Source organism: Paracoccus sp. S3-43, from assembly GCF_029027965.1.
Taxonomy (GTDB): domain Bacteria; phylum Pseudomonadota; class Alphaproteobacteria; order Rhodobacterales; family Rhodobacteraceae; genus Paracoccus.
Genome location: NZ_CP119082.1, coordinates 1,954,486 through 2,177,420, shown reverse-complemented (window position 1 = coordinate 2,177,420; position 222,935 = coordinate 1,954,486). Strand labels below are relative to the sequence as shown.

General features: G+C 67.3%; 223 protein-coding genes, 3 tRNA genes and 8 pseudogenes (2 of these 234 only partly in view). 119 read left to right on the top strand and 115 right to left on the bottom strand.

The window, feature by feature from the left end; translation table 11 throughout:
- On the bottom strand, positions 1-149 hold the 5' end (the start) of the coding sequence (locus PXD02_RS11365) for a tyrosine-type recombinase/integrase (protein WP_473092084.1). The gene continues 394 nt to the left of window position 1, outside the view; 149 of the gene's 543 nt are visible here — the first part of the coding sequence; its start codon is at positions 147-149; its stop codon lies beyond the left edge, outside the window.
- Between the two features lie 487 nt (positions 150-636).
- Positions 637-2,196 carry a glutamine-hydrolyzing GMP synthase gene (gene guaA / locus PXD02_RS11360; RefSeq protein WP_275103984.1) on the bottom strand — a complete coding sequence of 520 codons (1,560 nt, stop codon included), beginning with the start codon at positions 2,194-2,196 and terminating at the stop codon, positions 637-639.
- Positions 2,197-2,297: 101 nt separating this feature from the next.
- On the opposite strand from guaA, the gene PXD02_RS11355 reads away from it, so the two are divergent.
- Positions 2,298-2,831 carry a CAP domain-containing protein gene (locus tag PXD02_RS11355; RefSeq protein WP_275103983.1) on the top strand — a complete coding sequence of 178 codons (534 nt, stop codon included), beginning with the start codon at positions 2,298-2,300 and terminating at the stop codon, positions 2,829-2,831.
- 98 nt (positions 2,832-2,929) lie between these two features.
- On the opposite strand, the gene PXD02_RS11350 is transcribed toward PXD02_RS11355, so the two are convergent.
- The 7 genes from PXD02_RS11350 to proS form a co-directional block, all read right to left on the bottom strand.
- Positions 2,930-4,261, bottom strand: a complete 1,332-nt coding sequence (locus tag PXD02_RS11350) for a branched-chain amino acid ABC transporter permease (RefSeq protein WP_275103982.1) — start codon at positions 4,259-4,261, stop codon at positions 2,930-2,932.
- Positions 4,262-4,273: 12 nt separating this feature from the next.
- The gene (locus PXD02_RS11345; RefSeq protein WP_275103981.1) at positions 4,274-5,281 is read right to left on the bottom strand and encodes a branched-chain amino acid ABC transporter permease; all 1,008 of its coding nucleotides are present in this window, start codon (positions 5,279-5,281) and stop codon (positions 4,274-4,276) included.
- Positions 5,282-5,283: 2 nt separating this feature from the next.
- Positions 5,284-6,018, bottom strand: a complete 735-nt coding sequence (locus PXD02_RS11340; RefSeq protein ID WP_275103980.1) for an ABC transporter ATP-binding protein — start codon at positions 6,016-6,018, stop codon at positions 5,284-5,286.
- Positions 6,018-6,809 carry an ABC transporter ATP-binding protein gene (locus PXD02_RS11335; protein WP_275103979.1) on the bottom strand — a complete coding sequence of 264 codons (792 nt, stop codon included), beginning with the start codon at positions 6,807-6,809 and terminating at the stop codon, positions 6,018-6,020. Before PXD02_RS11335 ends, PXD02_RS11340 begins: the two co-directional genes overlap by 1 nt.
- Before the next feature lie 114 nt (positions 6,810-6,923).
- A complete protein-coding gene (locus PXD02_RS11330) occupies positions 6,924-8,108 on the bottom strand; it encodes an ABC transporter substrate-binding protein (RefSeq protein ID WP_275103978.1) in 1,185 nt (394 codons plus the stop codon).
- Between the two features lie 114 nt (positions 8,109-8,222).
- Positions 8,223-8,714, bottom strand: coding sequence for a DUF2937 family protein (locus PXD02_RS11325; RefSeq protein WP_275103977.1), 492 nt, complete (start codon positions 8,712-8,714; stop codon positions 8,223-8,225).
- Positions 8,711-10,075, bottom strand: coding sequence for a proline--tRNA ligase (proS, locus tag PXD02_RS11320; protein WP_275103976.1), 1,365 nt, complete (start codon positions 10,073-10,075; stop codon positions 8,711-8,713). The genes PXD02_RS11325 and proS overlap by 4 nt, the downstream gene beginning before the upstream one ends.
- A gap of 114 nt (positions 10,076-10,189) precedes the next feature.
- Between proS and PXD02_RS11315 the strand changes: the two genes are divergently transcribed.
- The 5 genes from PXD02_RS11315 to PXD02_RS11295 are packed head-to-tail and all read left to right on the top strand — an operon-like array spanning position 10,190 to position 16,911.
- Positions 10,190-11,191, top strand: a complete 1,002-nt coding sequence (locus PXD02_RS11315) for a glycosyltransferase family 8 protein (protein ID WP_275103975.1) — start codon at positions 10,190-10,192, stop codon at positions 11,189-11,191.
- A gap of 28 nt (positions 11,192-11,219) precedes the next feature.
- Positions 11,220-12,434, top strand: a complete 1,215-nt coding sequence (locus PXD02_RS11310; protein ID WP_275103974.1) for an AI-2E family transporter — start codon at positions 11,220-11,222, stop codon at positions 12,432-12,434.
- Positions 12,435-13,133 (top strand): P-loop NTPase family protein, encoded by a 699-nt coding sequence (locus PXD02_RS11305; RefSeq protein ID WP_275103973.1) that lies wholly within the window; start codon positions 12,435-12,437, stop codon positions 13,131-13,133.
- A 23-nt stretch (positions 13,134-13,156) separates the two neighbouring features.
- On the top strand, positions 13,157-15,322 hold the full coding sequence (locus PXD02_RS11300; RefSeq protein WP_275103972.1) for an RNA degradosome polyphosphate kinase: 2,166 nt from the start codon (positions 13,157-13,159) through the stop codon (positions 15,320-15,322).
- Between the two features lie 59 nt (positions 15,323-15,381).
- Positions 15,382-16,911 (top strand): Ppx/GppA family phosphatase, encoded by a 1,530-nt coding sequence (locus tag PXD02_RS11295; protein WP_473092018.1) that lies wholly within the window; start codon positions 15,382-15,384, stop codon positions 16,909-16,911.
- 8 nt (positions 16,912-16,919) lie between these two features.
- On the opposite strand, the gene PXD02_RS11290 is transcribed toward PXD02_RS11295, so the two are convergent.
- From PXD02_RS11290 to groES, 3 genes are all read right to left on the bottom strand, one after another.
- The gene (locus PXD02_RS11290) at positions 16,920-17,186 is read right to left on the bottom strand and encodes a hypothetical protein (protein WP_275103971.1); all 267 of its coding nucleotides are present in this window, start codon (positions 17,184-17,186) and stop codon (positions 16,920-16,922) included.
- A 131-nt stretch (positions 17,187-17,317) separates the two neighbouring features.
- Complete coding sequence (gene groL / locus PXD02_RS11285) at positions 17,318-18,955, bottom strand: chaperonin GroEL (RefSeq protein WP_275103970.1); 1,638 nt, start codon at positions 18,953-18,955, stop codon at positions 17,318-17,320.
- A gap of 35 nt (positions 18,956-18,990) precedes the next feature.
- Entirely contained in the window at positions 18,991-19,278 is a 288-nt protein-coding gene (gene groES, locus PXD02_RS11280) for a co-chaperone GroES (RefSeq protein WP_126155842.1), read from the bottom strand.
- A gap of 193 nt (positions 19,279-19,471) precedes the next feature.
- Here groES and PXD02_RS11275 point away from each other — a divergent pair, with 193 nt between their 5' ends.
- A complete protein-coding gene (locus PXD02_RS11275) occupies positions 19,472-20,488 on the top strand; it encodes a TraB/GumN family protein (RefSeq protein WP_275103969.1) in 1,017 nt (338 codons plus the stop codon).
- Positions 20,489-20,528: 40 nt separating this feature from the next.
- Positions 20,529-21,149, top strand: a complete 621-nt coding sequence (locus tag PXD02_RS11270) for a DUF1345 domain-containing protein (RefSeq protein WP_275103968.1) — start codon at positions 20,529-20,531, stop codon at positions 21,147-21,149.
- A gap of 6 nt (positions 21,150-21,155) precedes the next feature.
- Here the strand turns inward: PXD02_RS11270 and PXD02_RS11265 are convergent, their stop codons facing one another.
- Positions 21,156-24,134 carry a hypothetical protein gene (locus PXD02_RS11265; protein WP_275103967.1) on the bottom strand — a complete coding sequence of 993 codons (2,979 nt, stop codon included), beginning with the start codon at positions 24,132-24,134 and terminating at the stop codon, positions 21,156-21,158.
- A 188-nt stretch (positions 24,135-24,322) separates the two neighbouring features.
- Here PXD02_RS11265 and PXD02_RS11260 point away from each other — a divergent pair, with 188 nt between their 5' ends.
- On the top strand, positions 24,323-25,381 hold the full coding sequence (locus PXD02_RS11260; RefSeq protein ID WP_275103966.1) for an SIMPL domain-containing protein: 1,059 nt from the start codon (positions 24,323-24,325) through the stop codon (positions 25,379-25,381).
- 28 nt (positions 25,382-25,409) lie between these two features.
- On the opposite strand, the gene PXD02_RS11255 is transcribed toward PXD02_RS11260, so the two are convergent.
- From PXD02_RS11255 to PXD02_RS11245, 3 genes are all read right to left on the bottom strand, one after another.
- Positions 25,410-26,690 carry an O-acetylhomoserine aminocarboxypropyltransferase/cysteine synthase family protein gene (locus PXD02_RS11255; protein ID WP_275103965.1) on the bottom strand — a complete coding sequence of 427 codons (1,281 nt, stop codon included), beginning with the start codon at positions 26,688-26,690 and terminating at the stop codon, positions 25,410-25,412.
- Between the two features lie 98 nt (positions 26,691-26,788).
- Positions 26,789-27,235: a GNAT family N-acetyltransferase gene (locus PXD02_RS11250; RefSeq protein ID WP_275103964.1), complete on the bottom strand. Its 447-nt coding sequence runs from the start codon at positions 27,233-27,235 to the stop codon at positions 26,789-26,791.
- A complete protein-coding gene (locus tag PXD02_RS11245; RefSeq protein ID WP_275103963.1) occupies positions 27,232-28,071 on the bottom strand; it encodes an AAA family ATPase in 840 nt (279 codons plus the stop codon). Before PXD02_RS11245 ends, PXD02_RS11250 begins: the two co-directional genes overlap by 4 nt.
- Before the next feature lie 162 nt (positions 28,072-28,233).
- Between PXD02_RS11245 and dksA the strand changes: the two genes are divergently transcribed.
- Positions 28,234-28,656, top strand: a complete 423-nt coding sequence (gene dksA, locus PXD02_RS11240) for an RNA polymerase-binding protein DksA (protein ID WP_103171341.1) — start codon at positions 28,234-28,236, stop codon at positions 28,654-28,656.
- Between the two features lie 7 nt (positions 28,657-28,663).
- Positions 28,664-29,791 (top strand): FAD-dependent oxidoreductase, encoded by a 1,128-nt coding sequence (locus PXD02_RS11235; RefSeq protein ID WP_275103962.1) that lies wholly within the window; start codon positions 28,664-28,666, stop codon positions 29,789-29,791.
- A gap of 123 nt (positions 29,792-29,914) precedes the next feature.
- Here PXD02_RS11235 and glmM read toward each other — a convergent pair whose 3' ends face one another.
- From glmM to PXD02_RS11200, 7 genes are all read right to left on the bottom strand, one after another.
- The gene (glmM, locus tag PXD02_RS11230; RefSeq protein WP_275103961.1) at positions 29,915-31,261 is read right to left on the bottom strand and encodes a phosphoglucosamine mutase; all 1,347 of its coding nucleotides are present in this window, start codon (positions 31,259-31,261) and stop codon (positions 29,915-29,917) included.
- Positions 31,258-32,235: a dihydropteroate synthase gene (gene folP, locus PXD02_RS11225; protein ID WP_275103960.1), complete on the bottom strand. Its 978-nt coding sequence runs from the start codon at positions 32,233-32,235 to the stop codon at positions 31,258-31,260. The genes glmM and folP overlap by 4 nt, the downstream gene beginning before the upstream one ends.
- On the bottom strand, positions 32,232-33,008 hold the full coding sequence (locus PXD02_RS11220; protein ID WP_275103959.1) for a dihydroneopterin aldolase: 777 nt from the start codon (positions 33,006-33,008) through the stop codon (positions 32,232-32,234). The genes folP and PXD02_RS11220 overlap by 4 nt, the downstream gene beginning before the upstream one ends.
- A gap of 43 nt (positions 33,009-33,051) precedes the next feature.
- The gene (locus PXD02_RS11215) at positions 33,052-33,717 is read right to left on the bottom strand and encodes a cell wall hydrolase (RefSeq protein WP_275103958.1); all 666 of its coding nucleotides are present in this window, start codon (positions 33,715-33,717) and stop codon (positions 33,052-33,054) included.
- A gap of 283 nt (positions 33,718-34,000) precedes the next feature.
- The gene (locus tag PXD02_RS11210) at positions 34,001-36,544 is read right to left on the bottom strand and encodes a putative PEP-binding protein (protein WP_275103957.1); all 2,544 of its coding nucleotides are present in this window, start codon (positions 36,542-36,544) and stop codon (positions 34,001-34,003) included.
- Between the two features lie 78 nt (positions 36,545-36,622).
- Positions 36,623-37,213: a peptidylprolyl isomerase gene (locus PXD02_RS11205; RefSeq protein ID WP_275103956.1), complete on the bottom strand. Its 591-nt coding sequence runs from the start codon at positions 37,211-37,213 to the stop codon at positions 36,623-36,625.
- Positions 37,206-37,712 carry a peptidylprolyl isomerase gene (locus PXD02_RS11200; RefSeq protein ID WP_275103955.1) on the bottom strand — a complete coding sequence of 169 codons (507 nt, stop codon included), beginning with the start codon at positions 37,710-37,712 and terminating at the stop codon, positions 37,206-37,208. The genes PXD02_RS11205 and PXD02_RS11200 overlap by 8 nt, the downstream gene beginning before the upstream one ends.
- Before the next feature lie 162 nt (positions 37,713-37,874).
- Between PXD02_RS11200 and PXD02_RS11195 the strand changes: the two genes are divergently transcribed.
- Positions 37,875-39,077 (top strand): phosphoglycerate kinase, encoded by a 1,203-nt coding sequence (locus PXD02_RS11195; RefSeq protein ID WP_275103954.1) that lies wholly within the window; start codon positions 37,875-37,877, stop codon positions 39,075-39,077.
- A gap of 49 nt (positions 39,078-39,126) precedes the next feature.
- Here the strand turns inward: PXD02_RS11195 and PXD02_RS11190 are convergent, their stop codons facing one another.
- The 14 genes from PXD02_RS11190 to mdh all read right to left on the bottom strand — a co-directional run bounded on the left by PXD02_RS11190 (position 39,127) and on the right by mdh (position 51,919).
- Entirely contained in the window at positions 39,127-39,450 is a 324-nt protein-coding gene (locus tag PXD02_RS11190; protein WP_275103953.1) for a hypothetical protein, read from the bottom strand.
- Between the two features lie 154 nt (positions 39,451-39,604).
- Positions 39,605-40,069 carry a lytic transglycosylase domain-containing protein gene (locus PXD02_RS11185; protein WP_275106412.1) on the bottom strand — a complete coding sequence of 155 codons (465 nt, stop codon included), beginning with the start codon at positions 40,067-40,069 and terminating at the stop codon, positions 39,605-39,607.
- Positions 40,070-40,139: 70 nt separating this feature from the next.
- A complete protein-coding gene (gene lpdA, locus PXD02_RS11180) occupies positions 40,140-41,534 on the bottom strand; it encodes a dihydrolipoyl dehydrogenase (RefSeq protein WP_275103952.1) in 1,395 nt (464 codons plus the stop codon).
- A gap of 53 nt (positions 41,535-41,587) precedes the next feature.
- On the bottom strand, positions 41,588-41,977 hold the full coding sequence (locus tag PXD02_RS11175; RefSeq protein ID WP_275103951.1) for an MAPEG family protein: 390 nt from the start codon (positions 41,975-41,977) through the stop codon (positions 41,588-41,590).
- A complete protein-coding gene (locus PXD02_RS11170) occupies positions 41,977-42,231 on the bottom strand; it encodes a hypothetical protein (protein ID WP_275103950.1) in 255 nt (84 codons plus the stop codon). Before PXD02_RS11170 ends, PXD02_RS11175 begins: the two co-directional genes overlap by 1 nt.
- 63 nt (positions 42,232-42,294) lie before the next feature.
- Positions 42,295-43,890, bottom strand: coding sequence for a 2-oxoglutarate dehydrogenase complex dihydrolipoyllysine-residue succinyltransferase (gene odhB / locus PXD02_RS11165; protein WP_275103949.1), 1,596 nt, complete (start codon positions 43,888-43,890; stop codon positions 42,295-42,297).
- Positions 43,891-43,894: 4 nt separating this feature from the next.
- Positions 43,895-46,861: a 2-oxoglutarate dehydrogenase E1 component gene (locus tag PXD02_RS11160; protein WP_275103948.1), complete on the bottom strand. Its 2,967-nt coding sequence runs from the start codon at positions 46,859-46,861 to the stop codon at positions 43,895-43,897.
- Positions 46,862-46,906: 45 nt separating this feature from the next.
- The gene (locus PXD02_RS11155) at positions 46,907-47,359 is read right to left on the bottom strand and encodes a hypothetical protein (protein WP_275103947.1); all 453 of its coding nucleotides are present in this window, start codon (positions 47,357-47,359) and stop codon (positions 46,907-46,909) included.
- Positions 47,360-47,366: 7 nt separating this feature from the next.
- On the bottom strand, positions 47,367-47,762 hold the full coding sequence (locus PXD02_RS11150; protein ID WP_275103946.1) for a hypothetical protein: 396 nt from the start codon (positions 47,760-47,762) through the stop codon (positions 47,367-47,369).
- A 65-nt stretch (positions 47,763-47,827) separates the two neighbouring features.
- Positions 47,828-48,178, bottom strand: coding sequence for a hypothetical protein (locus PXD02_RS11145; RefSeq protein WP_275103945.1), 351 nt, complete (start codon positions 48,176-48,178; stop codon positions 47,828-47,830).
- A 70-nt stretch (positions 48,179-48,248) separates the two neighbouring features.
- Positions 48,249-49,133 (bottom strand): succinate--CoA ligase subunit alpha, encoded by an 885-nt coding sequence (gene sucD / locus PXD02_RS11140; RefSeq protein ID WP_275103944.1) that lies wholly within the window; start codon positions 49,131-49,133, stop codon positions 48,249-48,251.
- A gap of 6 nt (positions 49,134-49,139) precedes the next feature.
- The gene (sucC, locus tag PXD02_RS11135; RefSeq protein ID WP_275103943.1) at positions 49,140-50,333 is read right to left on the bottom strand and encodes an ADP-forming succinate--CoA ligase subunit beta; all 1,194 of its coding nucleotides are present in this window, start codon (positions 50,331-50,333) and stop codon (positions 49,140-49,142) included.
- Between the two features lie 171 nt (positions 50,334-50,504).
- Positions 50,505-50,840 carry a hypothetical protein gene (locus PXD02_RS11130; protein ID WP_275103942.1) on the bottom strand — a complete coding sequence of 112 codons (336 nt, stop codon included), beginning with the start codon at positions 50,838-50,840 and terminating at the stop codon, positions 50,505-50,507.
- Positions 50,841-50,956: 116 nt separating this feature from the next.
- Positions 50,957-51,919 (bottom strand): malate dehydrogenase, encoded by a 963-nt coding sequence (gene mdh, locus PXD02_RS11125; protein WP_275103941.1) that lies wholly within the window; start codon positions 51,917-51,919, stop codon positions 50,957-50,959.
- Positions 51,920-52,075: 156 nt separating this feature from the next.
- On the opposite strand from mdh, the gene PXD02_RS11120 reads away from it, so the two are divergent.
- The 12 genes from PXD02_RS11120 (at position 52,076) to PXD02_RS11065 (ending at position 60,157) form a co-directional block, all read left to right on the top strand.
- On the top strand, positions 52,076-52,822 hold the full coding sequence (locus PXD02_RS11120) for a sulfite exporter TauE/SafE family protein (RefSeq protein WP_473092017.1): 747 nt from the start codon (positions 52,076-52,078) through the stop codon (positions 52,820-52,822).
- Positions 52,823-52,903: 81 nt separating this feature from the next.
- Complete coding sequence (locus PXD02_RS11115) at positions 52,904-53,746, top strand: HpcH/HpaI aldolase/citrate lyase family protein (RefSeq protein WP_275103940.1); 843 nt, start codon at positions 52,904-52,906, stop codon at positions 53,744-53,746.
- Positions 53,747-53,787: 41 nt separating this feature from the next.
- The gene (locus PXD02_RS11110; RefSeq protein WP_275103939.1) at positions 53,788-54,336 is read left to right on the top strand and encodes an NnrU family protein; all 549 of its coding nucleotides are present in this window, start codon (positions 53,788-53,790) and stop codon (positions 54,334-54,336) included.
- A 1-nt stretch (position 54,337) separates the two neighbouring features.
- A complete protein-coding gene (locus tag PXD02_RS11105) occupies positions 54,338-54,544 on the top strand; it encodes a DUF1737 domain-containing protein (protein ID WP_275103938.1) in 207 nt (68 codons plus the stop codon).
- Positions 54,541-55,575, top strand: a complete 1,035-nt coding sequence (locus PXD02_RS11100) for a MaoC family dehydratase (protein WP_275103937.1) — start codon at positions 54,541-54,543, stop codon at positions 55,573-55,575. Before PXD02_RS11105 ends, PXD02_RS11100 begins: the two co-directional genes overlap by 4 nt.
- A 209-nt stretch (positions 55,576-55,784) precedes the next feature.
- The gene (sdhC, locus tag PXD02_RS11095; RefSeq protein ID WP_275103936.1) at positions 55,785-56,177 is read left to right on the top strand and encodes a succinate dehydrogenase, cytochrome b556 subunit; all 393 of its coding nucleotides are present in this window, start codon (positions 55,785-55,787) and stop codon (positions 56,175-56,177) included.
- Positions 56,178-56,189: 12 nt separating this feature from the next.
- A complete protein-coding gene (locus PXD02_RS11090) occupies positions 56,190-56,576 on the top strand; it encodes a succinate dehydrogenase, hydrophobic membrane anchor protein (RefSeq protein ID WP_275103935.1) in 387 nt (128 codons plus the stop codon).
- 7 nt (positions 56,577-56,583) lie between these two features.
- Positions 56,584-58,386, top strand: coding sequence for a succinate dehydrogenase flavoprotein subunit (gene sdhA / locus PXD02_RS11085; protein WP_275103934.1), 1,803 nt, complete (start codon positions 56,584-56,586; stop codon positions 58,384-58,386).
- Positions 58,386-58,751, top strand: coding sequence for a hypothetical protein (locus PXD02_RS11080; RefSeq protein ID WP_275103933.1), 366 nt, complete (start codon positions 58,386-58,388; stop codon positions 58,749-58,751). Before sdhA ends, PXD02_RS11080 begins: the two co-directional genes overlap by 1 nt.
- A 25-nt stretch (positions 58,752-58,776) precedes the next feature.
- Positions 58,777-59,073, top strand: coding sequence for a hypothetical protein (locus PXD02_RS11075; RefSeq protein ID WP_275103932.1), 297 nt, complete (start codon positions 58,777-58,779; stop codon positions 59,071-59,073).
- 1 nt (position 59,074) lies between these two features.
- Positions 59,075-59,365, top strand: a complete 291-nt coding sequence (locus PXD02_RS11070; protein ID WP_275103931.1) for a hypothetical protein — start codon at positions 59,075-59,077, stop codon at positions 59,363-59,365.
- Positions 59,366-59,377: 12 nt separating this feature from the next.
- Positions 59,378-60,157 (top strand): succinate dehydrogenase iron-sulfur subunit, encoded by a 780-nt coding sequence (locus PXD02_RS11065; protein ID WP_275103930.1) that lies wholly within the window; start codon positions 59,378-59,380, stop codon positions 60,155-60,157.
- An 83-nt stretch (positions 60,158-60,240) separates the two neighbouring features.
- Here PXD02_RS11065 and glyS read toward each other — a convergent pair whose 3' ends face one another.
- Genes glyS through PXD02_RS11050 form a run of 3 tightly spaced genes read right to left on the bottom strand, consistent with a single transcriptional unit; the run spans position 60,241 to position 63,931 of the window.
- On the bottom strand, positions 60,241-62,553 hold the full coding sequence (glyS, locus tag PXD02_RS11060; protein WP_275103929.1) for a glycine--tRNA ligase subunit beta: 2,313 nt from the start codon (positions 62,551-62,553) through the stop codon (positions 60,241-60,243).
- Positions 62,553-63,017: a DUF6446 family protein gene (locus tag PXD02_RS11055; RefSeq protein ID WP_275103928.1), complete on the bottom strand. Its 465-nt coding sequence runs from the start codon at positions 63,015-63,017 to the stop codon at positions 62,553-62,555. The genes glyS and PXD02_RS11055 overlap by 1 nt, the downstream gene beginning before the upstream one ends.
- Entirely contained in the window at positions 63,014-63,931 is a 918-nt protein-coding gene (locus tag PXD02_RS11050) for a glycine--tRNA ligase subunit alpha (RefSeq protein ID WP_275103927.1), read from the bottom strand. Before PXD02_RS11050 ends, PXD02_RS11055 begins: the two co-directional genes overlap by 4 nt.
- A 93-nt stretch (positions 63,932-64,024) precedes the next feature.
- On the opposite strand from PXD02_RS11050, the gene PXD02_RS11045 reads away from it, so the two are divergent.
- Positions 64,025-65,335 (top strand): peptidoglycan-binding domain-containing protein, encoded by a 1,311-nt coding sequence (locus PXD02_RS11045; RefSeq protein WP_275103926.1) that lies wholly within the window; start codon positions 64,025-64,027, stop codon positions 65,333-65,335.
- A gap of 104 nt (positions 65,336-65,439) precedes the next feature.
- Positions 65,440-66,189 carry a type I methionyl aminopeptidase gene (gene map / locus PXD02_RS11040; RefSeq protein ID WP_275103925.1) on the top strand — a complete coding sequence of 250 codons (750 nt, stop codon included), beginning with the start codon at positions 65,440-65,442 and terminating at the stop codon, positions 66,187-66,189.
- A 35-nt stretch (positions 66,190-66,224) separates the two neighbouring features.
- On the opposite strand, the gene PXD02_RS11035 is transcribed toward map, so the two are convergent.
- Positions 66,225-67,676 (bottom strand): TrkH family potassium uptake protein, encoded by a 1,452-nt coding sequence (locus tag PXD02_RS11035; RefSeq protein ID WP_275103924.1) that lies wholly within the window; start codon positions 67,674-67,676, stop codon positions 66,225-66,227.
- A 31-nt stretch (positions 67,677-67,707) separates the two neighbouring features.
- A complete protein-coding gene (locus PXD02_RS11030) occupies positions 67,708-69,192 on the bottom strand; it encodes an MFS transporter (RefSeq protein WP_275103923.1) in 1,485 nt (494 codons plus the stop codon).
- Positions 69,193-69,274: 82 nt separating this feature from the next.
- Here PXD02_RS11030 and PXD02_RS11025 point away from each other — a divergent pair, with 82 nt between their 5' ends.
- Complete coding sequence (locus PXD02_RS11025) at positions 69,275-69,826, top strand: TetR/AcrR family transcriptional regulator (protein ID WP_275103922.1); 552 nt, start codon at positions 69,275-69,277, stop codon at positions 69,824-69,826.
- 112 nt (positions 69,827-69,938) lie between these two features.
- On the opposite strand, the gene ccmE is transcribed toward PXD02_RS11025, so the two are convergent.
- From ccmE to PXD02_RS11010, 3 genes are all read right to left on the bottom strand, one after another.
- Entirely contained in the window at positions 69,939-70,388 is a 450-nt protein-coding gene (ccmE, locus tag PXD02_RS11020) for a cytochrome c maturation protein CcmE (protein ID WP_275106410.1), read from the bottom strand.
- A 13-nt stretch (positions 70,389-70,401) separates the two neighbouring features.
- On the bottom strand, positions 70,402-71,220 hold the full coding sequence (locus PXD02_RS11015; RefSeq protein WP_275103921.1) for a glutamate racemase: 819 nt from the start codon (positions 71,218-71,220) through the stop codon (positions 70,402-70,404).
- An 87-nt stretch (positions 71,221-71,307) separates the two neighbouring features.
- Entirely contained in the window at positions 71,308-74,697 is a 3,390-nt protein-coding gene (locus PXD02_RS11010) for an indolepyruvate ferredoxin oxidoreductase family protein (protein WP_275103920.1), read from the bottom strand.
- 148 nt (positions 74,698-74,845) lie between these two features.
- On the opposite strand from PXD02_RS11010, the gene PXD02_RS11005 reads away from it, so the two are divergent.
- From PXD02_RS11005 to PXD02_RS10960, 10 genes are all read left to right on the top strand, one after another.
- Complete coding sequence (locus PXD02_RS11005; protein ID WP_275103919.1) at positions 74,846-75,760, top strand: LysR family transcriptional regulator; 915 nt, start codon at positions 74,846-74,848, stop codon at positions 75,758-75,760.
- A gap of 307 nt (positions 75,761-76,067) precedes the next feature.
- Positions 76,068-78,263, top strand: coding sequence for a phosphoribosylformylglycinamidine synthase subunit PurL (gene purL / locus PXD02_RS11000; RefSeq protein WP_275106409.1), 2,196 nt, complete (start codon positions 76,068-76,070; stop codon positions 78,261-78,263).
- Positions 78,260-79,402 (top strand): bifunctional 2-C-methyl-D-erythritol 4-phosphate cytidylyltransferase/2-C-methyl-D-erythritol 2,4-cyclodiphosphate synthase, encoded by a 1,143-nt coding sequence (locus PXD02_RS10995; protein ID WP_275103918.1) that lies wholly within the window; start codon positions 78,260-78,262, stop codon positions 79,400-79,402. The genes purL and PXD02_RS10995 overlap by 4 nt, the downstream gene beginning before the upstream one ends.
- A 3-nt stretch (positions 79,403-79,405) precedes the next feature.
- Positions 79,406-79,903: a phosphatidylglycerophosphatase A family protein gene (locus PXD02_RS10990; protein WP_275103917.1), complete on the top strand. Its 498-nt coding sequence runs from the start codon at positions 79,406-79,408 to the stop codon at positions 79,901-79,903.
- Entirely contained in the window at positions 79,900-80,370 is a 471-nt protein-coding gene (locus tag PXD02_RS10985; RefSeq protein WP_275103916.1) for a CinA family protein, read from the top strand. The genes PXD02_RS10990 and PXD02_RS10985 overlap by 4 nt, the downstream gene beginning before the upstream one ends.
- 88 nt (positions 80,371-80,458) lie before the next feature.
- The gene (locus PXD02_RS10980) at positions 80,459-81,070 is read left to right on the top strand and encodes a holin-associated N-acetylmuramidase (RefSeq protein ID WP_275103915.1); all 612 of its coding nucleotides are present in this window, start codon (positions 80,459-80,461) and stop codon (positions 81,068-81,070) included.
- Positions 81,061-81,582 (top strand): holin family protein, encoded by a 522-nt coding sequence (locus PXD02_RS10975; protein WP_275103914.1) that lies wholly within the window; start codon positions 81,061-81,063, stop codon positions 81,580-81,582. The genes PXD02_RS10980 and PXD02_RS10975 overlap by 10 nt, the downstream gene beginning before the upstream one ends.
- A gap of 101 nt (positions 81,583-81,683) precedes the next feature.
- A complete protein-coding gene (locus tag PXD02_RS10970; RefSeq protein ID WP_275103913.1) occupies positions 81,684-83,645 on the top strand; it encodes a heme lyase CcmF/NrfE family subunit in 1,962 nt (653 codons plus the stop codon).
- Positions 83,642-84,097, top strand: a complete 456-nt coding sequence (locus PXD02_RS10965) for a cytochrome c-type biogenesis protein (protein WP_275103912.1) — start codon at positions 83,642-83,644, stop codon at positions 84,095-84,097. The genes PXD02_RS10970 and PXD02_RS10965 overlap by 4 nt, the downstream gene beginning before the upstream one ends.
- 61 nt (positions 84,098-84,158) lie before the next feature.
- Positions 84,159-84,929 carry an enoyl-CoA hydratase-related protein gene (locus PXD02_RS10960; RefSeq protein WP_275103911.1) on the top strand — a complete coding sequence of 257 codons (771 nt, stop codon included), beginning with the start codon at positions 84,159-84,161 and terminating at the stop codon, positions 84,927-84,929.
- Here PXD02_RS10960 and PXD02_RS10955 read toward each other — a convergent pair.
- From PXD02_RS10955 to PXD02_RS10945, 3 genes are all read right to left on the bottom strand, one after another.
- Entirely contained in the window at positions 84,926-85,597 is a 672-nt protein-coding gene (locus tag PXD02_RS10955; RefSeq protein ID WP_275106408.1) for an NUDIX hydrolase, read from the bottom strand. The two genes, PXD02_RS10960 and PXD02_RS10955, sit on opposite strands and share 4 nt — an antisense overlap.
- 8 nt (positions 85,598-85,605) lie before the next feature.
- Positions 85,606-86,019 (bottom strand): DUF983 domain-containing protein, encoded by a 414-nt coding sequence (locus tag PXD02_RS10950; RefSeq protein WP_275103910.1) that lies wholly within the window; start codon positions 86,017-86,019, stop codon positions 85,606-85,608.
- An 88-nt stretch (positions 86,020-86,107) separates the two neighbouring features.
- Positions 86,108-87,493 (bottom strand): diguanylate cyclase domain-containing protein, encoded by a 1,386-nt coding sequence (locus PXD02_RS10945; RefSeq protein WP_275103909.1) that lies wholly within the window; start codon positions 87,491-87,493, stop codon positions 86,108-86,110.
- A 99-nt stretch (positions 87,494-87,592) separates the two neighbouring features.
- On the opposite strand from PXD02_RS10945, the gene PXD02_RS10940 reads away from it, so the two are divergent.
- From PXD02_RS10940 to PXD02_RS10930, 3 genes are read left to right on the top strand one after another with little or no spacing between them, the layout of a single operon-like run.
- Positions 87,593-87,880, top strand: a complete 288-nt coding sequence (locus tag PXD02_RS10940; RefSeq protein ID WP_275103908.1) for a DUF3572 domain-containing protein — start codon at positions 87,593-87,595, stop codon at positions 87,878-87,880.
- A gap of 52 nt (positions 87,881-87,932) precedes the next feature.
- The gene (locus PXD02_RS10935) at positions 87,933-88,448 is read left to right on the top strand and encodes a heme NO-binding domain-containing protein (RefSeq protein ID WP_275103907.1); all 516 of its coding nucleotides are present in this window, start codon (positions 87,933-87,935) and stop codon (positions 88,446-88,448) included.
- Complete coding sequence (locus tag PXD02_RS10930) at positions 88,445-89,473, top strand: GGDEF domain-containing protein (RefSeq protein WP_275103906.1); 1,029 nt, start codon at positions 88,445-88,447, stop codon at positions 89,471-89,473. Before PXD02_RS10935 ends, PXD02_RS10930 begins: the two co-directional genes overlap by 4 nt.
- Here the strand turns inward: PXD02_RS10930 and PXD02_RS10925 are convergent.
- The 4 genes from PXD02_RS10925 to PXD02_RS10910 all read right to left on the bottom strand — a co-directional run bounded on the left by PXD02_RS10925 (position 89,430) and on the right by PXD02_RS10910 (position 92,180).
- The gene (locus PXD02_RS10925; protein ID WP_275103905.1) at positions 89,430-90,389 is read right to left on the bottom strand and encodes an IS481 family transposase; all 960 of its coding nucleotides are present in this window, start codon (positions 90,387-90,389) and stop codon (positions 89,430-89,432) included. The two genes, PXD02_RS10930 and PXD02_RS10925, sit on opposite strands and share 44 nt — an antisense overlap.
- A 57-nt stretch (positions 90,390-90,446) precedes the next feature.
- Positions 90,447-91,193, bottom strand: a complete 747-nt coding sequence (tpiA, locus tag PXD02_RS10920; RefSeq protein ID WP_275103904.1) for a triose-phosphate isomerase — start codon at positions 91,191-91,193, stop codon at positions 90,447-90,449.
- Positions 91,194-91,282: 89 nt separating this feature from the next.
- On the bottom strand, positions 91,283-91,654 hold the full coding sequence (locus PXD02_RS10915) for a HesB/IscA family protein (RefSeq protein ID WP_275103903.1): 372 nt from the start codon (positions 91,652-91,654) through the stop codon (positions 91,283-91,285).
- 172 nt (positions 91,655-91,826) lie between these two features.
- On the bottom strand, positions 91,827-92,180 hold the full coding sequence (locus tag PXD02_RS10910; protein WP_275103902.1) for an SUF system Fe-S cluster assembly protein: 354 nt from the start codon (positions 92,178-92,180) through the stop codon (positions 91,827-91,829).
- A gap of 123 nt (positions 92,181-92,303) precedes the next feature.
- On the opposite strand from PXD02_RS10910, the gene tgt reads away from it, so the two are divergent.
- Together tgt and rnd are read left to right on the top strand one after the other, a co-directional pair.
- Positions 92,304-93,434 (top strand): tRNA guanosine(34) transglycosylase Tgt, encoded by a 1,131-nt coding sequence (tgt, locus tag PXD02_RS10905; RefSeq protein WP_275103901.1) that lies wholly within the window; start codon positions 92,304-92,306, stop codon positions 93,432-93,434.
- A gap of 109 nt (positions 93,435-93,543) precedes the next feature.
- A complete protein-coding gene (gene rnd / locus PXD02_RS10900) occupies positions 93,544-94,713 on the top strand; it encodes a ribonuclease D (protein ID WP_275106407.1) in 1,170 nt (389 codons plus the stop codon).
- Between the two features lie 44 nt (positions 94,714-94,757).
- Here rnd and PXD02_RS10895 read toward each other — a convergent pair whose 3' ends face one another.
- On the bottom strand, positions 94,758-95,414 hold the full coding sequence (locus PXD02_RS10895; RefSeq protein ID WP_275103900.1) for a PAS domain-containing protein: 657 nt from the start codon (positions 95,412-95,414) through the stop codon (positions 94,758-94,760).
- Between the two features lie 329 nt (positions 95,415-95,743).
- Here PXD02_RS10895 and gmk point away from each other — a divergent pair, with 329 nt between their 5' ends.
- From gmk to PXD02_RS10850, 9 genes are all read left to right on the top strand, one after another.
- Entirely contained in the window at positions 95,744-96,373 is a 630-nt protein-coding gene (gmk, locus tag PXD02_RS10890; RefSeq protein WP_275103899.1) for a guanylate kinase, read from the top strand.
- Positions 96,370-96,891, top strand: coding sequence for a gamma carbonic anhydrase family protein (locus PXD02_RS10885; protein ID WP_275103898.1), 522 nt, complete (start codon positions 96,370-96,372; stop codon positions 96,889-96,891). The genes gmk and PXD02_RS10885 overlap by 4 nt, the downstream gene beginning before the upstream one ends.
- Entirely contained in the window at positions 96,888-98,003 is a 1,116-nt protein-coding gene (locus PXD02_RS10880; RefSeq protein WP_275103897.1) for a sensor histidine kinase, read from the top strand. The genes PXD02_RS10885 and PXD02_RS10880 overlap by 4 nt, the downstream gene beginning before the upstream one ends.
- 72 nt (positions 98,004-98,075) lie before the next feature.
- Positions 98,076-98,828, top strand: coding sequence for a ribose-5-phosphate isomerase RpiA (rpiA, locus tag PXD02_RS10875; protein ID WP_275103896.1), 753 nt, complete (start codon positions 98,076-98,078; stop codon positions 98,826-98,828).
- Positions 98,829-98,831: 3 nt separating this feature from the next.
- Complete coding sequence (gorA, locus tag PXD02_RS10870) at positions 98,832-100,229, top strand: glutathione-disulfide reductase (RefSeq protein WP_275103895.1); 1,398 nt, start codon at positions 98,832-98,834, stop codon at positions 100,227-100,229.
- A 104-nt stretch (positions 100,230-100,333) separates the two neighbouring features.
- On the top strand, positions 100,334-101,533 hold the full coding sequence (hflK, locus tag PXD02_RS10865) for an FtsH protease activity modulator HflK (protein WP_275103894.1): 1,200 nt from the start codon (positions 100,334-100,336) through the stop codon (positions 101,531-101,533).
- Between the two features lie 17 nt (positions 101,534-101,550).
- Complete coding sequence (gene hflC / locus PXD02_RS10860) at positions 101,551-102,750, top strand: protease modulator HflC (protein ID WP_473092083.1); 1,200 nt, start codon at positions 101,551-101,553, stop codon at positions 102,748-102,750.
- Positions 102,751-102,927: 177 nt separating this feature from the next.
- Positions 102,928-104,484, top strand: coding sequence for a Do family serine endopeptidase (locus PXD02_RS10855; protein ID WP_275103892.1), 1,557 nt, complete (start codon positions 102,928-102,930; stop codon positions 104,482-104,484).
- A 103-nt stretch (positions 104,485-104,587) separates the two neighbouring features.
- Positions 104,588-104,911, top strand: coding sequence for a 2Fe-2S iron-sulfur cluster-binding protein (locus PXD02_RS10850; RefSeq protein WP_275103891.1), 324 nt, complete (start codon positions 104,588-104,590; stop codon positions 104,909-104,911).
- On the opposite strand, the gene PXD02_RS10845 is transcribed toward PXD02_RS10850, so the two are convergent.
- Positions 104,902-105,306, bottom strand: a complete 405-nt coding sequence (locus PXD02_RS10845) for a VOC family protein (RefSeq protein ID WP_275103890.1) — start codon at positions 105,304-105,306, stop codon at positions 104,902-104,904. The genes PXD02_RS10850 and PXD02_RS10845 overlap by 10 nt on opposite strands.
- A gap of 58 nt (positions 105,307-105,364) precedes the next feature.
- The gene (hisA, locus tag PXD02_RS10840) at positions 105,365-106,090 is read right to left on the bottom strand and encodes a 1-(5-phosphoribosyl)-5-[(5-phosphoribosylamino)methylideneamino]imidazole-4-carboxamide isomerase (protein WP_275103889.1); all 726 of its coding nucleotides are present in this window, start codon (positions 106,088-106,090) and stop codon (positions 105,365-105,367) included.
- A gap of 139 nt (positions 106,091-106,229) precedes the next feature.
- Between hisA and PXD02_RS10835 the strand changes: the two genes are divergently transcribed.
- Both PXD02_RS10835 and PXD02_RS10830 read left to right on the top strand, forming a co-directional pair.
- Entirely contained in the window at positions 106,230-106,613 is a 384-nt protein-coding gene (locus tag PXD02_RS10835; protein WP_275103888.1) for a DUF2147 domain-containing protein, read from the top strand.
- A 59-nt stretch (positions 106,614-106,672) separates the two neighbouring features.
- Entirely contained in the window at positions 106,673-107,491 is an 819-nt protein-coding gene (locus tag PXD02_RS10830) for an alpha/beta fold hydrolase (protein ID WP_275103887.1), read from the top strand.
- Between the two features lie 3 nt (positions 107,492-107,494).
- Here PXD02_RS10830 and PXD02_RS10825 read toward each other — a convergent pair whose 3' ends face one another.
- The 4 genes from PXD02_RS10825 to choX form a co-directional block, all read right to left on the bottom strand.
- Positions 107,495-108,658: an NAD-dependent epimerase/dehydratase family protein gene (locus PXD02_RS10825; RefSeq protein ID WP_275103886.1), complete on the bottom strand. Its 1,164-nt coding sequence runs from the start codon at positions 108,656-108,658 to the stop codon at positions 107,495-107,497.
- A 110-nt stretch (positions 108,659-108,768) separates the two neighbouring features.
- A complete protein-coding gene (gene choV / locus PXD02_RS10820; protein WP_275103885.1) occupies positions 108,769-109,785 on the bottom strand; it encodes a choline ABC transporter ATP-binding protein in 1,017 nt (338 codons plus the stop codon).
- Positions 109,782-110,630, bottom strand: a complete 849-nt coding sequence (gene choW, locus PXD02_RS10815; RefSeq protein WP_275103884.1) for a choline ABC transporter permease subunit — start codon at positions 110,628-110,630, stop codon at positions 109,782-109,784. The genes choV and choW overlap by 4 nt, the downstream gene beginning before the upstream one ends.
- A 46-nt stretch (positions 110,631-110,676) precedes the next feature.
- Positions 110,677-111,654 carry a choline ABC transporter substrate-binding protein gene (choX, locus tag PXD02_RS10810; RefSeq protein ID WP_275103883.1) on the bottom strand — a complete coding sequence of 326 codons (978 nt, stop codon included), beginning with the start codon at positions 111,652-111,654 and terminating at the stop codon, positions 110,677-110,679.
- 85 nt (positions 111,655-111,739) lie between these two features.
- Between choX and betI the strand changes: the two genes are divergently transcribed.
- From betI to betA, 3 genes are read left to right on the top strand one after another with little or no spacing between them, the layout of a single operon-like run.
- Positions 111,740-112,306 carry a choline-binding transcriptional repressor BetI gene (betI, locus tag PXD02_RS10805; protein WP_275106406.1) on the top strand — a complete coding sequence of 189 codons (567 nt, stop codon included), beginning with the start codon at positions 111,740-111,742 and terminating at the stop codon, positions 112,304-112,306.
- 2 nt (positions 112,307-112,308) lie between these two features.
- On the top strand, positions 112,309-113,748 hold the full coding sequence (gene betB / locus PXD02_RS10800) for a betaine-aldehyde dehydrogenase (RefSeq protein ID WP_275106405.1): 1,440 nt from the start codon (positions 112,309-112,311) through the stop codon (positions 113,746-113,748).
- Between the two features lie 9 nt (positions 113,749-113,757).
- Positions 113,758-115,377 (top strand): choline dehydrogenase, encoded by a 1,620-nt coding sequence (gene betA, locus PXD02_RS10795; RefSeq protein WP_275103882.1) that lies wholly within the window; start codon positions 113,758-113,760, stop codon positions 115,375-115,377.
- 59 nt (positions 115,378-115,436) lie between these two features.
- On the opposite strand, the gene PXD02_RS10790 is transcribed toward betA, so the two are convergent.
- A complete protein-coding gene (locus PXD02_RS10790; RefSeq protein WP_275103881.1) occupies positions 115,437-116,177 on the bottom strand; it encodes a DsbA family protein in 741 nt (246 codons plus the stop codon).
- Between the two features lie 162 nt (positions 116,178-116,339).
- On the opposite strand from PXD02_RS10790, the gene PXD02_RS10785 reads away from it, so the two are divergent.
- From PXD02_RS10785 to PXD02_RS10775, 3 genes are all read left to right on the top strand, one after another.
- A complete protein-coding gene (locus PXD02_RS10785; RefSeq protein WP_275103880.1) occupies positions 116,340-117,476 on the top strand; it encodes a pyridoxal phosphate-dependent aminotransferase in 1,137 nt (378 codons plus the stop codon).
- The gene (locus tag PXD02_RS10780) at positions 117,473-118,669 is read left to right on the top strand and encodes an N-acetylmuramoyl-L-alanine amidase (RefSeq protein WP_275103879.1); all 1,197 of its coding nucleotides are present in this window, start codon (positions 117,473-117,475) and stop codon (positions 118,667-118,669) included. The genes PXD02_RS10785 and PXD02_RS10780 overlap by 4 nt, the downstream gene beginning before the upstream one ends.
- 82 nt (positions 118,670-118,751) lie before the next feature.
- Entirely contained in the window at positions 118,752-121,301 is a 2,550-nt protein-coding gene (locus tag PXD02_RS10775) for a penicillin-binding protein 1A (RefSeq protein WP_275103878.1), read from the top strand.
- Here PXD02_RS10775 and PXD02_RS10770 read toward each other — a convergent pair.
- A complete protein-coding gene (locus tag PXD02_RS10770; RefSeq protein WP_275103877.1) occupies positions 121,295-121,825 on the bottom strand; it encodes an MgtC/SapB family protein in 531 nt (176 codons plus the stop codon). The two genes, PXD02_RS10775 and PXD02_RS10770, sit on opposite strands and share 7 nt — an antisense overlap.
- Positions 121,826-122,018: 193 nt before the next feature.
- Between PXD02_RS10770 and prfB the strand changes: the two genes are divergently transcribed.
- Positions 122,019-123,146, top strand: coding sequence for a peptide chain release factor 2 (gene prfB / locus PXD02_RS10765; protein WP_275103876.1), 1,128 nt, complete (start codon positions 122,019-122,021; stop codon positions 123,144-123,146).
- 10 nt (positions 123,147-123,156) lie between these two features.
- On the opposite strand, the gene PXD02_RS10760 is transcribed toward prfB, so the two are convergent.
- The gene (locus PXD02_RS10760) at positions 123,157-123,579 is read right to left on the bottom strand and encodes a DUF2267 domain-containing protein (protein WP_275103875.1); all 423 of its coding nucleotides are present in this window, start codon (positions 123,577-123,579) and stop codon (positions 123,157-123,159) included.
- A 101-nt stretch (positions 123,580-123,680) separates the two neighbouring features.
- On the opposite strand from PXD02_RS10760, the gene PXD02_RS10755 reads away from it, so the two are divergent.
- Both PXD02_RS10755 and PXD02_RS10750 read left to right on the top strand, forming a co-directional pair.
- On the top strand, positions 123,681-124,748 hold the full coding sequence (locus PXD02_RS10755; RefSeq protein WP_275103874.1) for a patatin-like phospholipase family protein: 1,068 nt from the start codon (positions 123,681-123,683) through the stop codon (positions 124,746-124,748).
- Between the two features lie 57 nt (positions 124,749-124,805).
- Positions 124,806-124,881, top strand: a tRNA-Val gene (locus PXD02_RS10750).
- Between the two features lie 34 nt (positions 124,882-124,915).
- Here PXD02_RS10750 and PXD02_RS10745 read toward each other — a convergent pair.
- Positions 124,916-125,407, bottom strand: a complete 492-nt coding sequence (locus tag PXD02_RS10745; RefSeq protein WP_473092016.1) for an IS630 family transposase — start codon at positions 125,405-125,407, stop codon at positions 124,916-124,918.
- A 136-nt stretch (positions 125,408-125,543) separates the two neighbouring features.
- Positions 125,544-126,671, bottom strand: a pseudogene (locus PXD02_RS10740) (IS3 family transposase).
- Between PXD02_RS10740 and PXD02_RS16895 the strand changes: the two are divergent.
- Positions 126,616-126,930, top strand: a pseudogene (locus PXD02_RS16895) (recombinase zinc ribbon domain-containing protein); the annotation flags it as partial. The pseudogenes PXD02_RS10740 and PXD02_RS16895 sit on opposite strands and share 56 nt — an antisense overlap.
- Positions 126,931-127,441: 511 nt before the next feature.
- Here PXD02_RS16895 and PXD02_RS10735 read toward each other — a convergent pair.
- From PXD02_RS10735 to PXD02_RS10690, 10 genes are all read right to left on the bottom strand, one after another.
- Positions 127,442-127,517 (bottom strand) — tRNA-Ala (locus tag PXD02_RS10735).
- Between the two features lie 56 nt (positions 127,518-127,573).
- Positions 127,574-127,759, bottom strand: a complete 186-nt coding sequence (locus tag PXD02_RS10730) for a cytochrome P450 (RefSeq protein WP_275103873.1) — start codon at positions 127,757-127,759, stop codon at positions 127,574-127,576.
- Between the two features lie 100 nt (positions 127,760-127,859).
- Positions 127,860-128,336: a cytochrome P450 gene (locus PXD02_RS10725; RefSeq protein ID WP_275106404.1), complete on the bottom strand. Its 477-nt coding sequence runs from the start codon at positions 128,334-128,336 to the stop codon at positions 127,860-127,862.
- Between the two features lie 243 nt (positions 128,337-128,579).
- Positions 128,580-129,260 (bottom strand): M48 family metallopeptidase, encoded by a 681-nt coding sequence (locus PXD02_RS10720; RefSeq protein WP_275103872.1) that lies wholly within the window; start codon positions 129,258-129,260, stop codon positions 128,580-128,582.
- 5 nt (positions 129,261-129,265) lie between these two features.
- Positions 129,266-129,628: a DedA family protein gene (locus tag PXD02_RS10715; RefSeq protein WP_275103871.1), complete on the bottom strand. Its 363-nt coding sequence runs from the start codon at positions 129,626-129,628 to the stop codon at positions 129,266-129,268.
- Positions 129,625-130,806, bottom strand: a complete 1,182-nt coding sequence (locus PXD02_RS10710) for a vWA domain-containing protein (protein WP_275103870.1) — start codon at positions 130,804-130,806, stop codon at positions 129,625-129,627. Before PXD02_RS10710 ends, PXD02_RS10715 begins: the two co-directional genes overlap by 4 nt.
- Positions 130,806-130,970: a hypothetical protein gene (locus tag PXD02_RS10705; RefSeq protein WP_275103869.1), complete on the bottom strand. Its 165-nt coding sequence runs from the start codon at positions 130,968-130,970 to the stop codon at positions 130,806-130,808. The genes PXD02_RS10710 and PXD02_RS10705 overlap by 1 nt, the downstream gene beginning before the upstream one ends.
- Before the next feature lie 186 nt (positions 130,971-131,156).
- Positions 131,157-131,981, bottom strand: coding sequence for a metal ABC transporter permease (locus tag PXD02_RS10700; RefSeq protein ID WP_275103868.1), 825 nt, complete (start codon positions 131,979-131,981; stop codon positions 131,157-131,159).
- A gap of 20 nt (positions 131,982-132,001) precedes the next feature.
- Complete coding sequence (locus PXD02_RS10695; RefSeq protein WP_275103867.1) at positions 132,002-132,853, bottom strand: metal ABC transporter permease; 852 nt, start codon at positions 132,851-132,853, stop codon at positions 132,002-132,004.
- A gap of 70 nt (positions 132,854-132,923) precedes the next feature.
- On the bottom strand, positions 132,924-133,772 hold the full coding sequence (locus PXD02_RS10690; RefSeq protein WP_275103866.1) for a manganese/iron ABC transporter ATP-binding protein: 849 nt from the start codon (positions 133,770-133,772) through the stop codon (positions 132,924-132,926).
- A gap of 165 nt (positions 133,773-133,937) precedes the next feature.
- Between PXD02_RS10690 and PXD02_RS10685 the strand changes: the two genes are divergently transcribed.
- Both PXD02_RS10685 and PXD02_RS10680 read left to right on the top strand, forming a co-directional pair.
- Positions 133,938-134,366 carry a Fur family transcriptional regulator gene (locus PXD02_RS10685; protein WP_275103865.1) on the top strand — a complete coding sequence of 143 codons (429 nt, stop codon included), beginning with the start codon at positions 133,938-133,940 and terminating at the stop codon, positions 134,364-134,366.
- On the top strand, positions 134,366-134,722 hold the full coding sequence (locus PXD02_RS10680; protein WP_275103864.1) for a YigZ family protein: 357 nt from the start codon (positions 134,366-134,368) through the stop codon (positions 134,720-134,722). Before PXD02_RS10685 ends, PXD02_RS10680 begins: the two co-directional genes overlap by 1 nt.
- On the opposite strand, the gene PXD02_RS10675 is transcribed toward PXD02_RS10680, so the two are convergent.
- From PXD02_RS10675 to PXD02_RS10650, 6 genes are all read right to left on the bottom strand, one after another.
- Positions 134,719-135,738, bottom strand: coding sequence for an LLM class flavin-dependent oxidoreductase (locus PXD02_RS10675; protein WP_275103863.1), 1,020 nt, complete (start codon positions 135,736-135,738; stop codon positions 134,719-134,721). The two genes, PXD02_RS10680 and PXD02_RS10675, sit on opposite strands and share 4 nt — an antisense overlap.
- 114 nt (positions 135,739-135,852) lie before the next feature.
- Positions 135,853-136,725: a lysophospholipid acyltransferase family protein gene (locus PXD02_RS10670; protein WP_275103862.1), complete on the bottom strand. Its 873-nt coding sequence runs from the start codon at positions 136,723-136,725 to the stop codon at positions 135,853-135,855.
- Positions 136,722-137,645, bottom strand: coding sequence for a DMT family transporter (locus PXD02_RS10665; protein ID WP_275103861.1), 924 nt, complete (start codon positions 137,643-137,645; stop codon positions 136,722-136,724). The genes PXD02_RS10670 and PXD02_RS10665 overlap by 4 nt, the downstream gene beginning before the upstream one ends.
- A 4-nt stretch (positions 137,646-137,649) precedes the next feature.
- Positions 137,650-138,627 (bottom strand): site-specific tyrosine recombinase XerD, encoded by a 978-nt coding sequence (locus PXD02_RS10660; RefSeq protein ID WP_275103860.1) that lies wholly within the window; start codon positions 138,625-138,627, stop codon positions 137,650-137,652.
- A complete protein-coding gene (locus PXD02_RS10655) occupies positions 138,624-140,081 on the bottom strand; it encodes a hypothetical protein (protein WP_275103859.1) in 1,458 nt (485 codons plus the stop codon). Before PXD02_RS10655 ends, PXD02_RS10660 begins: the two co-directional genes overlap by 4 nt.
- Entirely contained in the window at positions 140,078-140,245 is a 168-nt protein-coding gene (locus PXD02_RS10650) for a hypothetical protein (RefSeq protein ID WP_275103858.1), read from the bottom strand. The genes PXD02_RS10655 and PXD02_RS10650 overlap by 4 nt, the downstream gene beginning before the upstream one ends.
- 124 nt (positions 140,246-140,369) lie before the next feature.
- On the opposite strand from PXD02_RS10650, the gene PXD02_RS10645 reads away from it, so the two are divergent.
- Both PXD02_RS10645 and aroB read left to right on the top strand, forming a co-directional pair.
- Positions 140,370-140,924 carry a shikimate kinase gene (locus tag PXD02_RS10645; protein ID WP_473092015.1) on the top strand — a complete coding sequence of 185 codons (555 nt, stop codon included), beginning with the start codon at positions 140,370-140,372 and terminating at the stop codon, positions 140,922-140,924.
- Positions 140,921-142,030: a 3-dehydroquinate synthase gene (aroB, locus tag PXD02_RS10640; RefSeq protein ID WP_275103857.1), complete on the top strand. Its 1,110-nt coding sequence runs from the start codon at positions 140,921-140,923 to the stop codon at positions 142,028-142,030. The genes PXD02_RS10645 and aroB overlap by 4 nt, the downstream gene beginning before the upstream one ends.
- Before the next feature lie 104 nt (positions 142,031-142,134).
- Here the strand turns inward: aroB and PXD02_RS10635 are convergent, their stop codons facing one another.
- Positions 142,135-142,944 (bottom strand): invasion associated locus B family protein, encoded by an 810-nt coding sequence (locus PXD02_RS10635; RefSeq protein ID WP_275103856.1) that lies wholly within the window; start codon positions 142,942-142,944, stop codon positions 142,135-142,137.
- Between the two features lie 489 nt (positions 142,945-143,433).
- On the opposite strand from PXD02_RS10635, the gene PXD02_RS10630 reads away from it, so the two are divergent.
- Complete coding sequence (locus PXD02_RS10630) at positions 143,434-145,014, top strand: helicase HerA-like domain-containing protein (RefSeq protein ID WP_275106402.1); 1,581 nt, start codon at positions 143,434-143,436, stop codon at positions 145,012-145,014.
- Here the strand turns inward: PXD02_RS10630 and PXD02_RS10625 are convergent.
- Complete coding sequence (locus tag PXD02_RS10625; protein WP_275103855.1) at positions 144,977-145,399, bottom strand: DUF6477 family protein; 423 nt, start codon at positions 145,397-145,399, stop codon at positions 144,977-144,979. The genes PXD02_RS10630 and PXD02_RS10625 overlap by 38 nt on opposite strands.
- A 216-nt stretch (positions 145,400-145,615) precedes the next feature.
- On the opposite strand from PXD02_RS10625, the gene PXD02_RS10620 reads away from it, so the two are divergent.
- The gene (locus PXD02_RS10620) at positions 145,616-146,755 is read left to right on the top strand and encodes a DUF6456 domain-containing protein (RefSeq protein ID WP_275103854.1); all 1,140 of its coding nucleotides are present in this window, start codon (positions 145,616-145,618) and stop codon (positions 146,753-146,755) included.
- Between the two features lie 57 nt (positions 146,756-146,812).
- Here PXD02_RS10620 and PXD02_RS10615 read toward each other — a convergent pair whose 3' ends face one another.
- Positions 146,813-148,297 carry a catalase gene (locus tag PXD02_RS10615; RefSeq protein ID WP_275103853.1) on the bottom strand — a complete coding sequence of 495 codons (1,485 nt, stop codon included), beginning with the start codon at positions 148,295-148,297 and terminating at the stop codon, positions 146,813-146,815.
- Positions 148,298-148,389: 92 nt separating this feature from the next.
- Here PXD02_RS10615 and PXD02_RS10610 point away from each other — a divergent pair, with 92 nt between their 5' ends.
- Positions 148,390-149,301, top strand: coding sequence for a hydrogen peroxide-inducible genes activator (locus PXD02_RS10610; RefSeq protein ID WP_275103852.1), 912 nt, complete (start codon positions 148,390-148,392; stop codon positions 149,299-149,301).
- 108 nt (positions 149,302-149,409) lie between these two features.
- Here PXD02_RS10610 and PXD02_RS10605 read toward each other — a convergent pair whose 3' ends face one another.
- Entirely contained in the window at positions 149,410-149,958 is a 549-nt protein-coding gene (locus PXD02_RS10605) for a peroxiredoxin (RefSeq protein ID WP_275103851.1), read from the bottom strand.
- 173 nt (positions 149,959-150,131) lie between these two features.
- Here PXD02_RS10605 and PXD02_RS10600 point away from each other — a divergent pair, with 173 nt between their 5' ends.
- Positions 150,132-150,872, top strand: a complete 741-nt coding sequence (locus PXD02_RS10600; RefSeq protein WP_275103850.1) for a TerC family protein — start codon at positions 150,132-150,134, stop codon at positions 150,870-150,872.
- 34 nt (positions 150,873-150,906) lie between these two features.
- Here the strand turns inward: PXD02_RS10600 and PXD02_RS10595 are convergent.
- Together PXD02_RS10595 and lipA are read right to left on the bottom strand one after the other, a co-directional pair.
- Positions 150,907-150,990, bottom strand: a tRNA-Leu gene (locus PXD02_RS10595).
- Between the two features lie 44 nt (positions 150,991-151,034).
- Positions 151,035-152,015: a lipoyl synthase gene (gene lipA / locus PXD02_RS10590; RefSeq protein WP_473092082.1), complete on the bottom strand. Its 981-nt coding sequence runs from the start codon at positions 152,013-152,015 to the stop codon at positions 151,035-151,037.
- A gap of 231 nt (positions 152,016-152,246) precedes the next feature.
- On the opposite strand from lipA, the gene PXD02_RS10585 reads away from it, so the two are divergent.
- From PXD02_RS10585 to PXD02_RS10465, 25 genes are all read left to right on the top strand, one after another.
- Positions 152,247-152,672, top strand: coding sequence for a hypothetical protein (locus PXD02_RS10585; protein WP_275103848.1), 426 nt, complete (start codon positions 152,247-152,249; stop codon positions 152,670-152,672).
- 313 nt (positions 152,673-152,985) lie between these two features.
- Positions 152,986-153,351 carry an NADH-quinone oxidoreductase subunit A gene (locus PXD02_RS10580; protein ID WP_275103847.1) on the top strand — a complete coding sequence of 122 codons (366 nt, stop codon included), beginning with the start codon at positions 152,986-152,988 and terminating at the stop codon, positions 153,349-153,351.
- On the top strand, positions 153,342-153,875 hold the full coding sequence (locus PXD02_RS10575) for a NuoB/complex I 20 kDa subunit family protein (RefSeq protein ID WP_275103846.1): 534 nt from the start codon (positions 153,342-153,344) through the stop codon (positions 153,873-153,875). Before PXD02_RS10580 ends, PXD02_RS10575 begins: the two co-directional genes overlap by 10 nt.
- 3 nt (positions 153,876-153,878) lie before the next feature.
- Positions 153,879-154,496 (top strand): NADH-quinone oxidoreductase subunit C, encoded by a 618-nt coding sequence (locus PXD02_RS10570; RefSeq protein WP_275103845.1) that lies wholly within the window; start codon positions 153,879-153,881, stop codon positions 154,494-154,496.
- Between the two features lie 4 nt (positions 154,497-154,500).
- Complete coding sequence (locus PXD02_RS10565) at positions 154,501-155,739, top strand: NADH-quinone oxidoreductase subunit D (protein WP_275103844.1); 1,239 nt, start codon at positions 154,501-154,503, stop codon at positions 155,737-155,739.
- Entirely contained in the window at positions 155,739-156,656 is a 918-nt protein-coding gene (gene nuoE / locus PXD02_RS10560) for an NADH-quinone oxidoreductase subunit NuoE (RefSeq protein WP_275103843.1), read from the top strand. Before PXD02_RS10565 ends, nuoE begins: the two co-directional genes overlap by 1 nt.
- A gap of 18 nt (positions 156,657-156,674) precedes the next feature.
- Positions 156,675-156,890: a DUF5337 domain-containing protein gene (locus PXD02_RS10555; RefSeq protein ID WP_275103842.1), complete on the top strand. Its 216-nt coding sequence runs from the start codon at positions 156,675-156,677 to the stop codon at positions 156,888-156,890.
- A gap of 27 nt (positions 156,891-156,917) precedes the next feature.
- Positions 156,918-158,213, top strand: coding sequence for an NADH-quinone oxidoreductase subunit NuoF (gene nuoF / locus PXD02_RS10550; protein ID WP_275103841.1), 1,296 nt, complete (start codon positions 156,918-156,920; stop codon positions 158,211-158,213).
- The gene (locus tag PXD02_RS10545) at positions 158,210-158,641 is read left to right on the top strand and encodes a DUF5333 domain-containing protein (protein WP_275103840.1); all 432 of its coding nucleotides are present in this window, start codon (positions 158,210-158,212) and stop codon (positions 158,639-158,641) included. Before nuoF ends, PXD02_RS10545 begins: the two co-directional genes overlap by 4 nt.
- Positions 158,642-158,653: 12 nt before the next feature.
- Complete coding sequence (gene nuoG, locus PXD02_RS10540; RefSeq protein WP_275103839.1) at positions 158,654-160,672, top strand: NADH-quinone oxidoreductase subunit NuoG; 2,019 nt, start codon at positions 158,654-158,656, stop codon at positions 160,670-160,672.
- Positions 160,673-160,677: 5 nt separating this feature from the next.
- Positions 160,678-161,445, top strand: coding sequence for a hypothetical protein (locus PXD02_RS10535; protein WP_275103838.1), 768 nt, complete (start codon positions 160,678-160,680; stop codon positions 161,443-161,445).
- Between the two features lie 16 nt (positions 161,446-161,461).
- A complete protein-coding gene (gene nuoH / locus PXD02_RS10530; protein ID WP_275103837.1) occupies positions 161,462-162,493 on the top strand; it encodes an NADH-quinone oxidoreductase subunit NuoH in 1,032 nt (343 codons plus the stop codon).
- Positions 162,494-162,496: 3 nt separating this feature from the next.
- Positions 162,497-162,682: a hypothetical protein gene (locus PXD02_RS10525; protein ID WP_275103836.1), complete on the top strand. Its 186-nt coding sequence runs from the start codon at positions 162,497-162,499 to the stop codon at positions 162,680-162,682.
- Entirely contained in the window at positions 162,682-163,173 is a 492-nt protein-coding gene (nuoI, locus tag PXD02_RS10520; protein WP_275103835.1) for an NADH-quinone oxidoreductase subunit NuoI, read from the top strand. Before PXD02_RS10525 ends, nuoI begins: the two co-directional genes overlap by 1 nt.
- A complete protein-coding gene (locus tag PXD02_RS10515; protein WP_275103834.1) occupies positions 163,170-163,583 on the top strand; it encodes a carboxymuconolactone decarboxylase family protein in 414 nt (137 codons plus the stop codon). Before nuoI ends, PXD02_RS10515 begins: the two co-directional genes overlap by 4 nt.
- Positions 163,580-164,182 (top strand): NADH-quinone oxidoreductase subunit J, encoded by a 603-nt coding sequence (locus PXD02_RS10510; RefSeq protein WP_275103833.1) that lies wholly within the window; start codon positions 163,580-163,582, stop codon positions 164,180-164,182. The genes PXD02_RS10515 and PXD02_RS10510 overlap by 4 nt, the downstream gene beginning before the upstream one ends.
- A 61-nt stretch (positions 164,183-164,243) precedes the next feature.
- Positions 164,244-164,549: an NADH-quinone oxidoreductase subunit NuoK gene (gene nuoK, locus PXD02_RS10505; protein ID WP_103173177.1), complete on the top strand. Its 306-nt coding sequence runs from the start codon at positions 164,244-164,246 to the stop codon at positions 164,547-164,549.
- Between the two features lie 6 nt (positions 164,550-164,555).
- A complete protein-coding gene (gene nuoL / locus PXD02_RS10500; protein WP_275103832.1) occupies positions 164,556-166,787 on the top strand; it encodes an NADH-quinone oxidoreductase subunit L in 2,232 nt (743 codons plus the stop codon).
- A gap of 1 nt (position 166,788) precedes the next feature.
- Positions 166,789-168,357, top strand: a complete 1,569-nt coding sequence (locus tag PXD02_RS10495) for an NADH-quinone oxidoreductase subunit M (RefSeq protein WP_275103831.1) — start codon at positions 166,789-166,791, stop codon at positions 168,355-168,357.
- A gap of 10 nt (positions 168,358-168,367) precedes the next feature.
- The gene (nuoN, locus tag PXD02_RS10490) at positions 168,368-169,849 is read left to right on the top strand and encodes an NADH-quinone oxidoreductase subunit NuoN (protein WP_275103830.1); all 1,482 of its coding nucleotides are present in this window, start codon (positions 168,368-168,370) and stop codon (positions 169,847-169,849) included.
- On the top strand, positions 169,842-170,609 hold the full coding sequence (locus PXD02_RS10485) for a biotin--[acetyl-CoA-carboxylase] ligase (protein ID WP_275103829.1): 768 nt from the start codon (positions 169,842-169,844) through the stop codon (positions 170,607-170,609). The genes nuoN and PXD02_RS10485 overlap by 8 nt, the downstream gene beginning before the upstream one ends.
- A 1-nt stretch (position 170,610) precedes the next feature.
- Complete coding sequence (locus tag PXD02_RS10480; protein ID WP_275103828.1) at positions 170,611-171,390, top strand: type III pantothenate kinase; 780 nt, start codon at positions 170,611-170,613, stop codon at positions 171,388-171,390.
- Positions 171,383-173,059, top strand: coding sequence for a ribonuclease J (locus tag PXD02_RS10475; protein ID WP_275103827.1), 1,677 nt, complete (start codon positions 171,383-171,385; stop codon positions 173,057-173,059). The genes PXD02_RS10480 and PXD02_RS10475 overlap by 8 nt, the downstream gene beginning before the upstream one ends.
- 53 nt (positions 173,060-173,112) lie before the next feature.
- Positions 173,113-173,829: a tRNA (guanine(46)-N(7))-methyltransferase TrmB gene (trmB, locus tag PXD02_RS10470; RefSeq protein ID WP_275103826.1), complete on the top strand. Its 717-nt coding sequence runs from the start codon at positions 173,113-173,115 to the stop codon at positions 173,827-173,829.
- Between the two features lie 341 nt (positions 173,830-174,170).
- Entirely contained in the window at positions 174,171-174,314 is a 144-nt protein-coding gene (locus tag PXD02_RS10465) for a hypothetical protein (protein ID WP_275103825.1), read from the top strand.
- Here the strand turns inward: PXD02_RS10465 and PXD02_RS10460 are convergent.
- Positions 174,311-174,685, bottom strand: a pseudogene (locus tag PXD02_RS10460) (integrase core domain-containing protein); the annotation flags it as partial. The gene PXD02_RS10465 and the pseudogene PXD02_RS10460 overlap by 4 nt on opposite strands.
- A 63-nt stretch (positions 174,686-174,748) precedes the next feature.
- Here PXD02_RS10460 and PXD02_RS10455 point away from each other — a divergent pair.
- Positions 174,749-175,734 (top strand): annotated as a pseudogene (locus PXD02_RS10455) (IS3 family transposase); the annotation flags it as partial.
- A gap of 18 nt (positions 175,735-175,752) precedes the next feature.
- Here the strand turns inward: PXD02_RS10455 and PXD02_RS10450 are convergent.
- Positions 175,753-176,167, bottom strand: a pseudogene (locus PXD02_RS10450) (transposase family protein); the annotation flags it as partial.
- 34 nt (positions 176,168-176,201) lie between these two features.
- Positions 176,202-177,328 (bottom strand): IS3 family transposase gene (locus PXD02_RS10445; RefSeq protein WP_275103593.1). Its coding sequence is split into 2 segments (ribosomal slippage): positions 176,202-177,064 and positions 177,064-177,328, totalling 1,128 coding nucleotides; the frame shifts between segments, so codons are not numbered across the junction.
- A 106-nt stretch (positions 177,329-177,434) separates the two neighbouring features.
- On the opposite strand from PXD02_RS10445, the pseudogene PXD02_RS10440 reads away from it, so the two are divergent.
- The 7 genes and pseudogenes from PXD02_RS10440 to PXD02_RS16890 form a co-directional block, all read left to right on the top strand.
- Positions 177,435-177,737: pseudogene (locus PXD02_RS10440) on the top strand (recombinase family protein); the annotation flags it as partial.
- Entirely contained in the window at positions 177,734-178,108 is a 375-nt protein-coding gene (locus PXD02_RS10435; RefSeq protein WP_275103824.1) for a hypothetical protein, read from the top strand. The pseudogene PXD02_RS10440 and the gene PXD02_RS10435, both read left to right, overlap by 4 nt.
- A gap of 137 nt (positions 178,109-178,245) precedes the next feature.
- Entirely contained in the window at positions 178,246-180,855 is a 2,610-nt protein-coding gene (locus tag PXD02_RS10430) for a Z1 domain-containing protein (RefSeq protein WP_275103823.1), read from the top strand.
- Positions 180,856-180,874: 19 nt separating this feature from the next.
- A complete protein-coding gene (locus PXD02_RS10425) occupies positions 180,875-181,861 on the top strand; it encodes a PD-(D/E)XK motif protein (protein ID WP_275103822.1) in 987 nt (328 codons plus the stop codon).
- Entirely contained in the window at positions 181,858-183,711 is a 1,854-nt protein-coding gene (locus PXD02_RS10420; protein ID WP_275103821.1) for a hypothetical protein, read from the top strand. The genes PXD02_RS10425 and PXD02_RS10420 overlap by 4 nt, the downstream gene beginning before the upstream one ends.
- Positions 183,708-184,616 carry a hypothetical protein gene (locus PXD02_RS10415; protein WP_275103820.1) on the top strand — a complete coding sequence of 303 codons (909 nt, stop codon included), beginning with the start codon at positions 183,708-183,710 and terminating at the stop codon, positions 184,614-184,616. The genes PXD02_RS10420 and PXD02_RS10415 overlap by 4 nt, the downstream gene beginning before the upstream one ends.
- Positions 184,613-185,317 (top strand): annotated as a pseudogene (locus PXD02_RS16890) (DUF6339 family protein); the annotation flags it as partial. The gene PXD02_RS10415 and the pseudogene PXD02_RS16890, both read left to right, overlap by 4 nt.
- Before the next feature lie 206 nt (positions 185,318-185,523).
- On the opposite strand, the gene PXD02_RS10410 reads toward PXD02_RS16890, so the two are convergent.
- Positions 185,524-187,164, bottom strand: a complete 1,641-nt coding sequence (locus PXD02_RS10410; protein ID WP_275103819.1) for a DNA cytosine methyltransferase — start codon at positions 187,162-187,164, stop codon at positions 185,524-185,526.
- A gap of 67 nt (positions 187,165-187,231) precedes the next feature.
- Here PXD02_RS10410 and PXD02_RS10405 point away from each other — a divergent pair, with 67 nt between their 5' ends.
- Complete coding sequence (locus tag PXD02_RS10405) at positions 187,232-187,723, top strand: very short patch repair endonuclease (RefSeq protein WP_275103818.1); 492 nt, start codon at positions 187,232-187,234, stop codon at positions 187,721-187,723.
- Here PXD02_RS10405 and PXD02_RS16885 read toward each other — a convergent pair.
- Both PXD02_RS16885 and PXD02_RS10395 read right to left on the bottom strand, forming a co-directional pair.
- A pseudogene (locus PXD02_RS16885) lies at positions 187,720-187,938 on the bottom strand (integrase core domain-containing protein); the annotation flags it as partial. The gene PXD02_RS10405 and the pseudogene PXD02_RS16885 overlap by 4 nt on opposite strands.
- A gap of 703 nt (positions 187,939-188,641) precedes the next feature.
- Positions 188,642-189,076: a MerR family transcriptional regulator gene (locus PXD02_RS10395; protein ID WP_275103817.1), complete on the bottom strand. Its 435-nt coding sequence runs from the start codon at positions 189,074-189,076 to the stop codon at positions 188,642-188,644.
- Between the two features lie 89 nt (positions 189,077-189,165).
- On the opposite strand from PXD02_RS10395, the gene PXD02_RS10390 reads away from it, so the two are divergent.
- The gene (locus tag PXD02_RS10390; RefSeq protein WP_275103816.1) at positions 189,166-191,397 is read left to right on the top strand and encodes a heavy metal translocating P-type ATPase; all 2,232 of its coding nucleotides are present in this window, start codon (positions 189,166-189,168) and stop codon (positions 191,395-191,397) included.
- Between the two features lie 27 nt (positions 191,398-191,424).
- Here the strand turns inward: PXD02_RS10390 and PXD02_RS10385 are convergent, their stop codons facing one another.
- The gene (locus PXD02_RS10385; RefSeq protein ID WP_275106401.1) at positions 191,425-191,811 is read right to left on the bottom strand and encodes a c-type cytochrome; all 387 of its coding nucleotides are present in this window, start codon (positions 191,809-191,811) and stop codon (positions 191,425-191,427) included.
- 168 nt (positions 191,812-191,979) lie between these two features.
- On the opposite strand from PXD02_RS10385, the gene PXD02_RS10380 reads away from it, so the two are divergent.
- From PXD02_RS10380 to PXD02_RS10340, 9 genes are all read left to right on the top strand, one after another.
- On the top strand, positions 191,980-192,363 hold the full coding sequence (locus PXD02_RS10380; protein WP_245884992.1) for a hypothetical protein: 384 nt from the start codon (positions 191,980-191,982) through the stop codon (positions 192,361-192,363).
- 72 nt (positions 192,364-192,435) lie between these two features.
- Positions 192,436-193,971 (top strand): multicopper oxidase family protein, encoded by a 1,536-nt coding sequence (locus tag PXD02_RS10375; RefSeq protein ID WP_275103815.1) that lies wholly within the window; start codon positions 192,436-192,438, stop codon positions 193,969-193,971.
- 103 nt (positions 193,972-194,074) lie between these two features.
- Entirely contained in the window at positions 194,075-194,203 is a 129-nt protein-coding gene (locus PXD02_RS10370) for a hypothetical protein (protein ID WP_269802031.1), read from the top strand.
- A gap of 87 nt (positions 194,204-194,290) precedes the next feature.
- Positions 194,291-194,776: a DUF305 domain-containing protein gene (locus tag PXD02_RS10365; protein ID WP_140197620.1), complete on the top strand. Its 486-nt coding sequence runs from the start codon at positions 194,291-194,293 to the stop codon at positions 194,774-194,776.
- 66 nt (positions 194,777-194,842) lie between these two features.
- Positions 194,843-195,229: a DUF302 domain-containing protein gene (locus PXD02_RS10360; RefSeq protein WP_140197619.1), complete on the top strand. Its 387-nt coding sequence runs from the start codon at positions 194,843-194,845 to the stop codon at positions 195,227-195,229.
- A gap of 1 nt (position 195,230) precedes the next feature.
- Positions 195,231-195,905, top strand: a complete 675-nt coding sequence (locus tag PXD02_RS10355) for a TVP38/TMEM64 family protein (protein WP_140197618.1) — start codon at positions 195,231-195,233, stop codon at positions 195,903-195,905.
- Positions 195,902-197,212, top strand: coding sequence for an APC family permease (locus PXD02_RS10350; RefSeq protein ID WP_275103814.1), 1,311 nt, complete (start codon positions 195,902-195,904; stop codon positions 197,210-197,212). The genes PXD02_RS10355 and PXD02_RS10350 overlap by 4 nt, the downstream gene beginning before the upstream one ends.
- 66 nt (positions 197,213-197,278) lie before the next feature.
- On the top strand, positions 197,279-199,612 hold the full coding sequence (locus PXD02_RS10345; protein WP_203318347.1) for a heavy metal translocating P-type ATPase: 2,334 nt from the start codon (positions 197,279-197,281) through the stop codon (positions 199,610-199,612).
- A 39-nt stretch (positions 199,613-199,651) separates the two neighbouring features.
- Complete coding sequence (locus PXD02_RS10340; RefSeq protein ID WP_275103813.1) at positions 199,652-200,131, top strand: DUF411 domain-containing protein; 480 nt, start codon at positions 199,652-199,654, stop codon at positions 200,129-200,131.
- A gap of 195 nt (positions 200,132-200,326) precedes the next feature.
- Here PXD02_RS10340 and PXD02_RS10330 read toward each other — a convergent pair whose 3' ends face one another.
- The 9 genes from PXD02_RS10330 to PXD02_RS10290 form a co-directional block, all read right to left on the bottom strand.
- Positions 200,327-200,584 (bottom strand): hypothetical protein, encoded by a 258-nt coding sequence (locus PXD02_RS10330; protein ID WP_203318349.1) that lies wholly within the window; start codon positions 200,582-200,584, stop codon positions 200,327-200,329.
- Positions 200,581-201,255 (bottom strand): YcbK family protein, encoded by a 675-nt coding sequence (locus tag PXD02_RS10325; RefSeq protein ID WP_275103812.1) that lies wholly within the window; start codon positions 201,253-201,255, stop codon positions 200,581-200,583. Before PXD02_RS10325 ends, PXD02_RS10330 begins: the two co-directional genes overlap by 4 nt.
- A gap of 73 nt (positions 201,256-201,328) precedes the next feature.
- The gene (locus PXD02_RS10320; protein ID WP_085378178.1) at positions 201,329-201,616 is read right to left on the bottom strand and encodes a DUF6127 family protein; all 288 of its coding nucleotides are present in this window, start codon (positions 201,614-201,616) and stop codon (positions 201,329-201,331) included.
- Between the two features lie 19 nt (positions 201,617-201,635).
- Positions 201,636-202,712 (bottom strand): DUF2793 domain-containing protein, encoded by a 1,077-nt coding sequence (locus PXD02_RS10315; protein ID WP_275103811.1) that lies wholly within the window; start codon positions 202,710-202,712, stop codon positions 201,636-201,638.
- A 9-nt stretch (positions 202,713-202,721) separates the two neighbouring features.
- On the bottom strand, positions 202,722-206,687 hold the full coding sequence (locus PXD02_RS10310) for a baseplate multidomain protein megatron (protein ID WP_275103810.1): 3,966 nt from the start codon (positions 206,685-206,687) through the stop codon (positions 202,722-202,724).
- A 9-nt stretch (positions 206,688-206,696) separates the two neighbouring features.
- Positions 206,697-207,131, bottom strand: coding sequence for an NlpC/P60 family protein (locus PXD02_RS10305; protein WP_275103809.1), 435 nt, complete (start codon positions 207,129-207,131; stop codon positions 206,697-206,699).
- Positions 207,128-208,012: a DUF2163 domain-containing protein gene (locus tag PXD02_RS10300; RefSeq protein ID WP_275103808.1), complete on the bottom strand. Its 885-nt coding sequence runs from the start codon at positions 208,010-208,012 to the stop codon at positions 207,128-207,130. The genes PXD02_RS10305 and PXD02_RS10300 overlap by 4 nt, the downstream gene beginning before the upstream one ends.
- On the bottom strand, positions 208,009-208,635 hold the full coding sequence (locus PXD02_RS10295; protein ID WP_275103807.1) for a DUF2460 domain-containing protein: 627 nt from the start codon (positions 208,633-208,635) through the stop codon (positions 208,009-208,011). Before PXD02_RS10295 ends, PXD02_RS10300 begins: the two co-directional genes overlap by 4 nt.
- Positions 208,635-211,052 (bottom strand): phage tail tape measure C-terminal domain-containing protein, encoded by a 2,418-nt coding sequence (locus tag PXD02_RS10290; RefSeq protein WP_275103806.1) that lies wholly within the window; start codon positions 211,050-211,052, stop codon positions 208,635-208,637. The genes PXD02_RS10295 and PXD02_RS10290 overlap by 1 nt, the downstream gene beginning before the upstream one ends.
- 70 nt (positions 211,053-211,122) lie before the next feature.
- Here PXD02_RS10290 and PXD02_RS10285 point away from each other — a divergent pair, with 70 nt between their 5' ends.
- Both PXD02_RS10285 and PXD02_RS10280 read left to right on the top strand, forming a co-directional pair.
- Entirely contained in the window at positions 211,123-211,338 is a 216-nt protein-coding gene (locus PXD02_RS10285) for an AbrB/MazE/SpoVT family DNA-binding domain-containing protein (RefSeq protein ID WP_275103805.1), read from the top strand.
- Positions 211,335-211,715 carry a type II toxin-antitoxin system VapC family toxin gene (locus PXD02_RS10280; protein WP_275103804.1) on the top strand — a complete coding sequence of 127 codons (381 nt, stop codon included), beginning with the start codon at positions 211,335-211,337 and terminating at the stop codon, positions 211,713-211,715. The genes PXD02_RS10285 and PXD02_RS10280 overlap by 4 nt, the downstream gene beginning before the upstream one ends.
- Here the strand turns inward: PXD02_RS10280 and PXD02_RS10275 are convergent.
- The 13 genes from PXD02_RS10275 to PXD02_RS10215 form a co-directional block, all read right to left on the bottom strand.
- The gene (locus PXD02_RS10275) at positions 211,705-211,875 is read right to left on the bottom strand and encodes a DUF7697 family protein (protein ID WP_473092081.1); all 171 of its coding nucleotides are present in this window, start codon (positions 211,873-211,875) and stop codon (positions 211,705-211,707) included. The genes PXD02_RS10280 and PXD02_RS10275 overlap by 11 nt on opposite strands.
- Before the next feature lie 71 nt (positions 211,876-211,946).
- The gene (locus tag PXD02_RS10270) at positions 211,947-212,384 is read right to left on the bottom strand and encodes a hypothetical protein (RefSeq protein WP_275103802.1); all 438 of its coding nucleotides are present in this window, start codon (positions 212,382-212,384) and stop codon (positions 211,947-211,949) included.
- A complete protein-coding gene (locus PXD02_RS10265; protein ID WP_275103801.1) occupies positions 212,384-213,325 on the bottom strand; it encodes a phage tail tube protein in 942 nt (313 codons plus the stop codon). Before PXD02_RS10265 ends, PXD02_RS10270 begins: the two co-directional genes overlap by 1 nt.
- Before the next feature lie 24 nt (positions 213,326-213,349).
- Positions 213,350-213,769 carry an acyl-CoA transferase gene (locus tag PXD02_RS10260; RefSeq protein WP_275103800.1) on the bottom strand — a complete coding sequence of 140 codons (420 nt, stop codon included), beginning with the start codon at positions 213,767-213,769 and terminating at the stop codon, positions 213,350-213,352.
- A gap of 473 nt (positions 213,770-214,242) precedes the next feature.
- Complete coding sequence (locus PXD02_RS10255; protein WP_275103799.1) at positions 214,243-214,455, bottom strand: hypothetical protein; 213 nt, start codon at positions 214,453-214,455, stop codon at positions 214,243-214,245.
- A 102-nt stretch (positions 214,456-214,557) separates the two neighbouring features.
- The gene (locus PXD02_RS10250) at positions 214,558-215,193 is read right to left on the bottom strand and encodes a DUF6441 family protein (RefSeq protein ID WP_275103798.1); all 636 of its coding nucleotides are present in this window, start codon (positions 215,191-215,193) and stop codon (positions 214,558-214,560) included.
- 5 nt (positions 215,194-215,198) lie between these two features.
- A complete protein-coding gene (locus PXD02_RS10245) occupies positions 215,199-215,510 on the bottom strand; it encodes a head-tail joining protein (protein WP_275103797.1) in 312 nt (103 codons plus the stop codon).
- Positions 215,510-215,845 (bottom strand): DUF2190 family protein, encoded by a 336-nt coding sequence (locus PXD02_RS10240; protein ID WP_275103796.1) that lies wholly within the window; start codon positions 215,843-215,845, stop codon positions 215,510-215,512. The genes PXD02_RS10245 and PXD02_RS10240 overlap by 1 nt, the downstream gene beginning before the upstream one ends.
- Before the next feature lie 80 nt (positions 215,846-215,925).
- Positions 215,926-217,983, bottom strand: a complete 2,058-nt coding sequence (locus PXD02_RS10235; protein WP_275103795.1) for a prohead protease/major capsid protein fusion protein — start codon at positions 217,981-217,983, stop codon at positions 215,926-215,928.
- A 5-nt stretch (positions 217,984-217,988) separates the two neighbouring features.
- Complete coding sequence (locus tag PXD02_RS10230; RefSeq protein WP_275103794.1) at positions 217,989-219,533, bottom strand: phage portal protein; 1,545 nt, start codon at positions 219,531-219,533, stop codon at positions 217,989-217,991.
- The gene (locus PXD02_RS10225) at positions 219,533-219,739 is read right to left on the bottom strand and encodes a phage head-tail joining protein (protein ID WP_275103793.1); all 207 of its coding nucleotides are present in this window, start codon (positions 219,737-219,739) and stop codon (positions 219,533-219,535) included. The genes PXD02_RS10230 and PXD02_RS10225 overlap by 1 nt, the downstream gene beginning before the upstream one ends.
- 86 nt (positions 219,740-219,825) lie before the next feature.
- Entirely contained in the window at positions 219,826-221,829 is a 2,004-nt protein-coding gene (locus PXD02_RS10220) for a phage terminase large subunit family protein (protein WP_275103792.1), read from the bottom strand.
- On the bottom strand, positions 221,777-222,373 hold the full coding sequence (locus tag PXD02_RS10215) for a hypothetical protein (RefSeq protein WP_275103791.1): 597 nt from the start codon (positions 222,371-222,373) through the stop codon (positions 221,777-221,779). Before PXD02_RS10215 ends, PXD02_RS10220 begins: the two co-directional genes overlap by 53 nt.
- A 111-nt stretch (positions 222,374-222,484) precedes the next feature.
- Between PXD02_RS10215 and PXD02_RS10210 the strand changes: the two genes are divergently transcribed.
- Positions 222,485-222,709, top strand: coding sequence for a hypothetical protein (locus tag PXD02_RS10210; protein WP_275103790.1), 225 nt, complete (start codon positions 222,485-222,487; stop codon positions 222,707-222,709).
- A 90-nt stretch (positions 222,710-222,799) separates the two neighbouring features.
- On the top strand, positions 222,800-222,935 hold the start of the coding sequence (locus PXD02_RS10205; protein WP_275103789.1) for a DUF3489 domain-containing protein. It continues 437 nt past the right edge of the window; only the first 136 of its 573 coding nucleotides appear in the window; its start codon is at positions 222,800-222,802; its stop codon lies off the right edge, out of view.

Below are 222,935 nucleotides of genomic sequence, written 5' to 3'. Positions count from 1 at the left end.
GGTGTGATTTCCGACAGGAGCCGCCTGCGAAACGTAGGCAGTATGTCACGCTCAAAGATCGAGCGGCGCATCGCGCGGGTGCTGTCGGCCATCCGCGCCTCTTGCAGCCAGCGTTCGCCAAACTCGCCAAAGCCTTTTGCTTCCTTGATACGGCGTTTGTCCCGCCGTTTTTCGTGGGCCGGTGAGATGCCATCCTGGAGCAGTCGTACCGGAAGGTCATCGCTCCAGTCGGAGAGACCAGGAGGTACATACCGTGACGGTCCCTCACCTTATCTTTTTGTCTCGTGGTTTCAGTGCCATAATGGCTGCATCCGTGAGCATTCTTCCCTCCGAAATGGACCCGAAAAGGAGGAATCCGCCCAAAAAGTCCATCAGCCCTATTTTGACCTCTTTCTTGAAAATTCCGTCATGAATTTCGACGCTTTATGGTCAAAAAAGTCCGTCAGCGGTTTCCAATCCCCTGACGGTACTTTCAAAAAGTGGATTGAGCAAGTTCGGGGATGCCGTCGAAAAGTCCGTCTATCGCGAGGCTTGCCCCGCGATAGACGGCGATAGGTCAAGATTAAATTCTCTTTTTATTTCAGGGTTTTATGGAGGGTTCTGGGGGGCTATCGGCAGCGTTCGGGTAGGCCCGAATTATTCCCACTCAATGGTGCCCGGCGGCTTCGAGGTGATGTCATAGGTGCAGCGGTTGATGCCCTTGACCTCGTTGATGATCCGGGTCGCCGTCTCGCCCAGGAAGTCGTGGCTGAAGGGATAGTAGTCCGCCGTCATGCCGTCCACGGACGTGACCGCCCGCAGCGCGCAGGCGAAATCATAGGTGCGCCCGTCGCCCATCACGCCCACGGTGCGCACCGGCAGGATTGCCACGAAGGCCTGCCAGATCTCGTCGTAGAGTCCGTGCTTGCGGATCTGGTCGATGAAGACCGCGTCGGCCTTGCGCAGGATCTCCAGCTTCTCGCGCGTGATCTCTCCGGGACAGCGGATCGCCAGGCCGGGGCCGGGGAAGGGGTGGCGGCCGATGAATTTTTCCGGCAGCCCAAGCTCGCGGCCCAAGGCGCGGACCTCGTCCTTGAACAGTTCGCGCAGTGGCTCGACCAGCTTCAGGCCCATCTTCTCGGGCAGGCCGCCGACATTGTGGTGGCTCTTGATCGTGACCGAGGGTCCGCCGCTGAAGCTGACCGACTCGATCACGTCGGGATAGAGCGTGCCTTGCGCCAGGAATTCCGCGCCCTCGATGCCGTTGGCGTAACGCTGGAACACGTCGATGAACAGGCGGCCGATGGTCTTGCGCTTGATCTCGGGATCGGACACGCCTTCCAGCGCGCCCAGGAACAGGTCGGATTCGTCGGCATGGATCAGCGGGATGTTGTAGGTGTCGCGGAACATGGTCACGACTTCCTCGGCCTCGTTCAGCCGCAGCAGCCCGTGGTCGACGAAGACGCAGGTCAGCTGGTCGCCGATCGCCTCGTGGATCAGCACCGCCGCGACGGAACTGTCGACGCCCCCCGACAGCCCGCAGATCACCTTGCGGTCGCCGACCTGTTCGCGGATCTTGCGGATCGCCTCGTCCCGGTATCCGGCCATGGTCCAGTCGCCGGTGAAGCCCGCCAGCCGGACGAAGTTTTCCAGCATCCGGCGGCCGCCCGGCGTGTGATGCACCTCGGGGTGGAACTGGACGGCATAGAAATGCCGCGCCTCGTCCGCGATCATCGCAAAGGGCGCGCCCTGCGAGGTGCCGATGACCTGGAAACCCGGCGCCAGGGCGGTCACGCGGTCGCCATGGCTCATCCAGACTTCCTCGCGTCCCGCCTGGAACAGGCCCGCGAAGATGCCGTCGCCCCGGTGGCCCTCGGCCGGGGCGATGAAGGCGCGGCCGTATTCGGCGTGGTGCCCGGCCTCGACCGCGCCGCCCAGCTGCTCCATCATCACCTGCTGGCCATAGCAGATCCCGAAGACCGGCACGCCCAGCTCGAACACCGCCTGCGGGGCGCGCGGGCTGCCCGCGCGGGTCACGCTGTCCGGCCCGCCCGACAGGATCACCGCCTGCGGGTTCAACCCGCGCAGGATGTCGTCGGTCAGCAGGTTATAGGGGTGGATTTCGCAAAAGACGTTCAGTTCCCGCAGGCGGCGCGCGATCAGCTGCGTGACCTGGGATCCGAAGTCGATGATGAGAAGGCGCTGATGCTGGGTCATGGATGCGCTTTAAGCGCGCCCATGCCGCCGCGCAAGGGATTCGGGCGCCGGAACCGGCCCGGTCGGGACCGCGTTTCGGGCCGAACATCTAAGGTCATCCGATGCCCGCCCTTCGTGCCCTTGCCGCCGCTGCGATCAGCCTGTCCGGTCTTGCCGCCTGCCAGCAGGGCATCGTCGCCGCCCTGCCGTGGCAGACCCCGACCGTGCCCCCGGCCGAGGAGGCGCTGGCCGCGCAATGCGCGGGCGATGCCGAGATCGCCGCGCGGATCGACGCCGCCGTCAATGACGCCCGCCAGGGCCGGGGCAAGACCCCGCTGGCGGGCGCGCCGCTGCTGGCGCAGGTCGCGCAGAGCCATGCCTGCGACATGGCCCGGACGGGGCGCGTCGATGTCGAGGGCTCGAACGGATCCAGCGTCGTGGACCGGGCGCGGGCGGTCCGATACCCGGTCTGCGGGGTGGCGCAGCTTGTCGGGCGCGGCGGCGGCCCGGCGGATGCGGTCGCCCGCTGGATCGGGCAGGAGGCGCAGCGGACCGAATTGCTGGGCCAGTCCAGCCGGCAAGTCGGCAGCGGCTATGCGACCGGGGTGGATGGCGTGGCCTATTACAGCGTGGTGCTGGGGGACGACTGCGGCTGATCCTTCGCGCAGGGAGAAGGGGGCTGACTGCCCCCCCCGATCGCCGTTCCGGCGATCTCCCCCCGTGGATATTTGGATCAAGGCAAAGCGCGCGGCCGCTATCTTTCGGGCACCAACCCGCGCGGGGCGAAGCGCAGCACCAGAAGCAGGACCAGGCCCATGGCGATGAAGCGCATATGGGCGGCGCTGTCCAGAAGATGCGCCTTGATGTCGCCGTCCGGCAGGGGGCCGACCAGCAGGCCGATCAGGCCGGGGCCCCAGACCTCGACCTTGATCCACAGGAACCAGATCAGCACGGCGCCCAGCACCGCGCCCCAGTTGTTGCCCGAACCGCCGACGATCACCATCACCCAGATCAGGAAGGTATAGCGCAGCGGGTTGTAGCTGTTGGGCGCCATCAGCCCGTCCAGCGTGATCATCATCGCCCCGGCGATGCCGATCACCGCCGAACCCAGCACGAAGACTTGCAGGTGGCGGGCGGTCACGTCCTTGCCCATCGCCTCGGCGGCGGTTTCGTTGTCGCGGATCGCGCGCATCATCCGACCCCAGGGGGATTTCAGCGCCAGTTCCGCCAGCAGGATGATCGCCAGCAGAACCACCAGGAACAGCGACAGGTAGCACAGCTTGACCCAGATGCCCGACGCCTCGGCCACGCCGAAGCCCCAGCGGGCGGCGACGTCCTGAAAGGCCGGGTTCTGCTGCAGGTCGGTTTCATAAGGCACGGGGCGCGGGATGGCTGCGATGTTCTTGACGCCGCGCGCCAGCCAGTCCTCGTTCCGCAGGACGGCCACGATGATCTCGCCGATGCCCAGTGTCGCGATGGCAAGATAGTCCGAGCGAAGCCCAAGCGCGACCTTGCCCACGGCCCAGGCGGCAGCGGCGGCGAAGGCGCCGCCCACCAGCCAGGACAGCAGGATCGGCAGGCCCAGCCCGCCGATATTGCCGGTCCGGGCGCTATCATTCGCCTCGATGGCGGTGACGGCGGGGTCGAACAGCCAGCGATAGGCGACAAAGCCCGCGACCAGCACAAGCGCCACCGTCCAGGCGCGGCGCGTGCGGGCATAGGCGATGCGCGCCAGGGCCAGCGTGCCAAGGCCCACCAGCAGCGCCCCGATCAGGCGCGGCCCGCCTGCAGACCAGGCGCCCTGAACCGGGGGCAGGGAGACCAGCACCGGAGCCAGCCCGCCGATTGCCAGAAAGCCCACGACGCCCGTGTTGAACAACCCCGCATAGCCCCATTGCATGTTCACCCCAAGCGCGGTGATGGCCGAGATCAGGCCCATGTTCAGGATCGCCAGCGCCGTGTTCCACGACCCCGAGAACATGCCGTTCCTGACCGTGCCCTCCAGCACGAACAGGATGGCGAGGACCGCGAACAGGACGGGCGCGCGCCAGGGGCTGGCTTGGGCGGCTTGACGGTTGGACGACATGGCAGACCCCCCTTAGATCGACTTGCCGCGGAACAGCCCGGTCGGGCGGAACAGCAGCACCACGATGAGGATGACGAAGCTGACGGCGAACTTGTATTCGGTGCCCAGCAGTTGCAGCAGCCCGCCCGGCCGCCAGTCCGGGAACAGATAGCCCGCGACCTTCACCCAGGGGTAAGTCACCGCGACTTCGGAAAAAGCCACCAGGAAGCCGCCCGCGATGGCGCCGATGGGGCTGCCCAGGCCCCCCACGATGGCTGCGGCGAAGATCGGCAGCAGGATTTGGAAATAGTTGAAGGGCCGGAAGGACTTGTCCAGGCCATAGAGCACGCCCGCGATGGTCATCAGGGCTGCGGCGATGATCCAGGTCATGCGCACGACCCTTTCCGGGTCGATGCCCGACAGCAGGGCCAGATCTTCGTTGTCGGAATAGGCGCGCATCGCCTTGCCCGACTTGGTGCGGTTCAGGAACCAGAACAGCGCCACGCAGACGATCACGGTCACGACCAGCGTCAGCGCCTGGGTGGACCGCAGGGCCAGCCCCTCGGCCAAACCGGTCCAGTTGCGGAAGTCGCGCACGTTGATGATGAAGCGCGCGCCGTCGTCGAAGCGCTGTTCATCGACGCCGATCAGCAGGCGCGTCAGCCCGTTCATCACGAACATCACGCCCACCGAGGCCATGACGAAGATGATCGGCACGGCCCGCTGTGCCCGGTAGAAACGATAGACCGCGCGGTCGGTGGCAAGCACCAGAACCGCCGTCGCGGCGATCCCCACGGGCAGCGCCAGCAGCGCCGTGGGCAGCGGCCCCAGCGACACGCCAAGTGCCTGCAACCCCCAGGTCACCAGGATGGTGACGGCGGTGCCGAAAGCCATTGTGTCACCATGGGCGAAGTTTGAAAACCGCAGGATGCCATAGATCAGCGTCACCCCCAGTGCGCCAAGCGCAAGCTGCGCGCCATAGGCGGCGGCGGGAATGAAGACGAAGTTCAGGAAAGCCACAAGGGCGTTGAGGATGTCCAAGTTCAGCCCCCCAGGAAGGTGCGGCGGACTTCCGGGTCGGCCAGCAGGGCCTCTCCGGTGTCGGTGTATCGGTTGGCGCCTTGGACCAGGACATAGCCGATGTCGGCGATCTCCAGCGCCTGGCGGGCGTTCTGTTCGACCATCAGGATGGAAATGCCGGTGCGCGCGACCTCGATGATGCGGTCGAACAGCTCGTCCATGACAATCGGGCTGACGCCTGCGGTCGGCTCGTCCAGCATCAGAAGCTGCGGACGCGTCATCAGCGCGCGGCCCACGGCGACCTGCTGGCGCTGCCCGCCCGACAACTCGCCCGCCGCCTGCCTGCGCTTTTCGGCCACGGCGGGGAACAGGTCGTACACCTGGGCCATGGTCTGGCGGAAATCGTCGTCGCGGATATAGGCGCCCATTTCCAGGTTCTCCTCGACCGTCATGGTCGGGAAGATGTTGTGGGTCTGGGGCACGAAGCCCATGCCCTTGCGGACACGGCTCTGGGGCGACAAGGCGGTGATGTCCTCTCCGCCCAGGGTCACATGGCCTTCGCGGAGCGGCAGCATCCCGAAGACGGCCTTCATGGCGGTGGACTTGCCCGCGCCGTTCGGGCCGACGATCACGGCGATCTGGCCCTTTTCCACGGTCAGGGTGCAGCCTTGCAGGATGTCGGCCTTGCCGTATCCGCCGCGCATCGCCTGCGCCGACAGGAAGGGCTGTGCGCCCTGCGATTGCGATTGAGACTGCATCACAGCGCCCCCCCTGCGGCCTTGACCTTGTTCTTCAGGCCGGTGCCCAGATAGGCTTCGATCACGTCCTCGTTCTGCATGATGTGGTCGGCGGGGCCTTGCGCCAGAACCTTGCCCGCCGCCATCACGATCACCGGGTCGCACAGGCGGCCGATGAAATCCATGTCGTGTTCGATCACGCAGAAGGTATAGCCGCGTTCGCGGTTCAGCCGCACGATGGCGTCGCCGATGGTGCCCAGCAGGGTGCGGTTCACGCCCGCGCCGACCTCGTCCAGGAACACCACCTTCGCGTCGACCATCATCGTGCGGCCCAGTTCCAGCAGCTTCTTCTGCCCGCCCGACAGGTTGCCGGCCTTTTCATGGGTCAGGTGGCGGATGGTGAGGAAGTCCAGAACCTCGTCGGCTTGTCTGCGCAGCGCGGCTTCCTCGCGTTCGATGCGGGCGCGTTGCAGCCAGGTCTTCCAGATCGTCTCGCCCGACTGGCCGCCGGGCACCATCATCAGGTTTTCCCGCACCGTCATCGAGGAAAATTCATGCGCCAGCTGGAAGGTGCGCAGCAGCCCCTTGTGGAACAACTGGTGCGGCGGCAGGCCGGTGATGTCCTCGCCATCCATGAAGACGCGGCCCGATGTGGGCGGCAGCACGCCCGCGATCACGTTGAACAGCGTGGACTTGCCCGCCCCGTTCGGGCCGATCAGGCCGGTGATGGATCCCGTCTCGATCGTCACGCTGGCGCCATCGACGGCCCGGAAGCCGCCGAAATGCCGGTGGAGGTCTTCGACCCTTATCATTCTTGTTACCCCGTCTTCACGCCATTGGTGAAGTGTGACCGCATTCAGCGGCTTTTGTCATGAAAAATGGCCCGGCAACCGAAAAGGCTGCCGGGCCGTATCATGTCCCGCGCCTCAGCGATAGCCGACGACTTCCATCTTGCCGTCCGTGATGGCGATCTGGCGATAGACCCCGGCGGATTCGCCTTCGCCCACCAGTTCGACGGCGGTGGCGCCGACATAATCGACATCGCCGCCGTCCTTCAGGATTTGCAGCGCCTTGCCCAGCTCGCCCGGCAGGATCTTTTCGCCCGGCGCGTTGGCCACGTCCATCACCTTGTCCTTGTAGGTGGCGGGATCGCTGCTGCCGGCGGCGGCCATGGACAGCAGGATCAGCGCGGCGGCGTCATAGGATTCGCCCGCATAGGTGGCGGTGCCGTCGAAACCGGCGGCCTTGGCCAGTTCCACGAACGTGTCGCGGCCTTCGCCCTCTGCCGCCGGGTTCTGGCCGAAGCTGCCCTCGATCTCGGACCCGAAATTGTTGACCAGGGTGTCGTTGACCATGCCGTCGGGGAAGACGAAGGTCTCGAACGCGCCGCTGTCCAGGGCGCCGCGCACGATGCCCGACCCGCCCTGATCGACATAGCCCGCCACGACCAGGGCATCGCCCCCGGCGGCGGCCAGGGCCGCGACCTCGGCCGAATAGTCGGCCTTGCCGTCGTCATGGGCGGAATTGACGGTCACGGTGCCGCCCTTGGCCGTGAAGGCCGCCGCGAAGCTGTCGGCCAGGCCCTTGCCATAGTCGTTGTTGGTATAGGTGACGGCGACCGACTTGATGCCCTTTTCCAGGATGATGTCGGCCATCACCTCGCCCTGGCGCGCGTCCGACGGCGAGGTGCGGAAGAACAGCCCGTTATCGGCCATGGTCGACAGCGCCGGAGAGGTCGCGGAAGGCGAGATCATCACCACGCCGTTCGGCACCGCCACGTTCTGCAACGAGGCGATGGTTTCGCCCGAACACATGCCGCCGATGATGCCGTGCACCTTCTCGGCGGTGATCAGGCGTTCGACGGTCGCGCTGGCGGCGGCGGCGTCGATGCAGGTGGAATCGCCCTGCACCACGGTCACGGTCGATCCGTCCAGCAGCAGCCCGCTGTCCGTCACCTCTTTCGCGGCCAGCGTGACGCCGTTCTGCATCGGCGGCGCCATGGTTTCCAGCGGTCCGGTGAACCCGAACGAGGTGCCCAGCTTGACATCCTCGGCGCTTGCGGCACCGGCCAGCAACGCCGCTGCAGCGGTGGCCAGAAGAAGTTTTTTCATGTGATTGTCTCCCAGTTGGAACAATGTCCTGCCAGACAGGTTAGAAGCGCCTTGCCTAAAAGAAAAGCGGGATATCGCCAAGAAACCCTGCCTTTTCGGGCCGGTGACGCATGGTCAGCGCCAGCCCAGCCGGTCTTGCCTGCGCCGGAACACCAGGCCGGGCAGGGCGGTCAGCAACCAGCCCAGGGCCAGCCCGATCCCCGCGGCCCAGAACCCCGCAACCGTGACGGGCACGGCGGGGCGGAAGTCGCCCCAGGTGGCCGTCAGCGTCTCCGCGTCGCGCAGGCGGTGAGGCAGCAGCATCCGTTCCAGCGGCCCGGCGATGCGCAGCATCTGCAAATCCGCGCGCGCCCGGTCCAGGCGGGCAAAGACATCGCGCATGTTCGATTGATGCGCATCACGGAAGGCGCTGCCGGACAGGTCGGTCAGGGCCTGATCGCGCGACAGGCCAGCGGCTTGGGCGCTGGCGTCGAATTCGGCGGCGACGCGGGACAGGGCATCGACCTGCCCGCCCAGTCGCTGCACATACTGGTCGGAAAAGGCCGGGAACTGCGACAGGACGACCGCGCAGCAGACCGCCACCGCCAGCCGCAGGAACCCGATCACCTGTCCTGCGCCTTGTTGAGGCCCAGCACCGGCGCATAGACCTGTTCCAGCCGGGCGATGGCGTCCTTGGGCGACATCTCCTCGGTCTCGCCGGTGCGGCGGCTGGTCAGCTCGACCTTGTTTGCCGCCAGGCCGCGCGGCCCGACGGTGATGCGCCAGGGCAGGCCGATCAGGTCCATCGTGGCGAATTTCGCCCCCGCCCGGTCGTCGCGGTCGTCATAGAGCGGATCCAGCCCCCGCGCCTGCAATTCCGCATAGATCGCGTCGCAGGCGCTGTCGGTGGAGTTGTCCCCCTGCTTCAGGTTGACGATGCCGACATGGAACGGGGTCACGCCCTCGGGCCAGATGATGCCCTTGTCGTCGTGGCTGGCCTCGATGATGGCGCCCAGCAGGCGCGAGACGCCGATGCCGTGGCTGCCCATATGCACCGGCACCCGCTGCGCGTCGGGACCGACGACCGTGGCCCCCATCGGCTCGGAATACTTGGTGCCGAAATAGAAGATCTGGCCGACCTCGATCCCGCGCGCGCTGCGGCGGCGTTCCTCGGGGACTTGCGCGAAGACCGCCTCGTCATGGGTCTCATCGGTGCGGGCGTAACGGCTGGTGAACTCCTCCAGCACGGCCCGGCACTCTTCCACGCTGTCATAGTCGATCTGCCGGTCGCCGAAGGTCAGGTCGGTGATCTGGCTGTCATAGAAGACCTCGGATTCGCCGGTTTCCGCCAGCACCAGGAATTCATGGGTATCCTCGCCGCCGATGGGGCCAGAATCGGCTCGCATCGGAATGGCCTGCAAGCCCATCCGTTCATAGGTCCGCAGATAGCTGACCAGATGCCGGTTATAGGCGTGCAGCGCGGCCTCGCGCGTCAGGTCGAAGTTGTAGCCGTCCTTCATCAGGAACTCGCGCCCCCGCATCACGCCGAAGCGGGGGCGGATCTCGTCGCGGAACTTCCACTGGATCTGGTACAGCGTCAGCGGCAGATCCTTGTAGCTGTTCACATGGGCGCGGAAGATGTCGGTGACGACCTCCTCGTTCGTGGGGCCATACAGCATGTCGCGCTTGTGGCGGTCGGTGATGCGCAGCATCTCGTCGCCGTAATCGTCATAGCGGCCGCTTTCGCGCCACAGGTCGGCCGACTGGATGGTCGGCATCAGCACCGGGATATGGCCTGCGCGCTGCTGTTCCTCGTGGACGATCTGCTGGATGCGGTTCAGCACCCGCAGCCCCAGCGGCAGCCAGGAATAGATCCCCGCCGACTGCTGCTTGATCATGCCCGCGCGCAGCATCAGCCGATGGCTGACGATCTGAGCCTCTTTCGGGTCTTCCTTCAGCACCGGCAGGAAATAGCGCGACAGACGCATGGCGGGATACCTTCCTTCTTTTATCGCCTCGTGTATGGCAAAGGGGGCGGGCGGGGCAAGATGGCTGATCGACGCTTCCGCCCCGGCCGGGTTTCGCATGAAAGGGAATGTCCGATGTCCATACCAGTCTTCACGCGCGGCTGGACGCCACGCCACGATTGCGCGGTCATCGTCGCCTGCGATGGCAACTATCTGCCCTATGCGTCTGTCGTGGCGCTGCAACTGGCGGCACGCGCGCCGGCCTGCGACATCCTGATCGGTTCGCCCGAGCCGCTGGACCTGCCGCATGTCCTGTCGGCCGCGAATATCGGCCATGTCGCCGCCCGCCTGCCGCTGATCGAGGACGCGCTGCCGCTGGACGACAGGCGCAGCCTTGCGGCCTATATGAGCCTGTTCCTGGCCTCGGCCATGGCCGGGATCTACCGGCGCATCCTGGTTCTGGACGCCGACATCCTTCACGAACGCGGCGACCCCGCCCGGCTGATGGCCGCCGACATGCGCGGCCGCGCGGTCGCCGCCGTGCGCGACAATCGCCAATGGCGCAATCCGGCCAAGCGCGCGCCCGAGTTCCGTCGCCTCGGCTGGGCCGCGGCCCCCTATTTCAATTCCGGCGTGGTCATGATCGACATCGCGGCCTGGGCCGACCAGGATCTGTCCGGGCGCTGCGCAGCCTTTGCCCGTCGGCACCTTCGGGGTCTGGGTCGCGACCAGGCGCTGCTGAACGGCACCCTGCATGGCGACTGGACCGAGATCAGCCCCTTGTGGAACTGGCAGTTCACCTGGGCATCGAGCCTGCTGGCCGGCGTGGCCGATCCTTGCCTGGTCCATTTCATCGGCCCGGCAAAGCCATGGCTGGACCGTTCGGCGGGGATCGTGCCGATGCGATGGCGGGCGCCCTATGGCGCGGTCCTGGACCGGCACTTTCCCGACGCGCCGCCGGTCGCGCAGGCCGACCTGCGCCACTGGCCGTTGCGCCGCGATCTGGGGCGCAGCCTGCTTCGCCAATGGCGGGCGACCGGTCCGATGATATCCTATCTCAGCCGATTCGCCGACGAATACACGCTGGTCGATCCCCGCGCGGGCGAGGGTTCTTGCAAGTCGCGCCGCGAGGGGTAAGACAGGATCAAACCGGCCCGGAGGCAGGATGCGCATACCGATTTACAAGCAACTGATCTGGTGGGGCGTTGCAGCGGTCACGCTGCTGCTGGCGATGTGGTTGCTGGGGAACGCGATCCTGCCCTTCATCCTGGGGGCGGGCGTCGCCTATCTGCTGGATCCGGTGGCCGACCGGCTGGAACGCGCGGGCCTGTCGCGGGTCATGTCGGTGGTGGTCATCACCGTCATCGCGGTGCTGGCCTTCGCCGCCGTCGTGCTGCTGGTGGTGCCGGTCATGCTGCGCCAGGCGACATCGCTGATCGAGACCGCGCCGGAGATGCTGGAACAGGGCCGCATGTTCCTGTCGAACCGTTTTCCCGAACTGCTGCCCGCCGACGGCAGCATCGGCACCGCGCTGACCGACCTGGGCGCGGGCATGGGCGAACAGATGGGCACGCTGGCCTCGCGCCTGCTGTCGTCGGTGGGCGGCATCATCAGCGCCATAGCGATCCTGGTGATCGTGCCGGTGGTCGCCTTCTATCTGCTGCTGGACTGGGATCACCTGGTCGACCGGGTGGACACCCTGCTGCCGCGCGAGCACGCCCCCACCCTGCGCCGCCTGTCGCGAGAGATCGACGAGGCGCTGTCGGGTTTCGTGCGCGGGCAGGGGCTGGTGATGCTGATCCTGGGCACCTGGTATGCCTTCGGCCTGATGATCGTGGGCCTGCCTTTCGGATTCTTCATCGGCATCATGGCGGCGCTGCTGTCCTTCATCCCCTATGTCGGCGTGCTGATCGGCGGGGCCACCGCCATCGGCGTCGCCCTGTTCAGCTTCTGGGGCGACCCGCTGTGGATCGGGCTTGTCGTGGCGATCTTCGCCCTGGGCCAGATCGTCGAGGGCAATTACCTGCAACCCAAGATCGTCGGCCACCATGTCGGCCTGCATCCGGTCTGGCTGCTGCTGGCGCTGTCGGTCTTCGGGGTGCTGTTCGGCTTCGTCGGCATGGTCATGGCGGTGCCGCTGGCCGCCGCCCTGGGGGTGATCGCCCGGTTCCTGACGCAGCGATACCAGGAAAGCGCGCTGTTCACCGGCCAGGCGCTGCCGCCCGATCCGGGCCAGCCGGTGCTGGTCGAACTGGTCCCCGAAGGCACCGTCGCCAACGCCATCCGCGAGGCGCGCATCAGCGCCGACCAGAACCGCGCCCAGGACCAGATCCAGATGATGCGCGAGGAAATCGCCCGCAGGCATCCCGAAGCCGAATAGATGGGCACGACCTTCCGCCAGTTGACGCTGGACCTGACCACGCCGCCCGCCCATTCGCGCGCCGATTTCCTGCCGGCGCCCGCCAACCGGGCGGCGCTTGCCGCGCTGGACGCGCCGCAGGACTGGCCGCAGGGGCGGATGCTGCTGATCGGCCCGGAAGGCGCGGGCAAGTCGCATCTGGCGGCCTTCTGGGCGGCCGAGAACGGCGCGCGCCGGGTCAAGGCGGTGGCGCTGCGCCCGGACGCCGCCGATGCCCTGGCGGCCGAGGGCGGCGCCCTGGTGGTCGAGGACGCGGACCGCGCGGGCCGGGCGGCGGGGGCCGAACAGACGCTGTTCCACCTGTGGAACCTGTGCGCGCCGCGCGACTGCCTGCTGCTGCTGACGGCGCGCACGCCGCCGCGCGATTGGGGCCTGGTGCTGCCCGACCTGCGGTCCCGCATGGACGCGATGCCCCAGGTCCGGCTGGGGCCCCCCGACGAATCCCTGCTGGCCGCCGTGCTGGTCAAGCTGTTCGCCGACCGCCAGCAGACCGTTCCCGCCGACCTGATCGACTGGCTGGTCCTGCACATGCCGCGCGACCTGGGCCTGGCCCGCCGGCTTGTCGCCGCGATGGACCGCGCCGCGATGGCCGACAAGCGCCCGATCACCCGCCGCATTGCCGCCGACCTGCTGAACGGTCTATCCGAGACCGAGACCTGATTCATCCGCTGAAGGCCAGGACCATGACGCAAGCCGATTTCCTTCGAACACCCTTCCCGGAACCCCAGGATCTGCCCGAGGGCGTGCCCCGGAACGGCGCGCGGTTCTTCAACCGCGAGATCAGCTGGCTGTCCTTCAACTGGCGCGTCCTGGACGAGGCGCGCAATCCCCGCGTGCCGCTGCTGGAACGGCTGCGCTTCGTGTCGATCAGCGCGACCAATCTGGACGAATTCTATACCGTCCGCGTCGCGGGGCTGCGGGAACTGGTGCGCGAGGGCAATGCCACGCCCTCGGACGACGGCCTGACCCCGGCCGAGCAGTTGTCGATGATCAATGCCGACGCCCGCCGCCTGATGGGCGCGCAGCAGGGCGTCTGGAACCGCATCCGCCGGGAAATGGAGGAGGCGGGCATCGTCATCCTGTCCCGGTCCCGCCTGACGCGCGCCGAAGAGGAATTCCTGCACGATTATTTCGAACGCAAGGTGTTCCCGGTCCTGTCGCCCCTGGCCATCGACCCCGCGCACCCGTTCCCCTTCATCCCGAACGCCGGTTTCTCGCTGGCGCTTGAACTGGCCCGCGAGACCGACGGGCGCCAGATGCAGGCGCTGCTGCCGATCCCCGCGCAGCTGGACCGCTTCGTCCCCCTGCCGGGGGGCGAGCGGTTCTTCAAGCTGGAAGACCTGCTGCTGATGCATCTGTCCTCGCTGTTCCCCGGCTATCGCGACGTGGGCCATTGCGCCTTCCGGGTGCTGCGCGACAGCGACCTGGAGGTCGAGGAAGAGGCCGAGGATCTGGTCCGCGAATTCGAGACCGCGCTGAAACGCCGCCGCCGGGGCAGCGTGATCCGGCTGAAGATCACCCGCGGCGCGCCCGACCGCCTGCGCCGCCTGATCATGGAGGAGCTTGAGGTCGGCCCCGACGAGGTGATCGAGGTCGAGGGGCTGCTGGGCGTGGCCGATCTGCGCGAGCTGGTGCTGGATTCGCGCCGCGACCTGCAATGGCCCGCCTTCACGCCGCGCGTTCCCGAACGGGTGCAGGACCATGACGGCGACATGTTCGCCGCCATCAAGCAAAAGGACATGCTGCTGCACCACCCCTATGAAACCTTCGACATGGTGATCCGCTTCCTGGCCCAGGCGGCGCGCGATCCGAACGTGCTGGCGATCAAGCAGACGCTGTATCGCACCAGCCGCGACAGCCCGATCGTCGACGCGCTGTGCGAGGCCGCCGAATCCGGCAAGTCGGTCACGGCCCTGGTGGAACTGAAGGCCCGCTTCGACGAGGCCGCGAACATCCGCCAGTCGCGCCGCCTGGAACGGGCGGGGGCGCATGTCGTCTATGGCTTCGTGAACTACAAGACCCATGCCAAGATCAGCACCGTGGTGCGCCGGGAAGGCGACAACCTGGTCACCTATACCCATTACGGGACCGGCAACTATCACCCGATCACGGCGCGGATCTATACCGACCTGTCGCTGTTCACCTGCGACCCGGCGCTTGGCAGGGATGCGACCAAGGTCTTCAACTACCTGTCGGGCTATGTGCAGCCGGCGGGGCTAGAAAATATTTCCATCTCGCCCATCGACCTCAAGGACCGGCTGATCTCGCTGATCGCCAGAGAGGCCGAACTGGCCCGACAGGGACGTCCCGCCGCGATCTGGGCCAAGATGAATTCGCTGATCGAAAGGGACGTGATCGATGCGCTGTATGCGGCAAGTGCTGCGGGCGTGAAGATCAGCTTGGTGGTGCGCGGCATCTGCGGGATCCGGCCAGGCATCCGCGGGCTGTCGGACAATATCCGCGTGAAATCCATCGTCGGGCGATACCTGGAACATTCGCGGATCGTCTGCTTCGGCAACGGCTACGGCCTGCCGTCGAAGCGAGCGCGGGTCTTCATCAGCTCGGCCGACTGGATGGACCGCAACCTGAACCGCCGTGTCGAAACCCTGGTCGAATGCGTGAACGACACCGTCAAGGCGCAGATCGTCAGCCAGATCATGGCCGCCAACATGGCGGACGAGGCGCAAAGCTGGCTGCTGCAACCCGATGGCCGGTTCGTGCGCTATCTGCCCGAGGGGCGCGACGACCTGTTCAACTGTCACCGTTTCTTCATGGACCACCCGTCACTGTCTGGGCGGGGGACGGCGGGGGCCGGGGACGTTCCGGCATTGACCCATTCGAATGATTGACGCACCCGTCAGGGCGGGTCATTAACAGCGGCGATGCGGGCCAAGCAGGAGAGGCGGCGATGAACGGCGTGCGGACGACGACCGGCAAGAAGGTCGAGCCTTTCGGCAAGATGTTTGCGACCCTGCCCAAGCGCGCCCTGTCGCGCGTGGGCGTGGTCGATGTGGGGTCGAACTCGATCCGGCTGGTGGTCTTCGACGGCGCGGCCCGGTCGCCCGCCTATTTCTATAACGAAAAGATCATGGCCGGGCTGGGGGCCAAGATGGCCCAGACCGGCCGCCTGAACCCCGAAGGCGTCCAGCGCGGCTTTGCCGCCCTGCAACGCTTCGCGGCCCTGGCCCGCGGCATGGACATCGAACCCCTGACCTGCGTCGCCACCGCCGCCGTCCGCGAGGCCGAGGACGGTCCCGAATTCCAGGCCCGCGTCGAACGCGAGACCGGCATCAAGATGTGGGTCATCGACGGCGAGGAGGAGGCCCGCCTGTCCGCCCAGGGCGTGCTGCTGGGCTGGCCCGACGCGCGCGGGCTGGTCTGCGACATCGGCGGCAACTCGATGGAACTGGCCGAGGTCGCGGACGGGCAGGTCGGGCGGCGCGTGTCGTCGCAGCTGGGACCGTTCCGCCTGCAACAGGTGCCCGGCGGCAAGGACGGATTGCGCAAGTATATCCGCAAGGTCGTGACCGAACTGGCCGCCGTCATGGGCACCCATCACGAACGCATCTATCTGGTCGGCGGCAGCTGGCGCGCCATCGCCCGGCTGGACATGGAGCGCGTGTCCTATCCCATGACCGTGCTGCACGAATACCGCATGACGCCCAAGGCGGTGGCCGATACGGTGGCCTGGATCGGCACGCATGACCTGAACGAGTTGCGCAGCCAGGTCGACATCTCGTCCTCTCGGATGGAGCTGGTGCCGCTGGCCTCGCAGGTGCTGCTGCAATTGGCCGAGACCTTCGCGCCCACGGAACTGGCCATCAGCAGCTATGGCATCCGCGAGGGGTTGCTGTATGAGCAGATGCCCGACAGCCTGCGCAAGCGCGACCCGCTGATCGAGGCCGCGCGCTTTACCGAACGCCAGATGGCGCGGATGCCGGGTTCGGGCAAGAAGCTGTATCAGTTCCTGCAACCGCTGTTCCGGAACGTGCCGCCGGAACGCGACCGCCTGATCCACGTGGCCTGCCTGCTGCACGACACAAGCTGGCGCGCCCATCCCGATTACCGGGCCGAGGCCTGCTTCGACAATGTGACCCGCGCCAACATGGCCGCGCTGTCCCACCCCGAGCGCGTCTTCCTGGGCCTGGCGCTGCTGCACCGCTACAAGAACAGCCGCGCGGGTTCGCCCATGGCGCCGCTGTTCAAGCTGCTGGACGAGGGCGAAATCCGCGATGCCGAGGTGCTGGGCAAGGCGATGCGGTTCGGCGCGATGCTGGCGCTGGACGATCCGGCCGATGCGGGCAGCCTGACCTTCGACGCCACGCAACTGCGCCTGCACCTGACGGCCGTCGGCCACAAGCTGATGGGCGAGGTGGCCGAGGCCCGGTTCAAGGCGCTGTGCAGCGCCCTCGAGGTGGAAGGCGTGATCGAGGGCTGATCCCCGGATCACAACTGCCCGCCATCCTCGGGGGAAGGGGCGTCCACGACCACCGCCCCCTCGACATAAATCCCATCGCCCCCCGGTTCCGCGCCATCGCCGGGCCAGCCGTCCGCCTGAGCGTCGCCACCGCTTTCGGGTCCAAGCGCCTTGGCGGGCTGTTGCGCGACCCAGCCATCGGCGCAGAAGGTGCTGCTGGCGCCGCTGCCGCAGGCCCGCGCCGGTTGGGCCAGACCAACGGCAGCCAGGATCAGCGCGGCGACGATACGGATCATGTGATTCCCCTGCGGCATGTCCGATGATCTAGCGCGAAATCCTTCACATCCGGTTAGCGGCCGCCTGCCCGGCCAAACAAAAAGGGCGCCCGCAGGCGCCCTTTCCGTGTCTGCCGCAGGGCAGGGGATGATCACATCATCCCGCCCATGCCGCCCATGTCGGGCATCCCGCCGGCCGCAGCCTTCGGCTCGGGCTTTTCGGCGATCATGGCTTCGGTGGTGATCAGCAGGCCCGCGACCGAGGCCGCGTCCTCCAGGGCGGTGCGAACCACCTTGGCCGGGTCGATCACGCCGAACTTGAACATGTCGCCATATTCTTCGGTCTGGGCGTTGAAGCCGAAGGCCTTGTCGCTGGATTCGCGGACCTTGCCGGCAACCACGGCACCGTCGACACCGGCGTTTTCGGCGATCTGGCGCATCGGCGCTTCCAGGGCGCGGCGCACGATGGCGATGCCGGCTTCCTGATCGCTGTTGGCAGCCGTCAGGCCTTCCAGCGCCTTGCCGCCCTGCACCAGGGCCACGCCGCCGCCGACCACGACGCCTTCCTGCACGGCCGCGCGGGTCGCGTTCAGCGCGTCGTCAACGCGGTCCTTGCGTTCCTTCACTTCGACTTCGGTCATGCCGCCGACGCGGATGACGGCGACGCCGCCGGCCAGCTTGGCCACGCGTTCCTGAAGCTTCTCGCGGTCATAGTCCGAGGTGGTTTCCTCGATCTGCTGACGGATCTGCGAAACGCGGGCCTCGATCTCGGACTTCTCGCCATTGCCGTCGACGATGGTGGTGTTGTCCTTGTTGATCGTGACCTTCTTGGCGCGGCCCAGCATGTCGATGCCGACGTTTTCCAGCTTCATGCCCAGATCTTCGCTGATCACCTGGCCGCCGGTCAGGATCGCGATGTCCTGCAACATCGCCTTGCGGCGATCGCCGAAGCCCGGCGCCTTCACGGCCGCGATCTTCAGGCCGCCGCGCAGCTTGTTGACGACCAGGGTCGCCAAGGCCTCGCCCTCGACATCCTCGGCCACGATCAGCAGCGGCTTGCCCGACTGGATCACGGCTTCCAGCAGCGGCACCATCGGTTGCAGCGAGGACAGTTTCTTCTCGTGCAGCAGGATATAGACGTCTTCCAGATCCGCGATCATCTTGTCGGGATTGGTGACGAAATAGGGCGACAGATAGCCGCGGTCGAACTGCATCCCTTCGACGACTTCGACCTCGGTCTCCATCCCCTTGTTTTCTTCGACGGTGATGACACCCTCGTTGCCGACCTTCTGCATCGCGTCGGCGATGAAACGGCCGATATTGGCTTCGCCGTTGGCCGAAATGGTGCCGACCTGGGCGACTTCGTCGCTGTCGTTCACCGGGCGCGAGGCCTGCTTGATCGCCTCGACGACCTTCGAGGTCGCCAGGTCGATACCGCGCTTCAGATCCATCGGGTTCATGCCGGCGGCGACCGCCTTCATGCCCTCTTTCACGATGGCCTGGGCCAGAACGGTGGCGGTGGTGGTGCCGTCGCCGGCCTCGTCATTGGTGCGCGAGGCCACTTCGCGGACCATCTGGGCGCCCATGTTCTCGAACTTGTCGGCCAGTTCGATCTCCTTGGCGACGGTCACGCCGTCCTTGGTGATGCGCGGGGCGCCGAAGGACTTGTCGATCACGACGTTGCGGCCTTTCGGGCCCAGCGTGACCTTCACGGCGTCGGCCAGGATGTTGACGCCTTTCAGCATCCGGTCGCGGGCGTCCGTGTTGAACTTGACTTCTTTCGCAGCCATGTGAATCTCCTGAATTTATGGGTGAAGGATGCGGATCAGGCGATGACGCCCAGGATGTCGCTTTCCTTCATGATCAGCAGCTCCTCGCCGTCGATCGTGACTTCGGTGCCCGACCATTTGCCGAACAGCACGCGGTCGCCCGCCTTGACGCTGGGCGCGATCAGTTCGCCCGAATCCTTGCGCGCGCCTTCGCCGACCGCGATGATCTCGCCTTCGGCGGGCTTTTCCTTGGCGCTGTCGGGGATGATCAGGCCGCCCTTGGTCTTTTCGTCCGACTGGACGCGACGGACCAGGACGCGGTCGTGCAGCGGTTTGAATGCCATTGTGAACACTCCGTGTTTCAGGTTGCAGTGTTGCGGTGTTGGCACTCACACCGGATGAGTGCCAATGACGCGGATCTAGGCCAGCCGGACGGCGCTGTCAACGCCGCCGCGACGCCAAAATCTTTGGCCGGGCGGCTGGCCAAGGGGGCGGGGCTGTGCCAGCCTTTGGGCGGCAACAGCGGGGAAGCAGCGGATGCGTATCTTGATGGCGGCGATTTTCGCGCTGTGGGCGGCGGCCCCGGCATGGGCGCAGGCGTCGGAATGCGTGGGCGCCAACCTGTTCGACGCGATGCCCCCCGATCAGCGGGCCGAGATCGACGCGGCGGTGGCCGACATCCCCTATCACCGGGGGCTGCTGTGGCGGGCCAGCAAGGGCGATCAGGCGATCACCCTGGTCGGCACCTATCATTTCGGCGATTCGCGCCACGACGCGATGCTGGCGCGGCTTGAGCCGCTGCTGGCCGATGCCGCCGCCGTCTTCGTCGAAGCCGGACCCGAGGAGGAGCGCAGGCTGACCGAGGCCCTGGCCTCGGATCCCACGCTGATGGTGGATCCCGACGGCCCGACCCTGCCCGAGCGGCTGGACGACCGGGACTGGGGCCTGCTGTCGGCGGCGATGGCGGAACGCGGCACCCCGGCCGTGGTGACGTCGAAGCTGCGGCCCTGGTATGTGGCGATGATGCTGGGGATCAGCCCCTGCATGATGCGGCAGATGGCCGAAGGCGGCGCCCAGGGGCTGGACCACCGCCTTGTCGACCGGGCCCGCGCCCTGGACCTGCCGGTCCGCGCCCTGGAACCCTGGGACACGGTCTTCACCCTGTTCAACCACCTGACCCCGCGGCAGGAGATCGAGATGATCCGCGCCGCGCTGCCCGCCGCCGCCCATGCCGACGATTACGCGGTGACGCTGACCGATGTCTATTTCGCAGGCGATGTCTGGGCGATCTGGGAATTCGGGCGCTTCGATGCCTATCGCAATTCGGGCCTGACGCGCGAGCAGGTCGATGCGCAGATGCGGCTGGCCAAGGAACAGCTGATGGACCGGCGGAACCGGTCCTGGATCGCCCCGCTGACCCAGGGCGCGCGCGACGCCGCCCGGCAGGGCAAGGGCGTCGTCGCGGGCTTCGGCGCGCTGCATCTGCCCGGCGACCAGGGGGTCTTGCGGCTGCTGGAACGGGACGGCTGGACCATCGAGAGGCTGGACGGATGACCGGCGGCCCCTGGCCGGCCCGCGACGGTCGGGCCGTGGGATGAACTGGCGCCGTCATGGCCGGTTCCTGGCCGCGCTGGCGGTGGGGGTTGGGGCGGGCCTGGTCTTGCCGGTGGCGCTGATCGACCGGGTGCTGGCGGGCGGCAACCTGTTCTTCGCCGCCTATCTGCTGCTGGCGGCGCGTTTCGCCGGTCGCCTGACAAGCGCCGACCTGCGCCGCCACGGGACCGAGGATGACGAGGGCGGCCATGTCATCGTGCTGCTGGCCGTTGGCGCGGTGGTCCTGTGCCTGTGGGCGGTGTTCGGAACCTTGGCGGACAGGACCGGGGCGGGCTGGCTGCGCCCGGCGATGGCCGTCGCCTCGGTCCCGCTGGGCTGGGCCACGCTGCACATGGTGATGGCGTTCCATTACGCGCGGCTGTTCTATACCGTCGAATCCGGGCAGCGCGCCGGGGGCCTGGACTTTCCCGGAACCGCCGATCCGGGGCCTTGGGATTTCATCTATTTCAGCATGACCCTGGGCATGACCGCCCAGACATCGGACGTGGCGATCCGGGATACCCGGCTGCGCCGCGTGGTGGTGCTGCATTCGGCGCTGTCGTTCTTTTTCAACACCGTGCTTCTGGCCCTGGCGGTCAATGTCGCGCTGTCGCAGGGCTGATGGGGGTCAGCGCCCGCCCAGCACCGACAGGGCCTGCGCCTGGCCGCCCTTGACGAAGGTGATGCGGCTGTCGCCGATGTCGGTGATGGTGCCGCCGTTGATCTTGTCGCCCAGCCGCAGGGTCAGGACGCGGCCGTTCGACAGCCGCACAAGCGCGCGGCTGGCCTTGCCCGCGCCGATGGTGCCGATGATCTGGGTGCGGTTGATCTGGATGCCGTCCTTGACCGTCGCCGCGACCCCGGCCGTGGTCGGCGTGCGGCCGTCGGGGATGGCGGCCGCGACCTCGGGTTCGTCCTCGGCCTCGGGCGGGGCATAGCGCTGCTGGCGGGCGGCTGCGGCGCGGGCCTCGGCCTCGGCCTGGGCGCGGGCGCGGGCTTCGGCCTGGGCGCGGGCCTGCGCCTCGGCCTGGGCGTCCTGGGCGGCGCGGGCACGGGCGCGGGCTTCGGCCTGGGCCTGCAATTCGGCGTCCTGGCGGCGCTGTTCGGCCAGGGCGGATTCCTCGGACTGGGCCTGGGCGGCGGCGCGCAGGTCGTCGGCGGTGGGGGCCAGCGGCGCCGCGGCCACGGCGGCGGCCACCGCGGCGGCTCCGGCGCCCGCCGCGCGGCGCGGCGGCAGCGCAGATGAACGAAGCGCCGTCAAAGCGACGGCGCCTGGCAGAGGAGAGCTTTCCGAAACGGCTGCGGCGACGGCCCGGTCGATGGCCTCGCCCGACAGGCTGGCGCTGCCCGGTCCGGGGTCGCTGCGGACGGCAGGCCGCGCACCGCCGGGCCGCGCATGGGGCCGGGCCGACTGCCCCAGCCCCGACCGCGCGCGGGGCGCATCGGCGACGGCCGCCGCGACCGCATCGCGCACCGCCTGCTGCGACGGCCCGCCGACCGCCACCGGCTTGCGGGACGGGCGGGCCTCGGCCAACAGGATCACCGCGCCGCGTTCCGCATCGCCAAGGCCCCGCGCCCCCGCCTGGGCGCTGCGCAGGTCGCGCAGCAGGTCGGTCAAGGCGCGGCGTTCGGCCTGTGTCAGGCGGGTGGGCTGGCCGTCCTCGGACCGGCTGCCTTCCTCGATCAGGCTGTGCCGCTGGGGCCGGGCGGGCGGCCTGCTGGAGGATGCGGCGGGCGGCGCGGCGCGGGCCGGGGCGGCGGCAGGGGCCGGTTCACGCGCGGGGGCCGGGCTGCTGGCAGGCGTGACCGAGGCCGGACGTTCCGGCGGACGCGATCCCGTCAACCGCGCGGCGGTCTGGGGACGGGCGCGTTCGGCGAAGGGCGGCGGGCTGGCGGGAATCGCCGGGCGCGCATCGACCGGCGCCGGGGCCGCGGCCCGCACCGGGGCCACGCGCGGCGGACGGGCGGAACTGGCCAGCCGCTGCGCCGGAGGCGCCACGCGCGCCGCCGGGACCGCCGGGGCCGCAGGGGTGGTGGTGGCTGCGGGAGCCGTCGCTGCCGGGGCGGGGGTTGCGGCCGGGGCGGGCGTGGGCGCTTCGGCCATGGTGGCGGCACTGATCGGCCTTTGGGTCGCGGGAGGGGCGGCGGGCGGCGCGGCCATCGCTTCGGTCAGCGCCTGGCTGAGGGCGTCGTCGCCTTGCGCAGTCGGCGCCGCAGGCTGCGGCGCGGGGGCGGGCTGCTGCGGGGCGGGCTGCTGCGGCGCGGGCTGCTGTGGTGCGGGCTGGGGGCGCGCGGCGGAAAGCGCGGTCGCCGCATCGGCAGGAACCGGGGCCGGAGCCGAGGCGACCGGGGCGGGGACTGGGGTTGCCGCGACCTCGGCCGGTTCGGCCGCAGCGTCGGCCTGGCGGGGTTCCGCCGCCGGATCGGTGGCGACGGGATCGACGGCGGGCGGAAGGTCCGCCGCCGGTTCCGGGGCGGGGGCCGTCGCCGCCAGTTCCGGCGCCAATTCCGGGGCCAGTTCCGGTGCGGGATCGGTGGGCAGGTCGGGGGCCGCCACGGGTTGGGTCGTCGCCACCGGCGCGCCCTCGTTCGACGGCGCGCCGAAGAAGGCCAGCACGGCGACAAGACCCAGGACCAGAATCCCCATCAGGACCGGCAACCGGCCCGGATTCAGGCGGCGCAGGCGGGCCATCACGGATTCGGCGGCAACGGCGTCCTGCGGCGCGGCGGGCCGGGCGCGGGCCTCGCGGGCGCGGTCGTGGACGGCCTGGGCGCGCGGCGACAGGGCGCGCGGGGCCGCGACCGGCGGGGCCTTGACCTCTTTGTGGCGGATCACGCTGGCGGCGGCGACAACGGGTTCGGTGTCAACAGATCCGGCGACAACAGGTTCGGTGTCAACAGGTTCGGGGGCAGGCCCGGCCGCGGGTCTTTCCGGTTCAGGATCCGCCTGGACCGCCGCCACCGCCACGACATGCGGCACGACGCGGCTGATGACGGCGGGCGCCTCGGCCCTGGCCCCGGCGGGTTCCGGGACGGCCACCACCGGATCGGTCACGCGCGCCTGGGTCAGGTCGGGCTGGCTGAAGGGCGGACGGGTGAACTGATCCTCGGCCAGGCGGCTGGGGCCGAAATCGGGCTGGCCCTCGAAGCGGTCGTCCCCCGGACGCGCCACGAAGCCCGAGGGGCGGAAGCCCTGGGACCGGGCGAAATCCTCGGCCTCCTCCAGCGTGCGGCGGGCGACGGCGGCGATGCGCAGCGTCTCGATATCGCCGCTGGCCGAGGGGCACCAGTCGAAGGCCAGTTCGTCCGCCGTATAGGGCGTCATCCCCTCCAGCGCGCGGGCGATGGCCAGCGGCGTGTCGGACCCCACCGGAACCGTCAGCGTGCTGTACAGGATCTGGTCGTCGGGAATGACCAGCACGGTGTCCAGCTGGCTGGGCGGCGCCCCCGCCTGGTCGCGCAGCGCGGCCAGCCGGGCGGTCATCTCGCGGCCCGCGAATGGCGCCTGGCCCAGGGGGCGCCACCCCAGCCCGTCGCGGTGTTCCAGCATGACCGCCTCGGACGTAAAGCTCATGGCGAAATCGGGCGGGGCGATATGTCTGTTCATGGTGGATCACTGCTCATGATGATCGCGTGTTCCATAGGTCCGCGATTTGGTTTGATTACCCCAGATTTAGCGGATTTCGCCGGTTGAGGAAAGCCAAACTGGCGGATCCGTGAACGCATTTGCTTTGAACTTCCCGGCAGGATCGCGGTTAGTGGGACCAGGAAAATTTCCGCAAAGAGGACAGAGACATGACACAGTTTCCGCGCAGGCTGGCACGGGCCGCCCTGGTGGCCTCCACGGCGCTGGCGCTTGGCGCCCCGGCGATGGCCGCGCCCGGCAAGGGCGGGCATGGCATGTGCCATCCCGGCATGTCGCGCCTGACCGTGACCGGCCAGGGCGAGGCGCGCGTGGCCCCCGACCTGGCGACCATCCAGTTGGGCGTCACCACCCAGGCCGCCGGGGCCGCCGACGCGATGCGCCAGAATTCGCAGCAGCAGACGGCGGTGTTCGAGGCGCTGGCGGGCGCGGGGATCGACGCGGCGGATGTCCAGACCTCGGGGCTGAACCTGAACCCGGTGATGGATTACGGCGAAGGGCGCGCGCCCACGGTGACGGGCTATCAGGCCAGCAACATGGTGTCGGTGCGCGTCAGGGACGTGGGCCGGCTGGGCGAGGTTCTGGACGCCATCGTCGCCGCCGGCGCGAACGAGATCAACGGCATCAGCTTCATCCGCGACGACAGCAGCGCGACCCAGGACGAGGCCCGCCGCGCGGCGGTCGAGGACGCGCGCCACAAGGCCGAAGTGCTGGCCGAGGCGGCGGGCCTGACGCTTGGCCCGGTGCTGGTGCTGCGCGACACGCCCGCGCCCGAAGGGCCGCGCCCGCTGATGATGGAGGCGCGGGCCGCCGGGGATTCCGCCAAGGTGCCGATCGCGGCGGGCGAGGTTGCGTTGTCCGCCCTGGTCGAGATGCAGTTCGCCCTGGGTGGCCAGGACTGCGGCCCGATGGGCGGCAAGCGCGGTCCAGACCATGGGCCCGACCATGGCCCCGATCATGGCCCCGATCATGGCCATGACCATGGCGGCGATCAGGGCGATTTGCCCCCCGGCCACCCGCCGGTGCCGGGGATGCGGCCCGCGGCCCCCGAGAGCGGTTCCGCCGACCCCGCGCCGGGCGATCTGGCGCCGCCGCTGGGCACCGATACCGGCGCGCCCGAGTCGGGCGATCCGGTCGTGCCGATGGGCGAGGCTCCCGCAGGCGAGGTTCCTGAAGGCGAGGTTCCTGAAGGCCAGGCCCCCGCGAACTGATCGGGCAGGGGGCTTCGGCCCCCTTTTCCTATGCGACCGCCGCCGCCAGGGCCTGATCCAGGTCGGCGATCAGGTCGGCCGGATCCTCGATGCCGATGGACAGGCGCAGCAGGTCGGGCGCGGCCCCTGCGGCGCGCTGCTGATCCTCGGTCAGCTGGCGGTGGGTGGTCGAGGCCGAATGGATCACCAGCGACCGCGCATCGCCCAGGTTGGCGACATGGCTGAACAGCTTCAGCGCGCCGACCATCTTGACCGCCGCGTCATAGCCGCCCTTGACCGCAAAGGTGAACAGCGCCCCCGCGCCCTTGGGATACAGCCGCTTCGCCGTCGCGTTCCAGGGCGAGGACGTCAGCCCCGCATAGGTCACCGCCGTCACGCGCGGGTCGTTCTCCAGCCATTCCGCGACCACTCGGGCGTTTTCCACATGGCGGGCCATGCGCAGGCCCAGCGTCTCGATCCCCATCAGGGTATAATGGGCGCCCTGCGGGTTCATGGTCATGCCAAGGTCGCGCAGGCCGATGGCGATGGAGTGGAAGGTGAAGGCTGCCGGACCGAAGGTCTCGTGGAATTTCAGGCCGTGATAGGCGGGTTCGGGATCCGACAGGCTGGGAAACTTGCCCGAGGCCGACCAGTCGAAGCTGCCGCTGTCCACCACCACGCCGCCGGTGACCGTGCCGTTGCCGGTCATGTATTTGGTCAGGCTGTGGACGACCAGGGTGGCGCCCTGGTCGATGGGCTTGCACAGGTATGGCGTCGCCAGCGTGTTGTCCACGATCAGCGGGATGCCAGCGGCATTGGCGATCTCGGCCACCGCCGGGATGTCGGTGACATAGCCGCCGGGATTGCTGATCGATTCGCAGAAGATCGCGCGGGTGTCGCCGTCGATGGCGGCGCGCAGGGCCTCGAGGTCGTCGAAATCGACGAACTTCGCCGACCAGCCGAACCGCTTGATGGTCTGGCTGAACTGCGTGACGGTGCCGCCGTAAAGCCGTGTCGAGGCGATGATGTTCAGCCCCGGACCCATCAGCGGGAACAGCGCCATGATCTGCGCCGCATGGCCCGACGAACAGCAGACCGCGCCCGCGCCCCCTTCAAGCGCCGCGATGCGGTTCTGCAAGGCGCCCACCGTCGGGTTGGTCAGGCGGGAATAGATGTATCCGACCTCTTGCAGCCCGAACAGGCGCGCGGCATGGTCGGCGTCCTTGAAGACATAGGACGTGGTCTGATAGATCGGCACCTGCCGCGCGCCTGTCGCCGGATCGGGTGCCGTGCCCGCGTGGATCGCTGTCGTGTCAAAGCCCTGAGTCATCTGGCCCTCCTCCTGGTCGGGCAGAGCCTAGGCTGACGGGGCCAAGCCAAGCAACGGCAAAGACATCTCTTTTGCCGGTGCGGCCCGACCGACGCGTCCTACAGCGGCCGGTTATAACGGATGAAGGGCGTCCGCACCCCCACCCGGTCATAGAGCATCCGCCCCGCATGGTTGAATTCCTGCGTCAGCCAATAGACGCGCGGACGGCCCGCCGCATCGGCGGCGGCATAGACGCCCTCGATCAACGCCCGGCCCACGCCGCGCCCCCGCGCGCCATCGGCGGTGAACAGGTCTTGCAGATAACAGGTGCCCTCGGGGAACCACATATGCGGATGAAAGACATAATGCGTCAGGCCCAGCAGCGCGCCGCCGTCATCGGCCACTAGGCAGTGCAACTCGCCCGGATCCCCCCCCGTCGTCAGCCGCGCGAAGGCCGCGTCGAAGAAATCCTGCGGCAGGCCGGGCCGGTCATAGAAGCTGTGATAGGCGTCATACAGCGCCTGCCACTGGTCCTTGTCGGCGGGGCGCAGCGGGCGGACGATCATCGCTGCCTCCGCGCCATGAAGGCCAGCTTCTCGAACAGCGCCACGTCCTGTTCGTTCTTCAGCAGCGCGCCATGCAGGCGGGGCAGCATGGTATGGGGATCGCGCTTCAGATCCTCGGGCGCCAGATCCTCGGCCAGGATCAGCTTCAGCCAGTCCAGCAATTCGCTGGTCGAGGGCTTCTTCTTCAGCCCCGGCGTCTCGCGCAGATCGAAGAACTGCGTCAGCGCCTGGTCCAGCAGGGCGCGTTTCAGGCCGGGATAATGCACGTCGACGATGGCGCGCAGCGTATCCGCGTCGGGAAAGCGGATGTAATGGAAGAAACAGCGCCGCAGGAAGGCGTCCGGCAATTCCTTTTCGTTGTTCGAGGTGATGATGACCACCGGCCGGTGCGCGGCGCGGATCGTCTCGCCCGTCTCGTAAACGTGAAACTCCATCCGGTCGAGTTCCTGCAACAGGTCATTGGGGAACTCGATGTCGGCCTTGTCGATCTCGTCGATCAGCAGGACCACCTTTTGCGGCGCGGCGAAGGCCTGCCACAGCTTGCCCCGGCGGATGTAATTGCCGACATCATGGACCCGCGCATCGCCCAACTGGCTGTCGCGCAGCCGCGACACGGCGTCGTATTCATACAACCCCTGTTGCGCCCTGGTCGTTGATTTGACGTGCCATTCGATGATCGGCAGGCCCAGGCTGTCGGCCACCTGCCGGGCCAGTTCGGTCTTGCCGGTTCCCGGTTCCCCCTTGACCAGCAGCGGACGTTCCAGCGTCACGGCGGCATTGACGGCAATCGCCAGGTCGGGCGGGGCGACATATCGGCCGGTGCCGGTGAACTGCATCAAACTCTCCTTTCGGCTGAGATACTTGAAGGCAAACAATGCATGGTTCTGCCTGTCATCCGTTCCTGTTCGTTTCGCCTAGTGACAAGCAGCACGTCATACTTTAAGGGGGCGCGCAAGGTGCCGGTTCGCAGTCCAGCCCGGCGCCGCCGGAGAGGATTTATGAAAGCCCAGACCTTCCTTCCCCAGGACTATCGTCCCGCCGAGGATGAGCCGTTCATGAACGACCGGCAGCTTGAATATTTCCGGCGCAAGCTGGAAGCCTGGAAACAGGAATTGCTGGATCAATCCGCCGAGACGCTGGAAGGCTTGCAGGACAGCGCCCGCGCCGTGCCCGACCTGGCCGACCGCGCGTCCGAGGAAACCGACCGCGCGCTGGAACTGCGCACCCGCGACCGCCAGCGCAAGCTGGTCAGCAAGATCGACGCGGCGCTGCGCCGGATCGAGACGGGCGAATACGGCTATTGCGAGATGACCGGGGAGCCGATCAGCCTGAAACGCCTGGATGCGCGGCCCATCGCCACCATGACGCTGGAAGCCCAGGAACGCCACGAACGCCGCGAACGCGTCCATCGCGACGACTGACGCGGCCATGGGCGGCGCCCTCAACGCACGGCCTGTCACCATCGTCGGCGGCGGCGTCGCGGGTCTGACGGCCGCCATCGCCCTGCGCCAGCGCGGCGCCAGGGTCACCGTCCTGGAACGCGCCCCCGCCATCGCCGAGGTCGGCGCGGGTCTGCAACTGTCCCCCAACGCGCTGCGCGTCATGGATGCGCTTGGCCTGCTGCCCGCGCTTGACGCGGTGTCCCTGCCCAGCCGCGCCGTGGTGCTGCGCGAGGCTTCGGGCGCCCAGGTCGTGCGGCTGGATCTGGCCCGCCACCGGCCCGGCGCGCCCTTCCGGCTGATCCACCGCGCCCGCCTGATCGAGGTTCTGGAACAATCCGCCCGCGAACAGGGCGTGACGATCCGGCTGGACCAGACGGTCGAAACCCTGCCCGACGCCCCGCTGCTGATCGGCGCCGACGGGCTGCACAGCCGCATCCGCGCGGCGCTCAACGGGCGCGAGGTGCCGTTCTTCACCGGCCAGACCGCCTGGCGCGCCGTCATCCCCGATGAGGACGACACGCCCGAGGCGCAGGTCTTCATGGGGCCGGGCCGCCATCTGGTCAGCTATCCGCTGTCGGGCGGGCTGCGCAATATCGTCGCCGTTCTGGAAACCCGCGACTGGCGGGACGAGGGCTGGTCGCATCCCGACGATCCCGCGAACCTGCGCGCGGCCTTCGCCGGTTTCGGCGGCCCGGTGCCCGGCTGGCTGGCGCGGGTCGATGCCGTCCATGTCTGGGGCCTGTTCCGCCACGAGGTCGCGGCCCGCTGGCAGGACGGCCGCATGGCGATCCTGGGCGACGCCGCCCACCCGACGCTGCCCTTCATGGCGCAAGGCGGCTGCATGGCGATGGAGGACGCCTGGACCCTGGCCGCCTGCCTGGACGCCACGCCCGATCAGGCCGCCGCGCTGTCCCGCTATGAAACCCTGCGCAAGCCGCGCACGACCCGCATCGTCGAGGCCGCGAATGCCAATGCCCGCAACTATCACCTGACGGGTCCGAAACGCCTTGCCGCCCATGCCGCGCTGCGCCTGGGGGGGATGATCGCGCCCGATGCGATCCTGTCCCGCTTCGACTGGATCTATGACTTCGATCCGGTCATGGAAGCGCCCTGATCGGCTCTTTGCCTTGGAGAATATCCCCCAGGGCTTCGGAGCGCCCGGAAAAAGGTCCAGTGGACCTTTTTCAGCAAGGAAGGGGCCGGCAGGCCCGAGCGGGGGAGGTGAAGTCCCCCGGCTTCAGGCTGCCTTTTCCACCGCCGCGACGATTCCGTCCACGACCTCGCGCAGAACCGCCTCGTTCTCGGCTTCGGCCATGACGCGGATCAGCGGCTCGGTCCCCGACTTGCGAATCAGCACGCGGCCCGTGCCCGCCAGCCGCGCCTCGGCATCGGCGATGACCGCGCGCACCTCGACCGCGGACAGCGGGTCGGCGCCCGCGGCATAGCGGACGTTCTTCAGCATCTGCGGCACCGGGTCGAACTGCGCGGCAAGGGTGCTGGCGCTGTCCCCGGTCTCGGCCATGGCGGCCAAGAACTGCATCGCCGCGATCAGCCCGTCGCCGGTCGTGGCATAATCGGTCATCACGATATGGCCCGACTGTTCGCCGCCCAGGTTGAAGCCGCCCTCGCGCATCCGTTCGACCACATAGCGGTCGCCGACCTTGGTGCGTTCCAGCCGCAGGCCGTGCCCCGACAAGAAATGTTCCAGCCCCAGGTTCGACATCACGGTGGCGACCAGGGCATCGCCCCGCAGCCGCCCCTGGTGCGCCCAGCGGGCCGCCATCAGCGCCATGATCTGGTCGCCGTCGGCCACCCGGCCCTTCTCGTCGATGATGATCACCCGGTCGGCGTCGCCGTCCAGGCTGATGCCCAGATGCGCGTCATGCGCCAGCACCGCCTGCGCGCAGGTCTCGGGGTGGGTGGACCCCACGCCTGCGTTGATGTTGCGCCCGTCGGGGTCCACGCCGATCGGGATCACCTCGGCGCCCAGTTCCCACAGCACGTCCGGGGCGGCGCGATAGGCCGCGCCGTTGGCACAGTCGATCACGACGCGTAGCCCGTCCAGCCGCCGTCCCGCCGGAAAGGTGGTCTTGGCATATTCGACATAGCGGCCGCGCCCGTCCTCGATCCGCTTGGCGCGGCCGATATTGGCGGGCTGGGCGGGGGTGATGTCGCCCGCGACGATGGCCTCGATGGCGGCCTCGGCCTCGTCCGACAGCTTGAAGCCGTCGGGACCGAAGAACTTGATGCCGTTATCCTCGGCCGGGTTGTGGCTGGCCGAGATCATGATGCCCACATCCGCCCGCATCGACCGGGTGAGGAACCCCACGGCTGGGGTCGGCACCGGACCCAGCAGCAGCACGTTCATGCCGGTGCTGGTCAGCCCGGCGGTCAGCGCGTTTTCCAGCATGTATCCCGACAGGCGCGTATCCTTGCCGATCACCACGCGATGCGCGCTGTCGTCGCCCGCGCGGCGGAAATGCCGCCCCGCCGCCGCGCCCAGGCGCAACGCCATCTCGGCGGTCATGGGATGGGTGTTGGCGCGACCGCGCACGCCGTCTGTCCCGAACAAGCCTCTGCTCATCTCTCTGCCTTCTCGTTGTCGTGAACGGCCTGCCACAGCCGCAACCCTTGAACCAGACCGCGCACGTCATGGACGCGGTGAATCTGCACCCCCTGCGCGACGGCTGCAAGCGTTACCGCAAGCGTGCCGGGCGACCGGTCAGCCGGATCGTCCGCGCCGCCGATGGCGCCGATGAAGCCCTTGCGCGAAACGCCCAGAAGGATCGCGCAGCCAAGCCCGTGATAAAGGGAAATCCGCCGCAGGATCGCCAGATTGTGCGCCTGCGTCTTGCCGAAGCCGATGCCGGGATCCACCACGATCCGCGTGCGGGGAATGCCCGCCGCCTCGGCCCGCCGGATCCGCGCATCCAGCGCGTCATAGACATCCAGCAGCACGTCGTCATAGCGCGGATCGTCCTGCATCGTCGCGGGCAGGCCCTGCGCGTGCATCAGGCAGACCGGCACCCCGGCGTCGGCGACCAAGGGCGCAAGGGCCGCATCGAAATCGAAGCCCGACACGTCGTTGACCATCGCCGCGCCGGCCTCCAGCGCGGCGCGGGCGACGGCGGCCTTGCGCGTGTCGACCGAGACGGGGGCATGGCACAGGGCGCGGATCGCCGGAACGATGCGGGCGGTTTCCTCGGCCACCGGCACCTCGGCCGCGCCGGGGCGGGTCGATTCTCCGCCGATGTCGAGGATGTCGGCGCCGTCCCGGATCAGATCCGCGCCGTGGCTGGCGGCGTCATACCGCCCGCCGTCCGAAAAGCTGTCGGGCGTCGCGTTGACGATGCCCATCACGCGCGGCGCGTCCAAAGGCAAGCCCGCAAGGGCGGGACGCGGCGCGGTCAACCGGTCCAGCAGGTCGGCCGGAATGTCGTCGCTTATCCGGGGGGGATGGCCGCGTTCCAGGATCTCGACCTGCGAAAACCGCGTCCAGCCGCCCGCCAGCCGGTGGCGGCCATGGGGCAGGGGGATGGGGCGGCCATAGACGCTCATGCCGCGCCCGCGATCCGGCCCAGGGCCATGCCGTCGGGCGCGTCGGGCAGGGGCGCGTCGGATGCGATATCGACGCGGGTGGCGGACAGGCGCGCGGCCAGCCAGAAGGCGAGGGGCCCGGCCTGGGGCGCGACCGAGGGCGCCTCGACCGCCAGCCTTGCGGGCGCCCAGACCACCGGGGATTGCGCGCGGATCGCGGCGTCCAGTTCGGTGCGGGTCTCCGCGACCTCGATCCCCATCCGGGCGGAAAGGATCCAGGCCGCTTGGTCGAATCCCAGCAGGGCGATGCGCCGGGGATCGCCGCCGCTGGGCAGGGGGGCAGGCGCATCGGGGATCACGATCACCGCGCCCGGCGGCAGGGCGGCGGGCTGTCCGACGACGATCCGCACCGGCAGCACCTGCCGGGCGACCGGCATCCGGCCTGCCTCGCGCGCGATGGTGATGCCAAGCGCGCCCGGCCCGCGATCCAGCTTTTCCACGGTCACGGTAATGCGGGCCGCCTGGGGATGGGCCAGAACTTCGGCCGCGATGCGCTCGGCCAGGGTTTCCACCAGGTTATAGCGCTGATCGGCAAGCGCGGCCTCGACCGCCTGGACCAGCACGTCATAGGACAGGATCCGGTCCACATGATCGTCCCCGGCATCGACCGGATCGCGCAGGTCGACCGCCAGCGAAAACCGCAGCCGCTGGGTGCGGCCCCGTTCGGACTGGAAGGCGCCGATCTCGGCTTCGACAAGATGGTCGCGCAGGTGGATGCGGTCGGGCTGGTTCATGCCTGCCATTCACAGGAAAACAGCACGGCAGGCAAGCCCGGCGTCAGTTCGACGCGACGCGCTGGCCGCCGGGGCGATAGAAGATATGCTGCCCGATCCGCACCGTGCGCTGGAATCGGCGCGACCAGTCGGGGCGGACGGAGGGCGTGTGGAAATAGGTGGCCCCGCCGGTCAGGACGCGTGGCGCCCCGGACAGCGCGCGGCGGGCGATGTCGCGGGCGCGCAGATAGGCGGCCTTGTTGCCGATCGCCTTGCGCCCGCCGATGGTATAGCTGAACTGGCTGGGCTGGTTCACCACCCCGCAGACCGAGGACGGGAATTGCCGGCTTTCGACGCGGTTCAGGATCACCTCGGCCACGGCGGCCTGGCCCTGGGCGCTTTCGCCCCGCGCCTCGTGATAGATCGCCTCGGCCATGCAGTTCAGATCGCGTTCGTCGAACCGGCCCCGCGTCGCCTTGCCGGTGCTGGCCAGCAGCAGTTGCGCCCGCGGTTCGTCGTCGGCGACGGCTGTTTCGGCCTTCACAGGTTCATCGCCGGTGTATAGAACCGGCGTCGGTCGCGGGGCGGCCTGCGTCCTGGGCGCGGCGCCGAACAGACCGGTATCGGAGGCGAACAACGATCCGTTGCCCGCGATGGCGCCTGTCGCCGTGAAGGTCAGGGCGGCGGCGCACAGGCAAAACGGCGCCAGCCGCTGAAGCAGCGTTTCCATATTCATTCCTATAGCCGTGTCGAATGGACAGGGTGTTAAGATCGCCGCGATCCCGAGCAGAAGGACGGCGCGGCGGCTGGCGAAATGATTACGGTTTTAGGAATTGGTCTCGCCACGGAACTTGTTCGTGAGACGCCCGAAGAGGCCGAAACAGGCCGTTTCCGGCAGCATCTCGCCGACCCGCCGACGCGAAACCGGCAAGTTTCGGCAAGAAGACAACCATCGCGGGTTTGTTAAGGCCCTGTCACACCGCCGAAAAATCCCCGATCGGGGCACGAATCGGTCAGGACACCGTGTCGCGCCGGCCTGCGCGCAGGGCCGCTTGGGCCGCCGCCAGGCGCGCCACCGGCACCCGGAACGGCGAACAGGACACATAGTCGAAGCCCGCGTCATGGCAGAAGCCGATGGATTCGGGATTGCCGCCATGTTCCCCGCAGACCGAGATGGTGATGCCGGGATGCTGGGCGCGCGCGCGCTGCGCCCCGGTCAGCAGCAATTCCCCCACGCCGTCCTGATCCAGGCAGTGGAACGGATCCTCGGCATAGACGCCTTGGCCGACATAGGTGCCCATGAACCGCCCGGCATCGTCGCGCGACAGGCCATAGGTCATCTGCGTCAGGTCATTGGTGCCGAAGGACAGGAAGGCCGAATGCGCGGCGATATCGCCCGCCCGCAGGCAGGCGCGCGGCGTTTCGACCATCACCCCCAGGCGATAGGCGAAATCGGCGCGGCGGTCGTTCCTGACCTCGGCGGCGACGGCGTCGATGCGGTTCTTGACCAGTTCGACCTCTCGCATGGCGCTGACCAGCGGGATCATGATTTCGGGCACCACCGGATCGCCCTTGCGGCTGGTCTCCACGGTCGCCTCGAAGATGGCGCGGGCCTGCATGTCATAGATCTCGGGGACGGTGATGCCCAGCCGGACCCCGCGCATCCCCAGCATCGGGTTGAACTCCGACAGCGCCTCGACCCGGCGGGTCACGTCGGACAGCGGCAGGTCCATCGAATCGGCCAGTTCGCGCAGCCCCTCGCGGTCATGGGGCAGGAATTCGTGCAGCGGCGGGTCGAACAGGCGGATGGTGACGGGCAGGCCCGCCATGATCTCGAACAATGCCGTGAAATCTTGGCGCTGCATGGGCAGGATCCGGTCCAGCGCAAGGCGCCGGTCCTCGGGCTTGTCGGCGAAGATCATCTCGCGCATGGCGGGCAGGCGGTCGGCGTCGAAGAACATATGCTCGGTCCGGCACAGCCCGATGCCCTGCGCGTTGAAGCGCCGCGCTGTGCGGGCGTCCTCGGGCGTGTCGGCATTGGCGCGCACGCTGATGCCCCCCGCCGCGTCGGCCCAATCCAGCAGCTGCGTGAAATTGTCGTCAAGCGCCGGTTCCAGCAGGGGAACCCGGCCCGCCAGAACCTCTCCGCTGGAGCCGTCGATGGTGATCTCATCGCCTTCCAGCAGGGTGGTGGCGCCCGCGCGCAGGGTCCGCTGGCGCGTGTCGATGCTGATCCCCGTGGCGCCGACGATGCAGGGCAGGCCCATGCCGCGCGCGATCACCGCCGCGTGGCTGGTCGTGCCGCCGCGCTCGGTCAGCACCCCCACGGATGCGTGCATCCCGCGCACATCCTCGGGGACCGTCTCGCGCCGGACCAGGATGCAGGCCTCGTCGCGCGCCGCAGAAGCCTGGGCGGCGGCGGCGGTGAAGACGATCCGGCCGGTGGCGGCGCCGGGGCTGGCGTTGATGCCGCGCGCGATCACCTCGCGCGGGGCGCGCGGATCGACCTGCCGGTGCAGAAGGTCGGCCAGCGCGCGGGGTTCGACGCGCATCACCGCCTCGGATTCCGGGATGATGCCGTCGCGCGCCAAGGCGACCGCGATGCGGATCCCGGCCCGGGAACTGCGCTGCACCCGCGTCGCGTCGATGATCGAGACCCGGCCGTCGACCACCACGAATTCGATCTGCATCTCCTCGCGCAGGCGTTCGCGGGCGGCGACGCCGAAGCGGATCAAGTCGGCAAAGACCCCGGGCGCGGTGACCTCCAGCGAGGGGCCGCGGGGGTCGCGGGTCAGGAACTGGGTCTGGGCGTCGGCGCCCTGGGTGCCGCCGTGATGCTGACGGCGGAAGCGGCCGGTGATGCGGGGGGTACCGGTGACGGAATCGACGAACTGGACGGTGCCCGACCCGCAGAGGCCCGGCCCCAGGCCAAGCGCCATCTGCTGCACCACCAGCCCCAGCGGCGCATCCGGGGGCGCGCCCTTGGCCTGGCGCAGCAGGCGCGCGGTCGGGCCGTCCCAGGCACGGGCCATCGACCGCAGAACCTCGGCCAGTTGAGTGGCGGGATCCTGGGGGAAATCCTCGTCGGTTTCCTCGCGATAGCTGCGCAGCGCCTCGGCCAGGGCGTCGTCGCCCTCCTGGGCGAACATGTCGGGATCCAGCCGGGCGATGTGGATGGCATAGCCCTGGACGAAGCGGCGATACAGCGTGTCGGCGTTTTCCTTGCCGATGCGCCGGGCGAGGCGGTCATGGGTCTGGTCGTTGATGCCGACGTTCAGGATCGTTCCCGGCCCGCCCCATTCCGGCATCAGCGCCGAGGGGCGGACGCTGACCAGCCCGTCGCCTTCCGCGAATAGATCCGACAGCGCGCCCAGATCGACGCGCTTGCCGGTGGCGATGGATTGCACGGATTCCGACGGGATGGCGAAGCTGCGCGGCACCGGCAGCCGCATCCTGACCAGCCGTTGCAGGCATTTCGCCCGCCAGCCGTGACAGGCGCGTTCGACCCCGGCCGAGGGGGTGATTTCCGTCACATCGGGAAGGTTGCGCGGTTCCATGTCGCGCGCAAGATAGGCGCTGCGCAGCCAATGCCGCAAGCGCGAAAAAGGGGGCCGCAGCCCCCTTTCATTCCGCTCTTATTCGACGATCGTGACCTTGGCCATGTAATCGGGGCTTTCGACCGCGCCATTCGCGTTCGCGTCGCCCTTCTTGACCTGGTTCAGGACGTCCCAGCCCTCGATCAGCTGGCCGACCACCGTATATTGCCCGTCCAGGAAGGTCGCCGGCGCTAGGTCGATGAAGAACTGGCTGTTGGCGCTGTTCGGATCCTGAGCGCGGGCCATGCCGACGGTGCCCGCCTGGAACGAGACATCGTTGAACTCGGCCTCCAGATCCGGCAGGTCCGACCCGCCCGTGCCCGCCATATTGACAGTGGCGCCGCCCTGCTTGCCATGTTCGACATCGCCGGTCTGGACCATGAAGCCGTCGATCACGCGGTGGAACACCACGCCGTCATAGGCGCCGGCCTTCGCCAGCTCGACCAGCCGGGCGACATGGTTCGGCGCCTTGTCGGCCAGCAGATCCAGCGTGATGGCGCCCTTGGGCGCGCCGTCGGCGCCGGCGACCTCGATCACCATGTTGGGGCCGGGGCCGTCCTCATGCGCGGGGGCCTGGGCATGGGCCGCCGACGCGGCCAGCACCAGGGCGGGGATCAGGGCCTTACGCATCGGCGGCCACCTTGACCGAGATCATGCGGTCCGGGTTCGCAGGCGGCTCGCCCCGCGCGATCCTGTCCACATGCTCCATCCCCGAAATGACCCGGCCATAGACGGTATACTGGCCGTTCAGGAAATGGTTGTCCTTGAAGTTGATGAAGAACTGGCTGTTGGCGCTGTGGGGGTTCTGCGACCGCGCGGCGCCCAGGGTGCCGCGATCATGAGGCAGCTTGGAAAACTCCGCCGGAAGATCGGGCAGGTCGGAACCGCCGGTGCCGGACCGGCGGGGGTTGTAGTTGTTTTCCATGTTGGCGTGCTGCACGTCGCCGGTCTGGGCCATGAAGCCCTCGATCACGCGGTGGAAGGCGACGTTGTCGTATTTCCCGGCGCGGGCCAGTTCCTTCATGCGTTCGGCATGTTTCGGGGCCACATCGCTCAGCAGTTCGATGACGACGGGACCGTCCTTCAACTGGATGATGATGGTGTTTTCGGGATCGGTGATCTCGGCCATGCGGCCCTCCTTTGCCACGTTCGGTCCTTGGTCTAGGGCTTTGCCGCCCCAAGGGCAACGCGCAAACCCGTTCACGGCGGCATCATACTTACGCGAGAGTTGACGCCAGGGCGTCCATGCGGGACAAGCCATCCAAGCCCAAATGCCCGAAAGGACGACACGATGGCCGATTTCAAGACGATTGACGATCTGGACATGGACGGCAAGGTCGTCCTGACCCGCGTGGACGTGAACGTGCCGGTGGAAGACGGCCGCGTGACCGACGCGACGCGGATCGAAAAGATCGTGCCGACGGTCAAGGACATCCAGGCGCGGGGCGGCATCCCGGTGCTGCTGGCGCATTTCGACCGCCCCAAGGGCAAGCGCGTCGATGCCATGAGCCTGAAGCAGATCGTCCCCGCGCTGGAAGCCGCGCTTGGCCAGCCGGTCGCCTTCGCCGACGACTGCATCGGCGGCCCGGCCAAGCGCGTGGTGGCCGACCTGAAGCCCGGCGATGTGGCGCTGCTGGAAAACACCCGCTTTCATGAGGGCGAGGAAAAGAACGACCCGACATTCGCGGCATCCATCGCGGCGCTTGGCGGGGTGTTCGTGAACGACGCCTTTTCCGCCGCGCATCGCGCCCATGCCTCGACCGAGGGTCTGGCGCGGCTGTTGCCCTCCGGCGCCGGGCGGTTGATGGAGGCGGAACTGAAGGCGCTGGACGCGGCGCTTGGCAATCCGCAGCGTCCGGTGATGGCGGTGGTGGGGGGGGCCAAGGTCTCGACCAAGCTGGACCTGCTGATGAACCTGGTCGACAAGGTGGATCACCTGGTGATCGGCGGCGGCATGGCCAACACCTTCCTGGCCGCCAAGGGGGTCGAGGTCGGCAAGTCGCTGGCCGAACGCGACATGGCCGACACCGCGCGCCAGATCCTGGACAAGGCCGACCAGGGCGGCTGCGTGATCCACCTGCCGCTGGACATCGTTGTGGCGCGCGACTTCAAGGCGGGCGCGGAATCCCAGGTTCTGCCGGTCGATCAGTGCCCGGCCGACGCGATGATCCTGGACGCCGGTCCCGCCACGGTCGAGGCCCTTCGGGACGCGATGGCCAAATGCAAGACGCTGATCTGGAACGGTCCCCTGGGCGCCTTCGAGATCGAGCCGTTCGACCGCGCCACCAATGCGGCGGCGCAGGCGGCGGCATCGCTGACGCGCGACGGCAAGCTGATTTCCGTGGCCGGGGGCGGGGATACCGTCGCCGCGCTGAACAAGGCGGGCGTCGCGGGCGACTTCACCTTCATCTCGACCGCCGGGGGCGCCTTCCTGGAATGGATGGAGGGCAAGGAACTGCCCGGCGTCGCGGCGCTGAAGGCCGCGAAACACTGATCCGATGACGCGCGCGGCCCGGTGCCGGGCCGTGCGAACCCCCCAGGCGTCATCCGCTTTGCGGGGTCCGCGCCGCCGCATCCGGGGCCGGGCCGTCCCCTGGGACCGGCGCTGCCTCTGCCACGAGTTGCGCCGCGGGCGCGGCCCGTTCCGCCTCGCCGACCGGCGGCGAGTCGGCCGGTTCGGTGCCGCGCGCGGCCACGGCATAGGTCTTCAGCTTTTCCATCCAGACCCGGAATTCCAGCGGCGGCGTGATGCGTTCGATGACATCCTCGAACAGCGAGACGGGCGCCGCCTGGGGGATCAGGGACGTGGGGGCGGTGGACGTCGGCGTGACAGGCGTAACGTGGACGACGGAGATGCCGGTCTGCATGATGCCTCCGGGTTGATGTGAAACAATGCCTTCGTCCTATCTTCAACCACCCTGCGGCCGGCGCCAAATCCCCACTTCCTAAGGTTTTACCGATCCCATGCCGCCCATGGAAAAGGGCGCCCCAGGGCGCCCTTCGTTCCGCACGGCAAGGGTGTCAGCCCCTCAGGCCGGTCTGCTTCAACAGCCCCTTGCGCTTGGCTTCATGGTAATAGCCGCGGGAATACCACATGACCGTCTTGTCCGGGCTGCCATCCGCCACCATCCAGGCGCCGCGCAGATACCTGACGCCATAGCGCAGGTTGGTGTCCGCATCCAGCAGGCTGGCGGGGGAACCGCGATGGCCCATGGTGCGGGCCGTCTGCGGGTTGATCTGCATCAGCCCATAATAGGGACCGTTGCGCGCGCCGGGCCGGTGCTGCGATTCGCGCAGGATGATCCGCTGCACCAGGGCCGAGGGAACCTCGTAATGGCGCGACCAGTAATTGATGCGCGACCGCAGTTCCGGCGTTTCGTTCGGGTAAAGCCCGTTGCGGCCCAGGCCGTCCGGCATCCGCTGCCCGCGCCCGCCGCCGCAGGCCGCCAGGGCCAGCGTCGCCAGGATCAGCCCCCGCCGCCCCATCTTCTGTGCGGAAATATCCCAGCGGGTGAGACGCGCCGGCGTCGATGGGGGCGGCGCCCCCCTTGCAAGATCAGACATGGATCGCGCCGTCCCCGCAGGCCAGCGCCGCTTCCCGCACCGCTTCCGAGGTGGTCGGATGCGCATGGCAGGTCAGCGCCAAATCCTGGGCGGCGGCGCCGAATTCCATCGCCACGCAGACCTCGTGGATCATCTCTCCGGCGTTCGGACCGATGATGTGGCAGCCGAGGATCCGGTCGGTCTCGGCATCGGCGATCAGCTTGACGAAGCCGTCGGCCTGCATCATCGCCTTGGCCCGCGCATTGCCCATGAAGGGGAACTTGCCGATCTTGACCTTGCGCCCGTCCGCCTTGGCGGCTTCCTCGGTCAGGCCGACGCTGGCGACCTCGGGGGTGGTGTAGATCACGCCGGGGATCACGGCATAGTTCACATGGCCGTGCTTGCCCGCGATGACCTCGGCCACCGCCATGCCTTCATCCTCGGCCTTGTGGGCCAGCATCGGGCCGGGCACCGCGTCGCCGATCGCATAGATGCCCTTCACGCTGGTCTGCCAGTGATCGTCGATCCTGACGAAGCCGCGATCGGTCAGGGCCACGCCCAGCGTGTCCAGGCCCAGCCCCTCGACATAGGGACGGCGGCCGGTCGCGACCAGCACCACATCGGCCTCCAGGCTGTGCTGGCTGTCGTCCTTGCGCAGGGTATAGGCCACCCTGGCCCCGCCCTCGGCGGCCTCGACCCCCGACACGGCGGCGCCCAGGATGAATGTCAGACCCTGCTTGGTCAGGATCTTCTGGAACTGCTTCTGCACCTCGCCGTCCATGCCGGGGGTGATGGCGTCCAGGTATTCGACCACGGTCACCTCGGCCCCCAGGCGGGCATAGACCGAACCCAGCTCCAGCCCGATCACGCCCGCGCCGATCACCACCATGGATTTCGGGATCGTCGGCAGCGCCAGCGCGCCGGTCGAATCGACCACCACGCCCGCCTCGTTGTCCACCGTCACGCCCTTCAGCGCCGAGGGCACCGAGCCGCTGGCGATGACGATGTTCTTCGCCTCATGGGTGGTGTCGCCGACCTTGACCTTGCCCGCCGCCTCGATCACCGCCCAGCCCTTCAGCCAGTCGATCTTGTTCTTCTTGAACAGGAATTCGATGCCCCTGGTGTTGCCCGCGACGGTGTCGGCCTTGTAGCCCAGCATCTTCTGCCAATCGACGGTGACATGGGCGTCCATCAGGCCCATCTTCTCGAAATTCTCGTGCGTCTCGTGCAGCAGGTGGCTGGCGTGAAGCAGCGCCTTGGACGGGATGCAGCCGACGTTCAGGCAGGTGCCGCCCAGCGTCTCGCGGCCCTCGACCACGGCGACCTTCAGGCCCAGTTGCGCCGCGCGGATGGCGCAGACATAGCCGCCCGGCCCGGCGCCGATCACGATCAGATCATAGGTGGACATGGCTTGCTCCTTCTTGTCCCTCGCGCCCCTGGGGCGTCGTCGATGCCGCGCGGTCAGATCAGCGCGGCGATTATCATCACCATCGTCGCCGCGAAACCCACCCCCCAGATCACCGACCGCCAGGGCACCCAGCCCAGGATATAGGCCGGAACATAGAGGATCCGCGCCAGCAGAAAAATCCAGGCGCAGGCCGCCGTCGTGCCGCTGGCCTGCCCGCCCAGTGTCACCACGACGACGGCCAGCGTGAACAGGACCAGCCCTTCGAAGTGGTTCGCCAGCGCGCGTTGCAGGCGGCCTGCGGTGCCGGTCAGCTTCGGCGCCTCGTCGCGCGGACCCATCGCGACCTTCGGTCCGACCTGCCTGTTCGCCGCGACCGAGAAGGCCGCGAACTGGACAGCCTGCAACAGGCCCGCCAGGGCCAGCACCGTCAGTTCGGTGGTCATCAGGCGGTTTCGACGAAGTGATAGCTGAAGGCGCTGACCCCGGCCTGACTGTTGAAGACCGTCGCCGCCCCGTCCAGATAGGCGCGCGCGGCCTTGGCATCGCTGACGCTGAACAGCGCCCAGGCAGAGCCGTTGTTCTCTTGCCACAATTGCAGCAGAGTCAGGCCGTTATTGCCGCGATCCTCGGCATCGGCGTCGAAGGACAGCTTGAAGGCGGGATAGTCGTTCACGCTGTAATGGGCGATCAGTTGCATGGCTCGGCTCCTGAATGGGGGCACTGCCGCGTCTGCGGCAATGCCGGTGGTCGTGACAGGGTCTTACAGATCCATCAGCAGGCGGCGCGGATCCTCCAGCGCCTCCCTGACGCGCACCAGGAAGGTCACGGCGCCCTTGCCGTCGACGATCCGGTGATCATAGGACAGCGCCAGATACATCATCGGGCGGATGACGATCTGGCCGCCGACCACGACCGGGCGGTCCTGGATCTTGTGCATCCCCAGGATCCCCGATTGCGGCGGGTTCAGGATCGGCGAGGACATCAGCGAGCCGTAAACCCCGCCGTTCGAGATGGTGAAGGTGCCGCCCTGCATCTCGGCCAGGGTCAGCTTGCCGTCGCGGCCCTTGGCGCCCAGTTCGGCGATTTCCTTCTCGATCTGGGCAAAGCCCTTCTGGTCGGCGTCGCGGACGACCGGCACCACCAGGCCCGAAGGCGTGCCGACGGCGACGCCCATGTTGACGAAGTTCTTGTAGACCACGTCGGTGCCGTCGATCTCGGCATTGACCTCGGGGACTTCCTTCAGGGCGTGGCAGCAGGCCTTCACGAAGAAGGACATGAAGCCCAGCTTGACCTTGTGCTTCTTCTCGAAGGCGTCCTTGTATTCGTTGCGAAGCTGCATGATGCCGCTCATGTCGGCCTCATTATAGGTGGTCAGCATCGCGGCGGTGTTCTGCGCGTCCTTCAGGCGCCGGGCGATGGTCTGGCGCAGGCGGGTCATCTTGACGCGTTCCTCGCGCGCGGCGTCCTCGGCCGGGCGGGGGGCGGCGGGGGCGGACGGCTTCGCAGCAGGCTGCGCCCTGGCCACGTCTTCCTTCATCACGCGGCCGTCGCGGCCCGAACCCGTCACCTGTTCGCGGCTGATGCCCTTTTCCGCCATGGCTTTCTTGGCGGACGGCGCATCCTCGACATCGCTGCGGGGCGTCAGCTGCTCCGGCCCGGCGCCGGGACTTCCGACATCGCCCGCCGTGGCCCCATCCTCGCCGCCCGAGGCCGAGCCGACCGGCGCTACCTTGTCGCCGGTCTTGTCGCTGCTGGGTTTTGCGGCGGAACGACCGCCCGCCGCGCCTTCGGTGATGATCGCCAGCCGCGCCTTGGCGTCGACGGTGGCGCCTTCCTCGGCCAGGATTTCCGCCAGCACGCCCGCGGCGGGGGCGGGAACCTCGACCGAGACCTTGTCGGTTTCCAGTTCGCACAGCATCTCGTCGGCGGCGACCGTATCGCCGACCTTCTTGAACCAGGTGGCCACGGTCGCCTCGGTCACGCTTTCGCCAAGCGCGGGGACCATCACATCCACGGATTTGCCGCTCATCTCTTGTCCTTCCGGGGTCTTCCGGGCCGTCTCGGCCTGCGGTTGTTCTTGGGGGGATTTCGGGGGCGCGTCGCCGCCGGCCTGGTCGCCGGCCTCGTCGATCTGCGCCAGCAGCGCGTCGGGACCAACGGTTTCGCCTTCCGCCGCGACGATTTCGGCCAGGATGCCTGCCGAGGGACTGGGCACCTCGACCGTCACCTTGTCGGTTTCCAGCTCGCACAGCATCTCGTCCACCGCGACGGCGTCGCCCGGTTTCTTGAACCAGGTGGCGACGGTCGCCTCGGTGACGGATTCGCCCAGGGCGGGCACGCGGACTTGGGTGGGCATCAGGTCATCCTTCCAGCGACAGCGCCTCGTTCACCAGGGCTTCCTGTTCGGCCTTGTGGCGCGAACCCAGGCCCGTGGCGACCGATGCGGCGGCGTTCCGGCCGACATAGCGGGCGCGGTTGTGGCGCGCGCCCAGCCGGTCCAGCGACCATTCCAGGTAAGGCTCGACAAAGCTCCAGCCGCCCTGGTTCTTGGGTTCCTCCTGGCACCAGATCACCTCGGCATCCTTGAAGCGGGCCAGTTCCTTGACCATCGACTGCGCCGGGAAGGGATAGAACTGTTCCAGCCGCAGCAGATAGATGTCGTCGATCCCGGCCTCGTCGCGCGCCTTCAGCAGATCGTAATAAACCTTGCCCGAACAGATCACCACGCGGCGGATGCGGTGATCCGGCGCCAGCGTCGTGCCCGAACTGTCGCGCTGCGCGTCGTCCCACAGCACCCGGTGGAAGGTCGATCCGGTCTGGAAATCCTCGGCCCGGCTGGTGGCCTTGGGATGGCGCAGCAGCGATTTCGGCGTCATCAGCACCAGCGGCTTGCGGAAGCGGCGGTGCATCTGGCGGCGCAGGATGTGGAAATAGTTGGCCGGAGTCGTGCAGTTGGCGACGATCCAGTTATCCTCGGCGCACATTTGCAGGAACCGTTCCAGACGCGCCGAGCTATGCTCCGGCCCCTGGCCCTCGAAGCCGTGCGGCAGCAGCATCACCAGACCCGACATGCGCAGCCATTTCTTCTCGCCCGAGGAGATGAACTGGTCGAACATGATCTGCGCGCCGTTGGCGAAATCGCCGAACTGCGCTTCCCACATCACCAGGGCGTTCGGTTCGGCCAGCGAATAGCCGTATTCGAACCCCAGCACCGCGTATTCCGACAGCATCGAGTCGATGACCTCGTAATGCGCCTGGCCGTCGGCGATGTGGTTCAGCGGGTAATAGCGATCCTCGGTCTTCTGGTCGATGAAGGCCGAATGCCGCTGGCTGAAGGTGCCGCGGGTGCTGTCCTGACCGGCCAGCCGCACGCCCTTGCCTTCCAGCAGCAGCGATCCGAAGGCCAGGGCCTCGCCCGTGGCCCAGTCGAAGCCCTCGCCCGTTTCGAACATCTGGCGCTTGGCCTCCAGCAACCGGCCCACGGTCTTGTGCAGGCTCAGCCCCTCGGGGACCGTGGTCAGCGCGCGGCCGATCTGGGCCATGGTCGACGGCTCGATCCCGGTTTCGCCGGACACGTATTCGGCGCCCTCGCGATCCAGGCCCGACCATTTGCCGTCCAGCCAGTCGGCCTTGTTCGGCTTGAACGCCTTGCCGACCTCGAACTCCTCATTCAGATGGGCCTGGAAGGCCGCCTTCATGTCCTCGATCTCGCCCTCGGGGATCAACCCGTCGGCGACCAGCCGTTCGGTATAGAGTTGCAGCGTGGTCTTGTGGCCCTTGATCTGGGTGTACATCGCCGGGTTGGTGAACATCGGCTCGTCGCCTTCGTTGTGACCGAAGCGGCGATAGCAGAAGATGTCCAGAACCACGTCCTTCTGGAACTTCTGCCGGAACTCGGTCGCGACCTTGGCGGCATGGACCACGGCTTCCGGGTCGTCGCCGTTGACGTGGAAGATCGGCGCCTCGACCATCAGCGCGATGTCGGTCGGATAGGGCGAGGTGCGGCTGAAATGCGGCGCGGTGGTGAAGCCGATCTGGTTGTTCACGACGATATGGATGCAGCCCCCGGTGCGGTGGCCCTTGATGCCCGACAGTTGCAGGCATTCCGCCACGACCCCCTGGCCCGCGAAGGCCGCGTCGCCATGCAGCAGGATCGGCAGGACATTGCTGCGGTCGAAGGTGTCGCCCAGCTGGTCGCCCTTGGCCCGCGCCTTGCCCAGCACGACCGGGTTCACGGCTTCCAGGTGGCTGGGGTTGGCGGTCAGCGACAGGTGGACGGTGTTGCCGTCGAATTCCCGGTCGCTGGAGGCGCCGAGGTGATATTTCACGTCGCCCGACCCGTCCACGTCCTCGGGCTTGAAGCTGCCGCCCTGGAATTCGTGGAAGATCGCGCGATAGGGTTTCGACATCACGTTGGCCAGCACCGACAACCGGCCCCGGTGCGGCATACCGACGACGATTTCCTTCACGCCCAGGGCGCCGCCGCGCTTGATCATCTGTTCCATCGCCGGGATCAGAGCCTCGCCCCCGTCAAGGCCGAAGCGCTTGGTGCCCATGTACTTGACATGCAGGAACTTCTCGAAGCCCTCGGCCTCGACCAGCTTGTTCAGGATGGCGCGGCGGCCTTCGCGGGTGAACTGGATCTCCTTGCCGTAACCCTCGATCCGTTCCTTCAGCCAGGCGGCTTCCTCGGGGTTCGAGATATGCATGAACTGGATCGCGAAGGTGCCGCAATAGGTCCGCTGCATCAGGTCGGTGATCTGGCGGATCGAGGCGACTTCCAGCCCCAGCACGTTGTCGATGAAGATCGGCCGGTCCATGTCGCCGGGGCCAAAGCCATAGGTTTCGGGCTTCAGCTCGCCATGGTCGGGGACATCGCGCAGGCCCAGCGGATCCAGGTTGGCGTGCAGATGGCCGCGGATGCGGAAGGCGCGGATCAGCATCAGCGCGCGGATCGAATCCAGCACCGCCTGGCGCATCTGATCCTCGGTCAGGGTGACGCCCTTTTCCTCGGCCTTGGCGGCGATCTTCTTCATCGCGGCGGTGGCTTCGCTTTTCGACGCCATCGGCCATTCGCCGGTCAGGGCGGCGGTGTTTTCGTCCGACGGCAGCGGCGGCCAGTCGGCGCGCTTCCAGGTGGCGCCCTTGGCCTCGCGCGCGGCATCCTCTCCGGCGTCGCCCAGGCTGCGGAAGAACGCGTCCCAGGCCGCGTCGAAGGCGCCGGGGGTCTTCGCCCATTGGCCGTAGAGCTGTTCGATATAGGCGGCGTTATGCCCTTGCAGGAAGGACGAGTCGTGGAAATCGGCGTTGTTGGGCTGTTCGGTCATCTGATCTCGCGTCCTTGACGCAATGGGGGAACGGGTGGGGCCGCGTCAGGCGGCGGCACAGGTGACGATCATCATCTGGACGCCGGGCATCGCGCTGCCCGCGCCCGGTTTGTTGGTGCGGCTGTCTTTCAGGTCGCGGCCCGCCCCCCGGCACAGTTGCGCGGGCGCGGCCTCGATCCTGCCGGCGTCGGTCTGGGCCGGGCGGAACAACACGGTGAAGCGGCTGTCGGCATCCCCGGTGACCGAGATCAGCGCGGCCTGGTGCAGGCCGGTGCGGCTGTCGACCGGCCCGGCCGGGATCGCGGGGACCGCCGGGGCAGGGACCGGCGGGGCAGGGCGCACGGTCGGCACGGCGACGGGCGGGACCGTCGGGACCGCAGGCGCCGCCGCGACCGGGGGCGGGGCCGCGACCGGGACGGCCTGCATGCAACCGGCCAGCAGCAGGGCTGCCAGCAGCCCGGCGGCGTTCAGGGATTTGGAGAAGATCGCAAGGGTCATGACCGCCTCAGGCACAATAAACGTCGATGATGGCCGCGCCGGGATCGGCATAGGGATCGGCGCGGGGAATCCGTTCGATCCGCGCCACCGCGCGGCGTTCCAGCCCGCACAGCGCGTGCGCCGCGCCTTGTTCGGCCTGGAGGGGCGCGCGGGCCGGATGATAGATCAGCCGCCAGCCGAAATCCCGCCGCGCGACGGTGCGCACGGACTCGGGCGGCAGGGTGCTGGCCTGGTGCAGGTTCGTCATGGCGGGAATCCCGCCGGGCAGGATGTCGGTGGTGGGCGCGCGGCCACAGGCCGTCACAGCCAGCAGGGCCGCCAGCGACAGGGGCGCGATGCGGCCGCCGGTCCGGGCCATGGTCCCGGCGGAAAGCCTGTCTGCGCGCTGCGGCTGGTCGTCCACGTCATCCCCCTGGTTGGTCCCGATGCCCCCTTAGGTATGCCGGGGGCACCGGCTGTCAAATCGCGTCACGCACAGGTGACGGTCATGCGCTGCACGCCGCCCGTGCCGAATTGCGGCGCGGTCGTATCCACCGGATCGGCGCTGAACACGGACGAGGCGGTGTTGGCGCAGATCAGGCGCGGCGCGTCCGCAAGCTGCTCGGCGGTCACGCCCTCCTCGCGGTAGAAGACGACATACTGGTTGTCCGTGCGCGTCACGCCCAGCACCGCATCGGCGGGCAGGCCGGTCGCCGTCGCCAGGGCCTCGGTATCGACCGGGCTTGTCGTGACGGTGGTTTCGACGCGGGTGATCGGCTCGGGCGCGCAGGCCCCCAGCACGACAGTCGAGGCAATGATGGTCGCGGAAAGCATCTTCATCTTGATTCTCCTGCTGTTACAGAGCGGTTGCTCTTGCCGGGGGAACGCGCGCGGCGCGGGCTGGGTTGCGTCAGCCCTTGATGGCCTTCAGCACCGCCTCGCCCAGGCCCGCCGGGCTGTCGGCCACGACGATTCCGGCGCGCTTCATCGCCTCGATCTTCGATTCCGCGTCGCCCTTGCCGCCCGAGACGATGGCGCCCGCATGGCCCATGCGCCGGCCCGGAGGCGCGGTGCGGCCGGCGATGAAGCCCGCCGTCGGCTTCCAGATGCCCTTCTTCTTCTGCTCGGCCAGGAACTCGGCCGCTTCCTCCTCGGCCGAGCCGCCGATCTCGCCGATCATGATGATCGAGGTCGTCTCGGGATCGTCCAGGAACAGGCGCAGCACGTCGATATGCTCCAGCCCCTTGATCGGGTCGCCGCCGATCCCGACCGCCGAGGACTGGCCCAGCCCCACGTCCGAGGTCTGCTTGACCGCCTCATAGGTGAGCGTCCCGGAACGGCTGACCACGCCGACGCTGCCGCGGCGGAAGATGGAACCCGGCATGATGCCGATCTTGCATTCGTCGGGCGTCATGATGCCGGGGCAGTTCGGCCCGATCAGGCGCGACTGCGACCCTTGCAGGGCGCGCTTGACCTTCATCATGTCCAGCACCGGGATGCCTTCGGTGATGCAGACGATCAGCGGGATCTGCGCGTCGATGGCTTCCAGGATCGAATCCGCCGCGAAGGGGGGCGGCACATAGATCGCGGTCGCATTGGCGCCGGTCTTGGCGACGGCCTCGTGGACCGAGTTGAAGACCGGCAGGCCCAGATGCTCGGTGCCACCCTTGCCGGGCGTCACGCCGCCGACCATCTGCGTGCCATAGGCGATCGCCTGTTCGGTGTGGAAGGTGCCCTGGGATCCGGTGATCCCCTGGGTGATGACTTTGGTGTCTTTGTTAACGAGAACGGCCATCTTTTCTTATCCCTTCACCGCTTTCACGATTTTTTCTGCCGCGTCCGACAGATCGTCCGCCGGAATCACGTTCAGCCCGGACTCGCGGATGATCTGCTTGCCCAGATCGACATTGGTGCCCTCAAGCCGCACGACCAACGGCACCTGAAGCCCGACCTCTTTCACGGCGGCGATGATGCCTTCCGCGATGATGTCGCAGCGCATGATGCCGCCGAAGATGTTGACCAGGATGCCTTTGACGTTCGGATCCGAGGTGATGATCTTGAAGGCTTCCGTTACCTTCTCCTTGGTGGCGCCGCCGCCCACGTCCAGGAAGTTCGCCGGTTCCGCGCCATAGAGCTTGATGATGTCCATCGTGGCCATCGCCAGGCCCGCGCCGTTCACCATGCAGCCGATCTCGCCGTCGAGCGCGATATAGTTCAGGTCGAATTTCGACGCGGCCAGTTCCTTGGGGTCTTCCTCGGTCTCGTCGCGCAGGGCCAGGATGTCGGGCTGGCGATACAGCGCGTTGTTGTCGAAGCCCATCTTCGCATCCAGGCACTTGATGTTGCCTTCGGGCGTCACGATCAGCGGGTTGATCTCCAGCATCTCCATGTCCTTTTCGATGAACATGCGATACAGGTTCTTGACCAGGGCCACGCATTGCTTGACCTGGCTGCCTTCCAGCCCCAGGGCGAAGGCCACGCGGCGGCCGTGGAAATCGGACAGGCCGGATGCCGGATCGACGCTGAAGCTGACAATCTTCTCGGGCGTGTGGGCGGCCACTTCCTCGATATCCATGCCGCCCTCGGTCGAGGCGACGAAGCTGACGCGCGACGACCCGCGATCAACCAGCAGCGCCAGATACAGTTCGCGCGCGATGTCGCTGCCGTCCTCGATATAGATGCGGTTGACCTGCTTGCCCGAGGGGCCGGTCTGGTGGGTCACAAGGGTGCGGCCCAGCATCTGGCGGGTCAGTTCCTCGGCCTCGGCCACGGATTTCGCCAGGCGCACGCCGCCTTTTTCACCGGCGGCGGCTTCCTTGAAGCTGCCCTTGCCGCGCCCGCCCGCGTGGATCTGCGCCTTGACGACCCACAGGGGGCCGTCCAGTTCGCCCGCTGCCGACTTGGCCTCGTCCGCCTTGATCACGACCCGGCCGTCGCTGACCGGCGCGCCGTATTGACGCAGCAGCGCCTTGGCCTGGTATTCGTGGATGTTCATCCTGACCCCCTTTTTCGGTTCGACAGATTTGCCGGGGTCATGCCACAAGGCAATCAGCGCGGGAAACGATTTTCCCGTAAAATGCCGGAAAGCCGCAAGAACCCGCCGATTGTGATCACGGCTGGAAATGCCGTGATCACAAAGGCCGAGACGGCCAGAGTCGCCGGGGCCTCAGCCCGCCACGCGAGAGCAGTCGAAACTGTCGCCGGTGGTCTGGGACTGCCAGGAAATCTGGTTGTCGTTCTTCCATTGCACCTGGATCACCGCGCCGTCGGCCAGGGTCATGGTCGTCACGCGGTTCTGGGTCGAGAAGCCCCGGATCGTGATCGGCGCGGCGTCGTTCGACGGGATATAGGATGTCGGGGTAAAGGTCATGGTGGTGACGCCGCAATCCCAACTGCCCATGAAGGGCAGCTGGTCGGTCGGCCGCGGGCTTGTCGGCGGCGCAGAGCAGGCGCCGATCAGCAGGGCAGAGAAAAGGGCAGCAGGCAGGACGTGTCTGGTCATGGTCGCCTCCGGTTTGCTTACCGCCGGAATGCTACGACGGAACAGGAAAGATGAACATCGTCAAATGCAAAGGCGCGCCCACGGCGGACGCGCCCTGCAAAGCCTGCGGGGGCCGGTCAGGCCAGCGCGCTGTCGATGCCCTTGCAGGCCTCGACCAGGCCCTTCACCGCGTCGACGGATTTGGTGAACATCGCCTGTTCGTCGCCGTCCAGCGTGATGTCGATCACCTTTTCCACGCCGCCCGCGCCGATCACCGTGGGCACGCCCACATAGATGCCGTTCAGCCCATAGGCGCCGTCCACATGCGCTGCGCAGGGCAGGACGCGCTTCTGGTCCTTGAGATAGGCTTCCGCCATCTCGATCGCGCTGGTCGCGGGGGCATAGAAGGCGCTGCCGGTCTTGAGCAGGCCGACGATTTCCGCGCCGCCGTCGCGGGTGCGCTGGACGATCTGGTCCAGCTTGTCCTGGGTGGTCCAGCCCATCTTGACCAGATCCGGCAGCGGGATGCCGCCAACGGTCGAATAGCGCACCAGCGGCACCATCGTGTCGCCATGCCCGCCCAGCACGAAGGCCGTCACGTCCTTCATGGACACGCCGAATTCCAGCGACAGGAAATGGCGGAAGCGCGCCGAATCCAGGACGCCCGCCATGCCGCAGACCTTCTCATGCGGCAGGCCGCTGAACTCGCGCAGCGCCCAGACCATCGCGTCCAGCGGGTTGGTGATGCAGATGACGAAGGCGTCGGGGGCGTGCTGGGCAATGCCCTCGCCCACGGATTTCATGACCTTGAGGTTGATGCCCAGCAGGTCGTCGCGGCTCATCCCCGGTTTGCGCGGCACGCCGGCGGTGACGATGCAGACATCGGCGCCCGCGATGTCGGCGTAATCGTTGGTGCCTTTCAGCGCGGCGTCGAAACCCTCGGACGGGCCGGATTCCGCGATGTCCAGGGCCTTGCCCTGCGGCGTGCCCTCGGCGATGTCGAACAGGACGACATCGCCCAGTTCCTTCAGCGCCACCAGATGCGCCAGCGTTCCGCCGATCTGCCCCGCACCGATCAGTGCGATTTTGGGTCGGGCCATGGATAACCTCCGATTACAGGGATGATGGTTGCCGGGGTGGTTACGGGGTCGCAACAGGAATCGCAAGCCTTCGCCACGGCGGCGCGGCACTGTTGGCGCTGATACTTGCCAATCGCCGCGATGGAACGCATGGCTGGCGCAGGCAAGGGGGCGCGAATGCTGGATTTGACGGTCTGGGGCTGGGTGCTGGCGGTGATTGCCGCTGTGGCGGTGGGCCTTGCCAAGGGCGGGCTGGCGATGGTCGGCATGATCTCGGTCCCGATCCTGTCGCTGGTCATGTCGCCGGTGCAGGCGGCGGGGCTGATGCTGCCGGTCTATGTTGTGTCCGACATCGGCGGGCTGCTGGCCTTTCGCCATCACTTCGACATGCGGGTGCTGGCGACGGCGATCCCCGGCGCGCTGGCCGGGATCGGCATCGGCTGGGCCGGGGCGCATGTGGTGCCGGTCGAGGGCGTGACCTTCATCGTCGGCGCGGTGGGCGTGGTCTTTGCGCTGAACGCGCTGATCCGGCCGCCCTTGCCCGATCAGCGGCGCGCGCCCTCGGCCGGGCGGGGCACGCTGTGGGGGCTGCTGTCGGGCTATACCAGCTTTGTCAGCCATGCGGGCGCGCCGCCCTGGCAGGTCTATGTCCAGCCGCTGCGCCTGCCCGCGCTGATCTATGCCGGGACGACCACCTGGTTCTTCGCGATCTGCAACTGGGTCAAGCTGATTCCCTATGCCGCGCTGGGCCAGCTGTCTGCCGCCAACCTGAAGGCGGCGGCGATCCTGACCCCGGTGTCGCTGGCGGCGGTCTGGGCCGGGCTGCGGCTGGTCCGCATCATCCCGCAGGCGCTGTTCTACAAGCTGATCACCTGGGGGCTGCTGGCGGTGTCGCTGCGGCTGATCTGGCAGGCGCTGGCCTGACGCCGCAGCGCAGCAAGTTTGCGCTTGCCAAATCTGGCGGCGCAGGGCAGCGTCGCGCAAGATTGTTGCGAAGAGGTTTCCATGGCGCGTCCCTATCGTTCGGTTCTGTATATTCCCGCCGCCAATGCGCGGGCGATGGAAAAGGCCCAGGGGCTGCCCGCCGACGCGATCATCTTCGACCTTGAGGATGCGGTGGCCCCCGGCGAAAAGGTCGCCGCGCGGGATGCGCTGGCGGCGGCGCTGGCGAACGATTATGGCCCGCGCGCGCGGATCGTGCGGATCAACGCGCTGGCGACCGAATGGGGCGAGGATGACGCGCGCTTCTGCGCGACCCTTCCGGCGGATGCGGTGCTGATCCCCAAGGTGGACAGCGCGGCCGACCTGGACCGCGTGGCCGCGCTGATCCCCGGCCTGCCGCTGTGGGCGATGATGGAGACGCCGCAGGGGATGCTGAGCGCCGCCCAGATCGCCGCCCATCCAGGGTTGGAGGGGATGGTGATGGGCACCAACGACCTGGCGAAGGAACTGAACAGCCGCTTTCGCCCCGACCGGCTGCCGATGCAGCCGGGGCTGGGCCTGTGCCTGCTGGCGGCCAAGGCGCATGGCAAGGTGATCGTGGACGGGGTGTTCAATGCCTTCAAGGACGACGACGGGCTGCGCGCCGAATGCGAGCAGGGCCGCGACATGGGCTTTGACGGCAAGACGCTGATCCACCCGGCCCAGCTTGCCATCGCCAACGACGCCTTCGCCCCCACCGAGGCCGAGATCGACTTGGCCCGCCGCCAGATCGAGGCGTTCGAGGCGGCGGCGGCCGAGGGCAGGGGCGTCGCCGTCGTCGATGGCAAGATCGTCGAGAACCTGCATGTCGAGACCGCCCGCCGCACCCTGGACAGGGCCAAGGCGATTGCGGCCATGGCAGGTTAAGGGCAGGGTGGCGCCGATGACATCCAGCAAAGGAAAGCCAGATGGTTCTGCTGATTTGTGGCGTGGCCCTATGGTGGGCGGCGCATCTGTTCAAGCGCGCGGCCCCGGAACGCCGCGCAGCGATGGGCGACAAGGGCAAGGGTCTGATCGCGCTGCTGCTGATCCTGTCGGTCGTGCTGATGGTGATCGGCTACAAGCGGGCCGAGGGGCCGGTCTGGTGGGGACCGTCGCCCGCCACGGTTGGCATCAACAACCTGCTGGTGCTGCTGGCCTTCTATCTCTACGCCGCCGACGGGATGAAGACCCGCGTCACCGCCTGGATCCACCATCCGCAACTGACGGCGTTCTCGCTCTGGGCCATCGCGCATCTGCTGGTGAACGGCGACCTGCCCTCGCTGGTGCTGTTCGGCGGGCTGCTGATCTGGGCGCTTGTGGAAATCGTCATCCTGAACCGCGCGGGCGCCTGGAAACGGCGGACCGGGCCGTTCCCCGCCCGCAAGGAGATCATGGCGGCCGTGGGCGCTGCCCTTGTCATGCTGGTCGTGGGGCTGATCCACGGCTGGGTCGGACCCTGGCCATTCGGAGGCTGACGTGACCACCCTCTATCGCTGCATCACCGAGGACGACACCTCGCGCTTCTGCCACCGCGTCAGCGACGCGCTGTCGAAGGGCTGGTCGCTGCATGGCAGCCCGACCATGGCCTGGGATCCGGTCAAGGGCGTGATGCGCATGGGCCAGGCGATCACCAAGCAGATCAAGGCCGACTATCATCCCGACATGAAGCTGGGGCAACAATGACCAAGACCGATCAGGGCCGTTTCTTCGAGGATTACCGGATGGGCCAGGTGATCCGACACGCCGTCCCCCGCACCGTGGCCGAGGGGGAACGGGCGCTGTATCACGCGCTCTATCCCGCGCGGCACGCGCTCTATTCCAGCGACGAATTCGCGGCGGATTGCGGGCTTGACGGCAGCCCGATGGACGACCTGCTGGCCTTCCATGTGGTCTTCGGCAAGACGGTGCCGGATGTCAGCCTGAACGCGGTGGCGAACCTGGGCTATGCGCAGGGCCGCTGGCTGGCGCCGGTCTGGCCCGGCGACACGCTGCGGTCGGAATCGCAGGTGATCGGGCTGAAGCAGAACTCGAACGGCAGGTCCGGCGTGGTCTGGGTGCGCACGCAGGGCCTGAACCAGATGGACGAGCCGGTGCTGGATTACGTCCGCTGGGTGATGGTCCGCAAGCGCGACGCGGACGCCCCCGCGCCGGAAACCGTGGTGCCCGACCTGGCCCCGGTGGTCGCCCCCGACGATCTGGCGATCCCCGAGGGGCTGGATTTCAGCGATTACGACTTCGGGCTTGCGGGCGAGCCGCATCGCTGGGGCGATTACCAGATCGGCGAGAAGATCGACCATGTGGACGGCGTCACCATCGAAGAGGCCGAGCATATGCTGGCGACCCGGTTGTGGCAGAACACCGCCAAGGTGCATTTCGACGCCACCAACCGCGAGGATGGCAGGCGGCTGATCTATGGCGGCCATGTCATCAGCATGGCCCGCGCGCTGTCCTTCAACGGGCTTGCCAATGCGCAGATGATCGTCGCGCTGAACGCGGGCACCCATGCCAACCCCTGCTTTGCGGGCGATACCGTGCGCGCCTGGTCCGAGATGCTGGACAAGGCCGAAACCGACGCGCCGGGCGTCGGCGCGATCCGGCTGCGGCTGGTTGCGACCAAGGGCGACAGCGCGGCCTTTCCGCTGAAGGATGGCGAGGGCCGCTATCTGCCCGATGTGCTGCTGGATCTGGATTACTGGGCCTTGATTCCGCTCTAGCGCAACATTTCGCATCCGCAGCAGCGGTTGTGATCACAGCGTGCCGGGTCGTGATCACAAAGCCCGCAAAGCAAGGAAATTAGGCGTCTGCTCTGGCATCTGGCGGTGACAGATGTCACAAATGCCGACAGAACACGCGCCAATCGCCAGCCCGCGAGGCCAGCCGTGCCTGCGACGGGTCGAGCCAACCGTTTGAAGGAGCGCCGCACATGGCCGATGTGAACCGGGGCAACCGGCCGCTTTCCCCCCATCTCCAGGTCTATCGACTGCCGATGGCGGCGATCACCTCGATCCTGACGCGGATCACGGGCCATGCGCTTGTCGCGGGCATCCTGCTGCTGGTCTGGTGGCTGGTGGCCGCCGTCAGCGGCCCGCGCGCCTTCGCCGCCGCCGACTGGGTGGTGCGGTCCTGGATCGGCTTCATCGTCCTGACCGGGTCGGCCTGGGCGCTGTGGTTCCACACCTTGGCCGGCATCCGGCACCTGTTCTACGATTCGGGCCAGCTGCTGCGGATCGAGGAGGCCGAGCGGGCAAGCTGGGCCATCATCATCGGATCGGTGGTGCTGACGCTGCTGTCGCTGATCCTGTTCTTCTTCGTGTGAGGTAGGGGAACCATGCGCTATATCACCCCCCGCAAGGCGGCCGCAGGTCTGGGATCCGCCCATACCGGCACCCAGGACCACTGGTTTCTGACCGTCACATCCTGCGCCTTGGTCGTGCTGGTCCCGGCCTTCATGCTGGTCATTGGCCGCGCGATCGGCCTGCCGCATCTCGAACTGGTGGCCTATTTCGGCCGTCCCTATCCGGCGCTGGTGACGGCGCTGTTCATCGTCGTGGGCATGGTGCACTTCATCAAGGGCACTCGGATCATGATCGACGATTATTTCCAACACACGGCGCGCAAGGTGGCGATCATCGTTTCGGTGGTCTTTTCCTGGGCGGTCATCGCGGCGGCGGTCTTTGCGCTGGCCAAGATGACGCTGGTCACCATCGCGATCTGAGGACATCATGGCTGCTTACGACATTCATACGCATGACTACGACGTGGTCGTGGTGGGGGCCGGTGGCGCGGGCCTGCGCGCCACGCTGGGCATGGCCGAACAGGGGCTGCGCACCGCCTGCGTGACCAAGGTCTTTCCGACCCGGTCCCACACCGTCGCGGCGCAGGGCGGTATCGCCGCGTCGCTGTCGAACATGGGGCCGGACAACTGGCAATGGCACATGTATGACACCGTCAAGGGGTCGGACTGGCTGGGCGACACCGACGCGATGGAATACCTCGCGCGCGAGGCGCCGAAGGCCGTCTACGAGCTGGAACATTACGGCGTGCCGTTTTCCCGGACCGAGGAAGGCAAGATCTATCAGCGGCCCTTCGGCGGCCACACCACTGAATTCGGCGAAGGCCCCCCGGTGCAGCGCACCTGCGCGGCGGCCGACCGCACCGGCCACGCGATCCTGCACACGCTTTACGGGCAGTCGCTGAAGAACAACGCGGAGTTCTTCATTGAATATTTCGCGCTGGACCTGATCATCACCGACGGCGCCTGCACCGGCGTCGTCTGCTGGAAGCTGGACGACGGCACCATCCATGTCTTCAACGCCAAGATGGTGGTGCTGGCGACCGGGGGCTATGGCCGCGCCTATTTCAGCGCGACCTCGGCCCATACCTGCACCGGCGACGGCGGCGGCATGGTGGCGCGCGCGGGCCTGCCCTTGCAGGACATGGAATTCGTGCAGTTCCACCCGACCGGCATCTATGGATCCGGCTGCCTGATCACCGAAGGCGCGCGGGGCGAGGGCGGATACCTGACCAACAGCGAAGGCGAGCGTTTCATGGAACGCTATGCCCCGACCTACAAGGATCTGGCGTCCCGCGACGTGGTGTCGCGCTGCATCACCATCGAGATCCGCGAGGGCCGCGGCGTCGGTCCCGACAAGGACCACATGTATCTGAACCTGATGCACCTGCCGCCCGAGGCTCTGGCCGAGCGCCTGCCCGGCATCAGTGAATCGGCCAAGATCTTCGCGGGCGTCGATGTGACCAAGCAGCCGATCCCGATCCTGCCGACGGTCCATTACAACATGGGCGGCATTCCCACGAACTATTGGGGCGAGGTGCTGAATCCCACCGCCGACAACCCGGATGCGATCTTCCCCGGCCTGATGGCCGTGGGCGAGGCGGGCTGCGCGTCCGTCCATGGCGCGAACCGGCTGGGATCGAACAGCCTGATCGACCTGGTGGTCTTCGGCCGCGCCGCCGCGATCCGCGCGGGCCAGGTGATCGACCGCGAAAGCCATGTCCCTGCCACCAATCAGGCCCAGGTGGACAAGGCGCTGGCCCGCTTCGACGCGCTGCGCCACGCCAACGGCGGCACACCCACCGCCGATCTGCGGTTGCAGATGCAGCGCACCATGCAGGCGGACGCGGCGGTGTTCCGCACCGACAAGACCCTGGCCGAGGGCGCCGAGAAGATGGCGGCCATCGCCGCCAAGCTGGACGACCTCAAGGTCACGGACCGGGGGCTCATCTGGAACACCGACCTGATGGAAACGCTGGAGCTGACCAACCTGATGCCCAACGCCCTGGCGACGATCGTCGCGGCCGAGGCGAGGAAGGAAAGCCGGGGCGCCCATGCGCATGAGGACTGGCCCGAGCGGGACGACGCCACCTGGCGCAAGCACTCGCTTGCATGGGTGGATGGAAACGCGGTTAAACTGGATTACCGCCCCGTCCATCTGGACCCCCTGACCACGGAACAGGAAGGCGGGATCGACCTGAAGAAGATTGCTCCCAAGAAGAGGGTTTACTGATGCGCTTCCAGACTTTTGCCGCCCTGGGTCTTGCCGCCGCCGCTCTGGCGGGCTGCGTGGCCCCCGTTCCGCCCGCGACCACCGTCACCCCCGCCCCCAGCGTGATCACCACGCCCACGGTGCTGGACGCGGCCTCGCGCCAGGTGGCCCGCACGGTGATCAACGCCGAGATGGAAAAGCGCCTGCCCGGCGCCAATGTCGCGCCCTATACCGATTGCGTCGTCAACAACGCCACCACGGCGGAACTGATCGACATCGCCCAGGCGTCCCGCGCGGGCGTCACTGGAACGGCGGACAGCGTGGCGGCCATCGTCTCGCGTCCGGCGACGACGCAGTGCATCGCCGCTGCGGCGCGCACGGCGTGATGTGATGCGCGCGGGGGCGGGACATATGGCCCTGTTGCTGGTCGGAACCATGGCCGCCTGCGGCCCGGTCCCGGTCGAGCAGGCCGAACTGACCTGCCTGCGCGACGCCGAACTGGCCGTCCGCCCGCGCACCAATGTGGCCCTGGGCGTCGGCACCGGCTTCGGCGGCGGGACGCGCGGCTTCGGCAGCGTCTCGGTCGATCTGTCGGGCGACTATCTGGCGGGACGCAATCCCTCGCAGGTCTATGACCGCTGCGTGCAGCGCCGGTCGGGGCAGATGCCGCGCCGTCCGCTGGCCGAACAGCCGGGCTGGACGGGCTGAGATGGCGGGCGCAGGTCGGACAGGGCAGGGGGCGGGGCGCCCGATCGTCCATCTGGGCGTTCGGAAGACCGGCGGCACCGCGATCCAGCGGCACCCGCGCCGCCATGCCGAGGGGCTGGCCGATGTCCGTGCCGTGCGCTCGCCCGACGAAGGATCGCCGGTCCGCACGGGCCGCCAGTTGCGCAGGCTGAACGGCCTTGCGCTGAACCCCCACGCGCACGGGCGGATCGTCGATCCGGTCGCCCGCGCCGAACATCTTTTCGCGGCGGATGTGCCGCAAGGCACTTCCTGAGAGGAGCACCCAATGGTCCAGTTCACCCTGCCCAAGAACAGCCAGATCCGGGTCGGCAAGACCTGGCCCAAGCCCGAGGGCGCGACCAATGTCCGCACCTTCCGCATCTATCGCTGGGATCCCGATACCGGGGAAAACCCCCGGCTGGACACCTATTTCGTCGACCTGGACAAATGCGGGCCGATGGTCCTGGACGCGCTGATCAAGATCAAGAACGAGATCGACCCGACGCTCTCCTTCCGCCGGTCCTGCCGCGAGGGGATCTGCGGATCCTGCGCGATGACCATCGACGGCGGCAACCACCTGGCCTGCATCTATGGCATCGACGAGGTGAAGGGCGATGTGTCGATCTATCCGCTGCCGCATATGCCGGTGGTCAAGGATCTGGTCCCGGACCTGACGCATTTCTATGCCCAGCACGCCAGCGTGAATCCCTATCTGATCACCAAGTCCCCGACGCCCGGCAAGGAATGGAAGCAGTCGATCGAGGACCGCAAGAAGCTGGACGGGCTGTACGAGTGCATCCTATGCGCGTCCTGTTCGACCGCCTGCCCGTCCTACTGGTGGAACGGCGACCGCTATCTGGGCCCGGCGGCGCTGCTGCACGCCTATCGCTGGATCATCGACTCGCGCGACGAGGCGACTGGCGAGCGGCTGGACGAGCTGGAGGATCCCTTCAAGCTGTATCGCTGCCACACGATCATGAACTGCACCAATACCTGCCCCAAGGGGCTGAACCCGGCCAAGGCGATCGCGTCCATCAAGCACATGATGGTTGATCGGATGGTGTGAAAGCCGGGGGCTTCGCGCCCCCGGACCCCCGCGGGATATTTATGCAAGGTGAAAGGGCCGGGGGGTTTCCCTCGGCCCTTCGCTTATCCCTCCACCTTGGTGAAGTCGGCGATCTGCTGGCCTGCGGCGCGGATGCGGTGCAGCAGGTTCAGGCGGTTGCGGCGGACGATCTGGTTGTCGGTATTGACCTGCACGGTGTCGAAGAAGGCGTCGATGGGGGTGCGCAGGGCGGCGATGGCGGTCATGGCGGCGGGGAAGTCCTCGGCCGCGATGGCGGCCTTGATGGCCGGTTCGGCGGTGTCGAGCGCGGCGAAAAGGGCGCGTTCCTCGTCGGTTTCGGCGAACTTCGGGTCGGCGCCGAAGCTGTATTCGACGCCGTCCTTTTCCTCGGCCTGGGTCAGGATGTTCCCGGCGCGCTTGAGGCCCTGGGTCAGGTTCCGGCCGTCATCGGTTTGCAGCATGGCGTTCAGCGCGGTGGCGCGGTTGACGACCAGCACGAGGTCGTCGTTGCCGGGCTGGGCCAGCACGGCGTCGATGATGTCGTGGCGGATGCCCTGGTCGCGGAGATGGACCTTGAGGCGGTCGTGGAGGAAGGAGAGGAGGTCGTTAGCTATATCTAGGTAGGGCTGGACCTGTGCTTGATTTTTGTATTCCTCGACCTCGCGTCCATTGCAGAAATAAAAGTTACCAGCATTGATAGCAGCTTCGACCTCTGCATCGCTTGCTTTACTTGCGAGAACTATATCGCCTAGACGAATAGCCGCAGGTAAAATAAAATACTTTTCATCGTCGACGGGCACTCCATCTGAACCCGTCGTTTTTATCGGAGATTTTACGCCAACCGAACCATTGAAAAGCGCAGAGCGCACTGCGCGCTTAACCGCTGTTTCAGCCACTAGTGAAAGCGATAAGCGTACAGAATTTGCTTGGAGCAACCGAACAACCCCTAATGCCGCCCGCCGCAGCGCGAAGGGATCTTTCGATCCAGTAGGCTTCTCCTCAATCGCCCAAAAGCCGGTCAGCGTGTCGATCTTGTCAGCCAAAGCCACCGCTACTGAAAGCGGCGCAGTTGGCACCGCATCGGAAGGCCCAAGCGGCGAGTAATGATCGCGGGCGGCGTCGGCCACGGCCTCGGGATGGCTTGCCGCAAGCGCGTAATACCGGCCCATGGTGCCCTGCAATTCGGGGAACTCGCCGACCATGGCGCTGCGCAGGTCCAGCTTGGCCAGCTTCGCGGCCTGTTCGGCTTGGTCAGCGTCCGCACCCACCAAGGGAGCGATCTCTCGCGCCAGCGCGGCAATGCGCTCGATCCGATCTGCCTGCGTTCCCAGCTTGTTATGGAACGTCACCGACTTCAGGCCCTCGGCCCAGGCCTGCATCCCCGCCTTCGCCTCGCGCAGGTCGTTTTCCCAGAAGAACGCGGCGTCCGACAGCCGCGCCGCCAGCACCCGCTGATTGCCGGCCAGGATCGTCGCGCCGTCGTCCGGAGTCTCGATATTGGCGACGGTGACGAAACCCTCGATCCGGCCGGTCCTGGGGTTCCGGGCCGAGAAGAACTTCTGGTGTTCCTTCATCGAGGTTTGCAGCACCTCGGGCGGCAGGTCCAGGAAGCGGTCCTCGATCACGCCCATCAGGGGGACGGGCCATTCGACCAGGTCTGCTGTCTCGGACAGCAGGGCGTCGTCGGGGACGATCTGCCAGCCGCGCGCGAAGGCGAGGTTTTCGGCCTGCTGGCGGATGGCGGCCTCGCGTTCGGCGCTGTCCAGGATGACATGGGCGCGGCGCAGCTTCGCGGCATAGTCGTCGAAGCCCGTGACGGTGAAGGCGTCGGGGGACAGGAAGCGGTGACCGCGCGTGGTGTTGCCGGCGGCGATGCCCTCGACGGTCAGGGGGACCACGCTGGCGCCGGATTCGTCGGAGAGCAGGCAGAGGATCGAATGCAGCGGGCGCACCCATCGCAGCGAACCCGCGCCCCACCGCATCGACTTGGGCCAGGGGAAGGTGCGGATGGTGGCCTCCAGAACCTCGGCCACGATCTCGGCGGCGGGGCGGCCGGGGCGTTCCAGAACTGCGAACCAGACCTGGCCCTTCTTGTCGTCGCGGGCCTGCAACTGATCGCGGGTCAGGCCGGTGGAGCGCAGGAAGCCTTCCAGCGCGGCGTCCGGCGCATCGGTGCGGGGGCCTTTGCGTTCCTCTCGGGTCGTGGGGCTGTGAGGCGTCAGCCCCTCGACCGTCAGGGTCAGGCGGCGCGGCGTGGAAAACGCCCCGGCGGATGCATAGGTCAGCCCGGCATTCACCAGCCCGTCCGTCACCAGCTTCCTCAGATCCTCGCGGGCGCGGGCCTGCATCCGGGCGGGGATTTCCTCGGAGAACAGTTCGATCAGCAGGTCGGGCATCAGTCCATCACTCCGCGTTCCGGGGTCTTGTCGTTATATTGGTGCCAGCCATAGACGCGGCCGTCGGGATAGATCGCCAGCACGCGGTCCACATCGGGGCGGATCTCGGGCTGGGACAGCACGGCCTGGGCGGCGCCGGACTCGAGGTCGCGCGTCACCTGGCCATAGTCGAAGCAGTCGAACCAGCCGGGCGCGCCGGTCGGCGTCGCGCCAGCGAAGGGCAGCGGGTCGGCGGGCTGTTCGGCCAGCACCGCGCAGGCCCGCCATTTCAGCGGAGAGCTGTTGCCGTCGATGCCCTGGAAATCCGTCACCGGCAGCGTGGCCGGGCCGCTGGCGGTCTGCACGGTCATTGTGTCGGCGGCGGGAAGGCGGTCGTAGAAATGATATTCCTGCAAATACCACATGCCGCCGCCCGCGATCACCGCAACGGCCAGCAGCCCGATGCCGACGATCCTGCCGTTCATGCGGTGGCCGCGTCGGTCGTCACGAACAGGTCGGCGCAGGCTTTCGCCAGGGCGCGGACCCGGCCGATATAGGCCTGCCGTTCCGTGACCGAGATCACCCCGCGCGCGTCCAGCAGGTTGAAGATATGGCTGGCCTTGATCGCCTGGTCATAGGCCGGGTGCGCCATGGGAATGGTCCGCCCCGCGCTGTCCACCGGATCGGCGGCGAGGATCCGGGCGCATTCGGCCTCGGCGTCCTTGAAATGCTGGAACAGCATCTCGGTATCGGCCACCTCGAAGTTCCAGCGGGAATATTCCTGCTCGGTCTGGCGGAAGACATCGCCATAGGTCAGCGGGTGGGCCGCGCCGGGATCGTTGAAGGGCATGTCCATCACATGCTCGACCCCCAGCACATACATGGCCAGCCGCTCCAGCCCATAGGTCAGCTCGCCCGAGACGGGGCGGCAGTCATGGCCGCCGACCTGCTGGAAATAGGTGAACTGGCTGACCTCCATGCCGTCGCACCAGACCTCCCATCCCAGGCCCCAGGCGCCCAGCGTGGGGGATTCCCAGTCGTCCTCGACGAAGCGCACGTCATGGACCAGCGGGTCCAGCCCGATGGCGCGCAGGCTGCCCAGATACAGATCCTGAAGGGTCGCGGGGCTTGGCTTGATGATGACCTGATATTGGTAATAGTGCTGAAGCCGGTTCGGGTTCTCGCCATAGCGCCCATCCGTGGGGCGGCGCGAGGGCTGGACATAGGCCGCCGCCCAGGACCGCCCGCCCAGGCTGCGCAGCGTGGTGGCCGGGTGAAAGGTGCCCGCGCCGACCTCCATGTCATAGGGTTGCAGGATCGCGCAGCCCTGTTCGGCCCAATAGGTTTGCAGGCGCAGGATGATCTCCTGAAAGCTGCGGGGTCGGTTGGGGCTGGTCATCGGGGCCGTCCTTTGCATAGATCAGCACATGCTTGCGCGCCTTCTAGGCGCGGCATGGCACAGGGTCAATAAAGGCCGGCAAAGGGGACGGGAATGCGGCGACTGGCTTTCGTGGTGATGGCGGCGGGACTGCCGATGGCGGGCTTCGCGCAGGACGCCGTGATCCGCATCGAGGCCAAGCGCGGCGGCGACGTGGCCGAGGCCGCCGCCCGCTGGGCCGCGCAGTTCGACGATGTGGTGACGTTCCCGCTGCCGCGCGGCTGGACCGCCATCGCCATCGGCCCGCTGTCGCCCGAGGCGGCGGGCGACCGCATCGGCGCGCTGAAAGAGGCGCGGAAAATCCCGCCGGACAGTTTCGTCACCGTGCCGGGCGCGGATGTGGTGCTGACCCCGGTGGGCGAGGCCGCGCCCCTGGCCGAGGCGCCGCCCGCCGCGCCCGAACCCGCCGCGCCGCAGCCGGATCGGCCCGCGCCGGGCGCCTATCTGCGCCTGCAATCGCTGCCGTCGCGGGCGGATGCGGACGCGGCCCTGGCCCAGTGGCGCAAGACCTTCCCCGAGGCCGGGCTGGCGGAACTGCCGAACGGCTGGTTCGGGGTGGTTCTGGGTCCGCTGGACCGCGCGGCGGCCGATGCCTGGCTGAAACTCTTCAAGGACGGCGATCTGGTGCCGGGGGATGCCTTCCTGTCCGACGCGGCCGACCTTGGCGCCCTGGCCGTCCCCGGCGAAGCGCCCGATCTGCCCGCGCCGCCCGCGACGCCTGCCGGGATGCCGCCGCTGGATCAGGTGCAGCGCGCGCTGCGTTGGGCGGGCGTCTATGGCGGAGAGATCGACGGCAAGGACGGTCCGCGCACCCGCGACGCCATCCGGGCCGAGATCCTGGCCGGCCGCCTGTCCCCCGATCCCGGCACCGCGATGCGCGAATTGATCGCGCGGCGCGACGCCTGGCGGGCCGAGGTCGGGCTGGTCACGCTGGACGACGCCGCGACCGGGCTGTCGCTGCTGGCGCCGATGGACCGGCTGGACTTCGACCGGACCGAACGGGCGCTGTCGATCTATGGCCCGAAGGACGGGTCGGGCGCGGCGCTGATCCTGTTCAGCCAGCCGGGCGAGCAGCAGGAACTGCTGGATCTGTCCGGCCTTGTGACGGCGCTTGGCTGGGTGCCGCAGCCGACCCGCACGATCAAGCCCGGCCATGTGCTGCTGGAGGGCGCGAACGACGCCCATATCGGCCGCGCCGAAGGCTGGGTCCGCGACGGCCGGGCCGAGGGCTTCGTGCTGATCTGGCCCGCGGCGGATGCGCAGGGCCAGGCGCGGATCGCGGCGGAGATGTCGGACAGCTTCGCGCGCAAGGGGGCGGCGGCGAATGATGGGGCGACAAGCGAAGCCGCCTTGCCGGCGGAGTGAAATCGGGCCGCTGACAGCCTGGGTTTGTTGCGGCCTGCTTTGCGGACATCCCGGACATTCTTTGCCGTGCTGCCGAAAACTTCTTTCGCGAAAGAGAGTGCGTCATGACGATCACCAAGGAAGATGAATTGGACGGCATGAAGGCCATCGGCCGGATTGTGGCGAACACCCTGAAGGTCATGTCGAACGCGCTCGAACCCGGCATGACGACCCGCGAGCTGGACGAGATCGGGCGTGAGGTTCTGGAACGCGAAGGTGCCCTGTCCGCGCCGAAATCCACCTATGACTTCCCCGGCACGACTTGCATCAGCGTGAACGAGGAGATCGCCCATGGCATCCCCGGCGACAGAGTGATTGCCCGAGGCGATCTCGTGAACATCGACGTGTCCGCGTCGAAGGCGGGGTTTTTCGCAGATACGGGCGCGACCTTTCGGGTTCCTCCGGTGCGTGCCTCCCTCGATCGCCTTTGCAAGGATGGCAAGCGGGCCATGCAGATCGGCATCGCGCAGGTTGGTCATGATAAGCCGCTGGCCGGCATCGGGCGGGCCATCGGGCAGTTCGCCTCCGCCCGCGGCTATACTCTGATCCGAAATCTTGCCAGTCATGGTGTGGGCCGGTCGCTGCATGAGTATCCCGAGGAAATCCCCACGTGGCCCACGCGCGGCGAAAAACGCCGGATGCACAATGGGATGGTGCTGACGGTGGAGCCGTTTCTGTCCAGGGGCGGCCTCATGGCAACCGATGGGGATGACGGATGGACGCTCTACAGCCATCCCCAAGCCTTTGCTGTGCAATACGAGCACACGGTTGTTGTGACACATCGAGCACCGGTCATTATCACTCTGCCGAGCTGATCAATGACCGCTTCGGACTCAAAACGGCGAAAATCCTAACCCCGCCAGAACCGGGGCAGCAGCAGCACCAGCACCGATACCAGTTCCAGCCGGCCCAGATACATGCCCAGGCTCATCAGCCATTTGGCGGCTTCGGGAAATTCGGCGACCGAACCGTTGGCGGTGATCTCCGGTCCCCAGACGGGGCCGATATTGGCGATGGCGGTCCAGGCGCCGGTGAGCGCCGTGCGGGGGTGCAGGCCGGTCAGCGACAGGCCCACGATCAGCAGGCCGAAGGTCAGCATGAACAGCGTGAAGAAGGCCATCACCGAATCGATCACGTCCTGGTCCAGCGGGCGGCCTTCATAGCGCAGGGCATAGACGCGGTGCGGCGAATGCATCCGGCGCAACTGCGCGCGCACCGCCTGGAACAGCACCAGATAGCGGAACACCTTGACCGAACAGGCGGTCGATCCGGTGCAGCCGCCGATCAGGCCGCAGATGATCAGGATCGCGATGGGCAGGTGGCCCCAGGTCATCACGTCGGTGGAAAAGAACCCGGTGCCGGAAAAGGTGGAGATCGTGTTGAACACCGTCTCGCGCGTGATGTCGGCGAGGGTGCCCTGGTGGCGCAGGAAGATCACGCGATAGGCGATGATGATCGCGCAGGCATAAAGGATCCAGCGAAGATAGGCGCGGATTTGCAGATCGCGCCAGATCGGCGTGAAATCCCCGCGAATCCCCTGAACCAGCCGGATGAACGGGATCGAGGCCAGGATCATGAAGAACGACGCCGCCCATTCCAGCGGTCCCAGGAAGGCCCCGAAACTGGCGTCGTAATTGGAAAATCCGCCCGTGGACACGGTGCCGAAGGCCTGCACGATGGCGTCGAAACCGTTCATGCCCAGAAGCAGATAGGCGAGCGTGCAGAACCCGGTCAGCATGATGTAGATGCGCGTCATCTCGGCCGCGATCTCTCCGGCGCGGGGCATGATCTTGCCCAGGGTGTCGAAGCCCTCGGACCGGAAGAACTGCATCCCGCCGACCTTCATGATCGGCAGGAACACCATCGCGACCACGACGATCCCCAGGCCGCCGATCCAGTGCAGGATGGCCCGCCACAGATGCGTGCCGCGCGGCAGCCCGTCCAGCTCCGGGAATGCGGTGGTGCCGGTGGTGGTGACGCCCGACATCGCCTCGAAATAGGCGTCGGTGAAGCTGGCATCGGGCTGGCCCAGCATGAAGGGCAGGGCGCCGAAGACCGGCAGCACCGCCCACAGCCCCGAGGTCAGCAGGAAGGCCTGCTGGATCGACAGGCTTTTGTAATCGCCCCAGGTCGCCACCGAGACCAGCGTGCCCGCCACGGTGGTCAGCGCCGCGCATTGCAGAAAGACCACCCAATGCGGATCGCCGTGCCACCAGTCCACCAGCATGGGAGCCAGCATCGAAACCCCCAGGGTCACGATGATCTTGCCGATCGGATGGGCCACGGGGCGAAGGTCGATCATGGGGATTGCTTGCCCCGCCCCCCGCCGGGCGTCAAGCGCCCTGCTGGACCGCGCCGCCCGCGCGGCTGATCCGGCCGACCCACAGGGCCGCCGCCAGCAGCGCCAGCCCCGCCGCGAGGGCCACCGCGCCCGTGGCCCGGTCGAAGGCGGCCTCGGCCACGGCCAGCAGGCGTTCGGCCTGGGGCGCGGGCAGGGTCGCGGCCAGGGCCAGGGCGCCGTCCAGGGAATCCGCGGCCTCGGCCCCGAAACCGGCGCGAGCGAGGGTGGCGCTATAGACCCCGGCCATCAGGCTGCCCAGGATCGCGATGCCGAATGCCCCGCCCAGCTCATAGGACACCTCCTCGACCGAGGCCGCCATGCCCGCCCGGTCGGCGGGCGCGTTCAGCATGATCGCGGAGGATGCCGCCGTCATCGCCGCGCCGATGCCCGCGCCCATGAGGGTGAAGCTGGCAAGCTCGATCCCCCAGTCGCCGAAGCCCGCGCCATAGATCAGGATGCCCGCCCCGCCGACGGCCAGCGTCGCCGCCAGCAGGCGGCCCGCGCCCAGACGGGCCAGCATCAGGCCGGCGACCGGCCCAGCCACGAAGGACGCCAGCGGGATCGGCAGGACGAACAGCCCCGCTTGCAGCGGCGTCAGCCCCTGGACCAGTTGCAGGCGCTGCGTGATCACAAGCTCGACCCCCAGCAGCGTCGCGGCCGAGACGACGGCGCCGATCACGCCGCCCGAAAAGCGCGGATCGCGGAACAGCGTCAGGTCGATCATCGGGCTGGCGCTGCGCCGCAGGCGGCGCAGGAACAGCGCCAGGGCCGCCGCGCCGACCATCGCGGACAGGACCAGCACCAGGACCGAGGGGTCGGGCTTGGCGATCTCCTTGATCGCCAGCGTCACCCCGACCAGCCCGACCAGGGCCTGCACCGATCCGACCGGATCGAAGGGATGCCGGCCATGGGCCCGGCCCCTGGGCACGAAGGCCAGCGTCAGCGGCAGCGCCGCCAGCACCACCGGCAGGTTGACCAGGAACACCGCGCCCCAGTGGAAATGCTCTAGCAGCGCGCCGCCGATCACCGGGCCAAGCGCCGCCCCGCCCGAGGCGACCGCCGCCCAGATGCCGATGGCCAGGGCGCGCTGATCGGGGTCGTCGAAGCTGTGGCGGATGATCGACAGCGTGGCGGGCATCATCGCCGCCGCGCCCACCGCCAGGGCGGCCCGCGCCGCGATCAGCATCGCCGAGGACGGCGCGAACCCCGCCGCCAGCGAGGCCAGCCCGAAGATCACCAGCCCGATCATGAACATCCGCCGGTGCCCACAGCGGTCGCCAAGCGCCCCCGCGCCCGGCAGCAGACCGGCTACGACCAGCGAATAGGCATTGACGATCCACAGCTTTTCCGTGGCCGAGGCGTCCAGGTCGCGGGTCAGCGTCGGCAGGGCCGTGTAAAGCACCGTCATGTCGATGACGATCAGGAACAGCGCGGTCGATACGATGGCCAGCACAAGCCAGGGGGAACGGGCGGTCATGTCTCACCTGAAAATGAGGCGCGGGGTGGCGAGTCGCGGGCCGTCAGTTTAAATACGATCGTATGGAAACGGAATGGGCATCATGGCAAGACCGCGCAGCATCGACCGCGAAAAGCTGCTGGACGCGGCCGAGGAAATCGTCCGCAGCCAGGGCGCGTCGGCGCTGACCATCGACGCGCTGGCCCGCGCCTGCGGGATCACCAAGGGCGGGGTGCAATACGCGGTCGGGACCAAGGACGACATCATCGACGCGATGTTCGCGCGGTGGAATCGCGATTATGACGCGAAATTCGACGCCCTGGCCGGTCCCGGCGCCGATCCGGGACAGCGGCTGCGCGCTCATGTGGCCGCCACGCGCCAGGCGGACGCGCTGTCGATGACCAAGGCCGCCAGCCTGATGGCCGGGCTGATGCAGACCCCGGAACACCTGGCCTCGACCCAGGGCTGGTATCGCGACCGGCTGGCGGGAGTGGATGTAGACACGCCCGAGGGACGCCGCGCCCGGCTGGCCTTTCTGGCCTGCGAGGGGGCGTTCCTGCTGCATTTCCTGCGCTTCATGCCGCTGGAGGACGCGGAATGGCAGGCGGTGTTCGCGGATATCGGGGGACTTCTTGAAGGAGAAGACAGACAGTAATCGGGCGAGGGTGCAACCAGAGACGGCGCAACTCCGTAACCCCGGAAGGCCAGCGCCCGACCCAAGGGGGCGTGTAAGCGCCCGCTTGGGGCGGGGCGGGCGCTGGCCGGGCCTAGCTGTTCGGATCCTGATAGACGCCGGTTTCCTTCAGCGTGTCGATGACCTCTTTCGGCATATAGGTCTCATCATGCTTGGCCAGCAGGTCGCGGGCCTCGAAGCGGCCGTCGCGGTAATATCCCTTGGCGATGGTGCCCTGGCCCTCGGTGAACAGGTCGGGACGCGGGTCGCGGCCGACATAGCTGACCGGGATTTCCGCCGCGCCGTCGGTGATGACGAAATCGAATTCCACCCCCTCGCGGTCGACGATCGAGCCTTCCTTGACCAGCCCGCCAAGCTGGAAATACTCATCCGGTTCCGGCGCGGCCTCGGCCACCTGCGCGGGCGAGCGATAGAGGTTGATGCCGTCCTGGAACCCGTATCCGATCAGCCCGACCGCGATCAGCAGGGCCAGCGCGGCCGCGACGATCACCTGGATGCGGCGGCGTTTCTTCAGGGATTTCATGCCAGCCATGGAGTCACCCTCGTGCTGCCTCGAAATGGATCGGGCGGCGCAGGAACTGCGTGGCCTTGCCCGAGACGCGAACCGGGTCGCCGGTCGTCAGGTTCTTCGATGCCGTCCCCGATCCCAGGAATTCCGGCCTGCGTTGCAGATAGTCGGCCAGGCTTTCCGCCACCAGCCCCGCCTGGCTGAACACCTTGACGTTCGGGCCAAGCGCCTTCTGGAAGGCGTCCTGGACCAGCGGGTAATGGGTGCAGCCCAGGACCGCCGCTTCGGGATGAGGCATCCGCCGCAGCAGCGCCTCGACATGGGATGCCACAAGCGCCTCGGCCAGGATTTCATCGCCCATTTCGATGGCATCGACGACGCCGCCACAGGGCTGCGCCTCGACATCGACGCCCACGGCGCGGAACGCGAGTTCCCGCTGGAAGGCGCGGCTGGCGACCGTGGCGGGGGTGGCGAACAGGGCCACATGCTTCACGGCCACCTCTCGGGGCGGCGAATTGTCGCCCCAGCGGCGTTCGGTCAGCGCCTCGATCATCGGCACGAAGACGCCCAGCACGCGCTTGTCGGCGGGCAGCCAGGTTTCCTGCATCCGCTTCAGCGCGGCGGCGCTGGCCGTGTTGCAGGCCAGGATGACAAGGTCGCAGCCCTCGGCCCACAGCCGTTCGACGCCCGCGCAGGTCAGGTCGAAGATGTCGTCGGCGGTGCGGGTGCCATAGGGCGTATGGGCGTTGTCGCCCAGATAGACGAGCGGCAGATCGGGCAGCCGGGCGGCGATGGCCTGATGGACCGTCAGCCCGCCCAGTCCCGAATCGAAAACGCCCACTGCCATGATGCCATCCTTGCCTGTCGCGAGGCCGGTTCTACGGCGCATCGCGACGGTTTGGAATGACTTAGATCAGGTCGCCGGCCAAAACCGTCATTCGGCGGCCTGCTGCAAGGGCGCTTGGCCGCTGCGGAACTGATCCAGCAGTTCGGCCCGCCGGATGGCCGCCGCCGCTTCGGCCTGGGCCTTGACCGGGCCATAGCCGCGCACCGTCAGGGGCAGTTCCGCAAGCTCGATGGCGACGGGCATGGTGGCGTCGGTGACACGCGCCAGAACCTCGCGCATGTCGGATTCGTAGTCCCGGATCGCGGCGCGTTCGTGGCGGCGTTCGGCGGCATAGCCGAAGGGGTCGAAGGGCGTGCCGCGCAGGACTTTCAGCCGTGCGAGCAGCTTGAAGGCCCCCAGCATCCATTCGCCGTATTCGCGTTTCTTGGGGCGGCCATCGGCATCCTTGCCCGGCAGGATCGGCGGGGCAAGGTGCAGGGTCAGCTTCGTCTCGCCCTCCCATTGCGCGGCGATCTGTTCGGCGGTGGTCAGGTGCAGCCGCGCGACCTCGTATTCGTCCTTGTAGGCCAGAAGTTTGTAGTAGCCGCGCGCGATGCTTTCGCGCAGCGGGGCAGGGGCCGCATCGACCAGCTTGCGGAAGCGCCGGGCCAGCCGCTTGTTCTGGTAATCGACCAGCCGTGCCTCTCGATAGGCCACCGGATCGGGGGGAAGCTGCGTGACCGGGGCAGGCTTGCGGGTCTGGTCGGGGAAGGCCATCGCCCAGCGGCCGATCTGGAAGGCCCGCTGGTTTTCCGCGACCTTGGCGCCGTTGAGTTCGATCGCCTGCATGATCGCCTCCAGCGACAGCGGCAGCAGCCCCTGCTGCCAGGCCGCGCCCAGGACCAGCATGTTGGAATAGATCGAATCTCCCAGCAGCCGCAGCGCCAGGTCGTTGGCGTCGAAGAAGGCCACCCGGTCGCGCAGCCGCGCTTCCAGCGAGATCTTCAACTGGTCCGAGGGCACGCGGAAATCGCGCAGCCGGGTGAAATCGCCGGTGATGATCTCGTGATCGTTGACCACCGCGCCGGTGCGGCCCGTGGTCATCAGCCCGATGGTCTTGGCGCCCGCCGTCACCACCAGATCGCCGCCGATGATGCAGTCGGCCTCGCCCACGGCGACGCGGATGGCGCTGATGTCCTCGGGGCGGTTGGCCAGGCGCAGGTGGATATGGACCGCGCCGCCCTTCTGGGCCAGGCCCGCCATCTCCATCATGCCCGCGCCCTTGCCGTCGATATGGGCGGCCTGGGCCAGCACCGCGCCGATGGTCACCACGCCGGTGCCGCCGACGCCGGTGATGACGACGTTATGGGTGCCGGTGATCGCGGGCAGGGCGGGGGCGGGCAGGTCGGGGATCTCGAAGGCCTCGGCCGTGGGCTTGCGCAACTTGCCGCCCTGGACGGTGACGAAGCTGGGGCAGAAGCCTTTGACGCAGCTATAATCCTTGTTGCACGATGACTGGTCGATCTGCCGCTTGCGGCCCAGTTCGGTGTCCAGCGGCACGATGGAGACGCAGTTCGACTGGATGCCGCAATCGCCGCAGCCTTCGCAGACCTCGGGGTTGATCCAGACGCGGCGGTCGGGGTCGGGAAAGGTGCCCTTCTTGCGGCGGCGGCGCTTTTCGGCGGCGCAGGTCTGGATATAGAGGATGGCGCTGACCCCCGGCGTGGCCGCAAGGTCGCGCTGCACGGTCATCAGCTCGGCCCGTTCCTCGAAGCGCAGGCCCGTCGGGAACTGCGCGGGGTCCACATCCTCTTTCTCGTCATAGACCACGACCAGCGGCTTGACCCCCATGGCGACCAGTTCGGCCGCGATCTGCTGGGCGGTCAGCCCGCCCTCGTTCGGCTGGCCGCCGGTCATGGCCACGGCGTCGTTGAACAGGATCTTGTAGGTGATGGTGGTGCCCGCCGCGATGGCCGCGCGGATCGCCAGGGAACCCGAATGGTTATAGGTGCCGTCGCCCAGGTTCTGGAACACATGCTTGCGCCTGGAAAACGGCGCCTCGCCCACCCAGTTCACGCCCTCGCCGCCCATATGGGTGAAGCCGGTGGTGTCCCGGTCCATCCACTGCACCATGTAGTGACAGCCGATCCCGGCATAGGCGCGGCTTCCCTCGGGCAGCTTGGTGGAGGTGTTGTGCGGGCAGCCCGAGCAGAACCAGGGCGTGCGGGTGGCGATCTCGGGGGCGTTGTCGGCGCGGCGCACCTCGGACAGGCGGGTCAGCCCGGCCTTGATATGGTCGGTGCCGCGGCCTTCCTCGATCAGGATCTCGCCGATCTTCTGGGCGATCATCACCGGATCCAGGGCATAGCGGGTCGGGAACAGTTCGGCGCCGGTGCGGTCGTGCTTCCAGCCGAGGACGCGGCGGCCGTGGCGGTTGTCGAAGATCGCCTCTTTCAACTGCACCTCGATCAGCTTGCGCTTTTCCTCGACGCAGACGATCAGTTCCAGCGTTTCCGACCATTCCTGGAAGGACTTCATGTCCAGGGGCCAGGTCTGGCCGACCTTGTAGGTGGTCAGGCCCAGCCGCTCGGCCTCGTCCTCGTCGATGCCCAGCAGGGACAGGGCATGGACCAGATCCAGCCAGTTCTTGCCCGCCGCGACGAAGCCGATCCTGGCGCCCGGCTTGCCCCAGACCTTGCGGTCGATCTTGTTGGCGCGCCCGAACGCCTCGGCCGCCCAGCGTTTATAGTCGATCATCCGCGCCTCGGACGCCACTGGCGTGTCGTGCAGGCGGATGTTCAGCCCGCCTTCCGGCATCTGGAAGTCAGGCGCGACGAAGGACAGCCGGAACGGATCGCCGTTCACGACCGAGGTCGCCTCGACCGTGTCCTTCATCGTCTTGAGGCCGGTCCACACCCCCGCGAAGCGCGACAGGGCAAAGGCATACAGCCCGTAATCGAGGATCTCCTGCACGCCCGCAGGCGACAGGACCGGGATATAGCGGTCGATCATCGCCCAGTCGGACTGGTGCAGCACGGACGAGCTTTCGCCGGTATGGTCGTCGCCCATCGCCATGACCACGCCGCCATGGGGCGAGGTGCCGGCCATATTGGCATGGCGCATCACGTCGCCCGAACGATCCACGCCCGGTCCCTTGCCATACCACAGCGCGAAGACGCCATCGTATCTGCCCTCGCCGCGCAATTCGGCCTGCTGGCTGCCCCAGATGGCGGTGGCGGCCAGATCCTCGTTCAGGCCGGGCTGGAACAGGATGTTCGATGCCGCCAGCCGCTTGCCTTCGCGCATCATCGCCAGGTCGACGCCCCCCAGCGGCGAACCCCGATAGCCGGTCACGAAGCCCGCCGTGTCCAGCCCCGCCGCCTTGTCGCGCGCCGCCTGCATCAGCATCAGCCGCACCAGGGCCTGCGTGCCGTTCAGCAGCACCTGCGGCTTGGTCAGGTCAAAGCGGTCGGCCAGCGAAAATTCTTGCTTGCTCATTGCAACGTCTCCTCCACCATCCGCATTATAGGTCAGGTTTGCTGACCGACGAAGGAAAAACTGCGTGTGCTGCTTTCTCTTGCCGGAATGCTGCATTCAGGATAGGTCTGCAAAAATTGCATGGCAGGCACGGCAGGATTGTAACAGCATGGACTGGGACAAGCTTAGAATATTTCACGCGGTCGCCGATGCGGGCAGCCTGACCCATGCCGGCGATACGCTGCATCTGTCGCAATCGGCGGTCAGTCGGCAGATCCGCGCACTGGAAGAATCGCTGGGCACCACGCTGTTCCACCGTCACGCGCGGGGGCTGATTCTCACCGAACAGGGCGAATTGCTGTTCGAAGCGACCTCCTCCATGGCGCGCAAGCTGGACACCGCCGCGGCCCGCATCCGCGACAGCGAGGAGCATGTCTTCGGTGAATTGCGTGTCACCGCCGCCGTGGGCTTCGGCACGCTGTGGCTGGCGCCGCGTCTTGGCAAGCTCTACGACAAGTATCCCGATCTCAAGATCGACCTGATGCTGGAGGAGCGGCTGCTGGATCTGCCGATGCGAGAGGCCGATGTGGCGATTCGCATGAAGGAGCCCAGCCAGTCCGACCTGATCCGCCGCCGGTTGCTGAACATTCGCATGCGGCTCTATGCGACCGAGCAATACCTGACCAAGGCGGGCGTGCCGCAGAGCATGGCCGACCTGGCCGCCCATCGCCTGATCTGCCAGAAGGCGGACCAGCCGCAGGTGGCCGCAGGGGCGCGGCTGGTGCAGGAGATCATGGCACAGAACATCAGTTCCACCCTGACGGTGAACAACTATTTCGGGGTGTTGCAGGGGGTGCTGGCCCATCTGGGGATCGGCGTCCTGCCGGACTACCTGACCGCCGATCACAAGGGTCTGGTCCGGGTTCTGCCCGCGGTCGATTCGGGCGAAGTGCCGGTGTTCCTGGCCTATCCCGAGGAATTGCGCCAGACGCGCCGCGTCGCGGTATTCCGCGATTTCGTGCTGGAGGAGATCCAGGATTACCGCCGCAGGCAGAGCGAGGCGCTTTTGCCGGTCGGGAAGTAAGACCTTGGTCCTGCGTCGGCGGAAGGTTCTGCAACTTTCGCGTGTAGCTATTCGGCAACTGCATGCCGGCTATGCTGCACATGCAGCGTGATCTCTCTTGAACCGTTCGCACCCTGCCCATAAATGAAGCGTCGAAGGCGATGGTCAGCTTAATCGCGCATCACCTTCTACCTCCCTGTTGGACTTAGGCCGGGCCTCGTGCCCGGCTTTTTTTTGGCCTTTGCGTCGGGGCGCGACTCGGGCGGGCCTTCCCAAGCGCGGCGTCTGGCCATAAAAGGCCGGGAAACCCCGGCAGGAAGGCACCATGATGCAGGAACCGACGATCACCCCCGACCTGATCGCCGCGCACGGGCTGAAGCCCGACGAATATGATCGGATCCTGGACATCATCGGCCGCGAACCCACCTTCACCGAACTGGGCATCTTCTCGGCCATGTGGAACGAGCATTGTTCCTATAAATCCTCGAAGAAATGGCTGCGCACCCTGCCCACCACCGGCCCGCAGGTGATCTGCGGCCCCGGCGAGAATGCGGGCGTGGTGGACATCGGCGCCAATGACCAGGGAATCCGGCAGGCCGTGGTCTTCAAGATGGAGAGCCACAACCATCCCTCCTATATCGAACCTCATCAGGGCGCCGCGACCGGCGTGGGCGGCATTCTGCGCGACGTGTTCACCATGGGCGCGCGCCCCATCGCCGCCATGGATGCGCTGTCCTTCGGCCGCCCGGACCATCCCAAGACCGCGCATCTGGTCAAGGGCGTGGTGGAAGGCATCGGCGCCTATGGCAATGCCTTCGGCGTCCCGAATGTCGGCGGAGAGGTCCGTTTCCACCGCAGCTATGACGGCAACTGCCTGGTCAACGCCTTCGCGGCGGGCTTGGCGGATGCGGACAAGATCTTCTATTCCGCCGCCTCTGGTATCGGGATGCCGGTGGTCTATCTGGGCGCCAAGACCGGCCGCGACGGGGTAGGCGGCGCCACCATGGCCAGCGCCGAATTCGACGACAGCATCGAGGAAAAGCGCCCGACCGTGCAGGTGGGCGACCCCTTCACCGAGAAATGCCTGCTGGAAGCCTGCCTGGAGCTGATGCAGACGGATAGCGTCATCTCGATCCAGGACATGGGCGCGGCGGGGCTGACCTGTTCCGCCGTGGAAATGGGCGACAAGGGCGGGCTTGGCATCAAGCTGATCCTGGACGCCGTGCCGCAGCGCGAGACCAATATGACGGCATACGAGATGATGCTGTCGGAATCGCAGGAACGGATGCTGATGGTGCTGAAGCCCGAGAAGGAGGCCGAGGCCCGCGCCATCTTCGAGAAATGGGATCTGGATTTCGCCATCGTCGGCGAGACCATCGCCGAGGACCGTTTCCTGATCCTGCACGGCAACGAGGTCAAGGCCGACCTGCCGCTGTCCAAGCTGTCCTCCAGCGCGCCGGAATACGACCGCCCCTGGGTGGAAACCCCGGCCGCCGGCCCCGCGCCGGTCCTGCCGCCGATCACGCCGATCACGGCGCTGCGGGCGCTGATCGGGTCGCCCAACCATGCCCACAAGGGCTGGGTCTGGGAACAATACGACACCCAGGTCGGCGCCGACACGATCCGCCGCCCCGGCATGGGCGCGGGCGTGGTCCGGGTTCACGGCACGCGGAAGGCGCTGGCCTTCACCAGCGACGTGACGCCGCGCTATGTCAGGGCCAACCCGTTCGAAGGCGGCAAGCAGGCCGTGGCCGAGGCGTATCGCAACCTGACCGCCGTGGGCGCGCTGCCCTTGGCGACGACCGACAACCTCAACTTCGGCAACCCCGAAAAGCCCGAGATCATGGGCCAGCTTGTCGGCGCCATCAGGGGCATCGGCGAAGCCTGCGCGGCGCTGGATTTCCCGATCGTCTCGGGGAACGTGTCGCTGTATAACGAAACCGATGGCAAGGCCATCCTGCCCACCCCCACCATCGGCGGCGTGGGCCTGATCGACGACCTGTCGAACCTGATCGCGGGCCTGCCGTCTGACGGCGACGTGGCGGTGGTCATCGGCAAAACGCGCGGCCACCTGGGCCAGTCGGCGCTGGCCGCCGAGGCTTTCGGGATCGAGGACGGCGATGCTCCCCATGTCGATCTGGCCGCCGAACGCAAGCATGGCGAGTTCCTGCGCGCCAACCGTGCCCATCTGAAATCCGCCACCGACCTGTCGGACGGCGGCTTGGCCCTGGCGGCCTTCGAGATGGCCGAGGCGGCGGGCATCGGTGTCCGGCTGGACTCGGGCGACATCGCCCAGCTGTTCGGAGAGGATCAGGCCCGCTACCTGGTCGCCTGCACCCCCGAAGGGGCCGAGGCGCTGCTGAAGGCCGCCGAGGCGGCGGGCGTGCCCGCGGCCCAGGTGGGCGTCTTCGGCGGCCTGGCCGTGCAGATGGGCGAGGATGCGGGCGATCTGGCGGATCTGTCGCAGCTCTACCGCACCGCCTTCGCCAAGGCGATCCAGAGCGACATGCCGGATCACGCATGACGGTCAAGGCCCCGGCGGGTTACGCCGCCATCGTCACCGCCGCCGGTCGCGGCACTCGCGCCGGGGGAGAGCCGAAGCAATGGCGCGACCTCGCGGGCCGCAGCGTGCTGGCCCGCGCCCTGGACGCCTTCGCGGGCTTCGGGCGTGTGGTGCTGGTGGTCCATCCCGACGACATGGCCCGCGCGATCACGGATTTCGCTGGCGGCGTCACCATCGTCACCGGCGGAGAGACGCGCGCGGCCAGTGTCCTGGCGGGGCTGCAAGCCCTGGAAGGGCAGGCGACCCATGTGCTGATCCATGACGGCGCGCGTCCGCTGGTCAGCGATGTTGTGATCCAATGTGTCATCGACGCGCTGCAAGCGGGCGCGCAGGCCGCCGCCCCGGCGCTGCCGGTCTGCGATGCCTTGTGGAACGGTGCGGATGGGTCGGTCACCGGCACCACCCCGCGCAACGGGCTGTTCCGGGCGCAAACGCCGCAGGGCTTTGCCTTGGACCAAATATCCAATGCGCACCGCTTCCACCCGGACGATGCCGCCGACGATGTGGAACTGGCGCTCAAGGCCGGGATGGCGGTTGCCATCACGCCGGGGTCCGAGGACAATCTGAAGATCACCTTCCCCGCCGATTTCGCGCGGGCCGAACGCATTCTGGGGGGCGCGATGGATATTCGCCTTGGCAACGGTTATGACGTCCACGCCTTCGGGCCGGGCGATCACGTCTGGCTCTGCGGCGTGCGGATCGCGCATGACGCCGGTCTGGTCGGCCATTCCGATGCCGATGTGGGGATGCACGCCCTGACCGACGCCATTTATGGCGCCCTGGCCGAGGGCGATATCGGCCGTCATTTCCCGCCCAGCGATCCGCAATGGCAGGGTGCCGACAGCGCGATCTTTCTGCGCCACGCCGCCGATCTGGCGCGCAGCCGGGGTTTCACCTTCGGCAATGCCGACGTGACGCTGATCTGCGAGGCCCCCAGGATCGGTCCCCATGCGACGGCCATGCAGGCCCGTCTGGCCCAGATCATGGAGGTCGATCCCGCCCGGATCAGCGTCAAGGCCACCACCTCGGAACGGCTGGGCTTCACCGGACGGCGAGAGGGGATCGCCGCCATCGCCACCGCCGCGCTGATGAAGGGCTGACCCATGATCGCGATGATCGTCACCGTCTTCGGCATCGGCCGCCTGCGCCCCGCGCCCGGCACCTGGGGATCGGCCGCCGCCGTCCTGCTGGCCGTCCTGGTCTGTCAGGCCGGGGGGGCGTTGCTGATCCCCCTGGGCGCGGTGCTGGCAGCAGCGATCGGCTTCTGGGCCGTGCCGCGGGCGCTGCGGATGACCGACGACGAAGACCCGTCCTGGATCGTCATCGACGAGGTCGCGGGCCAGTGGCTGGCCATGTCCTTTACCGTCATCCCGCTGTGGCGGCACGGGATCTCGATCCTTGACGCCTGGCCCGCTTTCGTGGTGCCCTTCCTGCTGTTCCGGCTGTTCGACATCTGGAAACCCTGGCTGGTGGGCCGCGCCGACCGGCAGGGCGGGGCCGTGGGGGTGATGATGGACGACCTCTGGGCGGGGCTGTTCGCGGGCCTGTGTTCCGTCGCGCTGGCGGGCCTTTATCATACCGTGCTGGAGCCGATGCTGTGACCCTTGCCTCTGACGTGCTGGACGCCGCCCGCGCGCGCGGCGTGATGATCGCCACCGCCGAAAGCTGCACCGGCGGGCTGGTCTCGGGCGCGCTGACCGAGGTGCCGGGATCCTCGGATGCCGTGGACCGGGGCTTCGTCACCTATTCCAACGCCGCCAAGCGGCAGATGCTGGGCGTGCGCGCCGAGACGCTGGACGCCCATGGCGCTGTCAGCGAACAGGTCGCGGCGGAAATGGCCTTGGGCGCGCTGCGCAACTCGGATGCCGGGATCGCCGTGTCGGTGACGGGTATCGCCGGGCCGGGCGGGTCGGAACACAAGCCCGAGGGGCGCGTCTGCTTCGGCATCGCCCAGCCCTTCGGCACCCGCACGGAAACGGTCGAATTCGGCGCCATCGGCCGCAGCAATGTCCGCGCGGCGACCGTGGACCACGCGCTGCAAATGCTGCTGGACGCGTTGCGCGGCTAGCAACGCCCGCCAGCAACGCCCGATGCGTTAACAGCGCGTTAACGCGGCCCCGCCACCCTTGCGCCCTGGTTTCAGGACGGGGGTGTCTATGCCAAGCGTTGAGGAAGTCGCGGCCCAGATCGTCGCGCGCGAGGGCGGTTATGTGAACGACCCGGACGATCCGGGCGGCGCCACGAAGTTCGGCGTGACCATCGGGACGATGAAGGCCCTGGGCCTGGATCTGAACCGGGACGGGCGCATCGACGCCACCGATGTGCGGTCGCTGACCCGCGCGCAGGCTCAGCAGATTTTCGTCGAACACTACTTCCGCCGCCCGCGCCTGGCCGAACTGCCCGAGGTGGTGCAGGCCAGCGTCTTCGACATGTATGTGAATGCCGGGACCAACGCGGTGAAGATCCTGCAACGGCTGGTCGCGCGCATGGGTTTCGCGGCCACGGCGGACGGCGTGATCGGCCCGCAGACCATCGCGGCGGCCCAGGATGCGGCGGCGGCGGCCCCCGATCATCTGGCCGACGCCTATGGGATCGCGCGGCGGAATTATTACTATGCGCTTGCCGATCAGCGCCCCGCCAGCCGCAAATACGCGCGCAGCAAGGCGGGCGGCAAGGGCGGCTGGATCACGCGGGCCGAGGAGTTCATCACCCCCCGCTATCACCTGACCGAGGCCGAGCATCGCGAAAGGACCGCCAAATGGGCATGATCGACCGCTTCATCGGCCTGGGCCAGGGCGTCACCGCCCTGGGCAGCGCCGCGACCGGCATGGCCGAGGTCTTCACCCAGAACGCCACCCGCAAGATGGAGCTTGAGGAAGAGGCCCATGCCCGCGCCATCACCCAGCTGGGGCAGGAATTCCAGACCGTCCGCACCGGGTTTTTCGACAGCTTCGTCAACGGCTTGAACAGGCTTCCCCGACCGCTTCTGGCTTTGGGGACGATGGGCCTGTTCGTCTATGCCATGATCGAGCCGCAGGGCTTCGGCCTGCGCATGGTCGGGCTGCAACAGGTGCCCGAACCGCTGTGGTGGCTGCTGGGGGCCATCGTCGGCTTCTACTTCGGGGCGCGAGAGGCGCATCATTTCCGCCATCGCGTCTGGCCGGCCCAGCAGGTCCAGACCAGCGTCAAGACGACCGCCCAGGTCGCGGTCCGGCGTCCCGACGACGACTTCGCCGACAACGCGGCCCTGCGCGACTGGCTGACGACCCTGCGCGAATAGGCCGCAGCCTGGCCCACGCAAAACTGATGGCGGCGACCAAGGGGGGACTTTCCCCCCTTTTTCCGTGGCCCTATGATTGGCGGAACCCAAGGATCCAAGCCATGACAGCAGAATTCGGCCATTTCGCCCTGATCCTCGCCTTTGCGGTATCGCTGTTCCAGATGGTGGTGCCGATGGTCGGGGCGTCGAGGGGCTGGGGCCCTTGGATGGACAGCGCCCGCCCCGCCGCCGTGGCGCAGTTCCTGCTGGTGGGGCTGTCCTTCGCGGCGCTGACGATGGCCTTCGTCTCGTCCGACTTCTCGCTGAAGCTGGTTTACGAGAATTCGCATACCGCCAAGCCGATGCTCTACAAGATCAGCGGCGTCTGGGGGAACCACGAAGGCTCGATGCTGCTGTGGGTGCTGATCCTGGCGCTGTTCGGCGCGGCGGCGGCATCCTTTGGCGACAACCTGCCGCCGGCGCTGCGGGCGCGGGTGCTGGCGGTGCAGGCGGCGATCGGGGCGGCATTTTACGGCTTCATCATCTTCACCTCGAACCCGTTCCTGCGGCTGGCAAGCCCGCCCTTCGACGGGCGCGACCTGAACCCGCTGCTGCAAGACCCCGGTTTGGCGTTTCACCCGCCGTTCCTTTACCTCGGCTATGTGGGCCTTTCGATGGCCTTCAGCTTCGCCGTCGCCGCCCTGATCGAGGGCCGCGTGGACGCCGCCTGGGCGCGTTGGGTGCGGCCCTGGACGCTGGCCGCCTGGATGTTCCTGACCATCGGCATCGCGCTTGGTTCGTGGTGGGCCTATTACGAACTGGGCTGGGGCGGCTTCTGGTTCTGGGATCCGGTCGAGAACGCCAGCTTCATGCCCTGGCTGCTGGCCGCCGCGCTGCTGCACAGCGCCGTCGTCGTGGAAAAGCGCGAGGCGCTGAAAAGCTGGACGATCCTGCTGGCGATCATGGCCTTTGGTTTCTCGATGATCGGGACGTTCATCGTCCGGTCGGGGGTGATCACATCCGTCCACAGCTTTGCCAGCGACCCGGCGCGCGGCGTGTTCATCCTGGGAATCCTGGTCGTCTTCACGGGCGGCGCGCTGACGCTTTATGCCGCGCGGGCGCAGCAGATGACGGCCAAGGGCGTCTTTGCGCCGGTGTCTCGTGAAGGGGCGCTGGTGCTGAACAACGTCCTGCTGGCGGTCGCGGCCTTCGTGGTTTTCATCGGCACGATGTGGCCGCTGATCGCGGAACTGCTGTGGGACCGCAAGCTGTCGGTCGGCGCCCCCTTCTTCAACAAGGCCTTCACGCCCTTCATGATCGTGCTGGCCATCGCGCTGCCCCTGGGGTCGATCCTGCCCTGGAAACGGGCGGTGCTGGGGCGCGCGATGCGGCCCCTGTGGCCCGCGCTGGCGCTGACCGGCGCGGTCATGGCGCTTGTCTGGGCAGTCTCGACCGGGCGGTCGGCCATTGCGGTGATCGGCGCGGGCCTGGGCGCCTGGATCATCTTCGGCGCGGCGGCCGATCTGATCCACCGCACCGGCCAGTCGGGCCTGTCGCGTTTGGCTCGCCTGCCGCGCGCCGACTGGGGCAAGGCCACCGCCCATGCGGGCCTGGGCGTCACCTTCATCGGCATCGCCCTGCTGACCGCTTGGCAGGTCGAGGATATCCGCGTGGCGCAACCGGGCCAGCCCTTCCAGGTCGGCGGTTATGACATCACCCTTGCCAGCGTGGATGAGGTCGAGGGGCCGAACTATCTCTCGACCACGGCGACGATGCAGGTCGCGCGCAACGGCCGGACGGTCGCCACGCTGCATCCCGAAAAGCGCGTCTATCCGGTCCAGGCCATGCCCACGACCGAGGCCGCCATCGACAACGGCATCTTCCGCGACATCTATCTGGTGATCGGCGATGCGCAGGCGGATGGCGGCTGGGCGGTGCGGATCTATGTCAAGCCCTTCGCCAACTGGATCTGGGCGGGGGCGATGCTGATGGCGCTTGGCGGCATCTTCAGCCTGTCCGACCGCCGCTATCGCGTGGCCGCGGGCGCCCGCCGCGCGCCCGCCAGGACGGTGGCCGCGGAATGAGGCGGCTTGTCCTGCTGATCGCCCTGCTGCTGCCCGTCGCGGCTTTCGCCGTGCAACCGGACGAGGTTCTGCCAGATGCCGGGCAAGAGGCGCGGGCGCGCGAAATCTCGCAAAAGCTGCGCTGCCCGGTCTGCCAGGGGGAAAATATCGACGAATCGAACGCCCCCATCAGCCGCGACCTGCGGCTCTATGTGCGCGAACGGATCGTGGCGGGCGACAGCAACGACCAGGTGATCGACGCGGTGGTGGACCGCTTCGGCGAATTCGTGCTGTTCGAACCGCGCGCGCAGGGCGGCAACCTGGTGCTGTGGCTGGCAGGTCCGGTCGCGCTGGTGCTGGCCCTGCTGGGCGCCTGGGGTTTCCTGCGGTCCCACGCCAAGGCCCGTCCCGAGGATGCGCAGGCCCTCAGCCAGGCGGAACGCGACCGGCTGGACCAGATCATGCGCGACTGACGCCGGGTCGCGCTTTCCCAGGCCGCCGTTTCGGTCATGATGTCCGCAAAAGGGGGATATCATGAACTTTGAGACCATTGAATTCGCCGTCAGCGAAGGCGTCGCCACGCTGACCCTGAACCGGCCGCAGGTGATGAACGCGCTCAGCAGCCGGATGCGGGCCGAGATCACCGAGGCCGCGTCGACCCTGCCCAGCGACGCGCGCTGCCTGGTCATCACCGGCGCCGGGCGCGGCTTCTGCTCGGGGCAGGATCTGACCGACCGCGCGGCGGCGGCGGATCTGGAGGGCACGCTGCGCGACGAATACGAACCGATGCTGCGGGCGATCCGCGCCTGCCGCGCGCCGGTCATCGCGGCGGTCAACGGCGTCGCGGCGGGGGCGGGGGCGAACCTTGCGCTGGCGGCGGATGTGGTGATCGCGGCGGAAAGCGCCAGCTTCATCCAGGCCTTCGCCCGGATCGGCCTGGTTCCCGACGCGGGCGGCACCTTCATCATCCCGCGCGCGGTGGGCGCGGCCCGCGCGATGGGCATGATGCTGTTCGCCGAACCCCTCAGCGCCCGGCAGGCCGCCGATTGGGGGCTGATCTGGGAAGCCCTGCCGGATGAGGGCTTCGCCGAGGGCGTGGCTGCCCGCGCCCGCCAGCTTGCGGCAGGCCCGACGGCCGCCTATCGCGCGATCCGCGAGGCGGTGCAGGCCTCCACCCAGAACGACATGGACGCCCAATTGATGCTGGAGGCGCGGCTGCAAGGCGCGGCGGGGCGGACTGAGGATTTCGTCGAAGGGGTGACGGCCTTCCTGGAAAAGCGCCCCGCGCGCTTTACCGGGCGCTAGGCGATCTGGGCGAAGCGCGGGGCGGGGGTGCGGTTGTCGAAGAACGGCACCGTGTCCGGCACCGGCAGCGGTGCGTCCTGCCCCAAGCCCGCGATCAGGCCGGACAGTTCGGCCAGCACCACCTCGGTGATGAAGGGCAGATCCAGGGCGCGGGCCTGGGGCAGGGGCACCCAGTGCAGGTGCGAAAGCTCGTCGCAGGCGCGGCTGAAATCGTCGGGGTCGGTGGCCAGGCTGGCGGCGTCGGCCACGAAGAAATGCGCGTCGAAGCGGCGTGGTCGGCCCGGCGGCGTGATCGCGCGGAACAGATAGGTCAGCGCCGAGGCGTCGGGGGCAAGCCCCGCCTCGGCAAAGCCCGGCCAGCGGCAAGGGCCGGGGCGGCCGATCAGCTGGCCGGTTTCCTCGGCCAGTTCGCGCAGGGCGGCGGCGGCGATGGCGTCGGGATCGGGCAGCCGGCCGGGCCGGGGTTCCTGGGCCAGGCGGCCGCGATGCGGCTGGACCAATGGCGCGGCCAGCGGAACCGAGGCGTCCTCGACATCGACCGCGCCGCCGGGAAAGACGTATTTCGACGGCATGAACACCGCCCCCGCACCGCGCATCCCCATCAGGACCGACGCGCCGCCCGCCGTCCTGCGCAGCAGGATCACCGTCGCCGCGTCGCGGATGGGCATGGGGTCGGTCACGACGAGGTCAGGGGCCTTGATTCCGCGCCGAAGCCGTGCATCCTCCGCGCCCATTGCAGGCCCACGAAGGCGCCCTTGATGCGCGGCAGCAGCAGCAGCGACAGGATCACCGCGCCCAGGCTGAAGGTCCAGATCATCGTCATGGCCGAGGGCCGCCACGCGATATAGCAGGCCAGCAGCAGCGGCGCCCCCAGATGCGAGACCAGCAGGATCGTCAGATAGGCCGGGCCGTCATCGGCGCGCTGATGGTGCAGCGCCTCGTTGCAGGCGGGGCAGTGATCGGCGACCTTCAGGAAGGAGCGGAACAGCCTGCCCTCGCCGCAGCGGGGACAGCGGCCCAACGCGCCCCGCAGCATCGCCTGGCCGGTCGGGCGTTCGGACGAATCGATGGGCGCTGCGGGCGAGGGCATGGCAATCTCCGGAAGGGCTGGCGGACGCTGCCAATGTAGGGGCTGCGCGGCCCCATTGCCAGTCCCCCGTCCTGCCCTTTTCGTCGCATCAATGGACGGGCTGGGTCGGCGCCAGCAGCACGCGGTTTCGCCCCAGGGACTTGGCCGCGATCATCGCCCGGTCGGCGCGTTCCAGGGCGATTTCGGCCAGGACGTCGGGACGGCTGATATGGAAGGGCGCCTGTTCGAAGGCGACGCCGATCGACAGCGTGGCCTGGACCTCGCCCCCGCCCGAGATGGGGGGCAGCAGCGTCGGCCGCGTTTCCACGGCGCGGCGGATCTGCTCGGCCATGCGATAGGCCTCGGCCTCGGTCGCGTTGGGCAGCACGACCAGGAATTCCTCTCCTCCCAGGCGGGCGGTCAGGCCGTGGTTCGACACGACGGAATCGACTCGGCGCGCCACGTCGCACAGGACCGCATCGCCCGCCGCATGGCCGAAATTGTCGTTGATCGTCTTGAACCGGTCCAGGTCAAGCGCCATCACCGCGAACCCGTCCTGCCGCTTCATGGCCCCGCGCGCGATTTCGGCCAGCCGGGGCAGGGCATAGCGGCGATTGTGCAGCCCCGTCAGCGGGTCGGACATGGCCCAGGCCATGTTGCGCTTCATCTCCTCGCGCCGCGTGTCGGCGCGGCGCTTGCGGTCCAGCTGGTTACGCAGCGCCAGGGCGGCGATCTCGGCGTTGTTGTCCTCGGCCGGGTCCAGCGGCAGCACCTCGCCCGCGCCCAGATCCAGGGCGATGGCGCACAGTTCCTCGCGCTCGGGGGCGACCAGGACGGCGAAGCCGGCCTCTTTCGATCCGTTGCGCGACCGCAGTTCGGACAGCAGGCGCAGCCCGTCGCCCTTGCGGTCGATATCGGCGGCGATGATGTACAGATCCGCGGCATCGCCCTGGGCCGCCGCGCTGAGCGTCTCGTCCGGGCTGGAGATCGCGAAACGGCAGTTCAGGCGCGGTTGCAGGATATGGCGCCAGCGTTGCGCGCGCCCCGGCTGGTCGGCCACCAGAACCACATTGCCCGACGGCGCATGAGCAAAGCCGCCCGCATCCTCGGCCATCGAAAAGTCGGGGGCGTCGTCCGCCTCGGCATCGCGCAGCAGGCCGCGCACGCGGGCCAGCAGCATCTGTTCCTCGACACGGGGATCCAGAACGGCGGCGGCGCCCGCCTCTAACGCCTCGACCAGACGCTGTCCTTCGGCCAGGACCAGGACCGGGGTGCGGGGCCGTTCCACCGACACCAGCTGAAAGAGATCGGCCAGCCGCAGGCCGGTAAGGCGCGGTCCCAGCAGGATCAGGTCGGGGCGTCCCAGGCGGAGCTGCGACAGAAGTTCGTCGGCGTCGGCTGCGGTCAGCACATCGTAACAGGCGCCCGACAGCCTGACCTTGAGGCTGATCCGGCTTGTCGCGCTGCTTTCCGCGATCAGGATACGCGCAGTCACCGATAACGCCCCCCTTTCGACGACCGTTGCAGAATGGCATTGATTCCTTAACAAAGCGTTTCCAAACAGACGCCCGCCCGCCTGATCGAAGGACAAGCGATGACATATACGCGAGAATCCGCGCAGGATCTGGCCATGACCGTGCTGCTGTACATGGCCGACCGGCCCGACCTGATCGGCGGGTTCCTGGAATCATCCGGGCTTCAGCCGCAGGATTTGCGGCGGGCGGCCGGCAATCCCGATATCGCCTTGCATGTCCTGGATTTCCTGCTGGAAGACGACCGCCGCGTGCTGGACGCCGCCGGGGATCTGAACATCCGGCCCGGCGATCTGATGGCCGCCCGCACCGCGCTTGCCGGTCCCGGCAGCTATGGCTGGGAGATCTGAGATTTGCGATTTGTTCACCTCTTGCCCCTATCAAGGGCGGCGGAGGTGACACATGCACGATCTTGTCAGCCGCGCGGTCGAAAAATTCCTGGACGCGGAATCGGTGCCCTTGCAGGCGGGGGCGGGGATCCTGTCTCCGGGGCAGATGCTGCGCGATGCGGCGCTGCATCTGGGCAAGCCCGTCGATGAACTGATCGAGGATCTGGGCGCGTGGCTGGTCCGCCAGGACGAGATCTGGCGGCTGCTGCGCTTTTGCGGGCGGGATTTCCTGGACTTCCTCTTGCGTCTGGAGGAACTGCCCGAACGCATCCGCCTGGTCACCGACGACCTGGACGTCCCCGAAATCGCCCTGTCGCGCAGCGATGACGGGCTGCTGTGGGTCACACTGTCGGATGGCCCGCCGGCCTGGACGGCGCTGCTGGGCGGGCTCTTGCGCGCGATGGCCGACGACTATGGCGCGCTGTGCGTGATCACGCGGGGGGAAGGCGGCCTCTGCATCGACGTGTCGGATTCGTCCTTTGCCGCCGCGCGCATCTTTCATCTGTCGTCCAGGGTCCATGCCCGATGACCCATGCCCTGACCCTGGGACAGGATGCGCTGGACCGGCTGATGCCGATGCACCTGTGCATCGCCCCCTGCGGCCTGATCCGTTTCGCCGGGCCGACCATGCGCAAGCTGATGCCCCCCGGCGCGCAGGGGGTCGAGGAGATCTTCGTCGAGGCGCAGGGCGCCGCCTCGGGCCATGTCATCGGCGCGATCCGCGCGGCGGCGCCGGGGGATCGGCTGGCCCTGCGCCTGCGCCATCGCCGCCACCTGATGCTGCGCGGCCATGTGGTGACGCCCGGCTTTGGCGGGATGCTGCTGAATTTCGGCTTCGGCGTGTCGCTGTCGGATGCGGTCGCAGAGTTCGGCCTGACCGAATCGGACTTCGCCCCCACCGAACTGGCGTTGGAGCTGATGTTCCTGCAAGAAGCGAACCGGGCGATCCAGCAGGAACTGGCGCGCTTCAACCGCCATCTGAGGCTGGCCCGCCAGGATGCCGAACGCGAGGCGCATACCGACGCGCTGACCGGCCTGCTGAACCGCAGGGGCTTGCAGGCGGCCTTGCGCAACGCCCTGGATCCGCGTGGCGGCACGGGGGGATTCGCCTTGGTGCATCTGGACCTGGACAATTTCAAGCAGGTGAACGACCGGCTGGGCCATGCCGCGGGCGACCGGCTGCTGGGCGATGTCGCGCATGTCCTGGGCCGGGCGGTGCGGTCGCGCGATCATGTGGCGCGGATCGGCGGCGACGAATTCGTGCTGATCCTGGGGGGAACCTGGTCCTGCCAGGCGCTGACCGCCATCGGCACCCGGATCATCCGGGGGATCGAGGAAGCCTCACCCCAGGGCTGCGAGATATCGGCCAGCCTGGGGATCGTGCTGTCGGCGGGCTATGGCCCCGACGCCATCGACCGGATGCTGGAGGACGCGGATGTGGCGCTCTATCAGTCCAAGCGGATGGGCAAGGGCCGCGTCTCGGTCGCGCCCCTGCCGCTGGAAGGCGGCCCTAGGTGTTCAGTCCCGGCATCTGGTGGATCGGGTTTAGGATGAATCTGTCTGGCTCTGATGTCCAGATCTTGCAGATGTATTCGTAGGGCGTGAGGCCGCCGAGGGTCTTGAGCCTACGCGCGAAGTTGTAGGCTGCCATGAAGTCGGCGAGATGCGTGCGGAGCTCGTCGTGGCTGGTGTAGTGAAAGCGTTTGACGGTGGCGTCCTTGATCGTGCGGTTCATCCGCTCGACCTGACCGTTGGTCCACGGGTGGTTGGGCTTCGTCAGGCGGTGCTCAATGCCGTTGGCCTCGCAGATCATGTCAAAGCGCATAGGTCTGGAATAGATGGTGTTCCGGTTCCGAGGCTGCTCGGCGAACTGAATACCGTTGTCGGTGAGGATGGTATGGACCTGATAGGGCACGGCTTCGAGCATGTGCTGCAGGAACTCCCAAGCTGTCTTCCTGTCCGCCTTGTCGACGAGCTGGGTCACGGCAAACTTGCTCGTGCGGTCAATGCCGACGAACAGGTAAAGCTTGCCTTCAGCAGTCTGCACCTCGGCGATGTCGATATGAAAGAAGCCGATAGGGTAGCGCTTGAACTTCGACCGTTTCGGCTTGTCGCCTTCCACGTCGGGCAGTCGAGAGATGCCGTGGCGCTGAAGGCACCGATGCAGCGCTGAGCGTGTCAGGTGTGGAATTGATGGCTGCAGGGCATAGAGGCAGTCGTCCAGCGGCAAAAGCGTGTGCAGCCTGAACGCGACGATGGCCGCCTCCTCGGCTTCTGTCAAAACCGTGGAGCGTGGCTCCTTCGGCCCTGTCTTGAGATCATCGACCGTCGCTCGCTTGCGCCACTTCGCCACTGTCTTGGGGTTAATGCCGAGCTCCCGGCTCAGCGTCGCGAGCGAAGCTTGCGATCGTTGTATTGCAGCTCTGACGGCGTGCGTGGTCGTGGCGCTCCCGTGACGAACCTGGCCCATAATGCTTCCTTCCATTCCTGAGAAAGGATCGCACCATCAAACCGTGGGATCAAACACCTAGGCCGCTGACAGCGCCGCGATGATCTGGCCGAAATCCACGGCTTTCAGGCTGGCCCCGCCGACCAGGGCGCCGTCGACATGGGGAATGGCAAAGATCTCGGCCGCGTTGTCCGGCTTGACGCTGCCGCCATAGAGCAGCCGGACCTGCGCCGCATCCCCCACCTTGCCCGACAGCCGCTCGCGCATCAGGGCGTGAACCTCGGCGATCTGGTCGGCGGTCGGGGTGCGCCCGGTGCCGATGGCCCAGACCGGTTCATAGGCGATGACGGTATTGGCCGCCGTCGCCCCCTCGGGGATCGACCCGTCCAGTTGCGAGGCGATGACCGCCAGCGTCTGGTCGGCGTCCCGCTGCGCCTCGGTCTCGCCCAGGCAGATGATCGCGGTCAGCCCGGCGCCATGGGCCGCCGCCGCCTTGGCCGCCACCGCCGCATCGGTTTCCCCATGATCGGCGCGGCGTTCGGAATGCCCCAGGATCACATGGGTGGCCCCGGCATCCCGCAACTGCGCCGCCGCGATGTCGCCGGTATGCGCGCCCGAGGCCTGGGCATGGCAATCCTGCCCGCCGACCGCGATGGCCGCCGTGCCGACCCGCGCCTTCATCGGATGGACCAGCACGGCCGGAGGGCAGATCAGAACCTCGCAATCCGGCGCCGGATGGGCCGCCGCCAGGGCGTCGATCTCGGCCAGGGCGGCCAGATCGCCGTTCATCTTCCAGTTTCCGGCGGCCAGTTTGCGCGGTGCCATGCCATCCCCCTTGCAAGCGTTTGCGTCGGCTTAGGGGCAGGGCGGCTGCTTCGCAATCATGATAGCGCCGAAACCCGACGCAATTCGGATCACCCGGCGGCGCGGCTGCCGTCCAGCGGCTCGAACCGCACCGATTCGCCGCAGCCGCAGGCGTCGGTCACATTGGGGTTGCGGAACCTGAAGCCCGATTCCAGCAGGCCGTTCTCATAGTCGATCTCGGTCCCGAACAGGAACATCTGCGCGCGCGGCGCGATCAGAACCCGCGCGTCGCCCTGTTCCACGACCTCCTCGTTCGGCTCCGCCGCCTCGACCAGATCCATGGTGTATTCCATGCCCGCGCAGCCGCCCTTCTTCAGCCCGATCCGCAGGCCAAAGGCGTTCCTGCCCGACATCAGCCGGGCGATCTGGCGTTCGGCGGCAGGGGTGATCGTGACCGGCACCGATCCGGGAATGGCAAACATGGCGCGTTCCTTCTGTTCGTTCGAAAGATAATCCCGCGACCCGTCCCCATCAAGACGCGGGTCGTCTGGCTTGGGCCAAATATCCTCGGGGGCCGCCGGTTGGTGCGCCCCTGGTCCGAAAACCAGCCGGCGACGGGGCGAAGCGCCCCCGGCCACCGCCGCCGAAGGCGGCCTACATGAAGCCCAGTTCCAGCCGCGCCTCGTCGGACATCATGTCCATGCCCCATTGCGGCTGGAAGGTCATCTCGACATCGACCTGCTTGACGCCCGGCAGCGGTTCGACCGCATCGGCGACCCATCCCGGCATCTCTCCGGCGACGGGGCATCCGGGCGCGGTCAGGGTCATGACGATCCGGACCTCGTTCTCGGGGTTCACCTGGATCGTGTAGATCAGCCCCAGGTCGAAGATATTGACCGGGATTTCCGGGTCGTAGACGGTCTTGCAGGCCTCGACGACGCTGTCATACAGCGGATGGTCCGTGGTCGAGGGCGCGATCAGCGGGGCGCCTTCCTGCAATTCGGTCATGGCGGGTTCCTGTCAGATATGGGTGTTATATAGGCGCCCGCCCCGCCGCCGTCCAGAGAAGGGCGCATTGCGAATTCCGCCCCCCTTCGCTAGACACGCCCGGTTCCAGCGACAGGCACCCCGATGACCGAGCGTTTCCACTTTACCCTCCACGCGACCGACGGCCGCGCCCGGACCGGCACGATCCACACCCCCAGGGGGGATATCCGCACGCCCGCCTTCATGCCGGTCGGCACCGCCGCCACCGTCAAGGCGATGCTGCCGGAATCGGTGCGCGCGACGGGCGCCGACATCCTGCTGGGCAACACCTATCACCTGATGCTGCGCCCCGGCGCGGAACGGATCGCGCGGCTGGGGGGCGTGCACCGCTTCATGAACTGGGACCGGCCGATCCTGACCGATTCCGGCGGCTTCCAGGTGATGTCGCTGGCCGCCCTGCGCAAGCTGACCGAGGACGGCGTCACCTTCTCGTCCCATATCGACGGGTCGCGCCACCTGCTGTCGCCCGAAACCAGCATGCAGATCCAGCGCCTGCTGGGCAGCGACATCGTGATGTGCTTCGACGAATGCCCCGCCCTGCCCGCGACCGAGGAGGCCGTCGCACAGTCCATGCGCCTGTCGATGCGCTGGGCGCGGCGGTCGCGCGACGCCTTCGGCGACCGCCCCGGCCACGCGCTGTTCGGCATCATGCAGGGCGGCGTCACCCGCGAGTTGCGCGAGGAATCGGCCGAGGCGCTGAAGGCCATCGGCTTCGACGGCTATGCGATCGGCGGGCTGGCGGTGGGCGAGGGGCAGGAGGCGATGTTCGGCGTCCTCGATTACGCGCCGGGTTTCCTGCCCGCCGACAGGCCGCGCTATCTGATGGGGGTGGGCAAGCCGGACGACATCGTGGGCGCCGTGCAGCGGGGCGTGGACATGATGGACTGCGTGCTGCCGTCCCGTTCCGGGCGCACCGGGCAGGCCTGGACCCGGCGCGGGCAGGTCAACATCAAGAACGCCCGCCACGCCGACGACCCGCGCCCGCTGGATCCCGACTGCACCTGTCCCGCCTGCACCGGCTATAGCCGCGCCTATCTGCACCACGTCTTCCGCGCGGGCGAGATGATCAGCGGGATGCTGCTGACCTGGCACAACCTGCATTACTTTCAGGAGTTGATGGCGGGCCTGCGGGCGGCCATCGCCGAAGGGCGGCTGGATGATTTCGCGGCCGATTTCCATGCCCTTCGCGCGCAGGGGGACATCGAACCTCTGTGATCCGTCAGTCCCGCTGACCAAAAACGCTTTTCAACGGGAACGCTTGGGCTTATCGGTTCCCAGTTGGCGGACGAACCGCCCGGCATGAAAGCCCCATATGAGCGACGACATCACCATCATCACCCGGACCGAGGATCTCGCGCTGTTCTGCGAGACGGCGAAATCCGCCCCCTATGTCACCGTCGATACCGAGTTTCTGCGAGAGCGGACCTATTGGTCCAAGCTGTGCCTGATCCAGCTGGCGCTGCCGCCCGCATCGACCCCCAGGACGCCAGGAGGCGAGGCCGTGCTGGTCGATCCCCTGGCCGAAGGCCTGTCTCTGGCGCCGCTTTACGACCTGTTCCGCCATACCGGGACGGTCAAGGTGTTCCACGCCGCCCGCCAGGATCTGGAGATCTTCTTTCACGACGCGGGCCTGTTCCCGCAGCCCCTGTTCGACACCCAGGTCGCGGCGATGGTCTGCGGCTTCGGCGAACAGGTCGGCTATGAAACGCTGGTGCGCAAGATCGCCAAGGCCAATCTGGACAAGTCGTCGCGCTTCACCGACTGGTCGCGCCGCCCCCTGTCCGAGGCGCAGGCCGCCTATGCCCTGGCCGACGTGACGCATCTGCGCGTGATCTATGAATTCCTGTCGGCCGAGCTGCGCAAGAACAACCGCGAAAGCTGGCTGGCCGAGGAGATCGCCGTCCTCGAAGACCCCGAGACCTATATCACCCGCCCCGAGGAAGCCTGGCAGAAGATCCGCACGCGCACCAATTCGCCGCGTTTCCTGGCGATCCTGCGCGAACTGGCGCGCTTCCGCGAGGCCTATGCCCAGGACCGCGACATCCCCCGGTCGCGGGTGCTGAAAGACGACGCGATGATCGAGGTCGCCTCGACCAAGCCCCTGACCGAGGCCGACCTGGGCCGGTCCCGCCTGCTTTTGCGCGAGGCGCGCAAGGGCGACATCGCCAACGGCATCCTGGCTGCGGTCAAGGCCGGGGTCGAATCGAAGGATCTGCCGCAGCCCAAGGGCGACGAACCCGGCAGGCCCGGCAATGCCGCGCTGTCCGACCTGTTGCGCGTGCTGCTGAAGGCCAAGGCGGATGCCTCGGGCGTGGCGCCCAAGCTGATCGCCTCCTCCGCCGAACTGGACGCCATCGCCTCGGGCGACCGCGACCTGCCCGCGCTGAAAGGCTGGCGGGCCGAGGTCTTCGGCAACGACGCCCTGCGCCTTGCGAATGGAGAGATCGCGCTGTCCGCCAAGGGCGGCGCGGTGCGCGTCGTGACGGTGGGATAGGTGCGGCGCATCAAGGGGGGCTGGCCCGCCCCCCGCGCCTGGCGTCAGCTTGTGGCGCCCGAAGGCAGCTTCGGCGTGGCCGGCGTCAGGGTGATCACCCGGAACTTGGCCCGCCGCGCCTCGGCGCTGTCCGACCGTTTCGCCGGTCGTTCGGCGGGCCCCTCAAGCAGCCTGGCCTGTCCGGTCCGGCGCCGGTCGCGCCCGAAATCCGAGGCCGACGGTTCCAGGGTCTTGCCCCCCTCGATGATCGGCATCACCTCGTCCGATACCAGGTCGAAGCGGCGAGGCGCGATGCCGACCTGGCCTTCGGCGATGATGCAGCCAAGCGCGCGGGTCACGTCGCCCAGATCCGAGGTCAGCGGCAGCAGCAGCAACCGCGCCGTCAGTTCCGGCCGGGCATATTCGGCCTTGGCGTGCAGCGTCATCTGCGCCAGCTGCGGGCCGCGAAACACCGATTCCAGCACATCGGACCAGCGGCCGCGCGACGTGGGATTGGCCAGGGCGCAGAAGGCCATGCCGCGGACCTCCATCCCCATCAGGTCGATCAGGTGCTGCCCGGCAAGACGGAAGCGCGCCGCACCCGGAGCGATTCGTTCCAGGATGAAGGCGTAATCCAGGGCGCGGTGGATGCCGTGGGGCTGGATGTCGGATCGGGCGGGCACGGCCCGGCCGCGCCGCAGGCTGTCCCAATAGGCGCGCATATCGGCAAGAATCCGGGCCGGTTGCGTGGGATTGAAATCCGCAAGCTGCAAAATCTGTCCGGTTCGATCCGCCCCAGGCGGATGCGACCGCTTCTCCTCCTGCCATTCCGACACTGTCTTTCCCTCGTTACCGGCGCGCATCCTGGAACACGGACACGGCATACACTCCAACGGCATGATAAACATAACTTCGCCCCCTGCCGAGTCGTTTTCTTAAGGAATGGTTAAGACATCGCGGGGCGCCCGCCGCCGCGCGGCCCGGCCCAGGGACTTGACCGCCCGCCAAGGCTGGTCCATCCCGCGCGCAAAGGCACAAGGAAAGGCGCCCCATGGACAGAACCGGTCTGCTGATCATCCTGTCATCGCCGTCCGGCGCGGGGAAATCGACGCTGGCGCGGCGGCTGATGGACTGGGATCCCTCGTTGCGTTTTTCGGTATCGGCCACCACCCGCCCCCCGCGTCCGGGCGAGGTGGACGGGCAGCATTATTACTTTATCACCGCCGGGGCCTTTCACCAGATGGTTGAACAGGGGCAGATGCTGGAACATGCCGAGGTGTTCGGGAACCTGTATGGCAGCCCGCGCGCCCCGGTCGAGGCCGCGATGCGCGACGGCCGCGACACGCTGTTCGACGTGGACTGGCAAGGCGGCCAGCAGATCCGCGCCTCCGCCCTGGGCGGGCATGTGGTGTCGATCTTCGTGCTGCCGCCGTCGCTGCCGGAACTGGAACGCCGCCTGCGCGCGCGCGGCCAGGACAGCGAGGCGGTGATCGCCAGCCGGATGGAGAAAAGCCGGGCCGAGATCAGCCATTGGGCCGAATACGATTACGTTTTGGTCAACGACGACCTGGACGGGACCGAACGGAACCTGCGCGCCATCCTGACCGCCGAACGGCTGCGCCGTGACCGGCAGGGAGGTCTGGGCCGCTTCGTCAAGAACCTGATGGAGGAACACGCATGATCTGGGAACTGGAGGGCCACGCCCCGCGGATCGCGGCGGGTGCCTGGGTCGCGCCCGATGCGCAACTGATGGGCCGGGTGGTGCTGGAGGACGGCGCATCGGTCTGGTGGGGCGCGGTCCTGCGCGGCGACACCGAGGAGATCCGCGTGGGCCGGGGCAGCAATGTCCAGGATCTCTGCGTCCTGCACACCGATCCCGGCTGTCCGCTGGTGATCGGCGCGGATTGCACCATCGGCCATCGCGCGATCCTGCACGGCTGCACCATCGGCGACGGCGCGCTGATCGGCATGGGCGCGACGGTCCTGAACGGCGCCCGGATCGGGGCCGGGGCGCTGATCGGCGCCGGGGCGCTGATCGCCGAGAACAAGGAGATCCCGCCCGGCGCCCTGGTCATGGGCGCGCCGGGCAAGGTGGTGCGGATGCTGGACGACGCGGCCCTGGAGGGGCTGCGCCAGTCGGCCCGGCGGTACCGCGCCAATGCCGCGCGGTTCCGCGCCGGGCTGCGGCCGGCAGGATGATCCGCGACGGGCATCGCTGGGCCTCGGACCTGCTGGAGGGCGTGCCCGTCCCGATGCTGGCCGTCGACGGCCGGGCGCGCACCATCGGCGCCAACCGCGCGGCGGTGGCCCTGTTCGGCGGCGGCGATCTGCTGAACCGGCCCTTCGTCACCGTCCTGCGCCACCCCGCCGTGGTCGAGGCGGTCGACTGGGTGCTGGATCCCGACAACCATCCCGCGCCCTTGCCCGATCCCCTGGCCGGTCCGGCGCAGATCGACGGCCTGGTGCGGCTGTCGGCGGCGGTGGTGGCCGACGGGCGCGACTTCGCGGCGGACATCACCGTGGCGCGGCTGCCCTCGGCCCTGGGGCGGGGGGCGACCATCGCGGTGCTGGACCGGTCGGTGACCGAGGAAGCCGAACAGATGCGCCGCGATTTCGTGGCCAATGTCAGCCACGAGCTGAAGACGCCGTTGACCGCCATGATCGGCTTCATCGAAACGCTGCGCGGTCCGGCCCGCGACGATGCCCCCGCCCGCGACCGCTTCCTGGACATCATGGGACGCGAGGCGGCCCGGATGAACCGCCTTGTCAGCGACCTGCTGTCGCTGAGCCGCGTTCAGGCCGAGGAACGCCGCCGCCCGGCGGGCCGGGTGGACCTGCCCCTGCTGCTGCGCGGCGTGCTGGCGACGATGGACCAGGCCGCGCGGGCGGCGGGGGTCACGGTCGAAACCCAGGGCCTCGCGGGCAGCCAGCCGGTGCCGGGCGATCCCGATCAGCTGGTGCAGGTGTTCCAGAACCTGATCGAGAACGCGCTGAAATACGGCGGATCGGGCGGCTATCTGGGCGTCTCGATGCGCCGGATCGACCACGAGCCGCTGCTGCGCGGCCCCGCCTGGGCGGTCGAGATCCGCGACAAGGGCGAGGGGATCGAGGGGATGCACCTCCCCCGCCTGACCGAGCGATTCTATCGCGTCGACACCCACCGGTCCCGCGCCCAGGGCGGCACCGGCCTGGGCCTTGCCATCGTCAAGCATATCGTCAACCGCCATCGCGGCCGGTTGCGCATCGACAGCGGGCGCGGGCAGGGCAGCACCTTCACGGTGATCCTGCCGGAAGGCGTCAGCCGGGGATAAGGGTTTTGCCGGTGGCGGGGGGCAGGCGGGTCGCCTATAACCTTTCGCAACGCCTTTGGATGGAGACAGCCCATGTCGCAGACCGAACCCGATCCCGCCAAGCTGGCCGCCGCCCGGGCCGCCGTGGCCCTGGTGCAGGACGGCATGAAGCTGGGCCTGGGCACCGGATCGACCGCCAGCGTGATGGTCCGCGCACTGGCCGCCCGCGCGCGGGCCGAAGGGCTGTCGCTGCGCTGCGCCGCCACCTCGCACGCCACCTGCGACCTGGCGGAAAGCCTGGGCCTGTCCATCGAGAGCCTGGACGACATCGGCTGGCTGGACATGACCATCGACGGCGCCGACGAGGTCGATCCCGACCTGCACCTGATCAAGGGCGGCGGCGGCGCGCATCTGCGCGAGAAGATCGTCGCGGCGGCCAGTCGGCGGATGGTGGTGATCGCCGATCCCGGCAAGGTCGTCGAACAGCTTGGCGCCTTTCCCCTGCCGGTCGAGGTGGTGCAGTTCGGCTTCGAAACCACCCGCACCCTGATCCGCCGCGCGCTGGCCGACCTGGATCTGGGCGACCGGGAGGTGCTGCACCGCCTGAAGGGCAGCGAACCCTGGGTCACGGATGAAGGCAACTGGATCCTGGATCTGCATCTGGGCGCGATCCCCGACCCGGTCGCCCTGGCGCGTGCGCTGTCGGCGATTCCCGGCGTCGTGGAACACGGGCTGTTTCTGGGCATGTGCCACCTGGCGATCATCGGCAAGCCCGACGGCACGGTCGTCCGGCTTGACCGCAATGCTGACATAGACGCCGACATGCTGGCCGGCGAAGGAGATTGAGCTGTGACTTTCGACTATGACTTGTTCGTGATCGGCGGCGGCTCGGGCGGCGTGCGGGCCGCGCGGATCGCGGCGGGCGAACACGGCGCCCGCGTCGCCCTGGCCGAGGAAAGCCGCATGGGCGGCACCTGCGTGATCCGGGGCTGCGTGCCGAAGAAGCTGATGATCTTCGCATCCCAGGCCGGGCTGATGGCGGCCGAGATGCGCGGCTATGGCTGGGAGGGCGCGCAGGCGGGGCGGTTCGACTGGACGGTGTTCCGCCAGAAGCTGGACGCGGAACTGACGCGGCTGGAACTGATCTATACCGCGAACCTGGAAAAATCGGGCGTGCGGATCTTCCCTCGGCGCGCCACGGTCGTCGATCCCCATACGGTCGCCCTGGCCGATGGGACGCGGAAAACCGCCAAGCACATCCTGATCGCGGTCGGCGGCCGTCCCGCGCTGCCCGGCATTCCGGGCGAGGAACTGGGCCTGATTTCCGACGACCTGTTCCTGATGGAGGCGCTGCCGCGCCGGGTGCTGCTGGTCGGCGGGGGCTTCATCGCCTGCGAATTCGCGACGATTCTGGCGGGGCTGGGCTGCGAGACGGTGCAGGCCTATCGCGGCGACGCGGTGCTGCGCGGCTTCGACCGCCAGGCCCGCGACATGGCGACGCTGCAACTGTCCGAGATCGGCGTCGACCTGCGCCTGAACGTCAACCCGACCGCGCTGGAACGGCAGGGCGACCGGATCGGCGTCACCTTCACCGACGGCGGCCGCGACGGCTTCGACGCGGTGATCTGGGCCACCGGGCGGGCGCCCTATACCGCCGGACTGGGGCTGGAGGAGACCGGCGTCCATCTGCGCCCGAACGGCGCGGTCGCGGTGGACGAATGGTCGCAGACGGCGGTCCCCTCGATCTTCGCGGTGGGCGACGTGACCGACCGGGTCAACCTGACCCCGGTGGCGATCCGCGAGGGCCATGCCTTTGCCGATACGGTCTTCGGCGGCCGGGCGCGCAGCGTCAGCCATGTCAATGTCGCCAGCGCCGTCTATCTGCGCCCGCATGAGGTCGCCTCGGTCGGGCTGACCGAGGAACAGGCCTGCGCGCGCGGCGATGTGGATGTCTATGACACGGTGTTCCGGCCGATGCGGTCGATGTTCGCGGGCAGCAATGCCAAGGTGATGATGAAGCTGCTGGTCGATCCCGAAACCGACAAGGTGCTGGGCTGCCACATCGTCGGTCCCGACGCCGGAGAGATGATCCAGCTTGCCGCGATCCCCATCACCATGGGCGCGACCAAGGCCGATTTCGATGCGACCATGGCCGTCCACCCCACCGCGGCCGAGGAACTGGTGACGATGCGCAACCCGACGCGCCGGCTCCGGCTGGAGGTTCCTGCACAGGCTGCAACCGCCTGACAATCGCGACAGATGGGCGCGGGCGGGGGCGGTTCGGGTTGACATTTCCCCCTGCCGTCCCAGTTTCAGGCAACGGAATTTCGACGAAGAAAGAAGGATCAGGGATGGCAAGTCAGGGCCCATGGGGCGGCGGAAGCGGCGGAGGAGATGACGAGGATCGCAACAAGCGCCCCCCGAACCGCCCCTGGGGACAGCAGCAACCGCCGAAAGGGCCGCAACGGCCCGGCGGCCCGCAGCAGATGCCCGAGATCGAAGATCTGATGAAGAAGGGCCAGGAACGGCTGCGCGTGCTGATGGGCGGGCGCGGCGGCGGCGGCCATGGCCCGAACGGCGGCGGCCCGCGCCGACCGCAGGCGCCGGGGTTCCAGATGAACCGCACCACCCTGACCATCGGCGGGCTGATCCTGCTGGCCCTGTGGGCCTTCGCCAGCTTCTATCGCGTCCAGACCAACGAACGCAGCGTCGAATTCCTGTTCGGCCGCGCGGTGGCCGTGGGCACGGAAGGGTTGAACTTCGCCCCCTGGCCGGTCGTCACCGCCGAGGTCATCCCGGTCACCAACGAACGCGTGACCGAGATCGGCACCGGCCGCCAGGGAGAGATGGACAGCGGCCTGATGCTGACCCGCGACCAGAACATCGTGGACATGGAATACCAGGTCGTCTGGAACATCTCGGACCCGGAAAAATTCCTGTTCAACCTGGCCGATCCCGCCGACACCATGCGCGCCGTGGCCGAATCCTCGATGCGCGACATCATCGCGCGCAGCGAACTGGCGCCGATCCTGAACCGCGATCGCGGCACCATCGCCAACGACCTGCAAACCTCGGTCCAGGACACGCTGGACGCCTATCAGTCCGGGATCAACGTGATCCGCGTCAACCTGGACCGCGCCGACCCCCCGTCCGAGGTGATCGACGCCTTCCGCGAGGTGCAGGCCGCCCAGCAGGAGCGCGACCGGCTTGAGAAGGAAGCCGACGCCTATGCCAACCGCGTCCTGGCCCAGGCCCGAGGCGACGCCGCCCAGGCGCTGGAACAGGCCGAGGCCTATCGCGCCCAGGCGGTCAACACCGCCCAGGGCGAGGCCGCGCGCTTCAATTCGATCTACGAGGAATATGTGAAGGCGCCCGAAGTGACCCGCCGCCGGATGTATCTGGAAACCATGGAAAACGTCCTGGGCGGCGTGGACAAGGTGATCCTGGGCGACGGCGTGGACGGGCAAGGATCGGGCGTCGTGCCCTATCTGCCGCTTGACCAGCTGCGCCGGTCCGGCCAGGGCAACGCCAATACCGGAGGGAACAACTGATGGCCACCGCTCGCAGAATCACGGCCGCGACGCTGGCCATTCCCGCCCTGATCGCGGTGGGCGTGCTGGTCGCGTCCTCGGTGTTCATCGTCGACGAACGCGAAAAGGCCCTGGTGCTGCGCCTGGGCCGGGTCGTCGACGTGAAGGAGGATCCGGGCCTGGATTTCAAGGTGCCGTTCCTGGACAATGTTGAAAAATACGACGGCCGCATCCTGGGCCTGCCCACCGTCCCGCTGGAGGTCACGCCCCTGGACGACCGGCGCCTGATCGTGGATGCCTTTGCCCGCTGGCGGATCACCGATGTGGTCCGCTTCCGCCAGGCGGTGGGCGCGGGCGGCATCCAGGGCGCGCAGGGCCGCCTGGAACCCATCGTGCGCAACGCCATCCGCGAGGTGCTGGGCACGGTCCCGTCCACCAGCGTGCTGTCGGACGACCGGACCGCGCTGATGAACCAGATCCGCGACGAGGCGCGCTCGAACTCGGAAGGGCTGGGGGTCGAGATCATCGACGTGCGCCTGACCCGCACCGACCTGCCGGAACAGAACCTGAATGCGACCTATGCCCGGATGCGCGCCGAACGGCAGCGCGAAGCCGCCGACGAGATCGCCCGGGGCGGCGAGGCCGCGCAGCGGGTCCGCGCCGCGGCCGACCGGACGGTGACGGAACTGACATCCGAGGCGTCCAAGCGCGCCGAGATCGTCCGAGGCGAGGCCGACGCGCAGCGCAACGCCATCTATGCCGACGCCTTCGGGCGCGACCCGGAATTCTTCGCCTTCACGCGGTCGATGACCTCGTATGAACGGGCGATCCGGGGCGGGAACAGCACCATGGTGTTGCAGCCGGACGGGGAATTCTTCAGCTATCTGCGCGATGACGGCGCCAGCCGTGCGAACCCGTCGCCGACCCCGGTTCCCGCGGGCAATTCGGCGGGCACCATCCAGCCGCCGACCGCCGCCGAGGACGAGGAAGGCCTGGTCACCCCGACCGTGACCGACCGCGAAGGCAACCGCCTGGGCGAAAGCGCGGGCGTCACCCTGACCCCGGTGCCGGAAATGCTGGCGACCCCGCCCCAGCAGACCGAAGGCGTCGGTGCCCCCGCCGAGATTGCTCCCGAGACCGCCCCCGAAACTGCGCCCGAGACCGCTCCGGTGGCGGAACAGCCGGCGGGCGAAGGGCCCGCGGACCCTGCCCCGCAAGACGCCCCGGCGCAGGAATGACCGACACGAGAGGGGCGGGTGGGACACCATCCGCCCCTTCTGCAATAAAAGTCACGATCAGTTCACTGCCCGAGAGCGTGGTTTATTTGCAACGCCGACCTATTTCTTCTTCATATCCAAACCTGGTCCCCGGCCATCTTCGGCCCAGGGCAATATGCGCAAGATGAGGGCATCCGCATGAAGACCTTTTCTCCTCGGCATCTCCTGACCGCCTCGGCGCTGGCCGTGACCGTCGGCCTTGGTTTCGCGGCGGCGCAGGACGCGCATCCCGACATCACGCCCGAGGCCAGCCAGCAGGCGCAAGAGGCGGCGAACAACAACGAACCGCTGTCGGCGCCCGAGACGGGCTCGTCGCAGGTCATGCCCGACAGCTTTGCCGATCTGGTCCAGCAGGTCGCGCCCGCCGTCGTGAACATCACCACCACCGCCGTGGTGGCCCAACCGACCGGCGGCGAAGGCGCACCGATCTTCCCCGAAGGCAGCCCGTTTTCCGACCTGTTCCGCGATTTCGGCTTTCCGGGCATTCCCGGCCAGCCGGGACCGGGCGGTCCCCGGATGCCCCAGCGGTCCAACGCCCTGGGGTCGGGCTTCGTGATTTCGGCCGACGGGTTCATCGTCACGAACAACCACGTCATCGAGGGCGCGGACGAGATCGAGATCGAATTCTATTCGGGCGAGACCCTGCCCGCCAAGGTCATCGGCACCGACCCGAACACCGACGTGGCCCTGCTGAAGGTCGAAAGCGGCGACCCGCTGCCCTTCGTGGAATTCGGCAATTCCGACGATGCCCGCGTGGGCGACTGGGTGCTGGCGCTTGGCAACCCGCTGGGCCAGGGCTTCTCGGCCAGTTCGGGGATCGTGTCGGCGCGCAACCGCGAACTGTCGGGCACCTATGACGACTATCTGCAAACCGACGCGGCGATCAACCGGGGCAATTCCGGCGGGCCGCTGTTCAACCTCAAGGGCGAGGTCGTGGGCGTCAACACCGCGATCCTGTCGCCCAACGGCGGCTCCATCGGCATTGGCTTTTCCATGGCGTCGAACGTCGTCTCCAGCGTCGTGAAGCAGTTGCAGGAATTCGGGGAAACCCGGCGCGGCTGGCTGGGCGTCAAGATCCAGGACGTGACCCCCGACATGGCCGAGGCGCTTGGCCTGGCCGCCGAATCCGGCGCCATGGTGACGGATGTTCCCGAAGGCCCCGCGCGCGAGGCCGGGATGCGCGCGGGCGACGTGATCACCAGCTTTGCCGGGTCCGAGGTCAAGGACACCCGCAGCCTGGTCCGCCGCGTGGCCGAGGCGCCCTCCGGCGAGCCGGTCGATGTCGTGGTGCAGCGCAGCGACGGCCCGGTCACCCTGTCGGTGACGCTGGGCCGCCGCGAAACGGCGGAAGGCGCGGAGGACCGGCCCGGCGGTTCGGAAGGCGGGCCCAGCCAGCAGGATGTCCTGGGCATGACGCTGTCCGTGCTGACGCCCGAGATGGCGCAGGACATGGGCCTGCCCAACGACGCGCGCGGCCTTGTGGTGCAAGAGGTCGATCCGTCCAGCGAAGCCGCCGAAAAGGGCCTTGCCCCCGGCGACATCATCACCGAGGCGGGCCAGCAGCCGGTCGCGTCCATCAGCGACCTGAACGCCCGCATCGACGAGGCGCGCGAGGCGGGGCGCAAGTCCCTGCTGGTGCTGGTGCGCCGCGCCGGAGAGCCGCGCTTCGTGGCCCTGCCGGTCGGCAAATCCTGATCCTGTCCCCTGGGGACCATGGGGGCGGTCCTGCGGGGCCGCCCCTTTTCATTGCGGGGCCGATGGCCTATCTGCGCCCTGCACAGCAAAGGACACCCAAGCCATGGCCCGCATCACCTATATCGAGCATAACGGAACCCGCCACGAGGTGGACGTGAAGCCCGGCATGACGGTGATGGAGGGCGCGCGCGACAACGGCATTCCCGGCATCGACGCCGATTGCGGCGGCGCCTGCGCCTGTTCGACCTGCCATGTCTATGTCGCGGCGGAATGGGTCGACCAGCTTCCCCCGAAAGACCCGATGGAGGAGGACATGCTGGATTTCGCCTATCAGCCCGATCCCGAACGGTCCCGCCTGACCTGCCAGATCAAGGTGACGGACGCGCTGGACGGGCTGGTCGTGCAGATGCCCGAACGTCAGATCTGATCGGCGACCGTCGGCCAGTAGGTGCCGACGCTCCACAGGTTGCCCTCGGGGTCGCGGCAGGCGAATTCGCGGCTGCCATAGTCGGTGTCATGGGGCGGCTTTTCGATGGCGACGCCAGACGCTTCGACGCGGGCGAAGACCGCATCGGCATCGGGCACCGCGACATAGATCGCATCGGTTCGCCTGCCCACGCCGACCATCGCGCCATAGGCATCGTCGCGGGCCTGCCCCAGCATGATGATCGACGGCCCAAGCGCCAGTTCGGCATGGGCGACGGTGCCATCCTCCGCGCGATGGACGGCATGGTCGCGAAAGCCAAGCGTATCGGTCAGCCAGCGGATCGCGGCATCCGCATCGGCATAGCGCAGCGTCGGGTAGATGCAGGGTTTTGCCATGGCCAGTCCTTTCAGGGAACGGGCCGATGCTGCACCGAATCCGGCGTGCTGCCAAGCGTCAGATGGGCGGCCTCAGCAACGCAAGCGCCTGCGCGAGATCGATCGCCCCGTCATAGAGCGCCCGCCCCGAGATCGCCCCGGCGATCACCCCCGTATCCCCCAGGGCGCGCAGGTCGTCCAGCGACGACACGCCGCCGGATGCAATGACCGGGATGCCGACGGCGCGGGCCAAGGCCTCGGTCGCGGCGATGTTGGGGCCTTGCATGGCGCCGTCGCGGTCGATGTCGGTATAGATGATCGCGGCCACGCCCGCGTCCTGGAACTGGCGGGCCAGGTCGGTGGCCAACACCTGCGTCTCGGTGGCCCAGCCGCGGGTCGCCACGCGCCCGGCGCGGGCGTCGATGCCCACCGCGATGCGGCCGGGGAAGGCGGCGGCGGCCTCGCGCACCAGGTCGGGGTTTTCGACCGCGACGGTGCCCAGGATCACGCGGGACAGGCCCTTGTCCAGCCAGCCTTCGATGGTCGCCATGTCGCGGATGCCGCCGCCCAGCTGGGCGGGAATGTCGATGGCGGCCAGGATCGCCTGAACCGCCTCGGCGTTCACCGGATGGCCCGCGAAGGCGCCGTTCAGATCGACCAGGTGCAGCCATTCCGCCCCGGCCTCCTGGAAGGCCCGCGCCTGCGCCGCCGGATCGGTGCCGAAGACGGTCGCCGCCTCCATCTCGCCGCGCAGCAGGCGGACGCAGTGGCCGTCCTTCAGGTCGATGGCGGGGTAAAGGATCATGGCGGGCTCCGGTGTTCTCGCAGGTTGCGCACGCTTTGCCATGGACGCGCGGGGAACGGAAGGGCGCTGCGACCTCACGTCAGGCTTGCCAGACAGCGGGCCGCCCGCGCAGCATCGCCGCATCTGGAGGAGGGAACCCATGCGCCACATCGTCGCCGCCGCCATTCTTGCCCTGGCAGCCACCGCAGCCGCCGCCGACCCGATCGAGGGGGTCTGGCAGACCCAGCCCGACGACGGAGCCTTCGCCCATGTCACCATCGCCCCGTGCGGCGGGGCATTCTGCGGCACGATCACCCGGACCTTCCGGGGCCAGTCGCAATACCAGTCCCCGAATCTGGGCCGCCAGATCGTCATCGACATGGCCCCACGGGGCGGCGGCACTTACACGGGCAAGGTGTGGCGGCCCGCCAATGACAAGATCTACAACGGCAAGGCCAGCGTCGCCGGCGACCGCATGAGCCTGTCGGGCTGCGTCGCGGGCGGGCTGATCTGCAAAAGCCAGACCTGGGCGCGGGTCCGGTAAGGCAACCCGGCCCGATCCTCCGGCGTTCCCCTGCCAAGGCTGGATCAGGAGAGTGCGACATGCCGGTAATCACCGCAGGCGACGGAACGACGCTGCACGTCAGGGACTGGGGCCGGGGCCGACCCGTGGTGCTGATCCACGGCTGGCCCTTGAACGCCGACAGTTGGGAATACCAGGCTGTCAGGCTGGCCGAGGCGGGGTTCCGCGTCATCAGCCATGACCGGCGCGGCTTCGGCCGGTCCGACCAGCCTTGGGACGGCTATGACTATGACACCCTGGCCGATGACCTGGCGGCGGTGATCGACGGGCTGGGCGTGACGGACGCCACGCTTGTCGGCTTTTCCATGGGCGGGGGCGAGGTCGCGCGCTACATGACCCGCCATGGCGGCGGCGTGTCGCAGGCGGTGTTCGTGGCCTCGGTCGTGCCGGGGATGCTGAAAGCGGAAAGCAACCCCAAGGGCATCACCCGCGACCTGTTGGACGGGATCCGGGCGGGCCTGCGCAAGGATCGCCCCGCCTTCCTGGCCGACTTCTTCAAGCAGTTCTATGGTCAGGGCATGATCGGCGGCGTCAGCCAGCAGATCCTGGACTGGTCCCTGGGCATGGCGATGATGGCCAGCCCCCGCGCGACGCTGGAATGCGTGACGGCCTTCGGGACGACCGACTTCAGCGGCGACCTGCCCAACATCACCGTGCCCACGCTGATCATCCACGGCACCGGTGACAAGACCGTTCCCAGTGCCGCAACCGCCGAACGCCTGGCCTCGATGCTGCCCGATGCCCGTCTGATCGAATACAGCGGCGCCCCGCACGGGCTGACCGCGACCCATGCGGACCGGCTGGTCGACGATCTGCTGGAGTTCCTGCGGCAGACCTGATGTCTAGGCCGTCCGCCATTGCGACACGCAGGGGATCTTGTCGCGGTCGCAGCGGTCGGCGTATTTGCGGGCGATTTCCTGGACCTCGGCCAGCAACCCGTCGGCCAGCTTGATCGGTTCCAGCCCCAGGCCCAGAAAGCGGTCGTTGGCGACATGCAGGTCGTTTTCGTCGGCCTCGTTGCGGGGGTTCTTCAGGAAGGCGATCTCGACCCCGGTCTGGTCGGCGATCATCTGCGCCAGGTCGCGGACGCGGTGGGTTTCGGTCATCTGGTTCAGGATGCTGACGCGGTCCCCCTTGGCAGGCGGGTTCGTCAGCGCAAGCTCGATACAGCGGCAGGTGTCCTGGATATGGATGAAGGCGCGGGTCTGCCCGCCGGTGCCGTGCACCGTCAGCGGATAGCCGATGGCCGCCTGCATCAGGAAACGGTTCAGCACCGTGCCGTAATCGCCGTCATAGTCGAAGCGGTTGATCAGTCGGTCGTCCAGGCGCGTCTCCTCGGTCTGGGTGCCCCAGACGATGCCCTGATGCAGGTCGGTGATCCGCACGCCGTCGTTCTTGTTGTAATAGAAGAAGAACAGCTGATCCTGGGTCTTGGTCATGTGATAGATCGACCCCGGATTGGCGGGATACAGGATCTCTTGCCTGTGGGGGCCGTTCTCGGTTTCCACCACGACGTTCAGATATCCTTCGGGGATCTTCATCCCCGCCGTGCCATAGCCATAGACGCCCATCGTGCCCAGGTGGACCAGGTGGATGTCTTGGCCGGACTCGACAATGGCCGCCAGGATGTCGTTCGTCGCGTTCAGGTTGTTGCTGACGGTATAGCGCTTGTGCCAGCTCGATTTCATCGAATAGGGCGCGGCGCGCTGTTCGGCGAAATGGATCACCGCGTCGGGCCGTTCGTCGCGCAACAGGGTCAGCAGGCGGTGGTAATGTTCGCCGACGGTGAAATTCTCGACCCGGATGCTGTGGTTGGTCAGTTCGTGCCAGGCCCGCACGCGTTCGCCCAGGGGGCGGATGGGCGTCAGGCTGCTGACCTCAAGCTCCACGTCGATCTTGCGCCGCGACAGGTTGTCCACGATCACCACGTCATGACCGCGCGCGGAAAGATGCAGCGCGGTCGGCCAACCGCAGAAACCGTCTCCGCCCAGAACGATGATCTTCATGAACCTGCCTCTGATAGCCGCTTTGCCGCCTTTTAAAGGGGCGGATGCGCGGATGCCATAGCTGCCACGCGACCGACACATGCTTGTCGCATTCGGGCCACGGCGAAGGGTCAGCCGCGCGGGTCGATCAGCCGGGCCAGCACCGCGTCGCGGGTGATGCAGCCGCCGCCGTCGACCGGCAGGGCGGCGCGGTCCGACAGCAGCCCCATCACCTTGCGCACCGGCATGTCGCGGGGCACCGGATCGCCCGGCGCGTCGCCCGGCTGGACCACGTCGGCGGCGGTCAGCACCCCCAGCGGGTTCATGTGCGCCACGAAATCGGCGACATAATCGCTGACCGGGTTGGCGATGATCTCTCGCGCGGTGCCGATCTGGACGATGCGGCCGCCCTCCATCAGGGCGATGCGGTTGCCCAGCTTGAACGCCTCGTCCAGGTCGTGGCTGACGAAGATGATGGTGCGCCGGGTCTTGGCCTGCAATTCCAGCAATTCGTCCTGCAGCCGCGCGCGGATCAGCGGATCGAGCGCGCTGAACGGTTCGTCCATCAGCAGGATCGGCGCCTCGGTCGCGAAGGCGCGGGCCAGGCCCACGCGCTGCTGCATCCCGCCCGACAGGTCGCCCACCTTGCGTTCGGCCCAGTCCTTCAGCCCCACCGTCTCAAGCTGGTGATCCACGCGGGCCTTGCGTTCGGCGGGGGACATGCCCGCAAGCTCCAGCCCCAGGCCCACGTTTTCGCGAACGCTGCGCCAGGGCAGCAGGCCGAACTGCTGGAACACCATCGCCACATGGCGCAGCCGGATGTCGCGCAGCGTCCGTTTTCCCGCCCCGCTGACCGAGATCATGCCTTGGCCGTCCCAGACCCGGACCTCGCCCCGGCAGACGTGGTTCAGCGCGTTGACGGCGCGCAGCAGGGTGGACTTGCCCGACCCGGACAGGCCCATCAGCACAAGGATCTCGCCCTGGCGGACGTTCAGCGAACAGTCGTGGACGCCCAGCACCTGGCCGGTGGCCGCGCGAATCTCTCCGCGTTCCTTGCCCTGGTCCATCAGCGGCAGGGCGGTCTCTGGGTGGTCGCCGAAGACGATGGACACCCGGTCGAATTCGACGGCGTTGGGAACGATGGTCATTTCCGGCCCTCCATCCGCAGCATCCGGTCCAGCAGGATCGCCACCACGACGATCACGAAGCCCGATTCGAACCCCAGCGAGGTATTGACGCTGTTCAGCGCCCGGACCACCGGCACGCCAAGGCCCGCCGCCCCGACAAGCGCCGCGATCACCACCATCGACAGCGACAGCATGATCGTCTGGTTCAGTCCGGCCATGATCTGGGGCAGCGCACTTGGCAGTTCGACCTTCCACAGAAGCTGGCGCGGCGTGGCGCCGAAGGCGGTCGCGGCCTCGACCAGCGCGGCGGGGGTCGAGGCGATGCCAAGCTGGGTCAGCCGGATCGGCGCGGGCAGCACGAAGATGACGGTGGCCAGCAGCCCCGGCACCATGCCGATGCCGAAGAACACGATGGCCGGGATCAGATAGACGAAGGTCGGCAGCGTCTGCATCAGATCCAGAACCGGCCGCATCCAGGCGTAAAGGCGCGGGCGGTGCGCGGCGGCGATGCCCACCGGCACGCCGATCGCCATGCAGACCAGGCAGGCCGCCAGCACCAGCGTGAGGGATTGCTGCATCTCGTCCCAATAGCCTTGGTTCAGGACGAACAGCAGTCCCGCCGCGACCAGCAGGCAGGTCTTCCAGTTGCGCTGCAAGACCCAGGTCAGCGCCACGGCCAGCAGGATGAACAGCAGCGGGTGCGGCGCCTCCAACGCGGCGAGGATGCGTCCGATCAGCCAGTCCAACGCGCCCGAGACGGCGTTGAACAGCCCCGAGGCGTTGGCGTTCAGCCAGTCGAAGATCGACTTTGCGGTGCGCCCCACCGGTATCTTGTTATCGGTCACCCATGCCGTCAACTGCTCCATGCGCGGTTCCTTGCTGGTGCGGGGGAAAAGGCGGGCGCGCCGACGCTCACCCGGACAGCGCCCCGGTCAGGGCGGCGGCCGCGTCGTTGCCGTCGAAGGTGGTCACGCCGTCAAGCCAGGGGGTCGCGGCATCGGGATTGGCCGACAGCCAGTCCTTGGCGGCGGCCATCGGATCCTGCCCGTCGTTCAGGATCCTGCCCATCACCTCGTTTTCCATCGGCAGGGTGAATTCCAGGTTTTGCAGGAACTTGCCGACATTGGGGCATTCCGCGACATAGCCGTGGCGGGTATTCGTGCGCACCTCGGCCCCGCCCAGGTCGGGACCGAAGATTTCGTCCCCGCCTTCCAGATAGGTCATCTCGAACTGGGCGTTCATCGGATGCGGTTCCCAGCCCAGGAACACCACCGGCTGGCCCGCCGCATCGGCGCGGGCGACCTGGGCCAGCATCCCCTGTTCGCTGGATTCGACCACCTCGAAGGTGCCCAGCCCGAACTTGTCCTCGGCCACCATCTCCAGCAGCAGGCGGTTGCCGTCATTGCCCGGCTCGATCCCGTAGATCTGGCCGGACAGCGCGTCCTTGTGTTCGGCGATCCTGGCGAAATCGGTGATGCCCAGATCGGCCCCCGCCTTGTTGGTGGCCAGCGTGTATTTCGCCCCCGTCAGGTTGGTGCGCACCGTGTCCACCGTGCCCGCGTCGCGATAGGGGGCGATGTCGGCCTCCATCGTCGGCATCCAGTTGCCCAGGAAGATGTCCACGTCGTCGGTCGACAGCGCCGTATAGGTCACCGGCACCGACAGCAGCTTGGTTTCCGTCTCGTATCCCAGGGCCTGCAACACGGTCGAGGCCAGCGCGGTCGTGGCGGTGATGTCGGTCCAGCCCACGTCGGACAGAACGACCTTGCGGCATGTGTCCGGCTCGGCCGCCGCAACGGGGCCTGCAAGGGCCGTGCCGATGGCCGTGCCAATGGCCGTGCCAATGGCCGTGGCGGTGACCAGGGCGGCGGTCAGGCGGATACGGAACATGCTGGGCTTCCTGTTCTTGATTGGTCAGTCAATTAACGATACACAGGCTTCGAGAAGCAACCTTTCCCTCAAGCGGGGTGCAATCTTGCCTAAGATCGGTGCCGAGCCTATCCGAAAAGCTGCGTTAATCAACGCCGCGATCTTCGAGATCGGGCGAACCGGGTCGCTTGACGTGACGGTGGCGCAGATTGCCCGGCGTGCGGGCATGTCGCCAGCATTGGCGCACCATTACTTCGGGTCGAAAGAGCAGATTTTTCTCTCGGCCATGCGTTACATCCTGCGCACCTACAGCGGTTCGGTGGCGGAACGCCTGCCGGGCCAGGGGCCGCGCGGCCGGTTGGAGGGAATCGTCCGCGCCAGTTTCGCGCCGCAGAATTTCCAGAGAGAGACGGTCAGCGCCTGGATCAACTTCTATGCCTTGGCGCTCATCAACGACGAGGCCGCGCGCCTGCTGCGGGTCTATCACCGGCGGCTGCGGTCGAATCTGATCGTGGCGCTGCGCCCGCTGACCGATCATCCCGCCGCCGTGGCCGACACCCTGGGCGCGCTGATCGACGGCGTCTATCTGCGCGCGGTCCTGACGCGCGGCGGGCTGGATGCCGATGCCGCGCACAAGCTGATCTTCGATTACCTGGACGAGGCCCTGTCGTGACCCTGAACGCCCAACCCGCCGCGAGCCTGTTCATCGACGGCCGTTTCGTCGAGGGCGAGGGCGCGGTGCTGCCCGTCCGCTATCCCTATACCGGCCAGGAAATCGCTTCCCTGCGCGAGGCGTCGCCCCATCAGGTGGCGCTGGCCTGCCGGTCCGCCGCCCGCGCGCAGGTCGATTGGGCGGCGATGGCGCCCGCCGACCGGGGCCGCGTCCTGTCCCGCGCCGCCGCGATCATCCGCGACCGCAACGCCGACCTGTCCCGGCTGGAGACGCTGGATACCGGCAAGCCGATCCAGGAAACGCTGGTGGCCGACTGGCCGTCCGGGGCGGCGGCGCTGGAGTATTTCGGCGGGCTGGCCGCGACCGTGACCGGCCAGATGATCCCCCTGGGCCGCGACTGGGCCTATACAAGGCGCGAACCGCTGGGCGTCTGCGCGGGCATCGGCGCCTGGAACTATCCCAGCCAGATCGCCTGCTGGAAGGCCGCGCCCGCGCTGGCGATGGGCAATGCCATGGTCTTCAAACCGTCCGAGGAAACGCCCCTGGGCGCCCTGAAGCTGGCGGAAATCCTGACCCAGGCGGGCGCGCCGCCCGGCATCTTCAACGTGGTGCAGGGGCGGGCCGAGGTCGGCACGGCGCTTGTGACCGATCCGCATGTGGCCAAGGTCTCGCTGACCGGATCGGTGCCCACCGGCCGCCGCGTCTATGCCGCCGCCGCCGAAGGGATGCGCCATGTCACGATGGAGCTTGGCGGCAAGTCGCCGCTGATCGTCTTCGACGACGCCAGCCTGGAGGATGCGGTCGGCGCGGCGATCCTGGCGAATTTCTATTCCTCGGGCCAGATCTGTTCCAACGGCACGCGGGTGTTCCTGCAACAGGGGATCGCGGCGGGCTTCCTGGACCGGCTGGCCGAACGGCTGGCGCAGGTCCGCATCGGCGATCCGCTGGACCCGGACACGCAATTCGGCCCGATCATCAACGCCGCGCAGGCGGGCAAGATCCGCGCGGCGATCACCGCCGGGCAGGAGGCGGGCGCGCGGCTGGTCTGCGGCGGTGTGGGCGAGGGGGCGTTCATCCCGCCCACCGTCTTCGCCGATGCCGCCGACGACATGGCGATCACCCGCGACGAGATCTTCGGCCCGGTGATGACCACGCTGACCTTCGCCGATGAGGCCGAGGCCGTGGCCCGCGCCAACGCCACCGGCTTCGGGCTTGCGGCGGGGGTCTTCACGCAGGACATCACCCGCGCGCATCGTGTTGTGGCCGCGCTGGAGGCAGGCACCTGCTGGATCAACGCCTATAACCTGACCCCGGTGGAAATGCCCTTCGGCGGTACCAAGCTGTCGGGCCTGGGCCGCGAAAACTCGGCCGCCGCCATCGAGCATTATTCGCAACTCAAGACCGTCTATGTCGGCATGGGCACCGTCGAGGCGCCGTATTAGGGGATCGCCATGACCGCTGATTACGTCATCGTCGGCGCCGGTTCCGCCGGTTGCGCGCTGGCCTATCGCCTGACCGAGGCGGGACACGGCGTTACCCTGATCGAATACGGCGGCACCGATGCGGGCATCTTCATCCAGATGCCGGGGGCGCTGTCATACCCGATGAACATGCCGCGCTACGACTGGGGTTTTTCCAGCCAGCCGGAACCGCATCTGGGCGGGCGCCGCCTCGCCACGCCGCGCGGCAAGGTGCTGGGCGGATCGTCCTCGATCAACGGCATGGTCTTCGTGCGCGGGCACCGAAAGGACTTCGACCATTGGCGCGACAGCGGCGCGGCGGGCTGGGGCTATGAGGACGTGCTGCCCTATTTCAAGCGGATGGAGACCTGGCACGGCGGCGCTTCCCCGTGGCGCGGCACCGACGGCCCGCTGCATGTGACGCGCGGGCGCCGCCGCAACCCGCTGTTCAACGCCTTCATCCAGGCCGGGCGGCAGGCGGGCTGGCCCTATACGCCCGATTACAACGGCGAACATCAGGAAGGCTTCGGCCCGATGGAGGCGACGATCTGGCAGGGCCGCCGCTGGTCCGCCGCCAACGCCTATCTGCGCCCGGCGCTGAAGACCGGGCGGCTGACGCTGGTCCGCGCCCTGGCCCGCCGGATCCTGTTTCAAGGAAAGCGCGCCTATGGCGTTGAAATCGAACGCGGGAACCGCGTCGAAACCATCGGCGCCGGACGCGAGGTCATCGTCTCGGCCAGTTCGATCAACACGCCCAAGCTGCTGATGCTGTCGGGGATCGGTCCCGCCGACCACCTGCGCCAGCACGGCATCGCGCCGCTGGCCGACCGTCCGGGCGTCGGCGCGAACCTGCAGGACCACCTTGAAATCTACATGCAGTACAAGGCGTTGAAGCCGATAACCCTGTATACCTATTACAATCTTCTGGGCAAAAGCCGGGTGGGGGTCGAATGGCTGCTGCAAAAGACCGGGCTGGGCGCGTCGAACCAGTTCGAAAGCTGCGGCTTCATCCGGTCCTCGGACGCGGTGGATTACCCCGACATCCAGTATCACTTCCTGCCGCTGGCGGTCCGCTATGACGGCAAGGCGGCGGCGCAGGGCCACGGCTTCCAGGCCCATGTCGGCCCGATGCGGTCGAAATCGCGTGGCACGGTGCGGCTGGCCTCTGCCGACCCGGCGGCGCCGCCCGAGATCCGCTTCAACTACATGTCCCATCCCGACGACTGGGCCGAGTTCCGCGCCTGCGTCCGCCTGACGCGCCGGATCTTCAACCAGCCCGCCTTCACCGAATACCGGGGCGACGAAATCCAGCCCGGCGCGGCAGTCCAGACGGACGCCCAGATCGACGCCTTCATCCGCGACCACGCCGAATCGGCCTATCACCCCTGCGGCACGGCGCGGATGGGCGCGGCCCATGACCCGATGGCGGTCGTCGATCCCGACCTGAAGGTGATTGGCGTCGAGGGGTTGCGCGTCGCCGACAGCTCGATCTTTCCGCGCATCACCAACGGCAACCTGAACGGCCCGTCGATCATGGTGGGCGAAAAGGCAGCCGACCACCTCCTGGGCCGCATCGCGCGCCCCGACCACGACCGCATGGCGGCCGAATAGCCGCTTCTTCTTCACGTAAATATCCCCGCCGGAGGCTCCCGCCCGCGCCACGAGGCGCGTCAGCCGTTCCCCTCGCGCGCGGCGGCGACGCTGGCGTCCAGGCCATCCGCGGGCATCCCGCGCAGCAGGGTATCGCCGATCACGAAGGTCGGCGTGCCCATGATCGCCATGCGTTCCGCCAGTTGCCGGTTCCCGCGTAGCACGGCGGATACGGATTCGGTGTTCATGGTGTTCAGAACCTCGTCTCCGTCGAGGCCGATATCGGCGGCAATGGATTTCAGCGCCTCGGGCGAGGGGGCGCCGCGCAGCGCCATCAATTCGTCATGCGCCTTCGCATAGGCCTGATTCCCGCCCAGCTGCTTGGCCGCGACGGCAAAGCGGGCCGAGGTCTCGCTATCCGGTCCGAGGATCGGAAATTCCTTCAGGATCAGGCGGATATTGCCGTCGCCCTCGACCAGATCGTGGACCTGGTCGTTGAACTTGCGGCAATAGCCGCAGCGATAGTCGATGAATTCCACCACCGTCACGTCGCCATCGGGATTGCCGCCGACCCAGCTGTGGCCGTCCTGAAAGATCGCCTCGCGGTTCGACGCGACCAGGGCCACGTCGTTTTCCGCCTCGGACGCGGCGCGGCGTTCTTCCAGCACGTTGATGGATTCGACCAGCACCTCGGGATTGGCCATCAGGTATTCCCGCACGGCGTCCCCGAAGGCGGCCTTTTCGGCGTCCGACATCGCGGAGATGTCGAAGGCCATGGCGGGGGTCGCGGTCAAAAGCAGCGCGGCGATCAGGCGTTTCATCGGGATCCTCGTCTTGGTTCGCGCCAGCTTGGCGCTTGCGCCGCCCGTTGGCAAGGAAGCGTCCGACAAAGCTGCGTGACCGGAAGGCGCCGGGGGGCTTTTCGCGCAGTCCCGGCGCGCGTAAGACAGGGAAAAGACAAAAAGCCAAGGATCAGCAGTGCCATGAGGAAATCCGTTCGCGGTCAGGTCGACCCGTTCATCGTCATGGACGTGATGGAAGCCGCCGCCCGCGCCGAGGCCGCGGGCCGCCACATCATCCATATGGAGGTCGGCCAGCCCTCGACCCCGGCCCCCGAAGGCGCGCGGCGCGCGCTGGCCGCCGCGCTGGAACAGCCGCTGGGCTATACCGTCGCCCTGGGCCTGCCCGCGCTGCGGCAGGGGATCGCGGATCTGTATCGCCGCTGGTATGGCGTCGATCTGGACCCGGCCCGCGTGGTGGTGACGCCCGGCAGCAGCGGGGCCTTCATCCTGGCCTTCTCGGCCCTGTTCGACGCGGGCGACCGGGTGGCCATGGGTTACCCCGGCTATCCCAGCTATCGCCAGATCCTGCGGGCCATGTCGCTGGAGCCGGTGGGCATCCCGACCCGGCCCGAGGATCGCTATCAGCCGCGCCCTGACGATCTGCCGGACGGCTGCGCGGGGCTGATCCTCGCCTCGCCGGGCAATCCGTCGGGCACGGTGCTGCGCAGCGACGAATTGCGGGCGCTGTCCGATGCGGCGCGGGCGCGGGGCATGGCGCTGATCTCGGACGAGATCTATCACGGCCTGTCCTATGGAGACCGCTGCCATTCCGCGCTGGAGGTGACGGACGAGGTGTTCGTCATCAACTCGTTCAGCAAGTATTTCTCGATGACCGGCTGGCGGGTCGGCTGGATGGTCGTGCCGCCCGATCACATCCGCACCGTGGAACGGCTGGCGCAGAACCTGTTCATCTGTCCGCCCCATGCCAGCCAGGTCGCGGCGCTTGCGGCCCTGGACTGCGCGGCCGAGGCCGACGCGAACCTTGCCGTCTATGCCGAGAACCGCCGCCTGATGCTGGAGGGGTTGCCCAAGGCGGGCTTTCACCGCATCGCGCCGCCCGAGGGGGCGTTCTATATCTATGCCGACGTGTCGGATCTGACCGAGGATTCGCTGGCCTTCGCGGCCCAGATCCTGGACAAGGCGGGCGTCGCGGTCACGCCGGGGCTGGATTTCGATCCCGACCGGGGCGCGCGGACGCTGCGCTTTTCCTATGCCCGCGCCACCGCCGACATCGCCGAGGCGTTGCGCCGCCTGCAAGGATTCATGGCCGCCCGATGAGGTGGCTGGCTCTGATCCTGGCGCTGCTGTCGCTGCCCGCCTGGGCGGATGAACCGGCGCGGCTGGATCTGGGCGGATCGGCGCTTGTGACGACGGGGCGCGGCTGGGGCGGGCCGAAGCCGCTGGAACTGCGGCTGTCGCTGACGAAGGCGGTCCCCTATCGCACCTATCTGGTGGACGGCCCGCCGCGCCTGATCGTCGACCTGAAGGGCGCCGATCTGAGGCTGGCCCGGCCGCAGGATCTGTTCGGCGCCGACCTGTCCCCCGCGATCCGGTGGGGGCCATACCAGCGGGACTGGGCGCGCGTGGTCGTCGAACTGCCCGGCCCTTACCGTATCGACAGCGCGGGCCAGCGGGCGGGCGCGGCGCTGTCGCAGATCACCGTGGCCCTGGCTCCGGTCGCGGCCCAGGACTTCGCGCCCCGGCCATCGGCCACGGCCGCCCTGCGCGACCTGCCCGAACCGGCGGACGTGCCGGAGCCGCCCCCGGACGAGTCCTTCACGGTCGTTCTGGATCCGGGTCATGGCGGCTTCGATCCCGGCGCCCTGGCCGAGGGCGAAAGCGAGGCGAATCTGGTCCTGGTCTTTTCGCTGGAACTGCGCGCGGCCTTGCAGGCGCGCGGCATCACCGTGGAAATGACGCGCACCGACGACAGCTTCGTGACCCTGGAACGGCGCATGACCATGGCGCGGCAGGCGCGGGCCGACCTGTTCGTCTCGCTGCACGCCGACGCCTTGCCGGAAGGGCAGGCGGCGGGGGCCACGATCTATGTCTGGAACCCGGCCTCCGATGCCCGCGCGGCGGACCAGCTGACGCTGCGCCACGACCGCGACGACCTGCTGGCGGGGACGGACCTGGCCGGCCATGACGACGCCCTGGCCGGGGTGCTGATGGATTTCGCGCGCACCGACACCCAGCCCCGGTCGGAAAGCTTCGCCCGCTGGCTGACGTCGCGCATGTCGCTGATGGGGATCGGGATGCATGAACGGCCGGTGCAGCGCGCGCCCTATGCGGTGCTGAAATCGCCCGACATTCCGTCCGTCCTGCTGGAACTGGGCTTCATCTCGGACCACGCCGACCGGGCGAACCTGCTGAACCCGCAATGGCGCGAACGCATGGTCGAGGCCGTGTCCGAGGCCGTGGTCGGCTGGGCGCGCGACGAGGCCGCGCGCGCGGCGATGCTGCGCCGATAAGGGTTGCGATCCCCCAGTGTTGTTTTGACCGGGACGGGCCGCGCCGCTATAGACGGGGCCGAGTCCCTGAAAGGCCCTTTCCTTGCTGCGCAGCATCCTGTCCTTTTTCGGTGCCATCTTCTCGTGGTTCGTCACCGCCAGTTTTTTCATCGCCCTGACCCTGGGCGCGATCTTCTGGATCTATTCGCGCGACCTGCCCAGCCACGAGACCCTGGCCCAATACACGCCGAAAACCATCAGCCGGATCTATTCCGGCGAAGGCCGCCTGATCGACGAATTCGCCGAGGAACGCCGCCTGTTCGTCCCCATCGAGGAGATCCCCGATCTGGTGAAGCACGCCTTCATCAGCGCCGAGGACAAGAATTTCTACAGCCATCCCGGCTATGACCTGCGCGGCATCGTCGGCGCGGCCTGGCAGGCGGTCGCCTCGCGCGGGTCGTCGGTGCGCGGCGCCTCCACGATCACGCAGCAGGTGATGAAGAACTTCCTGCTGTCCTCGGACCGCAGCGTCGAACGCAAGGTCAAGGAACTGATCCTGGCATCCCGGCTGGAACGGACGCTGGACAAGGATCAGATCCTGGAACTGTATCTGAACGAGATTTTCCTGGGCCAGAACAGCTTTGGCGTCGCCGCCGCCGCCCAGACCTATTTCAACAAGTCGCTGACCGAACTGGCCCCGCACGAGGCCGCGATGCTGGCCGCGATGCCCCAGGCGCCGGGCCGCTATCACCCCGTCACCGCCAAGGACCGGGTGACGGAACGGCGCAACTATGTCCTGCGGGAAATGTGGCAGAACGGCTATATCGACGAGGCGACCTATCAGTCCGAGGCGAAGCTGCCGCTGAAATCGGTGCAGAACGGCGATTATCCGGCCTTTCGCCAGCAATTGCCGCCGCGCGATTATTTCACCGACGAAATCCGCCGCCAGCTGTCGGCGCAGTTCGGGAACGAGGAATTCTTCGGCGGCGGGCTGACCATCCGCGCCACGGTCGATCCCGATCTGCAATCGGCGGCCGCCGACGCGCTGCGCCAGGCGTTGGAGGATTACGATCGCGGCACCGGCGTCTGGCGCGGCACCCGCGAGACGATCCCCGCCGAGCAGTTGACCGACGAGGCCGCCTGGCGCGGCGCGCTGTGGCAGGTGCAGGTTCCCCGCGACATTCCCGGCTGGCATCCCGCCGTGGTGCTGGAGCTGGGCGAGACCGACGCCCGCATCGGCATCGAGGGGATCGAGGAGGACGCCGACGGCCACTGGATCCCGGCGGCCGATGTGCAATGGGCGAGGAAGCGCGGCCCCGACGGCAGGCTTGGCCCGCGCGCCAGGGTGGCGGGCGATCTGGTCGCCGTGGGCGACGTGGTGCTGGTCCGGGCGATGACGCAGGACAGCGATGGCGGCTTCATCCGCTGGACCCTGCGGCAAGTCCCGGAAATCCAGGGCGGCTTCATGGCGATGGACGTGAATACCGGCCGGGTGCTGTCGATGCAGGGCGGCTTCAGCTATCAGTCCTCGGTCTTCAACCGGGCGACGCAGGCGCAGCGCCAGCCGGGGTCGTCCTTCAAGCCCTTCGTCTATGCCGCCGCGCTGGACAACAACTATACCCCCGCCACCATCGTCGTGGACGAGCCGATCCGCATCAACACCCCCTTCGGCCTGTGGGAGCCCAAGAACTCCAGCGGCAGGCATTACGGCCCGACGCCCCTGCGCACGGGCATCGAGATGTCGCGCAACCTGATGACGATCCGCATCGCCCAGGACATCGGCATGGAGCGGGTGGCCGAATATGCCGAACGCTTCGGCGTCTATGACGACCTGAAGCCGTTCCTGGCCAATGCGCTCGGCGCGCAGGAAACCACGCTGTTCAAGATGGTCGCGGCTTACGCCATGTTCGCCAATGGCGGCGAACGGGTGGAACCGACCCTGGTCGACCGCGTGCAGGACCGGCGCGGGCGCACCATCTATCGCCACGACCAGCGGGTCTGCGAGACCTGCGGCCAGCAGGCGCTGCCGGCCGGGCAGGGTCCGGTGATCGACACCAACCGCGAGCGGGTGATGGACGCGGTGACGGCCTATCAGCTGACCTCGATGCTGGAAGGCGCGGTGGAACGGGGATCGGGCAGCGGGGTGGACCTGCCGGTGCCGATCGCGGGCAAGACGGGCACCACGAACGACGCCAAGGACGTGTGGTTCATCGGCTATTCCTCGAACATCGTGGCGGGCTGTTACCTGGGCTATGACCAGCCGCGCACGCTGGGCAGCAACGCCTATGGCGGGACGTTGTGCGTGCCGGTGTTCAACGCCTTCATGCGCCAGGCGGTGGCCGAATTCGGCGGCACGGAATTCACGGTTCCGCCCGGCGGCTATTGGGTCAAGATCGACCGCGCCACCGGCCAGCGGCTGTCGGACGACGCCTCTGGCCCGAACGTGGTTGCCGAATATTTCCGCGACGGCACCGACCCGGACTGGGGATCGCCGCTGATCGTGTCGGGCTTCGGCGACGGCGAAGTGGTCCTGCCCTGGCAGGCGGGGGCCGGGTCCGGGTCGGGAACCGCCATCACCACCTCGACGGGGGAACGCAGGGTTATCCCCCGGCAGACCGATTTCGGCACCATGTCCTCGGGCGGGCTTTACTGACGGCGTTCCGGGTCTCGGCGCGCGCCCGGATCCGGCCGGTCCCCGGACTGCCGGTGGTGAACCGGGGTGGCGATGATCCGCACGATCCACAGGATCACCACGGCCAGGGCGGTTCCCATCACCGCCAGCAGCCCGTCCCCCGTCCCCGAGGCAAGGCCCACGGCCCCCGCCAGCCACATCGACGCGCCGGTGGTGACGCCGCGCACGCTGCCGCCGCTGAAGATGATCGACCCGGCCGCGAGGAAGGCCACGCCCGCCGTCACCGCCTCGATCAGGCGCAGGGGGTCGATCCGCAGCACCTCCTGCTCATCGGCGGGGAAATGCGTCAGTTCCATGGCGACAACGGTGAACATGGCGGCGGCCAGCGAAATCAGCATATGGGTGCGCAGCCCCGCCGCGCGGGCACTGACCTCGCGCTCCCATCCGATCAGCCCACCCAGGACGACCGCGAGGGTCAGCCGCAGGGCGACGGCGGGCAGAGGCATGGATTGCAGCGGCTGGAACAGATCCTGGATCTGGGGCATTTGGCGGTCCGTAACGGATTTATGACGGTTCGGTATAACGTGCGCCGCGTCCAGGCGGTTGCAGGACCGGTCCCCGACCCTTGCCCCACGGCCCCGCGCGCGGTATCACCCCGGACCTGACGCCCGCCCGTCTGAACCCGCCTGCCCGAACCCGCCTGCCCGAACCCGCCTGCCCGAACCCGAGGAACCGCCCATGCGCGCCGAGACGCAGTCCACCATCGAATCCATCCGCAAGTCGCTGACCCTGCTGGGACAGCGGATGGACTGGCAGACCGCGCCGCACCGGCTGGAGGAGATGAACGCCATGATCGAGGCGGGCGACCTGTGGTCCGACCCCGCCCGCGCGCAGAAGCTGATGCGCGAGCGCCAGGCGCTGTCGGACGCCCTGGAAACCTATCGCCGCATCGACACCGACCTGTCCGCCAATGCCGAGATGATCGAACTGGCCGAGGAAGAGGGCGATGCCGACCTGGTGGCCGAGGCCGAGGCGAACCTGAAATCCCTTGCGGAACTTGCCGCGCAAAAGGAACTGGAAGCGCTGCTGAACGGCGAGGCAGACGCGAACGACACCTTCCTGGAAATCAACGCCGGCGCGGGCGGCACGGAAAGCTGCGACTGGGCGTCGATGCTGGCGCGCATGTATGTCCGCTGGGCCGAGAAGAAGGGCTATGAGGTCGAACTGCTGTCCGAAACCGCGGGCGACGAGGCGGGCATCCGCAGCGCCGCCTACAAGGTCAGCGGGCACAATGCCTATGGCTGGCTGAAATCGGAATCGGGCGTGCACCGGCTGGTGCGCATCAGCCCCTATGACAGCGCGGCACGGCGGCATACGTCCTTCAGCAGCGTCTGGGTCTATCCGGTCGTCGACGACAATATCGAGATCGACATCCCCGACCGCGACATCCGCATCGACACCTATCGGTCCTCCGGCGCCGGCGGGCAGCACGTCAACACCACCGATTCAGCCGTGCGGATCACCCACCTGCCGACCGGGATCGTCGTCACGTCCTCGGAAAAATCCCAGCACCAGAACCGCGCCAACGCGATGGCCGCGCTGAAATCGCGCCTGTATCAGATGGAACTGGACCGCCGGAACGCCGAGATCAACGCCCAGCACGCCGCCAAGGGCGACGCGGGCTGGGGCAACCAGATCCGCAGCTATGTCCTGCATCCCTACCAGATGGTGAAGGATCTGCGCACCGGCGAGGAGACCAGCGACACCCAGGGCGTTCTGGATGGCGATCTGGACGCCTTCATGGCCGCGACCCTGGCGCTCGACGTGGCCGGAAAAAGCCGTGCCGAGGCCAACGCTGAGGACTGATCCCGCCGGATCAGTCCGTTCCCCAGAATGCCCTGGCCTGCGGGCCGATCCCGTTCAGCACACGGTCCAGATCCGGCCTGCGCATCGTCGCGGGAACCGCCGCCAGCAGATGTTCCAGCAGGTCGGGCGGGCTGACATTATGATGGCGCCGCCACGCCAGCATTTCCTGCCGCAACGTCTCGCGGTCCGGCCAGTCTTGCAGCGGCGCGTCAGTATCCCAGCCCGACACGAAGATCGCCCGCAGCACCGTGGGCAGCAGGTCGGCGAAGGCCAGGGCCTGTTGCGGCGTCAGCCGCGCGCGGAACGATTTCAGCACGGCCTCGGTCGCCGTATAAAGCGTATTGTCCGACGGGACCATCGTAACCGCGCGCAGGCCGGACAACCAGGCGCGCCATTCCTCGGACGCGTGACGATAAGTATAAGGCATTGGCATGGCTTCGTTCCTGCGACGCCAAGGGGGGCGTTGTCAACAACTTGCGGCTGGCGAAAAGCCCCCTATGCTGCACGCGCAACATGGACGGGGGCGGGAACGCGATGGACCAAAAGCGCATCAACCTGGCCTTGCAGGGCGGCGGCGCGCATGGGGCGTTTTCCTGGGGCGTCCTGGACCGGCTGCTGGACGAGGACTGGCTGACCATCGACGCGATCAGCGGCGCCTCGGCCGGGGCGCTGAACGGCGCGGCGCTGAAGGGCGGGCTGTCGCGCAGCGCGGGCCGGGCCGGGCGCATCGCGGCGCGGGAAAACCTGGATCACCTGTGGGCGCAGGTCGGGCAGCGCAGCGACAACCGTCTGGTGCGGTGGATGTATTCGGTCTTTCCCGTGCCCCAGGGGACCGAGCGGGCGGCCGAACTGTTTTCGCCCGCGGCCTGGCTGGACAACCTGACCCGGATCTTCAGCCCCTATGACTACGGTCCCTTCTATGTCAATCCGCTGGGGGCGGTGCTGCGGGATCTGCCCTATCCCGATTTCAGCAACGACCGTGGCCCGCAGCTGTTCGTCGCCGCCACCAATGTGCGCACCGGCCGGCTCCGGGTCTTTACCCGCGCGGCGGCGACGCCCGATGCCGTCCTGGCCTCGGCCTGCCTGCCGAACCTGTTCCGCGCGGTCGAGATCTGCGACCCCGATACCGGCCACCTTGAAGCGTTCTGGGACGGCGGCTTCACCGGCAATCCGGCGATGTTCCCGCTGTATGACCCGCGCCTGCCCCGCGACATCGTGATCGTGAACATCAATCCGCTGCTGCGCGACGGCGTCCCCCGCACGCCCGCCCAGATCGCCGACCGCGTGAACGAGGTCAGCTTCAACGCGTCCCTGATGGCCGACCTGCGGGCGATCAACTTCGTCAAGCGCCTGTTCGCCGAGGAGCGCTTGCAGAACCGGTCGATGAAGAACCCGCTGATCCACATGATCCTGGACGACGAGCTGATGACCGACCTGACCGCCCGCTCCAAGCTGATGCCGGCGCCGGGCCTGTTGGCGCGGATGAAGCTGGCGGGGCAGGTGGCGGCGGACAGTTTCCTGAACAATCATGCCGACGCGCTGAACCGCCACGACACCGTGGATCTGCCCGCGCTGTTCGCCGGTTCCGGGATCATCGGCTGACCGCACCCAAGTTCCCGCTGGCCAAGCCCTGCGCCAGGCGCTAGAACCCGGCCCGGCGGGCGGTTAGCTCAGTTGGTAGAGCGCTTCGTTTACACCGAAGATGTCGGGGGTTCGAGTCCCTCACCGCCCACCATTTTATATGAAATCAATGTCTCATACCAACGGCCCTAAGCATTGACCGCTTTTGCGTATTCACGCGTACCAATTGATCGGACGCGCTCGGGGTCGTTTGCAAAGGCGTTCGCGGCGTCGCAGCATCGGTCAACGATGTTGTCGTAAGTGTCGAAGATGGAGATGGCGAGGCGGTTTGCCCGCAGATAGGCCCAGATGTTCTCGACCGGGTTCAGTTCTGGCGCATAGGGCGGGAGTGTCACGATGGTGATGTTGTCGGGGATGCGCAGAGCACTGGAGCCGTGCCAGCCGGCGCCGTCGATCACGAGCACGGCGTGGGCGCCCGGCGCAAGGGTTTTTGCGATTTCAGTCAGGTGGGCCTTCATGGCCGAGGTGTCGGCACGCGGCATGACCAGTGCCGCGGTTGTGGCGCGCGCCGGGCAGACGGCGCCGAAGATATAGGCCCGTTTGCAGCGAGTGTCGCGCGGCGCCCGGGGGCGGGATCCACGCGCCGCCCAGGTCGGGGTGAGCGTCCCTTGCTGGCCCACCCCTGGCCTCATCCTGAAACCACACCTCCGATGGCTTGCACCCAATCGCGCAGGGTCTGCCGTTCCATGCCGCAGGTCTCCGCCGCCGTCCTGCGATCTGGACCTGCATCGCTTCTGTTCCGGTCAGGTGCTCATGTTAAGCGGCCCTCTGCTCGAAGGCCACGGGTGATTTCCAGGCGAGGGCTGAGTGTTTGCGGCGCGGGTTGTAGAAGCCATTGATGTATTCGAAGAGGGCGATCTCGACATCGCGTCGGGTGTGCCATTCGCGTCTCCAGACCAGTTCGGCCTTCAGGGACTTGAAGAAGCTCTCGACGGCCGAATTATCATAGCAATTGCCCTTGCCGCTCATTGATACTTTGAACCCGTTTTTGCGCAGAAGCTTCTGGTAGTCATGGGCGCAGTATTGCGACCCGCGATCCGTGTGGTGAATACAGCCGGGTGGCGGGCGGCGCAGGGCAACGGCCATGTTCAGCGCCCTGATCGCCAGATCCTGCTTCATCCGGTTGCTGATGGCCCAGCCGATCACGCGCCTCGAGAACAGGTCGATGATGACGGCCAGATAAACCCAGCCCTCACGCGTCCAGATGTAGGTGATGTCGCCCGCCCACTTCTGGTTCGGGGCACTCGCCGAAAAGTCCTGTTGCAAGAGGTTCGGCGCGATGTTGAAGGCGTGATCGCTGTCGGTGGTGCGCTTGAACTTCCGGCTGCGGATGATGCGAATGCCATTCTGGCGCATCAGACGGCCTACCCGGCGCTGTCCGACCCGCAGGCCCAGCTCGTTCAGCTCCTCGGTCATACGCGGCCTGCCGTAGCTGCCCAGGCTCAGCCGATGCTGTTCGCGGATATGCCAGGATCACCCTATCGCGCCGCTGACGGATGGACGGGGGCCTACGCTGCCACGCGCGCAACCCGCGATCCGTCACGCCCATCATGCGACACAGATGGCTGCGCGAAAGGCTGCCGCGATAGCCGGCAATGAACTGAAACTTCACGGCTTTTGAGCCGCGAAGAACTGAGCCGCCTTTTTTAATACTTCCCTCTCCTCGCGCAGTATGCGGTTCTCTTTCCGCAGCCGTTCGTTCTCACGAAGAAGATCCGCATCCCGGTCCGGCACCTTTGCCTCATCGGAATTCGCCCGAATCCATTTGCCGAGCGTCGAAAGCCCGATCCCAAGATCAGACGCGATCTGACGCCGTGTCAGACCACTGGTGAGTGCAATTCGAGCCGCATCGCGCTTGAACTCGTCGCTGTGTGTCACTGCCATATCCTTGCGCAAGGGCTTCCATGAGCCGCTGATCGACCTCGCCACGCATGAGCGCATACAGGCGCGTCTGCGCGGCTCTGCGGTGGCTCTGGCCCGCAAGGACATCAACGAGGACTTCCCGCTGCGCGGTTACGTCCTCTGCGATGATTGCGACCAGCCCATGACCTCCTGCTGGTCGAAGGGCCGGAACAAGCATTACGCCTATTATCTCTGCGACACGCCCAATTGCGCGTCGCATCGCCGCTCCATCCCCCGTGCCGATATCGAGGACGGGGCGGAAGCCATCCTGCGCTCCATGCAGCCCGCAAGGCAGTTCTTCGCGCTGGCCCGCGCCATGTTCACCGACATCTGGAATGCGCGGCAGGCCGAAGCGCAGCGGGCGCGCGCCGTTTTGTCCGACCAGATCAAGGACATCGAAAAGCAAATCGAGGGCTTGCTTGACCGGATCATTGACGGGGCCAGTCCCACTGTCGCAGCCGCCTATGAACAGCGGATCGAAAAGCTGGAACGCCGGAAGCTGGTGCTGGCCGATCAGGCGGTAAATGCCGCGCCGCCAGAGGATAGGTTAGAGGAGCTTAGCGAACCGGCCCTGACTTTCCTGTCAATCCCTTGGCAACTCTACGAAAAAGGCACATTCGCGCTCAAGCGCACAGTGCTGAAACTGGCCTTCGCGCAGCCCCTGCGAGACAACCGGTGTGAAGGCTATCGAACCGCTGAAATTACCTTTCCATTCAAGGTATTAGCGGACTTTTTGCAACAAAAGTGCGGATTGGTGGAGCCGAGGGGAATCGAACCCCTGGCCTCGTCATTGCGAACGACGCGCTCTACCAACTGAGCTACGGCCCCACTGGCGCCCTTTTTGTCCCGGCAGCGGCGAATGTCAAGCCGGGGAATCGCAGGGATTACGCGGGACAGGCGGAGGCGGCGGCGATGCGGGCCAGCATCACCACGCCCTCGATCATCGCAAGGCCGGCGCCGGGGCAGGCGCGTTCGCCCGCCGAAAAGGGGATGAAGGCATCGCGGGCGCTGGCGCGGGTTTTCGGGGCGGGACCAGCGGCGGGGGGTCGAAGGCGTCGGGAGCGGACCATAGCCGCCGGTGGCGGTGCAGGTGCCAGGGCGACAGGATCAGTTGCGCGCCTTGGGGTGCGGGGCGGCCGCGCAGGGCGTTCACGTCCGCCATGTCGGGGGTCAGGGAGGCGGCTTTCGAGGGGACGGTCTCCTGCCGGCCGGATGGGCGGCCAGCAGCCTCAGCGCCCAGGCCAGGGCGGACGGGCTTGTCTCGTGCCCCGCCAGGAAGAAGATCGCCACCTGGTCCACCATCTGAGGCTCCGAGAAGCGGCGGCCGGTCTGCGGGTCGGGCGCGGTGTCGTCGCGGATCGCGGCCATCCGGTCGGCCACCAGCCCGGCGATCAGGCCGCGGATTTCCGATGCCGAGCGCCGGGTGCGGCGCGAATGCGGATGCGGCAGCCGGTGGGGCCAAGGCAGCAGCGCGGCCAGATTCACCACCGGCTGCGCGTCCTGATGGGCGGGAAGGGCGGCAAAGACCCTTGCGGCGGTGGCATGTTCGATGGGCATCGAGAAGAGCGCGCGGAAGACTACGTCGGCGGCCGCAAAGCTGGCCTCGGGTTCGATGTCCTGTTCGCCGGGGCGCAGGCGCGCGACCAGGGCGTCGGCTGCGGCGAAGATCCTGGGCAGGGTCTGGTGCAGACGGGCGCCCTCGAAAGCGGGGTCGATGGTCCCGCGCCGTGGTAAAGGCCAAGACGACCCAGGCCGCGCCCGCCGCCAGGGCCTGCACCGCCGGCACCGCGATCGGCAGATCCAGAACCCGGCGGCGGAAGGGTCGCGTCATCATCGGATCCCGTGCTGCGTGGCGCAGCAGAACACAAGCGCCCCCCGCCGCAAGCCCGATCAGCCCTGACGCCAGCGGGCGGCCTGCGCCTGGATCGCGGCGATGCGCCGCGCGGTCGGAGGATGGGACAGCAGCCAGGCGGGCGCGGTGCCGCGCTTGCCGGTCAGACGGTCCAGCTTCTGGAACAGCGAGACCTGCGGTTCGATCCCCAGGCCCGCGCGGATCATCAGCGCGCTGGCGAAGCGGTCGGCCTCGAATTCGTCCTCGCGCGACAGGCGGGCGGCGACGGCGGTGGCGACGATGCCCGCGATCCAGGCCCCCAGTCCGGGGACGATCCGGCCCAGCACCCCGGCAAGCGCCATCCGGATGGCGTTCTGGCCCGCGAAATCGATCATCCGCCGCCGGGCATGGCCGTGGGCGACATGGCCCAGTTCATGGGCGATCACGCTGGCCAGTTCCTCGGGCGTGACCTCGCCCGCGTCCAGCTTGTCGATGAAGCCGCGCGTCAGGAAGATCCGCCCGTCCGGGGCGGCAAGGCCGTTGACCGGCGGAACCTCGTAGACATGGGCGCGGACCGGGGGCAGGTCCATCGCCCGGCCCAGCCGTTCCAGCATCGGCGTCAGGCGCGGATGGTTCAGCGGCGTCGATTTCTGGTTCAACTCCTGCCGCAGGCGCCACAGGGAAAAGAACCACATCGCGGCCAGATAGAGGATCAGCAGGATGATCGGCGCGTATTTCATGGCCCCTATATGGTCCCGCCGTCCCGCCGCCGCCAGAGCGTGCGCAGCGCCAAAAGCACTGCCGCCAGAACCAGCCCCACGGCGACGGCCTTCAGCGCCGCGCCCTCGCTGTGGCGTAAGCCGCGCGCCATCAGATGTCCCAGCGTCAGGTGAAGAACCGCCCACAGGCATTCGCCCGCAAGGCTGGCCGCCGCGAACCGGCCCGCCACAAGTTCCGGCAGCCACAGATGCCCGGTCCCCGACAAGGCCCCCGCCGTCAGCAGCAGCGCCGAGGTCGGCAGCGGCACCATCATGCAGGACAGGAAGGCCGAGACCGCCAGCACCAGCGGCCCCCAATGCGGCAGCAGGGCGGCCAGGGCCTGCGTCATCCCAGGATCCGCATGGCCTGGGTCAGCCCGTCCAGCGTCAGCGGCATCATGCGGTTTTCGAAAATCCGGCCGATCATGGCGATGGATTGCGTATAGCCCCACTGCGCCTGCGGGACCGGGTTCAGCCAGACGTGATCGGGCCAGGTCTCAGCGGCACGGCGCAGCCAGACCTCGCCCGCCTCGGGGTTCCAGTGTTCGTTGGCACCGCCCGGCACCGCGATCTCATAGGGCGACATCGAGGCGTCGCCCACGAAGATGCATTTATAGTCGCGGCCAAAGCGGTGCAGCACGTCCCAGGTCGGCGTCTGTTCCGTCCAGCGGCGGCGGTTGTCGGTCCACAGGCCTTCGTAGAGGCAGTTGTGGAAATAGAAATGCTCCATATGCTTGAATTCCGCGCGCGCGGCCGAGAACAGCTCGTCCACGACGCGGATATGGTCGTCCATCGACCCGCCCACGTCCAGAAACAGCAGCACCTTGACCGCGTTGCGCCTGTCGGGCCGGGTCTGCACGTCGATATAGCCGTGGTCCGCCGTGGCGCGGATCGTCGCGGGCAGGTCCAGTTCCTCGGCCGCGCCATGCCGCGCCCATTGCCGCAGCCGTTTCAGCGCCACCTTGATGTTGCGGGTGCCCAGATCCACGCCGTCGTCGAAGTCGCGGAACTCGCGCTTGTCCCAGACCTTGACCGCGCGGCGGTGGCGGGATTCGTGCTGGCCGATGCGCACGCCTTCGGGATTATAGCCGTAGGCCCCGAAGGGCGAGGTGCCCGCCGTGCCGATCCACTTGCTGCCGCCCTGATGGCGGCCCTGCTGTTCGGCCAGGCGTTCGCGCAGCTTTTCCATCAGCGCCTCGAAACCGCCGCTGCCCTGGATTTCGGCCTTCTCGGCATCCGTCAGAAGCTTTTCGGCCAGCTTCTCCAGCCATTCGCGGGGGATCGCCTGTTCGGTCACAAGCGCCTGGACCGGGATGGTTTCCAGGCCGCTGAACGCCTGGGCAAAGGCGCGGTCGAAGCGGTCGAGATGGCGTTCGTCCTTGACCAGCGACAGCCGGGCCAGGTGATAGAAGCCGTCCACGGACCAGTCGGCCAGACCGGCCTGCATCCCGGCCATCAGGTCCAGCCATTCCCGAAGCGAAACCGGAACCCCTTGGCGGCGCAGGCTGTCCAGGAACGGCAGGAACATCACATCGTCCGATCCAGGATCACGGTGGCGAACAGGCCCAGGACCGCCAGGGCCATGGCGAAGCCAGCCGCGTATTGGGCGCGGTCCCGCCGGGTGCCGCCCAACTGCCCGGCGCGGCGCCAGCCGAGGATTGCGCCGATGAGGGCGGCGGCGAGGACGATCATGACGGCTCCTTGGGACATGCGCTTAGCTTTCCTGATAGGCCCTGGCGCCAAGCGGTGCAACCGGCCGGGCAGAGGCGGGGATGTGTCACGACAGGGCCGCAGCAATGCTGCCGGTGCTGGCATCCCGGCGGTGCCGGGGGCGGCGGGCGGACAGGTCGCACGGTCGGGCCGCACGGTTTTCCCCTTTCAGGGGGCGGCGCGGCGGACGGTCAGTTGCCGCCAGGCGAAGACCAGCGTGAACAGCGCGGTCATCACCACCACGATGGTCGGGGCGGGGGCGCTGTCCAGCCAGAAGCTGATCCAGATGCCCAGCAGGCTTGATCCCGTGCCGATCAGCACCGACAGCGCCAGCATCGCCTGCAAGCGCCGGGTCAGCAGGAAGGCGATCGCCCCCGGCGCGATCAGCAGCGACACCGACAGGATGATGCCCACCGCCGACAGCATGGCGACGACCACGGCGGAAATCATCGCCAGCATCCCGTAATGCAGCCAGCCGACCGGCAGCCCCGCCACCCGCGCCTGCACCGGATCGAAGACCAGCAGCGCGAAGTCCCGCCATTTCAGGATCAGCACCAGTGCCACCACGGCCGAGATCGACCCGGCCGAGACGAAATCCTCGCGCCCGACGCCCAGGATGTTGCCGAACAGGATATGGTCCAGATGCACGTCGGTCGGGAACTGCGTATAGATCACGATCCCCAGCCCGAACATGCCGGACATGACAACGCCCAGCGTGGTGTCGGGTTTCACCCGGCTGTTGGCGTCCAGCCAGCCTGCCGTAAGCGCGCAGATCATCCCCGCCACGAAGGCGCCGATCAGCAGCGGGATCCCCGCCAGATAGGCGATGACGATGCCCGGCAGCACCGCGTGGCTGATGCCGTCGCCCATCAGCGCCCAGCCGCGCAGCACCAGAAAGCAGCTGAGCAGCGATGCCGGGATCGCGACGATGACGGCGATCAGCAGCGCCTCGACCATGAAGGGGAAGGCGAAGGGGGCGGTCAGCCAGGTCATCGCCCAAGTCATCGTCCAAGTCATCGCACGGCGTCCCGGATGCGGCGACGGGTGGCCAGGATGCCGTGGGTCGGCGCGAAGACGAAGGCCGCCAGAAAGATCAGCGTCTGCATGACGACGATGATGCCCCCGGTCGCGCCGTCCAGGAAGAAGCTGACATAGGCGCCGAAGGCCGAGGTCAGCGCGCCGATGGAGACCGACAGCGCGATCAGCCGCGGAAAGCGGTCGGTCAGCAGATACGCGGTCGCGCCGGGCGTGACCACCATGGCAATGACCAGGAAGGCGCCCACGGTCTGCATGGCCGCGACCGTCGAGGCCGCCAGCAAGGTGAAGAACAGGACGCGCAGCCGGCCAGGATGCAGGCCGATGGTGCGGGCATGGCTTTCGTCGAAGAACACCACCATCAGGTCGCGCCATTTCGCCAGCAGCACCACCAGCGACACGCCGCCGATGATCGCCAGTTGCAGCGTGTCCGCGGGCGAGATCGCCAGGATATTGCCCATGGTGATCGCCTGGAGATTGACCGAGACCGGGTTCAGCGAGATCATGAACAGCCCGATCCCGAAGAAGCCGGTAAAGATCAGGCCGATGATCGCGTCCTCTTTCAGCCCGGTGCGGCTGTTCAGGAACAGCATGGTCAGCGCCGCCAGCCCGCCCGCCAGGAAGGCGCCGAGCGCGAAGGGCAGGCCCAGCATATAGGCCCCCGCCACCCCCGGAACGATGGAATGCGACAGGGCGTCGCCGATCAGGCTCCACCCTTTCAGCATCAGATAGGCCGAGAGGAAGGCGCAGACCCCGCCGACCAGGGCCGAGACCCAGATGGCGTTCGTTATGTAGTCGTAGGTGAAGGGGACCAGCAGGGCATCCCACATCAGGCGTCGCCAGCGGGGGTTTCACACCCCCGCACCCCCGTGGGATATTTGCATGAAGAAGAACCCGCCATCATTCGCCGTCCTTCCTGCGGGCGCGTTGGTCATAGAAGACCAGGGGTCGTTCGTCGTCGGTGAACACGTCCAGGCTGCGGTGGTCGGCGTCGTCATGCAGATCGGTGCCGCCCAGCACGAAATGGCGCAGGACGCCGCCGAAGGCCAGGCGCAGGTTTTCGGGGGTGAAGGTCGTCTCGGTCGGGCCGCTGGCCAGGACGGTGCCCTTCACCATCACCACGCGGTCGCAATACTCGGGCACGGATCCCAGGTCATGGGTCGAGACCAGCATCACCCGGCCTTCCTGCCGCAGATCCTTGAGCAGGGCGATGATCGCCTCTTCGGTCTTCACGTCGACGCCGGTGAAGGGTTCGTCCAGCAGGATCACCTGCGCCCGCTGCGCGATGGCCCGGGCCAGGAAGACGCGCTTCTTCTGGCCGCCGGACAGTTCGCCGATCTGGCGGTTCCGGAAATCGGTCATGTTGACGCGCGTGAGCGCCGCGTCCACCGCTTGCCGGTCGGCGGGGCGGGCACGGCGGAAAAAGCCCATATGGCCGTAGCGGCCCATCATCACCACGTCTTGAACCAGGACGGGGAAGGTCCAGTCCACCTCCTCGGCCTGGGGGACATAGGCGACGAGATTCCTGGCAAGCGCCTGTTCGACCGTGCCGCCCAGGATGCGGACCTGCCCGGATTCGTGGGGCAGAAGGCCCATCAGCGCCTTGAACAGCGTCGATTTGCCCGCGCCGTTCACGCCGACAAGCGCGGTCACGGACCCTTGCGGGACGGTGAAGCTGGCGTCGCGCAGGGCCGTCACGCCGCTGCGATAGGCGACGGTCAGGTTCTGGACCTCGATCCCCTGGATCATTCCGGCAATCCGTTCACGATGGTTTCCGAGCCAGGGCAAGGGGCAGTGTCATCGGCCGCTTTCCAATGTTTGTCCGACCATGGCGCAGTTATGTGCGAACGGCTCGCCACCGTCAATAGATGAGAACTAGTTGCAACTGGAATGCGGATGCGGCATGAGGGAGTCATGGAAAGCCTTGCTTCACAACTGGAACAGGCCCTGCGTCTTGCCGGGGTACGCGTGACGCGGCAGCGCGCGGCGCTGCTGCGGGTCATCGCCGCCAGCGAGGATCATCCCGACGCCGCCGAACTGCACCGCCGGGCCGAGGCGGCGGGCGCGGGGGTGTCGCTGGCGACGGTCTATCGCACGCTGACCACGTTGCGGACCCAGGGCGTGATCGAGAAGCTGGAATTCCAGGGCGAACCGGCCCGGTGGGAGGCGGCCGACCAGCGGCACCACGACCACATGATTGACCTCGACACCGGCGAGGTGATGGAATTCACCAACGACCGCATCGAACGCTTGCAGGCCGAGATCGCCGCCGAGCTGGGTTATGAGATCGTCCATCACCGGCTGGAGCTGTATGTGCGGCGGCGCGGCAATCCCGGTGCCTGATGCGGGTCTTTGACAAGATCATCTCGGACCGGGGATCGCGCTATGCGGTGTCGGGCGGGGCGGCCGCCGGCCGGGCCGAGGTCGCGGCGCTGCTGGCCGGACTGACGCGAGACAAGCGGTTCGCCAGGGCCACCCATCACAGCTGGGCGGCGATCCTGGCGGGCGAGCCGGTCAAGGACGACGATGGAGAGGCGGGCGCGGGCGCGCTGATCCTGCACATGCTGGAACGCGCCGGGCTGCGGGATCACGTGGTCGTCGTGACCCGCTGGTATGGCGGCAAGCATCTGGGCGGCGACCGCTTCCGCCATGTGGCCGAGGCGGTCAGGATCTATCTGCGCGAAACCGGGCTGGGCTAGCGCCAGCCAAGCGCCGGGGCGACGTGGCGCAGGATGCTGTCCAGCACATGGACGTTGTAGTCCACGCCCAGCATGTTCGGGACCGTCAGCAGCAGGGTATCGGCCTCGGCGATCGCCTCGTCCTCTCGCAACTGCTCGATCAGGCGGTCGGGTTCGTCGGCATAGCTGCGCCCGAACACCGCGCGGAAGTTGTCGATATTGCCGATCTGGTCGCTGTCCTTGCCGCCGCGCCCGAAATAGCGGCGGTCCATGTCGTTCACCAGGGCGAAGATCGACCGGCTGACCGAGACGCGCGGGGGGCGCGCGTGGCCCGCAGCCTTCCAGGCATCCCGATAGACGCGGATCTGGCGGGCCTGCTGGACGTGGAACGGTTCGCCCGATTCGTCCACCTTCAGGGTCGAGCTTTGCAGGCTCATGCCCATCTGCGCCGCCCATTCCGCCGTCGCGTTCGAGGCCGATCCCCACCAGATGCGGTCGCGCAACCCCTCGGAATGGGGTTCCAGCCGCAACAGGCCCGGCGGGTTGGGGAACATCGGGCGCGGGTTCGGGCGGGCGAAGCCCTTGCCTTCAAGCTGCCCAAGGAACACCTCGGTATGGCGGCGGGCCATGTCCTGGTCGGTCTCGCCCTCGGCGGGCTGATAGCCGAAATAGCGCCAGCCATCGACGACCTGTTCAGGGCTGCCCCGGCTGATGCCCAGTTGCAGCCGCCCGCCGGAAATCAGGTCGGCCGCGCCCGCATCCTCGACCATGTAGAGCGGGTTTTCATAACGCATGTCGATCACGCCGGTGCCGATCTCGATCCGGCTGGTCCGGGCGCCGACGGCGGCCAGCAGCGGAAAGGGCGAGGAGAGCTGGCGCGCGAAGTGATGCACGCGGAAATAGGCGCCGTCCGCGCCCAGTTCCTCGGCCGCGACCGAAAGGTCGATGGATTGCAGCAGCACGTCCTGGGCGGTGCGGACCTGGGATCCGGGTTCCGGCGACCAGTGGCCGAAGGACAGAAAACCGATCTTCTTCATGAATGTCCCTTGTTGCGCGGGATTGCGCGTTACCAGGGATGTAGGGGCTGGCCCCGCGCCGCCGCAAGGGTCACCGGCGCGCAGGGGCTGTGCGCCGATGTGCAGGCGGGCCGGTCACTTCCAGCGGCGATGGACCCAGAACCACTGGTCCATGTGACGGCGCACCAGCATTTCCAGATCGTCGTTCAGCGCCTGCATCATCGTGGCGGGATCGCTGTGCGGGACGGGATCGCCGACATGGACGCGAAATCGCAGTCCGTCCGGGCAGCGGATGCCGTGGACCGGGATCAGCAAGGCGTCGTATCGCAGCGCCAGTTCGGCGGGGGTCAGCACGGTGCGGCTGGGCAGGTCGAAGAAGCGCAGTTCCGGGGCGTGGCGGTCGTATTGGTCGAAGCCGAGCGCCAGCCAGCCGCCGCCCTTGAGGAACCGCAGCATCGAGGCGAGGCCGGATCGGCCGCGCGGGAACAGCGGCTCGGCGATGGCGGTGATGGCGGGGATGTAGTGGCGGTTGAACGCCTCGTTGTTCATGGGGCGATACAGCGCCCCGACCGGCCAGCCGCGCCCGGCAAGCGCGGCGCGCATGGCGTCGTAATTGCCGAAATGCGCGCAGGCGATGATGACCGGGCGATGCGCGTCGAAGGCGGCCTCCAACGTCGGCAGGCCGGGGCCTTCCAGCGGGTCGGCGTCGTGGATCCGGGCGGTGAATTCCTCGCCCGAATAGATCTCGGCCACCGAGCGTCCGGCATTGGCGGGGACTGCGCGGGTCAGTGCGCGCACCTCGTCGGGGGACAGGTCGGGACGGGCCAGCGACAGGTTCCGGCGGATGCGCGCGCGCCAGCCTGCCAGCGGCCCAAGGACATGGCCGAACAGCCAGCCCACGGCGGGAATGCGTTTTTCGTATGGCAGCAGGCGCGCCAGCCCGATCACCGACAGGAAGGCGGCATTGGCGATGCGGTCGGACAGGGGGGGCTTCTCGGACTGGCTCATGGAGTTTTCCGCGCCGCGCGGGATTCGCGGGACCAGACATAGAGGCCCGCCGCGACGATCAGCGCGGCCCCCGCGACCGTGAACGGATCCGGCAGCTGGCCGAACAGCAGCCAGCCCCACAGACCCGCCCAGACCAGCCCGGTATAGCCGAAGGGGGCCAGCACGCCGGCCTCGGCCGTGGCGAAGGCGCGCACCAGCAGATACTGGCTGAGCGTGCCGAAGACGCCCAGCAGCGCAAAGGCCCACAGGTCGGCCATGGCGATGGGCTGCCAGACGAAGGGCACCAGCAGCGATGTCAGAAGCGTGCCGACCACCGCCGACCACATGACCGAGGTCGCGACCGAATCCGCCCGCGCCATCCGTGTCAGCAGCGCGCCCGCGGCATAGGTGAAGGCCCCCGCCAGCGGCAGCAGGGCGGCAGGCTGGAACACGCCCAGGCCGGGGCGGATGATGATCAGCGCGCCGATCAGCGCCGCGCCGATGCCCGCCAGCCGCCGGGGGCCGATCCTCTCGCCCAGGAACAGGGCGGCGCCCAGGGTGATCAGGACCGGGTTCAGGTCCATGATCGCCGTCGCCTCGGCCAGGCCGATGACTTGCAGCGAACTGAAGAACAGCCCGACCGAGCCAAGCTGCATCAGCGCGCGGGAAAATTGCAGTCCGGGGCGGCGGGTGCGCATCAGCGCAAACATCGCGCCCCGGAAGATCACCGCGAAGATCGCCAGGTTGCCCACGAAGCGCGCCCAGACCACCTGCGCGGGGTGATAGGTCTGGGTCAGGTGCTTGGCCGTCGCGTCCATCAGCGTGAAGCCCAGGATCGCGGCCAGGATCAGGGCGATGCCCGCCGTCTGGGCGTTGGCGGGCCTGCCCGTCGCAGGGTTTTTCCGCCCCATCAGGGCAAAGGCCCGCGCCAGAACCTGCATTCCCTTATTCCCCTGTTGCCCGTCCCGCCTTCCTAGAGGCGGCAGGCGTCCGGGCCAAGGGGTGATGGGTCAGGACCAGATCGCGCATCCGGTCGTCCAGGACATGGGTATAGATCTCGGTCGTGCCCAGGTCGGCATGGCCCAGCAGGGTCTGGATGGACCGCAGGTCGGCCCCGCCTTGCAGCAGATGCGTGGCGAAGGCGTGGCGGATCACATGCGGGGTGACGCGCGCGGGGGACAGGCCCGCCGCCGCCGCCATGTCGTTCAGAAGCCGCCCGAAGGTCTGGCGCGGCATGTGTCCCGCCGCGCCGGGGGCCGGGAACAGCCACCGCGCGCCCTTGCCCACGATCAGGCGGCCCAGCGGGCTGTCCTTGGGCGCAGTGTCGCGGATCGCCAGCCAGGCCGACAGCGCGCGCCGGGCGGGCGGCGTCAGAGGGACCATGCGTTCCTTGTCGCCCTTGCCGCGAATCAGCAGAACCTGCGGATCGCCCCGGCAGGCGGCGGCGGGCAGCGACACCAGCTCGCTGACGCGCATCCCGGTCGCATACAGAAGCTCGATCAGGCACAGGTTGCGCGCCCGTTCGGCGTCGCTGCGCCCGATCCGGGGCGCGGCGGCCAGCAGGGCGTCGATCTCGTCCCGGTCCAGCGTCTTCGGCAGCCGCTTGGCCCGGCCCGGCCCGCTGATGCGGATGGCGGGATCGTCGTCGCGCCAGCCTTCCTCCAGCGCGAAACGGGTGAACTGCCGGATCGAGGACAGCCGCCGGGCACGCGTGGCCCGCGAGAGGCCCTGGGCGTCGCAATGGGTCAGATAGTCCTCGATCCGTTCGCGGGTCAGTTGGGCCAAGGCCAGCCTGCGCGCCGCCAGCCAGTCGGACAGGTCGCGCAGGTCGCGCCCATAGGCCAGCACGGTGTTGCGCGCCGACCCGGATTCGGCGGCCTTGGCGTCCAGAAAGGCCGATATGGCGCGATGATCGGCGATCACGGGCTGGGCCGCATGGCGGGCAGCAGCGACAGTTGCGCGGCGGCCAGGTCGGCCTCGGTCCCCAGGCCCAGGGCGCGCAGCATCGCCAGGCCGCGCCCGGCGCGGGCCATGTCGCCGTCAAGTCCCGCATCCACATCGGCCATGGCGGCCAGCAGCGCCTCGCCCTTTTGCGTGGCGGGCGGTTCGACGGCTTCGGCGTTCAGCGCCGGGTCCAGGACCAGCGGCACGGGCACCGGCAGGCCCTGCCACTGGCGCAGGGTCGTGGCGATGTCGGCCGACCGGCCCTCGCCGCCCTGCGGCAGGTCGGCGGCGATCATCGCGGCCAGCACATCGGCCATGCCCGCCTTGCGGAATTCGTCGAAGGCCGCGGGCAGCGCGGGCGAGGGATCGCCGCCTGCCAGCGCGGCCTCCAGCGTGCGCATCGCGCCCGCCCGTTCCCAGACCCCGCCCGAGGCGGCGGGCTTCTGTTCGCTGTACAGCGCGCGTAGCGCGGCGGGGGCCATCGCCCCGGCGCGGGCCAGCCGTTCGGCGGCGTCCAGCCGGGCCTTCCAGCCGTTGTTCGGGCGCAGGTCGGAATGGGCGAAGGCGATCGGCAGCGAGGATGTCGGCAGCGGCTGGCCGATCGCTTCGTGGATGCGGAAATCCAGGGGCGTCATGCGGTCGGACGGCGGCAGCATCTGGTCGCTGTCGACATAGGCGTCGTCCAGGAAATGCGTCAGCAGCACCGCCTGGCGCTGATCCAGCAGGCCCAGCGTTTCCGCGCCGTGCAGGCTGATCGCGGCGGCGGCCCAGTCGCCGGTCTGCGCCAGGCAGAAGATCCGCGCGGCGAAGCTGGGGGCGATGCCGGGGGTGGTGTTCATGATCTCGCAGGCCCGCGCCTCGTCCCCTTCCAGCAGGGCGATGTCGAACAGGCGGCGAAAGATCTCGGGCGTGCTGGGCCCGGCGGCGGCCAGCAGCGCCTGCGCCCGATCCACGGCGCCCGCGTCCAGCAGGCGGTCGGCGCGCGCCAGGAACAGCGTGCCCGGCGGCGCGTCGGCCTGGCTGGGCGGGGTCAGCTGCGTGGTCAGCAGCCGGTCCAGCAGCGCGTTCATCGCGGGCAGCCGGGCCGGGATGCGCAGGATCTGCCCCGCCAGGGCGGCGGCGCCGCTGCCCGCCCACAGATCGGCCGGAAGCCCCGCCTTGCGCGGCGTCGTCAGGCCCACCGTGTCGGGATTGCCGATGCCCAGGCGGGTGACCTGGACCGGCCCGACCTCGCCCGTGGTGGCCACGGGCTTGGGTCCGGGGGCGCCCGGAACGCCGGGGGGCGGCGCATCGCCGGGCCGCCAGGCCGAGCTTTCGCGGTCCGGCCCCCGCACGCTGCCCGACAGCCAGTCGCTGGCCGACAGGGGTTGCTGGGCCTGAGCGGGCAGGGCCAGGCCAAGCGCCAGGGCAAGCGGCAGCAGGCGGCGGCTCACTCGGTCACGGTCCCGGTTGCGGGGGCGGCGGGGGCCGCCGGGGCGCCGCTGACGGGGCTGCGCACTTCTGACCGGACCGGCTGCATGTCGCCGAAATAGGCGTAACCGGCCAGGCCGACCACCGCCGCCACAATCAGCACCACCAGAACCTTGAGCAGCCGCATCGAATTCGCCTCGTTTCATTGCCGTTTGCGCTGGCGGCCGGTCTTTTGCCGGCCTGACCGGAATATATATGGCATTTTCCGAAAGATCACGCCATTCAGTCGGGCCAATAAACGGGGGACAGAGATGCGCCAGCGTCTGGGGCGCCATATCGTGCTGATCGGGATGATGGGGGCGGGCAAGACCGCGCTCGGGTCGGAACTGGCCCGGCGGCTGCGCGTGCCCTTTACCGATTCGGATGTCGAGATCGAGACGGCGGCCGCCATGTCCATCTCGGAAATCTTCGCCCGCGACGGAGAGGCGTTCTTCCGCGACCGCGAGGCGCAGGTGATCGCCCGGATCCTTAGGGAATCGCCGCGCGTGATCTCGACCGGCGGCGGGGCGTGGATGCAGGACCGCAACCGCGCGGCCATCAGCGCGGCCGGAATGTCGGTCTGGCTGTCCTGCGACCTGGAAACCCTGTGGCACCGCGTGCGCCAGCGCGGCACCCGGCCCCTGCTGCAAACCGCCGATCCCAAGGGCACGCTGGCCCGGCTGCTGGCCGAACGGACCCCGACCTATGCCCTGTCCGAACTGACCTTTCCCGCCCGCCCCGGCGACAGCGTGGATACCGCGACGACGCGGCTGCTGGACGCCATCCGGACCGCCGATCATCCCGCCCTTGTGACCGAGACGCCATGACCCCTGATCCCGTTACCGTCCATGTCCCCCTCGGCGACCGCGCCTATGACGTGCGCATCGGCGCCGGCCTGATCGACCGCGCGGGCGGGGAAATCGCGCCCCTGCTGCGCCGCCCCCGCGTGGCCATCGTCACCGACGAAACGGTGGCCGGGCTGCATCTGCCGCGCTTGCAGGCCGCGCTGAAGGCCGAAGGCATCGCGTCCGAGGCGCTGACCCTGCCTGCGGGCGAGGCCACGAAAAGCTGGCCGCACCTGACGACTTGCGTCGAATGGCTGCTGGACCGGCGGATCGAGCGCCGCGACATCGTGGTGGCTTTCGGCGGCGGCGTGATCGGCGACCTGGCGGGATTTGCCGCCGCGATCCTGCGCCGGGGCGTGCGCTTCGTGCAGATCCCCACGACCCTGCTGGCGCAGGTCGACAGCAGCGTCGGCGGCAAGACCGGCATCAACAGCCCGCACGGCAAGAACCTGATCGGCGCCTTCCACCAGCCCTCGCTGGTGCTGGCCGACATCGCGGTGCTGGACACGCTGAGCCCGCGCGATTTCCTGGCGGGCTATGGCGAGGTCGTGAAATACGGGCTGCTGGGCGATGCGGAGTTCTTCGAGTGGCTGGAGGCGAACGCCCCCCGCCTGCGCGACGATATTGCCCTGCGCCAGCACGCGGTGGCCCATTCGGTCGCCATGAAGGCCGGGATCGTCACGCGGGACGAAACCGAACAGGGCGAACGGGCGCTGCTGAACCTGGGCCACACCTTCGGCCATGCGCTGGAATCCGCGACCGGCTATTCGTCCCGCCTGCTGCATGGCGAAGGCGTGGCGGTCGGCTGCGCGCTGGCCTTCGATCTGTCGGCCCGCATGGGCCTGTGCAGCCAGGAAGCGCCGTCGCGGGTGCTGGAACATCTGCGCCGGATGGGAATGCCCGCCGCGATCCGCGACATTCCGGGCGACCTGCCCGACGACGCGGCGCTGATCGCGCTGATGGGGCAGGACAAGAAGGTCGTGGACGGTCGCCTGCGCTTCGTCCTGGCGCGCGGCATCGGCGAGGCTTTCGTCAGCGACGACGTGCAGCCCGACACCCTGGCGGCCGTGCTGCGGGACGCCCGCTAGATCCGCTTGCGCTCGATCGGGCACATATCCTGATCGCAAAGTCCGCGATACGCTTCAGGCAAGGAAAAACCGCGCCCGGATGGGCGCGGCTTGCGATCTTCGGATCAGTTGGCCGGGGCTTCGGCGGCAGGCGGCGTTTCCGCAGCGGGGGCCGGAGCGGCGGCGGGGGCAGGCTCGTCGGCATAGGCGGCCAGGGCGTCGAAGGCGGCGGTAAAGCCTGACAGCGACAGCGTCAGCCGGACCGGGTTCTCGCGGTCGCCGCCGAACGGCAGCAGCGTCACCGTCGCGTTCGCGCCGCGTTTCAGGGCGTCAAGCTCGGCCGCGGTGAAGCCCATGCGGGACACGCAGCCCACGGGGGCGCAGAAGTTGAAGGGATAGCCGCGCGGCTCGGCCGTGCCCACCGCGAAGCCCAGACCCTGGATCAGGTCGGTTTCCAGCGGAGCGATCAGGGTCGCGCCTGCCGCGACCTCGCCGTTGCGCAGGGGAATCAGGGTCATTTCGGCGACGGAGTTGCCCTCACCATCCTTCAGCAGCTGATACAGCTCGCACGGATCCTTGCCCTGTTCGGCCTTGATGCAGCGGGTCGTCCAATCCTGGTGGGTTTCCTTGGCGTAATACTGCCCGACCTGCGGCCCGGCATCGGCGGCCGGAGCTGCGGCGGGTGCGTCTGTGGTGGAGGCGTCCGGGGCAGGGGCGTCCGTCGCGGGGGCGCCGGTCGTCGCCGCGTCGGCGGCGGGCGCCGGGGCTGCCGGAGCCTCGGGTGCCGCCGGTGCGTCTGCCGCAGGGGCTTCCGCAGCCGGGGTTTCCGCAGCGGGGGCCGGAGTGGCGGCGGGGGCGGTGCTGTCCTGCGCGAAGGCCGGGGCCGCGATCAGGGCAAGCGCGGCCAGAACTGCCTGCGAGGGTTTGATTGGCATGGTTGTTTCGTCCCTTTGCTCAATGCGTCCGGCGGACCTAGCATGTCCGCTTGCGTTTGTCAGGCCGCAACGGAAAAACCCGCCTTCACCATGGCTTGACCCGGATCGCGCCCGGCGGCGGCCTGCCTGTCATCCGCGTGACCCTGTCATCCGCGTGACACAGGGCGCTGTCATGAGGGTGGGGCGAAATTCAAAGGGTCGTGGCGCGAACCACGACCCTGACGCCTGACGGCGAACCTCTCCCTGCCGGACTGGCCGGTCATCATTGATCTGCACGCTAGTCGCGGAGCCGTGATCCGTCAACTGTCCAGATGCCAGGCGCCGATCACAAAAAAGCCGCGCCCGAAGGCGCGGCAGTTCAACAGGGAGGAAGGTTCGCGCATCGACGACCGTGATGCCGAACGATTCGCATAGTGGCATGAAGGGTTTAAGATTGTATTGTCCCGGCGAACGCCGCATCGGCGCGGCACGCAACAGGCGGGGACAGGCATGGCGGGCGTGGTGGACGACCAGGCGAATTCGGTTTTCGTGGGCGGCGGCGGTCCCGGCCATGCCAGCCCGCAGTCCCTGCTGCTGAAATACGCCAACCGCCACGGCCTGATCGCGGGCGCGACCGGCACCGGCAAGACCGTCACCCTGCAAACCCTGGCCGAAAGCCTGTCGCTGGCGGGCGTTCCGGTCTTCCTGTCCGACGTAAAGGGCGATCTGGCGGGCCTGTCGCGTCCGGGCACCGTCGAAGGGCCGCTCCACGGCCCCTTTTCGGAACGCGCCGCGCAGATCGGCCTGGACCTGGACTATCAGGCCTTTCCCGTCACCTTCTGGGATGTCTGGGGCCAGGCGGGCCATCCGGTCCGCACCACGCCCGCGGATATGGGGCCGCTGCTGCTGTCGCGCCTGATGGACCTGACCGATGCGCAGGAGGGGGTGATGAACATCGCCTTCCGGCTGGCCGATGAACAGGGGCTGGCGCTGCTGGATCTGAAGGACTTGCAGGCGATGCTGGTCTGGGTGGGCCAGAACGCCGCCGACCTGTCGCTGCGCTATGGCAATGTCGGCGCGGCCAGCGTGGGGGCGATCCAGCGGGCCTTGCTGGTGCTGGAAAACCAGGGCGGCGACCGGCTGTTCGGGGAACCGGCGCTGGATCTGTCCGACATCATCCGCCAGGATGCGTCGGGCAAGGGGATGATCAACATCCTGGCCGCCGACCGGCTGATGCGGTCGCCACGGCTGTATGCGACCTTTCTGCTGTGGCTGCTGTCCGAACTGTTCGAGCAGCTGCCCGAGATCGGCGATCCCGACCGCCCCCGCATCGCGTTTTTCTTCGACGAGGCGCATCTGCTGTTCGACGACGCGCCCAAGGCGCTGATCGACAAGATCGAACAGGTCGCGCGCCTGATCCGGTCCAAGGGCGTCAGCCTCTGGTTCATCAGCCAGAACCCGGCCGACATCCCCGAGGGCGTGCTGGGCCAGCTTGGCAACCGCATCCAGCACGCGCTGCGCGCCTTTACCGCCAAGGACCAGAAGGCGCTGCGGATGGCGGCCGAAAACTATCGCGCCAATCCCGATTTCGACACCGCCCAGGCGATCCAGCAGGTCGGCACGGGCGAGGCGGTGACATCGCTTCTGGAAGCCAAGGGCGTGCCGGGCATCGCGCAACGCACGCTGATCCGCCCGCCCTTCAGCCGCATCGGTCCCGTCAGCGACGCCGAACGGGCGCAGGTGATGGACGCCTCGCCGATGGCGCTGAAATACGGGCGGGCCCTGGACCGCGAATCCGCCCACGCGATCCTGGCGCGGCGCGCGGCCGAGGCCGCGAAAGCCAGGGAAACCGACGCCCTGTTCGACATGACCCGCAGCGAATACCGCAATGCAAGGCGGTATCGGCCGCGAACCGAGGCGGGGGACGGGGGCGATGGCGATGGCGATGGCGGGCGTCCGGCGCGGGGCCGGGCATCCCGCAGCGATTCGATCGTGGAAACCTTCGGCAAAAGCCTGGCGCGGCAGCTTGGCACCAGATCGGGCCAGGCCATCGTCAGGGGTGTGCTGGGATCGCTGTTCCGGGGACGCTGATCGCCGCGCCCATCTGCGCCAGCATCGCCGCGCCGATTCGCGCGCCCGTCCTGACCGGCACCGCCGCGCCTGCCACCGCCGCGCCCGCCACCGCCGCGCGCATGTCGGCCAGGATGGCGATCATCAACAGGATATGGCGGTGCATGTCGTAATCGGCCGCACGTTGCAGGCGGGCATCGTTCAGCAGCGCCTCCTCGGCGCGCAGGCGGGGCAGGGCGGCGCCGGGGGCGGGGGTGTGATCCAGGCGCAGCAGGCGCTTCAGGTCGCGATCCCGGCGCCAGCCCGACTGCCCCTCGCGCGCGGCCCGGATCAGGATGCGCGGCCGGCGCAGCGGCTGGGCCACGACGCGGGGACGGAAGGCGATCACGTTCGGCATGTAGCTCATTTGAACTGTCCCATTCAGGTTGGCGAGATCACCTTCACACAACCTTAACGGGTGTTGCCTCTCCGTTTGTCGCACCGTGCGCTGAGGCAACGTATCTTTAGGATTTGTTAGGGAATGTTGCGGCTATCTGCTGATGTCAGCCGTTCATTAACCACGTTTAACGCAACCCAAGGTAGTGAGTTCCCCCCTGCTGCCAAGGATGACAAGGGACCAGACATGACGCTTTTGACCGGTGATTTCGCCATCGACCGCCTTCCCGCGGAGCACCGTTCCCTGACCGAGGCCATAGGCAAGCCTGCCGACGATCTGCCCGACGACGCCCGCCTGTATCTTCGCCATGTCGAAGAAGGCCAGTCGATCCGTGCCCTGGCACGGTCCGAAGGGTGTCACGCATCCACCATCCTGCGCCGCATCCGCCGGTTCGAGGCGCGGCGAGACGATCCTCTGGTCGACGGCGCCCTGACCGAGGTCGCGGATCGTCCCCGGCAACCGGATGAACGCCAGATCCTGCGGATCCTGCGGCGCCTGGCCGAACCGGGCGCGATCCTGGTCACGGCCGAAGGCATGGACAAGGCCATCGTCAGCCGCGACGACATCAGGACCGCCGTGCTGGATCGCCGGGTCGCCGAGGTGATGGCGCTTCGCGGCTGGGTCGTGCCCTCGGCCGCGCCGGGGCGGGTTCAGCGTTACGCCATCGCCCCGGCCGGGCGCGACGCCCTGCGCGGGATGCTGCGCTCCCCCCGGCAGCGCAAGGCGGTGCCCGGTCCCGGCGATTTCACCGATGCCAGCCCGGTGACCAGCGACACCGGTCCCGGCATGGCCGAGGCGCCCGCCGGCTTCGATCATGCCGACCGCCACCGGGTCTGGGAAAAGCGCGTCATCGAAGACCCCGAGGACGGCCGCCGCCGCCGCATCCGCGTCAACATCGCCGAAAGCCCGCTGCTGCTGCTGGCGCGGCGTCGCGACGGGGCGGGCAAGCCCTTCCTGTCGCCCGGTCTGGTCGCGGCGGGCGAACGCCTGCGCGAGGATTTCGAACTGGCCCAGATGGGACCGCGCGTGACGCAGAACTGGACCGGCTTCATGACCTCGGGGATCGATGTCAGCCGCAGCGGCGGCGGCTATCGGGGCGGATCCGAATCCGCGCGCGACCGGGTGGCGATGGCGCTGCGCGACCTTGGTCCCGGCATGGGCGACATCGTGTTGCGGGTCTGCTGCTTCCTGGAAGGGATCGAACTGACCGAACGCCGTCTGGGCTGGTCGGCCCGGTCGGGCAAGATCGTGCTGCGCCTGGCCCTGATGCGCCTGGAACGCCATTACCAGGAAACCTACGGCAGCGGCTCCCGTCTGATCGGGTGATGAAAAGGGGCGCCGCGGGGCGCCCCTTTCAGCTTGATGCGGCCGGTGGCGGATCGCCTATTCGGCGGCGTGGCTGTGGGCGGCCTTTTCCGCCCGCGCCGCCCGGATCCCGGCGCCGTAGGCCGGGCTGATCCGGTCGAAATGCACAAGCGCCCGTTCGACCACGTCTTCGTCCGCGCCCTCCATGGCGGCGGCGATGTTCTTGTAGAGCCGCGCGCGTTCGTCGTCGTTCAGCACCCGGTCGTGCAGCGCGCGGGGCTGTTCGTAATCGTCGATCCGCTGGCGATGCGGCTGGCGCGCGGCCACGCCGGCCAAGCGCAGCGGCGGCTCGGCGAAGGACGGATCCTCGACCGCGCCGCCCCGGCTGTTGGGCTCGTAATAGGCGTCCGTGCTGCCCGTCACCTGGCCGAAGAAATTCATCTGCCCGTCCTTGTGATAGTGATGCACCGGGCATTTCGGCGCGTTCACCGGCAGGTGTTCGTAATGCGTTCCCAGCCGGTAACGATGCGCGTCGGCATAGCTGAAGACGCGGGCCTGCAACATCTTGTCGGGGCTGTAGCCGATGCCGCGCACCTTGTTCGACGGGCTGAAGGCCGCCTGTTCGATCTGCGCGAAATAGTTATCGGCATTGCGGTTCAGTTCGAACTCGCCGACCTCGATCAACGGGTAATCCCCATGCGGCCAGACCTTGGTCAGGTCGAAGGGATCATAGGGCGTCTTGTCCGCGTCCAGTTCCGGCATGATCTGCACATACATCGTCCAGCGGGGGAATTCGCCCCGCTCGATCTTGCCGAACAGCGCCTCTTGATAGCCTTCGCGGCTGTGGCCGATGATCTCGGCCGCCTCGCCGTTGGTATAGAAGCGGTGGCCCTGCCGGGTCTTGAAGTGGAACTTGACCCAGAAGCGTTCGCCGTCCTTGTTCCAGAAGGAATAGGTGTGGCTGCCGAAGCCGTCCATGAAGGTCGGATCCTGCGGCAGGCCCCGGTCCGACATCAGGATCGTCACCTGATGCAGCGATTCGGGCACCTGGCCCCAGAAATCCCACATCGCCGTCGGGCTGCGCAGATTGGTGCGCGGATGGCGTTTCTGGGTGTGGATGAAGTCGGGGAATTTCAGCGGGTCGCGCACGAAGAACACCGGCGTGTTGTTGCCGACCAGATCCCAGTTGCCTTCGTCGGTATAGAATTTCAGCGCGAAGCCCCGCACGTCGCGTTCATGATCCGCCGCGCCCATCTCTCCGGCCACGGTGGAAAACCGCGCCAGCATCGGGGTGGTCTTGCCGACCGCGCCGAAGATCGAGGCCTGCGTATAGCGGGTGATGTCCTGTGTGACGGTGAAGGTGCCGAAGGCGCCCCAGCCCTTGGCGTGGACCACGCGTTCCGGGATGCGTTCGCGGTTCTGATGCGCCAGCTTTTCCAGAAGCTGATAATCCTGCATCAGCATGGGGCCGCGGTCGCCAGCCGTTTCGCTGTGCTGGTTCGAGGCGATCGGCGCGCCCGCCGTCGTGGTCATCCGGGGGTGGCGGGGGGTGTCCTGGCTCATGTCCCAACTCCTTGATGTGGTTTGCTTGTGTCTGGCATGGACCATGAATAAATAGAAATCGGATAATCCGATTGCGGCAATAAGGGATCCTGATGAACATCACCCTGCGCCAGTTGCGCTATTTCCTGGCCTTGGCGCGAGAGGCCCATTTCACCCGCGCGGCCGAGGCGATGCATGTCACCCAGCCCGCCCTGTCGATGCAGATCCGCGCGTTGGAGGACGAGCTCGGCAGCCCGGTTGTCGAACGCACGCCGGCGGGCGTGGTGCTGACCCCGCAGGGGCGCGCCCTGGAAAGCCATGCCCGTCAGGTCATGGCGGCGATGGCCGGGCTGGAACAGGCGATGCGCCAGCCGGGGCAGGGCGGGCGGCTGATGCTGGGGATGATCCCGACCGTCGCGCCCTATCTTCTGCCGCAGGCTTTGCCGATCCTGCGCGCCCGCGACCTGAGCCGAGACCTGCATCTGAGAGAGGCGCAGACCGACCGGCTGGTCGAGGAACTGGCCCAGGGGCGGCTGGACGTGGCGGTGGTGGCGACCCCGCCCGAGACCGACGACCTGGTGGCCCTGCCGCTGTTCACCGATCCTTTCCTGCTGGCGGGCAGCCAGGACCGCATCGCCCGCCTGGGCCCGTCGCGACCCGAGCCGCGCGACCTGGATCCCGGCCAGTTGCTGCTGCTGGACGAAGGGCATTGCCTGGGCGACCAGGCGCTTGAGGTCTGCGGCCTGCACCGCCGCAGCGCCCGGCTGGATCTGGGCGCGGCGTCGCTGTCCACGCTGTGCAGGCTGGCGGCGCAGGGAATGGGCCTGACCTTCCTGCCGCAACTTGCGGTCCGCCAGGAATGCGCGGCCGCGCCCGGCCTGGCGGTCGTGCCCTTTCCCGACCCCCAGCCCTGCCGCGAGGTTCTGCTGCTGCGCCGCGCCTCGACCCCGGCGGGGGGCTGGTTCGACGAACTGGCAGGCGTGCTGGCCGAGACGGGCGAAAGGATGATGGCGGAAGGGTGTTGACGGGCGGGGTCGGCGGCGGTCGGTGCAGCGGCGACGTGTGGGACGACAAGCAATACTTGTCCTGCGATCGCCGCGAAAAAGGCCGCCCTTTCGGACGGCCTTCAAGGTTCAAGCCTCTTCGGCGACCTTCGTGGTCTGCAACCACTCCAGCACCGATTCCGGCGAGGTGGCGCCATAGGGATCCTCGGCGCAGTCGTCGCAGCGGCCGGGTTCCTCGAACCAGGCTTCCACCACGCCGTCATTGACGACGGCGGCATAGCGCCAGGACCGCGCGCCGAAGCCCAGGTTGTCCTTGCGCACCAGCATCCCGACCTTGTCGGTGAATTCGCCCGATCCGTCCGGGATGACGGTCACGTTCTTCAGATTCTGCGCCTTGGCCCACTGGTTCATCACGAAGCTGTCATTGACCGACAGGCAATAGACCGCGTCGATGCCCAGATCCTGCATCTGCCCGAAGGCCTTTTCGAAGCCCGGCAGCTGGTAGGTCGAGCAGGTCGGCGTGAAGGCGCCCGGCAGCGAGAACAGCACCACGCGCTTGCCCGCGAAATAGTCGTCGGTCGTCATGTCCTGCCAGCGGAACGGGTTCGGACCGCCGACGGATTCGTCGCGCACGCGGGTGCGGAAGGTCACGAGGGGCAGCTTGTCTCCGGCTTTCATGTTTAGCTCCTGTCATCTTGGGCGCGGGGTCGGTCCCGCGCCCTGCTTCCTCCCCCTGTCCGCCAAACTATCGCCGCGCCGCGGCAATGGCAACGCCGCATGGCAGCATCACTGGGAACCGAAACGGCACTTGCGGCCTTGCCAAGCAGCGCCATCTCATCAGGAATTTGCCCATGCAGGACATTGCCGCCCTTATCCAGCAGCCCGAAGCCTGGATCGCCCTTGCCACGCTCATGGTGATGGAGATCGTGCTGGGCATCGACAACCTGCTGTTCATCTCGATCCTGTCGAACAAGCTGCCCGAGGAGCAGCGAGACCGCGCCCGCAAGATCGGCATCGGCTTGGCGCTGATCCTGCGTTTGGGCCTGCTGGCGACAGTCGCCTGGATCGTGCAGCTTACCCGGCCGGTCGTCACGGTCCTGGGCAACGAGCTGTCCTGGAAGGACATGATCCTGATCGCCGGGGGTCTGTTCCTGGTCTGGAAGGCCACCAAGGAAATTCACCATCACGTCGATCCGACCGACCATGAGGACACCATCGTCGGCACGGCATCCCTGACCTTCGGCGGCATGATCGCGCAGATCCTGATGCTGGATCTGGTGTTTTCCATCGACAGCATCATCACCGCCGTCGGCATGACCCCGCATGTGGAGATCATGGTGGTCGCGGTCGTCGTGGCGGTCGCGGTCATGCTGCTTGCGGCCGGTCCGCTGGCGACCTTCATCGGCCAGAACCCGACCATCGTGATGCTGGCGCTGTCCTTCCTGCTGCTGATCGGCACGACGCTGATCGCCGAGGGCTTCGGGGTTCATGTCCCCAAGGGCTATGTCTATGCCGCGATGGCATTCTCGGCCAGCGTCGAGGCGCTGAACATGTGGGCCAGGAATGCGCGCCGGAGGAAGGCCGGGCGCTGAGGCGCCGCGCGATGGGGCTTGTGACGGCGCCCTGTGGTACCCGAGGTCGGACTCGAACCGACATGCCTTGCGGCGGCGGATTTTGAATCCGCTGCGTCTACCATTCCGCCACTCGGGCCTTCCGCGTTCCGCCTAAATCGGGGCGCGGGGTTTTGCAAGGGGTCAGGCGCGGCCCAGCTTTTGCAGCCGCGCATCCCGCAGCCGGGCGAAGTCGTCGCCCGCGTGATAGGATGACCGCGTCAGCGGCGTCGCCGACACCATCAGGAAGCCCTTGCCATAGGCCGCCTTTTCATAGCCCGCGAATTCCTCGGGGGTGACGAAGCGGTTGACGCGGTGGTGCTTGGGCGTCGGTTGAAGATACTGGCCGATGGTCATGAAGTCGATATCGGCGGCGCGCATGTCGTCCATGACCTGCAAGACGCTGCCGCGATCCTCGCCCAGGCCGACCATGATGCCGGACTTGGTGAACATCGCCGGGTCCAGTTCCTTGACCTTCTGCAACAGCCGCAGCGAATGGAAATAGCGCGCGCCGGGCCGGACGGTCGGATACAGCGCGGGGACCGTTTCCAGGTTGTGGTTGAACACGTCGGGCCGCGCCTCGACCACCGTTTCAACGGAGCCGGGCCTGGATTTCAGGAAGTCGGGCACCAGAACCTCGATGGTCGAATCGGGGCTGCGGTGGCGGATGGCCCGGATCGTCTGGGCGAAATGCTCGGCCCCGCCGTCGTCCAGGTCGTCGCGGTCGACGCTGGTGATGACGACATGCTTCAGCCCCAGCTTCTGGACGGCATGGGCGACCCGGCCGGGTTCGAACACGTCCAGCGCGTTGGGCTTGCCGGTGGCGACGTTGCAGAAGGTGCAGCCGCGCGTGCAGATCTCGCCCATGATCATCATCGTGGCATGGCCCTGCGACCAGCATTCGCCGACATTCGGGCAGCCCGCTTCCTCGCAGACGGTGGACAGGCGGTTGTCCTTCATGATGTCGCGGGTGCGCTTGTAGCCGTCCGAGGTGGGGGCCTTGACGCGGATCCAGGCGGGCTTCTTGGGCTGCGCCTGGTCGGGCCGGTGGGCCTTTTCAGGATGTCGCTGGTCGGGGATCCGAAGGTCGCGCAAGGCATGTCCTTTCCGTCGCGGTTCCGCCAGAAATAACCCTTTGGCACATCAAGCGCAACGGATCGGCTGATCCGCAGGACCGGCCATGGCCGAAGGACGGCCGAATGACCCTGGCGCGCCCCGATGTGACGAATGCGCGCGGCGGGTCCGTGGTTCCTGGAGCGCCACCCAAAATGTCGTGTTCTGCCCGAGGGAACAAGCGGCCCCTCTGCGGGTTGGTTCGCCAATCGGACAGCACAACGCCAACGAAGGAGGAATACGATGAAGATCAAGACCTTTACCGCCCCGCTTGCCCTTGCCGCCATGCTTGGGTCCACCGCCTTCGCCCAGACCATGGTGGGCGATCAGGAGGTTTCGGATGCAGATCTGCCTGCGGTGACCCAGCATTGCCAGACCCTTGCCACCGGATCGACCACGGCCACCAGCGATCCCGCCGACGGCAATGCCGACGACGATTCGGACGCGACACCCCCGGCCAACGCGGGCACGATGGACGGCGCCCAGCCGACCACGGGCACCGAGGGGAATGTGGACGACGATTCACCGGATCCTGCCACGGCCGCGACCGCCGGCACTCCGGTCGACAGCACGACCGGAAACGACGGCAACCAGGATGCCGACGAGTTCTCGGGTTCCATCAACCTTGACCTGATTACGCTGGCCGACTGCCAGGCCGCCGGTCTTTGAGCGCATCACGTCTCTGATCGCTTCGCGGACGGGGGAAAAGCGAGGGCAGCCTTCGGGCTGCCTTCTTCGCGTGAAGGGTGGAGGGCCGATGCGTCTGCCATGGGCGCGGGCCTGCCTTCTGGCTGCGCCGGTTGCGGGGCGGCAGGCAGAGGGTGCTGCAGCCGCTGGTCAGACCGTCCCGCAAACCGCTGCGGGACGATCCCGGCACCTTGACGCCCCGTTGACCCGGTCGGCCCAGGGGTCTAAACGGTCGCTCAGCTAACCCGTCGCGGGCAGCCACAGCTTTTCCGCGGCCGACAAGGGGAACTTGCCCGTGGAAACCCTGCTTCAGGATTACCTTCCGATCCTCGTCTTCGCCGGTATGGCCTCGGCCCTGGCCCTGATCCTGATCCTGGCCGCCGTCATCGTCGCCGTGCGCAACCCCGACCCCGAGAAGGTCAGCGCCTATGAATGCGGATTCAACGCCTTCGATGACGCACGGATGAAGTTCGACGTGCGATTCTATCTGGTGTCGATCCTGTTCATCATCTTCGATCTGGAGGTGGCCTTCCTGTTCCCCTGGGCGGTCAGCTTCGCGGGCCTGTCGGACGCGGCCTTCTGGTCGATGATGGTGTTCCTGGGGGTTCTGACCGTGGGCTTTGCCTATGAATGGAAGAAAGGTGCGCTTGAATGGGCGTGATGACCGGATCCCATACCGCTGGCCCTGATCGAGAGGTCGCGACCGCCAGCCTGAACCGCGAGCTGCAGGACAAGGGCTTCCTGCTGACCACGACCGAGGACATCATCAACTGGGCGCGTAACGGCTCGCTGCACTGGATGACCTTCGGCCTGGCCTGCTGCGCGGTCGAGATGATGCATACCTCGATGCCGCGCTATGACGTGGAACGCTTCGGCACGGCGCCGCGCGCCTCGCCGCGCCAGTCGGACCTGATGATCGTGGCGGGCACGCTGACCAACAAGATGGCCCCGGCGCTGCGCAAGGTTTACGACCAGATGCCCGAACCGCGCTATGTCCTGTCGATGGGAAGCTGCGCCAATGGCGGCGGCTATTATCATTACAGCTATTCGGTGGTGCGCGGCTGCGACCGCATCGTGCCGGTCGACATTTATGTTCCCGGCTGCCCGCCTACGGCCGAGGCCTTGCTTTACGGCATCCTGCAACTTCAGCGCCGCATCCGGCGCACCGGCACGCTGGTGAGGTGAGCCATGGCTGTCTATCCCGACATCGACGCGCTGGACCAACTGGCCGAGCATCTGAAGCTGCGCTGCGGGGAACAGGTTCTGGACGCGACCGTCGCCTTTGGCGAACTGACCGTGACCGCGACCCTGTCCAGCATCGTGGACCTGATCGAGTTCCTGCGCAGCGACAGCAGCTGCCGCTTCTCGACCCTGGTGGACATCACCGCCGTCGATCATCCCGAACGCGCGCAGCGGTTCGACATGGTCTGGCACCTGCTGTCGATGTACCAGAACCAGCGCATCCGCGTGAAGGTGGCGATCCGCGAGGATGAGGTTGTGCCCTCGCTGGTGCGCATCCACCCTTGCGCCAACTGGTTCGAGCGCGAGGTCTTCGACATGTTCGGGATCCTGTTCTCGGGGCATCCGGACCTGCGGCGCATCCTGACGGACTATGGCTTCAGCGGCTATCCCCTGCGCAAGGACTTCCCGACCACCGGCTATGTCGAGGTTCGCTACGACGAATCCGAAAAGCGCGTGGTCTATGAACCGGTGCGGCTGACGCAGGAATACCGCCAGTTCGACTTCCTCTCGCCGTGGGAGGGCGCGAAATACGTGCTGCCCGGCGACGAAAAGACCAAGGGGTAAGGCCATGGACGGCGATATCCGCATCAACAGCTATGACGACGGATCGTCCGACACTCTGGTCGGCGAACAGAAGATCCGCAACTTCAACATCAACTTCGGTCCCCAGCATCCGGCGGCGCATGGCGTGCTGCGCATGGTTCTGGAACTGGACGGCGAGGTGGTGGAGCGTGCCGACCCGCATATCGGCCTGCTGCATCGCGGCACCGAAAAGCTGATGGAAAGCCGGACCTATCTGCAAAACCTGCCCTATTTCGACCGGCTGGATTACGTCTCGCCGATGAACCAGGAACATGCCTGGTGCCTGGCGATCGAACGGCTGACCGGAACGGTCGTGCCGCGCCGCGCCAGCCTGATCCGGGTGCTGTATTCGGAAATCGGCCGGATCCTCAATCATCTGCTGGGCCTGACCACCGGCGCAATGGACGTGGGCGCGCTGACCCCGCCCCTGTGGGGCTTCGAAGCGCGCGAGCAGCTGATGATCTTTTACGAACGCGCCTGCGGGGCGCGGCTGCACGCGGCCTATTTCCGGCCGGGCGGGGTGCATCAGGATCTGCCGCCCGATCTGCTGGACGATATCGAGGCCTGGTGCGAGCATTTCCCCAAGGTCGTGGACGACCTGGACACGCTGCTGACGGAAAACCGCATCTTCAAGCAGCGGCTGGTCGGCATCGGCATCGCCACGGAACAGGACGCCCTGGACTGGGGCTATTCGGGGGTGATGGCGCGCGGATCGGGCCTGGCCTGGGATTTGCGCCGGTCGCAACCCTATGAATGCTATGATGAATTCGACTTCAAGATCCCGATCGGCAAGAACGGCGACAGCTATGACCGTTTCCTGATCCGGATGCAGGAAATGCGCGAGTCGACCCATATCATGAAGCAGGCCATCCAGAAGCTGCGGGCCGAGCCTGCGGGCGACATCCTGGCGCGCGGCAAGCTGACCCCGCCGAAGCGCGGCGAGATGAAGCGCGACATGGAAAGCCTGATCCATCACTTCAAGCTGTATACCGAGGGGTTCCGGGTTCCCGCGGGCGAGGTCTATGCCGCCGTCGAGGCCCCCAAGGGCGAATTCGGCGTCTATCTGGTCAGCGACGGGACCAACAAACCCTATCGCGCCAAGCTGCGCGCGCCGGGATTCCTGCATCTCCAGTCGATCGACTGGATGGGCAGGGGGCATCTGCTGGCCGATGTGCCCGCGCTGATCGCCACGCTCGACATCGTGTTCGGAGAGGTTGACCGCTGATGCTCCGCCGTCTTTCGCCCGTCCAGCCGGACAGCTTTGAATTCACGCCCGCCAACCTGGAATGGGCGCGGGCGCAGTTGACCAAATATCCGGAAGGCCGCCAGCAATCGGCGATCATCCCGATCCTGTGGCGCGCCCAGGAACAGGAGGGCTGGCTGTCGCGGCCCGCCATCGAATATTGCGCCGACCTGCTGGGGATGGCCTATATCCGGGCGCTGGAAGTCGCGACATTCTACTTCATGTTCCAGCTTCAGCCCGTTGGTTCGGTTGCGAATATCCAGATTTGCGGCACCACCACCTGCATGATCTGCGGGGCCGAGGCGCTGATCGAGGTCTGCAAGCGCAAGATCGCGCCGACGCCGCATACCGTCTCGGCCGACGGCCAGTTCAGTTGGGAAGAGGTCGAGTGCCTGGGCGCCTGCACCAATGCGCCGATGGCCCAGATCGGCAAGGATTTCTACGAGGATCTGACCCCGCAGAAGCTGGAGGAACTGATCGACGCCTTCTCGGCCGGTCGGGTGCCGCTGCCGGGACCGCAGAACGGGCGCTATTCCTCGGAACCGCTGGGCGGGCCGGTCGCCTTGCCCGACCTGAAGGGGCAGGGCGACGACCGGAACGCCAGCGTGGCGCTGGCCCGCGACCTCGGCGAGACGGTCAAGCGCATCGACGGGACCGAGGTTCCGATCCTGACCAAATGGCTGCGCAAGCCCCAGGCCGCCGTCGACGACCGGACCGGCCGGGACACCGCGCCGGAACACGAGCCGCGCCCGGCCGAGGGCGCCCCGGCTGACGCGACCGGCGTGACCGAACAGGAGGCGCAGGCGGCATCGGCCGCGCGCCCGGTCTCGGACCGCGCCCCGGCGGGCGTGCGCGGCATCGAGGAAGCGGAACAGAAGGACGGCGAAACGGACCGTTAGGCGGCCAAGGGGGCGGAGATGGGCGGAACCGGGCAGGATCGCGACGCGGCGCAGATGCGCCTGGTCGCCATCGTCATCGCCCTGGCCATGTGCCTGTGGCTGCTGGTTCAGGCCCTTGGCATCCATTATAACTGGGCGGGCAGGTGGGCCTTTCTGGCGGACCTGGCCGCCATCGGAGCTTTTGTCTGGTCGCTGCTGGTGACCTGGCGTATCTGGCGGCGCAGGAAGGCGTGACGCCCGGATGAGAGGATCGAGAGCAGGATGCTGAAAGATCAGGATCGCATTTTTACCAACCTCTACGGGATGGGCGACCGCAGTCTGGCCGGGGCGCGCAAGCGCGGCCACTGGGACGGAACGGCCGAGATCATCGCCAGGGGCCGCGACAAGATCGTGGAACAGGTGAAGGCATCCGGCCTGCGCGGGCGCGGCGGCGCGGGCTTCCCGACGGGTCTCAAATGGTCCTTCATGCCCAAGGAATCCGACGGCCGCCCGTCCTATCTGGTCATCAACGCCGACGAATCCGAACCCGCGACCTGCAAGGATCGCGAGATCATGCGCCACGATCCGCATACGCTGATCGAGGGCGCGCTGATCGCCAGCTTCGCCATGGGCGCCCACGCGGCCTATATCTATATCCGCGGCGAGTTCATCCGCGAACGCGAGGCGCTGCAAGCCGCCATCGACGAATGCTATGACGCCGGGCTGCTGGGCGCGAATGCGGCGGGGTCGGGCTGGGACTTCGACCTCTATCTGCACCACGGCGCCGGCGCCTATATCTGCGGCGAGGAAACGGCGTTGCTGGAAAGCCTGGAAGGCAAGAAGGGGATGCCCCGGATGAAGCCGCCCTTCCCGGCGGGCGCGGGGCTCTACGGCTGCCCGACCACCGTGAACAACGTCGAATCCATCGCCGTGACGCCCACCATCCTGCGGCGCGGCCCGGAATGGTTCGCGGGCTTCGGCCGCCCCAACAATGCGGGCGTCAAGCTGTTCGGCCTGACCGGGCACATCAACACCCCCTGCGTGGTCGAGGAAGCCATGTCGATCAGCATGAAGGAGCTGATCGAAAAGCATGGCGGCGGCGTGCGCGGCGGCTGGAAGAACCTGAAAGCCGTGATCCCCGGCGGCGCGTCCTGCCCCGTCCTGACCGCCGAACAATGCGAAAACGCGATCATGGACTATGACGGGATGCGCGAATTGCGGTCCTCCTTCGGCACCGCCTGCATGATCGTGATGGACCAGCAGACCGATGTCATCAAGGCGATCTGGCGGCTGTCCAAGTTCTTCAAGCATGAAAGCTGCGGCCAATGCACGCCCTGCCGCGAGGGCACCGGCTGGATGATGCGGGTGATGGAACGCCTGGTGCGCGGCGATGCCGAGGTCGAGGAGATCGACATGCTGTTCGACGTGACCAAGCAGGTCGAGGGCCACACCATCTGCGCCCTGGGCGACGCCGCCGCCTGGCCGATTCAGGGCCTGATCCGTAATTTCCGCGAGGAGATCGAGGACCGCATCAAGGCCAAGCGCACCGGACGCATGGGGGCGATGGCGGCGGAATGACGGGTCTGGCGGCATATTCGCGCAAGGCACGGGCTGCGCTGCTGGCGCTGTCCTGCGGTGCCGCGCTTGCCGCACCGGCCTGGGCCCTGCCGCCCTTGTCGCAGGAACGCCATATCAACGACAGCCTGATCCAGGCCCGCGTGGCCGATGTGCTGCGCAAGGGCTGCCCATCCCTGGAGGCGCGCCTGATCCGCGCCTTTTCCGAGGCGCGCAAGCTGAAGCGCTATGCCCAGGACCAGGGCTATAGCGAGGTGGAAATCGACGCCTTCCTCGACAGCAAGGAAGAGCGCCGCCGCATCTATGCCGAGGCCGACCGCTATATGGTCGCCAATGGCGTCGTGAACGGCCAGCCCGAGACATTCTGCCGCCTGGGGCGGCAAGAGATAGAACGGAAGACGATCGCCGGATCGCTTCTGGTTGCCAGGTAAGGAAGAAAGCCGATGGCCGATTTGCGCACGATCAAGATCGACGGGACCGAGATTGCGGTCGATCCCAACCTGACCCTGATCCAGGCCTGCGAACAGGCGGGGATCGAGATCCCGCGCTTCTGCTATCACGAACGCCTGTCCATCGCGGGCAACTGCCGGATGTGCCTGGTCGAGGTCGTGGGCGGCCCCCCCAAGCCCGCCGCGTCCTGCGCCATGCAGGTCAAGGATCTGCGTCCCGGCCCCGATGGCGCGCCCTCGGAAATCCGCACCAACTCGCCCATGGTCAAGAAGGCGCGGGAAGGCGTGATGGAATTCCTGCTGATCAACCATCCGCTGGACTGCCCGATCTGCGACCAGGGCGGCGAATGCGATCTGCAAGACCAGGCCATGGCTTACGGCGTGGATTTCAGCCGCTATCGCGAACCCAAGCGCGCATCCGAGGAACTGAACCTGGGCCCGCTGGTCGAAACCCACATGACCCGCTGCATCAGCTGCACCCGCTGCGTCCGCTTCACGACCGAGGTCGCGGGCATCAGCCAGATGGGGCAGACCGGGCGCGGCGAGGACAGCGAGATCACCAGCTATCTGAACGAAACGCTGGCCTCGAACCTGCAAGGCAACATCATCGACCTGTGCCCGGTGGGGGCGCTTGTCAGCAAGCCCTATGCCTTCACCGCGCGGCCCTGGGAATTGCGCAAGACGGAAACCATCGACGTGATGGACGCGCTTGGCAGCAATATCCGCGTCGACGTGAAGGGCCGCGAGGTGATGCGGATCCTGCCGCGCAACCATGACGGCGTGAACGAGGAATGGATCAGCGACAAGACCCGCTTCGTCTGGGACGGGCTGCGCCGCCAGCGGCTGGACCAGCCCTATATCCGTCAGAACGGCAAGCTGCGCCCGGCCACCTGGGACGAGGCGCTGACTGCGGCGGCAAGCGCGATGAAGGGCCGCAAGGTTGCCGGTCTGGTCGGCGATCTGGTCCCGGTCGAGGCGGCCTTCAGCCTCAAGCACCTGGTCGAGGGTCTGGGCGGGACCGTCGAATGCCGCACCGACGGGGCGCGCCTGCCTGCGGGCAACCGTTCGGCCTATGTCGGCACCGCGACCATCGCCGATATCGACACGGCCAAGCGCATCCTGCTGATCGGCACCAACCCGCGCGATGAGGCGCCGGTGCTGAACGCGCGGATCCGCAAGGCCTGGGCGCATGGCGCGCAGGTGGCGTTGGTCGGGCAGGCGGCCGATCTGACCTATGACTATCACCACCACGGTGTTGATCGCACAGCGCTGTCGGAACTGGTCAAGGGTGATTTCCAGTCGAGCCAGGGCACGCCGGGCATCGTCATCGTCGGCCAGGGCGCCCTGCGCGAGGCGGATGGAGAGGCGGTGCTGGCCAATGCCATGCGCATCTGCGAGCTGGACGACTGCAAGCTGCTGGTCCTGCACACCGCCGCGTCCCGCGTGGGCGCGATGGATGTGGGCGCGGTGACCGAGGGCGGTCTGACCGCCGCCATCGAGGGCGCCGAGGTGATCTACAACCTGGGCGCGGACGAGGTGGACGTGGCCTCCGGCCCGTTCGTGATCTATCAGGGCAGCCACGGGGATCGCGGCGCGCATCGTGCCGACATCATCCTGCCCGGCGCCTGCTATACCGAGGAAACGGGCCTGTTCGTGAATACCGAAGGCCGTCCGCAACTGGCCCTGCGCGCCAATTTCGCGCCGGGCGAGGCCAAGGAGAACTGGGCGATCCTGCGCGCGCTGTCGGCCGACCTGGGCGCGACCCTGCCCTGGGACAGCCTGCCGCAACTGCGCCGCGCCCTGGTGGGGGCGGTGCCGCATCTGGGCCAGATCGACCAGGTGACGCAAAACGACTGGCAGCCCTTGCCGCGGCTGGACATGGGCCATGCGGGTTTCCGCCCGGCGGTCAAGGATTTCTACCTGACCAACCCGATCGCGCGCAGCTCGCCCCTGATGGGGGAATTGTCGCGGATGGCCGCGGCGCGCAACGCGCCCGCCCTTGCGGCCGAGTGAACGTCATGCGGCCAGCATCCCGCCAGCCCCGGTTCCTGATCGCCGCCCTTGCGGGCGCGGCGATCCTGTCGGGCTGCGCGGATGAGGCCGGAGACGCGCGTCCGAAGCCCAAGCCCGAGACGATGACCGCCAAGGTCGCCACCCCCGGCGCGCGGTCGGGCAAGGCCGCTCTGACGCTGGCCCGGATTTCCACCAAGTCGGGAGAGATCCTGATTCTGGAGCCGGACGGGCAGGTGACGACCATGACGCTGGACAGTCCCGAGGGGCAGGACGCCTTCGCGCTGTCCGAGGCGGATCTGATGGCGTTGAACGCGAACCTGGATCTGGATCTGGGCGGCGTGGTGGCGGACGGGCTGCCGCCGCGCCAGACCGCTCAGGAAAAGGCCCTGGAAGAATTCGCGGCCCGCAGCCAGCCCGCCCTGCCTGCCTGGGCCGACGGCACGAAGGTCGAGCCGCAGGATTTCCTGGGCGCCCGCGTGGCGTCGCTGGATCCCAAGGGATCGACCGATCTGGTCGAGGTGACGGCGAACTTGCGCGAGGGGGTGGACGCCGATATCGCCTTCTCGTATGCCACCTGCGCGTTGGCCGGCTGGGCCAAGCGGAATGGCGAGCCATACGGCCGCCATGTGCGCACGCTGCAAGACACACGCGACGGCAGGCTGATGATCGGGGCCGCGTTCACGCTGTCGGATCAGAAGCCGATGGGCCTGCGGGTGATGGAAACGGAAGACACCTTGCGCGAATGCAAGGCGCGCGGCATTCCCGCCGCGTAATGGGATAGGGACGGGCATGGCTGATTTCTGGGCATCCTCTCTGGGCATGGCGATCCTGCTGCTGGCGCAGGGTCTGGCGGTGATCGCCTTCGTCATGCTGTCGCTGATCTTTCTGGTCTATGGCGACCGCAAGATCTGGGCCGCCGTGCAGATGCGGCGCGGCCCGAACGTGGTCGGTCCCTGGGGCCTGCTGCAAACCTTCGCGGATGCGCTGAAATACGTGCTGAAGGAAATCGTCATCCCGGCCGGGGCCGACAAGTTCGTCTTCTTCCTGGCGCCCTTCCTGTCGATGACCCTGGCGCTGCTGGCCTTCGTGGCGATCCCCTTCGCGCCGGGCTGGGTGATGGCCGACATCAACGTGGGCATCCTGTTCATCTTCGCCGTCTCCTCGCTAGAGGTGTATGGCGTGATCATGGGCGGCTGGGCCTCGAACTCGAAATATCCGTTCCTGTCGTCGCTGCGGGCGGCGGCGCAGATGATCAGCTACGAAGTGTCGCTGGGCCTGATCATCATCGGCGTCATCATCTCGACCGGGTCGATGAACATCAGCGCCATTGTCCATGCGCAGGCGGGCGCGGGGCTGCTGTCCTGGTACTGGCTGCCGCATTTCCCGATGCTGGTGCTGTTCTTCGTCTCGGCCTTGGCCGAAACCAACCGCCCGCCCTTCGACCTGGCCGAGGCGGAATCGGAACTGGTCGCGGGCTTCATGGTCGAATATTCGTCCACGCCCTATCTGCTGTTCATGGCGGGCGAATATATCGCCATGTGGCTGATGTGCGCGCTGATCAGCCTGCTGTTCTTCGGCGGCTGGCTGTCGCCCATCCCCGGCATTCCCGACGGCGCGATCTGGATGTTCCTGAAGATGGTCTTCTGGTTCTGGATGTTCGCCATGGTGAAGGCCATCGTGCCGCGCTATCGCTATGACCAGTTGATGCGGATCGGCTGGAAGGTGTTTTTGCCGCTGTCGCTGGGCTGGGTGGTGCTGATCGCCTTCCTGGCGCGGTTCGAGGTATTCGGTTCATTCTGGGCCCGTTGGGCGGGAGCATAAGCAATGGCCTATTCGAACAAGATCGCCGAAGTGCTGGCCGATGCGTCCGAAACCGACAAGGTCGAGTTCGCGCATTTCCTGGCCAACAATCTGGACAGTGCCGAACAGTCCCGTGACGGCGCCAGGGTTCGCGAAATCGTGGCGGCCTTCGACCGCTTCGCCGCGCCCAAGCAAGGGGAAGAGTTCTGATGGCTTTCGACATCGCCCGCGCGACCAGGTATTTCCTGATGGTGGACTTCCTGAAGGGTTTCGGCCTGGGGGTCCGGTATTTCTTCGCGCCCAAGTCGACGATCAACTATCCCCATGAAAAGGGGCCGCTGTCGCCGCGCTTCCGGGGCGAACACGCGCTGCGCCGCTATCCCAACGGCGAGGAACGCTGCATCGCCTGCAAGCTGTGCGAGGCGATCTGTCCGGCCCAGGCCATCACCATCGACGCCGAACCGCGCGAGGATGGCAGCCGCCGGACCACGCGTTACGACATCGACATGACCAAGTGCATCTATTGCGGCTTCTGCCAGGAGGCCTGCCCGGTCGATGCGATCGTCGAAGGCCCGAACTTCGAATTCGCGACCGAAACGCGCGAGGAGCTGTTCTACGACAAGCAGAAGCTTCTGGACAACGGCGCCCGCTGGGAAGCCGAGATCGCCCGCAACCTTGCCATCGACGCGCCCTACAGATGAGCGACGCCTTCACCAAGCTGTTCCAGCAGATGATGCAGTCGGGCCAGGAAATGGCCCGCGCCCTCAACCCTGCGCTGGAAACCTTTGACCCCCGCGCGTTCGAGAAGATGATCCCGACCATGCCGGCGGACATGCTGGAGATGTGGTTCGGCCGCACCTTCAACCGCGACGGGCTGGACGCCAAGACGCGCCTGCTGGTGACGGTGGCCGCGCTGACCGTGCAGGGCGCCCATGCCGAACCGCAACTGCGCCTGACCATCCGCCACGCCATCGCCGCAGGCGCCACCGCCCGCGAGGTGGCCGAGGTGATCTATCAGATGGGGATGTTCGGCGGCATCCCGGCGATGCAGAAGGCCCTTGAAATCGCCCAGGGCGTCTTTGCCGAACATGAAGGGAAACAATCGGAATGATCACCTTCGCCTTCTATCTGTTCGCCATCTCGGTCTGTCTTGCGGGTTTCATGGTGGTGCTGTCCCGCAACCCGGTCCATTCGGTGCTGTGGCTGATCCTGGCCTTCATCTCGGCCGCCGGGCTGTTCGTGCTGCAAGGGGCCGAATTCGTGGCGATGCTGCTGGTGATCGTCTATGTTGGCGCGGTGGCGGTGCTGTTCTTGTTCGTCGTGATGATGCTGGACGTGGATTTCGCGCAGCTTCGCGGCGAATTGGCGGGCTATCTGCCGCTGGCGGGGCTGATCGCCCTTGTGTTGCTGGCATTGCTGGCGGTCGCCTTCGGCGGGTGGGAGATTTCGGACCAGGCCGAGGGGCTGCGGACCGCGCCCATCCTGGACCACGCGCTGAACACCAATGCCATCGGCACGATCCTGTATGACCGCTATCTGCTGCCGTTCCAGATCGCGGGGCTGATCCTGCTGGTCGCGATGATCGGCGCGATCACCCTGACCATGCGCCACCGCCGCGACATCAAGCGCCAAGACGTTCTGGAACAGATGTATCGCGACCCGGCCAAGGCCATGGAACTGCGCGACGTGAAACCGGGGCAGGGGCTGTAAGGCCCGCCCGAGCCGCGGACTGAATATTTCAACGGGTAACGACCCGGAGGGACGTAAGACGATGATCGGATTGACACATTACCTTGTCGTGGGGGCGATTCTGTTCGTCGCCGGGATCTTCGGCATTTTCGTGAACCGCAAGAACGTCATCGTCATCCTGATGTCGATCGAACTGATCCTCTTGTCGGTCAACATCAACTTCGTGGCCTTCTCGGCCCATCTGGGCGATCTGGCGGGGCAGGTCTTCACCATGTTCATCCTGACCGTGGCGGCGGCCGAGGCCGCCATCGGCCTGGCGATCCTGGTAGTGTTCTTCCGCAACCGCGGGTCCATCGCGGTGGACGATGTCAACGTGATGAAGGGCTAGGCGGTCATGGTGCAATTCATCCTGTTCGCGCCGCTTCTGGCCGCGCTGATCGCCGGTTTCGGCTGGCGCGTGATCGGGGAAAAGGCCGCGCAGCTTCTGACGACCGGCGTCCTGTTCGTCTGCGCGCTGTTTTCCTGGATCGCGTTTCTGGGCTTCAACGGGGAAACGCAGCATATTCCGGTGCTGGACTGGATCGTCTCGGGCGATTTCAGCAGCGAATGGGCGATCCGGCTGGACCGCCTGACGGCGGTGATGCTGATCGTCGTCACCACGGTCTCGGCGCTCGTCCATCTGTATTCGATGGGCTACATGGCCCATGACGACAACTGGACCCATCACGAACATTACAAGGCGCGCTTCTTCGCCTATCTGTCCTTCTTCACCTTCGCGATGCTGATGCTGGTGACGGCGGACAACCTGCTGCAAATGTTCTTTGGCTGGGAGGGGGTGGGCGTCGCATCCTACCTGCTGATCGGCTTCTATTACCGCAAGCCCTCGGCCAACGCCGCCGCGATGAAGGCCTTCATCGTGAACCGGGTCGGCGATTTCGGCTTCCTGCTGGGGATCTTCGGGCTGTGGTGGATGACGGGATCCATCCAGTTCGACGCGATCTTCGCCCAGGTGGACGAACTCGCGCAGGCGCGGATGCATTTCCTGTGGGCCGACTGGAACGCCGTGAACCTGCTGGCGGTGCTGCTGTTCATCGGCGCCATGGGCAAATCGGCGCAGCTGTTCCTGCACACCTGGCTGCCGGACGCGATGGAGGGCCCAACCCCGGTGTCCGCCCTGATCCACGCCGCGACCATGGTGACGGCAGGCGTGTTCCTGGTCTGCCGCATGTCGCCGCTGTTCGAATTCGCGCCCGAGGCCAAGATGTTCGTGACGATCATCGGCGCCTCGACCGCGTTCTTCGCCGCGACCGTGGGCCTGGTGCAGAACGACATCAAGCGGGTGATCGCCTATTCGACCTGTTCGCAACTGGGCTATATGTTCGTGGCGGCGGGCGTCGGCGTCTATTCGGTCGCCATGTTCCACCTGTTCACGCACGCCTTCTTCAAGGCGATGCTGTTCCTGGGGGCCGGGTCGGTGATCCACGCCATGCACCACGAACAGGACATGCGGAACTATGGCGGGCTGAGGAAGAAGATCCCCCTGACCTTCGCCGCCATGCTGATCGGCACGCTGGCCATCACCGGCGTCGGCATTCCGCTGACCCATATCGGCTTCGCGGGCTTCCTGTCCAAGGACGCCGTGATCGAAAGCGCCTATGCCTCGGGCGTGGGCTATGCCTTCTGGCTGCTGGTGATCGCGGCGCTGATGACCAGCTTCTATAGCTGGCGGCTGATGTTCCTGACCTTCTGGGGCGCGCCGCGTCCGCAAAGGGTCTGGGATGCCGAAATCAAGGCCGAGGAGGAAGTCCAGCCGTCCGCCGCCCACGGCCATGACCATGACGACCACGGGCATCACGACCCGCTGCACGCGCATCACCACGCCCATGAAAGCCCGCCGGTGATGACCGTTCCGCTGGGCGTCCTGGCCCTGGGCGCGATCTTCGCGGGCATGATCTGGTACGGCAGCTTCTTCGGAGACAACGTGCAGCGTTTCTTCGGCCTGCCCGAGATCGCGCATGAACAGGCCGAGGGCGGCCATGGCGAGGCGCTTGACGGCGCCGTGGCCGAGGCGCCGCATGGCGAACCGGAAGGCGCCGCGACCCATGCCGCCGCCGCTGCCGCCGGCGACCCGGCCGAGGAAACCGCAGGCGATGGCCACGCCGCGCTTGCCGGGTTCGAACGCGGCGCGATCTTCATGCGGTCCGACAACCACGTCATGCACGACGCCCATTCGGTCCCCGTCTGGGTGAAGCTGTCGCCCTTCGTGGCGATGCTGATCGGGCTTGGCCTGTCCTGGCTGATGTATATCCGCTATCCCGACGCGCCCGCGCGGCTGGCGGCGCAGCAGCCCGCGCTGTATCGGTTCCTGCTGAACAAGTGGTATTTCGACGAGATCTATGACTTTGTCTTCGTCCGGCCCGCGCAGTGGATCGGCCGCAAGCTGTGGACGGGCGGTGACGGGGCGGTTATCGACGGCGCCATCAACGGGGTGGCGATGGGGCTGATCCCGCGCCTGACCCGCTTCGCCGGACGCGTTCAGTCGGGCTATCTGTTCCATTATGCCTTCGCGATGGTCATCGGCATCGTGGGCTTGCTGATCTGGGTGATGACGCGGGGCGCGCACTGACATGACGAACCTTCTTTCGATCATCACCTTCCTGCCCATCGTCGCGGCGGCGATCCTGGCCCTGTTCCTGCGCGGAGAGGACGAGGCCGCGCAGCGCAACGCCAAATGGCTGGCGCTGATCGCGACCACGGCGACCTTCCTGATTTCGCTGTTCGTGCTGGCGGGCTTCGATCCGGCGGATACCGGCTTCCAGTTCGTCGAGGATCATCCCTGGATCATGGGCCTGCGCTATCGGATGGGCGTCGACGGGATCTCGGTCCTGTTCGTGCTGCTGACCACCTTCCTGATGCCGCTGACGATCCTGTCCGCCTGGGACGTGAAGACCCGCGTCAAGGAATACATGATCGCCTTCCTGGTGCTGGAAGGGCTGATGATCGGCGTGTTCACCGCGCTGGATCTGATCCTGTTCTACCTGTTCTTCGAGGCTGGACTGATCCCGATGTTCCTGATCATCGGCATCTGGGGGGGCGCGAACCGCATCTACGCGACGTTCAAGTTCTTCCTCTATACCTTCCTCGGCTCGGTGCTGATGCTGGTCGCGATGATCGCCATGGCGCGGACGGCGGGCACCACCGACATCGCGCAGCTTCTGGCCTTCGACTTCCCGTCGGAAACGATGCGCGTTCTGGGCCTGACCGTGGTCGGCGGGATGCAGACGCTGCTGTTTCTGGCCTTCTTCGCCAGCTTCGCGGTCAAGATGCCGATGTGGCCGGTCCATACCTGGCTGCCCGACGCGCACGTTCAGGCGCCGACCGCCGGGTCGGTCGTGCTGGCCGCGGTGCTGCTGAAGATGGGCGGCTATGGCTTTTTGCGCTTCAGCCTGCCGATGTTCCCGGTGGCAAGCGAGATGCTGCAACCGCTGGTCTTCTGGATGTCGGCCATCGCCATCGTCTATACCTCGCTGGTGGCGCTGGCGCAGTCCGACATGAAGAAGCTGATCGCCTATTCCTCGGTCGCGCATATGGGCTATGTGACGATGGGCATCTTTGCCGCGAACCAGCAGGGCGTGGACGGGGCGATCTTCCAGATGCTGTCGCACGGCTTCGTCTCGGGCGCGCTGTTCCTGGCGGTGGGCGTGATCTACGACCGGATGCACACGCGAGAGATCGAGGCCTATGGCGGGCTGGTCAACCGGATGCCGGTCTATGCCCTGGTGTTCATGTTCTTCACGATGGCGAATGTCGGCCTGCCCGGCACATCGGGCTTCGTGGGCGAATTCCTGACGCTGCTGGGCACCTTCAAGGCCAACACCTGGGTGGCCTTCGTCGCCGCGACCGGGGTGATCCTGTCGGCGGGCTATGCGCTGTGGCTGTATCGCCGGGTGACGCTGGGCGCGCTGATCAAGGAAAGCCTCAGGACCATCGCCGACATGACCCCGCGCGAGAAATGGATCTTCGCCCCGCTGATCGTGATGACGCTGTATCTGGGCGTCTATCCGCGCGCCGTCACCGACATCACCGGCCCCGCCGTTCAGGCGCTGCTGGTCAACTATCATCAGGCCCTGCCGCATGAGGCGCGCGACGGGCTGGCCGTGACCGCCCAGGCGGACACTGCCGACGCCAGCCATTGAGGTAAGCACGATGACCGCGCTCGATTTCTCGACCATCCTGCCCGAGCTTGTGCTGGCGATTTTCGCGCTGGCCGCGCTGATGGCCGGGGCCTATCTGGGCAAGGACGCCATGGCGCGGCCGATCCTGTGGGCCACGGTCGCGGTGCTGCTGCTGGCGGGACTGTATGTCGGCCTGGCGGACCGGCCGCAGCGGCTGGCCTTCTTCGGCATGTTCGCCGACGATTCCTTCGCTCGCTTCGCCAAGGTGACGCTGCTGATCTCGGCCGCCGCCGTCCTCGCGATGAGCGCGGATTACATGGACCGCCACAAGCTGCTGCGCTTCGAATACCCGATCCTGATCACGCTGGCCGTGATCGGCATGATGCTGATGGTGTCGGCAAGCGACCTGCTGACCCTGTATATGGGGTTGGAACTTCAGTCCCTGGCGCTGTATGTCACCGCCGCCATGCGCCGCGACAGCGTGAAATCCTCGGAAGCCGGGCTCAAGTATTTCGTCCTCGGCTCGCTGTCCTCGGGGATGCTGCTTTACGGCGCGTCGCTGGTCTATGGCTTTTCGGGCAGCACGAGCTTTGCGGGGATCGTGCAGACGGTCGTTGACGGGCAATTGTCCGTGGGGCTGCTGTTCGGGCTGGTATTCCTTTTGGTCGGACTGGCCTTCAAGGTCTCGGCGGTGCCGTTCCACATGTGGACGCCCGATGTCTACGAGGGCGCGCCGACGCCGGTGACGGCCTTCTTCGCCACCGCGCCCAAGGTCGCGGCCATGGCGCTGATCGCGCGGCTGATGTTCGACGCCTTCGGCAATGTGACGGGGGACTGGGGGCAGGTCGTCGCGGCACTGGCGGTCATGTCGATGTTCCTGGGATCCATCGCCGGGATCGGGCAGCGCAACATCAAGCGGCTGATGGCCTATTCGTCGATCGCGCATATGGGCTTCGCGCTTGTCGGGCTTGCGGCGGGCACGGCCTATGGCGTGCAGGCGATGCTGCTGTATATGGCGATCTATGCGGTGATGAATGTCGGCACCTTCGCCTTCATCCTGTCGATGGAGCGCGACGGGCGCCCGATCACCGATCTGGACAGCCTCAACCGCTTTGCTCAAGGAGAGCCGGTGAAGGCATTCGCCGTGCTGTTCCTGATGTTCAGCCTGGCCGGCGTGCCGCCCTTCCTGGGCTTCTTCGCCAAGTTCGGCGTGCTGACGGCGGCGGTCGCCGCAGACATGTCCTGGCTGGCGGTGCTGGGCGTCATCGCCTCGGTCATCGGCGCGTTCTATTACCTGCGCATCGTCTATTACATGTTCTTCGGGGCCGAGACCGAGGGCGTGGACAGCCGCATGGGTCCGGTTCAATACCTGGCCCTGGTGGTCCCGGCGGCGATGCTGCTGATCGGCGCTGTGTCGATGTGGGGCGTCGATTCCGCCGCCGCGACCGCCGCGGAATCGCTGGTCGGAACGCCGGTCGTTCAGGCGGCAGTCGAGACCCCGGCTGTTGAGTAACCCTGCCCTCGACGCCTGGCCCGAGGGCGTGGCGCGCCACGTCCTCGACCGCGTGGACAGCACCAATGCCGAGGCGATGCGCCTGGCGCCGGGGCTGTCCGGCCCGGCCTGGATCATGGCCCGGCAGCAGACGGCCGGTCGGGGCCGGAGGGGCAGGGCCTGGTCCGATCCCCCCGGCAATTTCGCGGCCTCGCTGATCCTGCGGCCCCAGGGCGGCCCGGCGGATGCGGCGCGGCTGTCCTTTGTCGCGGCGCTTGCGGTCCATGACGCGCTGCGCGCGCTGTGCGGACCGCAGTTGAACCTGGCGTTGAAATGGCCCAACGACGTGCTGCTGAACGGCGGCAAGCTGTCGGGCATCCTGCTGGAAAGCATGGGATCGGGCGGCACCATCCAGGCCCTGGTGATCGGCATCGGCGTCAATCTGGCCGCCGCGCCCGAGGTCGTCGAACCCGGCGCGGTCCGGCCCGTCAGCCTGCAAGGCGAGACCGGGCTGTCCGTCACGCCCGACGATCTCCTGACCGCGCTGGCCGCGTCCTTCGACGGCTGGTGGCGGCAGATGCGCGATTACGGCTTTGCCCCGATCCGCGCCGCCTGGCTGGCCCGTGCCGCGAAACTGGGCGAGGTCATCACCGCCCGCACCGGCACGACCGAAACCACCGGCCGCTTCGAGGGCATCGACGAGACCGGCGCGCTGATCCTGACCGGGGCGCGCGGCAGGCAGGCGATCCCCGCCGCCGACATCTATTTCACCGGAACCTGACATGCTTCTGTGCATCGACACCGGCAACACCAACACCGTCTTCTCGATCTGGAACGGCGAGAAGTTCCTGGCCCACTGGCGCATCTCGACCGATCACCGGCGCACGGCGGACGAATATTTCGTCTGGCTCTCCACCCTGATCGAGGGCCAGAAATTCGGCCTGGATATCGACGCCTGCATCATCAGCTCGACCGCGCCGCGCGTGGTCTTCAACCTGCGCGTGCTGTGCAACCGCTATTTCGACACGCGCCCGCTGGTGGTGGGCAAGCCCGACTGCCTGCTGCCCGTCTATCCGCGTGTGGACAGTGGAACGGTCGTCGGGCCGGACCGGCTGGTCAACACGCTGAGCGCCTTCGACCGGCACGGCCCGGACCTGATCGTGGTGGATTTCGGAACCGCCACGACCTTCGACGTGGTGGACGTGGACGGCGCCTATATCGGCGGGGTGATCGCGCCGGGCGTGAACCTGTCGCTTGAGGCGCTGCACATGGGCGCGGCCAGCCTGCCGCATGTCGACGTGACCATGCCCGCCAAGGTGATCGGCACGAATACCGTGGCCTGTATCCAGTCGGGGATCTTCTGGGGCTATATCGGGCTGGTCGATGGCGTGGTGCGCCAGATTCGCGCCGAACGGGACCGTTCCATGAAGGTGATCGCCACGGGGGGGCTTGCGCCGCTGTTCGATCAGGGGTTTGACCTGTTCGACGCGATCGAAGACGATCTGACGATGCACGGGCTGCGGCTCATTCACGATTACAACAAGGAGATGGGCAATGGCTGAGCGCCTGATCTATCTGCCGCTGGGCGGCGCGGGCGAAATCGGCATGAACGCCTATGTCTATGGCTATGGCACGCCGGGACGCGAACGCCTGATCCTGGTCGATCTGGGCGTCAGCTTCGGCGACATGGACGGCAGCCCCGGCATCGACCTGATCATGCCGGATCTGGCCTGGCTGGAACAGAACCGCGACCGGCTGGAGGCGATCTTCATCACCCACGGGCACGAGGATCACCTGGGCGCGGTGGGACATCTGTATGGACGGCTGAACGTGCCGATCTATGCCCGCCAGTTCACCGGCGCCCTGGTCCGCCTGAAGCTGGAGGAGCAGGGCCACCCCGCCTCTGCCGTCAACATCACCGGCGCCCGCCCCGAGGTGACGCAGGTCGGCCCCTTCACCGTGCAATTCGTGCCGGTCAGTCACTCGATCCCCGAAAGCGCGGCGCTGATCATCGACACGCCGGCGGGCCGGGTGCTGCATACCGGCGATTTCAAGCTGGACGGCACCCCGGTGGTGGGCGACGCCTTCGACCCGATCCTGTGGCACGACATCGCGGCCGAGGGCCGGGGCATCAAGGTTCTGGCCTGCGACAGCACCAACATCTTCTCGACCCATCCGGGCCGGTCCGAGGCCGTGCTGGCCAACCCGATCCTGGAATGGGTGATGGCGCAGAAGAACCTGGTCGTCGCCACCACCTTCGCCAGCAACATCGCGCGCCTCAAAACGCTGTCGGACGCCGCCATCGCCGGAGGCCGCAAGGTCTGCCTGCTGGGTCGCGCCATGCGCAAGATGGTGGCGGTCGGCCTGGAAACCGGCGTGCTGACCGATTTCCCCGACACGATCGGACCCGAGGAAGCCGCAAGCCTGCCCCGCAGCCAGGTGATGCTGCTGGCGACCGGCAGCCAGGGCGAACGCCGCGCCGCCAGCGCGCAACTGTCCCGTGGCCGTTACCTGGGCCTGGCGCTGAAGGAAGGCGACAGCTTCCTGTTCAGCTCGAAGACGATTCCCGGCAACGAACGCTCGGTCGGGCGGATCATGAACGCGCTGAGCGAGCTGGGCGTCGATGTCTTTGATGCCGACGACGGGCTTTACCACGTCTCGGGCCACGCCAACCGTCCTGATATCGAGGCCCTGCACGAATTGCTGAAGCCCGAGATCGTGATCCCCATGCACGGCGAACATCTGCATCTGCGGGAACATGTGATGCTGGCGCGCGGCAAGGGCATCGCGGCCGAGATCGCGACCAACGGCACCATGCTGGATCTGACCGGCGACGCGCCCCGGATCGTGGATCAGGTGGAAACCGGGCGGCTGTATCTGGACGGCACGGTGCTGATCGGCGCGATGGACGGCGTGGTGCGCGACCGCATCCGCATGGCGCTGAACGGCCATGCCCTGGTCAGCGTGATCGTGGACGAGGACGACAACGTCCTGCCCGACGCCTGGGTGGAGCTGATGGGCCTTCCCGGCCGCACCCGGGGCGGCAACGACCTGGGCAGCCATATCGAGGGCGAACTGGCCGAATTCCTGGAAGGCGCGGACAGCCGCGTGGTCCGCGACGACGCCAAGATGGACGAGGCGATCCGCAAGATCACCCGCCAGGTCGCCATGGAGGAGATCGGCAAGAAGCCCGAAGTGACGGTCATCATCAGCCGGTTGATGGGGGAATAGCGCCGGGCAGGGGGGCTTGACCCGGCATCCGCGCCGGTGCAATCCCCCAACCCATGTCCGATACGCCCAAGACACCCTTCGATCCGAACCCGCCGCGCCGCAACTTCTATGGCCGGCGGCACGGCAAGACCCTGCGCCAAAGCCAGAAGGGCTATCTGTCCGAGGATCTGGGCGATCTGCGCCCGCGCGGCATTACCGTGCAGGACAATCCCGACCGCCGCCCCATCGACCCGGCGGCGATCTTCGGCGACGACCGGCCGATCTGGCTGGAGGTCGGTTTCGGCGGCGGCGAACACATGGTCCACATGGCCGCCCGTTATCCCGAGATCGGCATCATCGGCTGCGAGCCGTTCATCAACGGCGTCGCCATGCTGCTGGGCAAGATCCGCGCCGCGGGCGTCGGCAATGTCAGCGTGCATCCGGGCGACGCGCGCGACCTGATGGACGTGCTGCCCTACGCCTCGATCAGCCGGGCCTTCCTGAACTATCCCGACCCCTGGCCCAAGGCCCGCCATCACCGCCGCCGCTTCGTGACGCCCGAACACCTGCTGCCCCTGGCCCGCGTGATGAAGCCCGGCGCGGAATTCCGCGTGGCGACCGATATCCCCGACTATATGCGCCAGACGCTCGAGGAAGTGCCCCCGGCGGGCTTCGATCTGGTGGCCGAAACGCCGGTCGCCTGGGACGACTGGATCAGCACCCGATACGAGCAAAAGGCCCTGCGCGAGGGGCGTTTGCCCCACTATGCAACCTTCCGGCGAAAGGGTTGAGGGGCTTGAAAAAGCCCTTGTCACAGCCCCCAGCCCACCCCTATACCGGCCGGCGGAGTGGTGGCCGAGTGGTCGAAGGCACACCCCTGCTAAGGTCAGAAGCGCTCTCATTTCTTCCTTTTATTACAAGGAGTTCTGGTTTCAGCCTGTCAGATTTGACGCCGATTTGACCAAAGTCCCATCCGTGCGCATAGAGACGGTCAGCCAGATCAGCCGGGGCTATCTTGCGGTAAAGGTTCGCCATGTCGGCCTTTGCCCATCCACCCAGATCCATGAGTGCGCCGAAGTCTCGGGTCTGTGCGTAGAACCACGTTGCCTAGGTGTGGCGCAGGACGTGCGGCGTGACGGACAGATCCCGGTCCAGCAGCATCGCGCGCCTTGTTGAAGGCCGTTTGCATCTGCCCGCCGCGCCCACGCTGCACGACGATGTGCTTCCCGTGAGGGGTCAGGAATGCACGACCTATTACGGGCATGTCGCCGATTAGGTGTTCAGTCCCGGCATTTGGTGGATCGGATTGACGATGAATCTGTCTGGCTCTGAAGTCCAGATCTTGCAGATGTATTCGTAGGGCGTGAGGCCATTGAGAGTCTTGAGCCGACGAGCGAAGTTATAGGCAGCGATGAAGTCGTCCAGGTGGGTTCGCAGCTGATCGTGATTGTCGTAATGGAAGCGCTTGACGTTCAGCGGGAAAACGATCCCCCGGATCGTTTTCTGATCCGCTTCACCCTCCTTGATCGTGCGGTTCATTCGTTCGACCTGGCCGTTGGTACAGGGATGCTTTACCTTTGTCAGCCTGTGCTCGATCCCATGCTCACGGCACACGCGGCCAAAGATGTGCTCGAAGGCGGTCGTGTCGCAGTGAATAGCCCCATGTTTCGTGGACGCCTTTTTCGCTAACTTTGAGGCAAGGAGGCCATGATGGGCACAGGTAATTTCACTGACGATTTCAAGCGCGATGCGGTGGCGCAGATCACGGAGCGGGGCTACCCGGCCAAGGAGGTCTCTGAGCGGCTCGGGGTGAGCACGCACTCGCTCTATGCCTGGAAGCGCAAGTTCGCGAAGGCGGTGTCGGGTGAGACGGCAAAGGATGCCGAGATCCGACGACTGAAGCGAGAGCTGGTCCGGGTATCGGAGGAACGTGACATCCTAAATAAAGCCACCGCGTATTTCGCCAGGGATGCAAAGTGAGATACGCGTTCGTGGCCGAGCATCGGGGTCAGTTTTCCATCCGTGCGATGTGCCGGTGCCTGCGCATCCAGCCGAGCGGGTTCTATGCCTGGCTGCAGGCGCCGGTGAGCGCGCGAGCCCAGGAAGACAGGCGCCAGACCGAACTGCTGCAGAAGGCTTGGGCCGAGAGCGGCAAGGTCTACGGCTACCGCAAGCTGCATGATGATCTGGTTGAACAGGGCGAAAGCATTTGTCCGAACCGGGTCGCCCGATTGACGCAGCTTGCGGGGATCAAGGCGCAGATCGGCTACAAGCGCCGCCCCGGAAGTTATGGCGGCAAGCCGTCGGTCGTGGTCGACAACACCCTCGACCGGCAGTTCAACGTCGAGGCCCCGGACAAGGTCTGGGTGACCGATATCACTTACATCCGGACGCAAGAGGGGTTCGCCTACCTCGCGGTGGTCATCGATCTCTATTCCCGGCGTGTGGTTGGCTGGTCGATGCAAAGTCGGCAGACGACAGATGTCGTTCTGCAGGCCCTGCTGATGGCCGTCTGGCGGCGCAAGCCGAAGACCAAGGTGCTGGTTCATTCAGATCAGGGCAGCCAGTTCACCAGCATGGACTGGGCAGCATTCCTGCGCGCCCACAATCTTGAGCATTCCATGAGCCGCCGTGGCAACTGTCACGACAACGCTGTTGCCGAGAGCTTCTTCAACCTGCTCAAGCGCGAACGGATCTGACCTGCCACTGGTCTTTCATCCAGTTGCGACCGGAGCCCAGTGATCATTTGTGGGTGTCTTCGATGTAAAAGCAATGGCTCGGCTTGCATGGGCCTCCATTCGCGCAACGGGGCGGTCGATTGCGGTGATCAGAGCCCGGGCAAAGTCTGCCGGCGTCTGATAGCCGAGCGCCGAGTGGGGCCGCTCTGTGTTGTAGTCCCGGACCCAGGACGCGATCAGATGGCGAGCATGGGCCAAGCTATGGAACAGCGTTTCGTTGAGGAATTCGTCGCGCATCCGGCCCGTTGAAGCTTTCGACGAAGCCGTTCTGCATGGGCTTTCCCGGCGCGATGTAGTGCCACTCGATCCGATGCTCGCCGCACCATTTCAGGATGGCATTCGAGGTCAGTTCCGTGCTGTTGTCGGAGACGATCATGCCCGGGCGCCCCCGTGGACTGCCCCCACGGAGTGGTCCGGGTTGATTGTTAGTGCATCGTCGGCCGCTGGTCTATTGGGATGAGGGCTTCCGGTGCGGGCGGGCGGTATCCCAGGGAGCTGTGCGGCCTGACAGTGTTGTAGTGGCGGCGCCATCGCTCGATGAGGATCTGGGCCTCCCTAAGCGAATAGAAGACTTCTGCGTCCAGGAGTTCGTCGCGGAATCGAGCGTTGAAGCTCTCGCAATACCCGTTCTCCCAGGGTGAACCCGGCTCGATGAACGCGGTCTTGGCACCAACTGCGCCGATCCAGCCCTGCACCTTCTTGGCAATGAATTCCGCGCCATTGTCGGACCTTATGAACGCAGGCGGGCCACGCAAGATGAACAGCTCCGTCAGGGCGTCGATTACGTCGGTGGAATTGAGCTTGCGGTTTGCACGGATCACCAGCGCCTCCTTCGTGAATTCGTCGATGATATTGAGCGTCCGAAACAGCCGTCCGTCATGTGTCCGGTCCTGAACGAAATCATAGGACCAGACGTGGTTCGGGTGCTCCGGTCGGAGACGGACGCAGGACCCGTCGTTCAACCAGAGCCGACCCTTCTTTGCCTGCTTTTGTGGGATCTTCAGCCCTTCACGCCGCCATATCCGTTCCACGCGTTTATGATTTACATGCCAACCGGCGTTGTTCAGCAGTCCGGTGATCATCCGATAGCCATATCGCCCGTAGGTGCGAGCGAGCGCGATGATGTCCTCCGTCAGCCGTTCTTCGTCCGGGGCGCCGCAAGGAACCTTGCGTTGCGTTGAGCGGTGCTGCCCGAGGGTGCGGCAGGCGCGGCGCTCGGATATGCCAAGCGCCTGCCGCACATGATCGATGCACTTGCGACGGCGCGAAGGGCTTAGAAGTTTCCCCGTGCAGCCTCGCTCAGGATCATCTTGTCCAAGGTCAGATCTGACACCGCGCGCCGCAACCGCTGGTTCTCCGCCTCAAGCTCCTTGAGACGCTTCAGCTGATCCCGGTTCATGCCGCCATACTGCTTGCGCCAGCGATAATACGTCGGCTCGGTCACGCCGATCTGCCGCACCGCGTCGGAAATCGCCATTCCCTGTCCATGAAGCACTTCGATCTGTCGAAGCTTCAGAACGATGTCTTCCGGTTTGTCTCGCTTGCCTGCCATCTGATGGTCCTCCTGAACAGGATATTTGTATCCCAGTTGGCGGACCACTTCAGTGGGGGCACTCCAGAGCAGGCAGTTCGTCTCCCGGGATTATGCGATGGAGCTGATCGAAGCCGCCGTCATCGACCAGCTGCGCGCCGCGTTCCGCCAACCCGAGATCGTGGCTGGGACATGGAAGGCGGCCCGCGCCCACGCCGACGACATCACCGAGGCCGACGCCCGCGCAGCGCTGCATGACCTCGACGCCCTCTGGACGGAACTCTTCCCCGCCGAACAGGCCCGCATCGTGGCACTGCTGGTCGAGCGGATCGACCTCGGCCCCGCGGGCTTCGACCTGCGCCTGCGCATCGACGGCCTGACCGATCTTGCCCGCGAGATGCGCGCGAGCGCACTGGAGCGGGCTGCATGACCCGCCCCGCTGCCGACACCGTGACGCTCCACGTCCCGTTGCGCATCGTCAGGCGCGGCGGGCGGAAGGCGATCGCGCTCCCCGACGGCGCGCCCACCTCGCGGCGGCCAGACGACGCCCTGGTAAAGGCTCTGGCGCGGGCTTTCCGCTGGAAACGCATGCTCGACTCCGGCGAGTTCGCCACCATCGCCGAACTCGCAGAGCGCGAATGCATCGCCCCGTCCTACCTCACCCGCGTCCTGCGCCTGACGCTATTCGCGCCCGACATCGTGGAAGCGATCATGGACGGCAGGCAGGGGCCGGAGGTGACCTTGGCCCGGCTGATGGACGGGTTCCCGGAGGAGTGGGAGGTGCAGCGGAAGTCTTTCTGACATTTTCGGCACTTCCAATCCAATCCTCGACTTGATCCCGAAATCATTGCGTGATTGCTTCGGCTTGATCCAGTTCTTCTGGAGATTGCTCGCGTTTCAGTCGGGAGGGCGTTGTGCCGGGGCCTCAAGTTGATGGATTGGTTGAACGTATTCGCCAGGCGCTGCCTCGGCATGGCAATATAGAAAGCGCGGCTGCTGCCGTTCGCGCCGAACTCGACCTCCTCTCCCCCGGGCTTGCAGCTAATCTGTCCGGCGAAATCGACGAAGCCGCCGCCATCGTTGCCCGCGAGTTCGAACAGATCGAGATACTCCACAGCCACTCGGTGATCAGGAAACGGCCGGAATGGTACTTCGGCCCGAGACCGTCGGACCTGCACTGGCCGGCCGTGAAGTCCTTCCTTCTCAACGAGAAGAAGTGGCACGAGGACGACGTGCGCGGCATCGATGACGCATCGAACGAGGTGGTCTCTCTTCTCGAGAACCCTCGGGATGCGTCGAGGAGTCAGTTCTCATGCCGCGGACTGGTCGTGGGCCATGTCCAGTCGGGCAAGACGGCCAACATGACGGCCGTCATCGCCAAGGCACTCGATGCAGGCTACGATACCGTGATCGTCCTCGCCGGTCTGACGAACAAGCTGCGCCATCAGACACAGCTCAGGTTGTATTCCGACCTGGTGCGGCGCAATCCCCTGAACTGGCAGGTGCTCACGTCGAACGAAGTGGACAGGGATTTCCGGGCACCGCCTCAGGGCGGTTTCCTCTCTCATTCCGACAAGGCGCAGCTGGCCATTATCAAAAAGAACGTCTCGCCCCTTGGGGAATTGCGCAAGGCCATCAGGGAGACATTGCCGGCCGTGTTGCAGCAGCTCCGGGTTCTCCTCATCGACGACGAATGCGACCAGGCAAGCGTGAACTCTGCACGAGGCGAGCTTGACATGACGGCCATCAACCAGCGTATCCGCGAGCTTCTCGGCCTTCTCCCGGCCGTTACCTACGTTGGCTACACTGCCACGCCCTTCGCGAATGTGCTGATCAACCCTTATCGTGTTGACGGGCAGGAACTCGACGACCTCTATCCACGGGATTTCATCACGGCACTGCCAAAGCCGGATCGGTACTTCGGCACCGAGCGTCTGTTCGGGAAGACGCCGGTCGATCCGGAGGACGTGCGGCCCGACGAGGAAGGGCTCGACATGATCCGCGACGTGTCGGATGAGGACGAGGCGGGGCTGCAGCCGCGCAGCAGAAAGGAGCGCGACGCTTTCCAGCCTGCCATAACGCCGAGCCTCGAGGCCGCCATCCTCTACTTCCTCGCGTGCTGCGCCGCTCGGCGTGCCCGCGGACATGGGGACCAGCACATGACGATGCTGGTGCATACATCGGCCTACGTTCGTGCGCACGAGCGGGTTGCGGCGCTGATCGAGGGCTGGATCGACGTGCACCGCGGGGACCTCGTCGATCAGGCATCCTACCTAGGATCGCGGCTCGGTCGGGTCTGGGACGAGGAACAGGGACGATTGCCGGACGACCTGACTGATGCCAGGCCGGTCACCTTGGACGAGGTCTTCAAGTATCTGTCGGAAGTGCTTGAAGCTATCGCGTTCCCAGTTGAGAACGGCGCAAGCGATGACAGGATCGACTATTCAGGCAAGGCGAGGACCTACATCGTGGTCGGCGGCTCCATCCTCGCTCGTGGCCTGACCCTCGAAGGCCTGATGGTCAGCTATTTCCTTCGAACGGCGAACCAGTATGACACGCTCCTCCAGATGGGACGCTGGTTCGGCTACCGGCCCGGCTACGAAGATCTTCCGCGGATTTGGATGCCGCGCGGCCTGAAGCTGAGGTTCAGGCAGCTTGCCTCCGTCGAGCAGGAAATCAGGGACGACATCGAACAGTATCGGCTCCGGGACCTCACGCCGATGGACCTTGCGGTCCGGATCAGAGCAATCCCCGGCATGGCGATCACAGCGGCAAACAAGATGCGTGCCGCGAGGCGCTGCGCTGTCAGCTACTGGGGGACCCATCGCCAAACGTTCCGTTTCGCTCACACTGACGCGGGACTGCTCGAAAGGAACTGGGCAACAGGCGGCGAACTGGTCAGTCGTATCGAGGCGCTTGGCCTGCGCGATCGGGAAACGGTGGACCGCAAGCTCTGGCGAAACGTGCCAAGGTCGTCGGTCCGCAGATTCCTCGAAGCCTATTTCGTCGAGTCCTCCCAAGCCGACTTGCTGCCGGCCATGTTGATCCCGTTCATCGACGGGCCGGATCCGCGCCTTTCAACATGGAACGTCGGCATCGTCGAGTCCGGCCGCGGTCGCGATTCCGATGCTCCTCTCGGTACGATCGGTTCCGTCAGGACGGTCAGCCGCGCGAGGTTGAAGGACTCGAACGGGATTGCGGACATCAAGGCGCTCATGTCGAGACGCGACGTGGTTTTCGACTGTGGCAATGGTGTCGGAGGCAATGGAAGCTGGGAGGAGCTGAAGGCGGCGAGGCTGGACGCGGTGGGACAGGTTCCGCTTCTCCTGCTCTATCCCATCGCGCGGGACTCGCGCCCCGAGCGCGAGAGCAAGGCGAGAGCGCCGCTCGATGCCGTGCATGACGTGCTCGGCATCGGGATCGTCTTCCCCGGATCGGTCACGGAGGGCGGGAACTTCGTCTCGGTGGAGCTGCAGCCGCTGTCGGCCGAGGAAGTCGCCGCGATCGAAGAAGAGGAGGCCGCGCAGACGGAGGCAGCAGGTGTCTAGACCCGAGCAGGAGAGCCCGGTGCAGGGACGCTGGAATGTCCTTCGGGCAGGGCACATCGACGGAGATGGTCTCGGCATCACCTCGTTGCCTCTTGGTGCAACGACGAAGGCGGGGCCCGTCCGGCTGGCCGTCGGTTCCGGCGGGGAGGCGCGGCTGCTGGTGCCGCTTGCGGCGGGCGAGAAGATCGGTGCTCTCGAGACGGGCAGTGCCTTGAAGATCGGCTTGACGACCCTCACGCATGGGCAACGCGCGATCCGGTTTCTCGATGTCGTTTGCACGTCGCCAGATCTCGAAGCCGTGTTCGGCGAGGTCGTGGATGACATCATCCGGCGTCTGGCGGACCGGAAGGACGGGGCCGCGGCGGTGGCAGGTGCGCTCGATGACTTCCGCGAACTTCTCATCCCGCCTGCAGGGAGCGAGATCGACAGACCGCGGGTTGTCGGCCTCGTGGCCGAGCTGGTGGTATTGAACCGGCTCCTCGACATTTCGCCTTCGGCCTGGCGCTGCTGGCGCGGACCGGCCGGAGACCGGCACGACTTCCGGGCGAGAGACGTCTCGCTGGAGGTCAAGGCATCGCTCGGCGCCGGGGCTCACGAGGTCACCATCAACGGCATCGATCAGCTGGAACCGCCTGCGGGCGGGTCTTTGCACCTTGCGCATCTGGTCCTCGAAGCAGTCGAGGGCGGGCTTCTCACCGTGGCTTCGCTCGGAGACAGGGCGTTGCTGCGGGCCGACGACCCTGCGGGACTGCGGGCGCTGCTCGCCGCCGTCGGCTGCACGGATGTGCATGACGCCGGATGGAACCGTTTCGCATTCAGGGCGGAGGCAGAACGCCTCTATCGTGTCGGCCCAGGTTTTCCCCAGATCGCGCCTTCGAGCTTTGTCGGCGGAAGGACCCCTGCAGGTATCGTCGATGCGACCTACAGGATCGATCTCGGGCATGCCTCCGACGCAGAATGCCAGCCGACGGAATTCGTCTCACTCCTTCAGGAATTGTCCGGATGACCTTGAGCCCGCTCGAGCTCCATTCCGAGCCCTACGGTTCGACCGGAAACATCGGCGAGAACTTCCGCCGTCTGCTCGGCGCGCCAACGCTCGACCCGTTGCAGACAGTCATTCGGGAAGCGGTCCAGAACATTGCCGATGCCGCGCGACCGGGCGTCGGGCCCGAGATCCTGATCAGGCTGCGGACACTGCCGGGTGCCCAGCGCGACATCCTTCGCAGCTTCTTCCTTGCCGAGATTCCCGAGGAACCCTGGTCATCCGCCACAATTTCAGCCTTCCTCGGGGCCGAAAGGGCGGTCGTTCTCGAGATCTGCGACTTCGGCACCGTGGGGCTTGGCGGCCCGACACGGTCGGACCGGATCCCGGTAGGAACCGAACAGACCAACTTCATCGACTTCCTTCGCAACATCGGCACAGCTCGGGACACCGAACAGGGGGGCGGCACCTACGGCTTCGGCAAGGTCGCCCTGTATCGCGCCAGCGCCTGCAGCACGATCATCGTGGATACGCTGCCCGACGGAGCCGGTCCGGAGGGGCGACGCCTGATGGCATGCCATGTCGGCCGCTCCTTCGAGAAGCCGGAGAACGGGATGAGGAGGCGCTTCACAGGCCGTCACTGGTGGGGCGTCAGGGATCCGGAGGACGGGATCGCCGATCCGGTAACAGGTGCTGCCGCCTCGGCATTGGCCGGTCATCTCGGTCTGCCGGAACGCCGCCCCGGCCAATCGGGGACCACGGTCATGATCCTCGGCTTCGAGACCGACGAGGGCAATCTGACGGCGACCGGAAACCGGATCATCGAAACGCTGCTCTGGAACTTCTGGCCGCGGATGATGCGCGACGCCCCGGCGAAGCACCGCTTCGCCTGCAGGGTGATGGTCGAGGATCGGGAACTGCCCGTTCCGGCGCCAGAGGACCTCGCTCCGTTCGATCTGTTGTGCAAGGCAATGAGCGCGGCAAGGGTCCGGCGGGGGAACGATGTGCGGCGGATCGAGTCCCAGAGGCCTCAGAAGTTCCTCGGCACACTCGCGATCGAGAAGGGCCTGCGGTCGCCGAGGCGTCGCCTGACCGCAGATGAGGACATCCGGCTTGTCCCCGAGCAGATGCACCACATTGCGCTGATGCGGCCCATCGAGCTCGTCGTGAAGTATCTCGAGGGCAACCCGCACCCCGACGCGCGGCTGGAATGGGCAGGCGTGTTCATCGCCAGCGACGAGGATGAGGTAGAGCAGGCCTTTGCGGATTCCGAACCGCCTGCCCATGACGACTGGGTTCCCGACAACCTGCCGCGAGGCAACGAGAAGCGCTACGTCAACATCGCGCTGAAGCGCCTGAAGGAAATCGCCGCCGAGATGGGCATGGAGCCGATCTCACGCAGGCCGGGGGACGGATCCGGCCCACCGCTCGCCCGCCTTGCCGGGCGCCTTGGGGCAGTGCTCGAAAACGTCGGGGGCGACGGCGCCGGGCGGCGGCGAGGTTCCGGCGGATCCGGAGGCGGGCGCCCCTCGAGGGCGCGGGCAAGTCGTCCCGTGTTTCAACGCCTCGAGGCTGGCGATGCCGGACGGATTGCCGTCTTCCTCACTGAGGTGACGCAGGACGCGTGGCGAAGTGGCGCGAAGCTGATTGCTACAGCCTCCGTTGCGGTGGAAGGCGCGACGCTTGGATCAGCCGACGACACCGTCGGCAGGCCTGACGTCCTGTCCGTCAGGTGGCTGGACGGAAAGGCGGAAACCGCTGGCAACACTCTCGACCTAGGCGGTCGCGAAGGACGGTTCGAGATCCGGGTTGTCGTGCCGGATGATTGCGCGGTGAGTGCCGATGCAGATGTCATTCCGGAGACCGGAACATGAACCGTCGGGTTGCGTTTCCGTTCCTCACGCTTTCCGAATCGGCCGTGGAAGCCTCGGCATGGGAGATTTCTCTGGACGGCGTCGAATGGTCCGCGGCGGGCGAGTTCCTTCCGCACTGGGACAGCGCGAGCGATATCCGTATCCGCCGGACAATGCGCCTGAATCTCGAGCTGGCAGCATCCGATCTCGGTATCCCCGTCGATCGGCTCGCCCTGTCTGCCTCGGTGAGGATCGGGACCGGTCAGGGCAGGTTGCCTCGTCTGATCCTCTCCCGCACGCGCCGGGATCTCCGATCGGGGGACACGTCCTGGGAGTTCGAGCAGATCATCGAGGGCCACCGGCTTTCGATGATCCTGGATCTGCAGACCGAGATCCTCCTAGCAGATGTCCCTGCTGAATTCTCGGCGCTCTCGCCCGTCCATCCCGGCAACCGGCTCTGGTCCGAGAATGCAAGGGTCAGGCTCGAGGGGGAAGAGCCACGCTTCCCCATCGAGACGGCGGACCTTGCGCAGATGCTCGGCGGCGGAATTGCGGGTGCCGCCCCTTGGCACCTGCACTGGTCGCCGGGAGACTGGACGCGCGACTTCCATGGAGCCGTCCGCCTCTACCTTAACGAGAAGTCCGGCGAGGTTCTCCAGCGCATCGAGGACGAGGATCCGGCCACGATCCAGTTTCTCTTGGCCGATATCATGAGCCAGATCTGCGAGCGTCTTCTTGCCGATCCCGAAGCCGGGACGATGATGGACGCGGCCGAGCCCGGGTCGCTGGGTGCCCAAGCGGCGACGTGGCTGCGCAAGGCGTGGCCCGGGAAGGATGCTTCCTTCATCCGTTCCGTGCTCGAAAGCCGGCCGGGCGTCTTTCGCTCAACGATGCTTGCGCTCGCCGAGCCGGGAGTTCCGGAATGACGTTTCTGCTTCCACGACTGCCCGGTCCGGCCTGCGATGTGATCGTTCGCAGGTTCCTCGAGCATGGCCCGTCGGCACGGGCCGGCTTTCGCCCTGATGACCTTCCCGATCAGGTGCGCTTTGCCGCGACCGGCGGCGCACCCGTCCCTGCAGCGTCCCTCGCAACCGTGCGGCAGGATCTCGTCGCAATTGCCCGGAAACATGGGTTTGAACAGCAAGATGCCCGGCAGTCCCATGCCGACTTCGATGCCGAGACCGCCGCTTGGCTTGCACAATCCGACCTCTTCACTACCGGCGAGGCGCTCCGGGATGACGTCTGGGCGTTTGTTGCCTCTGTCATTGCCCCCGACATCACCCACTGGCGCTTCGGCAGATCGACCGAGCGCTACGCCGGAGGTGTGCGCAACACTTTCCAGAGGCTCTGGATGCGTGGCCGTGCTATCGACCGCGGGGCGGGGCACCACGAGCGTTGGGGATTGTTGGACGCGTTGACCGAGGATGCCCTCGTTCAGATTACCGAGCGGCCGAGCATCGGGGGCGATCACGTTCTTGCGCTTGCGGTCGCCGAGGCTTGGCTCCGCGCTGCGCGCCATCATGGCAAGGCTGCCATGGAAGACATCATGCGTCGCGCGATCCTCCGCATCCGGGTCCGGAACGAGATCAGGTCCCTTGCGGACCTGCCGCCGGGCGATCTCACCAGATTCCTCGACGGAGTTTTCGGCGTGCCGGAAGGTTCCGTCGACCAGGCAGTGCGTCCGCTGTCTGAAGTGTCCCTCGCGGAAGCGGCCCGTAACGTGACGCAGGAAGCCAAACGGCGCGGCTGTCTCTCCCCAAAGTCAAAATCCGCTCTGGAAAATCTCGCTGAAGGTCACGCTGCACTCGAGCGGAGCGAACGGAACGCGCTGGACTACCTACTAGGCAGGCTTTCGGATTCGGGTTTGCTGGCGCAGGACATCTCGGAGCTGCGAGCAGCATTGTTTTCGGACTTTGCCACCACCGAGTCGTCGGCCAGCGGTCCGGAAAGGCCGCGCAGGAGAAGCTGGGCAATCTGGCGGGCGAGGTAGGGCGGAACGGCGTTGCCGACTTGGACATATTGCTGCGTCCGGTTGCCGAGGAACAGGTAGTCGTCCGGGAAGGTCTGCAGGCGCGCCGCCTCGCGCACGGTTAGGCTGCGGCACTGCATGGGATCGGGGTGGATGAAGTAGTGGCCGTCCTTCGAGATGTGGCTCGTGACCGTGGTCGATGGCTCTCCGGCGAGCTGGACCCGGAAGCGGTCGTTGAAGACGCCGCTGTGCCAGTTGCGATGGTCGGGGCTGAGCGACAGTGGGAAATCGGAAGCCTTTGGGCTGTAACCGCGCACCGCGCCGAAGACGGCAGCGAACAGATAGCGCCCGAGGTCCGAGGGCATGTGCCCGCGTGTCTCGTGCTGGGCGAAACCGCGCAGCGCAGGGCGCTCTAGCCAGGCGAGGAGTTCGTCGTTCGACGTGCCGTAGCCCTCGGGGCGGCGTGCTGAAAGGCGGGGTGCCAGCAGTCCATTCTTCAGGCCCGTCGCAACGGCGGAAAAGACGTCGCGCAGCGGCCCGTCTTCTTTGCCCCGGTGGATGCCTGCCAGCAGCCGGGCGGCTTCGACGACCTCGCGCCGCCAACTCGCCGGGTCGTCGCGACCGCGGCTCAGGCCGCTGCGCAGTTCCGGCATCATGCCGGTAGCATCGTCGACCGTCCGTGTCACCCCGGAAACCGGTACACTCGTCCCGGTGGCTCTGTCCACCAGATCTGATCGGATGCCAACGATGATCACGCGGTGACGTCGCTGCGGGACTCCCCATTCCTCTGCGCGGACGATGAAATCCGAGGGCTGCTCAGCCTCCCGCAGGCTGGCGCTGCCGTCTGCCACCCGGATCGCCCGTATCTCGTAGTGATGCCCTTGGCCGGTGCCGAGCGAGGCGAGGTCCTCCATCAGCATCTCGAAGACGAGGCGGCTCTCGACCGTCGAGGATAGCAAGCCCTTGACGTTTTCCATGACGAAAGCGGCGGGGCGCAAGCGATCTAGCACCCGGATGTATTCGCGGAAGAGGTAATGCCGCTTGTCCTTCTCGGGGACATATCCGACCTTCCCCTTCGCCCGAGCGCGCCCGACAAGCGAATAGGCTTGGCAGGGCGGGCCGCCGATCAGGATGGTGTCGTCGAACTCCCGGCGCAGCGCACCGATGGCATGATCGATGGCGGCGGCAGCTGGTTCCGTCCCGAGTTCGAGGCATTGCGCCTCCGCCGTCGCATGTTGCCACGCCGCCGCATCCACCTCGCTCCAGTCGGGCTCCGGGATCAGCCCGGCGTGGAAGTCGATGAAGGCCTTCGGCAACGCTCCGTGACGCGCCTGATGCGCCCGCAGGAAGGCGCGCAAGGTCAGTGTGCGATGCGCCGAGGCCTCCTTCTCGACCGAGATGCCGATCCGGAACGGCGCGTGGCCGCCGATGTCGAGGGACGCAAAGCCCTCGCCCAGCCCGCCCGGGCCGGCAAACAGATCGACTATGCCGAAAGTGGCTGGCAACTCAGGGGCCTCTCGAATTCGGGTTGCAGGCTGTATACTAGGTCCGGACGCAGAGGCCAGGAGGCAAATGGCGGATATCGTCGATAAGGAGACCCGCTCGCGGATGATGTCCGTGATCCGGGGCAAGGACACGAAGCCGGAAATGGTGCTGAGGCGCGCGCTTCACGCGCGCGGCTTCCGGTATCGGCTGCATGGAAAAGGTGTCCCCGGTCGGCCGGATCTGATCCTCTCGAAGCACCGGGCCGTCATCTTCGTCCATGGCTGTTTCTGGCACCGCCACGAAGGCTGCCGCTATGCGACCACGCCCGCGACCCGCCCCGAGTTCTGGGCAGAGAAGTTCGCCGCGAATGTCAGGCGCGATCGTGCGGCATGCAAGGCGCTGATGGCAGATGGGTGGCGCGTAGCGACAGTATGGGAATGCGCGTTGCGAAAGCCGAACCAGGTCACGGCGACCTGCGCTGCACTCGTCTCATGGCTGTCAACGGGCGCGCCGGAGATCGAGATCGGCGAAGGCGCGCTTTCGGCAACGGGTGACGGGGATGATGCAGTGTCCTCTTAACCTTCTTGGCTAACGAATGACATGACGGTTTCGATTGGTCTGCGCCCGATGTTGCGGTAGCCGAGATGCGGCCGCTCGGTGTTGTAGTGGACAAGCCAGGCATCGAGATCTGCCTGCATCGCCTCGACGCTGTCGTAGAAGGTCTCGCGCATCTTGATGCGGAAGAATTCGTCGAGGACCGTGCCGTTGAAGCGCTCGGCGAAGCCGTTGGTCTTGAAAGCGGCGCTTCCAGTCATAGAAGCTGGTGCGATCCATGCCCCGCTGGCGGCAGGCTTCGGCGACATTCCCAAGTTCTCGCGCCAGGTCCAGCACGCTCATCCGCTGCTGCGCAACCTTGCTGATCGCGTCACGTGGTGCCGATTTCCTGATCTTCGATGATCTATCCATGGTCCCTTCCTCCTTGCTGAGAATAGCACGGCAAGAAGGTTAAGAGGACAATGCAGCGGGCAACGTCAGCTAATCGTCCGAACGCCTCGCCTCATTGGCGAAGGTTCGATTTCCGTTCCGTCTCGGCCCGCAGCCCCTGTCCTCGAAGTCAACAGCTTCGTGTTGATCTAGAGAGCCATATTTCAATGACTTGCGCAGACTGAACCTTGGCCCGCCAAGTCAACAGGTCCGGAGAATATCGGCCCGGAGAGACCGCTTTCAGGCCTCTTGGCGCCGGCACCAGTGCTCAGCCCCTCCGCATAACCCTAGAAAACAACGGAAAATTCCGACCATAGCAAGATCTGGAGAACGCTTTCACAAGGGCAAGTGGCGGAGGGGATGGGCCTGATATCCAACCTTCTCCACTTTAAGTCATTGTTTTTTGTTAGTTTTAAGACGATCTCTTTGAGGGGACTTGAGGGGTCGACTGCGGCATCTTCGGCGGTTCGGCAATAGCCGCGACAGGAAAGTTCTTCTTGGTCGACAGGGCCGTCACTCAACTGCCTCGGAAATCCTGTGGTCCTGAGAGCAATGCGAATGGTCGCCGAGCACCTCGATGATCCGGCAGTCGGCGATGGTCCCCTGTGCACACTGGGTGATCATCCGCTCCAGTTCTGATTTCAGCGCCGTCAGGCGCGCGATGCGCGCGTCCACCGCAGCAAGCTGGTCCTTCGCGATGATGTCGGCGGCTGCACACGACTGGTCAGGTCGGTCGGAAAGGCTCAAGAGGTCGCGGATCGCCTCCAACGGAAACCCAAGCTCGCGGGAGTGGCGAATGAAGGCCAGCCGTTCCAGCGCGGACTTCCCGTAGAGCCGCTGGTTCCCGGCGCTCCGCTCCGGTTCCGGCAGGAGCCCGATCTGCTCGTAGTAGCGGATCGTCGGCACCTTCACCCCGGCCGCGGCGCCCAATTTTCCGATCGTGAGCATCAGATGCCTCTTGAACCTCTAGCTGCTAGAGACATTAGGTTTCCGATTCGAGAGAAACAAGAGCCGCGTGCTGCGAGCGGAAGGACAAGATGACGACGAGCGATGGAGCAAGTTGCGAGTGGACGGTCACCGGCATGGATTGCGGAGCTTGCGCGGGCAAGGTCCGGACTGCGGTCGAGCGTCTGCCGGGTGTAAGCCAAGTCGAGGTTGCCCTGATGACGGAGCGGCTGCGCGTCACGCTCGATGAGGGGCAGACCACGCGCGAGCGCGTCGAGGCGGTGGTCCGGTCAGTCGGATACGGCATCGCTCCGAAAGGGACCGCTCCCGAGCGCAAGGGGTTCATACTACCCGAAAGCGGAAGTCCTGCCAACGGCAGCGGTGCCGCCTTCGAAGACCAGACCGCGCACGCTTCTGGAGGCGTTGTAGCCGGCGGATCCATCGCGCGTTCGCTGCCATGGTATCGGACTAGAAAGGGGCGTCTCGTCATTGGCACCGGACTGCTGCTCGTCGTCGCCTGGGCTGTGAACCTTCTGGCGTCGGACGAAGTCGCGCGCTGGGCATTCGTCCTCGCGACGCTGATCGGAGTTGCGCCCATTGCACGGAGCGCCGTCAGTGCCGCCCGCGCGGGAATGCCGTTCACCATCGAAATGCTGATGACCATCGCCGCGACCGGAGCGCTGTTCATCAATGCGGCCGAAGAGGCTGCTCTGGTGGTGTTTCTCTTCGCAGTCGGCGAAGTGCTGGAAGGTGTCGCAGCGAACAAGGCCCGCGACGGGATTCGAAGCCTCGCCAGTCTCGTGCCGAAGACGGCGCTGCTGGAAGTGGATGGGAGAACCCGTGATGTGCCCGCCGAGTCGCTTGGGATCGGGCAGATCGTGCTCGTGCGTCCTGGTGATCGTATCCCTGCGGATGGAGAGGTGATCGACGGTATCTCCGGTGTGGACGAGAGCCCGGTCACGGGCGAGAGCGTGCCGAAACCGAAGGAGCCGGGCGACGCGGTGTTCGCAGGTTCGATCAACACTGAGGCCGCGCTGCGCGTTAAGGTCACGAAGGCGGCGGAGGACAACACGATCTCCCGCATCATCCGTCTGGTCGAGGAAGCCGAGAGTGCCCGCGCACCGACCGAGCGTTTCATCGACCGCTTCAGCCGCATCTACATGCCTGCCGTGGTTGGAGTCGCGCTGCTGGTCGCCATCGTCCCGCCGCTCGCTTTCGCGCAGGCCTGGGATGTCTGGATCTACCGCGCGCTCGCACTGCTCCTCATCGGCTGCCCCTGCGCCCTCGTGATCTCGGTACCGGCCTCCATCGCCTCGGCGCTGTCCTCGGGCTCGCGCCGTGGCCTGCTGATGAAGGGTGGGGCAGTCATCGAGGCGGCAGCCCGGATCACGGATGTTGCATTCGACAAGACGGGCACGCTGACCCACGGTCGTCCGCGAGTGACGGATGTGGTCCCGCTCGGGGGGACGGAGGCGGAGGTCCTGTCACTGGCCGCCGCAGTCGAGACCGGGTCGAGCCACCCGCTGGCGGCGGCGATTCTCTCTCGCGCGCAGGCCGACGGCGCCCCGTCGCTGCCGGCTTCCGCAGCCAGAGCGCTGCCCGGAAAAGGAGCGGAGGCGGTGATCGGTTGCGAACCCGCATGGGTGGCCTCGCCACGGTTCGCCAAAGCCAACGGCGTCATGAACGATGAGGTCAGCCATATTGCGGCCCGGCTCGAGGTCGAGGGCAAAACCGTCGTGGCAGTCTTCCGTCCGGACCGACTGATCGGGCTCATCGCTCTTCGCGACGAGCCGCGCGAGGACGCGGCGGAAGCGGTGCGCCAGCTTCAGACGCTCGGTATCCGCTCCGTCATGCTCACTGGCGACAATGCCCGTACCGCCGCCGCAATCGCAGGCCATGTCGGAATCGAGCACCGCGCCGAACTGATGCCCGAGGACAAGGTCGCCGCAATCCGCGAGATGGTGGCGAATGGCCGGGTCCTCATGGTCGGCGACGGCATCAACGACGCCCCAGCCCTGGCCTCGGCGCATGTCGGCGTGGCCATGGGATCCGGAACCGATGTGGCGCTCGAGACCGCCGATGCCGCGATCCTGCGCAACCGGGCTACGGATGTTGCCGGCAAGATCAGGCTCGCCCGCGCCACCATGGCGAACATCCGCCAGAACGTGGCGATCGCGCTGGGCCTGAAGGCGGTATTTCTCGTGACCACCGTCCTCGGGATCACCGGACTCTGGATCGCGATCCTCGCCGACACCGGGGCGACGGTGCTGGTGACGCTCAACGCGTTGCGGCTCCTTGCCTTCAACCCGGATCGCGAGGTCTGAGACGCTTTCACCCCTTCCATGCGGTGTTCACTCGCCCCTCGTTACCGCCTGTTGGTATCCGCGCTCTCGCTCCGGCCAATTGCTCTTGATATATGCGAGCACGGCGCGAATGTCCGCGTCGCTCAGCACGTCTCCGAAGCCTGGCATGTCGCTCTCGTAGCCGCCGCCGACGATGGCGGCCGTGCCTTCCTTTACGATGCGGAATAGCACATCGTCGGGATGGTGCCAGGTGTGGCCGCTGGCATCATGCGGCGGCGCAGGCAACCGTCCGGACGGAAGCGGCGAGCGCCAGTCGGGCTGGCCCACCAGATCCGCGCCGTGGCAGGCGGCGCACTGATCGACATAGACCTGCCGACCTTGAGAAATGTCTTCCTCGGATGCCGCTGCGGTGGACGCAGTACGGGTGTACTGCAATCCAGCGAAGATCGCGAGGATCAACACTCCGGCAAACAGTCCGATCCAGAAAGTATTGGGGAGGCCCTTTGGCAAAACGCTGATGTCCGTTGATTAGTAGGGCGTCTTCACTTCACGCCGAGTTGACGTTCTGCCTGAGACGCCCCGCTTCGCACAATGGACATTCTCGTGAGCAGCGCCTATCTTTCGGCCATGCTTGCGCGTCTCATCAGCATCCTTGCCATACTCGCGATCGCCGTTGTCACCACGGTCAGCGCAGCGCATGCGGCGCGCATGGTTGGCATGCAGGTGGATCACGCGGTCCATGCGGGCGAGATGATGCACGCGTCGACCGACGGTCATCCGTCCTGCGACGGCGGCCAGCATTGTGGATCGGCGGACGCCGGAATGTGCGAGTTCGTCTGCGCGGGCCTGTCGGTCGTTCTGACGATGCCGGGTGCTGAAACCGGCCACGCGTTCGGGCCTGCCAGCCACGATCTTCCGTCCGAGCCCAGCCATGTCAGCAGTTCGCCCGGACTGAACGAGCGACCTCCCAAACTCAGTCTCCTCTGAGCGCGCCCGGGCAGACGCCTGCGGCGTCCCATCGGTGTTGATGAACGGGACGGATGTCCCGAGGAGACGACCATGTATACCCTTTCGCGACGCGGCTTTCTCGCCGCAAGTGCTGGCGCCATTGCCGCTGCACAGATGCCCCGTCTTGCTTTCGCGCAGACGGACTCCCCTGTCACCCTGTCCGCCGCAACCCGTACTCTCGACATCAACGGGCGCGCGGCCACCGTGTTCGGCCTTGCCGGTCCCGGCGGCCAAGGCCTCGTGCTCGATCCCGGCCAGATGTTCCGGGTCGACCTGAAAAACGATCTCGACGTCGCGACGATCATCCACTGGCACGGCCAGATCCCGCCCAATGCGCAGGACGGCGTGCCAGACATGCCGATGCCCCTTCTCGCCCCGGGTGAGACCCGATCCTACGACTTCGAGGCACGGCCGGGCACCCACTGGATGCACAGCCACGTGCCGATCCAGGAGATGCAACTGCTTGCCGCACCGCTGATTGTGCGCACGCAGGAGGATTTGGCAGCAGACCGGCAGGAGGTCGTGATGTTCCTGCACGACTTCTCGTTCAAGTCTCCCGAAGAGGTTCTGGCGGAGATCAGCGGCGGGTACGGCGCAGGTCATGCCGCCGCCGCTGAAGCGAGCCCCAGGCAGGGCGTGCCCATGGAGGGCTTGGGCGGGATGCCGGGCATGGGTCATGGCGGTATGGGGCACGGTGCCATGGGCGGCATGGCGATGGGCAATATGCCAGGAATGGGCGGGATGATGGACATGGGCGGTATGGCCATGGACCTGAACGACTATAATTGGGATGCCTATCTCGCCAACGACCGGACACTGTCGGACCCGGAGGTAGTGCGGGTCGAGCGCGGCGGGCGTATCCGGCTCCGGGTCATCAACGCCGCAGCGGCGACGGTGTTCTGGATCGACACCGGGGCGGCCGAGGCGCGGCTGGTCGCGGTGGACGGGCACGCCGTCCAGCCTATCGCGGGCTCGCGGTTTGGGCTGGCGATGGGCCAGCGGCTGGACATCGAGATCGACCTGCCGAACGAGGGCGGCGCCTGGCCGATCATTGCGCTACGCGAAGGGGCGCGGGAGCGCACCGGGCTCATCCTCGCCACGCAGGGCGCCGAGGTCCAGCGCCTCGATGCCGTGGCGGAGTCTGAAGCGCCCGCTTTCGACACCGATCTGGCGCAGGAGGCGCGCCTGGTCGCGCTGAATGCCCTGCCGGACCGGCCGGTGGATCGCAGCCAAATGCTTATGCTGGGCGGTTCGATGCAGCCCTATCTCTGGACGATCAACGGGGCTGTCTGGGGCCAGCACCAGCCGATCACCGCTCGCAGCGGCGAGCGCGTCGTACTGTCGTTCCACAACATGTCGATGATGGCCCACCCGATGCATCTGCACGGCCATGTGTTCCAGGTCGTCGGGTTGAACGGGCGACGCGTTGCCGGTGCGCTGCGCGACACGGTTCATGTGCCGCCGATGTCCAGGGTCGACGTCGCGCTCGATGCAGGCGAAGCCGCCCGCTGGATGCTGCACTGTCACCACATGCCGCACCTCGCCTCGGGCATGATGACCGAGTTCGCGGTCACTGCTTCGGTCTGACTTAGTCGGGGCGCTCGGACCGATCGCCCCGACGTCCTGCCCCTTGTTGTCGCTAGGGTCAGTTACGAAGCCCATCCCAGGGCTGAAAAACACGGAGTATGAAATGATGAACGGCGACAACACGGGCTCGATGATGGGTTGGGGAATGGGCTTCGGTTGGTTCTGGATGGTCGTCATCCTTGTGCTGGTCGGTCTCGTGATTGCCGCGCTGGTAAAATATCTGCGCAAGTGAGGGCTTTCCCTTACCTGAAAAGCCAAGGGCATTGTTGCTTTGCTGAATGCGCTTAACTTGCAGCAACATTCGTTCAGGAGCTGAAATATGAACTACGGACGTTTCTTTGCAATGATTGCGACTTCGACGGTCGTGATGTTTGGATTGATGTATCTGAACACCTACGCGCTCGACCACATCTTCTTCTCGCAGACGCGGATGTGGATGGCGATCTATATGGGCGCGGTGATGGCAATCATCATGCTAGCTTTCATGCTGGGCATGTATTCCAACAAGAAGGTCGATTTCGCGATCTTCGCGGGCGCTGCCGCAGCCTTCGCCCTGTCGCTGTGGCTTGTCCGCAGCCAGGAGACGGTCGACGACCTCGCCTGGATGCGGGCGATGATCCCACACCATTCCATCGCCATCCTGACCAGCGAGCGCGCCAATATCTCAGATCCTAGGGTTCGGGCACTGGCAGATGCAATCATCGAGGCACAGCTCAGCGAAATTGCTGAAATGAAGAGCTACATCGCAGACATCGAGGCGAATGGCGAGGCACCCGCGGGCACGCCCCGCGCCGAAATTGAATGACGCCACAGCCTGGTGGAGAGCAGATTCCGCTGCTGGAGTTGAAGTGATGAACCGAAAGGAACGACAATGGACTACACGATCAACCGCCTGATTGCGGACGCAGAATTTGACGCCGTCGAGGCCCGCACCCGTGCTGCGTTGACCGACAACGGTTTCGGCATCCTGACCGAAATCGACGTCAAGGCGACGATGAAAAAGAAGTTGGATGTCGAGATGCCGGCCTATCGCATCCTCGGTGCCTGCAACCCCAAGATGGCACATCAGGCGATCGGGATCGAGCCTAGGGTGGGCGCGATGCTGCCCTGCAACGTCATCTTGCGCGAAGTCGAGGACGGCGTCGAGGTCAGCGCTATCGATCCTGTGGCGTCGATGCAGGCGATCGAGAACGCCGAGCTGACGGCCGTGGCAGGCGAGGTGCGCGACCTGCTGGCGAAAGCCGTCGAGGCGATCTGAGATGAGCCTGCGCGCCGCCATCCTCACGGGCCTTGCGATCCTCGGGATCGGACTGCTCGCTGTCTGGCAGTTCGCGCCTTCGGTATTCGCCGAGGCGCGCAGCCTTCTGGACGTCGAGCGTCTGGAAATGCTGGTGGCGCGCGCCGGTCTCTGGGGGCCGGTCCTGATCGTCACGCTTATGACCCTTGCGGTCGTGGCCAGCCCCATCCCGAGCGCGCCGATCGCACTGGCGGCCGGAGCGGCCTACGGACATCTCTGGGGGACCGTGCAGGTCGTCATCGGCGCCGAGCTCGGGGCGCTGATCGCCTTCGGTCTCGCACGGGTTCTGGGGCATGATGTCTTGCGGCGGGTGTTCGGTGATCGCGTCGATGCCGGGCTTCTCGGCTCGCAGACCGCGTTGACGGCGACGGTTTTTGCCAGCCGCCTGATGCCCTTCGTGTCCTTCGACATGATCAGCTACGCGGCCGGACTGAGCCGATTGCACGCCTGGCTTTTCGCCCTCGCAACATTGGCGGGGATCATCCCGGCAAGCTTCCTGCTGGCACATTTCGGCGGTGAGGCGGTTAGCGGAGACCTCGGGCGCGCGACATGGGCGGTGCTCGGACTCGGGCTTGTGACGGGGCTGCCGCTGCTCTGGGTGGCGCTGCGGCAAAAGCCTGAAAAGGAAAATCCATGACGAAAAGCGATTACGAGAAGAACAGCATTACCCTGCCGGGCGCAGTGGCCATGGGAACCGGCGTGATGATCGGCGCGGGCATCTTCGCGCTGACCGGACAGATCGCCGAACTTGCCGGACCGCTCTTCCCGCGCTCGTTCGTCGTCGGCGCCATCGTGACCGCGTTCAGCGCCTACACCTACATCAAGATGTCGAACGCGTATCCGTCAGCGGGCGGCATCGGGATGATCCTGAAGAAGGCGTACGGCCCGACGACGGTCGCGGCGGGTGCTGCACTCCTGATGGCCCTGTCGATGGTGATCAACGAAAGCCTCGTCGCGCGCACATTCGGCACCTACACACTGCGGGCGTTCGGCGGCGATCCGGATAGCGTGCTGGTGCCAATCCTCGGCGTCGGGCTGATCGTCTTCGCCTGGCTCGTGAACGTATCGGGCAACCGGTCGGTCGGGCTTTTGTCCATCGTCATGGCCGTTCTCAAGGTGGGCGGCATCGCGCTGTTCGGGGCAGCCGGCCTCTGGGCGAGCGGCATCTCGTTCGAGGCGACAGGTGGAGACATGGGCGCCACCGGCTTCGTGGCGTCGGTTGCGCTGTCGATCCTGGCCTTCAAGGGCTTCACGACCATCACCAACAGCGGCGCAGAGGTCACCGACCCGCACCGCAATGTGGGCCGGGCCATCATCTGGTCGATTGCCATCTGCGTCGTCGTCTATCTGCTGGTGGCCTTCGCGGTCGGCTCCAGCCTGCCGCTCGACCGTATCGTGGCGGCGAAGGACTACGCGTTGGCCGAAGCGGCCCAGCCCTCCCTCGGTCAGACCGGCTTCTACCTGACGGTGGCGCTGGCGCTGGTGGCCACGGCGTCAGGTCTGATCGCCAGCGTGTTCGCGGTCTCGCGGATGCTGGCGATGCTGACCGACATGAAAATGATCCCGCACAGCCATTTCGGGATGCCGGGCACGATCAAGGACCACACACTCGTCTACACAGTTGTGATCGCGGGCTTTCTCACGGTCTTCTTCGACCTCAGCCGGATCGCGTCTCTCGGGGCCTTCTTCTATCTGGTGATGGACATCATCATCCACTGGGGCGTGTTCCGGCACCTGCGTGAGGACATCGGCGCACGGGGCTGGGTGTTGCTGACGGCCATCGCGCTGGACGCGGCGGTGCTGGCCGCCTTCGCCGCGATGAAGTGGCAGTCCGACCCCCTCATTGTCGTCCTGGGTGCGATCGGCATGGCGCTGGTGTTCCTGTTTGTCGGGATCTTCCTCGCACGCAATCCCGCCCCGGAAGATGCTCACGACCACCAATGAAAGAGCTTGAGCTTCCAACGGCTGGAGGCTGCAAGCTGAAACGAAATACTGAAAGGCTGGCAAAACATGGAGCATGATCACCAACACGCGGCGCCCGATATCCCGGCGGGGACAGAGACGGCGAAGGACCCGGTCTGCGGGATGACGGTCGCGGTCAAGACGGACGGGCGTCACGCCGCGTTCCAGGGCGAGACCTTTCATTTCTGCTCGGAGAAATGCCAGACGAAGTTCGAGGCGGATCCGTGGTTCTACGCCTCCGGCAGGGCTGCCGGGCAGAAGAAGGCTGCTCCGGCCAACGTCCAGTACACCTGTCCGATGCACCCCGAGATCGTCCGGGATGCGCCGGGTTCCTGCCCGATCTGCGGCATGGCGCTGGAGCCGATGGTTCCCTCGGACGAGCCGAGCGAGGAGTTGACCGACTTCACCCGCCGGATGTGGATTTCCGCCGCGGCGGCGGTGCCGCTCATTATCCTGACGATGGGTGAACTGGTCGCGCTGCCGGTGCGCGACTGGATCGGGCATCAGACCGCCAGCTATCTCGAATTCATGCTGGCCACGCCGATCATCCTCTGGGCCGCCTTGCCGTTCTTCCGGCGCGGCTGGGACTCGATCGTGAACCGCAGCCCCAACATGTGGACGCTGATCAGCATCGGCGTGGCGGCGGCCTATCTTTACTCGATCGTCGCGACGTTCCTGCCGGGCCTCTTTCCCGAACAGTACCGGATGGGCCACGGCGTCGGCACCTATTTTGAGGCGGCGGTGGTGATCGTCGCGCTGGTCTTCGTGGGTCAGGTGCTGGAACTACGAGCGCGCGAACGCACAGGTGACGCGATCCGCGCACTTCTGGATCTGGCGCCCAAGACGGCGCGGCGCATCCTGCCGGACGGCACCGAATACGACGCGCCGCTGGAGAACATCATGGAGGGCGACCGGCTGCGCGTGCGCCCGGGCGATGCGGTGCCTGTGGACGGGACGGTGATCGAGGGTCGGTCTTCGCTGGACGAGAGCATGCTGACCGGCGAGTCCATGCCGGTCGAAAAGGGCCCGGGCCATGCGGTGACCGGCGCCACGATCAACAAGAACGGTTCCTTGGTGATCGAGGCGGGCAAGGTCGGGTCCGACACCGTTCTGGCGCAGATCGTGGCGATGGTGTCGAACGCGCGCCGCTCGCGCGCACCGATCCAGGGTCTGGCCGACCGCGTGTCGGCGGTGTTCGTGCCAACCGTGGTCGCCATCGCCATCATAGCCTTCATAGTCTGGATGATCTTCGGGCCGGAACCCGCGCTGGTCTTTGCCATCGCCTCTGCAGTGTCCGTCCTCATCATTGCCTGCCCATGCGCGCTTGGCCTTGCGACGCCGATCTCCATCACCACGGCCGCGGGGCGCGGCGCACAGGCGGGCGTGCTGATCAAGGACGCCGAGGCGCTGGAGCGTATGGCGGGTGTCGATACGCTCATCGTCGACAAGACCGGCACGCTGACCATGGGCAAGCCGAAGCTGACGGACGTTGTGGCGCTTGGCGACACCGCCGAGACAGACCTGCTGTCGCTGGCCGCAGCTCTGGAGCGCGGCTCGGAACACCCGCTGGCTGAGGCGATCGTTGAGGGAGCCGAGGCGCAGGGTGCGCCGCGTCAGGAGGCCACGGACTTCGACGCCGTCACCGGAAAGGGCGTGCAGGGCCGCGTCGGTGGGCGCGCGGTGGCGCTCGGCAACGCGGCGATGATGCGGGAGATGGGGCTCGACACCGCGCAGGCCGAGGCAAACGCCGACACCCTGCGCACCGAGGGCAAGACGGCGATGTTCGTCGCTCTTGATGGCGCGCTCGTCGGCATCGTGGCGGTCGCCGACCCGATCAAAGACAGCACCGCGCAAGCCATCAGGGAACTTCATGCCCAGGGTCTGCGGGTCATCATGGCGACCGGCGACAACGAGCGCACGGCCCAGGCGGTGGCGGGCAAGCTCGGCATCGATGAAGTGCGTGCGGGCATCCTGCCCGAGGCAAAGAAGGACCTGATCGACCAGTTACGCCGCGACGGCCACAAGATCGCGATGGCGGGCGACGGGGTGAACGACGCGCCCGCGCTGGCCGCGGCCGATGTCGGCATCGCCATGGGCACCGGGGCCGATGTGGCGATGGAAAGCGCAGGCATCACCCTGTTGGGCGGCGACCTGATGGGCATCGTGCGGGCGCGCAAGCTCGCCCGCGCCACCCTGCGCAACATCAAGCAGAACCTGTTCTTCGCCTTCGCATACAACGCGCTTGGCGTCCCCATCGCCGCCGGGCTGCTTTACCCTGTCACCGGACTTCTGCTCTCGCCGATGATCGCCGCGGCGGCGATGAGCCTGTCGTCGGTCTCGGTGATTACCAATGCGTTGCGGCTCAGGCGGGTCGATCTCTGACCTGTCAGTCCACCCATGCAATCTCGAAAGGAAGATGAGATGAACCAAGACACTTTTTCCCGCCGCACGCTTCTGGTCGGCGCAGCTGCGCTGGTGGCTGCGTCGCCCTTGAGGGCTCTGGCGCAAGGTGCCGGACCGGCGATCCACGTGATGAAGGACCCCAACTGCGGCTGCTGCTCGGCCTGGATCGAGATCCTCGAGAACGACGGCTTCTCCGTCACGACCGAGGCGAGCGCCGGGACGCTTCTGATGCGTTACAAGCTGGACAACGGAATCCCGCAGGAGATGGCCTCCTGCCATACAGGCCGCATCGAAGGCTACATGATCGAGGGCCACGTGCCCGTTGCCGACATTCGCCGTCTGCTGGGGGAACGCCCTGACGCTATTGGCCTCGCAGTGCCGGGCATGCCCTTTGGGTCCCCCGGGATGGGGCCGGAAAGCGAGCGCGAAGCCTACGACGTGTTCCTCATCCGAGGCGATGGATCGACCGAAGTCTTCACCAGCTACGCTGCCGCGTGACTTTGAAGCTGGACATGCACCGGTTCTGATCAGGGACGAGAACACAGGCGCGCCTGCTCCCGCATAACGGCGTAGTCGCTCAGCATCTCGCCAATGACCGAACCATGCGGCAGCAGGGCCAGTTCCTCGGCCGCCCGAGCTTGGAAATCACTGCTATACTCGGGGACCGGCGGACACGCCCGGACGCCGCCAAGGTCAGAAGCGCCCGTCGCGCAGCCGCTCAGCCAGATCGTCACGAGACCGAGGGCGATGCGCCGCCGCCTCGAGCATCCTTCGTTGTGCATCATGGCTTCTCTCCGTGGTCTCGAGCTGCTCGGCCAGCCGGCCGGCGCGCTCGCCGGAACGGCGCAGGGCCAGCAGGAACAGAAGGATCGCGAACGCGGTGACGCCGTAGCGCAGCGCCGCCCGCATCCACGGACTCGCGGCGATCCCGCTGAGGAGCGCGGCGATCACCGCTGCCCCCGGCGCCAGTCGTCGAGACGCGCGTAGATCGTGACCGCGATGCCGCCGAGCGCCACGGCGATGAACACCCAGCGCAGGGTGTCGAGATACGGCACCAGCGGCAGGATGGCGGTCTGGGTCTCGGCCAGGACGCTCTGCGCCACCTCGACGCCCGCAGCACCCAACGTCGCCACGCCAGCCGCGCCACCGCCCTTCATGGTGCGGCTGTCGGCCAGCACTTCGCGCGCGGGCGGCGTCTCGGCTACGAAAGCCGTCTCCCGGACCGGGAAGCGCTCGCCCCACTGCCGTGCGGGCCCGAGATCGGCATGGATGAAGCCCGAGCGCGGGTAGAACCCGAAGCCGAGGAACCCGACCTCCCGCGCCGCGGCCTCGAACGCCACCGGGTCGTGGTTCGCCATGGCGATGTCGAAGGCGGCTCCGTCGAGATGCTTCGACCGGGTCGCGCCGCCGACGGCGCGGTTGTGCTCTGGGCTGCGGTAGGCGGAGCGAACGATCAGCGGCTTGCCCAGCCGGTCGCGTAGCGCCTGCAGCTTGTCGAGCGCGGGTTCGTTGATCAGCAGCTTGCCGGTGCCCCGGCAGGCAATCTCGGCGGGTGAGAAATTCGGCCAGCGCCAGGTGCCCTCAGGCACATCACGCCAATGGCGGTGGAAGGTCGTGGTCATGGGGTCCTCCGAAACGAAAAAAACCGCCTCAAGGGCGGGTGCGGTTGGGCTGATGAATGGGGATGGCGAGCGGCTACGGGCTGCCGCCGAAGATCTTGAGCTTGATGGCGATGCCCGCGAGCAGCGCCAGCATGACGCCGGTGGTGATCATGCGGACGGCGGTCTGCATCGCGGTGCGGCGCACCAGCCGGATGCAGTCGACGAGCGAGCGAAGATCGCGGATGTCGAGCGCGGCCTCGTCGCCGTCGAGGCCGACATCGGCCAGCGCGCGCTTCGCGCCTTCCTCCGCTGCCCGGGTCAGGATCGCCTCGAACTCGGCGTCGGGCATGCGCACGAAGCCCTCGGATCGGGGTGGTGTCATCGGATCCTCCTTCCGCCGCTCAGCCGACCTTGCAGCCCCAGAAGGACGTGTGATCGGCTGCGAAATAGCCGTCCGCGACCCGGAAATACCCCTGCAGTTCGACGGTATCTCCCGCGACCAGCGGCAGCATGGTCTGCAGCCAGATGGCGGTGGCGAGCGAGACGTGGGTGGCGGAGATTTCGCCGAGGGAGCCGCGAATTTCCGTGGAGCCGTTCAGCACGAGCCGTCCGCTCATTCGCGCGGTCGTGCTGGCGTTGATCTTGTAGAGCAGCGTCGCGCCGAAGAGGTAGGTGCCGTCGACCGGGGCGACGAAGTGGTTGTTGGCGGCGTCGAAGGCTCCCTGATCGTTGTAGTCGGTGTTGTTCAGGCCGATCTTCGTCCAGGTCCCGACGCCGACATAGTTGTCGTAGTTCGTGTACGCCTTGAAGCGCGGCAGCCGGGGCTGGTCGACGATGCCGGTGGCGTTGTCGACGCTGAGCCCGTCGAAGAACGTGCTGCCGTCGGCCGAGACCGCGAGGCGGAAGCGGTCGGAGCCGAAGAGCCCCACCAGCGCCTTGGTCACGAAGCCGGTCTGCAGCGTCAGGCCGAGATCGTCGCCAGCGTCCTCCTTGTTCATTGTGTAGAACAGATCGCCGGTGCCACCCTCGGCGACGGTCATCGCCGTCCAGAGTGCCGCGTTCAGCTTGGCCGAGAACGGGTTCGACGCATCCGCCGTGGTGCCGAGCCCCAGGAGTGTCATGTTCTGCAGCGCCGCCGGTGTGGTGCCGATCCAGGTCGCGCCGTCATAGACGAGCAGCAGGCCCTCGTCCTCGGCCCACGCCCGCCAGCCGGTGCGGGGCGGCAGACGGAGCCAGGCGCCATCGGTCCAGAGCGCGACGTTCAGATCCCAGCCGGCCCAATCGCCGGTCGCGCCCGAGCCGACGATGTAGCGGTCACCATCGGCAGGGCTGCCGGGCGGCGCGGTCAAATCCCGGTCGAGAACCGAGAGCTGGACGAGCCCGTCGAGGATCCGCAGCGCCTCGTTGTGGGTGACGTGCTTCTGGGCCTGCGCCGCCAGGATGTAGGGCAGCAGCAGATGGGTCGTGGCGTCAGACATGGGAGTCCTTCAGAACGATAGCGTGACAGTCTTCGGCGCTCCCCGCCCGACAAGGGAGGAGAGCTGGAAGATGCGGACGGTCAGTGTGTCGCCGGGGCCGAGCATTGCGCCCCAGTCGGCGGTCTGGTCGGCGGCTGCATAGAGCGCGCTGGTGGTGGTCGCGGTAAGCACCCGCTTCACGGCGGCACCGTCGAGGATCTCGACTTCGTAGGCTTCGAGTTCCTCGCCCAGCGGCACTTCGAGCGCGCCCCAGCTTTCGGCAGACAGCGCGCGGGAACGGCGCGTCCAGCGGATCGTGAGATCGCCAGGTGCGCGAGGCGTGCGCCACGGCTGCTCGACATGGGCGGCCGAGAACGGACGAAGGCCGGCCCCCTCCGGCGTGAAGCTCTGCGGGATGAAGGTTTCGTCGCTCACAGGCCGGCTTGCCGGGCCGATACGCCAGTTCCACGGAATGCCAAGGTCAGCCTCAGCAATCGGCAGAGTCGCGATGCTCCCGTCGAGTACGACGACCCGAGCACCCGCGGGCGCGGGATTGCCCATTGCGCCTTCGGTGCCGCGCTGGCCGCGCAGAAGCCGCGTCAGCCGGTAGCGGCCCGGCGCCGTGAGCTCGGCCGATCCCGCCTGTACGATCTCCCAGACGCCCGGTGCGCTCTCGATGGCGAGGGCGTTGGCGCCGCCCAACAGGGTCAGGTCGGTGACGCTCTCGAGTGTGCCCGAGAGCAGATCGACAATCAGCACGTTGCCGAGATCGAAGCGCGAGGTTGGCCCCGACCAGAAGTCAAAGGCCAGAACGCCGATACGCGCCCGTGTTCCGAAGCTCGTCAGCAGTTCGAAGCCGTCCGTTGAAGGGCTTCGGAAAACGGTCATCTGGCCCGGCCAGGGCACCGCATGTGCTGCGGCGAAGGGCCTGTGCGCAGGCTGATCCTCGGTCAGTTGCGGCAGATCGAGCAACACCACCTCTGGGGCGCCAAATACGACGGCCTTGGAGAGCGTTGCGGAGCGTGGCGCGCCGGGCGGCAGATCGTAGGCTTCCCGGTCCTGACGGAGAGCCTCGATGCTCCGTGACTCCGTGTCGGCGGTCGAGACGAGGCGCAGCGGAAGCCCACGCCCGTCATGGATGAGCGTGATGACGTCGGCCGGATCGAGCGCCAGCCGCGACGGTGGCAGTCGGAAGACGGCGCTCTCACGGCCGGTCCAGGCTTCCATGAGTGCGCGGCGGCAGCGCCGCTCGGCCTCCTCGGGCGGCACGGCGAACGGGAAGCTCTCGGAGGAGATGCGGCTCGTATCCACGGTGATGCGCCGCGCCTCAACGAGTGCGGCGTCGTAATCCTCGTCGGCGCGGGCCACCTGCCACTTCAATGCCTGCGGCAGTTCCGTCTCCTGGCCGCGCGTGAGTTCGAGCACGTCGCCCTCGCGTGCGGCGACAAGATCGTCCGGCGTCACGCTGGCGACCGCGGCCCGCCCGCGCATCAGAAAACGGATCACGCCCTGGGTCTCTACCGCGTCGAAGCCGAAGTGGCGCGACAGCGTGGTGATCGAGGCGCGCGGGCTTTCGAGCGCCGTGATGGCGTAGCCTTCGACCGCGCCCCAAAGCCCGATGACGTCGATCAGGTTCTCTGGTAACCCGGCGCGCAGGCAGAGATGGCGGACCAGCGCCGCGAGCGACACCGCCCCGAGCCGTCCGGTCAGCCAGTGGCCGAGCCGCCAGTTCGCCCCGTCTGTCCAGACGTCGGTCAGCGCCGGAAAGAATGGGTACGGCCGCGCGTCCCAGGTCCATGCGGCACATTCCGGCACATGCACCATCCGGCCGCCGTAGACCGAGGACACAGGGTTGTTCGCAGCCTCACCCCACCAGAGATACGTCGCCTCCAGATAAGCCCGCTGGATGGCATCATCCCGCCAGCCCCGCGAGAAACGCGGCGTGAAGCTCTCCGACGACTTCGGGTCGAAGAAGACGTTCGGCTGGTTCGTCCCCCGGTCGATAGCCGGGCAGCCGAGCTCGGTGAACCAGACCGGCTTCGACTCCGGCGTCCATGCCGTCGCCGTCCCGCTCTCCACGCCACCGGGGCGGTCATAGTGCGCGTTCGACCACCAGCCGCGCAGGTCCTTGTAGCGGAAGACCCACGGCTTGCTGGCCGCACCATCGGTGATCGGGGTGCGCACCTGCGCGGACCGGTCCGCCGCGCTGGCGTAGAACCAGTCGAAGCCTTCGCCGCCGACGATGTTCCCCAGCAGATAGGCCCGGTCGTAGATCGCGGGCCAGCCCTCTTGCGCGTCGAGATGCTCGAACCCGTCGCGCCAGTCCGAGAGCGGCATGTAGTTGTCGATGCCGATGAAATCGATCTCCGGATCGGCCCAGAGCGGATCGAGGTGGAAGAACACGTCGCCGGTGCCGTCGCCCGGCTGGTGCCCGAAATACTCCGACCAGTCCGCCGCGTATCCGATCTTGGTGCCGGACCCGAGGATCGAGCGGACATCCGCGAGCAGATCCCGATACGCCTGCACGGCGGGATAGGTGCTGGCGCCCGAGCGGATGGTCGTCAGCCCCGGCATCTCGGTGCCAATCAGGAAGGCATCGACCCCGCCCGCCGCCGCGCAGAGATGGGCGTAGTGGAGTACCATGCGCCGCAGGCCCCAGTCGCTGGGCGATCCGACCCAGCGAACGCTGTCGCCGGAGACCAGGAAATCGGACGGGCTGGCGTTGCCGAAGAAATCAGCCACCTGCGTTGCGGCAACAGCTGATTTGTCCACGCTCCCGGCATAACCCGCCGACGGCGAACAGGTGATCCGCCCCCGCCAGGGAAATGCAGGCTGCCCCGTCTCGGCGGCGTTGTCGGAATACGGGTTCGGCAGCGTGTTGCCGGGCGGCACGTCCATCAGGATGAACGGATAGAATGTCACCCGCAGCCCGCGCGCCTTCATCTCCTGGATCGCCTGCACCACGGCGAAGTCCGACGGCGTGCCGCCATAGACCGGGCGGTCCTGGTCGTCGCGGCTGACGAGGAAGGCATCGGCGCGGCTCACGCCATTCACCGCCCAACTGGCGGGCGTGGTGGATTTGGCCGAGACCTCGACGCCCGGCCGCACCTTGCAGGATCCCGCCCGCAGGTCGTCGCCGAACCACGCCACCACGAGGCTGACGCTCTCGACCGCGGGCGCCATCGCCTGCAGCCGGTCCAGCGCCTCCACCATATCGGTGGAGTCTGCCAGCGCGTTCAGGTTCTCGGGCACCGTCGCGCCGCCATCGGTCTTGCGGATCGCCTGCGTTGCGTAGGTGAACTCGCCCGAGGCTGGGATCATGGTGACCGCGCGGGTCAGCCCTTCGGCGGTGTCGGGATCGGCGAGCGGCCGGAACACCTCGAAGGACAGCTGCGGCAGACGGTTGCCATAGGTCGAGAGCGCCAGCTCCTCGAAGACGACATAGGCGGTGCCGCGATAGGCCGGGGTGCTGGCCGCGCCCATCCTGGCCGCGATGAACGGATCAGGGCTCTGCGTCTCGTCGCCCGGATACCAACGCCAGGTGACGCCGGAGAGGTCCATCGGCTTGCCGTCAGCCCAGATACGGCCGATACCGGTGATCGGCCCCTCGCAGAGCGCCACCGCGAATGAGGCGTAGTAGAGATACTCGGTCGTCTTGACCTTGCCGCCCCCGCCGCCCTTGCCGCCGCCCTGCGTGGTGGTCTTCGTTTCCTCGCGAAAATCGGTCGCCCAGATGATGTTGCCGCCCATGCGCATCCGGCCATAGAGCCGCGGGATGACCGCGCCTTCGGTGGCCGAGGTGATGCGCAGCGTGTCGAGCCGTGCGCCCTCGATGCGCTGGGTGGGCGCCAGCGACGAGACGATCCAGCTGTCGACGACCGAGCCGATGGTGGAGCCGATGAAGCCGCCGATGGTCGCGGCGCTGACGCCGAGGATCGCGCCGCTGATGCTGCCGCCAATGGCGGCGCCAGCGGCACCGAGAACGAGGGTGGCCATGGGTGCGTCTCAGCGTTGCGGGAACAGGAAGGCGAAGGCGATGCGCCGCCGCCAGGGGTGGGTGAGCGGTTCCTCGATCACGCCGAGCCGCTCATAGGCGTGGAGGAAGGTGCCGGGCCCTGTGAGGATCCCGACATGCTTGGCGATGGCGCGTGGCGGCATGCGGAAGAGCACCAGCGCGCCCGGACCGGCCGCCGCGGGTTCCACCTCGATCATCATGCGCCGCACGCCTTCGGCCAGAACCTCGCGCGGCCCGGTCTCGCCCCAGTCGCGGCTGTAGGCAGGGATCGGAAACGGCTCGGGGCCGACGACCTCGCGCCAGACGCCCCGGGCGAGCCCGAGGCAATCGCAGCCGACGCCGCGCAGGCTCGCCTGGTCGTGGTACGGCGTGCCGAGCCAGGACCGCGCAATGGCAATGACGCGGGTAGGATCGGCGGAGGTCACAGCACGGATCCCTCGTGCCCGCCGTCCTTGGTGGCATAGCGCAGCACGGCATCCTGGCCGGGAATGTGCGGGAAGCCGCGGAAGTTGGCGGTGTTGGCGAACTTCGCCCCGCAGGTCTCCATGCGCTTGTCGCAGCCCGCGCGGATGGTAAAGGCGTCACCCTCGATGATGGCCCGCACAGGCGCCTCGAGCAGGGTCAGGATCGCCACGCCGTCCGTGACGTCATGGCCGAGCACCTCCGTCCGACGCCCCGCGTTCGCGCCGCTGGTCCAGTCCAGCGTGCCGAAGGTGAACCAGCCGGACGTGAATGTGCCCAGCCCCGAGGCGGTGAAGGCCCGGTCGCGCAAAATGTCAATCACCGCGCCCGTGCCCTTGAAGGCCGTATCCTCCAGATCGACGCCGCAGCGCGCGTCCCCGAGTCCGGCATCGCAGGTCGCCTGGAATGTCCGCCCGACCGTCTGGCCCAGCATATGAGCGAGCGAGCGGACCTCGGCGACGAAAGCGAGCCGCCCGCGCCGGATCTGACCGATGGCCCCGCGGCGCATCAGCACGCGTTGGCTCGTGTCGGCCCAGTTCACCCGCCAGACCTCGACCTCCGCGTTGTCCCAGCGGCCGTCGAGAATGTCGGTCTCGGTGATGCGGTCAGAGGTCAGCACGCCCTCGGCGTCCTGCGCATCGACGGACAGGTCCGAGCCCGACCGAACCTCGGACGCCGTGAGCCCGCTCTCCGGCTCGAAGTCCGTGCCGTCGAAGCTCAGCGTTCGGTCGTGATCGGTGAAGCCGAAGGTGACGCCATCGGCGCGGCTGATCCGCCAGCACCAGGCGAGCGTGGTCGTGCCGTCGTCGAGATGGGCCTGCAGGGCGGGAACGAGGGTCTTCATCGGCGCAGTTCCAGAAGCGGAATGGAGGTGATCGAGCCGAGCCGCTCGAGGTCGAGCGTCACGTCGAGCGCGTCGGTGTCGAAGCGGACGGGCACGTCGAAGGCATAGCCCGCGGTGACCGAGACACCCTCGGCGGGCGCACTGTCGAAAGTCACGACGCCGGTCGTCGTGTCAGCAGTCCAGCCGCCGAGCTGCTCCGCGCCGTTGAGGGCGACGCGCACCGTGCCCGCGACGGGCTTGGTGATCGTCCGCACCCATGTCTGGCTACCCGAGGCGTAGCGCTTCACCAGCTGGAAGGCGGTCGTCGTACCGTCGCCGGTGCCGATCGCCTGGTCGGTGGGCGACTGTGTGCCGGATGGCAGGCATGACTTGTGGTCGCCCCAGTCCTTGAAGCGGAAGCCGTGGAGCCGACCGTTGCGCGCTTCGAAGAAGGCAACCACCGCCGCCAGATCGTCGGCGCGGCGAATCCCATAGGCGACGTCGTAGCGGCGGCGCGAATTGGCCCAGCTGGCGTTCCTCTCCTCGTCGCCCGAGGCGAGCTCGACGATCTGTGTGCGTCTTTCTGGCCCGCCGCGCGCGCCGCGACTGATGTTGTCAGGAAACCGGACCTCGTGAAACGCCATCACATGCCCCTCCGCCCGAGCGACACGGCGCGGGCGATGTCGGCCGCGACCTGCGTCCGGGACTGCCGGAAGCTCTCGGCGTCGCGGGCCATGATGGTGACGTTGACGCCGCCGCCCGCGCCGTAGCTCTGCGCCTCACGCCGCGACAGCACCCGCTCGCCGCGCTGCAGGATTGCGGGCACCTCGTCGTGGCGTAGCCCCGCCATGCCGCCGCCATGCATCCGGGGCGCAGCGGCGAAGGCCATGGCCGGGACCATGCGCGAGGGCCCTGCCGATCCGACCATCCCGCCCGCATGCAGGACGTTGGCGAAGATCCCACCCGCCCCGGAGAACACGCCGGAGAGCGCATTGGCGATCGGCCCAAGGATGAAACGCCGCGCCGCGAGCTGGGCAAGGTCGGCGATCATCGACGTGACCATGTCGCGGAAGTCGAGCTTGCCGGTCTTCACGAAGTTGCCCACGGCCGTCTCGGCCGACTGGAAGGCGCCGACGAGGCTCTGGCCGATATCGCCGCCGATGTCGCGGGCCTTGCTGGCGTAGTCCGACAGCGCGGCGGTGACCGCCCGCCAGCCGGTGACGGCAGCCTCGGTCGCGGGCTCTGCCGCAGCGGCAGCAACCCTGGCCGCTGCGCCTGCACCCGTGGCGGCGCGGCCGGCTTCCCCAAGCGCCGTCTCCAGCCGCTCGGCCACACCGGTGGCCTCGGTCAGCGCATCGGCACTGGCCTCGTCGGTGCCTCGCACAGCGTCGCGCAGCGCCTGCCAGCTTTCGACGGGCGCGCGGGCCCCTTCGGCCAGATCCCGCGCGGCACCGCGATAGAGGTTCGCGGACTCGAGCGCGCGGTTCGCCGCATCGGTCAGACCAAGGTCGGGTGCGGTGAGCGGGTTGTCCTCGAAGGCCCGGTCGAACGCCGTCTGCGCGGCGGTGGTCGCGGCTGTCGCCGCACCCTCGAAGCGGTTCTCGATCTCGCCGAGGTCGAGGTCGGGCACCAGCGAGATGCGCCGCTCCGACCCGAGCGCTTCCAGCCCCTGATTGATCCCGCCGATGAAGCCGTTGATGCGCGAGACCACGCCGTTCAGCATCGCCTCGACGCCGTCGACCAGGCTGTTGGCCGCCTGGAACGCCAGATCACCGATGGCCGCCGGCAGCAGGCCCCAAATCGCCTTGATCGCCTCGTAGGCGCCTTCGAAGGTGTTCGCGGCCGTGTTGCCGAACGCCACTACGCTCTCGATGGCGCTCTGCATGCCCGAGGCCGCCTCCGCCTTCAGGTCGAAGAACATCGCCGTCGCGGCCGCACCCGCCGCAGCGGCGCCCATGCGGATCCGCTCCCAGACCTCGACGGCGAGGTCCTTCAGGAGCGACATCGCCTCGCCGAACCCACCCGCACCGGAGACGAGCCGGGTGAACTGATAGACGAGCTCGCCCGCGCCGACGATCAGCGCCCCGATGCCGGTGCGGATGAGCGCCCCGCGCAGGACGACGAGCGCCGTGGCGAGGCCACGGACGGAGAGCGCCGCGGCGGCCATGCCGGCGACCCAGCGTCCCGCGAGGAAGGCGGCGAAGGTCACGGCATAGGTGGTCAGGCGGCCGATGTTGTCGAAAAGCCCGCGGATCGCGATGCCGAGAGGGCCGGTGCGGCTGGCGACCGTCGCCATGGCATCGGCGACGGCTTCCAGCGCAGGTGCCGCGGCGACGGCCAGCTGGTTCGACAGCCCGCGCCAGATCAGCCCGAGCCGGGAGATCGCATCGTTCGTCCGCTCGATCTGGTCGGCGTCCTGCTCGGAGACGACCACCCCGAAGGCAAGCACGTCCTCCGTCGCCTGGCGCAGCGTCGCCGTGTCGATCCGCGACATGGCGATGGAGCCCTCTTCGCCGAAAAGCTGTCCCGCGACGGCCGCGCGCTCGGCGGCAGGCACGAAGCTCTCGATTGCTGCGTTGATGGCGCCGACGCGCTGATCCAGCGGCAGCGCGATCAGCTCGTTGGCCGAGAGCCCCAGCCGGTCCAGCGCATCGGCAGCAGGGCCGGTCCCGGCGGCCGCCTGGCTGAGGCGGCGCGTCAGATCCTTTGTCGCCTGCTCGATGCCGGACATCGACACGCCCGCCAGCTCGCCCGCGCGCTCCAGCGTCTGGATCGAGGCGACGGTGGTGCCGAGGGACTGGGCGAGCTTCGCCTGCGCATCGACGGTCTGCAGACCGGACCGGATCATCGCCACGCCCGCGGCTGCAGCAGCGGCCACGGCGGCGGTCGCCGCGACCCGGACCCGCCGCGAGAAGGCCGCGAGCCCGGCGTTCGCGGCTTCCATCTCCCGGCTCAGCCGTCCGAAGCCGCGCGATCCGGCCTCGCCCACGCCTTCGAGTTCGGCGCGCACCTGCCGTCCGCCCACGGCCGCGAGGCGGACGCTGACGCGTTTCTCGGCCATCGGTCAGACTCCTTGCTTTCGCCATATCGCTGTCTTACGTTTATGCCATCGATCAAATGAAGGTATGACCATGGCCGAGACCGCGACCCTGTCTTCGAAGTTCCAGATCTCGATCCCCAAGGCGATCCGGGCCGCCCAGCACTGGGAGGCCGGGCTGACCTTTGCCTTCATCCCGAAAGGCACGGGCGTCCTGCTGGTGCCGGTGCCCAAGCGGGAGGCGCTGAAGGGGCTCGCGCGCGGCGCGTCCGCCGCCGATTATCGCGACCGGACGGATCGGTTCTCATGATCCTCGTCGACACGTCGGCGTGGATCGAATGGCTGATCGGCTCGCCGACCGGCGAGAAGCTGGCCGAGCAGCTGCCCGAACAGGCCGAATGGCTCGTGCCGACCGTGGTCCAGCTGGAGCTGGCGAAATGGCTGACCCGCGAGGTCGGCGAGGACAAGGCGGATCAGGTGATCGCCTTCACGCAGGTCTGCCATGTGGTGCCGCTCGACACCGAGATCGCGCTGGCGGCGGCGGAGTCGTGCCGGGAGCACAAGCTCGCGACTGCCGACGCGATCATCTTCGCAACCGCCCGCGCACAGGGCGCGACGCTCCTGACCTGCGACGCACATTTCCAGGGACTGCCCGGCGTCACGCTGATCGAGAAGATCAGGGCTTGAAACCCGGGCTGCCGTTGGCCGCCAGGTCCTCGTTCAGCTTCCGCACCATCACCGCTTCGATGACGGGCAGCAGTTCGGCTGCTGCGGCAGGCGGCACGCCGAGCGCGTCACCGAGCGCGAGCGCCGCAGACATGTCCCAGCCGATCACTGCGCCGGGCAGGACACGGAGCTGGCCGCCGAGACGACCGACGAGGTCCCAGACCTGCCAGCCTTCATGCGTCAGGGGCCGGTTCAGCCGCGCCGGGCAGTCCGGGCAGACTTGCGCGCAGGCTTCGCAGTAGCGCTCGCCCCCGCCGAAGGACCAGTCGGCGAGAGCGCGGAGGCGTTTTTTTCCTGCTCCAGCAGCAGGCCCTTCGCGACGTAGGTCAGCTGGAAGGCCTCGAAGATCGGCCAGACATCGAGCAAAGCGTCGATAGCCTCGGGGCTCGGGTCAATGGGGTTGCCATCGGCATCGCCGATGCCCTCCCAGGCGAGCACCGCCCGCCGCGCCAGCGCCTTGGCGAAGGCGACGGCGCGTTCCTCGTCCGATGCCTCCTCGGGCACCGCCTCGACGGCGGGATCGCTGCGCGTCGCCACCATCAGCGCCGTGGTTAGCGGGCGCAGCTGAACCCGGACGCCGGGCGCGAGGTCATGCCAGCGCGGGGCATTGGTCAGATCGAGCGTCAGCATCAGTAGGTCTCCACATCATTCACGAGGGTGGCTGTGCACATCCGGCCGACCACGCTGTCGCGCGCCGCCTGCCAGTCGAAGGTCGCCTGCACGCCTTGCGGCCCGGAGATCTCGATGCGCGGGCGCGGCAGGTAGACGGCGTGCACGGTGAAGGTGAAGCTCTCGCCGGACGGCAGGACGTAGGCGAATTCCATCTCGCAGGCCTCGCCATTGATCGCCTGCGTCACCAGCGTCTGGTCGGCGAAGCGCACCTCGATCCGGCCGGTCAGCGCGGCGATGGACGGGTCCGCACCGTCGATGCGACCGTCCGAGCGGATGGTCTCGATCCGGTCGAGATTGTTGGCATAGGTGATCTCGGCCGAGACCACGTTCCCAAGCGCGGTGCCATTCCGCGTGATCGCGCCGTTGAAATGACCGAAGCGTTTCAGCTCCAGCGCGGCGGGCGTTCCGGCGCTGGTGTTCGTGCCCACACTCTCGCCCTGCGCCACCAGCCGCGCGGTGGCAGTCAACAGGCCCGAGCGCTGCATCTGCCAGGTGATCTGATCGAGCACGCAGCCGGAATACATCGCGTAGCGCGGCACCTCGGGCATGCCAGTCTCGATCGACATCGAGGGCAGCGTCCAGGACCCTGACTGGAACTCGTGGCTGTACGGGGCCTCCGCGCCCGTGGTCGTCGGTGCGCCGAAGGCGGCCTTCAGCCAGAAGCCGAAGGCCTCGGCGTCGAGCGGCACCACGACATCGCCGTCCGCCGTGACCGCGTCCTTGATCGGCGCCAGCGGATCACGGCCGTAGCCCAAGAGCTCCGAGTTCAGCAGAGGCTGTTCCGCGCCGAGCGACGTGCTGGCGAAGGGCATGCGGGTGAAGCCGCTGGCGGGCGGCGTCCCATAGGTCGTCTCGAATGCAAGCGCCATCAGCGCCCGCGCCCCCTGGGCTCGTGCCATGTTCGTCTCCTGTGGTCGGTTGGGTCAGGCCAGCGGATCGGCCGTGGAATAGTGCAGGACCACCGGGATCACGGCGGCCTTCAGGCTGGCCGCGCCCTCGACGGGCAGATCGACCGGCCTCGGCGCTTCCGCCTCGACCCAGTTGCAGAGCCCGCCCAGCGTGCGGTCGGCCGCGAGCGCCGCGCCGATGCTGGCCGTCAGCGTGTCGAAGGCGGCGTCACGCGCCGCGCCCTGAACGACGGCCTCGATCTCGGCGCGGTGCTGGTAGTGGTAGCGCAGGGGCGACAGCGTCACCTCCGGCTCGCCCGGCTCGCCATCGCGCAGGATCAGCAGCCCCTCGGCCGGCACGCGCTCGGGCAGCACCTCGCCGCGGAGCGCGGTGGCGGGCAACGCCAAAAGCCGCGCATGCAGTGCGGCGAGGATGGTTTCGCGCGGTGTGGGCATGGCAAATACTCTAGCTGTCAGAACTGTAGTTGCATTCACTAAAGACATCGGGGAGAACTGCCTGATATGCCTGATGCAGAGACACCAGAATGAGAACCTTCGTCGTCTTCACAACATTCATGCTGAGTTTTTCCAGCGCAGCACTTTCGAATGAAACATACTACAGAAGCCTTGGAGCGTGTGCGGCGAACAGTATTGGCACAGTGTATTGCGCACCAGCTCTTGGTGGTGCACTGCAGAATAGCATCGGTACAGTGGAATGCGGCCCCGGTCAGTGCGCCCGAAACAGCATTGGTACCGTCTATTGCTCCTCCGTACCCGGAGGAGGCGCAGACGTAAACAGCATCGGTACTGTGTACTGCACCGAAGGATGCGTGCGGGGAACCTCAGCATATTGTAGTCGAGGAGAACGCTGAATTTCGCGAGCGCCAGCGTATTATCGCCTGCCATTTTTGTGGCAGGTGTAGCTGATATTATCCGAAGTCAAACAAAAGATCGTCTCGTCTCTCTGCAGATACGATTCCTTCTGACACAAGATGATCGGCCAGGTCGTTCTTGAGAACATCCATCTCTGTTTCAGGAGGAATTGGCGCGCGAACGTTCGAAGCAAAACCTGTAATCGCAATCTTTTCAGCAAGATTGACGCCAGGTGCCTCTGGCAGAGTGATTCGTACGTAGAATTCCATTGGTCGGCTTTCTCCATCAATATCCCCGCATCAAATATAACATGCGCGCGACGCAATCAAGAACGAGGGAAAACGAAGTCTTGTCCTTGGGTTAGGAAGTAGTCATGAGCCAAACCTCCCCTCCACCCAGTTCCTTACGATCAGCCCCGGCACGCTATCCAACGCCCGGTCTGCATCCCGCGCGAGGTCCAGCCGCTTCGGCAGTTTCACCTGCGGCACGAGCAGGAAGATCGGCGCGGTGACCTTGCCGCGCCCGGTCTTCGAGCGCGACACGACCGCCTGACCCTTCGTGTTCAGCCGTCCCTCGGCCACCAGCAGGCTCGGTCCGGTGCGGCGGTAGACGAAGCGCAGCCGCAGCCCGCGTCGCCGTTCCCATTCACCCGGGGTGATCCGGCCGCCACGCAGGGACTTGCCTGCGGCGGGCAGCGGGATCGCCAGCCAGAACCCGTTCTTCGAGCGGATCAGCGGGCCGGTGTCATGCGCCCCGACGATGACCGGAGCCTTGGACCAGACCAATGCTGCCGCGTCCAGGCTTTCGCCCGACCTCGGGAAGTTCTGGCTCCGGATCGAGTTGGCCAGCCGTGTGCCGAGCCCCGCGCCGGTGATCTGCAGCCGCCACGCCGTCTTCAGCCCGGTCCCGGCCTCGCGCATGGCAGCCGTCACGGCGCGTTCGCCCGCCGCGACCTCGGCCGCCATCATCGCGACGATGTCGGGATCGATGTCGAGCTTCAGCTTCATCGCGGTCAGGCCGGGCGCAGTTCGATGGTCCAGACCAACCGCTCGCGGTCGCGGACCGGCTCGCCCTGAATGAGGAAGGCGTCGCCGTCGATCTCGATGCGGTCGCCGGGACGCGGGTTCGCCACCTCGGCGACGCGCAGGTCGATCCGAGTGGTCTCGGACCAGAGCCGCGCGTCGCCGAAGTCGGTCACGGCATCGGCGCGCCGGGCGACGACGCGCACCAGCTGGGGCGCGCCGCCGTCGGCGAGGTAGACCGCATCCCGGCCGATGTTCGGATCGGCGAAGAGCGCGCCAAGCGCAGCGGCGAAGGCGCTCATCAGAACGTCGCGTTCAGGCGCACCCGGCCGATGGTGTCGCCCGCGCCGCTCGCCACCGCCTCGACGGCCACGCCGATGAGGGTGTTGTCGGTGGCGACCGTCGTGCAGCGCTTGTTGGTGTCGTCCCAATAGACCTTGGCACCCACGGTCCAGGCCTGCGAGCCGACCTTGGTGATGTCGAAGACGCCGGTGAGCGCGGTCTCGACGGGATCGCCGAGGGCGGCGGCGCCAGCCGCGATGCCGAAGATGGAGCCGACGAGCAGGCCATCGCCGGAGGCGACGGCATAGGGCGCGGTCAGGGTGATGGTGTTGCCGGGCTGGACGTAGTTTTTCATGGGGAGGATCCTCGTGGAAAGACGAAGGGCGGCCCGTCAGGACCGCCCACATGTCAGGGTTCAGCACGTTGGGGTGCTGGTTATGCGCCCGGGTTCTTGTAGAGGCCGCGCCAGTCGATGGCCTTGGCGCCGAAGTCGAGGCGGCACTTGATCTCGACGCCGTCGACGTCGAAGCCGTTGCGCGTCTCGATGTAGGCGCCCTGCTGACCCTCGAGATAGGCGTACTCGATGGTGTCGATCTGGTTCGGGCTGGCCGCCAGGTACCAGGCGGTCTCACTGACGGCGTCGAGGCGCGGCTCGCTGATCGGCGCCAGCGTGCGGATCGACTGCGGCACCACGCTGGACGTTGCGGCGGGCACGAGGTTCTGGGCGACCAGCTGCTCGGCCTTCAGTTCCAGCGAGGCGGGGACGATCAGGAAGGCCGGACGGACGTTCAGCACCGTCTTCTTGTCGAGCCCCGTCTGCTTGGCCATCGCAGCGCGCGCCGCACCGACGCTGCCGACATCGAGCGCCGCGCCGGTGCCGGCGAGGTTCTTGTGGGTGGTGTGGAACAGCGCGTTGCCGTCGGCCATCGCCGGGTTCGAAGTGATGATCCCCCAGACCACATCCGACTCCAGCTGCGCGATGGAGTTGCCATACATCGCCGGGATCCGGGTGAAGGCGTCGAGATCGTCGTTGATCAGCGTCTGACGGGTGATCGCGACCACCCGGCCATAGGTCTTGACCTTGTAGCTCTCCTTGCTCTCGCCGAGCGTCCCGCGCTTGAACTCGCCGCTCTCGCCCACTTCCAGCAGTTGCGGCGCCTCGCCGAGCTGGACCCGGTGCATCGCCTTGAAGTCGGTGGCGAGCACCTGGCGGCAGAACAGCATGAAGGTGCGCGGATAGGCCTCGTAGGCCTGACGCAGGGTCTTGTTGGTGACCGCCGACAGGATCTCGGGGAAGTCAGAGGTCGAGTGCAGCGCCCGCGTCGCCACCTCGTCGCGCGACAGGCCCCGCGTGTTGACTCCGGCATTGCCGAGGCTTTCGCGGGCCAGTTCCAGCAGCGTCATGCCACGATACTGCCGGGCGGCGTCCTCCAGCTGGAACAGCGTCGGGCTGTAGCGGTGCAGCAGCGCATTCGCCACCGCGTCACGGCGGGTGATGCGCTCGTCCCTACCGCCGAGCGGGACGGAGACATGCGGGAAGGTCCGGGTCTCGTCGGACTTAGCCGCGACCTGATCGAGGATCAGGCGGCGGGATTCGTCGACGCTGACGCCGCGCTTGACCAGATCCTCGGCAAAGCCGCGCTCGAGGTTCAGCCGCCCGGCCAGATCGTAGATGGTGGAGACGCGGTCACGCTCGGCCTCGCGTGCGCGGGTCGCGACGGCTTCGGTGTCGGGCGCGGGAGCGGCCTGCGTCTTCGGCTGGCTGCGGGTCTCGCTGGCGGCGACCTTCGGGTCGGGCGCAGCCGCATTCGGCTCGGTCATGGCGGTATCCTCGGTTTCGACCGGCGCGGTCGGCTGGGTGGTGGCGGGGGTTGCGGCGTCGCGCGCCGGGGTCTCGGTCTTGTCGGTCATCTGGATCGGTCCTTTCGTGCTTGAAGGGGCGTCCCGGCGGTGAAGGACGCAGTCGTGAAGGGGATGCTGGGCGCGGAAGCCGGCGGCGGGGTCGGCGCCGACGGCGACGGCGGAGACCTCGAAGGGTGTCCAGTCCACCGCCCGCCAGAGTTCGCGCGCGGCCTCGGGCTTCGAGACCTCGAAGCGGTGGACCTGGTAGCCGATGGAGACCGCGCGGATGTGCCCGGCCTGGATGTCGCGCCAGATCGGCTCGACATCGGCACGCTCGCTGATCCGTACCAGCGCGATCCCGCGGCCGTTCTCGATCCGCGCCGAGCCCGGCACGACCGAACCGATCACCGCGTCGAGCGTGTCGAGCTCATGCACCTTCAGGAACGGCGCGCCCGCGTTCAGCCGGTCGAGGCGGACATGGGCCGGATCGAGGCTCAGTTCCTCGTCATAGGGCTCGCCGAAGAAGGTCGCGCGGCGGACACGGGCCCCGGCCGACCAGACCACCTCGACGGTGCGCCTGTCGGCATCGGCGGTGTTCGGCGCAAGCTCCGCCGACCGGCGCATGGCCGGCAGTTCGATCATCGTGTCCATGAAGGTCAGTCCTGTTGGTCGGCCTGCGCCGTGTCGGTGTCATCCGTTTCGGCGGAGGGGTCGTCGTCGGCGGGATCGGTCGCCGGATCGCTGCTCTGCGCGCTGCCGGTCTTGGTCACCCGCCGCGGATCGCTGTCGAGCACCAGCCCGAGCGCGTCGAGTTTTGCGTTGGTCGCAGCGATCTCGGCCAGCACCGCGTCGGGATTGCGGCCCTGCCGGGCGATCACCTCGGCCAGCGTCATGGTGCCCGAGCGGATCGACAGCAGGTTCGCCATCGCGTCCTTCTGCGGATCGACCGCCTCGAACTTCGGCGGCGACCATTCGACCGGTACAATCGGCGACGGGATCTGGCCCGCGGCCCAAGCGGCCTCCGTGAACCATCGCCACACCGGCGCGCAGAACATCGGGATGAACAACTGCCACTGCACGGCGTCGATCTGGCGGCGGAACTCCACGAGGCCCGCCCGGATCGAGGAATAGTTGACCTGGCTGAGGTCCCCGGTCAGCAATTCATAGGGCACGCGGAACCCGGCCGAGATGGTGTGCAGGCTGGCCCGCTTGTATTCGCCATAGCCACCGGTGGCCGAGGGCTGGTTGAAGCGGATGTCCTTGCCGCCCCGCGCATAGGCGATCAGCCCCGGTTCGAACTGCTCGACCCGGTTGCCGTCGGCGTCGACCACGGAGGGCGCGATGCCCTGCTGCGCCTCGTCATCGCCGAACACGATGGCGGTGACGCAGGCCTCGGTCTTCTTGCGAACGAGTTCCGCCACCTCGTAATCGTCGAGATCGCGCAAGCTGCGGATCACCGGCGCGCCCCAGGGAACGCCGCGCGCCTGCGTGCGCTGCTTCTCGTAGACATGGGCGATCTCGGTCGCTGGGACCGGGCGGCTCTGCAACCCGTTCTGCAAGGCGCCATAGGCGTCGCCGGGATGTTCGGCATGCAGCCAATAGGCGCGGCGCTTGCCGACCGGGTCGAACTCGATCCCCTGGACCAGCCGCCCTGCGCCGATGGCGCCGGATTTTGTGGCGTCGAGGAAGTCGGCCTCCAGCACCTGCAATTGAAGCGGCACAGGCAGGCCGTCGCTTGCGCGGCGCAAGCGGCGGCGCACCAGCACCTCGCCAGCTTCGACCATCTCGCGGCAGATCAGGGTTTGCAGGCCATAGAAGTCGAGCTGGCGATCGGCGTCGCACTCCGCCGTCCAGCGTTCGAAGAGCGCATCCACCTTGCGGTCCAGCGTGTCGTCGCCGCTCGCGGCGCGCGGCATGATGCCCGCGCCGATGATGTTGTTCACCAGAACCGCCACGGCCTTGGCCGCGTGCGGGTTGTTGCGCACCAGATCCCGCATCCGGTCGCGTAGCAGCGCCCCAGCGACGCCGATTTCGGTGTCGGCGGAGGTTCCCGTCGCGCGCCAGCCCTCGGTGCGACGCCCGCGTGCGGCCCCGTCATAGCTCCGCGTCAGGGTTTCGAAGGCCTGACGCGCCATCACGCGGCGGGCGGCCATACGCGGTGCCACGGTGGCGATGGCATGATCGAACCAGGACGCCGACATCAGCGATCCCCACGGGAGAAGCCCGCCACCCCGGCCACCGGCAGGGGCCGCGTCGTCCCGGCGATGGCGCGTTCGATGGTGCGGATACGACCCAGCAGATCCTCGGCTGAGCCATAGTCGACGGATTTGCCGTCATAGCTGACCCGCGTCGTGCCGCTGGCATAGGCCCGGCGCAGCGCGGAGAGCTCGGTTTCCGTCCAGTCCATGCCCTTCGCTCCCGCTCAGTGCGTTCGTTCCCTCGCGACGCTCCACTGGAGCCTCGCGTCCGCTGCGCGGACCAGTCCTCACCATGTCAGAACCATCCTCCGCGCCGTCCGAGCCAGTCGGAGCGGCGCTTGCTTTGCGGGGCCTGTCCCGGTCGGTTGATCTGCCCGGCCGGATCGGTGTCGGTGGGGGCCGCCCCGAGCTGATCCTCGAGATCGCGCCATTTCGCCTCAGACCAGCGGTCCGCGCCCGCGATCCAGGCGGCGGCGCGGGCATAGACCCGGCAATCCAAGGCCTCGTTGCGCTCGCGCAGCTTCTGCCATTCCAGCCGGGCGAAGCCGCGCTTGGTGCGCACCGTCACCAGTTGCTCGGCGACGAACTGCTTCAGCCATTCGTTCTCGACCCAGTGCGGCAGATGCACCGACCCGGGCGGGAACGCCGCCCCGTCGGCCATCTCCTCGTCGGTCGGCCGCGCCAACCGCAGGAAGCGGTAGGTCTCGGCCTTGAAGGTCGACACCGCCACGGTCCAGAGCCGCGCCCCGCGCCGCAGGCGTTTGCCGCCCTCGGTCGCGTCGACGAAGGTCGGCCCCGACACCGGGCTCGAGCGGTTGAAGCCCTCGACGCCCTTGACCGGCGACACCTGTGCAAACCCCTGCGCTCGCGACCAGGAATAGACCGCCGGGGCCTCGTAGCCGGTGTCGATGGCGAGCCGCGCGATCCTGAGATGCGCGCCCCGTTCGTGCGGCCAGCTTTTGTCCAGAAGCGCGGTCAGCTCCGACCACGCATCGTGCCGATCCGGCCCGCCCTCGATCACGACATGGTCGACGAGCCAGCTTTCCAAGCCACGGCCCCAGGCCCAGACATCGACCTCGATCCGGTCCTTCTGCACGTCGGCCCCGGCGGTCAGGAACAACCCGCCCGCTGGCACCGTGCCGGACGTCCAACGCTCGCGCCGGTCGTAGAGCCGCTGCCAGTCTGGGGCTTCGCCGGTTTCGACCCATGTCTCACCGAGGATGGTGTTCCGAAACGCCTTGATCGCCTCGTCCGACCCCTGCGCCGCGTCCCATGCCCGCACGATCCGCTCCCAGCTCAGCCAGCCGATCGGCGAGTAGAGCGCCGAGAGGTGATACCCGACCGTGGTCGGATCGGCGGCGGCGGCTGTCGCCCGCCATTCGCCGCCCTCCAGCATGGCCGTCTTGTGGTGCTCCGCGATTGCCGCGTCGCAGCCCTCGCAGTGATACTCCGCCGTCTCCGGGCGGCCCTTCTGCCAGCGCAGCCGGTCGAACTTCAGCCACTGCATCGCTCCACAATGCGGGCACGGCACGAAGTACCGCCGCTGATCGCTCGCCTCGTATTCCCGCTCGATGCGGCTCAGCCCCCGGATCGTCGGTGTCGAGACCAGGAGCACCTTGCGGCGATGGGCGAAGGTCAGCGACCGCGTCTCGGCCAGCGTCACCGGATCGCCTTCCTCGTCGGCGGACGCCGGATAGGCGTCGACCTCGTCGAGGAAGATGTACCGCGCCGGGGTGGACCGCAGCCCGACCGCCGAGTTCGCCCCGGTCATGATCAGGATACCGCCCGCGAATTCCTTGGACAGCATCGTGTTGCCCGCGTCGCGCGACCGGGCGGGCTTCACCCGCTCCCGCAGCTCGGGGCTCTCGTCGATGAGCGGGTCGATCCGCTGGCGCGAGTTGCGCTTGGCCAGTTCCACCGTCGGCTGGACGGCCAGCATCGGACCCGGCGCCTGGTGGATGGCGAACCCGATCCAGTTGTTGCCCGCCTCGGTCGCACCGACCTGCGCCGCCTTCATGAACACGATCCGCTGCGTGGGATCGCCGGGCGACAGCCGGTCCATGATCTCGCGCATGTAGGGCGTGCGCACCGTGCGGTATCGCCCGGGCTCGGCCGAGGCGCGGCCCGAGAGCATGCGGTGCCGGTCCGCCCATTCCGAGACGGTCAGGTCCGGGTCGGGCCGCAACCCGTTGCCCCAGGCGCGCAGGATCTCGCCCGCGCCGTCGAAGTCCGTCAGTGCATCATCATCACCTGAAGTCGGGCCGGACCTCGGCGAGTTCGTCGAGGTGGGCGCGTACATGTCTCTCCAGCACCTTCTGCATCGCGGCTGGCTCCACGGTGATCTGCTGGCCCGTCGCGTCGCGGCACGAGGCCGAGAGCTCGGCCGCCATCAGCGCCGCCGCGCGCGCGGGCCAGTTCACCCACGCGTCCCGTTCCTCCCGCGCCAGCCGGAACACCAGCGCCAGCGCGCGGGCCCGCTCGATCAACTCCCCCTTCAGCTTCTGGAGCCGGATGCGCCGTTCCTGCGCCTTCAGCACCTCGTTCGCCGTCTTGGCCTGCAGGAAGGTCGTGCCGCCGCCCACCGCCGGGACCGCCAGCCCCTGTTCGCGCAGCGTGTCGCCGACGGCGGCCACGGCCGCCTCGGGGACGGGCTTCAGCCTCGGCGCGGGCGGTTTCCTCGTCTTCGACGGGTCCGTCGTTTCCGCCCGCCGGGCGTCGCTGGCGGCCGCGTTGATGCTGCCGTCGGGATAGAGGACCAGCCGCTCGGCCGTCTTCGCCTTCTGGATCGCGCCGCGCGACAGGCCGACATGCGCGGCGTACTGGCGCTCGCTCATGCCCTGCATCGACGGCTCCGATTATCATTTAGATTCATGCGCTTATCGAGTTGATAAGCCTCGCCAGCGGAGCGAACGTCACTCCAACGAGGCGATGCAACTCACTACGGAGCCACCAGAATGACCCGACGCGCGACCGACAACACGAAAGCCCTCGACGCCTTCATCGCCGCGAAGTCCGAGATCGACGCGATGCTGGAGCGGCTCGCCGCCCTCAACGCGGACCATTTCGAGACCAGCCCCGACGAGATCAACTGGGGCCATGTCGGCACCCTGAACCACTACCGCGCCAAGCTGCGCGAGATCACCGACGTTGCATTCAAGGAGGGCGAACACGCCAAGTGAGACAACCCGCTCCCGGTCCCGCCCGCCGACTGGCGGGCTCGGCCTCGTAGAAGGGCCCGCATCCCGCGCGCTCCGATACGGGAGACGACGATGACCCAGCTTTCCGACACCCAAGCCCTGATCCTGAGCGCCGCCGCTCAGCGGCCCGAGCACATCGCCCTGCCGCTGCCCGAGAGCCTGCGGGGTGGCGCCGCCGCAAAGGTGGTCGGCGCGATGCTCGCCAAGG

Excerpts from the sequence above, each read along its gene's own strand:
- trmB (WP_275103826.1), top strand. The coding sequence starts at position 173,113 with ATGTCCGATACGCCCAAGACACCCTTCGATCCGAACCCGCCGCGCCGC.
- PXD02_RS10270 (WP_275103802.1), bottom strand. The coding sequence starts at position 212,384 with ATGCTGACGCTCGATCTGACCAATGCCCCGCGCTGGCATGACCTCGCG.
- PXD02_RS10935 (WP_275103907.1), top strand. The coding sequence starts at position 87,933 with ATGCACGATCTTGTCAGCCGCGCGGTCGAAAAATTCCTGGACGCGGAA.
- PXD02_RS10320 (WP_085378178.1), bottom strand. The coding sequence starts at position 201,616 with ATGACACCACCCCGATCCGAGGGCTTCGTGCGCATGCCCGACGCCGAG.
- PXD02_RS10930 (WP_275103906.1), top strand. The coding sequence starts at position 88,445 with ATGACCCATGCCCTGACCCTGGGACAGGATGCGCTGGACCGGCTGATG.
- PXD02_RS11035 (WP_275103924.1), bottom strand. The coding sequence starts at position 67,676 with ATGATCGACCTTCGCCCCGTGGCCCATCCGATCGGCAAGATCATCGTG.
- PXD02_RS11115 (WP_275103940.1), top strand. The coding sequence starts at position 52,904 with ATGGCGCGTCCCTATCGTTCGGTTCTGTATATTCCCGCCGCCAATGCG.
- PXD02_RS11065 (WP_275103930.1), top strand. The coding sequence starts at position 59,378 with ATGGTCCAGTTCACCCTGCCCAAGAACAGCCAGATCCGGGTCGGCAAG.
- PXD02_RS10215 (WP_275103791.1), bottom strand. The coding sequence starts at position 222,373 with ATGCAGGGCATGAGCGAGCGCCAGTACGCCGCGCATGTCGGCCTGTCG.
- PXD02_RS11290 (WP_275103971.1), bottom strand. The coding sequence starts at position 17,186 with ATGATCCGTATCGTCGCCGCGCTGATCCTGGCTGCCGTTGGTCTGGCC.
- PXD02_RS10915 (WP_275103903.1), bottom strand. The coding sequence starts at position 91,654 with ATGTTTGCCATTCCCGGATCGGTGCCGGTCACGATCACCCCTGCCGCC.
- PXD02_RS11100 (WP_275103937.1), top strand. The coding sequence starts at position 54,541 with ATGACCAAGACCGATCAGGGCCGTTTCTTCGAGGATTACCGGATGGGC.
- PXD02_RS10925 (WP_275103905.1), bottom strand. The coding sequence starts at position 90,389 with ATGGGCCAGGTTCGTCACGGGAGCGCCACGACCACGCACGCCGTCAGA.
- aroB (WP_275103857.1), top strand. The coding sequence starts at position 140,921 with ATGACCCCTGATCCCGTTACCGTCCATGTCCCCCTCGGCGACCGCGCC.
- hflK (WP_275103894.1), top strand. The coding sequence starts at position 100,334 with ATGGCAAGTCAGGGCCCATGGGGCGGCGGAAGCGGCGGAGGAGATGAC.
- PXD02_RS11305 (WP_275103973.1), top strand. The coding sequence starts at position 12,435 with ATGGGCACGACCTTCCGCCAGTTGACGCTGGACCTGACCACGCCGCCC.
- PXD02_RS10910 (WP_275103902.1), bottom strand. The coding sequence starts at position 92,180 with ATGACCGAATTGCAGGAAGGCGCCCCGCTGATCGCGCCCTCGACCACG.
- PXD02_RS11160 (WP_275103948.1), bottom strand. The coding sequence starts at position 46,861 with ATGACCGAACAGCCCAACAACGCCGATTTCCACGACTCGTCCTTCCTG.
- PXD02_RS10370 (WP_269802031.1), top strand. The coding sequence starts at position 194,075 with ATGATGAACGGCGACAACACGGGCTCGATGATGGGTTGGGGAATGGGC.
- PXD02_RS10210 (WP_275103790.1), top strand. The coding sequence starts at position 222,485 with ATGACCCGACGCGCGACCGACAACACGAAAGCCCTCGACGCCTTCATC.
- PXD02_RS10415 (WP_275103820.1), top strand. The coding sequence starts at position 183,708 with ATGAACCGTCGGGTTGCGTTTCCGTTCCTCACGCTTTCCGAATCGGCC.
- PXD02_RS10880 (WP_275103897.1), top strand. The coding sequence starts at position 96,888 with ATGATCCGCGACGGGCATCGCTGGGCCTCGGACCTGCTGGAGGGCGTG.
- proS (WP_275103976.1), bottom strand. The coding sequence starts at position 10,075 with ATGCGTCTGTCGCGCTATTTCCTGCCGGTGCTGAAGGAAGACCCGAAA.
- PXD02_RS10705 (WP_275103869.1), bottom strand. The coding sequence starts at position 130,970 with ATGATCGTCCTCGCCGCCGCCCTCATCGGCGCAATCCTCGGCTGGCGC.
- hisA (WP_275103889.1), bottom strand. The coding sequence starts at position 106,090 with ATGATCCTTTACCCCGCCATCGACCTGAAGGACGGCCACTGCGTCCGC.
- PXD02_RS10435 (WP_275103824.1), top strand. The coding sequence starts at position 177,734 with ATGACCCGCCCCGCTGCCGACACCGTGACGCTCCACGTCCCGTTGCGC.
- PXD02_RS10325 (WP_275103812.1), bottom strand. The coding sequence starts at position 201,255 with ATGACCACGACCTTCCACCGCCATTGGCGTGATGTGCCTGAGGGCACC.
- PXD02_RS11015 (WP_275103921.1), bottom strand. The coding sequence starts at position 71,220 with ATGGCAGTGGGCGTTTTCGATTCGGGACTGGGCGGGCTGACGGTCCAT.
- PXD02_RS10665 (WP_275103861.1), bottom strand. The coding sequence starts at position 137,645 with ATGCAGGTTCTGGCGCGGGCCTTTGCCCTGATGGGGCGGAAAAACCCT.
- PXD02_RS11265 (WP_275103967.1), bottom strand. The coding sequence starts at position 24,134 with ATGAACAGACATATCGCCCCGCCCGATTTCGCCATGAGCTTTACGTCC.
- PXD02_RS10995 (WP_275103918.1), top strand. The coding sequence starts at position 78,260 with ATGACGGTCAAGGCCCCGGCGGGTTACGCCGCCATCGTCACCGCCGCC.
- PXD02_RS10525 (WP_275103836.1), top strand. The coding sequence starts at position 162,497 with ATGGCCTATTCGAACAAGATCGCCGAAGTGCTGGCCGATGCGTCCGAA.
- PXD02_RS10990 (WP_275103917.1), top strand. The coding sequence starts at position 79,406 with ATGATCGCGATGATCGTCACCGTCTTCGGCATCGGCCGCCTGCGCCCC.
- PXD02_RS10510 (WP_275103833.1), top strand. The coding sequence starts at position 163,580 with ATGATCACCTTCGCCTTCTATCTGTTCGCCATCTCGGTCTGTCTTGCG.
- PXD02_RS10685 (WP_275103865.1), top strand. The coding sequence starts at position 133,938 with ATGGAAAGCCTTGCTTCACAACTGGAACAGGCCCTGCGTCTTGCCGGG.
- PXD02_RS10700 (WP_275103868.1), bottom strand. The coding sequence starts at position 131,981 with ATGACCTGGCTGACCGCCCCCTTCGCCTTCCCCTTCATGGTCGAGGCG.
- PXD02_RS11275 (WP_275103969.1), top strand. The coding sequence starts at position 19,472 with ATGCGTATCTTGATGGCGGCGATTTTCGCGCTGTGGGCGGCGGCCCCG.
- PXD02_RS11335 (WP_275103979.1), bottom strand. The coding sequence starts at position 6,809 with ATGATAAGGGTCGAAGACCTCCACCGGCATTTCGGCGGCTTCCGGGCC.
- prfB (WP_275103876.1), top strand. The coding sequence starts at position 122,019 with ATGCGCGCCGAGACGCAGTCCACCATCGAATCCATCCGCAAGTCGCTG.
- PXD02_RS10310 (WP_275103810.1), bottom strand. The coding sequence starts at position 206,687 with ATGGCCACCCTCGTTCTCGGTGCCGCTGGCGCCGCCATTGGCGGCAGC.
- PXD02_RS10825 (WP_275103886.1), bottom strand. The coding sequence starts at position 108,658 with ATGAAGATCATCGTTCTGGGCGGAGACGGTTTCTGCGGTTGGCCGACC.
- PXD02_RS11175 (WP_275103951.1), bottom strand. The coding sequence starts at position 41,977 with ATGACCACCGAACTGACGGTGCTGGCCCTGGCGGGCCTGTTGCAGGCT.
- PXD02_RS10235 (WP_275103795.1), bottom strand. The coding sequence starts at position 217,983 with ATGGACACGATGATCGAACTGCCGGCCATGCGCCGGTCGGCGGAGCTT.
- PXD02_RS10780 (WP_275103879.1), top strand. The coding sequence starts at position 117,473 with ATGAGGTGGCTGGCTCTGATCCTGGCGCTGCTGTCGCTGCCCGCCTGG.
- PXD02_RS10365 (WP_140197620.1), top strand. The coding sequence starts at position 194,291 with ATGAACTACGGACGTTTCTTTGCAATGATTGCGACTTCGACGGTCGTG.
- PXD02_RS10565 (WP_275103844.1), top strand. The coding sequence starts at position 154,501 with ATGGACGGCGATATCCGCATCAACAGCTATGACGACGGATCGTCCGAC.
- PXD02_RS11070 (WP_275103931.1), top strand. The coding sequence starts at position 59,075 with ATGGCGGGCGCAGGTCGGACAGGGCAGGGGGCGGGGCGCCCGATCGTC.
- sdhA (WP_275103934.1), top strand. The coding sequence starts at position 56,584 with ATGGCTGCTTACGACATTCATACGCATGACTACGACGTGGTCGTGGTG.
- PXD02_RS10675 (WP_275103863.1), bottom strand. The coding sequence starts at position 135,738 with ATGAAGAAGATCGGTTTTCTGTCCTTCGGCCACTGGTCGCCGGAACCC.
- nuoF (WP_275103841.1), top strand. The coding sequence starts at position 156,918 with ATGCTGAAAGATCAGGATCGCATTTTTACCAACCTCTACGGGATGGGC.
- PXD02_RS11235 (WP_275103962.1), top strand. The coding sequence starts at position 28,664 with ATGGGCGGCGCCCTCAACGCACGGCCTGTCACCATCGTCGGCGGCGGC.
- PXD02_RS10635 (WP_275103856.1), bottom strand. The coding sequence starts at position 142,944 with ATGCCAATCAAACCCTCGCAGGCAGTTCTGGCCGCGCTTGCCCTGATC.
- glyS (WP_275103929.1), bottom strand. The coding sequence starts at position 62,553 with ATGCCCGACCTGCTGATCGAACTGTTCTCCGAGGAAATCCCCGCCCGG.
- PXD02_RS11350 (WP_275103982.1), bottom strand. The coding sequence starts at position 4,261 with ATGTCGTCCAACCGTCAAGCCGCCCAAGCCAGCCCCTGGCGCGCGCCC.
- PXD02_RS10390 (WP_275103816.1), top strand. The coding sequence starts at position 189,166 with ATGACGACGAGCGATGGAGCAAGTTGCGAGTGGACGGTCACCGGCATG.
- sucC (WP_275103943.1), bottom strand. The coding sequence starts at position 50,333 with ATGAACATCCACGAATACCAGGCCAAGGCGCTGCTGCGTCAATACGGC.
- PXD02_RS11330 (WP_275103978.1), bottom strand. The coding sequence starts at position 8,108 with ATGAAAAAACTTCTTCTGGCCACCGCTGCAGCGGCGTTGCTGGCCGGT.
- map (WP_275103925.1), top strand. The coding sequence starts at position 65,440 with ATGACGATCACCAAGGAAGATGAATTGGACGGCATGAAGGCCATCGGC.
- PXD02_RS11045 (WP_275103926.1), top strand. The coding sequence starts at position 64,025 with ATGCGGCGACTGGCTTTCGTGGTGATGGCGGCGGGACTGCCGATGGCG.
- tgt (WP_275103901.1), top strand. The coding sequence starts at position 92,304 with ATGACCGAGCGTTTCCACTTTACCCTCCACGCGACCGACGGCCGCGCC.
- nuoL (WP_275103832.1), top strand. The coding sequence starts at position 164,556 with ATGGTGCAATTCATCCTGTTCGCGCCGCTTCTGGCCGCGCTGATCGCC.
- tpiA (WP_275103904.1), bottom strand. The coding sequence starts at position 91,193 with ATGGCACCGCGCAAACTGGCCGCCGGAAACTGGAAGATGAACGGCGAT.
- PXD02_RS11340 (WP_275103980.1), bottom strand. The coding sequence starts at position 6,018 with ATGCAGTCTCAATCGCAATCGCAGGGCGCACAGCCCTTCCTGTCGGCG.
- PXD02_RS10545 (WP_275103840.1), top strand. The coding sequence starts at position 158,210 with ATGACGGGTCTGGCGGCATATTCGCGCAAGGCACGGGCTGCGCTGCTG.
- PXD02_RS11185 (WP_275106412.1), bottom strand. The coding sequence starts at position 40,069 with ATGGGGCGGCGGGGGCTGATCCTGGCGACGCTGGCCCTGGCGGCCTGC.
- PXD02_RS10770 (WP_275103877.1), bottom strand. The coding sequence starts at position 121,825 with ATGCCCCAGATCCAGGATCTGTTCCAGCCGCTGCAATCCATGCCTCTG.
- PXD02_RS10250 (WP_275103798.1), bottom strand. The coding sequence starts at position 215,193 with ATGAAGCTGAAGCTCGACATCGATCCCGACATCGTCGCGATGATGGCG.
- PXD02_RS11315 (WP_275103975.1), top strand. The coding sequence starts at position 10,190 with ATGTCCATACCAGTCTTCACGCGCGGCTGGACGCCACGCCACGATTGC.
- PXD02_RS10720 (WP_275103872.1), bottom strand. The coding sequence starts at position 129,260 with ATGAAATACGCGCCGATCATCCTGCTGATCCTCTATCTGGCCGCGATG.
- PXD02_RS10345 (WP_203318347.1), top strand. The coding sequence starts at position 197,279 with ATGGAGCATGATCACCAACACGCGGCGCCCGATATCCCGGCGGGGACA.
- choX (WP_275103883.1), bottom strand. The coding sequence starts at position 111,654 with ATGTTCCGTATCCGCCTGACCGCCGCCCTGGTCACCGCCACGGCCATT.
- nuoE (WP_275103843.1), top strand. The coding sequence starts at position 155,739 with ATGCTCCGCCGTCTTTCGCCCGTCCAGCCGGACAGCTTTGAATTCACG.
- PXD02_RS10755 (WP_275103874.1), top strand. The coding sequence starts at position 123,681 with ATGGACCAAAAGCGCATCAACCTGGCCTTGCAGGGCGGCGGCGCGCAT.
- PXD02_RS10960 (WP_275103911.1), top strand. The coding sequence starts at position 84,159 with ATGAACTTTGAGACCATTGAATTCGCCGTCAGCGAAGGCGTCGCCACG.
- PXD02_RS10360 (WP_140197619.1), top strand. The coding sequence starts at position 194,843 with ATGGACTACACGATCAACCGCCTGATTGCGGACGCAGAATTTGACGCC.
- PXD02_RS11055 (WP_275103928.1), bottom strand. The coding sequence starts at position 63,017 with ATGAACGGCAGGATCGTCGGCATCGGGCTGCTGGCCGTTGCGGTGATC.
- PXD02_RS10355 (WP_140197618.1), top strand. The coding sequence starts at position 195,231 with ATGAGCCTGCGCGCCGCCATCCTCACGGGCCTTGCGATCCTCGGGATC.
- purL (WP_275106409.1), top strand. The coding sequence starts at position 76,068 with ATGCAGGAACCGACGATCACCCCCGACCTGATCGCCGCGCACGGGCTG.
- PXD02_RS11245 (WP_275103963.1), bottom strand. The coding sequence starts at position 28,071 with ATGCAGTTCACCGGCACCGGCCGATATGTCGCCCCGCCCGACCTGGCG.
- choW (WP_275103884.1), bottom strand. The coding sequence starts at position 110,630 with ATGGAGCAGTTGACGGCATGGGTGACCGATAACAAGATACCGGTGGGG.
- PXD02_RS10230 (WP_275103794.1), bottom strand. The coding sequence starts at position 219,533 with ATGTCGGCGTCCTGGTTCGATCATGCCATCGCCACCGTGGCACCGCGT.
- gmk (WP_275103899.1), top strand. The coding sequence starts at position 95,744 with ATGGACAGAACCGGTCTGCTGATCATCCTGTCATCGCCGTCCGGCGCG.
- PXD02_RS10295 (WP_275103807.1), bottom strand. The coding sequence starts at position 208,635 with ATGGCGTTTCACGAGGTCCGGTTTCCTGACAACATCAGTCGCGGCGCG.
- PXD02_RS10395 (WP_275103817.1), bottom strand. The coding sequence starts at position 189,076 with ATGCTCACGATCGGAAAATTGGGCGCCGCGGCCGGGGTGAAGGTGCCG.
- dksA (WP_103171341.1), top strand. The coding sequence starts at position 28,234 with ATGAAAGCCCAGACCTTCCTTCCCCAGGACTATCGTCCCGCCGAGGAT.
- PXD02_RS11310 (WP_275103974.1), top strand. The coding sequence starts at position 11,220 with ATGCGCATACCGATTTACAAGCAACTGATCTGGTGGGGCGTTGCAGCG.
- PXD02_RS11220 (WP_275103959.1), bottom strand. The coding sequence starts at position 33,008 with ATGAACCAGCCCGACCGCATCCACCTGCGCGACCATCTTGTCGAAGCC.
- PXD02_RS10940 (WP_275103908.1), top strand. The coding sequence starts at position 87,593 with ATGACATATACGCGAGAATCCGCGCAGGATCTGGCCATGACCGTGCTG.
- nuoK (WP_103173177.1), top strand. The coding sequence starts at position 164,244 with ATGATCGGATTGACACATTACCTTGTCGTGGGGGCGATTCTGTTCGTC.
- PXD02_RS11355 (WP_275103983.1), top strand. The coding sequence starts at position 2,298 with ATGCCCGCCCTTCGTGCCCTTGCCGCCGCTGCGATCAGCCTGTCCGGT.
- PXD02_RS10615 (WP_275103853.1), bottom strand. The coding sequence starts at position 148,297 with ATGAGCCAGGACACCCCCCGCCACCCCCGGATGACCACGACGGCGGGC.
- mdh (WP_275103941.1), bottom strand. The coding sequence starts at position 51,919 with ATGGCCCGACCCAAAATCGCACTGATCGGTGCGGGGCAGATCGGCGGA.
- PXD02_RS10895 (WP_275103900.1), bottom strand. The coding sequence starts at position 95,414 with ATGCGCGCCTATTGGGACAGCCTGCGGCGCGGCCGGGCCGTGCCCGCC.
- PXD02_RS10970 (WP_275103913.1), top strand. The coding sequence starts at position 81,684 with ATGACAGCAGAATTCGGCCATTTCGCCCTGATCCTCGCCTTTGCGGTA.
- PXD02_RS11170 (WP_275103950.1), bottom strand. The coding sequence starts at position 42,231 with ATGCAACTGATCGCCCATTACAGCGTGAACGACTATCCCGCCTTCAAG.
- PXD02_RS10600 (WP_275103850.1), top strand. The coding sequence starts at position 150,132 with ATGCAGGACATTGCCGCCCTTATCCAGCAGCCCGAAGCCTGGATCGCC.
- PXD02_RS10420 (WP_275103821.1), top strand. The coding sequence starts at position 181,858 with ATGACCTTGAGCCCGCTCGAGCTCCATTCCGAGCCCTACGGTTCGACC.
- PXD02_RS10245 (WP_275103797.1), bottom strand. The coding sequence starts at position 215,510 with ATGAGCGCCTTCGCCGCTGCGCTTGGCGCGCTCTTCGCCGATCCGAAC.
- PXD02_RS11205 (WP_275103956.1), bottom strand. The coding sequence starts at position 37,213 with ATGCGTAAGGCCCTGATCCCCGCCCTGGTGCTGGCCGCGTCGGCGGCC.
- PXD02_RS10375 (WP_275103815.1), top strand. The coding sequence starts at position 192,436 with ATGTATACCCTTTCGCGACGCGGCTTTCTCGCCGCAAGTGCTGGCGCC.
- PXD02_RS10475 (WP_275103827.1), top strand. The coding sequence starts at position 171,383 with ATGGCTGAGCGCCTGATCTATCTGCCGCTGGGCGGCGCGGGCGAAATC.
- PXD02_RS10265 (WP_275103801.1), bottom strand. The coding sequence starts at position 213,325 with ATGGCACGAGCCCAGGGGGCGCGGGCGCTGATGGCGCTTGCATTCGAG.
- guaA (WP_275103984.1), bottom strand. The coding sequence starts at position 2,196 with ATGACCCAGCATCAGCGCCTTCTCATCATCGACTTCGGATCCCAGGTC.
- PXD02_RS10670 (WP_275103862.1), bottom strand. The coding sequence starts at position 136,725 with ATGAGCCAGTCCGAGAAGCCCCCCCTGTCCGACCGCATCGCCAATGCC.
- PXD02_RS10785 (WP_275103880.1), top strand. The coding sequence starts at position 116,340 with ATGAGGAAATCCGTTCGCGGTCAGGTCGACCCGTTCATCGTCATGGAC.
- PXD02_RS10255 (WP_275103799.1), bottom strand. The coding sequence starts at position 214,455 with ATGGAATTCTACGTACGAATCACTCTGCCAGAGGCACCTGGCGTCAAT.
- groES (WP_126155842.1), bottom strand. The coding sequence starts at position 19,278 with ATGGCATTCAAACCGCTGCACGACCGCGTCCTGGTCCGTCGCGTCCAG.
- PXD02_RS10285 (WP_275103805.1), top strand. The coding sequence starts at position 211,123 with ATGGCCGAGACCGCGACCCTGTCTTCGAAGTTCCAGATCTCGATCCCC.
- PXD02_RS10220 (WP_275103792.1), bottom strand. The coding sequence starts at position 221,829 with ATGTACGCGCCCACCTCGACGAACTCGCCGAGGTCCGGCCCGACTTCA.
- sucD (WP_275103944.1), bottom strand. The coding sequence starts at position 49,133 with ATGGCCGTTCTCGTTAACAAAGACACCAAAGTCATCACCCAGGGGATC.
- PXD02_RS10290 (WP_275103806.1), bottom strand. The coding sequence starts at position 211,052 with ATGGCCGAGAAACGCGTCAGCGTCCGCCTCGCGGCCGTGGGCGGACGG.
- PXD02_RS10350 (WP_275103814.1), top strand. The coding sequence starts at position 195,902 with ATGACGAAAAGCGATTACGAGAAGAACAGCATTACCCTGCCGGGCGCA.
- PXD02_RS10625 (WP_275103855.1), bottom strand. The coding sequence starts at position 145,399 with ATGAGCTACATGCCGAACGTGATCGCCTTCCGTCCCCGCGTCGTGGCC.
- PXD02_RS10955 (WP_275106408.1), bottom strand. The coding sequence starts at position 85,597 with ATGCCCATCCGCGACGCGGCGACGGTGATCCTGCTGCGCAGGACGGCG.
- PXD02_RS10845 (WP_275103890.1), bottom strand. The coding sequence starts at position 105,306 with ATGGCAAAACCCTGCATCTACCCGACGCTGCGCTATGCCGATGCGGAT.
- PXD02_RS10620 (WP_275103854.1), top strand. The coding sequence starts at position 145,616 with ATGACGCTTTTGACCGGTGATTTCGCCATCGACCGCCTTCCCGCGGAG.
- PXD02_RS11010 (WP_275103920.1), bottom strand. The coding sequence starts at position 74,697 with ATGAGCAAGCAAGAATTTTCGCTGGCCGACCGCTTTGACCTGACCAAG.
- PXD02_RS10300 (WP_275103808.1), bottom strand. The coding sequence starts at position 208,012 with ATGAAGACCCTCGTTCCCGCCCTGCAGGCCCATCTCGACGACGGCACG.
- PXD02_RS11195 (WP_275103954.1), top strand. The coding sequence starts at position 37,875 with ATGGCCGATTTCAAGACGATTGACGATCTGGACATGGACGGCAAGGTC.
- PXD02_RS11200 (WP_275103955.1), bottom strand. The coding sequence starts at position 37,712 with ATGGCCGAGATCACCGATCCCGAAAACACCATCATCATCCAGTTGAAG.
- PXD02_RS11300 (WP_275103972.1), top strand. The coding sequence starts at position 13,157 with ATGACGCAAGCCGATTTCCTTCGAACACCCTTCCCGGAACCCCAGGAT.
- PXD02_RS10315 (WP_275103811.1), bottom strand. The coding sequence starts at position 202,712 with ATGTCTGACGCCACGACCCATCTGCTGCTGCCCTACATCCTGGCGGCG.
- PXD02_RS10575 (WP_275103846.1), top strand. The coding sequence starts at position 153,342 with ATGGGCGTGATGACCGGATCCCATACCGCTGGCCCTGATCGAGAGGTC.
- nuoG (WP_275103839.1), top strand. The coding sequence starts at position 158,654 with ATGGCCGATTTGCGCACGATCAAGATCGACGGGACCGAGATTGCGGTC.
- PXD02_RS11090 (WP_275103935.1), top strand. The coding sequence starts at position 56,190 with ATGCGCTATATCACCCCCCGCAAGGCGGCCGCAGGTCTGGGATCCGCC.
- PXD02_RS10715 (WP_275103871.1), bottom strand. The coding sequence starts at position 129,628 with ATGACGCAGGCCCTGGCCGCCCTGCTGCCGCATTGGGGGCCGCTGGTG.
- PXD02_RS10555 (WP_275103842.1), top strand. The coding sequence starts at position 156,675 with ATGGGCGGAACCGGGCAGGATCGCGACGCGGCGCAGATGCGCCTGGTC.
- PXD02_RS10730 (WP_275103873.1), bottom strand. The coding sequence starts at position 127,759 with ATGGTCCGCTCCCGACGCCTTCGACCCCCCGCCGCTGGTCCCGCCCCG.
- PXD02_RS10680 (WP_275103864.1), top strand. The coding sequence starts at position 134,366 with ATGCGGGTCTTTGACAAGATCATCTCGGACCGGGGATCGCGCTATGCG.
- PXD02_RS10855 (WP_275103892.1), top strand. The coding sequence starts at position 102,928 with ATGAAGACCTTTTCTCCTCGGCATCTCCTGACCGCCTCGGCGCTGGCC.
- PXD02_RS10605 (WP_275103851.1), bottom strand. The coding sequence starts at position 149,958 with ATGAAAGCCGGAGACAAGCTGCCCCTCGTGACCTTCCGCACCCGCGTG.
- PXD02_RS10515 (WP_275103834.1), top strand. The coding sequence starts at position 163,170 with ATGAGCGACGCCTTCACCAAGCTGTTCCAGCAGATGATGCAGTCGGGC.
- PXD02_RS10645 (WP_473092015.1), top strand. The coding sequence starts at position 140,370 with ATGCGCCAGCGTCTGGGGCGCCATATCGTGCTGATCGGGATGATGGGG.
- nuoN (WP_275103830.1), top strand. The coding sequence starts at position 168,368 with ATGACCGCGCTCGATTTCTCGACCATCCTGCCCGAGCTTGTGCTGGCG.
- choV (WP_275103885.1), bottom strand. The coding sequence starts at position 109,785 with ATGACCATCGTTCCCAACGCCGTCGAATTCGACCGGGTGTCCATCGTC.
- PXD02_RS10570 (WP_275103845.1), top strand. The coding sequence starts at position 153,879 with ATGGCTGTCTATCCCGACATCGACGCGCTGGACCAACTGGCCGAGCAT.
- sdhC (WP_275103936.1), top strand. The coding sequence starts at position 55,785 with ATGGCCGATGTGAACCGGGGCAACCGGCCGCTTTCCCCCCATCTCCAG.
- lpdA (WP_275103952.1), bottom strand. The coding sequence starts at position 41,534 with ATGTCCACCTATGATCTGATCGTGATCGGCGCCGGGCCGGGCGGCTAT.
- PXD02_RS10240 (WP_275103796.1), bottom strand. The coding sequence starts at position 215,845 with ATGAAAAACTACGTCCAGCCCGGCAACACCATCACCCTGACCGCGCCC.
- PXD02_RS11075 (WP_275103932.1), top strand. The coding sequence starts at position 58,777 with ATGGCCCTGTTGCTGGTCGGAACCATGGCCGCCTGCGGCCCGGTCCCG.
- PXD02_RS11210 (WP_275103957.1), bottom strand. The coding sequence starts at position 36,544 with ATGGAACCGCGCAACCTTCCCGATGTGACGGAAATCACCCCCTCGGCC.
- PXD02_RS10280 (WP_275103804.1), top strand. The coding sequence starts at position 211,335 with ATGATCCTCGTCGACACGTCGGCGTGGATCGAATGGCTGATCGGCTCG.
- PXD02_RS11120 (WP_473092017.1), top strand. The coding sequence starts at position 52,076 with ATGCTGGATTTGACGGTCTGGGGCTGGGTGCTGGCGGTGATTGCCGCT.
- folP (WP_275103960.1), bottom strand. The coding sequence starts at position 32,235 with ATGAGCGTCTATGGCCGCCCCATCCCCCTGCCCCATGGCCGCCACCGG.
- PXD02_RS11215 (WP_275103958.1), bottom strand. The coding sequence starts at position 33,717 with ATGGAAACGCTGCTTCAGCGGCTGGCGCCGTTTTGCCTGTGCGCCGCC.
- PXD02_RS10710 (WP_275103870.1), bottom strand. The coding sequence starts at position 130,806 with ATGTTCCTGCCGTTCCTGGACAGCCTGCGCCGCCAAGGGGTTCCGGTT.
- PXD02_RS10950 (WP_275103910.1), bottom strand. The coding sequence starts at position 86,019 with ATGCCCTCGCCCGCAGCGCCCATCGATTCGTCCGAACGCCCGACCGGC.
- PXD02_RS10630 (WP_275106402.1), top strand. The coding sequence starts at position 143,434 with ATGGCGGGCGTGGTGGACGACCAGGCGAATTCGGTTTTCGTGGGCGGC.
- betA (WP_275103882.1), top strand. The coding sequence starts at position 113,758 with ATGACCGCTGATTACGTCATCGTCGGCGCCGGTTCCGCCGGTTGCGCG.
- glmM (WP_275103961.1), bottom strand. The coding sequence starts at position 31,261 with ATGAGCAGAGGCTTGTTCGGGACAGACGGCGTGCGCGGTCGCGCCAAC.
- PXD02_RS11080 (WP_275103933.1), top strand. The coding sequence starts at position 58,386 with ATGCGCTTCCAGACTTTTGCCGCCCTGGGTCTTGCCGCCGCCGCTCTG.
- PXD02_RS10610 (WP_275103852.1), top strand. The coding sequence starts at position 148,390 with ATGAACATCACCCTGCGCCAGTTGCGCTATTTCCTGGCCTTGGCGCGA.
- PXD02_RS10650 (WP_275103858.1), bottom strand. The coding sequence starts at position 140,245 with ATGCGGCTGCTCAAGGTTCTGGTGGTGCTGATTGTGGCGGCGGTGGTC.
- PXD02_RS11255 (WP_275103965.1), bottom strand. The coding sequence starts at position 26,690 with ATGACTCAGGGCTTTGACACGACAGCGATCCACGCGGGCACGGCACCC.
- PXD02_RS11050 (WP_275103927.1), bottom strand. The coding sequence starts at position 63,931 with ATGACCAGCCCCAACCGACCCCGCAGCTTTCAGGAGATCATCCTGCGC.
- PXD02_RS10260 (WP_275103800.1), bottom strand. The coding sequence starts at position 213,769 with ATGCCCACACCGCGCGAAACCATCCTCGCCGCACTGCATGCGCGGCTT.
- nuoH (WP_275103837.1), top strand. The coding sequence starts at position 161,462 with ATGGCTGATTTCTGGGCATCCTCTCTGGGCATGGCGATCCTGCTGCTG.
- PXD02_RS10830 (WP_275103887.1), top strand. The coding sequence starts at position 106,673 with ATGCCGGTAATCACCGCAGGCGACGGAACGACGCTGCACGTCAGGGAC.
- PXD02_RS10980 (WP_275103915.1), top strand. The coding sequence starts at position 80,459 with ATGCCAAGCGTTGAGGAAGTCGCGGCCCAGATCGTCGCGCGCGAGGGC.
- PXD02_RS10790 (WP_275103881.1), bottom strand. The coding sequence starts at position 116,177 with ATGAAACGCCTGATCGCCGCGCTGCTTTTGACCGCGACCCCCGCCATG.
- PXD02_RS10850 (WP_275103891.1), top strand. The coding sequence starts at position 104,588 with ATGGCCCGCATCACCTATATCGAGCATAACGGAACCCGCCACGAGGTG.
- PXD02_RS11030 (WP_275103923.1), bottom strand. The coding sequence starts at position 69,192 with ATGACCGCCCGTTCCCCCTGGCTTGTGCTGGCCATCGTATCGACCGCG.
- PXD02_RS10975 (WP_275103914.1), top strand. The coding sequence starts at position 81,061 with ATGGGCATGATCGACCGCTTCATCGGCCTGGGCCAGGGCGTCACCGCC.
- PXD02_RS11005 (WP_275103919.1), top strand. The coding sequence starts at position 74,846 with ATGGACTGGGACAAGCTTAGAATATTTCACGCGGTCGCCGATGCGGGC.
- PXD02_RS10965 (WP_275103912.1), top strand. The coding sequence starts at position 83,642 with ATGAGGCGGCTTGTCCTGCTGATCGCCCTGCTGCTGCCCGTCGCGGCT.
- PXD02_RS10835 (WP_275103888.1), top strand. The coding sequence starts at position 106,230 with ATGCGCCACATCGTCGCCGCCGCCATTCTTGCCCTGGCAGCCACCGCA.
- PXD02_RS10885 (WP_275103898.1), top strand. The coding sequence starts at position 96,370 with ATGATCTGGGAACTGGAGGGCCACGCCCCGCGGATCGCGGCGGGTGCC.
- PXD02_RS11130 (WP_275103942.1), bottom strand. The coding sequence starts at position 50,840 with ATGACCAGACACGTCCTGCCTGCTGCCCTTTTCTCTGCCCTGCTGATC.
- ccmE (WP_275106410.1), bottom strand. The coding sequence starts at position 70,388 with ATGAAATCCCTGAAGAAACGCCGCCGCATCCAGGTGATCGTCGCGGCC.
- PXD02_RS10340 (WP_275103813.1), top strand. The coding sequence starts at position 199,652 with ATGAACCAAGACACTTTTTCCCGCCGCACGCTTCTGGTCGGCGCAGCT.
- odhB (WP_275103949.1), bottom strand. The coding sequence starts at position 43,890 with ATGCCCACCCAAGTCCGCGTGCCCGCCCTGGGCGAATCCGTCACCGAG.
- PXD02_RS10495 (WP_275103831.1), top strand. The coding sequence starts at position 166,789 with ATGACGAACCTTCTTTCGATCATCACCTTCCTGCCCATCGTCGCGGCG.
- PXD02_RS10480 (WP_275103828.1), top strand. The coding sequence starts at position 170,611 with ATGCTTCTGTGCATCGACACCGGCAACACCAACACCGTCTTCTCGATC.
- PXD02_RS11145 (WP_275103945.1), bottom strand. The coding sequence starts at position 48,178 with ATGAAGATGCTTTCCGCGACCATCATTGCCTCGACTGTCGTGCTGGGG.
- PXD02_RS11295 (WP_473092018.1), top strand. The coding sequence starts at position 15,382 with ATGAACGGCGTGCGGACGACGACCGGCAAGAAGGTCGAGCCTTTCGGC.
- PXD02_RS10405 (WP_275103818.1), top strand. The coding sequence starts at position 187,232 with ATGGCGGATATCGTCGATAAGGAGACCCGCTCGCGGATGATGTCCGTG.
- PXD02_RS10760 (WP_275103875.1), bottom strand. The coding sequence starts at position 123,579 with ATGCCAATGCCTTATACTTATCGTCACGCGTCCGAGGAATGGCGCGCC.
- PXD02_RS10695 (WP_275103867.1), bottom strand. The coding sequence starts at position 132,853 with ATGTGGGATGCCCTGCTGGTCCCCTTCACCTACGACTACATAACGAAC.
- PXD02_RS11260 (WP_275103966.1), top strand. The coding sequence starts at position 24,323 with ATGACACAGTTTCCGCGCAGGCTGGCACGGGCCGCCCTGGTGGCCTCC.
- PXD02_RS10225 (WP_275103793.1), bottom strand. The coding sequence starts at position 219,739 with ATGGACTGGACGGAAACCGAGCTCTCCGCGCTGCGCCGGGCCTATGCC.
- nuoI (WP_275103835.1), top strand. The coding sequence starts at position 162,682 with ATGGCTTTCGACATCGCCCGCGCGACCAGGTATTTCCTGATGGTGGAC.
- PXD02_RS11110 (WP_275103939.1), top strand. The coding sequence starts at position 53,788 with ATGGTTCTGCTGATTTGTGGCGTGGCCCTATGGTGGGCGGCGCATCTG.
- PXD02_RS11250 (WP_275103964.1), bottom strand. The coding sequence starts at position 27,235 with ATGATCGTCCGCCCGCTGCGCCCCGCCGACAAGGACCAGTGGCAGGCG.
- PXD02_RS10690 (WP_275103866.1), bottom strand. The coding sequence starts at position 133,772 with ATGATCCAGGGGATCGAGGTCCAGAACCTGACCGTCGCCTATCGCAGC.
- PXD02_RS10585 (WP_275103848.1), top strand. The coding sequence starts at position 152,247 with ATGAAGATCAAGACCTTTACCGCCCCGCTTGCCCTTGCCGCCATGCTT.
- PXD02_RS10535 (WP_275103838.1), top strand. The coding sequence starts at position 160,678 with ATGCGGCCAGCATCCCGCCAGCCCCGGTTCCTGATCGCCGCCCTTGCG.
- groL (WP_275103970.1), bottom strand. The coding sequence starts at position 18,955 with ATGGCTGCGAAAGAAGTCAAGTTCAACACGGACGCCCGCGACCGGATG.
- PXD02_RS11025 (WP_275103922.1), top strand. The coding sequence starts at position 69,275 with ATGGCAAGACCGCGCAGCATCGACCGCGAAAAGCTGCTGGACGCGGCC.
- rpiA (WP_275103896.1), top strand. The coding sequence starts at position 98,076 with ATGTCGCAGACCGAACCCGATCCCGCCAAGCTGGCCGCCGCCCGGGCC.
- PXD02_RS11270 (WP_275103968.1), top strand. The coding sequence starts at position 20,529 with ATGAACTGGCGCCGTCATGGCCGGTTCCTGGCCGCGCTGGCGGTGGGG.
- PXD02_RS11190 (WP_275103953.1), bottom strand. The coding sequence starts at position 39,450 with ATGCAGACCGGCATCTCCGTCGTCCACGTTACGCCTGTCACGCCGACG.
- PXD02_RS11155 (WP_275103947.1), bottom strand. The coding sequence starts at position 47,359 with ATGACCCTTGCGATCTTCTCCAAATCCCTGAACGCCGCCGGGCTGCTG.